Genomic DNA, 230,686 nt, shown 5'->3' with positions numbered 1-230,686 from the left:
TAGAAGTGGCTGCCACGGTTGTCGATACCGCCGACCTTGCGTGCTGGCGACTTGTCGGTGTCGAGGAACTGGCCGGTGGCCTGATCCAGGGTCTTGCTCAGTACCAGTGCCTTCGGATTGTCGTAGGTGTTGCCCAGGTGCTCCAGGGAAGCGGCCAGAGCCAGGAACTCACCCAGCGAATCCCAGCGCAGGAAGTTTTCCTCGACCAGTTGCTGGACGTGCTTCGGCGCAGAACCGCCAGCGCCGGTTTCGAACAGGCCGCCGCCATTCATCAGCGGCACGATCGAGAGCATCTTGGCGCTGGTGCCCAGCTCCATGATCGGGAACAGGTCGGTCAGGTAGTCGCGCAGTACGTTACCGGTCACCGAGATGGTGTCCTTGCCTTCGCGAATGCGTGCCAGGGAGAACTTGATGGCTTCGACCGGGGCGAGGATGCGGATGTCCAGGCCGCTGGTGTCATGATCCTTCAGGTACTGCTCGACCTTCTTGATCATTTCGGCGTCATGCGCGCGCGCCGGGTCAAGCCAGAACACCGCAGGAGTGTCGCTCAGGCGTGCACGGTTGACGGCCAGCTTGACCCAATCCTGGATCGGCTCGTCCTTGGTCTGGCACATGCGGAAGATGTCGCCTTCCTCGACCTTTTGCTCCATCAGCACCTTGCCATTGGCATCGCTGACGCGAACCACGCCGTTGGCCTGGATCTGGAAAGTCTTGTCGTGGGAGCCGTACTCTTCGGCTTTCTGAGCCATCAGGCCAACGTTCGGTACGCTGCCCATGGTCGTCGGGTTGAAGGCGCCATTGGCCTTGCAGTCCTCGATGACCACTTGGTAGATGCCGGCGTAGCAACGATCCGGGATCACCGCTTTGGCGTCTTGCAGCTCGCCTGCGGTGTTCCACATGCGGCCCGAGTCACGAATCATGGCTGGCATCGAGGCGTCGACGATCACGTCGCTCGGTACGTGCAGATTGGTGATGCCCTTGTCGGAGTTGACCATCGCCAGCGCCGGACGATCGGCATAAACGGCGGCGATGTCGGCTTCGATCTCGGCCTGCTTGTCAGCGGGCAGCTTCTTGATGCTGGAGTACAGGTCGCCGATACCGTTGTTCAGGTTGAAGCCGGCTTCCTGCAGGGCCGCAGCGTGCTTCTCGAGGGCAGCCTTGTAGAACTCGGCAACGATCTGGCCGAAGATGATCGGGTCGGAGACCTTCATCATGGTGGCCTTCAGGTGGACCGAGAACAGCACGCCCTGTTTCTTGGCGTCTTCGATCTCTGCGGCGACGAAGCTGCGCAGTGCCTTCTTGCTCAGTACCGAGCAATCCAGGACTTCGTTGGCCAGGACCGAGGTTTTCTCTTTCAGCACGGTGGCGGTGCCATCGGTGCCGATCAGTTCGATCTTCACGCTGCCTTTGGCGTCGATCAGAGCGGCCTTTTCGCTGCCGTAGAAATCGCCGCTTTCCATGTGCGCCACGTGGGACTTGGAGTCAGCGCTCCAGGCGCCCATTTTGTGGGGGTGCTTGCGGGCGTAGTTCTTGACCGACAGCGGCGCGCGACGGTCGGAGTTGCCTTCGCGCAGTACCGGGTTCACGGCGCTGCCCTTGACCTTGTCGTAACGGCTGCGAATGTCGCGTGCTTCGTCGCTGTCGCCGGTGTCCGGGTAGTCAGGCAGGGCGTAACCCTGGCTCTGCAACTCCTTGATCGCGGCCTTCAGTTGCGGAACCGAGGCGCTGATGTTCGGCAGCTTGATGATGTTGGCTTCTGGCGTAGTAGCCAGTGCACCCAGCTCGGCCAGGTGATCACCCTGTTTCTGAGCATCGGTCAGAAACTCGGGGAAGAGGGCCAGAATACGGCCGGCCAACGAGATATCGCGGGTTTCGACGGCGATATCCGAAGAGGCGGTGAAGGCTTTGACGACAGGGAGCAGGGAGTAGGTCGCAAGCGCAGGGGCTTCGTCGGTGAGGGTGTAGATAATCTTAGAGCGTGTGGTCATATTTGATTTAACTCTCTTTTTGCTGAACTTGCACAAAGCACTGATCCGGGTGAGGTGGCTTCTGACCACGGCTCGGCATCAATGATGTGAATTCGAAGTTCCATCCCGATGATGTTGGGTGTCGCAATCGACCGACGGCGGTAGCGGATCGCCTCTGAAGGTCGGCGCGACGAGTGCTGGAAGCCGTACTCCAGGCAAATGCGCCTTTATGACTACTCAGTCAGCGCCCGAGTATATCAAACCAGAGGGCGATGGCAGTGACCAAGTTGCTGGCAGCGCGGATCGGATGGGCGTTTCGGGCTGCTGAAGTCGCCAGGAAGGGGCCTCGTCGAGGTTCTCGACGAGCAAGCGCAGGCCATGGCGTTACTGTCTGGGCTCAGGCGTTTCGCGGTATCCCGCGGTCAATTGGACCAAGGTCGTAGCAGGCCGACGGACGAAGATCCGATGAGGAGTGACCGATTTCATCGCTGAAACGCAAAAGCCGGTCCTGAGACCGGCTTTTGCGTGCAGCCAAGCAGCTTAGGAAATCAAACCTCGACGGTCTCCCCGCGCACTCTGCTGGTGGCGGTGGTAGCAACTTCAGAAGCTGCCTGAGCAGCGCTGATATTCACGGCGTGGAGGCCCTTGGGGCCTTGAATAATATCGAAGCTCACGGCTTGTCCGGCTTTCAGGGTTTTGTACCCGTCCATCTGGATGGCCGAATAATGGGCGAACAGGTCCTCATCTCGGCCTTCGGCCAGGATGAACCCATAGCCCTTGGCGTTGTTGAACCACTTGACCTTACCACTTAGCATGCTGATATCCCTCTGCAAGGAACTCCATTGCTGGAGTATCATCCACATTAGATCCCGCGTCCGTAAGATAGCTCGTACGTGCGCAAGCCCTTTCACCCCGTAGGGGTATCCTTTGGTTGTAACACCCTTTTGCCGATAGTCAAGGCAACGCACGAAGCAACGATAAACGGGTCTTAGTTTTTGCTGCCCATCTCCATTCACCCACGAACCTTTTATCCAGCATGCATGCAAGTAGCCAGATTCGACTAACATTCAATCAGGATCGACCCGCACCGCATGAGGACGACTCTTCAGGCCTGGCCGTCGAGGAATCCAAGCCGGCATTGCAGGCGCCTCCGCTTTACAAGGTGATCTTGTTCAATGATGACTACACCCCCATGGATTTCGTGGTCGAGATACTCGAGACCTTCTTCAACCTCAATCGGGAGGTGGCGACCAGAATCATGTTGACCGTGCACACCGAAGGTCGCGCCGTTTGCGGTCTCTACACCCGCGATATCGCTGAGACCAAGGCCACCCAGGTCAATCAATACGCGCGGGAAAGCCAGCATCCATTACTCTGTGAAATCGAGAAGGACGGTTAACGCCGGCCGCTTGGGCATGAGGTGAAGCTATGTTAAATCGAGAGCTCGAAGTCACCCTCAACCTTGCCTTCAAGGAGGCACGTGCCAAGCGTCATGAATTCATGACGGTGGAGCACCTCCTGCTGGCTCTTCTGGACAACGAAGCCGCAGCCAGCGTGCTGCGCGCCTGTGGCGCCAGCCTGGACAAGCTGCGCAACGATCTGCAGGAATTCATCGACTCGACCACGCCGCTGATTCCACAGCATGACGAAGAGCGTGAAACCCAGCCAACACTGGGCTTCCAGCGCGTTCTGCAGCGTGCGGTGTTCCACGTGCAAAGCTCCGGCAAGCGTGAAGTGACCGGCGCCAACGTACTGGTCGCGATCTTCAGCGAGCAGGAAAGTCAGGCCGTGTTCCTGCTCAAGCAGCAGAGCGTGGCGCGTATCGACGTGGTCAATTTCATTGCCCACGGCATTTCCAAGGTGCCAGGTCAGGGAACATCCCCGGACGCCGAGCAGGAAATGCAGGACGAAGAGGGCGGTGAGTCCTCGTCTTCCAGCAACCCGCTGGATGCCTACGCCAGCAACCTGAACGAATTGGCGCGTCAGGGCCGTATCGATCCGCTGGTCGGCCGTGAGAACGAAGTCGAGCGTGTGGCGCAGATTCTCGCCCGCCGCCGCAAGAACAACCCACTGCTGGTTGGCGAGGCGGGCGTCGGCAAGACGGCCATCGCCGAAGGGCTGGCCAAGCGCATCGTCGACAATCAGGTGCCTGATCTGCTCGCCGACGCAGTGGTCTACTCCCTCGATCTGGGTGCACTGCTGGCGGGCACCAAGTACCGCGGCGATTTCGAGAAGCGCCTCAAGGCACTGCTCACCGAGCTGCGCAAACGCCCCCACGCGATCCTGTTCATCGACGAGATTCATACCATCATCGGCGCCGGTGCTGCGTCGGGTGGCGTCATGGACGCTTCCAACCTGCTCAAGCCGGCGCTGTCGTCGGGTGAGATCCGTTGCATCGGCTCCACGACCTTTCAGGAGTTCCGCGGCATCTTCGAGAAGGATCGTGCCCTGGCACGGCGCTTCCAGAAGGTCGACGTGGTCGAGCCTTCGGTGGAAGACACCATCGGCATCCTCAGGGGCCTCAAGGGGCGCTTCGAGCAGCACCATGACATCGAGTACAGCGATGAGGCGTTGCGTGCAGCTGCCGAGCTGGCTTCGCGCTACATCAACGATCGGCACATGCCCGACAAGGCGATCGACGTGATCGACGAGGCGGGCGCCTATCAGCGTCTGCAGCCGCAGGACAAGCGCCTCAAGCGCATCGACGTCCCGCAGGTCGAAGACATCGTCGCCAAGATCGCGCGGATTCCGCCAAAGCACGTCAGCAGCTCCGACAAGGAATTGCTGCGTAACCTGGAGCGCGACCTGAAACTGACCGTATTCGGTCAGGACGCTGCCATCGATTCGCTCGCCACTGCCATCAAGCTGTCGCGCGCAGGCCTCAAGGCGCCGGACAAGCCGGTCGGCTCGTTCCTGTTCGCTGGTCCGACCGGCGTCGGCAAGACCGAGGCGGCTCGTCAGCTGTCCAAGGCCCTGGGTGTCGAGCTGGTGCGTTTCGACATGTCCGAGTACATGGAGCGACACACCGTGTCTCGTCTGATCGGCGCCCCTCCTGGCTATGTCGGTTTCGACCAGGGAGGCCTGCTGACCGAGGCCATCACCAAGCAGCCGCATTGCGTGCTGCTGCTCGATGAAATCGAGAAGGCGCACCCGGAAGTCTTCAACCTGCTGCTGCAGGTGATGGACCACGGCACCCTGACCGACAACAACGGGCGCAAGGCGGATTTCCGCAACGTCATCCTGATCATGACCACCAACGCCGGTGCCGAAACGGCCTCGCGGGCGTCGATTGGTTTCACCTATCAGGATCACTCGTCCGATGCCATGGAAGTCATCAAGAAGAGCTTCACGCCGGAGTTCCGCAACCGCCTGGACACCATCATCCAGTTCGGCCGCCTCAGTCACGAAACGATCAAGAGCATCGTCGACAAGTTTCTCATCGAGCTGCAGGCGCAGCTCGAAGACAAGCGCGTCATGCTCGAGGTCAGCAACGCTGCGCGTGACTGGCTGGCGGAGCAGGGTTACGACGTGCAGATGGGCGCGCGGCCAATGGCTCGTCTCATCCAGGATCGGATCAAGCGTCCGCTGGCGGAGGAGATCCTCTTCGGCGAGCTGTCCGAGCATGGCGGTACCGTCCATGTGAATCTCGAGAACGGCGAACTGACGTTCGATTTCGAGACCACGGCGGAAATGGCCTGAGGCATGACTGGCGGGCTCGTCGAGCCCGCCAAATCAGGCGGATTACGCTGCAAGAGCAACGAAAACGCCCGGCATATGCCGGGCGTTTTCATTACCGCACGAAGCAGGTGGGAGCGTGGCTCCTACCTGTTAGCGGGCGCGGTAGGTGATGCGACCCTTGCTCAGGTCGTAAGGGGTCAGCTCTACGCGGACCTTGTCACCAGTCAGAATGCGGATGTAATTCTTGCGCATCTTTCCGGAGATGTGCGCGGTAACGACGTGCCCATTTTCCAACTCCACACGAAACATGGTGTTGGGCAGGGTGTCGACGACAGTGCCTTCCATTTCGAAGCTGTCTTCTTTCGACATGCAGTAAAGCCCTCGGTATCCAATGAATGGCCCGGCGCAACTGGCCCCAGGCAAAAGCGGCGTGCATTGTGCCCGAAAAACGGGGTTGACGCCAAGGGTCTGTTCCTGTTTCGGCGACGCAGTCGTGCCGAGGTGCGCAAAGCCGTCAGGTAAGGGCTACCCAATGCTGATTGACGAACAGCTCGATGGGTCGATATTGCGTCTTGTAGTTCATCTTTCGGCAGTTCTTGATCCAGTAGCCCAGATAGACCGCCTGGAGCCCCATTCGCAGCGCCTCACCGATCTGCCAGAGGATCGCGAAGCGCCCCAGGCTGCGGCGCTCCTCGTCGGGGTCGTAGAAGGTGTAGACCGCCGACAATCCATTAGGCAACACGTCGGTGACGGCGATGGCCAGCAGGCGGCCATCTTCGCGAAACTCGTAGAAGCACGAGAACGGCAGGTCGCGGACCAGGAAGGTGGAGAACTGCTCGCGACTCGGTGGGTACATGTCGCCGTCGGCATGGCGCTGCTCGATGTAGCGAACGTACAGCGCGTAGTACTCCTCGCTGAATACCGGGCGCACCGCACGTACCTGAATCGACTCGTTGCGCTTGAGGATCTTGCGCTGCTGTCGATTGGGCACGAAGCGGGCAGCCGGAATCCGCGCGGGCACGCACGCCGTGCAGCGCTGACAGTGCGGGCGGTAGAGATGATCGCCGCTACGCCGAAAGCCGAGCTCGGAAAGCTCGGCATACATATGCGCATCCATGGGCTGACTGGGATCTAGGAACAGGGTGGTGGCCTGTTCCTCGGCCAGGTAGCTGCAAGGGTGCGGCTGGGTGGCGTAGAACTTCAGGCGAGCCAGCTCAGTCATGATCGACTCCCTAGGTTAGCCTGGAATGAGTGTATGCCAGGTCGCCGGCCTCCACCAGAACAGGCCTGTCACCCGTCGGTTGGTTGTAGCGGCGCCAGCCAGTGGGCGGTGCTGGGCTGCTCGAGATAGCGCTGCAGATAGTCAGCGAATTGCGCGCGGCTTATCGCCCGGGCACCCAGGCTGTGCAGGTGCTGGGTCGGCATCTGGCAGTCGATCAGTTCAAAACCCCAGCGCCTGAGGTGCTCGACCAGGGTCACGAAACCGACCTTGGAGGCATTGTCGGCGCGGCTGAACATCGACTCGCCGAAGAACAGCTTGCCCATGGCCAGGCCGTAGAGCCCGCCGACCAGTCGCTCGTCTTGCCAGACCTCCACGCTGTGAGCCACGCCACGCCCGTGCAGCTCGATGTAGGCCTGTTGCATGGGCGTGGTGATCCAGGTGCCGTCCGCATAGTCGCGTGGCGCGGCACAGGCCTGGATGACATCCGGGAAGGCCTTGTCGAAGCTGACCCGGTAATGCCCCTGGCGAATGACCTTGCGCAGGCTGCGCGATACATGCACTTCGTTGGGAAACAGCACCGTGCGAGGGTCTGGCGACCACCACAGCAGCGGCTGCCCGTCCTGGTACCAGGGGAAGCAGCCGTGTCGATAGGCGGCGATTAGCCGGTCAGCGCGCAGGTCGCCGCCAGCGGCCAACAGGCCGTTGGGCTCGCGCAGGGCCTTGTCGAGGGGCGGAAAGGTCAGAGAGTCGCGTTGCAACCAGGTGAGCATTGGCGAAACCGCGGCAGGGGAGGGCGGGTTTTACACCGCCCAGGTTGATCAGTTGTCGTCGAGGAATTTTTCGACGTCGAGGGCAGCCATGCAGCCAGCGCCGGCCGAGGTGATGGCCTGGCGATACACGTGGTCGGCCACGTCACCGGCAGCGAAAACACCCTCGATGCTGGTGGCGGTGGCGTTGCCTTCGTTGCCGCCCTTGATCAGCAGGTAGCCATCGCGCATCTCCAGCTGGCCCTGGAACAGGTCGGTGTTCGGTTTGTGACCAATGGCGATGAATACACCGGCCAGCGGCAGATCGCTGGTGCTGCCGTCCAGGGTGTTGCGCAGGCGGGCGCCGGTTACGCCAGTGGCGTCGCCGAGGACTTCTTCCAGGGTGTGGTTCCAGTGCAGGCGCATGTTGCCGTTGGCCACTTTGTCGAACAGCTTGTCCTGGAGGATCTTCTCCGAACGCAGCTTGTCGCGGCGGTGCACCAGGTGCACTTCCTTGGCGATGTTGGAGAGGTAGAGCGCCTCTTCGACAGCCGTGTTGCCACCACCGATCACCGCGACCACCTGATTGCGATAGAAGAAGCCATCACAGGTCGCGCAGGCGGAAACGCCCTTGCCGGCGAATGCCTCCTCGGACGGCAGGCCCAGGTATTGAGCCGATGCGCCGGTGGCGATGATCAGCGCGTCGCAGGTGTAGGTGCCACTGTCGCCCTTGAGGGTGAACGGACGGCTCTGCAACTCGGCGGTGTGGATGTGGTCGTAGATGATCTCGGTTTCGAAGCGCTCGGCGTGTTTCTGCATACGTTCCATCAAGCCCGGGCCTGTTAGGCCTTCGACGTCACCCGGCCAGTTGTCCACTTCGGTCGTGGTGGTGAGCTGGCCGCCAGGTTGAATGCCGGTGATCACGACAGGCTTCAGATTGGCACGAGCAGCGTACACGGCAGCACTGTAGCCGGCGGGTCCGGAGCCCAGGATAATCAGGCGGGAATGCTTGACTTCGCTCATAAAAACACCTCATAAGCCTTTGTCACAAAAGAGAATGCGTGCTCAAATTGAGCCGCACGGACGAATAGTGGCCGCTATGCTACACCGAAGCACGAAGCTAGCGGGAGCGGGGTGGGGCGATCAGCCCCCATCAGCGGTGCGGCATGCCGTACAATGGCGACGTTTCGTCCTCTACCGATCATGCGGCGCGCTACTGGCGCAGGAACAAATGCGTTTTGAAGAATTCTAGCTCTACAGCACCGGCGCCGGCCTGGCGTCAGCAACTGCCGTACCGCCTCAAGGAGGGTGCGCTGATCGCCCTTGGGGCCTTGTGCCTCTATGTGTGGATGGCGCTGCTCACCTACGATCCGGCCGACCCGGGCTGGACCCATACCAGCAACGTCGAGCAGGTGCACAACGCCGCTGGTCGTGCCGGCGCCTGGTTCGCCGATGTGCTGTTCATGGCCCTCGGTTATTTCGCCTATCTCTTCCCGTTATTGCTCGGCATAAAGGCGCTGCAGGTCTTCCGTGCCCGTCACGAACCCTGGCACTGGAGCGGCTGGCTGTTCTCCTGGCGCCTGATCGGCCTGGTGTTCCTGGTGTTGTCGGGCGCAGCACTGGCCTATATCCACTTCCAGAGCAGCGCAGGCATGCCGGCATCGGCAGGCGGTGCGCTGGGTGAAAGCCTCGGCCAACTGACCGTCGCGGCCTTGAACGTGCAGGGCAGTACGCTGCTGTTCATCGCTCTGTTCCTGTTCGGCCTGACCGTGTTCACCGACCTTTCCTGGTTCAAGGTCATGGACCTTACCGGCAAGATCACCCTGGATCTGCTGGAGCTGGTGCAGAGCGTGGTCAACCGCTGGTGGAGCTCGCGCCAAGACCGCAAGCAACTGGTTGCGCAACTGCGTGAAGTGGACGAGCGCGTTCACGACGTGGCGGCCCCGGTGGTGCGTGATCGTCGCGAGCAGGCCAAGGTCAAGGAACGCCTGATCGAGCGTGAAGAGTCGCTCAACAAGCACATGAGCGAACGGGAAAGCCGTCCCGCTCCGGTGATTACCGCTCCGGCCGCGCCCAAGGCGCCCGAGCCGAGCAAACGGGTGCAGAAGGAGAAACAGGCGCCGCTGTTCGTCGACAGCGCCGTGGAAGGCACGCTGCCGCCAATCTCGCTGCTCGACCCCGCAGAAGCCAAGAAGATCGAGTACTCGCCAGAGTCCCTGGCGGGTGTCGGGCACCTGCTGGAGATCAAGCTCAAGGAATTCGGTGTCGAGGTGTCGGTCGATTCGATCCATCCCGGCCCGGTGATCACCCGCTACGAGATTCAACCCGCCGCTGGCGTCAAGGTCAGCCGAATCGCCAACCTGGCCAAGGACCTGGCGCGCTCGCTGGCGGTGACCAGCGTGCGTGTGGTCGAAGTGATTCCCGGCAAGACCACCGTGGGTATCGAAATCCCCAACGAGAACCGGCAGATCGTGCGTTTCTCCGAGGTGCTGTCGACCCCCGAATACGACGACGCCAAATCGCCGGTCACCCTGGCCCTGGGTCACGATATCGGCGGCAAGCCGGTGATCACCGACCTGGCGAAAATGCCCCACCTGCTGGTCGCCGGTACCACCGGTTCCGGTAAGTCGGTGGGCGTCAACGCGATGATTCTGTCGATCCTGTTCAAATCGGGGCCGGAAGACGCCAAGATGATCATGATCGACCCGAAAATGCTCGAGTTGTCGATCTACGAAGGCATTCCCCATCTGCTCTGCCCGGTCGTCACCGACATGAAGGAGGCGGCCAACGCGCTGCGCTGGAGCGTTGCCGAGATGGAGCGCCGCTACAAGCTGATGTCGAAGATGGGCGTGCGTAACCTGGCAGGCTTCAACCGCAAGGTGAAGGATGCCATCGAGGCGGGTGAGCCGCTGTCCGATCCCCTGTATCGCCGCGAAAGCATGGAAGACGAAGCGCCGCTGCTGAAAACGCTGCCGACCATCGTCGTCGTCGTGGACGAATTCGCCGACATGATGATGATCGTCGGCAAGAAGGTCGAAGAGCTGATCGCACGTATCGCCCAGAAGGCACGGGCGGCGGGCATCCACCTGATTCTCGCTACCCAGCGGCCGTCGGTGGACGTGATCACCGGTCTGATCAAGGCCAACATTCCCACCCGTATGGCCTTCCAGGTATCGAGCAAGATCGACTCGCGCACCATCATCGACCAGGGCGGTGCCGAACAGCTGCTCGGCCACGGTGACATGCTCTACATGCCGCCAGGCACCAGCCTGCCGATTCGCGTGCACGGCGCCTTCGTCTCCGACGACGAGGTGCACCGTGTGGTCGAAGCCTGGAAGCTGCGTGGCGCACCGGACTACAACGAAGACATCCTGGCCGGCTCCGAAGAGGGCGGTGGTGGCTTCGACGGTGGTGGCGGTGGCTCCGACGGTGGCGACGACAGCGAGTCGGATCCACTGTACGACGAAGCGGTCAATTTCGTGCTGGAAAGCCGCCGCGCGTCCATCTCCTCGGTGCAGCGCAAGCTGAAAATCGGCTACAACCGCGCCGCCCGCATGATCGAAGCCATGGAAATGGCCGGCGTGGTAACGCCGATGAATACCAACGGTTCGCGCGAGGTCATCGCACCCGGGCAGAACCGCGACTAACACCCTGACAGAGGATTCACATGCGCCTGATTCGCCTGATGTTGCTCGCCGTGCTGAGTACCGCGAGCCTGTTCGCCCATGCTGACGATGAAGCCGCTGTACAGCGCCTGACCCAGTTGCTCAACCAGGCGCAGACCATTACCGCGCGCTTCTCCCAGCTGTCCCTCGACGGCAGCGGCACCCAGCTGCAGGAAACTTCCGGCGAGCTGGCCCTCAAGCGACCGGGGCTGTTCCGCTGGCACACCGACGAGCCGATGGAGCAATTGCTGGTTTCCGACGGCAAGCAGGTGTGGCTGTACGACCCGGATCTCGAGCAGGTGACCATCCAGTCCCTCGACCAGCGCCTGACCCACACACCGGCGCTGTTGCTCTCCGGTGATGTGTCGCAGATCCGCGAGAACTTCGAGATCACCTTCAAGGAAGGCGGCAGCGTGGTGGACTTCATCCTCAAGCCGAAGTCCAAGGACACCTTGTTCGACAGCCTGCGCCTGTCGTTCCGCAACGGTGTGCTGAACGACATGCAATTGATCGACAGCATTGGCCAGCGCACCAACATTCTGTTCATGAGCGTGAAGATGAACGAGCCTCTGGATGACAAGCAGTTCAGCTTCGAAATCCCCGAGGGCGCGGACGTCATTCAAGAGTAGGTAGTCGTGGATCTGTTTCGCAGTGCGCCCGTCGCCCAGCCACTGGCCGCCCGTCTGAGGGCGACCACGCTGGACGAATACGTTGGTCAGGAGCATCTGCTGGCCCGCGGCAAGCCGCTGCGCGAAGCGCTGGAGCAGGGCGCCTTGCACTCGATGATCTTCTGGGGCCCACCCGGCGTCGGCAAGACTACCCTGGCACGCTTGCTGGCACAGGTCACCGATGCGCATTTCGAGACCATTTCCGCGGTGCTGTCCGGGGTCAAGGAGATTCGTCAGGCCGTCGAGGTCGCCCAGCAGCACGCCGCCCAGTATGGCCGCCGCACCATTCTGTTCGTCGACGAAGTGCATCGTTTCAACAAGTCGCAGCAGGATGCCTTCCTGCCTTACGTGGAAGACGGCACGCTGATCTTCATCGGCGCGACCACGGAAAACCCTTCGTTCGAACTCAACAACGCCTTGCTGTCCCGCGCGCGCGTCTACGTTCTCAAGAGTCTGGATGACGCGGCGCTGCGCAAGCTGGTCGACCGCGCGCTGAGCGAGGCCAAAGGGCTGGGCGAGCGACAACTGAAGCTGCCGGACGACAGCTTCGACATTCTCAAGAGCGCGGCGGACGGTGACGGCCGACGCTTCCTCAACTTTCTCGAGAACGCTGCCGACCTGGCCGATGACGGCGGTGAGATCAGCACCGAATTGCTGCTCGACCTGCTTGGCGATACCCGGCGGCGGTTCGACAAGGGCGGCGAAGCCTTTTACGACCAGATTTCCGCGCTGCACAAGTCGGTGCGCGGCTCCAGCCCGGACGGGGCCCTGTACTGGTTCGCACGCATGCTCGATGGCGGTTGTGATCCGCTGTACATCGCCCGGCGCGTGGTGCGCATGGCCAGCGAGGACATCGGCAATGCCGACCCCCGCGCACTGACCCTGTGCCTGAATGCCTGGGACGTCCAGGAACGCCTCGGCAGCCCCGAAGGCGAGCTGGCCGTGGCCCAGGCCATCGTCTACCTGGCCTGCGCGCCGAAGAGCAATGCCGTGTACAGCGCCTTCAAGGCCGCCATGCGCGATGTCGCCGAAAACGGCTCGCGTGAAGTGCCGCTGCACTTGCGCAATGCGCCGACCAAACTGATGAAGCAGCTCGGCTATGGCGACGAATACCGCTACGCCCATGACGAGCCCGAAGCCTACGCGGCTGGCGAAGACTACTTTCCCGAAGACATCGAACCGCGCCGCTATTATCAGCCGGTGCCACGTGGCCTGGAGCTGAAGATTCGCGACAAGCTCGCCCATCTGGCCGATCAGGACGCCAACAGCCCGCGGCAGCGCAGAAAGCCATGATGGTGACCATTTTCGCCGTCGCCGTTGGCGGCGCCCTCGGCACCCTGGCGCGTTTTGCCGCGGGTAACTGGGTCAATGCCCACTGGCCGCAGCATTTCTATGCGGCAACCTTGCTGGTGAACCTCGTCGGCTGCCTGCTGATCGGGGTACTCTACGGTCTGTTCATGCTACGCCCCGAGGTGCCACTGCCGATCCGCGCAGGGTTGATCGTCGGCGTGCTGGGCGGCTTCACGACATTTTCTTCATTTTCCCTGGACACCCTGCGCCTGCTGGAAAGCAGCCAGGCGCCATTGGCCCTTGGCTATGTGGCGGTAAGTGTACTGGGCGGCCTGCTCGCTACCTGGGCAGGCCTTTCGCTAACCAAAATCTGATCGACGAGAACCTGAAATGCTCGATTCCAAACTGGTGCGCAGCCAACTGCACGAAATTGCCCAGCGCCTGGCCACCCGTGGCTATGAACTGGACGTGACCCGCGTTGAAGCCCTCGAGGCTCAGCGCAAGTCCGTTCAGACCCGTACCGAGCAATTGCAGGCAGAGCGCAACAGTCGATCCAAGTCCATCGGCCAGGCCAAGCAACGCGGTGAAGACATCGCGCCGTTGCTGGCCGAGGTCGACCGCATGGGCAGCGATCTGGAAGAGGGCAAGCGCGAGCTGGACGCCATCCAGGTCGAGCTGGACAACCTGCTGCTGAGCATTCCCAACCTGCCGGACGATTCGGTGCCGGTCGGTGCCGACGAAGACGACAACGTCGAAGTACGCCGCTGGGGCACGCCGAAGGCCTTCGACTTCACCGTGCAGGATCACGTCAGCCTTGGCGAGCAGCACGGCTGGCTGGATTTCGAAACCGCCGCCAAGCTGTCCGGTGCGCGCTTTGCCTTGCTGCGTGGCCCGATCGCCCGCCTGCACCGCGCTCTGGCGCAGTTCATGATCAACCTGCACACCGCCGAGCACGGTTACGAAGAAGCCTATACGCCTTATCTGGTGCAGGCCCCGGCACTGCAGGGCACGGGTCAGCTGCCGAAGTTCGAGGAAGACCTGTTCAAGATCAGCCGCGAAGGCGAGGCCGACTTCTATCTGATTCCGACCGCCGAAGTGTCGCTGACCAATATCGTGGCCGGCGAGATCGTCGATGCCAAGCAACTGCCGCTGAAGTTCGTCGCGCACACGCCGTGCTTCCGCAGCGAGGCCGGTGCATCGGGCCGTGATACCCGCGGCATGATCCGCCAGCACCAGTTCGACAAGGTCGAAATGGTCCACGTGGTCGAGCCGGGCAAGTCCTTCGAGGCGCTCGAGGAACTGACCGGCCATGCCGAAAAGGTTCTGCAGCTGCTCGAACTGCCGTACCGCGTCCTTGCCCTGTGCACCGGCGACATGGGTTTCAGTGCAACCAAGACCTACGACCTGGAGGTCTGGGTGCCGAGCCAGGACAAGTACCGCGAGATTTCGTCCTGCTCCAACTGTGGCGACTTCCAGGCCCGCCGCATGCAGGCGCGCTATCGCAACCCGGAAACCGGCAAGCCGGAACTGCTGCACACCCTCAACGGCTCCGGCCTGGCGGTGGGCCGTACCCTGGTGGCGGTACTGGAGAACTACCAGCAGGCCGACGGCAGCATTCGTGTTCCCGAGGTGCTCAAGCCCTACATGGGTGGTATCGAAGTGATCGGCTGATCCATGCGCAACGGCGGCACCTCAAGGTGCCGCTTGGCATAGTATTTCAGGCCCCGAGCTGAGTCTCGGGGTCGCCATTTTCAACACGTCGCTTGCGAGCGACCGCAATGGGCATCGTCATGGACTTTCTTCCCCTGTTCCACAAACTGCAGGATCGCCGCGTGCTGGTGATCGGCGGCGGCGAGATCGCCCTGCGCAAGGCGCGCCTGCTGGCCGATGCCGGGGCCTGTCTGCGCGTAGTCTCGCCCGAGGTGGGCAGTGAGCTGCGCGAACTGGTGGAGCAGGGCACGGGCGAGTTGCGCCTGCGCAACTACCAGCCCGACGATCTGAGCGGCGTATCGCTGGTGATTGCCGCGACCGATGACGAAGCCCTGAATGCCCAGGTATCCCAACAGGCTCAGGCCATCGGCCTGCCGGTCAACGTGGTGGATGCACCTGCGCAGTGCAGCGTGATCTTTCCTGCCATCGTCGACCGCTCGCCATTGATCGTTGCGGTCAGCAGCGGCGGTGATGCGCCAGTGCTGGCCCGGCTGATTCGCGCCAAGATCGAAACCTGGATTCCGGCTACCTACGGTCAGCTGGCCGGTCTGGCTAAAGTCTTCCGGGCACAGGTCAAGAGCCTGTTTCCCGACGTGCAGCAGCGCCGGGTGTTCTGGGAAGACGTATTTCAGGGGTCGATCGCGGAAAGCGTGTTCGCCGGCAAACTAGGCGAAGCCCGCCGCCTGCTGGAGGACAAGGTCAGTGGTGCCGCGCCTCGGGCGCTGGGTGAGGTGTATCTGGTCGGTGCAGGCCCGGGCGATCCCGATCTGCTGACCTTCCGCGCCCTGCGCCTGATGCAGCAAGCCGATGTGGTGCTCTACGATCGCCTGGTCGCTCCTGCGATCATCGAACTGTGCCGCCGCGATGCCGAACGCATCTACGTTGGCAAGCGTCGCGCCGATCACGCCGTTCCTCAGGAACAGATCAACCAGCGCCTGATCGACCTGGCCAAGGCCGGCAAGCGCGTGCTGCGCCTCAAGGGCGGAGATCCGTTCATCTTCGGCCGGGGTGGCGAAGAGATCGAGCAACTGGCCGCCCATGGCATTCCCTTCCAGGTGGTACCGGGGATCACCGCGGCCAGCGGCTGCTCCGCGTATGCGGGCATTCCGCTGACCCATCGCGATCACGCGCAATCGGTGCGATTCGTCACCGGCCACCTCAAGGACGGCAGCGCCGACCTGCCCTGGTCGGAGCTGATCGCGCCCAGTCAGACCCTGGTGTTCTACATGGGCCTGGTCGGCCTGCCGACCATCTGCCAGCAACTGGTCGCCCACGGCCGTGCCGCGAGCACACCGGCAGCACTGGTGCAGCAGGGCACCACGGAAAATCAGCGGGTATTTACCGGCACCCTGGCCAATCTGCCCGACCTGGTCGCACGCCACGAGGTGCACGCGCCCACGCTGGTGATCGTCGGCGAAGTGGTGCAGTTGCGGGAAAAACTGGCCTGGTTCGAGGGCGCCCAGGACACGGCTCGATAGCGTCGTGTGCCGCTTACCGGTAGCCTGTGGTCGAGCGTGGCTGTACTCCGGTCGACCCTTCCCGGGTAACGCCACGCTCAACGCCGGGCGACGAGAGCGAGCCACCCTGGAGTGATGGTTTCCGGGGTTCGCTGCGCCCCATGCACGCCACAGGCAAAGGGATCAATGCTTGCGGTTGACCAACTGCGCCGCCTTGATCACGTCGCTGCCGATCTCGCCTTCGAACTGCTGCCATACCGGGCGCATGGCTTCGCGCCAGGCTTCACGCTGTTCCGGCGTGAGGGTGATGATCTGGCTCTTGCCGGAGGCCTCGATGCGACGGCGATCGGCCAGGTTGGCTTCTTCTGCCTGGCGATTCACCGCGTAGGTAACCTCGTCGATGATGGCTTCGAGCTCGGTGCGAATCTGGTGGGGAATGCCGTACCAGAAGCGCGCATTGCTGATCAGCATGTAGTCGAGCACACCGTGATTGGTCTCGGTGATGAACGGCTGAACTTCGTGCAGGCGCTGGCTGTAGAGGTTCGACCAGGGGTTCTCGGCACCCTGTACCTGACCGCTCTGCAGCGCCTTGTAGACCTCGGCGAACGGCAGCTTCGCCGATTTGGCGCCCAGCTGGGCGAACTGCGCGTCGAGTACATTGGAGTTCTGGATCCGGAAGGTCAGGCCCGAGGCATCGGTCGGCAGGCGCAGGGCCTTGGTTGCCGACATCTGCTTCATGCCGTTGTGCCAATAGGCCAGACCCACGATGTTCTGATCTTCCATCGAGCGCAGTAGCTGGCGGCCCTTGGCGCGCTTCTGAAAGCGGTTGACCGCTTCCAGGTCGTCGAACATGAACGGCAGGTCGAACACCTGAAGCTGCTTGGTGTACTTGTCGAACTTGGCCAGCGACGGGGCCAGCATCTGCACGTCGTTGTTGCGCAGCGCTTCCAGCTCGTTGGCGTCGCCATACAGGGACGAGTTGGGGTAGACCTCGACCTTGACCTTGCCTTCCAGGCGCTGGTCGACCAGGCGCTGAAACATCAACGCTCCCTGGCCTTTTGGCGTGTCGTCAGCCACCACATGGGAGAGCTTGATCACCAATGTGGCTTCTTGGGCATGGGCAGTGTAGGAGGTGAGCGTCAGGGCGCAGGCGGCCGCAACGGCGATCTTTTTGAACATGCGGGTGACCTTATTCTTATCGACTATTTTCAGGTCGGACGCCGGTTGGCGTGAGCGTCCGTGCTAGAACCGGGAACGGTTGTTCGCGGAGTCTACTGCAAACGCAGCGTCCTATTTGTGACATCCGTCCGAGGAGCGGAAGGAAGACGGGCAGATTGCCGTCAAACGTCTGCTTTTACCGGTATAGCCGCATTCTTGGCTGCGATCCACTGGGACATGTACTGGGTGCTCTTGTGCTGATGGTGACGCAGCATGGCCCCCACGAAATTGCTCTGACGATGTTGCTCTCGGGTCGCGAACAGCCGATTCAGGCGGGTCACCAGCGCTTCGCCGAGCAGAGGGCGATCGAAGCGCGCGTCGAGCAGGGCATATCCCTGCCGCTGCGCGTCGAGCCAGCGCGTTTCGTCCGCGTACAGCTGCACCGCCGCATCGGCGAATGAGTTGGCGTCGGTCGCGATGCTACCGGGCCACGACAGCTCGCCATGCATGCCTTCGCTACCGATTGGCGTGGTCACGCTGGGCGTGCCGCAGGCCATGGCATCGGCCAGTTTGCCCTTGATCCCGGCGCCGAAGCGCAGGGGGGCCAGACAGATCCTCGCCTGAGCCATCACCTGGTGAGCATCGTCGACCCAGCCGAGTACATGAAAACCCTGTTTGGGGTTGTGCAGTGCCGTGGCCTTCGGCGGCGGGTAGGCGCCGTACACGTGCAGCTGCGCCTGGGGCAGGCGCGCGCGGATCGATGGCCACAGACCATGCTTGAGCCACAGCACGGCATCCCAGTTTGGCGCGTGGCGGAAGTTGCCGATGCTCAGAAAGTGCTGCCGCTCGGCAAATGGCAGCTTCTCGAGCGCAGGCGGAATCAGCATCAACGCACAATCGTGCAGCAGGGCTGCCGGCACCTTGAACTGTTCCTGCAACAGGCTCATCTCGAATTCGGAAATCATCAGCGTCAGGTCGCAACGGTAGATCGACGCGATTTCCCGCTGCGCCATGTCGCCGTCCGCCATGGCCGCGTACAACTGCCGTGCAGTGGCGTGCACCGGGCCGACCTGCTGCCGCTCGGCTTCGTTCGAACAGGCCAGCTGGCTGGCCTTGAGCAAGCCGTGACGGGCATCGCGCAGGCAGTGCAGGTCGCTGGTGTCGAGGACCCGCAGGGCCTGCGGCCAGGCGCGCTCGACACGCCAGGCGAATTGCTCTTCGGTGAAGAAACGGTCGAACAGCACCAGATCCGGCTGCAGTTTGGCGACGAGGTTATCGAAGCTGTCGCAGTTCAGGGCAACGGCCACTTCGGCGATCTGCAACTCGCTCAGGTCTGCGCGGTGCGAAGACAGCGCCGCAGCACTGGCGAAGGTGACCTGCCAGCCCTGGCCGCGAAACACGCCGAGCAGTTCGAGCATGCGGCTGCCCGCTGCGGACGAACGGGGTTCCGGCCAGACGTAGCCAATGACCAATACCTTGCGCATACCGGGCTCAGCGTTTGCCGCGGATGCTGCGCCACAGGGTGAACAGCACCAGCGCGAACAGCGCGGCGATGCTTGCCAGGGTCCAGACGGTGAAGGGCAGGCCGAGAATCTTGTAATCGTTCTGCCCGCAGATGCCACCGCTCATGAACACGCCCGGCCAGTACTCGTGCAGAGGCAGGGTCTGGTAGTAGAAGGGGAAGGGCGAGCAGCTGAAGCTCTCCATGACGCCCAGCTCGATGAGCGTGACGTGGGCGTTGTCGATCAGCGCCATGCCGCTGGCGGCGAGCAGCAGCGGCCACAGCAGCACCGCCAGCCAGGTCTGCCGGGCCGCTGCGGCGGCGCTGAGCAGCAGGGCGATGACGGTGGTCAGGGCCAGCCACAGACGGATCTGCACGCACAGCGTGCAAGGCTCCCAGCCAAAGACGTGTTGCGCGATCAGCGCGCCGGCGAGCATGGCGGCGCTGGCCAGAGCGATCACGAGCAGTAGCGGGGCGGGCGTGGTAGAGCGGGACATGAACTTCTCCAACGAGACGGGACGGCCGGGCCACGGCGACAAGCTGCCGTTTGTACCGGAAGGTGGCGTGCGCGGCAATCGAGGATTCCGATGAAAACCATCATTTTTTGCGGGCATGGATGGGGGGCAGCTTAAGGCCATGCCTGACCACTATTTGTGGGAGCGCGCGGGGACGCCTAGTCCATGCGCGCGAAATCACGGGCATGGCCCGTTCCCACAACAACAGTGCACGCGCTTTCAAGCATCCAAAAAAATCCCCACGCAGAGGGGCATCTGCGTGGGGCTGCAAGGGCCGACGACGCGGCCGGGAGGGAAATGAGTCTTCAGGACGCCGGCTGCCAACCTCCACCCAGCGCCTTGTAGATGGCGACGATGCCCTGGTACAGCTCGACCTCGGCCTGAGCCTGGCTGTCTTCGGCAGCCAGCCGCTCGCGTTCGGCGTCGAGCAGCACCAGGAAGTCAGCCGTACCTTCGCGGTACTGCAAACCGGCCTGGGCTGCCGCGGCACGGCTGGCCTCCGACTGACGCACCAATGCGAGCAGGCGTTCCTGGCGTTTGCCGTAATCGCTGAAGGCGTTCTCGGACTCTTCCAAGGCCAGCAACACCTGCTGCTCGTAACCGGCCAGTGCCCCATCGGCATCGGCTTCGGCACCGCGCAAACGAGCGCGAACGCTGCCCAGATCGAAGGCGGCCCAGCTGATCGTCGGGGCCACGCTCCAGGCGCGCGCCGCCGATGAGCCCAACTGCGAGCCACGGCCTGCGGTGAAACCGAGGAAGCCGGACAGGCTGACCCGTGGGAACAGATCGGCCGTGGCCACGCCAACCTGGGCGGTCGCGGCGGCCAGCTCGCGCTCGGCAGCACGAATGTCCGGGCGGCGACGCAGCAACTCGCCAGGGTCGCCAATCGGCAGCGCCTTGGATATGGCGGGTAGAGGCCGCGGCGCCAGGTCGACGCTGAGCTGATCAGGCCGCTGGCCGAGCAGGGTGGCGATGCGGTTGCGAGCCCGCACCTGCTCGGCCTGCAGGCGCGGTACCGTGGCCTCGGTGGCAGCCAGGCGGGCGTCGGAACGCAGCACGTCCAGTTCGCTGCCCATACCCACTTCGCGACGTCGCTCGATGATGTCCCGCGACGAGCGCTGGTTGTCCAGGTCGTCACGGGCGATACGTTCACGCAGTTGCGCGCCACGCAGCGTGCCGTAGGCATCCACCAGCTCGGCGATCAGGCTGACCTGCAGTTGCTGATAGTCGGCCTGGGCGACATCGATCTGCGCCTCGCTGGCTTCCAGCTGTCGCTGAATTCGGCCGAACAGATCGAGTTCCCAGGCCATGTCCAGGCCCAGGTCATAGCGCTCGGCATTGACGCGTTCCTCGGTCACCCCAGGTTGCTGGGCCTTGCCGATTTCGCTGCTGGCTCGGCTGGTCACGGTAGGCAGCCGGTCATTGGCGACATCGTCACGGATGGACCGGGCGGCGCGCAGTCGGGCATAAGCCACGCGCAGTTCGCGGTTGTCCTGCTGCGACTGCTGCACCAGTTGGCTCAGGGTCGGATCTTCGAACTGCTGCCACCATTGGGTTTCGAAACGGCTGGTGTCATAGCCGCCACCGGCGCTCTGCGCCGAGGTCACGGCGGCGCTGTCCGGTGCCCGATAATCCGGGCCGACCGCACAGGCACTCAGGGCAAGCGTCAGGGCGCTGAGCAGCAGGCTGCGCGGCACCTTATCGATCAGCGATTTCATGCCTGCACCTCCTGCAGACGGGCTGCCTTGCGGGCTTCGCGCTTTTCCACGAACGCCCGAATCAGCACGTAGAACACCGGCGTCAGCAGCAGGCCGAAGAAGGTCACCCCGAGCATGCCGCTGAACACCGCAACACCCATGGCATGACGCATTTCCGCACCCGCGCCGCTCGACAGTACCAGCGGCACCACGCCCATGATGAAGGCGAAGCTAGTCATCAGGATTGGCCGCAAGCGCAGGCGGCAGGCTTCCAGCACCGCGGCGACGCGATCGAGGCCATGCTCTTGTTGCTCCTTGGCGAATTCGACGATGAGGATGGCGTTCTTGCACGCCAATCCCACCAGTACGATCAATCCGATCTGGGTGAAGATGTTGTTGTCACCGCCTGCCAGAATCACCCCGGTGATCGCCGACAGCAGCGTCATCGGTACGATCAGGATCACCGCCAGCGGCAGGCTCCAGCTTTCGTACTGAGCGGCCAGCACCAGGAAGGCCAGCAAGACGCAGAGCGGGAACACGAACAGCGCGGTGTTGCCGGCGAGGATCTGCTGATAGGTCAGCTCGGTCCACTCGAAGCTCATGCCGTTGGGCAGCTCTTCCTTCAACAGCTTGGCCATCGCCGCTTCGGCCTGGCCGGAACTGTAGCCGGGCGCTGCCGCACCGTTGATTTCCGCGGTGATGAAGCCGTTGTAGTGCATGACCCGATCAGGGCCGGCACTGTCGCTGACCTTCACGAAGGTCGACAGCGGGATCATCTCGCCACGGTTGTTGCGCACCTTCAACTGACCGATCTGATCGGCCTCAAGACGGAACTGCTGGTCTGCCTGGACGTTGACCTGATAGGTACGCCCGAAACGGTTGAAGTCGTTGGCGTACAGCGAGCCCAGGTAGACCTGCATGGTGTCGAAGATCTGATCGATGTCCACGCCGTGGGTCTTGGCCTTCTCACGGTCGATGCTGGCTTCCACCTGCGGCACGTTGACCTGATAGCTGGTGAACAACCCGGCCAGTTCCGGCACCTGCTGGCTCTTGGCGATGATGTTCTGGGTCTGTTTGTACAGCTCGTCGTAGCCCAGGTTGGCGCGGTCCTGAACCTGTACGCGGAAGCCGCCAATGGTGCCAAGGCCCATCACCGGTGGTGGCGGGAAGATGGCGATGTAGGCTTCCTGAATATCGGCGAACTTGCCGTTGAGTTCGGCGGCGATGGCATTGGCGCTCAGCGACGGGTCCTTGCGCTCGTCGAAGCCCTTGAGGGTGACGAAAACGATGCCGCTGTTGGGGCTGTTGGTGAAGCCGTTGATCGACAGGCCCGGGAACGCCACGGTGTTGGCCACGCCGGGGTGCTTGGAGGCGATGTCGGACATGCGCTTGATCACCGCTTCGCTGCGATCCAGGCTGGCCGCGTCCGGCAACTGGGCGAAGGCGACCAGGTACTGTTTGTCCTGCGGCGGCACGAAGCCAGTCGGTGTGCTGGCGAAGCCCAGGTAGGTCAGGCCCATCAAGCCGGCGTACACCACCAGCGCGATGCCGCTGCCACGCAGTACCCGGCGTACGGTGCTGACATAGCCATTGCTGGCTCGGTCGAATACCCGGTTGAAGGGGTTGAACAACCAGCGACCGAACAGGCGGTCGAGACCGCGGGAGAAGCGATCCTTCGGCTGGTCATGGCCTTTGAGCAGTACGGCAGCCAGGGCCGGCGACAGGGTCAGGGAGTTGAAGGCCGAGATCACCGTGGAGATGGCAATGGTCAGCGCGAACTGCTGATAGAACTGTCCGGTAAGCCCGGAAATGAACGCGGTAGGGATGAACACCGCACACAGCACCAGCGCCGTGGCGACGATGGGGCCGGTGACTTCCTTCATCGCCTGCTTGGTGGCTTCGACCGGCGTCTTGCCGAGGCCGATGTTGCGCTCGACGTTCTCCACCACCACGATGGCGTCGTCCACCACGATACCGATGGCCAGCACCAGGCCGAACAGCGACAGGGCGTTGAGCGAGAAGCCGAACATGTGCATCACCGCGAAGGTGCCGATCAGCGACACCGGCACGGCGGCCAGGGGAATGATCGAGGCGCGCCAGGTCTGCAGGAACAGGATCACCACCAGGACCACCAGCACGATGGCCTCGAGCAGGGTGTGCACCACCGCCTCGATGGAGCCGCGTACGAAGATGGTCGGGTCGTAGACGATTTCGTAGTCCACGCCCTGGGGGAAACTCTCCTTCAGTTCGGCCATGCGCTGACGCACCGCATCGGAAATGGCGATGGCGTTGGAGCCCGGACGCTGGAAGACCGGCATGGCGACCGCCGGCTGATTGTTGAGCAGCGAGCGCAGTGCGTACTGCTCGGAGCCCAGTTCGATCCGCGCGATGTCCTTGAGGCGAGTGATCTCGCCATTCTCACCGGCACGGATGACGATGTTCTCGAACTCTTCCTCGGTAACCAGGCGGCCCTGGGCGTTGATCGACAGCTGGAAGCTGTTGTCACCCGCGGCGGGCGGTGCGCCCAGGGAACCGGCGGCAACCTGACGGTTCTGCTCACGGATGGCGTTGACCACGTCGGTGGCAGTCAGCCCGCGGGAAGCGACCTTGTCCGGGTCGAGCCAGACGCGCATCGAGTAGTCACCCAGCCCGAACAGCCGTACATCACCGACACCGTCCAGGCGCGACAGCTCGTCCTTGATGTTCAGCGCGGCGTAGTTGGACAGGTAGAGCATGTCGTAGGTGTTATCCGGCGACGTCAGGTGGACCACCATGGTCATGTCCGGCGAAGCCTTGTCGACCGTCACACCGAGGCGCTGCACCTCGGTGGGCAGGGTCGGCATGGTGCGCGTCACGCGGTTCTGCACCTGCACCTGGGCGGTATCCAGATTGGTACCCAGGGCAAAGGTGATGGTCAGCGTCATGCGCCCGTCATTGTTGGCCTGGGAGGACATGTACAGCATGCCCTCGACACCGACGATGGCTTGCTCCAGCGGCGAGGCCACGGTTTCGCCGATGACCTTGGGGTTGGCACCCGGGAAGTTGGCGGTGACCACCACCGTGGGCGGCACCACTTCCGGGTATTCGCTGATCGGCAGCTGGAACAGCGAGATGGCGCCGCCGATCAGAATGATCAGCGACAGCACGGCGGCGAAGATCGGCCGCTGGATGAAGAACTGGGAAAAGTTCATCTGAGTGTCCTTGGAATGACGGGCACAGCCCAGCCTGCCCACGCCATCAGCGGCGCGAGCAGGATTTCAGGTAAGAGAGAAGCGGGTGAAGTCGGTTGTTACTTGAGGCTGACCTTCAGCGGCTCGTCACTGCGCTCGGCGCGGGCCGAAGCCACCGCTCGACGCTGACGTTCCAGAGCCGCAAGGGTTTTCTCGTCGGCCATCGGCACGGCCTGCGGATCCACGGTACTGCCCGGGATCGCCCGCTGCAGACCGTTGACCACCACACGTTCGCCCTTGGCCAGGCCGTCACGGACGATGCGCAGACCTTCGAGCTTCGGCCCCAACTGCACGGAGCGGTAGACGACCTTGTTGTCGGCGCCGAGCACCAGCACGAATTTCTTGCCGAGATCGGTACCGACGGCGACATCCTGAATCAGGGTGGCGTCGTAGGTATCGCTACCGACCAGTTTCAAACGCGCATACAGGCCCGGGGTGAAGCGACCGTCTGCGTTATCGAACACCGCGCGGCCACGGATGGTGCCGGTACGCGGGTTGACCTGGTTGTCGAGGAAGTCCAGCTGGCCCAGATGGGGGTTGCCGTCTTCGTTCGACAGCCCCAGATACACAGGGCTCTTGCCACGGCTGTCGTGGCCGGACTGGCGGGCCAACTCGGTGTACTTGAGAAAGGCACGCTCGTCGGCGTCGAAGTAGGCATACACCTTGTCGGTGGACACCAGCGAAGTCAGCAGCGACTCACTGGCGGTGACCAGGTTGCCGGCAGTGACTTCGGCGCGACTGACGCGACCGTCGATAGGCGCGGTCACGCGGGTGAAACTGAGGTTCAGGCGGGCGTTGTCGAGCTCGGCCTGAATCCCGGCCACGGCGGCCTGGGCCTCCTGGGCTGCGGTCTTGCGCGCATCGGCCAGCTCGGTGGAGATCGCATTGCCTTCACGCAGGCGTTCGCCACGGCGTGATTCACTGACCGTACGAGCCTGATTGGCACGGGCTTGCTGCAGTTGCGCTTCGAGGCGTTTGACTTCGGCCTGGAAGGGGCGCGGATCGATCTGGAACAGCAGATCGCCTTTCTTCACCAGGGCGCCTTCATTGAAGCTCACCTTGTCGACGAAGCCCGACACACGGGGGCGGACTTGCACGGATTCAGGGGCCTCGAGGCGACCGGTGAACTCATCCCACTCGTTGAGTGGCTGTTCGATGACTTCGGCCACGCTGACTTTCGCCGCGGGCATCTGCTGTTGCGCCACATCCTCGCTCTTGCCGCAAGCGGCGAGCACCAGCGTCGCGGCGAGAGCAAGAGGGAAGGGCCAGAGCCGGGTAGTGGGCTGTTCCATGATTACGATCCGCCAAGGTGTTGGTAGTGATGGAGGCGGAGTCTGGTCTCAGCAACATCCAGGAACGAATCGAACGCTCCGAAGATAGATATCACTGTGAATGATGATATTACGATTTGGAATATTAATAGCAAGCTACCTATCTATACTGCATAGATCGCTAAATACAGATAAAGCCGCTATTCGAGGCTGTCCGGATCACCGAAAAACATCTGGATTCGCGAGCGCAGCCAGCGTTCGGCTGGGTCGTTGTCCTGGGCGCCGCGCCAAGCCATGGACATCTCGAAGCTGTCGCTTTCGAACGGTGGGTCTTCGGCGCGCAGGCCACCAGCGGCAGTCAGAGTGGCGGCGGTGTAGTCGGGCACCACGGCGATCAGGTCGGTGCCCGCCAGCAGGGTGCCCAGGCCATTGAACTGCGGCACGGCGAGCACCACCTTGCGGCTGCGGTTCAAGCGCGCCAGTTGTTCATCGACGAAACCATTGAGGTCGCCCGCGAAAGACACCATGGCATGTGGGCGAGCGCAGTAGTCGTCCAGGGTCAGCGGCCCGGGCACGACATCGGCACGCAGCAGCTTCGGCTTGCTGCGGCGCAGGGTCTTGCGCTTGGCGTTGGCCGGTAGTTCCTCGGTGTAGCTCACCCCTACCGAAATCTCCCCGGAGGCCAGCAGGTTGGGCATCAGCAGGTAGTTGGCACGGCGCACCACCAGCACCACATTGGGCGCTTCAGAGCGCAAACGGCGGAGCAGGGCAGGAAGCAGGGCGAATTCGACGTCGTCGGACAGGCCGACACGAAATACCGCCGTGCTGGTGGCTGGGTCGAATTCCGAAGCACGGCTGACTGCCGTCGAAATCGAATCCAGCGCAGGCGAGAGCAGGCCGAAGATCTCCTGGGCGCGTGCCGTGGGCTCCATGCTACGCCCGGTGCGCACGAACAAGGGGTCATCGAACAGCGTGCGCAACCGCGACAATGCGGCGCTGATCGCCGGCTGGCCGAGAAACAGTTTCTCGGCCGCGCGAGTCACGCTGCGTTCGTGCATGAGCGTTTCGAAGACGATCAGCAGGTTGAGATCGAGACGGCGCAGGTCGTTGCGGTTCATCCAAGTACCAATGTGCGGGCTTGCCAGAGCGGGACGCTAGTGAGAGCCTTGTCCGCCAATAGTACGAGCACTTGAGCGAATTGGGAAAGACACCGGTATCATCGATATATCCACACGTTCTAGTGGCCTATATCACTGCCAGGCATGACGACTATCAATCGGGCCGGGTGGTGCACGTGAAGGTCAGCAGATAAAGTCGACTCCAGTGAATAACCAATCCGCGATCAGTTGAGGTTGACGATGTCCCGCATGATCCGTTTCCACAAGTTCGGCGACGCCAGCGTATTGCAGTGCGAAGAAATGCCGACACCTACCCCCGCAGCGGGGGAGGTACTGGTACGCGTCCAGGCCCTCGGGGTTAGCTGGGGCGACGTACTGTGGCGCCAGAACCTGGCGTCGGAAGAAGCCAAATTACCTTCAGGTGTCGGCTCGGAGCTGGCCGGTATCGTAGAAGCCGTGGGCGAGGGCGTTGATGACCTCGAGGTCGGCGCACAGGTTGCTGCATTCCCGGCCAGCACCCCGAATCGCTATCCGACCTGGGGCGACCGTGTGGTCGTGCCGCGCTTCGCACTGACCCGTTTCCCGGATGTGCTCAGCCCGCAGGAAGCCAGCGTGCACTACACCGGCCTGCTGTTCGCCTACTTCGCGATGGTCGACCTGGCCAAGCTCAAGGCCGGTCAGCACGTCCTGATCACCGAGGCTTGCCATTGCCTGGCTCCGCAGTCGGTACAGCTTGCCAAGGCGCTGGGCGCCAATGTCATCGTATCGACCAGCGTGCCGGACAGCCGTGAGTTCCTGCGCGAACTGGGCGCCGACAAGATCATCTTCACCGAAGAGCAGGATCTGGTCCTCGAGGTCGAGCGCTACACAGAGGGCAAGGGTGCCGAAGTGATCCTCGACCACTGCGCCGGCCAGCAGCTCAAGCTGCTCGGTGACGTTGCGGCCACCCGCGGCAAGCTGATTCTGTATGGCCTCAACGGTGGCAACGACACCGCGTTCCCGGCCTGCGCCGCGTTCAAGAAGCACCTGCAGTTCTTCCGTCACTGCGTACTGGACTTCACCGGGCACTCGGAACTGGGGATCGAACAGGATTGCGCGGCGGTACAGCGGGCGCTCGATCACATCAACAAACTGACCGCGGAAGGCGTGCTCAAGCCGCGCATCGACAAGACCTTCCCGTTCGAAGAGTTCGTCGAGGCGCACCGTTACATGGAAGCCTGCCCGGATCGGGGTCGAGTCGCGCTGACACTGGAGTGATCCAACCCTGAACGAAAGAAGCCCGGCATCCGACCGGGCTTTTTTCTGGGGCGACACGTCCCTGTGTCAGGCTAGAAGCATGTCGAAAATCGATTGCGGTTTGATGACCGGAAGCGACGCTTTCATCGACTAGCTGCTTTCACGCACCCGCAGCTCGAAGCCGAGATCGACGCTTGACGCAGCAGGGCGGCCATCGAGCATTTTCAGCAATAGGTTGGCGGCTTCACGGCCGACCTCGGTGCGCGGCGTGTGGATCGACGACAGCCTTGGCACGGTATGCGCGGAAGCCGGCAGGTCGTTGAAACCCACCAATGCCACACGCCCTGGAACCGCGATACCACGGCGCTGCGCCTCGAACAGTGCGCCCTGAGCAAGGTCGTCATTGCAGAAGAAGATGCCATCGATATCCGGGTGGCGCTGCATCAGCTCATTGAACAGCTGGCCACCCAAACCGATGGATGAGGGCAGGGGGTGCAGCAGTTCCAGCGCCGGGTCATACACGCCGGCCGCCTGCAGGGTGCGCCGAAACCCCTCACCACGTTGCATCACCCGCGGGTCCAGCTGGGCGGCGATGTAGGCGAGACGCTTGCGCCCCTGCTGCAGCAGGTGTTGCGCCACGGCTTCACCAGCTGCCTGCTGAGAGAACCCGACGCTGGCGATACCGGGCGCGCTGCTCAATTCCATCATGTGCACGCAGGGAATACGGCTGGCGCTGAGCAGATGCCGCGTGCCTTCGGTACGGTCGAAGCCGGTCAGCAGCATGCCCATCGGCCGATACGGCAGGTAGTTGCGAACCAGCCGTTCTTCCTCATCGCGAGAATAGTGGTAATCGCCAATCAGCACCTCGATACCGCGCGGACGCATCACCTCGTGAATCGCATCCAGAGGTTCGATGAACAACTGGTTGGACAGGGAAGGGATGAGCACCACCACGGATGTACTGCGCGCCGATGCCAGGGTGCGTGCAGCAGGATTCGCCACGTAGCCCAACTCGTCGGCCGCCTTGCGCACGCGCTCAGCCAGATCAGCACCTACCGTGGCCACGCCGCGCAATGCACGGGACGCAGTGATGGTGGAAACGCCTGCACGCTCGGCGACCTCTGCAAGCGTGGGCATGCCCAGGGTACGGGAACTGCTGTGCGTCGGAGATTTCATTGCAAAGGCTTGTCATCGGCAGTAATTGATGTTTAAGGTAGCGCTGTCTCGAAGGCTTGGCAATGTCGTGCATTGCGTAACTGGCCCCGAGCAGCAGTACCTGGCGAACAACACTTACAACATTCGAAGCCGCCGTCTTGCAGATGTTCACGATCTTCAAAGATAGCGCTGTCTTCCGCTGGAGTTGCACGATGAATAACCCAATAACCGCCCTGGTCGTCATGGGCGTATCCGGTTGCGGCAAGAGCTGCGTCGGAGAATCGATCGCCGAAAAGATCGGCGGTTACCTGATCGAAGGTGACCAGTTTCACCCTGCCGCCAACATCGAGAAGATGAGCGCCGGCATTCCTCTTACCGATGAGGACCGTGCCGACTGGCTGACCCGTCTGGGTGAGGAGCTGGCCAGCGCCCTCGAAACCCATGATCGGCCGCTACTGGCCTGTTCCTCCCTCAAGCGCAAGTACCGTGACCGGTTGCGCGAAGCCGTGCCTGGTCTGGGCTTCGTGTTTCTCGAACTGACCCGCGAAGAAGCCGCCAGGCGTGTGGGTGATCGCCCGGGTCACTTCATGCCAGCAAGCCTCATCGACAGCCAGTTCGCGACCCTAGAACCGCCACACGGCGAGCACGCGACACTGACCCTCGATGCGACGCAATCCATCGATACGCTCGGCCAGCAGGCCGCTGACTGGTGGCGCGCGTTCGGTCGATAACACCCGCAGATAACGCGACACAACCACGCTTCTCCCATAACAAAGACAAGTGGAGACGATATGAAAACCATCCATCAAGCTCACCGTTACCTGTCCCTGAAAGATGATCGTGCTCGGTCTTGCCGAGTAGCTGCAGTTGCAGAGGAGGGCGCTCATCATGAATGAGGTGACCACGACTCTCGGCGCAGGGGCGCTTCTCTCCATCGCGGCAGGCGCAGTGCTTCTACTGCTGCTGATGATCATCCGCTTCCGTCTGCATGCCTTTCTGGCACTCGTGGTGGTGAGCATTTTCACCGCACTGGCCACGCAGATTCCCTTCGACAAGATCGTCCCGACACTACTGGGCGGCTTCGGTACAACACTGGCGGCCGTGGCCTTGCTGGTCGGCCTTGGTGCCATGATCGGCCGACTGCTGGAGATAACCGGCGGCGCTCAAGTGCTGGCAGATACCCTGATCAACAAGTTCGGTGAGCACCGGGCACCGTTCGCTCTGGGTGTGGCGTCGCTGCTGTTCGGCTTCCCGATCTTCTTCGACGCCGGCCTGATCGTCATGCTGCCGATCATCTTCAGCGTCGCCAAGCGCTTCGGCGGTTCGACGCTGACGTACGCCTTGCCGGCCGCAGGTGCCTTCGCAGCCATGCATGCTCTGGTGCCGCCGCACCCGGGCCCGGTCGCGGCAGCTGAACTGCTGGGCGCGAACATCGGTTTGCTGGTCATCATCGGCACCCTGATCGCCTTGCCGACCTGGTACTTCGGTGGCTATCTGTTCGGTCTCTGGGCAGGCAAACGCTTCAATCTCAAGCTGCCAGCGAGCTTCCTTACCGATGTCGAGCGTGACAACAGCGTAGCGCCGCCGCGCTTCGGGCTGGTGCTGACCATCCTGCTGATGCCGCTGGTGCTGATCTTCCTGGACACCGGTCTCAACACCCTCAGCGTAATGGGAACGGTCGACGGCAACAGCACCTGGGTGCAGTTCCTGCGCATGATCGGCAAAACGCCGGTGGCGTTGCTGATCACCGTACTTTTCGCGCTGATCGCCTTCAGTGGCCGACACACCAGCAAGCACCTGGAAAAAGTCTGTGAGGGTGCGCTAGGGCCGATCTGCTCGATCATCCTGGTGACAGGGGCAGGGGGCATGTTCGGTGGCGTGCTGCGTACCAGCGGTATCGGCGATGCCCTGGCCGATACGCTGTCGGATACCGGCATGCCGGTGATCCTTGCAGCCTTCGTGATCTCCGCAGCACTGCGTGTGGCTCAAGGTTCGGCTACCGTCGCGCTGACCACCACAGCGGCGTTGGTAGCGCCCATGGTCGCGGCTACACCGGGGCTCAGCGAGTTCGACCTGTGCTTCATCGTGGTGGCGATTGCCGGCGGTGCCACGGTGCTCTCACACGTCAACGACTCGGGGTTCTGGCTGGTCAGCCGTTTTCTGGAAATGGACGAGAAAACCACCCTCAAGACCTGGACAGTGATGGAAACCCTGCTGGGCAGCATCGCATTCCTGCTGGCCGTGATCGGTAGCCTGATCCTGTAGCGCTTGGCGCCACCGAAGCTTCGCCGACGACCGCAATGGTTGCCGGCGCAGCTTCGGTGGGTTTGCGGACAGACTGCCTAGACGTATTCGCGCAATAACCTACAGTGAGGAGCAAGAGGCCAAGAAGCGGCCAGCAACCCTGCGACAGGAAGCCGCCAGGCGTCATTATCTACGGAGCGTTCTTCATGCCTACAGTCACCAGCAAAGCCCCGGAATTCACCCACACCAGCAAGAGCGGCACACACAACGTGCAGCTCGAATTCATCTGGGCAAACGAATCGGGCGGCGTCGCACAAGCGGTCATCGCCACATTTCACGACGACGCAGGCAAGCCGGTCAAACGACTCAGCGTGCCAGGTCCATTCAGCGAACCCGGCAGCGCACGCAAAGCAGTGATCGCCAAGGCGAATGCCTGGTTCGATCATGGACGTGAGTGAACGAACTGACGTAGCGGCTCATCATCAGCAAGGTCCCAGTCAACGATCAGCAGTCGTTGTCGTCACTGACGCTGGACTGAGGAAAGGCCAAATCTGGTGATGAGAGCCTCTGATGTGCGAAACCTTAGGTTCGCATAATGTATATTATGTTAAACGACAGGCCATACCATAAATTTTCATGAGCTATCTTAGGCCTTGATTCAACGAATTCGTTTTCGGCGTCGACATCACACGGCTCACACCACGCGCCTTGTTGCAGGAAAGCAATGCACTCACAGTTGATGAAACAGATGGACTCCGCTATCTAGACTAGGCTTTCACCGATCTGCTCGAGAGACTCGATATTTCCCAGGACGTCTTTCCAGTGCTCTCGACTCACCGAGAGTCATTTTTCAGCAGCACTGCCAACAGCTCAGTCCGAAAAAGACTTAATATCGTGTCCCGTATCAGTTGACCACTACACTGCGCCAATGAGCGTGCAGTCGAATAAGGCGCTTCACCTGCGCCAATACCATGCTTCATGGTTCGCAAAGACTGCCCGTCGAATATAGCCACCATCCAATTTCAGTGGTTATAGTCTCAGCCACACTAGGATGGGCAATGAATACATGACCTACGCACTGATAGACAACGCCACCCTCACTGCCGTCCAGCGCGCCACCGGCGCGGTGGCGGTCAAGACCAGCGATACGATCAATGGAGACCTGTGCGCGTTAGAGAATTTCCTGCAAGGCAACCTCTTTTACGACGACCTCCTCTGCATAGACAACTACAAAGCAGATCACAGAGAAAGCCGCAAGCAACAATTCCCCTATCTCAGGTTCTTGTCGCCTACCGAGTTCGGGCTGGACGGGGTTGATACGATCGCTCAAAAAGAAGCATCGCTGATTCGCCCTGAAATTCGCGGCGGCGAGTTCGTGGATGAGGACTTTAGTGCCCTTTTGGAGCAACTGAAAATGAACATGGTCTGCACCTGGGATCAAGCCTCCAGTGTGTATTACCTAACCATGAGGATGCTGGGCTACCGTGCGTCCGACGACTATGGCAAATACAGTGCCCTAAGCGCAGCAATCTTCGCAGAGTTAAGCGATGCAAGTGAAACGCGCGGACGTTGGTCGAAAGATGTCAAGCTAGTGGGTTCGGATGGCCACGAATTCAGCAAGTCAGAGTTCACTGGAGAGTATCCTGGCGCCTACGGAGGTCCCACCAAGCAACTGGAGATGTTCGTCGCCTCGCTGAACTGGCTCGCGTACAAATCAATTTATTACACGACTGCAGCCAAACACCTGAAAGCAGACTCATTCATTCATCCCATCAGGCATGCCTATCAAGTGCACTGGATGAAGAAAGCCGGCGCCTTCGGCCATGACTTCACCGCCCGCCTCTTGGCAAACCTCTCGGACAAAACCAGTACGAGCATTTCGGAAATCCAGTCGCACGGAGCAACTCAGACCGTCGCTTTGGACCTGCCCTTGTTCTCGGCATGGCTGACTCAATCCGCCGGAAGCGTTTCCGGTGCGATCGAGGCAGCTCGACAGATCCGCAGCGAAGACCATTTCGTAACGATGCGTGAAACCCTAAAGGCCATTCGAGTTGCCTTCGACGAGCAAGGGCTCGCGAGTGGAAACAAGCGCATCAACAAGCTCATGGATGATGTCGACAAGATTTGCGGCGACCTTAAACGCAGCTACGGTCTCAGGTCTGCCCAAGGTATCCAGGGCAGCTTTCTAATCAAGGCGGCAAGCTCTGTTACTAGTCTATTTGGGGTGTCGTTACCCGACCGGGATTTCGCTCTCTCCACTCCCGAGTTCATGAAGTCAGAGTCGACTAAGGCGTTTACAACGGTTGTCAAGGACATCACCAAGGAACTCACTGCCATGGAACGCTTGGGGGGGGTGCGGGATCTGATGGCCAGGTGCTTCAAGATTGAAGGTGAAGACTTCGGCGGGCCGAAGGTTCAAGAACCAAAGTTCCGATGGGTGAAGTCTGGGTGGCAGATACCTATGTGAAGTAGAGTTGCCTGCGTATTTTAGGGGCTAACTAAGCCCATCGTTCATATCACAGTATATAGTAACCATCCCATTAGTATTAAGGACTTTACAAAATCCCAAGAAAGCCAATCGGCGCCCTTCGAAAATTGAAATCCTGTAGGGTTCCCAGCCATCTACGGAGAGGAATTTTGTGATGGCAAGCCCGCAATCCGACTCCCTGAATGATGAACAAGTGCGTTCACTTTTAGCTTATTAAGCCAAATGCAGCGGGCTTATGAGCTGCTTACGAACATCTGACATCGCCCACTTGTTCAATTGGATATCATGCTATCTGAGACCATGCATCAGATGCTGGGCCCGAGCATCGTCTTGGGCAGCAGCCTGATAATCCTCAACCCCAAGACGAATGGACGCTACAGCATTCTCAAGCATCGACAGGACGTATCTCCCCAGCGAATATGGGCATAGGTAGTTGGTACTTCTAGTCCTCAGGCAGCTCTTGCAGCGCCCAAGTCAGAATTGGTGGTGGTGGACTTGCAACGACCGGAGCTGCGCCTACTTCGCCAACGGAACCAGATACGACAACAACTCCCAGAGGCGGCCCCAATGTGGCATTTCCATCCTCTTGATCCGCAGGCGGCTCTTCGGGATCCAGGTCGACAAAGTGATCCCCCATCATCATTCGATAATGATCCATGTGGCCCATCTCCCTAAACACCTTGTAGAAGATCCTCATGTAGCTGGACGCCATGGTGTCCCCAATCGCCACATAGAGCTCATCAGGTGAATAATGAGATCCATCGTTGACCCAACTAATCAGAGACTGGCATTGCGTTTTTTCATGCCCCTGGAATTTCTCAATCAACTTCTGAGTGTTGATTCCGCCCAGAATTTTAAAATAATTCTCCAGAATTCTGCGCATTGTATTCTGAATGGTCAGCGCAGAAACGGGTGCTTTAGTTAACTCAGTCCATAGCAGCTGGTAAGATGTCCTTATCGGGTTTATGACATGAGACTCTACGAGGGAGTAATCAGCAGGCTTGCGAATGATCCAGAACGTCTCCTCAGGTCGGGCCTTGTCCGCTTTACGCTCTGGATGAAAGGTTATTTCCTTGTGAAAGTGGACGTTATGCGTCAGCACAAAAATCTGTTTCAGATTGCTGCCTTTCTCACGCACCTCATGGAACAGTTGCTTAATCAGACTGCTGACGATAAAAAGCACATCGCTATCTAAACTCGACACCGGGTCATCAATGACCACTATACGATCACTGCTTATTCCAGAAGTGGTTATGCTGCCCTTGAGCAGGTGATAGAAATAGAGAAATGTAACAAACGTCTTTTCGCCTTCGCTAAGCGTGGCCTTAGCATCACTTCCATTACCTCTAATAAGTCGATACGCATTATTTTCGCAAGCAGGATCAAGGGAGAAGCCCCTAAACCCGAAGTCCCTGAGGATTTTATTAATTGCGTTGACGGTAGGTTTTACACTCGTAAGGGACTTTTCAATCTCAGAAATTTCAACCTCTGCAGCTGTAATGTCCAAATTTGCTTTCCCTAGGCTCGTATTAATTCCCGCTATGGCTTTATCGAGACCATTGGCCTCCTTTTCATAGTCGGCGAGTGTGTCTTTTAGCTCCACCTCGACAAGATATTTCCAAACCTCAGCTGCCAATTTTTTCTGCTCGACCGTCAACCCTGCCACTAACTTATTATGTTCAGCCACCTTGGCATTTGCTGCCTCAATCAAGCCAGTAATGCCTGCCTGAATACTTGAAACCGTTTCAAGCTCTATAGCTGAGCTAGGGCGAGCGAGCTTGTTCTCCAAGCGTTGCCTATTAACTTGAATTATTGAATTTAAAGTCTGAAACTCAAGATCGAGTTTTTCTTTATCAAGATGAGCGCATGCAGCAGCTATAATACTATTGGCCTGACTTAAGATTGAATCTGCAGCCGCATTATAGTTTTCGCAATATTGCGACAGCGCTTTTGTATCTAACTCAAAGGTTGCATCAAAATAATCTTCGAGATTCTTCTCGAAGTCATGAGGCAACTTTTGTTGGCAAAAAGGACAATCATCATCGGTGTGCTCAAGGAATTTCATGCCTTGGCGAACCCAATCACTACTGCCCAAAGATTGGATCATCGCTGATATATTTACATCCTCCTTACCCACTATCTTCTTGGTTAAAGAAGGATCTTGCTCATAGGCTATTAAGCGGGACAGATCAAGACTAGCAACCCCACTCATTGGTGAGGGAGCCTCCCCATAAACAACCTTCGCTTTTTTCTTTAGACTCTCCAGGTCAACCAGAGTAGAGGTGTTGTTTTTCTTTTCAAGCAGGACTCGGTTTTTGAAGCTTTCCCTGTTGTTCCTTACGCCAACGAAAGCATCCTGAAAGTCTGCATCGTGCTTTACTTTTTGCTCCCAGCACTTTGCGACCAGTTTCGCTTCCAGAGTATTTTTCTCAGCATTCTTACCACCATTGCCATCTACACCGCCGAGCGCCTCTAGCGACTTGTTTCTGAATTGATCATGACGAACCCTTTCTTTCTGAAGTTCATCTAGGCGATCAAGCTGCGCCTGCTGAGCCTGGCCTAGGGTAAACACCCCTTTAAATTGCTTGGAATCAGTGAAGTTAGTGGTAATGAAATCGTTGTTATACACATGCGCTGGTATTGGATTGTTCTTCGACCAAATCACTTGGGAGGTAGAAGAAATTTGCGGGTTTAATATCAAACGACTGACGGTTGTCTTCCCCGCGCCGTTGGCCCCGTAGAAATAATTAATTGCCTTTAAGTTCGAGAGAGTTTCGGGCTTTGTGGGGCCGTAAGTTGCAATATCGCGCAAGGAAATCGACTCAATCATGTCTCGCTTCCGTGTTGAGACAGTGGCCATTTCAAGCCACAGCTGGTTCAAAATTCGGTGAGCAAGGCACTGGGAACGACAGCCTTGCTATGGTCAGTCGCATGATGGCGAATGGCCTTCCTTAGCATAGGCTTCCTTCGGCTTTTGACAAGTAATCTAGAATGGTGCGTCGGTCGTCTTCGCCACACGCCCACGCGACTGCTTCCGCCCTCCTACCTCGATCTAAGCCGGCACATGGTGGCTCGGATGCTCCTTTCATTCATTAGCCCTGAGCCGGTACACCTATCAGGGCCTGAACGCGCTCCCACCGCTGGATGAACGGACGCGGGATCTAAATGCGCGCTTGGAAACAAATGCGAACACGAGATTTACGACGCCGAGAGCTGAAGCACATGCGGCACAGTTTGTGACGTCTTCCAAAAAGGGAATCTTCTCCACCTCAGTCCGAGCGGCTGAATTTTCCAGTCAAAAACTTTCGAGACTGAGTCTGATATCCGCTTCTTTGGCTAACTCCACAATCTGTTGGACGCGCTGGGCTTCGACGACAAAGCCTGCGTATTCGTCCCCACCCGTATTCATGTACAGGTACCGCATTCCATGTTTTTGAAGCCAAATATCAAACTCGGCCAGCACGTCAGACATCGGCTGACTACCGTCGTGCGTATAGGCAAAGGGAGCCGAAATACCACTAGCCTGAGCGAGAATGGGGGCCAAATACTCAAAGCTATCGAAACCCCGAAAATCACATACCATTAATGTGAGCTGCTTTAATTTCTGGCCACGCTTATCATCGGTCAATCCTCCGTAAAGAGCCGCTTCGGGGCAGTCACCCTCTTTTAGCTTTCTTAAGATGCGCCGCTCCAGCCTTCCACGCTCTTCTCCTGGCATGCGGATAAGCAGCAGCTCCAGCAGAGACTTTAATGCACGACGCTGCTCGGGCTGCTCGGGCAGCTCAGGTCTCAGTGCCTTAAAGCATTCCCTGTCACTAAGCTCAGTTGTTTCGGGCGGTGGCATAGTAAAGCGTCCACCGAATAGCCGATCCCATATTCCCATATTCCCATATTCCCATATTCCCATATTCCCATATTCCCATATTCCCATATTCCCATATTCCCATATTCCCATACGCTACAGCCAAATCTGCGTTTTTTCATCCCACGCCTTTTCGACGAACAACCTACCCTTGGTAGGTTTTGTGCCATTTCCTGTGCTAGCTTGAACGCCAACGTTGGTTTTCCACCTGCAACAGGAGGCAGAACAATGCCATTAGATCCGATACTGCTGATGGGCGGCTCCGGCGCGATCGGTCGCCAGACGGCTCAATCATTACGTGCTGCATACCCCGACCTTCCCCTGCTGATCGGCGGCCGTGACCTGGCCAAGGCGCAAAGCACCGCAGCGGAAATTGGCGGCGCCGAGGGCGTGGTGATCGATCCAACGCGGGGCGATCTTGGCCTGAGCGAGCGCCAGGTCAGTGCCGTGGCCGTGTTCTATATGGATCATTCGATCGCCGGGCTGCGTTTCGCACAGGCGCGCGGCGTTCCTCACCTGAGCATCTCCTCAGGCGTTTTCGAGATAGCGCCGGAAATCGCGGCCTTCATGCACACGCCCAACGCTGCGGCGGTCGTGCTCGGTTATGAATGGCTGGTGGGCGCCACCACGGTGCCGGCGCTCGAACTGGCCAAGGCATTCAGCCGGGTACACGAGATTCGCATCGGCGCGCTCGTCGATGAAGAGGACGCTGGCGGTCCTGCGGTCGCCGCTGACTTCGAGCACTTGAACAAGATGTTGCCGGCCGCCCTCACCCGCAAGGATGGGGTCTATGTGTGGCGCGCAGGCGATGATGCCAAGGCTGTATTCCGCGCCATCGACGGTACCGAAATCCAGGCAACGGGCTTTTCATCGATAGACGTGGTGGGCTTGGCCACGGCCACCGGTGCACGCAGTGTCGAATTCAACCTGGGCAGCGGCGTGAGTTCGAGCCGGCGTGCGGGGCACGGGTTGTCGACTGAAATCATCATCGAGCTCAACGGAGAGGACCATTCAGGCCAGCAGTTGAGCACGCGGCACGCCGTTTTCCACCCCGAAGGGGCGGCGCCACTCACCGCAATCGGTGTCTCCCTGATCCTCGATCGACTTGTCGGGCTCGATGGCAAGCCGCCCACCGCGCCTGGCCTGTACTTCCCCTATCAGGTTCACGACGCTGCCGCCTATCTGGCACGGCTCGAGCGTGAAGGCGGTCGGATAATGGAGCTGCAGGTTCCGTGACGGCTTTTGTCTCCACGTCTTCCCCGAATATCGCTGCGCTCGGTACAGGCCATGGCCAGAGGCACGGCGGCACTCGGGATGTGCCCGAATACCTAACGAAGGTTGCGGGCGAACAAGGCCAGCATGTCGCGCCACCCCTCCTCCGCTGCGCGTTCATCGTAGACGGGGAAGTCCGTCATCATCCAGCCATGGGCGGCGGGATAGGTTCGGGTGGTGAAGCGAACCTGGGCGTCCGCGAGCGCCTTTTCGAGCCGCTCGGCCATGGCCGCCGGGTAACTGGAGTCGTTCTCGGCGGCACCGATATAAAGCTCGGCTTCAAGGGCCGCCACGTAGGTATGGGGACTATCGGGTGCATCGCTGGCCAGATTGCCGCCATGGAAGCTGGCAACCGCTGCGAATCGATCCGGCCAGGTGCCGCCGGCTGCGATCGCCATGCCGCCGCCCATGCAGAGTCCGACCGCGCCGATCTTCTGCGTCAGAACACCTTCATGTGCATCGAGGTAAGCGAGAAACGCATGGGTATCCTCGACCGACTTGGCATTGCCGGTAGTCGCCATCAGCGGCCCGAGGATGGCACGCACGTCGCCCTTGAATACTTCCTTGGGGTCGAGTGGGCCATAAGGGCCGTAGCGGTAGAAGATATCGGGCAGCAGAACGGCGTAGCCGGCCTCCGACAGCCGCTCGGCCATCGCCAGTGCAGCGGGCCGAATGCCGCCCGCGTCCGGGTAAAAGATGATCGCCGGGCTTGGTCGTTCGGAAACCGGGGTAAACAGATGCACCACGCAGTTGCCATCACGCGTGGAGAGGCTGGCCTGTTCGTAAGGCATGTAGATGCTCCTTTGATCGAGTGCAGGGAAAGGCCGTGGGGCTCGCTGTGCTCAACCGCAGGCTACATGGTCACGACCATGTAGCCCGGCGTTGCGCGAAGCGATGCCCGGAACAGCTCTTTCGAACGCATCGAACCCAGGCAGTTCGCGCAACCCGTTCTGCCGTTCGTCACGGCACCCCGGCAGGCGCTAGGTAGCGATGCGAATTCCCGCAGCCTTGTATTGCGTGCGGATGGCCTCATCGATGGCATCCACGAAACGGTTGGCCGATATGGTGAGTGGCTGCCCTGCGATCCGATGCACCGCTTCCACGACCCTGGCGCGTAAGTCCCTGTTGGCGAACAGCTGAACCTGGATGATCAGGTTGCCCAGTGCGCAGAACTCGGCGATCAGCTTGCGCTGCAGTTCGAGCTCCCTGGCCATCAGATCAAGCGCCGAAATACTGCTCAGCACGGCCTCGGCCGACGCCAGTTCAGCATTGCTCAACGCGACCTTCAGCGGAATGCTCTTGAATTGGCGTAGGAACTCGTACAGCTGCTGGAGATGCGTTGTTTCATCGAACTGCAGCCAGGCGCCCAGGCCCCTGAGGGTTCCGCATTCATGGGGGTACCAGGCCTTCTCGGTGATGGCGCGCCCGCGCTCGTCCCTGCCGTGCTTTATGGTCATGTATTCCCACATCACCTTCAGCGCATTGCGTTTCCAGCGATCGACCAGCACCGGCAGCAGTTCAGCGGGGAGCATCTCCAGAACGCTGCTGGCCTCGGCCTGCAGGTGCTTGAACGCCTTGAGCAGGTCTTTCGCACACAGGGTGAGTTCCTCTCTTCGCTCCAGCAACGCCTGCACGCGCTGGCGGCGCAGTGCATCCTTCTCCGCAGCGGTGAGTCGCTTGAAATCGTTCTGGACCTGCTCATCGTCCAGCCCCAAGTGCTTGAGCGCGCAGCAGTGGCCAATCAGCACCAGTTTGTTTTCCGTGGTTTCCACCACGTAACCGCGCTGGTGAGCCGTATCGCAGCACCTGCTGTGCTTGAGGAACTGACAGCGGGCATCGGAATTGATGAGGTTGTAGGAGCGCAGCGGGCGGTGGTAGGTGTCCTTGATGAAAACGTGGCCGTACTCGATATCGAAGAGCCTGTTGAGCGCTTCCAGGGTATCGATCTCACTGATGGTCGAGGCCGTGAACACAGGGTTCTCCAGGTTGATGCTCATATACGTGGACGCGTATCGGGGCTGCAGCGGTCGTGGCTGGCGCCACTGCTGCCCCTCATATCCCCACCCTTCCCATTTGCATCTCTGCCCGCTGCAACCGTAGCCGCTGCAAGCGTTCTACCAATGAGCGATAGCGGGCCGTTTCGCTGAAGGCTTCTGCTGCCTGCTGTGAGCCGTAGATGCTCAGGTGGCCGGATTCATCGAGGCCAAACGGGACGTTGTCGCGGGTCACGTCGGAGGGCGCGCCGCCGATATGGAACAGGTCGTCACGGGCCAGGAACATGATGTTGGCCACGTCGCTGACCTGTGCCTGCAGCTCGGCGTTGGCCAGGCGTGCGGACACATCTCGCTGCTTGCCGTACTTGCCGATATCGAAGGGAATGTCGAAGAGCAGCGTGCGGGCATAGCGGTCCGCAACGTTGACGTCGAAGTTGGTCGGTGTCGGCATCACGACCAGCAAGGGCGCCCTCCCCGACGTCAGCTGTATCGCATGATAGACGCCATCCATTTTCTGCTGGTTGCGGATCACGCCCCAGGAGCCGGCAAAAATGATCAGGTCGTATCGCTCGATGCCAGCCTTCAGATAGGCGCGATTCAGCTGGCACTGCTCATAGGCGCGACTGCTGGTCGGCCCGGTGAAGGCCAGGCCCTCGGAAGGAAAACACCAGTCGCTGGCCACCGATTGCACGTCGATGGACAGGGTATTGCCGATGGCATCCCAGAACGGCGCGTAGTGCCCCGCGAAGGAGTCGCCGATCAGCAGCGCCTTGAGCTCGCCGTCCCGTGCACCGAGGCGGCAGAGTTGGCCGCGATTGCCCACCGGCAGCGTGGTGATGGTCTCCACGCTGTAGAAGCACCAGCCATTGGTGATGATCGGCATCGACAATTGCGCCGAGGCCTGGCGAAAGTTGGCTGAGAGACGAACTGGAACGCCGCTGGCCACCACCGTCAGCATAGCCGCGAGCACTACGCCGAAGAGCATGCCCAGCTTGGCCGCAGGCTGGGTACGTCGTAGCAAGCCTGCGCTGCGGGTGGCGCCAAGTTCGACGAACATGTAGGAAAGATGCCCTGCCGCCAGCGACGCCAGCATGCCGATTGCCAGCCACGCTGGCTGGCTCTCCAGGCTGAAGTAATCCAGCCACACCACGATGGGCCAGTGCCACAGATATACCGAGTACGAGGTGCGCCCCAGATACTGGGCAATGCGATTATCGGTCAGCGCACATCGTTCGTGCGCGGCGGCGATGAACAACGCGCTACCCGCCACGGGGACCAACGCCAGATAACCCGGCCACAGATCCTGTTCATTGACCAGCAACGCCGCCGCCAGAACCAGCGCCAGGCCCACCCAGGCCAGCGCACGACGCTGAGTCACTGCCAGCGTCAGCGGGAACAGATACACCAGCGCGCCGGCTAGCATCTCCCAGACTCTCGCTGGCAGCAGGTAAAAGGCTCCGGATGCCGAGTGCAGCGAACCCAGTACGGCGATGACCAGTGACAGCGCAGCAGCAGCAAGAATCACCCAGCGCCAGGCCGCGAGGCTGGCGAAGCGTGCCAATACGGCCAGCAAGATCGGATAAAGCAGATAGAACTGCCACTCGGTCGACAGCGACCAGGTGTGCAACAGCCACAGGTCATGAGCGCTTTCGTGAAAGTAGCCGGCCTCTTTCCAAAACAGCACATTGGAAACGAATGTCAGCGCGGCGATCACCTGTTTGCCCAGGCTGACATACTCCCCCGGCATCAGCAGGAACCACCCCACCGCAAGCATCGCCACACAGAGCACCGCCAGCGCCGGCACGATGCGTCTGCAGCGCTCCAGATAGAAGGTGGCGAAGCTGAATCGACCCGCCAGGCTGCGTGAGACGATGATCCCCGTCATGAGATAGCCCGAGATCACGAAGAACACATCCACGCCGATGAAGCCGCCCGAAACCGGCGCAACACCGAAATGAAACAGCACGACCAGCAAAACGGCTACGGCACGCAGGCCGTTGATATCCGATCTGAATTGCATACCACGACCTCCTGTCGAGCATGCGTACCTGGTGAGGGCACCACTACGTGGGTTGTGTGGAAAGTACTACCGTGGGTATCGCGGTTTACGAATTGGCCCAAGCAGCGCTGTGCGCAGGTCTGGTAGAGAGGGCATTTAACGAAAGGAAATCGGGCTTCTTGGCCCGTGATGCGCGACTACGGTTCCGTGGAGTGCGCACTGCAGAGGAACATTCCTGCTCCCTCGGAGCAAGCGAATCCGCCAGCGCAGCGCCTCTGTGCGACGGGCTGTGTGGTCTGGCGCTCATTGAGCGGGATGGGGTAACCGCGAGCGGTCAGTGGGTAACTGGCGGGATTTGCCCAGGGCGCTGCCAAGGCAGGCCCTGGGAAATCGCAACACGCTGGACGGCTCGAGTCGAGCACCCAACGCAAACGTGGATTACGGCGAGGTGGCGGTGATCTTGACCATTTCGTTGGTCACGTCCGGTAAGCCGCCCTGGGCAGGAACGAAGGTTTTCAGGAGTCGGCCACCATAAGGCCCCTCGGATGCGAACCAGCTCTCGATGACGGCCAGATTCCGTCCATCCTTGCCGGACGTGGGCCCCGAGGAAATCTCGTTGGTGAACTTGCAGGTATCGAAGGTGCCCAGCGGGGTCGTGATCTTCTCTCGACCGATGTAGGTGTGCTTCTCCGTGATCTCGGACTCTACGCCCGGGCCGGCCGTGACGGTTTTACTGAGGTAGCTGACCGTAACGCTTTGCCCAGGTTGAAGATCGATCGGAACGGCCGGTGGCGGGATGTTGTAGGTAGTGACCAGTGAAGCACCGCTGCCGTGTTGGCTGCCATAGCGGATGATCTTGCCATCCACGAGGTCAACGAAGACGTAACCCGTGAAGGCGGGGGCGTTATTGATCAGCGTCGTTTGTGCCTGAACCAGCGGATTGGCATCTGCGAATGACTGACGGCCCCGGGTTTCGGTTTTGTTGTGCCCCAACACGTCGGGCGCGTTACTGATCCGCGCCTGCGTTTCGACCACACTGCCCTGACGGAAGTCTGCCTCGGCAATGCAGGCACCCGATGACGCGTCACTTGCCGCCGATGAACCCGCGAATGCCCCGCTCCACGCCACGACCATCACAGCCGCGACGCGCGTCGTTCGCATGGGGGAACGACGTTGCCAACTGATTTCACCCATGAAGCGCCTCTTGTCTGGTAGCAATGAACGCCCTTTTGCCTGGCACTCGCTGCGCGAATCGCTCGGCTGCGTCAGGGTAAAGACAAACCATGAAAACTATCAGCAGCTCCAACAGGGCTCAATAGCACAGATGTGCTGCACCACTGCCCTCTCCGCCCACCACGCCGGATAGCCTGATCGATGAGCCGGAGAGGACTTTCAGCAGTCACAGCACGCTGGCAAGAAACTCGCGCAGGCGCGGGTGTTGAGGATTGTCGAGCAGCGTACGGGCGTCACCGCCCTCCACCACCTTGCCGTTGTCCATGAACACGATATTGTCCGCCACCTCCCGGGCAAAACCGATTTCATGGGTCACTACCACCATGGTGATGCCCGAGTGCGCCAGTTGCTTCATCGCCTGCAGCACTTCACCGACCAGTTCGGGGTCGAGGGCGGATGTCGGTTCGTCGAACAGCATCACGTCGGGCTGCATGGCCAGTGCCCGGGCGATGGCCACACGCTGCTGCTGGCCGCCGGACAGCTCGCGCGGCCAGGCGTGCGCGCGGTGCGCCAGGCCCACCTGCTCGAGCAGTTGCATGGCACGCGCTTCCACCTCGGCACGCTTCTGACGAAGGATGCGCATCGGGGCGTCGACGATGTTCTGCAACACGGTGCGATGCGGGAACAGGTTGAACTGCTGGAACACCATGCCGATACGCTGGCGCTGCTGGGCCACGTCCTTTTCCGGCAGCTCGTACAGCGCCTGGCCCTTGCGCTGGTAGCCGATCAGGGTGTCGCCGACATGGATGGTGCCGCCGTCGAGCTTTTCCAGGTGGTTGATGCAGCGCAGCAGGGTCGACTTGCCGGAGCCGGACGGCCCGAGAATCACCGTCACCGAGCCGGCGGCGATGTCCAGGTCGATGCCGTGCAGCACCGTGTTGCCGGAGAACTGCTTGTGCACGCCCCGCAGGCGGATGGACTCACTCATGCTTCGGACTCCTGCGTGCCCTTGTTGCGGCGCAACCAGTTGCTGCGTGCCGGGCCATTGCCGCGGCTGAACCACACTTCCACGTAATGCTGCAGCACCGACAGCACCGAGGTCATCACCAGGTACCAGGCGGTGGCCACCAGCAGCAGCGGAATCACTTCATAGGTGCGCTGATAGATGATCTGCGCCGAGTAGAGCACGTCCTGCAGTGCGATCACCGACACCACCGCGGTGGTTTTAAGCTGGCCGATCACCTCGTTGCCTGCCGGCGGCAGAATGGTGCGCATGGCCTGGGGCAGCACCGTCTGGCGGAAGATCTGCCCAGGGCGATAGCCAAGCGCCTTGGCGGCTTCCAGCTGGCCCTGGCCGACACTCTGGATGCCGGCCCGGATGATCTCCGCCGCATAGGCGGACTGGTGAATGACCAGCGCCAGAACCGCCGCACTGAACGGGCTGATGATCTCGTTGGTGGCAGCGCTCCACACCTCGCCAACGAACGGCAGGCTCAGCGACAACTGCGGATAGAGCGCGGCGATGTTGTACCAGAGGAACAGCTGCACCAGCATCGGCACGGCCCGGAAGAACCAGGTGTAACCCCAGCTGACACTGACCAGCACCGGATTGGAAGACAGGCGCATCAACGCCAGCAGCGTACCGCCGGCGAAGCCGAAGACCACCGAGATGACCGTCAGCTCGATGGTCATCAGCACGCCCTTGAGGATCGACTCCTCCGTCAGGTTCTGCGCCACCACGTCCCATTCGAAACGCGGGTTGTTGACCATCGACGTGGCCACCAGCGACAGCAGCAGCAAGACGATCAGGGCGCTGAACCAGCGCCCCCAGTGACGGTGTTTGACGATGCGCAGCCCGGCGATGTCGTCGTCAGGCCGTGGGCTCATTTGATGTTTTCTTCGTTGAGACCGGCGGACTCGACCGCACCGAAGCCGATTTCCCACTTGTCGAGAATCTGCTGGTAGGTGCCGTCCTTGATCAGCGAATTGACCGCTGCCTGGATCGGTTTACCCAGCGCAGAGTCCTTGGCCAGGGCGATGGAAACGATGGTGTCCTCGATGGTGATCTCACCCGCCAGTTTCAGCGCCTTCACCTGGCTGGCCTGGTAGCGCAGGCCTTCGTACGGGCCGAAGAACATCGGCACACGGCCACTGATCACCGCCTGCACGCCAGCCGGACGATCCGGGAAGATCGGCACGTTGATGGCCGGCTTGCCATCGGCCACGCAGGCTTCGCTGGCTTGCTGCAGACGGGTCACCTGAGAGGTGCCGGCACCGGCACCGACGGTCTGCCCACACAGTTCCGGGAAGGTATTGAACGGCCCCAGGTTGGCATCGCTACGGCCGATCAGCGCCAGTTTGGAGGCATTGTAGTAACCGATGAAATCCACCTGTTCGAGACGCTTGGCATTGGCGTCGATATTGGAGATCGCGGCATCGTAACGCCCGGACTTCAGGCCCGGAATGATGTTGTCGAAACCGCCGGTATCGCGCAGCTCCAGCTTCACGCCAAGGCGATCGGCAACGGCGCTGATGATGTCGATTTCACGCCCGGCCAGGGTCTTGTTGTCGGCCTGGTAGAAGGTGGTCGGCGGTGTGTTCGGGTTGGTGCCGGCGATGATGCTGCCACGCTTCTTGATCGCTTCCGGCAGGCTGTCGTGCAGCGCGGCATCGGCCTCCGGCTTGGCGGTAGCGTTGAAGGGCACACCCTTGTCGGCGGCAAAGGCGCCGGACAGTGGCAGCAGTGCGAATGCAGCAGCGGTCAGTGCAGAACGTTTCATGGCTTATTCCTTCTCGGTTGCCAGCGGGGCAACGGCGGCAAAGTTTTCTTCAACGGGGGGCAGGCCGAGGTTTTCCCGCAGCGTGCTGTATTGGTATTCGCTGCGGAACAGGCCGCGGCGTTGCAACTCGGGAATCACCAGCTCGACGAACAGTTCCAGCTGGTCAGGCAGCACGGCGGGCATGATGTTGAAACCATCGGCACCGCCCTGCTCCAGCCACAGCTGGAAGTCATCGGCGATATCTTCCGCGGTCCCGACCACCACACGGTGGCCGCGCGAGCCAGCAGCCACCGCAGCCAGTTGGCGCAGGGTCAGGTTTTCCCGGGCGGCCAGCTCGGTGAGCAGCTTGACGCGGCTCTGGCTGCCTTCGGTCGCGGGGATTTCCGGCACCGGGCCATCGAGCGGATAGGCGGTCATGTCCACCCCGAAGCGGGCAGACAGCTGCTCGATACCGTTGTCGATATCCACCAGTTCATTGAGCTGGTTCCAGACTTCCTGCGCCTGCTCGCGGGTGCGCCCGACAATCGGCATCACCCCCGGCAGAATCAGCAGGTGGTCGGCGTGGCGACCGGCGTCACGCACGAACTGCTTCTGGCTCTTGTAAAACGCCTGGCCTTCTTCCAGCGAAGACGCCGCGGTGAACACCACCTCGGCGGTTTGCGCCGCCAGTTGCTGGCCGGCAGGCGAAGAACCCGCCTCGATGATCACCGGGCGGCCCTGGGGAGAACGCGCGATGTTCAGTGGGCCCTGCACCTGGAAGTGCTTGCCCTTGTGGTTGGCCGCGTGAATCTTGCTGTCGTCGGAGTAACGGCCAGTGTCCTTCTCACGGACGATGGCGCCCTCCTCCCAGCCGTCCCACAGCTTGAAGGCCACATCGAGGAACTCGCGAGCCATTTCATAGCGGTCGGCGTGGGACGGCAGGTCTTCGCGGCTGAAATTGCGGGCCGCGTCGAGGGAAAACGACGTGACCACGTTCCAGGCGCCACGCCCGTGGCTGATGTGGTCCACCGAGCAGAGCGCGCGGGCCAGGTGGAACGGTTCATCAAAGGTCGTGGAGGCCGTGGCGGCCAGGCCGATGTGCTTGGTTTGCACGGCCAGCGCAGACAGCAGGGTCAGCGGCTCGAGGCGTGACATGGTGGACGGCAGACGATGCACGCTGGTAGCCAAGGCGTCGCCGACGAAGAACATGTCGAACTTGCCCGCTTCCGCGGTCTTGGCGATCCAGGTGAACCACTCGACATCGGTGGGCGAACCTTTCGCGCCCTCGGCACGCCAGCCACCCACGTGGTGCCCCAGCGCCTGCACGAACAGGCCAAGGCGTAACTGACGGGGCGACGTTTGTTGCACGGACATAACCAATCCTTATTGAAAGCCAACGAGTGAGATCAGGCGATGCAGCGCGGCATCGTCTGCAAGGCGTAGATCCTGACTGATCGCGAATACTCGCTCATCAGGCAGCGATCGAAGATTCTTGTGCAGCTTGGCCTGCACGTCGGTGGGCAGTGCGGCGGTCTGCTTGCGGGTCACGCAATGGCTGTGGGAAGACCCATCGGCCATGAACAGGGTGACCCGGTGAAAGCGCAGGTCCGGGTCGAGCTCGTCCGCCGGCGCATTCAGGTCCGGCACGCGGCGCACCCGCGCAGCCAGTGCGGCAATGGTCGGCTCGACCGCTGCCTCGCCGTAGCGTTCGAGGGACACCGCACCGTTGATCAGCGCATCGGCGATCACGTACTCCAGGCTGAAGCGCGCCTCCACGCCATTGACCGGCGCGATGATGTTCGGCGCGGTATCGGCACCCGGCGGGAAGCTCACTTCGATGCGCTGCACGGCGTCCAGTTCAGTGTCGATCCGCTCGCGCAACACGAACGCCGCCTCGGCAGCGCTGTGGGTGCCGCCGCAGGTGGGGTAACGCTTGAACTCCAGCCCCGGCGCGATGATCCGCCATGGCTCGCCCCAGCCCGCCAGCAGGTCAGCCGGCTGGGCCACGCCGAACCCGAGCGTGGCGAGAAACGCCTCCAGCACCCCTTGGCGCTGCGCCGCGAACCTGCTACGGGCCAGCTCGACGCTGTTGACCGCACTGCGCGCCGCATAGCCGGCATGCAGCGCCTTGGCAGCAGAGCCGAACTGGGCGCGCAGCCCCGAAGCCTGAGTAGCGGCAAGGCCGATGGCGACCTCGGTCTGCTCCAGGGGCAGGCGCAGCAGGCGGCAGGCAGCACCGGCGGCGGCAATCCCCCCCAGGGTCGCGGTACTGTGCAAGCCAGCCGCGTAATGACGGGTGCCAATGGCCTTGCCCAAGCGGCCGGCCAGTTCCACGCCGACCACATAGGCATCGAGAAAATCGTCAGACGCCTGGCCCGGATAGCGTCCGCTCAACGCCAGCAGTGTGGAGAGCACCACCGTGGAGGGGTGCCCGCGAAACGTCGCGTGATAGTCGTCGAAGTCCAGCGCATGGCTCATGTAACCCAGCTGCAGCGCCTGGTTCTCCGTACTGCCCGCTGCGGGGAACACGTCGCGAACAGGCACCAGCCCGGAATCGGCAAGCACGCCGAGCTGCACAGGCAACAGGCAGGCAAAGTAATCCATCACCCCTTCACGGGCATGCTGACGTTCACGTTCACCTGGATGGATGTCGAAAAGCGCCTTGGCCAACCGGCCGCTAAGGGAAGTGTTCAAAAGGCACCTTTAAAAGTAAGGCTTTGACCTACATCAAGATTTTTTAACCACCGGGCATTTTCCTTGCCTGTGAAAAGCGCCGCAAATATCCAAAAGCTATTTGCTTAGCGCCAAAAGACATAACCAATGAAGCGCAGCCACAACCTCGGCAGGGCGTCGGACTAACCGGCACGGCATGCCGAGCGCCTTCGATCCCATCGCCATTTCATGTCAGGATCGCCCCTGGGTCTCGCTGCGCTCGACCACATCCTGCAGGGCCGTGCCAGTCGCATTTGCTGTGCTTAGGGACTACCCTAGCGCTATATGGCCGAACGGAGCCAACATGGCGGACACACCACAAGCCACTGGTTTACGGCTACCAGCGGATGCCCCTCTCGTAAGAAAACTCGGTCACGAGCTCATCGAATTCCTGCCGGTGGGCGTTTACCTGTGTAACGCCGCTGGCAATCTGGTCACCTACAACCCTAAAGCGGCAGAGATCTGGGGCGAATCGCCAGACCTGAGCAAAGGGCCCGTCATGTACTCGGGCGCATACCGTCTGCGCAACGAAGATGGGGTTCACATCCCCCACGACCAGTCCCCCCTGGCTGCGGTCCTGCGCACCCAGAAGGCGGTTACCAACCTGCGGCTGGTGGTCGAACGGCGTGACGGCAGCCAGATTCCAATCCTCGCCAATATCGTGCCGCTGTTTGGCAACGATGGCGCCATGCTTGGCTTCATGAACAGCGTTCAGGATCTGCGTCAGCACGCTGCACAGGCGCAAGCGCAAGACAACCTGCAAAGCGCGCTGTTCCAGGCGCAGAAGATGGAGCTGGCCGGCAAGGTCGACAGCAGCGTCGGCAAGGACTTCACCAATCAACTGACCAGCCTGTCGATGAGCCTGTCATTGATGGAGAAGGAAATACTCAGCGGCGGGTCCGAGCAACTGCGCGCCTACTACACGCTGTGCAAGGAAGCCACGGATCGCATCACGGTGATGGCCGAGGAGCTGCTGCTGGTCGCACGCACACGCCGCAGAAAGCTCCAGCGAGTCGATCCCAACCAGATTCTGCTCGGCATGAGCGCGTTGATCGGCAATGAGGTTGGCGAGCAGATCGCCGTCGATCTCAAGCTGGCGTCGGACACCTCCTTTCTCAAGGCCAACAGGCAGCACCTCGAAAGTGCCATTCTCAACCTGGTGGTGAATGCGCGAGAGGCGATGCCTCAGGGCGGCGTGTTGACCCTGAGCACCGCCAATGCACACCTCGACCGCAGCAATTTCCCCCACCACAACGCCAATTTCAGACCGGGTCGCTATGTGGTGATCGATATTGCCGACAACGGCACCGGCATCGCGCCCCACGTGCTGGAACACATCTTCACCCCCTTCTACACGACCAAGGCGGCTGACAAGAGCCCAGGCCTGGGGCTGACGATGGTGAAGGGCCTGGTCACCGACATGAATGGCCAGATGGTCGTGGAGAGTCGGCTGAACGAGGGCACCAGCGTCAAGCTGTACTTCCCCTGCTATGGCACCGAGCACTCCCTGGCGGTCAAGGGAAGCGAAGAAGGCTGAGCCCGTGAGCGGATGGCTAGCGGCGCCTCCGCTTGCGGCTGCCGATCTCGATCCAGGTCGGCGCGTGATCGCTCGGGTGCTCCTCACCGCGAACCCAGGTATCCACCCCGGCAGATTCGAGATAGGGAGCCAGAGCGGGGTTGAGCAGCAGATGATCGATGCGCAACCCCGAATTGGTCTGCCAGTGGCGCCTGAAGTAATCCCAGAAAGTGAAGATCTGCTCGCGGGGATGAAGATGGCGAACCGCATCCACCCAGCCCTGATCCAGCAGCCGCTGGTAGCACTCACGGCTTTCCGGCCGCAGCAAGGCATCCTTCAACCATGAGCGGGTGTTGTAGATGTCGACGTCGGTCGGCACCACATTGAAGTCGCCGGCGAGCACCACCGGGTGTTCGAGGGCCTGAAGGGTCTGGGCATGCTCGATCAGGTGCTCGAACCAGGCGAGCTTGTAGTCGAACTTCGGACCTGGGCGTGGATTGCCGTTCGGCAGGTACAGGCAGGCCACCACCACACCATGCGCCGCTGCCTCGATGTAGCGAGCCTGCTTGTCCCATTCCGCGCCCGGCAAGCCTCTGCGAATCTCCAGTGGCTGCGCATCGCGCGCCAGGATCGCCACGCCATTCCAGGCAGTTTGCCCCTGATACACCACGCCATACCCCGCCGCCTCGATGTCCTTGGCCGGAAACGATTTGTCAGGCGTCTTCAGCTCCTGCAGGCAGACGACATCCGGCGCCTCGCGCGCCAGCCAGGCCAGCAGGTTCGAAAGCCGCGCGTTGATGCCATTGATATTGAAGGTGGCGATCCGCAGGCGCTTCATCGTGTCGTCCTGATCATTCGTCGTAGACGTATGACCCGTTGCGGCAGGGTTCAGTCAGGAAGAATGATCCGGGTGTCAGCGGGCGTTTTCGGCGAGGTCCGAATCAACCGGAGGTGGCGGCTCGATGACGGCCTGATTGGTAATACCGAAGGGCACATGCACCGAGGGAGCGACCGCACTCGCTGACTTGAGATGCCCTGGCTGATCGTCGAAGAATATGTGCGGTTTCAACACCGCGAGCACTCGTCCCTTCTCGATTCCGCCGAGGAAGAATGCGTCGTTCGCCATCACGCCCCAGCTTTTCAGGGTGGTCATCGCACGCTCGTGGGAGGGTGCATTCCGGGCAGTGACGATCGAGACGCGAATCCGGTTCTCATAGCCAGGATTGAGCTTCTTGTGTTGCTCTTCTACTGACTGGATCTTCGAGATCCTGACCATGAACTCTTTCAATGGCCCTGGGTGATGGGGCTGCATCACGTTCTTGACTTCGTGAGCGTGAAACTCGGTCAAACCCGCTGACTGCATGACCGCCTCGGCTTCATCACCAGCCAGCACGCCATCGAAGTCGAACGCAATACGCAGGCTTTGGTCGGTCTCGTCATCGTCGAACCTGGACTCGAGCATCTGCCCCGCTGGGTAACCGGCCTTGATTGCCGACTCGACATCGGTTTTGTCACCCGACAGAAACAGCGCGATGTTCAGAGCAGGAATGTATTCATAGGGTGACTTGCCCTGCATGAAAATGGCTCGGGTCATCGGCAACCCGTAGTGCTCGATGGTCTTCATCACGCGTAACCCGGTGTCCGGGTCGTTCTTCGAGAGCAACACCACCTCTACCAGGGGGTCGGCCGGATCGGCGCTGAGGTCATTGAGCGATAACAACCGCTTGATGAAGGGGTAGGCAATGCCTTTGGGCAACGGGTTATCCAGATTCAGCTCCTGGAATTTCCGGTAATTCTCTTCACCCTGGCTCTGGAATACCGAGTCCGACTCCTGCAGGTCGAAGACAGCACTGGAAGCGACGCCGATTACCAGGCGGCCATCTAATTCATAAGGCACGTTGCACTCCTGAAGCACAAATGAATCCGGGAGCAATAGCGATGAGCCGCCAAGAACCCATGAGGAAACGCCCTGCAGAGCGCTTTCCTAGCGCCCAACCCTCTGCGCCAGTGCCGCCAGCATCGTGGTGGTGTAGCCCTGCTCGCCTTCCGGCAGTTTGCGGAAGTGTTCGAGCAAGTCCTGCTCGGCGCCGCTGATGCTGTTCGCGGCCGCGGGCCGGCGCTCGCCGGTCACCACGTACAACACATCCACGCCCAGGCGCTCCACGGCGGCCAGGTAGAAGGCGTCCGGGGCGCCGGCGCCTTTTTCGTAGTTGATCTGGGTGGTTTTGCCCACGCCGCCGACAGCCCCCATATCGGTCTGGTTGAGACCCAGGCGCGAGCGTTCTTCCTTGAGACGAATTCCAATTGTCAAATCAAAGCACCAATTGTCAACTTATTGAACCCGTAAATTTGACTGGTCCATTTTAATGGACCATGCTTACCGCTCATCACCACATGCAATGGCACGAATCCACACCACTATGCCGACGCCTGCCTTACCGGGCAAGGGTTCGAGGCCACAATTGGCCGTTTCGGAAAGGGGGGCTGAAAACCAGGCAACCAGGCATGTAAACCAATGGCGCTCAAGCGTTGAGCGCAGCCGGCAGGATCCGTCATCACCGCAATGACGGCGTTTCGAGATGTTCGAGGAGCATAAGGAAATGCACTATTCAGCGTGTACAACAGGGCACCCCTTTGCCCGCGAAAACGGCCTTACCACCTCCGCACAGGAGGTGCGCCATGACTGAGCCACGCAGCCGCATTGTTCGATTCCCCCGGCGGCACAGCCCTATCCCCAAGAACTACGTCCCACCTCGCGATGCCCAGGGCGATGCCGAGCTGCGTGCAGGCATGCTGACCGATCTGTTCGACGAACTGATCAGCAAGAAAGGCGAGTATCCGGAAGGGCTGCAGGTGCTCGCGGCATCGTTGTTCGGCAAGGACCTGCTCGATGAGATGGTGGTGCTCTACCGCCAGGCGCTGAGTGAAGCACGGGGAGATGACGACCCCGAGTGAACCGCCCTGCTCTACCAGAGGCCTGCGAGCTGGCACCTGAGCCCGGGTTACGCACGGAAATCCAGCAGGCACTTCACCGGCTCGCGGGCGTCAGAACCGGAACGGCTCACGTTCAGAAAGGCAACCCTATGTCCGCAATACTCAAACAGCTACAGGGTGACGATATCCCGGCTGAATACCGCCACCCCGATCGAGACACCCTGTTCCAGGTCGTTGCCGATAATGGCGAGGCGTTCATGTTCACCAGTGAGCTGGATGCGGCTGCCAAGGTGGTCGAGCTTACCGAGCGCGAGGCAAAGCCCTAGGCCGCTGGCCTGAAGCTTCTACGCGCGCTAGTTACTCAGGCCCGCTGGTGTCGTAGCGACCCGCCATCTCGGCCAGTGCATGGACCATGGTGCTGGTGTGCTTGCGCTGATCATTTTCCAGCCGCCTGAAATCCTCTAGAAGCCTGGCCTCAAGAGGCGAGATGCTGTCGGCACGCTCCAGTTTGTGCTCACCGGTGATGACATAGAGAACGTCTACACCTGCATCTACAACAGCAGCAAGGTAAGCGGCATCAGGAAAGCGCGTACCGTTTTCGTACTTGCCTTGTGCATTGGCTTTGACGCCACCCAGCTCACCAAAAACAACCTGCGACATTCCCAGTCGCTCACGTTCTTCGCGCAGGCGAACTCCAATACCAGTCATTTGAATAGAATTCCTTATTGACACCACTCTATTGAATGGTAATCTCCTAGTTACTGGATGCTTTTGAATGGACTCGAATGATGCATGCCACCCGTACCTCAGCACAAGCAAGGGCGTGGATCGACGTTACTTCGGCAAAAGGCTTTGCCGAGGTGACCATCCTCGATCTGCACGCCGATCATCTCGCCCAACCTCTTTTGTTCGACGAAGAATCGATCACTTGGGAGGGATGTCATGACTGATTCGCGCCCTCCCATCCCCCCCTTCCCCGGCCGAAAACGCCCCACTCCCAGGCCCGGCAGCCAATCACTCGATGCCCAGAGCGAAGCCGAGCAACGCGCGGACCTGCTGCTCTGTCTGTTCAACGAGCTGCTCGGCAAGAAGAACGAACGCACCGACAGCCTGGAGATACGCGTGGCTTATCTGTTCGCCAAGGACCTGGTCGAGGAACTGGTCGCCCTCTATCGCCAGGCGCTGCGTGAAGCGCGAGAGGGCCACGACGGTGCCTGAATGGCCCAATGGGCGTCGCTGGCAGGGGTATCGGCACGCGGTCCCCCAGGCCCGCGAGAACGGTACAGGAGTCTGATCGGAGCACCTTACATACCGAGCGATAATGCAATAACATAACATTTCAAGTTACGTTAGCTCGGAAGCGAATGATCATGCATAGACGTCAACTACTGCACTTCGCCCTGGCCGGTATCACCCTCCCCTGGGCCTTGGCCGCATCCGCCTCGCAGAAAATCCTCCACGCTCGCGCATGGGACGATGGAGAGAAACTGAGGCTGGTATTCGAATTGAGCGGCCCGGCCAAATACCAGATTTTCTCCCTGAAGGCCCCGGAGCGACTGGTCGTGGATCTCACCGATACCGGCATTCTCACCAGCCTCGACGGGCTGTCCGTCGGCAGCCGGGTGGTCAGCGCCATTCGCAGCGGCGCTCAGTCGGCTGGCACGCGCATCGTGCTCGATCTGAAGCAGCCTGCCCGGGTGGAAAGCTTCCTCCTGGGCCCAGCCGGCAGTGAGGGCCACCGGCTGGTCGTGGACCTGCACGGCAACGCCCCCGTCATGCCGAGAGTCGCCGAGCAGCAGCCCGCCGACAATCGCTCGCTGCGGGACGTGGTCGTGGTGATCGACGCCGGGCACGGTGGCAAGGACCCTGGCGCCCTGGGCAGCCAGGGCGAACAGGAAAAAGTCGTGGCCCTTGCCATCGCCAGGCTGCTTGCGCAGAAGCTCAACCGCCAGCGTGGCTTCAAGGCGCAACTCGTGCGCAACCAAGATGTATTCGTTCCGTTGCGAAAACGGGTAGAAGTCGCGCGCCGCCACAACGCCGACATCTTCATTTCCGTGCATGCCGACGCCGCACCCCGCAAGAGCGCATCGGGAGCCTCGGTATTCGCCCTGTCGGAAAATGGCGCCACCTCGACCACCGCACGCTGGATGGCCGAGCGTGAAAACAGCGCGGACCTGCTCGGCGCCAGGGATCTGCTTTCGCTCAAGAACAAGGACCCGGTGCTGGCCGGGGTACTGCTGGACATGTCACTGACGTCCACCATCACCACCAGCCTGGATCTGGGCAAGACCATTCTCGATGATGTAGGCAAGGTTGCCGGCGTCCATCAGAAACGCGTCGAACAGGCAGGTTTTGCCGTTCTGAAGTCGCCGGACATTCCCTCGATCCTGGTGGAAACCGGCTTCATCTCGAACCCCGCCGATTGCCGCAAGCTCTGCGACCCTCTTCACCAGAAGCGCGTCGCCGAAGCCATTTGCAACGGCGTGCAGAAACACTTCGCAGCTCGCCCTCCGGTGGGCACCTTCCTCGCCAGCCAGAAAGAAAGGTCCGTCATCTGAGCGCTGTCAGCTAGGCATCAGTCCCCCAAGGCAAGTGGCCAGCCGCGTGCATCCCGAACATGGGAGGCATTCGGCTGGTATCGATAAATAGCCATGCGCCACTATACTGAGGAATCCAACGCACGATCGAATCACGCGCATTGAATGGGAAGTGACCTATGCCGGCAGGCGGACCGCTGCACGTCGCCACACGCCTGGACAAGTGGATCAATACTACGCTGGTGGTCGTCAGCCTGGGCATTGTGCTGAGTTTTACGCTGATCGTTACCGACTTCTATCGCACCTACCGGGCACAGGCAAAAACCCTTACGCAACTGAGCGTATTCGAAGAAGCATTGCGCACCATGGAATCCATATCCGCCGAGCGAGGGCCTACCAACGGCATGCTCGGCGGCCTCGATGGAGATCCGCAGCGACTGCAGCGTGCCCGAACGCTGAGCGACGAGCGGCTCGGCTCTCTCGAGGTGGCGATTTCCGGCTGCCTGCCCTGCGAAGCATTGCCCTACCCCGTAGCGGAAATAAGCCAAGCCCTGGAGCGCGCGCGCGGACGGGTCGACAGTCTGCTGTCGCAGCCGGTCGGGCAGCGCGACCCGGCGAGCCTCGCGGAGGCCGTCTCGGCCATGATCGCGGCAACGGAGCGGATGTTCCCACTCGTCGATTGGTTTGCCCGCGACATGGTTCGCCGCACCCCGCAGATCGGTGCCACGCTGTACAACACCTATTGGGCTGCACGGCTGAGAGAGGTTGCTGGCCGCTGGGGCTCACAGCTGACCCCGGCGCTGGCCGAGCAGCGCCCTCTGCACGCTGCGGAAATTCGCCAGTTGCAGCTCACGGAGGGCCGCCTCGAACAATTGCAGGTGCAGCTCGGCCTCGGCATGAACAATCTGCCGAACCACTTCAGTGGCGCGGCCACACGCGAGTTGAAGACTGCCTATGCAAGCATGCAACAGGCGTATAGCCGTGAAGGAATGGAGTTGCACCGTAACGTGATGGATGCCCTGGCCCGGCACACGGCACCAACCCCGGCCGCGTTCGCGGAGCGCTATGTGCCGCACATGGCCAGCATCATCGCCTTGCGCGACACCACCTTGCGCCTGACCAAGACCGACCTGCAGCGCACGACTCGAACATCGATGACCCACCTGCTGCTGGTTGCCGGCTCGGGATTCGCGCTCCTGTTGCTACTGGCTGCCGGCTATCTGTGGCTCAGGCGGCGGGTAATCAAACCGCTGCTGCTGGGCACGCACAGGATCATGACGCTCATCGATTCGCACAGCACGGCGCTCCCGGTCTCGGCGGACGATGGCTACAGCGTGTTCGAGACCCTGCAGGAGCTCGAGCGTCAGCTGCGACAGGCCCACGTGGTGCGTCGTGAACGTGATGAGCTGATCGCCGAACTGAAGGCCAACGCGGAAACCGATCACCTTACCGGGCTACCGAATCGCCGCGCCTTCGACCGCTTGTTCCAGGCGCCCGCACAGGACGACAGCCGCCAACGCGCGATCATCCTGTTCGATATCGACCACTTCAAGCGCGTCAACGACACCTATGGGCACCCGGCTGGAGACAGGCTCCTGCAGCTCATCGCCGCGCGCTGCCAGGCGCAGATCCGTGGAGAGGAGCGCATCGCCAGAATTGGTGGTGAAGAGTTCGCCATCCAGTTGTGGCTATCGAGCGCCGAGGCTGCCCTGCACTTCGCCGAGCGCATACGCGGTGCCATCAGCGAAGCGCCGTTCGATCTCGGCCTGGATCACCCCATCGCCGTGACGGCGAGTTTCGGTGTCGCGCTGGCGAGCCAGGCTGAGGACGATGATGTCGAGACGCTGCGCGCCCTGGCCGACGAGGCGCTCTACAAAGCCAAACGCAATGGCCGCAACCGCAGCGAGCTGGCCATCTAGGTTGATCGCCATGGCCCTTGCGCTTCGGCCGTGCAGGTAAGCCGGCGTCAGGCGAACGGCAGCACCACTCGCACTTCCAGGCCGCCCTGCTTGCGGTTGCGCAGCGTCAGGCTGCCGCCGTGCTCGAGTACCGTGGCACGGGCGGCCGACAGGCCCAGACCAACGCCGCCGGTGTGCTTGTTGCGCGAGCCTTCGATGCGGAAGAAGGGTTTGAAGACCTCCTCCTGATGCTCTTCGGCGATGCCCGGCCCGCGGTCCAGCAAGCGGATCTCCACCGCATGCGCGCCCTCTCCCAGCTCGATGAGCGGTTCATGGCCGTACTTGATGGCATTGTCCAGCAGGTTGGTGAGCATGCGTTTGATGCCAATCGGGCGACCCACGTACACCACCCGGCTCGGGCCGCGCAGTTGCACCTCCAGGCCTGCATCCTTGTAGTCGTCGACCACGGTGTGCAGCAGTTCGGCGAGGTCGAAGGCGGTCGCCGGTTCAAGGCGGGCGTCGTCGCGGAAGAACTCCAGGGCGCTGTTGACCATGGCCTGCATCTCGTCCACATCGCGGAACAGCTTGGCCTGCTGGTCGGGGTCTTCGACGAACTCGCCGCGCAGGCGCATGCGCGTCAGCGGCGCACGCAGGTCGTGGGAGATGGCGGCGAGCATCTGCGTGCGATCGTTGATGAAGTGCTGCAGCTGGGCCTGCATGGCGTTGAAGGCGACGATGACCTGGCGAATTTCCTGTGGCCCTTCGACGGCAATCGGCGGCGCGCGAAAGTCGCTGCCGAAGCGCCGCGCGCCACGGGCGAAGCGCTCCAGGGGTGCGGCCAGATGGCGGGTGGCGACCAGTGCGACGACGATGGTCGAAAGCAGGACCAACGCAATGATGACAAGGCTGCGCGGCAGCTCGTCGAGGCCCCAGTTGCGGGTGAAAGCCGAGAACTTCACCCAGGAACCATCACGCAACTCGACCAGCAAGGCGTATCCCGCGCGCGGGTCATCGGCCGGCCAGTCGGCTGGCTCGTAACCGACGATCCTGGCGCTGGGGTTGCGCAACTGGTGGCGCAGAAAGTCCTCGCCGGAGCGAAAGTCCGCGTCGTCGTCCGGCGCGGGCACCCCGGCATCGTCGAAACGGCTTAGCCAGGTGGTGGTGTAGACCTCGTCACTGGCGGACCTGGCAATCGACGGCCGTTGCTCGGGTGGCGCTGCGTCGATGATGCGGCTGATGCTGGCCAGGCTTTCCAGCAGGCCGGTTTGCAGCAGGGGTGGCCGTGCCCAGACTCCCGCCAGTTGGCTGAGCAGCCAGGTCAACAACAATGCGGTGAGCATCGCCGCCGTGGTGGTCAGGGCGATCCAGCGGGCCACGGTGTCGCTGGGGCGATTGAGCCTTTCCAGCAGTTTCATCGTTTCACCAGCACGCTGGGCGTGAACAGGTAGCCGCTGTTGCGCACGGTACGAATCATCGGTGAAGCGCTGACATCGCCCTCCAGCTTGCGGCGCAGGCGGCTGACCTGCACGTCGATGCTGCGGTCGAAGGCCTCGAAGGCTTCGCCACGGGTCATGTCGAGCAGTTGCTGGCGGCTCAGCACCCGGCGCGGATGTTCGGCGAACACCAGAAGCAGTTCGAATTCGCCGCCGGAGAGCGGAATCATCACCTTGTCCGGCGAGCGCAGCTCACGGCGGGTGACGTCCAGCTGCCAGCCGGCGAACTCCAGGGTTGGTCGCGGCTTGTCGTTCAGCACGCTCTTGACCTCCCCCGTGCGGCGCAGCACCGCCCTTACCCGGGCGAGCAGCTCGCGGGCGTCGAAGGGCTTGGTCAGGTAGTCGTCGGCGCCGAGCTCCAGGCCCACCACGCGGTCGCTGAGTTCGCCCATGGCGGTGAGCATGATCACCGCCACCGCGTGCTGGCTGCGCAGGCGCTGGCAGAGCACCAGGCCGCTCTCGCCGGGCAGCATGACGTCGAGGATGACCAGATCCGGCAACTGCCGCTCCATCGCCTGCCACAGGCTGTCGCCGTCGGTTGCCACATCGACGCAATAGCCGTGTTGCTCGAGGAACTTCTTCAGCAGGGCGAGGACTTCGAGGTCATCGTCGACAAGCAGTAAATGGATCACGCAACGCTCTCTGCCGGCAGGTTCTGGAGCGGCTATCTAAAACCATTGGCGCGGGCGCGTCATATATTTCAATCCGGCAATAAAGCTGCGCTGTCGCAACAGTTGAGACATTCCCGAGCAAAACCTCGGAGGCAGCATGGGTGCAGTCCCCATCGAGGTTTCAGCATGCCGACCATCACTGTCGTTACCCCCCTCGTCCGCACCCTTTCGCTCGCCGCTGCCGTAGCGCTTTCAGGTGGCTGCGCGAGCTCGCCACCCGCCAGCAGCGGTGCCGCCTGCCAGGCGGCCACCTACGAACCTCGCGACCCTGCCGAGCCGGTCAACCGCGGCATCTTCGCCTTCAACAGGACGGTGGACGACTACGTGCTGTCACCGGTCGCCCGGGGCTATCGGCACCTGCCCGGTTTCGTGCAGAGCGGCGTGCACAACTTCGTGGCCAACTTCGGCGAGCCCAAGGTGTTCATCAACGACCTCCTGCAGGGCAACGGTCGGCGCTCGGTGACCACGGTGGGCCGTTTCGCGCTCAACACCACGGTGGGCATCGTTGGTCTGGTGGATGTGTCCGGGCGGCTGGGCATGGAGCGCCACGACGCCGACTTCGGCCAGACCTTCGGTGTATGGAATATCGCCAACGGCCCCATCGTCGAACTGCCACTGCTGGGCACCGGCAACCTGCGCGACGCCACGGGCAAGGTGCTGAGCTTCGCGGTGTCGCCGTTCGGCAGCAACAGCGATACGGTGCAAACCCTCAGCACGGTGGATACCGTCGGCGGCATCGTCGATGGCCGCGCGGAGGCCCTGCCGCTGACCGACGAGCTGAGAAAGGAGCCCGACTATTACGTGGCGCTGCGTAACGCCGTGGCCGAGCGCCGGGCGCACTTCGTGAGCGAAGGGAAACTCGGTGCCGAGCTGGACCTGGCTCATGGCTGCGACAATGGGGTGCACTGATGAACAACGACGACGTGCTGCTTCTGCATCGACGAATAAGAACGCCGGACCAGGCGTCGCTGCACTGCCGCGAACTCGAGCTGCGCCTCGACGCCGATGGCCGCCACCTGGTGCTCAGCCGCTATACCGAGCTGTATTGCGAGGACCAGTCCATCTGGGGTGCCACACGCGACCACAAGGTGCCGCTGGTCAGCCTGCTGCGCTGGATGATCAGCCAGGGGCACGGGCCCGAGACCGCCGTGGTGGACAAAAAGAGCGTTGTCCGGCCGTCGTCCTGCCAGCTTGTCGCGGGCGCGGTGGGCTGAAGCCCACCCTACCTGTGCCCCTCTCCCGCCGTAGGGCGGATCGGGGCGCGTAGCTGACGCGATCCCCATTCGGGACGCGTGTAGGGTGGGCTTCAGCCCACCACCTGGTCTAGCCGCGCCTGCAACTCGGCGCGCCGTGCGGCATCGGCGGCTTCCTTGTTCTGCAGGCGTTCCAGCAAGTCAGCGGCCTGTTCGGCCGCGAGCACGTAGATGCCATCGTCGTCGGCCACCAGCAAATTGCCGGGGTGCACATCGACGCCGCGGATGGTCACCGGCACGTTCACCGCGCCGTGCTCACCGAGGGAGCGCGTGGTGTAGGCACTGACGCCGCTGCAGAAGATCGGCAGGCCAAGCGCTCGCAGGGCGCGCACGTCGGTCACCGGGCCGTCGATCACCACGGCGGCCAGGCCCTTGATGCGTGCGGCGATGGTACGCAGTTCCCCCCAGCAGGCGCAGCCCCGCTCGCCCTGGTTGGCGACCACCAGCACATCACCGGGCTGGCTGGCGATCAGGGCGTCGCGCAGCACGCTGCCATCTGGCGCGTGGATCTGCACGGTGGTGACACGGCCAACGACGTGCACGTCGCCCACCAGCGGTGGCAGGCCGTGAATGTGGCCCTCACGCAGAAAGTGGCCGATGGTCGACGCGGCAATGCCTCGGTAGGCATCGAGCAGTGCGGCGGGAATGCTGTTGGCTGATGCTGCGAACGTCATCTGGCGGCCCTCGGGCGGATCAATGGGCAGGTCGAGCAATACTCCACCGGATCGCTGGCCTGGTAGTAGAAACAGCAGGTCCTGCGAAAGCGCACGGCGCGCGCGCCGTCGTCGACCAGCGTCAGCGGCCGGTTGAAGTGTTTGAGCGGGTTGTAGTCGAGGCCGAACACGCTGCCCGGCGCCTGCTCCGTCAGCCAGTGAAAGTCCTCGACACAGCGCCGGCCGGTTTCGGCGCAGTCGAGCTTGGCCAGGCGCCGCTCGTACAGTGAGTACACCCGCACCGCGGTGTTTTCCCAGAGGATGCGCCGCGATACGCCCGTGACGCCGTAGAAGGTATCCCATAGGGGCTGCAGCAGCCCGGCGAACAGCTGCGTGGTCACGGCCTCGCGCCAGTCATCACGAGCGCCCGGCTCGGGCCGGCTGACCGCCAGGCTGTGCAGCGGCAGCGACGACGTCCACACACCGTCGTCGTGGCCATACTCGATGAAGGTGTTGGCCAGCGACAGTTGCAGGCCCTTGTCGTAAGCCGACATGGCGTACAGACAGGCGCCGGTGAGCAGGAACGACAGGCGCTTGCCCAGCAGGGAGGCGGTGATGCGCCGCGACGGCGAAAGGATCACCGGCCCGAGCTGATCCAGCAGCGCGATACAGGTGGTTTCGTCCAGCAACTCGGCAGCCGGCAGGCTGCGTCCACGGTCGCGTTCCTCCTCGCGGCGCAGTCGCAGCGCGACTGACAGGCTGGCCCATTCGGCGTCGCTGAAGCTCATCGCGGAATGTCCCGGCCAAAGGGGATGCACAGCGGCGTATGGAAGAACGGGTCGGGAATGATCCGGCAATCCAGATCGAACACCGTCTTGACCAGCGCCTCGGTGAGAATGTCCGCCGGGCGGCCCTGAGCATAGGCGGTGCGCTGATGCACGGCGACCATGTGATCGGCGTAACGGCAGGCCAGGTTGAGGTCGTGGAGCACCATGACGATGGTCTTGCCCTCCTGACGGTTGAGCTCGCGCAGCAGATCGAGCACTTCGATCTGATGGGCCAGGTCGAGAAAGGTGGTCGGCTCGTCGAGCAGCACCAGCTCGGTTTCCTGGGCCAGGGTCATGGCGATCCAGGCGCGTTGCCGCTGGCCGCCGGACAAGGCGTCCACCGGACGTTCGGCCAGCTCATCCAGGCCGGTGCGGTTCAGGGCACGGGCCACCACGGCCTCGTCTTCGGCGGACCATTGCTGCATCCAGCTCTGGTACGGATAACGCCCCAGCGCGACCAACTGGCGCACGCTGATGCCCTCGGGCGGCACCGGCATCTGCGGCAGGATCGCCAGCTCCCGGGCCACGGCGGCGGTCGGCTTGCGCTGGATGTCGGCGCCATTGAGGATCACCGTCCCCGACTGGGGCTTGAGCAACCGCGCGAAGGACTTGAGCAGGGTGCTCTTGCCACAGCCGTTGCTGCCGATCAGCACCGAGACCTGCCCGCGTGGCAATTCCAGGTCCAGGCAATCGATGATGGTCTGGCGTTGATACGCCAGGGTCAGGTTGCGGCTCGCGATCGCGGTCATGTCGATGATTCCTCACTGCCGCTGTTTGATCAGCAGGTACAGAAAATAGGGGGTGCCGAACACGGCGACGAAGATGCCGGCAGGCAGGTCCAGCGGCAGAAACAGGGTGCGCCCCGCCAGGTCGGCGAGCATCACCAGGTTGGCGCCGACCAGCGCCGCCATGCAGGCCTGGGCGGCGAAGCCGATGGGGATCAGCTGCCGGGCGATGTGCGGAGCGATCAGCCCCACGAAGGCCATGGCCCCGCCCCAGGCGATAGCCGAGCCCGCCAGCGCCACGCTGACGGCGAGCAACGCGGCGCGCAGCCACTGCACGCGTACGCCGATGCCGCGAGCCAGCCCTTCGTCCAGTTGCTGAACCACCACATGGCGCGACAGCAGCATCAGGATCGGTAGCAGGCAGGCCAGCCAGGTCGCCAGCGCACGCACTTCGGGCCAGCCGGCGCCGTACACGCTGCCGGTCAGCCAGACATAGGCCGACAAGGTGGTGCTTAGCGGGCTGAACACCAGCATGAAGGTGGTGGCCGCAGCCAGCATCGCCGAGATGCCGACCCCGATCAGTACCAGCCGCAGCGGTGACGTGCCCTGCTTCCAGGCCAGGGCATAGACCGCCAGCGCGGCGGCCCCGGCGCCGAGCATCGCCGCCAGCGGCAAGCCGCCCATGCCCCACACCGCTGCGAAGCTGGACAGGTACAGCACCGCCGCTGCACTGGCGCCACTGGACAGCCCGAGCAGATCCGGCGACGCCAGTGGGTTGCGCACGATGGCCTGAAGGATCAGCCCGGAAATCGCCAGGGCGCCGCCGATCAACGCACCGAGCAGCAGGCGCGGCAGGCGCAATTGCTCGACGATGAACGACAAGGCCGCACTGCCCTCGCCCGCCAGCGCCTGCAAAACGCTCTGCGGCGACAGCGCGACCTTGCCCAGACACAGGCTCAGCAGCATCACCGCCACGCTGAACAGCACGGCCAGCAGCAGACGCAACGAGCCCTTGCGCTCGATGCGACGCGAGAACCCTCGCCAGCGTAAAGTCATCACGTCAAGCATTGCGGCCTCCACGCCTGGCCAGGGCAATGAAGAACGGCGCACCGAACAGCGCCGTCATCACCCCGACCGGCACTTCCTGCGGGAGAATCACCACCCGGGCCAGGATGTCGGCTACCAGCAGCAGCGTGGCCCCGAGCAGCGCGCAGCCGGGCAGCATCACCCGGTGGTCGATGCCGATCAGACGACGGACCACGTGCGGCACGATCAGGCCGATGAAACCGATGCTACCGGCCAGCGCCACCGCGCTACCGGCCAGCATCACCACCAGCACGCCCAGTTGCAGGCGAATCAGCCCGGTACGCTGGCCCAGGCCGATGGCGATCTGTACACCGGCGTTGAGCACGTTGACCTGGGCACCGAGCAGGCAGGCGACCAGCAAGGCCAGCAGCGCGCAGATCAGCAACGGCTGAGCGGTTTCCAGGCTGCGCTCGCTGAGCGAACCGGCCAGCCAGAACAGCACCGTGTCCAGGCCCTGTTGATCGATCACCAGCAGTGCCTGGCTGAAGGCGGTGAACAACGCGGTGATCGCCGCACCGGCGAGCACCATGCGCAACGGATTGAGCGCACCCTGCCCGCTATTGCCCACCAGCCACACCAACGCCCCGGCCACCGCCGCACCGACGAAGGCGCTCCACAGCCATTGCTCGGGAGAACTGATGGAAAACAGCGACAGGCAGAGAATCAGCGAAAAAGTGGCCCCGGCATTGATGCCGAACAGCCCCGGCGACGCCAGCGGGTTGCGGGTCATGGCCTGCATCAGTGCGCCGGCCACCGCCAGGCTGGCCCCGACCACCACCGCCATCAGCGTGCGCGACAACCGTGTGGTGCTGACCAGCAGTTGCTCGATGTTCAGCGGGTCGGCATGCAGCAGCGCGGCGAACACCGTGCGTGGCGCGATCCAGCTGGCGCCGATGGACAGGCTCAGCGCACAGCAGGCCAGCAGCATCAGCAGCGCGATGCCGAGTTTGACGGCGCCGCTCATGACTGGCCGCCCTGCAGAATCGTGCGTTCGATATCGTCGAGCATGCGATTGGCGCCGAGAATGCCGCCGGAGAAGATCCACGCCACCCCATCCACCCACCAGACCCGCCCTGCCTGGGGCGCCGCCATGCGCTGCCACAGCGGATGCGCGGTCAGGCTCTGGTAGTGACGCTGTACGCCCGGGCTGTCGGCACGCCCGAAGACGAAGAACACGTCGGCATCCACCACCGGCAGGCTTTCCCGACTGCTGAGCTTGATGGACACGCCCTGTGCATTGCGGCCCTGCTCGTTCCACACGAAACCGAGCTGGCCGAGCACGCTGCCGGCGAAGCTGTCGGGCAGGTAGCTGCGCAAGTGATCCTCGCGAACATCCAGTACCGACACGCTGAGCGGCCAGCGCTCGCCGAAATACGCCTGCAGACGAGCCCCGAGCGCAGCGATGCGTGCGTCCCAGCTCGCCTGCAGGGCATCCGCCTCGACCCTGCGCGCGGTGGCGGCACCCATCACGCGCAGGGTCTTCTGAAATTCGAAAACCTCGTCCAGCATCACCACTGGGCACAGCTGTTCGAGCAACCCCTGGATCCGCTCGTGGCGAAACCGCGAGGCGACGATCAGATCCGGCGCGAGCAAGGCGATGTCCTCCAGACTCGGCTGGGTTTCCAGGCCGACATGGGGCACGCCTGCCAGGGCTGGACGCAGGTAGCGATACATGGGCTTCTCGCTCCACGAATCGACTACGCCAGCCGGCCGAATGCCGAGCGCCACCGCGGTATCGGTGGCGCCCTGAAACAAGCTGATGACGCGCTGCGGTGCAGGCCCGGCCTTGGCCAGAGGGATTGCACCTGCAGCGAGAGCTCCCAGGGACAGGCGCATCAACGTGCGCCTGGACAACGATCCCTTATTACCTTCCAAGCTCGATCCTATTCAATGGATTGACGACTAGCCCCTTGCCGAACGGCATGCTGCCCGGCCCACCGGCTCGTTCGATCATCGGGCGCAGCAGGAGTTTCTGCGGCCAGGTGGCGGACTCGAACAACTGGCCACGCAACACGGCACGGGCCTGGTCGTCGAACGGCACGGCGGCGATTCGTCCGTTCAGCGCGTCACGCAGCACACGCCAGGCCTGTACGGCCGGCACGTCGTAGACTCGCTCCAGGGTGTCGATGATACCGCGCAGGTTGACCTGGATGCCCAGCGTCTGCAGCCAGAACAGCAGATCCTCGGGGCGCTCGTGGTAGAGCGTCTGGGCGTGGCCCTTCTTGATCCGGTACTGCGGGTCGAGCATGCCATTGCGCTCCAGCCAGGGCACGTACAGGCGCAGCGAGTCATGGTCACGCAGCAGCAGGCCGCTGACCGTGCCCGCGTCATACACCAGCACCGCGTTCTGGCCGTGTACCTCGCCCAGCATGCCGAGGCGGAACATGCGCAGGTTGACGTCGAAGAACAGCTCGCACAACTCGCCGAACAACTGCAGCACCGAGGACGGGCCCGCAGGCAGACCGCGCTGGCGGATGCAGTCGTCGAAGAAATGCCGGTCGCTGTCCTGCAACGGTGTGCCCAGCGCGGCCATGGGCAGCAGGCGCTTGGCGGGGTCCGCGAGCAGTTTCGGCGGATAGCCACGGACCATGGCCGAGAGGTGCCGCGGCGCCTCGTCGAACAATGTGCCGCCGTCAGGCATGTACCCCCACCATTTGCTTTCGTCGCAGATGTGCAGGGTTTCTCGCAGCACCTCGTCACGCTCCCGGCCCTGGCGCAGCAACGCTTCGCTCAGCCCGCCGTTGATCATCTTCACGGCGGGCAGATAACGGGAGGCGCCCAGCGAATACACGGCCATCGGCAGCTTGATGTGATCGGCCGGCGCCGCCGCGCAAGCCAGTGAACGCAGGGAGGACGTGGGGTTGAAGCTGCCCTTCTGGAAGTTCAGACGGTGACAATCACCCCGCTCGAATGCGCCGCCGAGTTGCGCAGGCAGCACCCGCTCCAGTTGCCAGGGGTGCACAGGCAGGGCGACATGGCTGTCAGCGAGGCCGAGGGCGCGCAATTCGGCATCCAGGTCTGCGCGCTGCTCGGTATCGAGGATGTAGTGGGCTGGCTGGCAGCTGTCCAGGCCGTCGACGCCATCGCCAAAGGTCAGACCGCCCTTGGCCACGGCCACCCAGTTGAGCGCCAGTGGCTGGTCGAACTCCGCCTGATACTGCCGGTACTGGGCATCGTCCAGGCCCTGCTTGGCCTTGGCCAGGGGATGGAACGGGCGGTCGCGCAGCGAGCCCCACTGTTCCATGGCCAGGAAGAATGCGGCACCGTCCTTCTCCAGCAGGCCGCCCGTAGGCACCTGATGGTCGAGTGACAGCGCGGTCTGCCGGACGCTGGTACGCAGCACGTCCATGAACAGCTCGATGCCCTTGTCGTTGTCGACCGCATCGACTTTCACACCCTTGAGGGCCAGAGCCATGAACGCATCGGGGCTCAGCAGCCGGGTGCTGCCGCCCTGCACGTCGAGCACCGGGGTTCCCGGCACCTTCTCCCAGGCCTGGGTGATGCCGGCCCGCAGGGCGACCGCCAGGCCGCGCTGCTCGGCCGCGTCGTAGTGCCAGTGCCAGATCTTGTGCGGCGCCTCCACGCTGGCGAGCGGCGAGTCGGGCTGAGCGGCACGCCAGGCGGCAGGCTCGGTCAGGTTGGCGTCGAGGGTGCCGAAGAAGTCTTCGGCGAGCAGGCAGTCGATCAGGTCCTGCATCACCAGATCGTTGGCGATGGCTTGCTTGGTGATGGTCATGAGATCAGTTTCCTCTCGTCGAGGTGGCGGCCAGTCTGGCCTGGAGGGCGCGGAACGCGATGCCGCGTTCGTCGCCCAGCACGAAGGTATTGACGCCGCGTTCGAGCCACCGCAGGTGGTCATCGGGCTGGCGTGGTATGGCGCAGTACGGGATGCCGGCAGCCTGGGCAGCGCGCCAGGTATCGATCAGCGCTTCCTGCACGGCGGGCTGGTCGATACGCCAGGGCGTGCCGAACGACTGGGAAAGATCGGCAGCGCCTTCGAGGATCATGTCCAGCCCCGGCACTGCGGCCAGCTCGGCGGCACGCCGCACGCCCTCGACGCTCTCGATCATGGCCACGACCATGATCTGGCCGTTGGCCTGGGTGACGTACTCGGCCAGGCTGGCCTTGCCGAAGGCACCGGGACGACCGGCATTCAGGCTGCGCTCGCCCAGCGGGTGGTACTTGCAGGCGCGGATCGCCGCGCTCAGGTCTTCCGGCCGTTCCACCTGGGGCAGAACGATGCCCTGGGCGCCGCCGTCGAGCAGCCGCAGCATGCGTTTGCGGTCGAAGTCCGGCACCCGCACCAGGGGCGTGAGCCCATAGCTCTCGGCGGTGCGGATCATGTGCTCGACGGTTTCCGGGTTGATCAGCACATGCTCCAGATCGATGATCACGAAGTCGTAGCCGGCTTCGGCGATCAGCTCGATGGATGCCGGCGAGGGAATCGACGCGATCAGGCCACGGGTCCCCTCGCCCGCGGCCAGTTGCGCCTTGAGTCGATTGGTTCTCAGCATGTGCGTGGCCCATGGATGTGCAGTGGATTGGGCACCCGCTTGAAGCGTCGCTCACCGTCACCGAGCAGCCGGCGCTTGGTCAGTTCCTCCACTTCGTACTCGGCGGCGAACACGTCGAACACCGCGAAACGCGCTGCGTGTTGCGGGTGCTCGCGCTGGTAGTCGAGCACCACGACGGCGGTCATGCGCCAGAACTCGCCCTCTTCCAGCCCATAGTGCTGACGCAGGAAGATCGCCAGCTCGGCCAGGCAGATGAAGAAGAACGCATCGCAGGAAAAATCCCGCACCGCATCGACATCCTCGGTGAGGATGAACGAGTTGCGGTTCAGCCGCGCGTGACTCTCGGGCAGCGGCACCAGGTGCGGCGCCAGGTGCGGGCGGGCCAGGTGCGCAGGCGAGTAGCGCACGCCGTCATGGAAGTCCTTGAGGGCGATACGCTCTGGCCAGCCGTCACGGTGGATCAACACGATGTTCTGGCCGTGGGACTCCATGCCGATGCCTTCGGCATAGAGCATGTGCACGATGGGCGCCACGCTGACCCGCAGCAGTTGCTGCACCCAGGCGTGCAGGCCATGGCGGGCGATCCAGGCATCGATGAAGGGCTGCTGGTCACCTTCGTCGTAGCGGTTCTCGACATGGCTGAGGCCATTGAAAGGCACTCCCTGCTCGCCCGGTTTCAGGTACGTATTGAGGTTCTCCCGCCAGATCGCACCGAGGGTCCCGTAGGCCTGGCTTTGCCGGATGGTCGGCAGTTGGGCGTAGTCGAAACTCACCCCGGCGACCTCGCCAAGCACCACGAAACCCAGTTCCCGGGCCGTGGCGTCGGTGGCGATCAGCTGTTGCAGCCAGTCGTTGATGATCGGCCCGTTCATCACCGTGTGCCGCGCCAGAATGCGCGTGCTGGAGGTATTGGTCATGCTCAGCGCGAGCTTCACGTAGGGCTTGGTGGGCTCCTCGACGTTGGCCAGCGTGCGGATCGACTGCTGAGCCCGGTAATCGGCCGCCGAGGTGCCGAGGTAAAGCAGCTCGCCACTCGCCAGCTCGGCCTGGAAGGTCGGCACGATGACCTGCTCCCACTGCCAGGGGTGCACGGGGATCGGCCAGTAATCGTCCAGAGAGCGGCCCTGCTCGGCCAATGCGCGGTCGATCTCGGCCCAGCGCTGCTGACCGAATGCATCCGTCAGGAACGCCTGCAGATCCACACCCCGCGAGCCATTGGCGGAACCCAGCTGCCGGGCGATACCCAGCCAGACCACGGCCAGCGGCTGGCCGAACTCGGGGCCGTAACGACGGTTGTCGTCCAGGGAAAAGCCGATGCGCGACTTGTAGCAAGGGTGGTAGCTGTGGGCATCCATGAAATGCCGCTCCAGGGTATCGGCATCCAGGGTGTGCGGCGCTGCGGCGGGCCGGTAGCTCTGGGTGCGCGACTGCAGATCCTTGAGCAGCGTCTGCTCCAGTTCCTGAATGAAGCGTGGCATGTGCGGGCCGTCGGCCAGGGCGCCAAGCAGTTCCGCCAGCGCCTGGTGCAGATCCGGCTGGCTGGTCTGGCCCTGGGCATCGACACGCTGCAGGGTGGCCGGATCCAGGCGGATGATGGCGAAACTGTCGCTGAGCAGCCCCAGGCAGCGGTACTCGACCACGGCCTGCGCCTGCTCATCGCGCCCTTCGACGATGAAGCGCTGGCGGCCGTCTGCGAGTGGCTCGCAGCGATAGCTCAGGACATCTTCGAAGAGCAGGGTTTGCAGCAGTTGCCCGATCACCCGTTGCGACACCTGGCGGTAGCGCTGAGGGTCCGCTGGAGTCAGCCAGCCGTGGGCATGGGCGATGAGTTCGGGCAAACGAAGTGGAGAAAAGGAAGACATGGATAGACACCTCATGAACGGTGTTCGGACAGGGCCGAGCCTTGCTCGACCGGGTCGTTGGAAGGGGAATGCGGAAAGCGCCAGGCGAACGGCAGCGCAAGCAGGATCAAAACCGCGGTGGCGATGAACACTTCGCCGATGGCGCTGGCCGTACCGGCCTGGGCTGCCCCGGTATGCACCGCGCCCCACTCATCGCCGAGGCGAATCTGCAGCCACAACGAGGCCAGTACGATGGCCAGTGACGACAGCAGACGGCGCGAGATGTTGTTCATCGCCGCGCCCTGTGTGATCAGCGCCTCGGGCAGCACGTCCAGCCCGGCGGTGGTCACCGGCATGTAGGACAGCCCCAGGCCGGCACCGCGTACCACCATCAGCATGCAGATGGCCAACATCCCGACATCGTGGTCGACGGTGCCCAGGGCGAAGGTCGCCAGGCCGGTCAGCAACAAGCCGAGCGAAACGATGCCCCGCGGCCCATGGCGATCGAGCAGCCTGCCGCCGTAGTGACCGAACAAGCTCGCCGACAAGGCGGTGCAGAGCAGCGCGATACCGGTCCAGATGGCACTGTGGCCCATCACCATCTGCACCAGCAGCGGCACCAGCACCAGACACTCGAACATGCCGATGGATTGCACCACGGCGATGATCACACTCGACCGGTAGCCTTTCAGGGCGAAGATACGCAGCTCCAGCAGGGGCGCCGTGTGGCGCAACTGATGCCTGACGAACCCCAGCAGGCAAGCCGCCGCCAGCAGCAGACCGAGCAGGTTGAGCGGATCCTGCAGGGCCTGCATGTGGCGAAGTTGCCCCACGGTGAGCATGAGCACGCCGATACCGACCGCGACCAGCAGGTAGCCGGTCAGATCGAACGGCTTGCCCGCCCCCGCCTCGTTCCTCGGTAGCACGTTGACGCCCAGGCCGAAGGCCAGCAGACCGATGGGGACGTTGACCAGGAACAGCGCACGCCAGTCGTAACCCTGCAGCACCAGGCTGCCGCACAGTGGCCCGACCGCAGGCGCGAGCATCACCGCAGCGCCCCAGAGGCCGGTGACCGCACCCCGCTCGCCTTTCGGATAGACCGAAAAGATGATCGCCAGCGACAGCGGAATCATCAGCCCGCTGGCGATGCCCTGCACCACCCGCGCGGTGATCACCCAGGCGATGGAGTCGGCCATGGCGCCCAGCAGCGAGCCCGCCACGAACAGCGCCAGGCCGGCCAGGTACATGAGCTTGCGGCCCACGCGCTGCGCCAGGTAGCCGGTCAGCGGCATGGTCATGCCCATGCTCACCATGAAGGCGGCGACTATCCAGGTGGCCATCACCGGGCCCAGCTCGAACGCCTCGATGAAGGCCGGCAATGCCGGATTCAGCGAAGTGTTGTTGAGGCTCACGGTGGTGGTACCGAGGATCACGGCGACCACTACCAGCCGGCGCGACGCCACGACGGGAGCCCGTGCCGGCGCCATCATCCAGCACCTCCGCGGCGGCCCTCGGCCCTGATGAACAGCTGTTCAGGCCGCGGATGACAGAGGAAATCGGCATGCGAGATGTTGTAGCCGTAGGCACCGGCCAGCGGCAGCACCAGCAGATCGCCCACGGCGGCATCGACCAGTTGGCGACCACGGCTGAGCACGTCCTTGGGTGTACACAGCTGGCCGACGATGGTCCATGGCCGAGGCGCACCGCTCGGTGCACGGCCTGTCGCTGGCAGATGGATCACCGGGTGGTCATGGCCCTGGGCGACCGGCAGGCGGAACTGGTGGGTGCCGCCGCGGCAGACCAGAAAATGCTGGCCGTGGCTGGATTTGGCGTCCAGCACCTCGATGGCGTAGTAGCCGCAGAACGCACTGATGAAGCGCCCCGGCTCGAAGCGTACCAGCGGCGCGTCGCGCAATTCGCCAAGGCGTTGCTCGAGGTGGCGGCACAGCCGCGCCCAGTCGAACCGCTCGCGGCTCAGGTAGTCCACCCCGATGCCACCGCCGACGTTCAGGTGAGTGATCGTCCCAGGCCGCGTGGCCAGGGCCTTCCATTGCGTCCAGCGCTGCAGATACAGATCGAGCAACTGCTCGTGGCGCTCCACCTGCTGCTGATGGGACATCGCATGCACATGGAAGCCCTCCAGCCGCAGATGGCTGCAGGCTTCCACCCGTCTGATCGCTTCAGGCACGTCGGCCTCGTCCAACCCGAAAGGCGTCGCGGTGCCGGCCATGGCCAGGCGGCTGGAAAGCGTGGCCGGCAGTTCCGGATTGATGCGGATGAACACCGCCTGCACACGGCCGAGCTCTGCGCCGATGCGTTGCAGGCGGTCGATCTCGCCGAGACTCTCGACGTGGATCGCTGCCACGCCATGGTTCAGCGCCGCACGCAGGTCGGAGTCCAGCTTGCCGGGGCCGGAAAACACGAAGGGTTTGTCGCTGGCGGCCGCTTGCAGTCGCTCGATCTCGCCACCGGAGGAGATCTCGAAGCCGTCGACCAGAGGCAACAGCGTCTGCAGAATCGGCGCCTCGCTGTTGGCCTTGATCGCGTAATACAGCTCCACGCCCGCTGGCAGCTCGGCCATCACCTCGCGAACATGCCGCGCCAGTGCATCGAGGTCGTAGACGAACACCGCCAGGGGATCCGCCGCGCGGCTGCGGGCCTGCTCGATGGCGTCGAGCACTGTCGTGGGCAGCTTATCCATGGGCTGCCCCCTCGCCCCACGGGCACACCATCTGTACGTAACCGGCATGCCGGTCGGCCTGGGCCGAGAGACGCACCTTGAGGTTGGTCTTGCAGGCTATCGGTTCCCCGGCAAGCAGCGCGTCCAGCTCCGGTGCTGGCCGTGCCAGTTCACCACGCAGCGCGAACAACTGGCGCTCGACCCGTTGCCACATGCTGGCCGCCAGGTGCGGGCGGTCCCAGCTCAGTGCCAGGATCGCTTCGGACAGGTTGTTGACGAACAGGCAGTAGCTGATGCGCTTCCAGCCCTGCTGCCGCGAGTAAGTCAGCGACTGGCGAACGCGCTCTTGCACGCCCTCTTCGATGTAGCTCACCCCCAGATCGTCGGTAAGCTTCACGCCTTCGAAGTCGCGCAGCAGCAATTGCGCTGGCCAGCCGTTGTCGTGGACCAGTACCGCGTTCTGCAGGTGCGGCTCGAGCACCACGCCGTGATTGAAGAACAGCGACAGCACCGGCCGCAGCAACAGCGCCTGGTAGGCCTCGAACCAGCCCAGCAGATGGTCGTCGCTGGGCTTTTTCGATCCCTGCTGCAGGAAACCATGGATCAGCGGCCGCAGTTGCAGGTCCCTGGCGAACAGCGTACCCGCCATCAGGCAGGATTCAGGCGGTGCGTAGCGGCAGAAGTTCTCGCGCAGGATGGCGCCGGTCTGCTCGCGGAACCAGTGGCTGTCATCGGCGCTGCTCTGCGCCGGGGCCCAGCTCAGCGAACCCGGCTCGCTGACCAGGGTAGCGCCGCCGATGCTGGCCTTGTGCTCGCGCTGCAGGCGCGTGAACAGACGGTCGATGAGCATGGCGCTGTCCAGTTCGTACCAGGCGTTCTTGCGCACGCAGTTGGTGATGCGCACGTTGAGCGAGCCCTTGAGGAAATAACCGCGGCCTTCGCCGTACCAGGTACGCATCGAGGCGGTGGGGCTGGCCAACGGGCCCTTCTGGCCGAGATCGACGATCTCGCCACGGGCGATCAGCGCCTTGACCCGCGGGTCGGCGAGAAACAGCTGCGCCTGCACCGGGTGCAGACAGATAGCCGCACGCCCGCTGCGTGCCAGGCCCTGGCTGGCGAAACCTTCGAGTACCTGCTCATCGCTCAGGCCGTTGCCGCGCACCTGCAGGCCATCACGGGGGACTTCGAGAACATGCAGCGCGACCCGGGCGCGAAACTCCGGAGCATAGGTCTTCTGCCCCAGATGGTCGGGCCACAGCCGGGCCTTGGGTGCCGGGTGGTTGGGGTGGCCGAACCAGAGTCCCTGCTCGCTGGCCAGGTAGTCGCGCAGCGGGTGCTGGTCCTGCGCCTGCAGCGCGCTGTCGACGATGGCCGCGGTAACGCCCTGGCTCTGCATGACCTGTTCGAGCAATTCGTCGTTGCGCGAGCCGGTCAGTTGCTGGCAGGCCTCCAGCAGTTGCGCGGCGAATTCGGCGAACGGCGGGCAACGCCAGTCGGCATCGCCCTGGCGCGTGTACACGTCGCTCAGGTAACGCTGGCTGCCGAGCGGATCGCGGCGATCCACCAGCACCAGAAACTGCCGCCTTTGCGGCAGATCGATCACCAGTGGCATGCCCTTGCCCTGAATGGCGCGCAGGTAGCTGGCGGGTGCGATACCTCTTACATGGGAAGGCCAGGCATAACGTGCGCAGTTCTCCGGCAGCGCGAACTCCTTGATCAGGCAGTTGAGCAGCGCGTGGGAGGCAGCCATTTCACTGACCACCCGTGCCAGGCTGGCACGCACGGAGTCGATGCGAGTGACGTCGCTCGGCTGGGCATCGAGGTCTGGGTAGGCACGCACGGCGCGTGCAGACAGATCAGCCACGGGCACCTCCCAGCGCGGCGTCCAGCGCGCGCTCGAAACGGACGATCACTTCACTGCACTGCGCCTCGTCGATGATCAATGGCGGCAACAGGCGGATGACGCTGCCATTGCGCCCGCCTCGTTCGAGCAGCAGCCCCTGCCTGAAGCAGTGGCTCTGAATGGCAGCCGACAGCGCAGCATCCATGGGGTGGGCGCCCAGCGCGTCGGCAGGCTGACGCTCGTCGACGATTTCCAGGCCGAGCATCAGCCCGCGACCACGCACCTGACCAATCACCGGGTAGCGCTCACGCAGGGCATCGAAGCGCTCTTTCAGCCAGTCACCGCGCACCCGGGCCTGCTCGGCCAGGGCATCGTTCTGAATGATCTGCAGGGTGGTCATGCCGCTGGCCATGGCCATCTGGTTGCCGCGGAAAGTGCCGGTATGGGCGCCCGGTTGCCAGGCATCGAACTCGCGCTTGATGGCCAGTACCGCCAGTGGCAGGCCGCCGCCGACCGCCTTGGACATGACGATGATGTCGGGCTCGATATCGGCATGCTCGAAGGCGAACATCCGCCCGGTGCGACCAAAGCCGGCCTGCACCTCGTCGAGGATCAGCAGGATGCCGTGGCGCCGGGTGACCTCGCGCAGGGTTCGCAGCCATTGATTGGGGGCCGGGTTGGCCCCGCCCTCGCCTTGCACCGCCTCGACGATCACCGCAGCCGGCAGACAAACGCCGCTCTCGACATCCTCGATGAACTGGGTGAAGTAGTAGGACAGCGCACGGGCACCCGCCTCGCCGCCGATGCCCAGCGGGCAACGGTATTCGTGGGGGAACGGCATGAACTGCACACCGGGCATCAGCGAGGCCACGGCATCTTTCGGGCCGGTATTGCCGGTCACTGCCAGGGCACCATGGGTCATGCCGTGGTAACCGCCGGAAAAGGCGATCACGTTGCTGCGCCGGGTAACGGTCTTGGCCAGTTTGAGCGCGGCCTCCACGGCATCGGCACCCGAGGGGCCGCAGAACTGCAGGCAATAGCCCTGGCTCGGCAGCACACCGAGCAGGGTCTCGCTGAAGGCATCCTTCAGCGGCGTGGTGAGGTCCAGGGTGTGCATGGGCACCCCGGAAGCCAGAAAGCTCGACAGGCTGTCGACGATGGCTGGGTGGTTGTGGCCCAGCGCCAGGGTTCCTGCGCCGGCCAGGCAGTCGAGGTACCGACGCCCCTCGACATCGGTCACCCACACGCCCTGCGCCTTGGCAATGGCCAGGGGCAGCTTGCGCGGGTAACTGCGCACATTGGATTCGAATCGTTCCTGGCGTTCCAGGTAATCCGCGTTGTTGCTGTGGGCCGAATCGCGCTGGAATCGGTCCAGTGGTATCGCTCGTTCACTCAACATGGTGCTCGCCTCTATCTGTTCGAGGCTCCGGTTGGAGCCGTTGAAAGTCGTCAGCACTGCACTCATCAGTCAATGGCAGGTCACGCAAAGCACGGGGCAGCCTTCTGCGAGGCTTCCCGCTTCATCCCTGAATGGTTGGTTTTATTGTGTGCGGCGAGCGCCCGGTACACGGGCGTTCACCGCAGAGGTGCTACGAACTGTCAGAACCCGAGGGTCGCCGACAGAATGAAGGTGCGCGGGGTGGAGATGGTCAGGCCAGCTTCGCTGTCATCCGAAGCTCCGGCGGAAATCCAGTCGCGCTTGTTCAACACGTTCTCGACGGTGCCGCGCAAGGTGACATCGGTCTCGTCGACCTTGAAGGCATAGCGAGCGCCTACGTCGTAGCGCTCCCAGGAGTCGATCTCCTTGGAGTTGGCCTGATCCAGATACTGGGAGCTGCTGTACATGCCACGGGCGGTCAGAGTCAGGCCCTGGAGGGTCGGCACGTCCCACTCTGCACCCAGGTTGGCGTTGTACTTGGGCGTCGCCGGGGCACGATTGCCATCGTTGACGCCACCGTTGTTGGTGTCCTTCAGTTCGCTGTCGATGTACATCACACCGCCGAGAAGACGGAAGCCTTCGATGGGCTCACCGAACACGTTCAGCTCGATGCCGTCGTTGATGCGCTTGCCATTGGGGCCGAAGGTGCCCAGCGTTTGGCCTGCCTGCGGCGCGGCAGTCTCGTAGGCCGGCTGCTTGATGCGGAATACCGCAGCGGTAATGGCGAATTTGCCCATGTCGTACTTGGCACCGGCCTCGAGCTGACGGCTGATGAAGGGCGCGAATATCTCGTCTTCGTTGTTGGAGGTCGACGGAGCGATCTTGCCCTGGCTCAGGCCTTCCATGTAGTTGGCGTAGAGCGACAGTTGGTCGGTGGCCTTGAACAGCACGCCGACCGACGGCGACAGTTTCTCTTCGTCGTAGCCGGTCTCGCCCTTGATGCCGTTTTCCCAATCGTCGACCTTGACCCGCTGCCAGCGGGCGCCAAGGGTCAGCAATACACGATCGTCCAGAAAACCCATGGTGTCGGAGAGCGCGACACCGCTGAAACGGTTCTCGGTGTAGACCTTGGCGTCATCACGAGTCCGTACGGTTGGCTCAGGTGTCGCGACCGGGTTGTAGAGATTGCCCGCACGGTTGGCGTAACGCCCGCCGCCGTTCTCGAAATCCATGGAGAAGTAATCGGCAGCCAGGTTGATCTCATGGCTGACCGGGCCGGTCTGGAACCATTTACGCACGCCCGCGTTCACCGTACGCACGTCTTCGTCCCGGGTGAAATCACGGGGCTGGATGGTGAAGTCACCGGCGGCGTTGGTGATCGACACGTTGTGGCGGAGGAAGTCATGGTTACTCTTGCGCGCGCCCACGGCACCGTAAACCATCAGCGAATCGTCGATATCGTACTCGCCACGCAGGGCACCGAAGGTATCGCTGGTTTCGGCCTTGCTCCAGGCCTGGGCATAGTTGTGGCGAACATCGTTTGCCCTGGGAACCGGCGCGTTGGCGCCGACAAGTACACGCTCCTGCGGCGCGTCGGTGTCGCGTTCGGTATGGCCGATATCCATCGACAGGCGCAGGCGCTCATCGCGGAAGTCCAGACCGACCACGGCCATTTCGCGATTGACCTTCTGGTGATCCCACTCGGTATCGCCGGACTGTTTCACCCCGTTGAAACGGATACCGAAGCGGTTGTCCTCGCCGAAACGACGGCCGACATCGACGGCGCCGCCAACCTGGCTGTCCGACGCATAGCTGCCGGTGAATTCGGTGATCGGTTTGTCGGTGGCGCGCTTGGGCACCACGTTGATGCCGCCGCCAACGCTGCCCCGCGGCGAGATGCCGTTGACCAGTTGGGTGGGGCCTCTGAGGATGTCGACACGATCGGCCATTTCCATGTCGATGGAGTACGTCGGCATGATGCCGTACAGCCCGCCGTAGGACACGTCGCTGTTGAACAGGCTGAAACCACGGATGGTGAACTGCTCGAAACGGCCGCCCGCCGGGTTGGTCGAGCGTACTGCCGGGTCGCTGGCGGTCAGGTCTGCCAGGGTACGCGACTGATTGTTCTTCACCGCCTCGCTGGTGTAGGTGGTCATGCTCAGTGGCGATTCCATGAAGTCCCGCGAGCCCAGCAGCCCCTGGGAACTGCGGCGCGCCACCTGGCCACCGGCGTAGCGCTCGCCTTGCAGGCTCTCGGCTGGATCGGTCACGCCGCTGATCGCCGTCGGGGCAATTTCCATGGCAGAGGCGCCTTCGCTGGCTGGCACCAGGGTATAGGCTTCTGCACCAACCGGCTGCAGGCGCAACCCGCTGCCCTGCAGCAGCCGCGCGAAGCCTTCGTCGACGCTGTAGGTGCCGGAAAGCCCCTGAGTGCTGTGGCCGCTGACCAGCGCCGGATCGACGGAAAGGCTCACCCCAGCCTGACTGGCGAAACGGCTCAACGCGGCACCCAGGTCGCTGCCCGGCACGTTGTAGCTGCGCTCCTGGCTCTGGGCATGAGCGGCGAACGGTGCGACCGCCCCGAAACCGAGCAGCAGGCTCAGGCATACCGTCGAGTAGGAAATGGATGACACCAGACGAGGCCGATGACGTGTCATGGATGGCATTGGCAAGACTCTCTTTTTAATTCACTTACTACCCATGACAGGCCAGTGAAAAAAAAGGGACAGCGCGCGGGAAGAAATTTCACACCCCATGCGCAGGAACCGCTCTCGGGCGATTTTCGCTGGGTGACCGTTGCCATGGCCGCAAGCGCATCGCCCGCAAGCGGGCTCCTACAGGTCGCGATCTCCACCCGCTGCAGGAACAGCGGGCCTAGTGCATTGGCGCCGTACATTCACCTCACAACCGCCGCAGTACCGTAGGAGCCCGCTTGCGGGCGATCCGTTGTTCGGTGCCGATCTACCTGAATGGCCAGCATCACTTCGCCCGCAAGCGGGCTCCAACAGGTCGAGATCTCCACCCGCTGCAGGAACTGCGCGCCTAGCGCATTGGCGCCGTACATTCACCTCGTGGCCGCCCCAATACCGTAGGAGCCCGCTTGCGGGCGATCCGTTGTTCGGTGCCGATCTACCAAGATGGCCAGCATCGCTTCGCCCGCAAGCGGGCTCCTACAGGTCGAGATCTCCACCCGTTGCTGAGGCCGCGGGCATAGTGCATTGGCGCCATACGTTCACCTCGTGGCCGCCCCAATACCGTAGGAGCCCGCTTGCGGGCGATCCGTTGTTCGGTGCCGATCTACCAGGATGGCCAGCATCGCTTCGCCCGCAAGCGGGCTCCTACAGGTTTCGATCTCCACCCGCTGCAGGAACCGCGCGCCTAGCGCATTGGCGCCGTACATTCACCTCGTGGCCGGCCCAATACCGTAGGAGCCCGCTTGCGGGCGATCCGTTGTTCGATGCCGATTTACCTGAATGGCCAGCATTGCTCGCCCGCAAGCGGGCTCCTACAGGTCGAGATCTCCACCCATTGCTGGGGCCGCGGGCCTAGCGCATTGGCGCCGTACATTCAGCTCGCAGCCACCCCAATACCGTAGGAGCCCGCTTGCGGGCGATCCGTTGTTCGGTGCCGATCTACCAGGATGGCCAGCATCGCTTCGCCCGCAAGCGGGCTCCTACAGGTCGAGATCTCCACCCGCCGCAGGAACCGCGGGCCTAGTGCATTGGCGCCTACAGTCACCTCGGAACCGCCCCAATACCGTAGGAGCCAGCTTGCGGGCGATCCGTTGTCAGGTCTCGATCTTCAGACGCCTGGGTCAGGCCGCTCGTTCGCGGGGTACCAGGGTGACCCAGTAGCGGGTGCGAGCGCGGACTTCCAGGGGCAGGCTGGCGGCGAGCAGGTCGAGGATCTGGTCGGTATCGGCGAGACGGAAGCTGCCGGTGACGCGCAGTGATTCGAGGGCTGGCGACCAACGCAGGATGCCTGGCCGATAGCGGTCCAGCTCCCGCAGGAAATCACCCAGGGGCTGATCGTTGGCCATCAGCACCCCGTCACGCCAGCCCGGTGCCCCGGTGTCGAAGGCCTGGGTGGACTCGATGCGCCCGCCGCGCAGTCGCACCCGCTGGCCAGGCTGCAGGGCTAGCGTGTCGTACCCGGTTGGCCGCAGCTGTGCGGCACCGTGGAACACCGAGAACTCGCAGGCCTGTTCCTGCTGACGCACGCAGATTTCCCCTGCGCCGACCGTTGCCCTGCCCTGGTCGGTGTCGATGATGAAGGGGGATGCGCCAGCCACCCGCAAGGCGATTTCGCCGCGTACCAGAGTCAGTTGACGCTTGCCGGCATCGAGATTCACCGCGGACGCGGTATTCAGCTCCAGCACGCTGCCATCGGCCAGGGTCAGGCTGCGGCGCTCGCCGGTGCCGGTGGATAGATCGGCCCGCCAGGCATCGATTGGCAGTTCGCGGCTGACCAGCCACGCCGCCGGTGCCACGGCGGCAAGGCCGAGCATGCCCTTGAGCATGCGCCGACGCCCCTGGTCGGGGCGGTTGAGGCTGGCCATGGCCAGTTCGGGTGGCAACCCGTCGAAGCGCGAGCGCAGTGCCTGAATTCGTTGCCAGGCATGCTCGTGGGTCGCGCTGTGATCACGCCAGCGCTGTAGCGCGGCATGGTCCTGCTCACCGGCTTCGCCGGATTCGATCAGCGCCAGCCAGCGTGCAGCGGAGCGAGCGACACGCCGGGTGTCGTCACTGATCTCGCGGTTCAGCACAGCTCGACCAGCAGACAGTGTTCATACGCTTGCACCATGTAGCGCTTGACGCTGCGTTCGGAGACGTCGAGCCGCTCGGCGATGTCGCGGTAGCCCAGCCCTTCGAGCTGGCTGAGCAGAAACGCGCGCCGTACCACCCGTGGCAGCCCGTCGAGCAATTCGTCGAGGGCCTGCAGGGTTTCGAGCACCAGCCAGCGTTGCTCCGGGGACGGTGCGCTGGCCTCGGGCAATTGCATCAGCGCATCGAGATACGCCTGCTCCAGGCTGCGGCGCTTGTGCAGGTTGATCAGCAGACGCTTGCCGATGGTTTTCAGGTAGGCACGCGGTTCCTGCAGGTCGGCGATCGCCTGCGAGCCTGCCAGTACGCGCATGAAGGCATCCTGGCTGAGATCAGCTGCGTCCCAGCCGTTGCCCATGCGCCTGCTCAGCCACTGCTCCAACCAGCTGCGGTGATCACGGTAGAGATCGTGAAAAGCCCGCTCACTTGATACAGCCGAACCGACCATGCCAAACACCCGTTACGAGGACCAATAACGAGATCGATTCTAATTAACAACTGCCGCGAGCGGTAGCCTTGCTTGCCGATTTAACGCCCTCGTGTCGCCTTTTACGGTCCTCGAACGTCTCACCCACCGCACGGCGGAGCAGTTGGCAGCTGGATTGCGCTGCAGGCACCGCAAAACATTTGGCAATGACCGCCCCTGCACTCTATTGTGCTGCGAATTTTTCGACAAAGCGGCCTGCCATGAAGTCTCTCTCCATTCTGTTGTTCAGCGTCATCTGTTCGTCCGCCTGGGCTGCCGACGAAGCCGCGACCGCGCCGGCTCCCTCGACGCCCTGGACACTGCTGGATCAGTTCGAGAAGGCTTATACCCTCAATGACAGCGCCCGCGTGGTGCTGGTGGCACGCAGCATGTCGACCGCGCGCCTGGTCAATGGCGCACTGGAGGAGAAGCCGGAAGGTTTTCTGGAGGCGCGCCACGTGGTCTACGTCGCGGATATCGAGAAGATGCCATCGCTGGCGAAGATGGTGGCGGTACCGGCCATGCGCTCGGCCAAGTACCGCATCATGCTCGATCAGACCGGCAGGGTCGCAGGCCGCTATGAAGGCGACCGGGAAACCGTGCAATGGCTGGAACTCGAAGGCGGCAGCGTGATTCGCGAACAGCGCTTCAGCGATGCGGCCGAACTGCAGAGTGCGCTCGAGGCGCTCCCTCGGTAATCCCGGTTCTCAGGCGAAGAGCATGCCGAGGAAGCGACCTATGTACACGTCCCCCCGATAGGCTTCGTCCAGACAGATCTGGGCGCGTGCCAGGTGCCCATCGAGGCGCTCACGCACTCGCTCCTCCCCATACAGTGCCAGCAGGGTCGATTTGCCGTCGTCCTTGCCCTGATCCTTGGCATTGTTGGGGTTGGCGTCCTGCAGGTCATCGTAGAGCTGCACCGCATGGCCGAGTTCGACGGCAAAACGCTGCAGCACGCCGCGCACCGGTTTGGGGGCGTCGCTGATCAAGTAGGCCATGTCCATGATCGCGCTGAACAACACCCCGGTCTTGAGGTTGTTGGTCTCGGCGATCTCTTCTTCGGAGCGGGCATTCTTGCCATCGCGCAGGTCCTGCAACTGGCCCTGTACCAGCCCCTGTGAGCCGACCGTGTTGGCGACGATTTCCACCAGCTGGGTACGCACCAAAGGCCTCAGCCCCTCGATACCCGCCACCACGCCAAAGGCGCGCGCCAGCAAGGCAACGGCGGCGAGGATGGCGATGTCTTCGCCGAACGCCAGGTGCACGGTGGGCCGGCCGCGGCGAATCTGGGCGTCATCCATGCACGGCATGTCATCGAGAATCAGCGAAGCGGCGTGAACCATCTCGATGGCGCAGGCCAGATCCAGCGCCTGGCGCTGATTGGCGCCCAGGCCATTGGCGGCGAGCAGCAGCAACAGTGGCCGCATGCGCTTGCCAGGGGCCAGCGCACCATCACGGACGGCAGCGGCTACCAGGTCCCGTTCATTGCTGACGGCGGGCAGCAGCTCATCGAGCCGGCCCTCGATGGCACCGCGCAGTTGCAGCAGGTGCTCGGTGAATCCGCTGTCGATCGTTGCAGTCGCATAGGCTGTCATCGTTCCCTCTCTTCTTCTGTATTCCCGCAACACTTGGACACGCTTTCAAGTACTGTCAGGGCACGGCAACGCAGGATCCTGACACCGAAATGATCACAACAGAAGCCGGTTTGTAATGTTGGAACGTCTAATACGTGCAGTTGCCTGATAATGTGGCCAATTTAAGCCTAGCGGATGTCGATATTCTATTCGATCATTCCGTTCTGGACAGACCGCGTGCCCCCCGAAATGATTCCTGCGCAATGGAGCCTGCATGAATAATAACGACCTGAGCCGGCGTAAGGATGACCATCTGGATATCGTCCTGGATCGACACAAGGCGACTACCCGTGTCAGCGCCGGCTGGGCGAGCGTGCAGTTCGAACATTGTGCCTTACCGGAGCTCGACCATGGGCAGATCGACCTGCGCAGCTCGCTGCTCGGTATCGCCCTGCAGGCGCCCCTGCTGATCAGCTCCATGACCGGCGGTGCCAACCGCTCCGAAGCCATCAACCGCCACCTCGCCGAAGCGGCCCAGGAGTTGGGCATCGCCATGGGCGTCGGCTCCCAGCGCGTCAGCCTGCAAACCGGCAACGATCAGGGCCTGACCCGCGAGCTGCGCCGCTACGCGCCAGGCATTGCGCTGCTGTCCAATATCGGTGCGGCGCAACTGCTGGAACCGCAGGGCCTCGATCTGGCGCGCCGTGCGGTCGACGCCCTGGAAGCCAACGGCCTGATCATTCACCTCAACCCGCTGCAGGAAGCCGTGCAGCCCGAAGGCGACCGCAACTGGCGTGGCGTGCTGACGCAAATCGCCCGCGTGGCGGCTTCTCTGCCCGTGCCGGTGATCGTCAAGGAAGTCGGCGCCGGGTTGTCGGTCTCGGTAGCCCGCTCTCTGGTCGAGGCTGGCGTACAGGTCATCGACGTGGCGGGCGCCGGGGGCACCAGCTGGGCGGCCGTGGAAGGCGAACGCGCGGCGAACCCGGCGGATCGCGCCGTAGCCATGGCCTTCGCCGGCTGGGGGATTCCCACGGCGACAGCCGTGCAGTCGATACGCGATGCGCTGCCGCAGGTAACACTGATCGCCTCCGGCGGTGTGCAGGATGGCGTGGATGCGGCCAAGGCCATTCGTCTCGGCGCCGATATCGTCGGCCAGGCGGCAGGCGCGCTGGCAGGTGCCACGCTGTCGACCGAGGCGGTGATCGAACACTTCCAGATCGTCATCCGGCAACTGCGCACGGCGTGCTTCTGCACCGGTTCCGCCAACCTGGCGGCGCTGCGCAATGCCCGACTGCTCCCGACCGGCTCACTACGAACGACACAAGCATGACCCACTTCGCCGTCATCGCGCCGCCCTACTACAGCCATTTCCAAGCCCTGCAGGCGCTTTGCGTCGAGCTGATCGAGCGCGGCCACCGGGTGACCTTCTTCCATCAGTCGGACGCCGCCCACTGGCTCAGCGACCCGCGCATCGGCTTCCGTTCGGTGGGTGCCGGCAGTCATCCACCGGGCAGCCTCGAACAGACCCTGCGCCAGGCAGCGCGCCCGGACACGCCCTGGGGCCTGCGGCGAATCATCAAGCAGATGGCGGGCACCACGGCCATGCTCTGCAACGAGCTGCCGGGAGCATTCGCCGACAACGGCATCGAGGCCGTGCTCTGCGACCAGATGGAACCGGCTGGCGGGCTGGTCGGCGAAAGCCTGGGCCTGCCGTTCATTTCCGTTGCCTGTGCGCTGCCGGTCAATCGCGAACCAGGGCTGCCACTGCCGGTGATGCCGTTCGCCTATGCCAGCGATGAGCGCAGCCAGCACATGTACCGTGGCAGCAGCCAGGTTTACGACTGGCTGATGAAGCCGCTGGGCAAGGTGATCGCTGAGGCCGCTCTGCGCCTGGGCATAGCGCCGCGCACTGCGCTGCACGAGTGCCTGTCGCCCCTGGCGCAGATCAGCCAGACCCTGGCCGGCTTCGATTTCCCGCGCAGCCAGCTGCCGGCCAACTTCCATGCGGTCGGCCCGCTGCGCAGTCCGACGAGCGCGCAGCAGGGCGAATGGCCCATCGACCGGCAGAAACCCTTCTTCTTCGCCAGTCTCGGCACCCTGCAGGGCGACCGCATTGGCCTGTTCGAACGGATCGCCAGTGCCTGCCGCCGTTTGGACGGGCAATTGCTGATCGCCCACTGCGGCAAGCTCGACGCCGCTCAGGAGCGTCGGCTGATCGAGCGCGGCGCCACCTGGGTCACCGATTTCGCGCCACAGCAATGGGCGCTGGAGCAGGCTGACGCGGTGATCACCCACGGTGGCCTGAATACCGTGATGGATGCGATCGCCGCGCGCACGCCGATGCTGGTGATGCCGATCGCCTTCGATCAGCCGGGCGTAGCCGCGCGCGTGGCCTATCGCGGCGTGGGCAGCCAGTTGAGCCGCCGCGCCAGCGTCTCGCGCATCGAAGCTGCATTGCGCTCCTTGCTCGCGCAGCCCTTGCCGGGTTTCGCCCCCTTGATCGCCGAACTGCAGCAGGCCGGCGGCGTTCCCAGGGCGGCCGATATCGTCGAGGCGGCGCTGCTGCAATCGGCCTCCGTACGGGCTGCCGACCTATGAACCACGACCTGATCCTGGCTGGCGGCGGCCTCGCCAATGGTTTGATCGCCTGGCGCCTTCGCCAGCAGCGACCGGACCTCAAGGTACTGTGCATCGAAGAACAGCCGTGCCTGGGCGGCAACCACACCTGGTCGTTCCACGATGGCGACCTGAGCGAGACTCAGCACCGCTGGCTGGAGCCTCTGGTGGTGAAACGCTGGCCGAGCTATCAGGTGCACTTCCCCTATCTGTCACGGGCGATGAACAGCGGTTATGCGAGCATCACCGGCGAGCGTTTCGCCGAGGTCATCACCCCTGCGCTGGGTTCGTCCCTGCGCCTGGGTAGCACCATCGCCGAGATCAGCCCTACCCAGGTGACGCTGGAAAACGGCGAGCGGCTCGTCGCCCGGGCGGTGATCGATGGCCGTGGTGCCCGACCGAGCGGCAATCTGGTACTCGGTCAGCAGGCCTTCGTCGGGCAGTTGCTGCGCCTGGAGCAGCCCCATGGGCTGACAGCACCGATCATCATGGATGCGCGGGTTCCCCAGGGCGATGGCTATCGTTTCGTCTACGTACTGCCGTTCTCGGCGGACACGCTGCTGATCGAAGACACCCATTACGTCGACAATCACCGTGCCTCCACCGAGCAATTGCGCGAACACATCGCGGCCTACGCCCGCCAGCATGGCTGGCAGATCGCCGAGTGCCTGCGCGAGGAACAGGGCATCCTGCCGATCACCCTGGCCGGCGACTTCGACGCTTTCTGGAACGAGGCGGCAGGCCAGCCGCTGTCCGGGCTGCGCGCCGGGCTGTTCCATTGCACCACCGGCTATTCCCTGCCCCACGCCGTCCGCCTGGCCGAGTGGCTGAGCAACTATCAGTTGCGTGACGCCGCCACCCTGGCCCACGACCTGCGCGCCCATGCGCGAGGCGAATGGCGCAATCAGGGTTTCTACCGCCTGCTCAACCGCATGCTGTTCCTGGCCGGGCGCCCCCAGGATCGCTGGCAGGTGATGCAGCGCTTCTACGGACTGCCGGCAGGGCTGATCGAGCGTTTCTACGCTGGCAGCAACCCCTGGTACGACCGTGCACGAATTCTTGTCGGCAAGCCGCCGGTGCCCGTTGATCAAGCCATGCGGGCGGCCGTGCGCCATTCCCCGCGGCATTTCGAGACTCGTTCATGACCCAAGCGAAAACAGCCATCGTCATCGGCGCCGGTTTTGGCGGGCTGGCCCTGGCCATTCGCCTGCAGAGCGCAGGCATCCACACCACACTGTTGGAAAAACGCGACCAGCCGGGCGGCCGCGCCTACGTCTATCGCGACCAGGGCTTCACCTTCGACGCCGGCCCAACGGTGATCACCGACCCGAGCGCCATCGAGGAGCTGTTCGCGCTCAGTGGCAGAAACATTGCCGACTACGTCGAGTTGCTCCCGGTCAAACCCTTCTACCGCCTGTGCTGGGAGGACGGCACGCAGTTCGACTACGCCAATGACCAGGCCGAGCTGGATCGTCAGATCCAGGCCCTCAACCCTGCCGACGTGGAGGGTTACCAGCGTTTCCTGGCCTACTCCCGTGCGGTGTTCAAGGAGGGTTACCTGAAGCTCGGCGCGGTGCCCTTCCTGTCGTTTCGCGACATGCTGCAAGTCGGCCCGCAACTGGCGCGGCTGCAGGCCTGGCGCAGCGTCTACTCGATGGTCTCGAAATTCGTCGAACACGACAAACTGCGTCAGGCCTTCTCGTTCCATTCCCTGCTGGTGGGCGGCAACCCCTTCGCCACCTCGTCGATCTATACCCTGATCCACGCCCTGGAGCGTGAATGGGGCGTATGGTTTCCCAAGGGCGGCACCGGCGCGCTGGTGCAGGGCATGGTCAGGCTGTTCGAAGACCTTGGCGGCACTCTGGAGCTGAATGCCGACGTGGCCGCCATCGACACCGCTGGCAACCGTGCCACTGCGGTGCGCCTGCAGGATGGCCGCCAGTTCGCCGCCGACAGCGTGGCCTCCAACGCCGACGTGGTACACACCTACGCCAAGCTGCTCGCCAGCCATCCACGTGGCCGCCAGGAAGGCCGTCGCCTGAAAGGCAAACGTTTCAGCAATTCGCTGTTCGTGATCCACTTTGGCCTCAAGCGCCCACAGCCGCAGTTGCAGCACCATACGGTGTGCTTCGGGCCGCGCTACCGCGAGCTGATCGAGGAAATCTTCACCGGCCAGACCCTGGCCGAGGATTTCTCCCTGTACCTGCACGCCCCCTGCGTGACCGACCCCAGCCTGGCGCCAGAGGGTTGCTCCAGTCATTACGTGCTGTCGCCGGTACCGCACCTGGGCAATGCGCCGATCGACTGGGACGTCGAGGGCCCCCGCTACCGTGATCGCATCCTCGCCTACCTGGAGGAACACTACATCCCGGGGCTGCGCGAGGACCTGGTGACCTGCCGGATCTTCACGCCCAATGATTTCCGCGATGAACTCTATGCCTATCAGGGTTCGGCGTTTTCCCTGGAGCCGGTGCTGCAGCAGAGCGCCTGGTTCCGCCCGCACAACCGCGACGCGCAGTTGGAAAACGTCTATCTGGTCGGTGCGGGAACCCACCCGGGCGCCGGTGTTCCCGGCGTGATCGGCTCGGCCAAGGCCACTGCCGGCCTGATGATCGAGGACCTGCAGCCATGAACGCCGCGGCCCCGGACGATCAGGCGCTGATCGAGCACGCCAACCAGAGTATCGCCGTGGGTTCGAAGAGCTTCGCGGCAGCCTCGAAGCTGTTCGACGAACCGACCCGACGCAGCGCGGTGATGCTCTACGCCTGGTGCCGCCACTGCGACGACGTGATCGACGGTCAGGAAGCCGGCCACGACGCGGTGCCCATCAGCCGCCAGGAAGCCGAGCAGCGCCTCGCGCATCTCAAGGCCCAGACCCGCGCGGTGTATGCCGGTACGCAACTGGACGACCCCGCCTTCGCCGCCTTTCGCCAGGTGGTGCGCGCTCACGACATTCCCGAGCAGCATGCCCAGGAGCACCTGGCAGGTTTCGAAATGGATGTGCTGGAGCGCCGCTACCGGAGCATCGACGACACGTTGCAATACTGCTACCACGTAGCCGGGGTGGTGGGGCTGATGATGGCGCGGGTCATGGGCACCCGAGATGAACCGACCCTGGATCGCGCCTGCGACCTCGGCCTGGCATTTCAGCTGACCAATATCGCTCGGGATATCGTCGATGACGCTGCCGTGGGTCGCTGCTACCTGCCTGAAGAGTGGCTGGAGGAGCTGGGCGTGCCGCGTGATCAGGTCGCCGACATTCATCACCGCCCCGCCGTCGCCGTGCTCGGCCAACGCCTGGTGGAGCTGGCCGAGCCCTATTACGCCAGCGCCCAGGCCGGCCTCAGCGCCCTACCCTGGCGCTCGGCCTGGGCGGTGGCAACGGCGGCGGCGGTCTATCGGCAGATCGGCATGAAGGTGCTGGACGCTGGCGATCACGCCTGGGACGCGCGCATCTCCACCTCCAAGGCGGAGAAGATCGGCGCCGTGCTGAGCGGATTGTGGCGGGCGCTTACGAGTCGCTTCGCGCGCTGGCCGGCTCGCCCCGGGAACCTGTGGCAACGTCCGCATCCGTCTTGCGCAGCGGCCCGTCATGCATCGCCCGCAACTGAGCCTTCAGACGCGCCGTAGAAGGCGCGTAGAGAAAGCCGAAGGACACGCAGCGCTCCTTGCCATCCACCGCATGGTGCATCAGGTGTGCCTGGTACAGGCGCTTGAGGTAGCCGCTACGCGGCACGAAGCGAAAGGGCCAGCGGTGATGCACCAGACCGTCATGGACAACGAAATACAGCAGGCCGTAGGCGGTCATGCCCGCGCCGATCCACTCCAGCGGGTGCATGCCTTGGGTACCGAGGGCGATCAGCACGATGGCCAGCCCGGCGAATACCGCCGCGTACAGATCGTTCTTCTCGAACCAGCCTTCGCGCGGCTCGTGATGCGAACGATGCCAGCCCCACCCCCAGCCGTGCATCACGTACTTGTGGGCGTAATAGGCCACACCTTCCATGGCGGTCAGCGTGACGAAAAAAACCAGGGCGTTGATGATCATCGTGGGGCGGACCCTTGCGAACGGCTGGAGCCCATCTGAAGGCGGTTGAGGCTGGCTGGCGACACGCGGTAATCCTTCAGGCGGTGGTAATTGATCGGACGATGCACGGCGTCTCTGCTATCGACACTCGACAGCGCCCGGCGATCCATCGGCGTGCGGAGCACGCGCTCCGTATCGGCAACTGGCGCCCATCCTACCGTGGTTGAGCGCATTGGCACAGAAAGCCAAAGGGTAAAATTCTCCAGTGGCTCAGGCAGGCGCTCAAGGTTGCTCGGCAACGACCGTGAAATCGCGCACGAAGCCGGGCTCCAGGCGCCGAGCACCGGAACCTAGCTGGCCAGTTCCGTCACTGGCATCTTGGCTGCGCTCGCCCGATAGCCCTGGGGATTACTCTTCTGCCAGCGCCATGAGTCAGCGAGCATGGCATGCAGGCCCCGCGCGGCGCTCCATTGCAGCTCGCTCCTGGCCTTGCTGGGGTCGGCCCAGCACTGGGCGATATCACCAGGGCGGCGGGCGACGATGCGAAAGGGCAACGCACGGCCGATGATCGCTTCGAAGGCGCGGACCATTTGCAACACCGAGTAGCCTTGCCCCGTACCCAGGTTCCAGACCGTGGCGCCACGGCTGTGCGCGAGCCGCTGGAGGGCCAGCAGGTGGCCCTCGACCAGGTCCATCACGTGAATGTAGTCGCGCACCCCGGTGCCGTCACTGGTGGGGTAATCATCACCGTAAATGCTCAGCTGCGGCTGTCTCCTGACCGCCACCTGCAGCATGTAGGGCAGCAGGTTGTTGGGGATGCCGTTGGGATCCTCGCCGATCAGCCCGGACTCATGGGCGCCGATGGGATTGAAGTAACGCAACAGTGCAATCGACCAGCGCGGATCGGAATGGGCGAGCGCCTTGAGGACGTTTTCCGCCATCAGCTTCGACTGCCCATAGGGGTTGGTCGGAATGCCGGTGGGGCAGTCCTCCTGTATCGGCATGCTGACCGACTCGCCATACACGGTGGCCGAGGAGCTGAACACCAGACGGAAGATGCCCGCGTCGGCCATCGACTGACACAGGGTGATGCTGCCTGCCACGTTGGTTTCGTAGTAGCGCAGCGGATCGCGAACGCTTTCGCCAACGGCCTTCAGGCCGGCGAAATGCATGACCGCGGTGATCGGCCAGCGTCGGAACAGATCGTCGAGCAGGCCACGATTGCGGATGTCACCCTTGATGAAATGCGGCTTGCGCCCGGCGATGAGCGCCACGCGCTCCAGCGACGTTCGCGAGCTGTTGCACAGATTATCCAGTACCACGACCTCATGCCCGGCCTGCAGCAGCGTCAGCACTGCATGGGAGCCTATGTAACCGGCACCTCCTGTGACCAATATCATGGTTGTCTCCTATGGGATCAGGTCGCTCGGTTGAAACCGCCCATGGATGTGCACTACGACACGGGTCGCCTGCATGGCAGGAAGAAGATCGACTACACAGGGTCCGACGAGGGCCGCTTCGTACTAGTTCAGGTCAAGGGATGAACGCGTGATTCGCTGACCTTTCAGCCGATCTGTTGAACTGCCCGGAGCCACCCACCGTCCACCCCTCGCACTCGTCCGGTTAAGCGAAACGGCCGTGCCAGAGCCCCGGCGCTTCGCTTGTGGGGCTACTCGAGGAGGCACGAACATGAGCTGGGCAGGATCCTTTCAAGGGCAGATCGGCACGTCGCAAAGGCCGTCGAACGAGGCCGAAGCCGCTGTCATCTTCGACCCCGCCATCCCCACGTTGCTGTGTCTTTCGCACCTGCGTTGGAGCTTCGTCTATCAGCGCCCGCAACACCTGATGTCGCGCTTCGTGCGTGACTACAACGTACTGTTCTTCGAGGAGCCGATCGGCAGCGACGAAGCCCTGCCCTGGCTGGAAGTGCGCGCCGATGAACGAGGCGTCCAGGTGCTGGTACCGCGCCTGCCACATGGCCTGGATACCCAGGCGAGCAATACCGCCATCCGTGCTCTGCTGGACATCTACCTGGCCAGGCTGGAGGTCGATGACCTGCTGCTCTGGTACTACACGCCCATGAGCCTGGCGTTCTCGGCCCATCTGCAACCGAGGGTGACCATCTATGACTGCATGGACGAGCTCTCGGCCTTCCAGGGCGCCCCGCCGGAACTGGTCGAGCGCGAGCGCGATCTGCTGGCCCGTGCCGATCTGGTGTTCACCGGCGGCCATAGCATCTGGGAGGCCAAGCGCACGCTGCACGCCAACGCACACGCCTTTGCCAGCAGCGTGGATATCGCCCATTTCGCGGCTGCACGCCAGGCCCAGAGCGATCCGCCGGATCAGGCCGAAATCGACCGCCCGCGCCTGGGTTTCTATGGCGTGATCGACGAGCGTTTCGATATCGAGCTGCTACGCACCGTGGCGACGATGCGCCCCGACTGGCAACTGGTGATGATCGGCCCCGTGGTCAAGATCGACCCGGCCAGCCTGCCCGAGCAGGCGAACATTCATTACCTCGGCAGCAAGACCTACGATGAGCTGCCCCGCTACCTGGCAGGCTGGGATGTGGCGCTGATGCCCTTTGCCATGAACCCGTCGACACGCTTCATCAGCCCCACCAAAACCCCGGAATACCTGGCCGCAGGCCGCCCGGTGGTGTCCACGCCGATCAACGATGTGGTGCGCAGCTACGGCGATTGCGGCCTGGTGCTGATCGCCGGTACCGCCGAGGAATTCGTCGCTGCCTGTGAACAGGCACTCGCCCTTGCCGCCGACCACGATGCCATGTTCAGCGCCGCTGACCGCGTGCTCGCAGGTATGTCCTGGGATCGTACCCAGGCCGACATGAAGGAGATGATCGAATGCATCCGCTGAATCCCGGAAACGCCGCATCGCGCAACGACCAGCTACATGATGAAGACAGCCCGCGGGCGTTCGATTACCTGATCGTCGGCGCCGGTTTCGCCGGCAGCGTGCTCGCCGAGCGTCTGGCGGCCGGCCTGGGCAAGCGCGTACTGGTGGTCGACCGGCGCTCGCACATCGCTGGCAACGCCTATGACCATTACGACGAAGCCGGCGTGCTGGTGCATCGCTACGGCCCGCACATCTTCCATACCAATGCCCAGCGCATCGTCGACTACCTGTCGCGCTTCACCGAATGGCGCCCCTACGAGCACCGCGTGCTGGCGGTGGTCGATGGCCAGCAGGTGCCGGTGCCGATCAACCGCACCACGCTCAATGCCCTGTATGGACTGAACCTGCAAAGCGACGAAGACGCCGCCGCTTACCTGGCCAGTCGTGCCGAGCCGGTAGCCGCCATCCACACCAGCGAAGACGTGGTGGTCAACCAGATCGGCCGCGAGCTGTACGAGAAATTCTTCCGCGGCTACACCCGCAAGCAGTGGGGCCTGGACCCATCGCAGTTGGACAAGATGGTCACCGCACGGGTGCCGACGCGAACCAATACCGATGACCGCTACTTCACCGACACTTTCCAGCAGATGCCGCTGCACGGGTACACGCGCATGTTCGAGCGCATCCTCGATCACCCGAACATCAGCGTCAGGCTGAACACCGACTACCGGCAGATTCGGGACGAGGTCGAGCACGGGCACCTGATCTACTGCGGCCCCGTCGACGAATACTTCGACCACTGCTTTGGCAAGCTGCCCTATCGCTCGCTGAAGTTCGAGCACCACACCCTCGACCAGCAACGCTTCCAGTCGGTGGCGACGGTCAACTACCCGGACGAGGCGGTGCCGCACACACGCATCAGCGAATACAAGCACCTCACCGGCCAGCAGCACGCCGCAACCAGCATCACCTACGAATACCCGTCGGCCGAAGGCGACCCCTACTACCCGATCCCGCGCCCGGAAAACGCCGAACTGTACAAGCGCTACGAGCAACTGGCGGGGGAAACGCCTGGGGTCACCTTCCTCGGCAGGCTCGGCACCTACAAGTACTACAACATGGACCAGGTCGTCGGTCAGGCGCTGGCGCTCTACAAGCGTATCGAGCAAGCCGGTGGCGAGGTTGCAGAGCATGAAAGCGCCGAGCACGGCGAAAGCCTTGCCACATAGGACCCGCGATGCACCTCCCTTCCCTGTTCGACAGTTTCTTTCTCGGCGGCTACGAGTGCTCGACCCATCGCCGTGACGATGGCAGACGGCTCGATCTGATCGACGGCACGCGACACGCGCACTGGGCGGCGAACGACTATGCCGCATTGCGGCGGCACGGCATCCGCTCGGCTCGTGACGGCTTGCGCTGGCACCTGATCGAGCCCACGCCACGGCATTACGACTGGTCGAGCTTCGTGCCGCAGCTGAGGGCAGCCGAGCAGGCTGGCGTGCAGGTGATCTGGGACCTGTGCCACTACGGCTGGCCAGACCATATCGATATCTGGCGGCCGGAATTCGTCGAACGCTTCGCACGTTTCGCCGAAGCCACCGCCCGCCTGGTTCGTGAAGAAAGCGATCGGGTGCCCTTCTACTCGCCGATCAACGAGATGTCCTTCCTGGCCTGGGCCGGTGGCGATGTCGCTTACCTGGCGCCACTGGGCAGAGGCCGTGGCGACGAACTCAAGCATCAACTGGTGCGGGCCAGTATCGCCGCCATCGAGGCGATACGCGGGGTCGACCGTCGCGCGCGTTTCGTTCAGGTGGACCCGGTGATCCACGTGGTGCCACGGGGCAATCGCGCGGATGCCCAGGCCGAGGCCGAGCGCTACCGACTTGCCCAGTTCCAGGCCTGGGACATGCTCGCCGGGCTGCAATGGCCGGGGCTTGGTGGCCGCCCGGAGTATCTGGACATCGTCGGCGTCAACTACTACCCGAACAACCAGTGGTTCTCCGGTGGCGGCACGCTGTGGCGCGGTGAGCCAGGTTACCGGCCGTTCAGCGGCATCCTCGCCGAGGTCTACCAGCGTTATCGACGGCCCGTGCTGGTGGCGGAAACCGGCGCCGAGGGTGACCTGCGCGGCGAGTGGCTGCGCTATATCGGCGAACAGGTGCGCCTGGCCCTGCAGCGCGGACTGCCCCTGGAAGGCATCTGCCTGTACCCGGTGCTCGACTACCCCGGCTGGACGGATGACAGGCATTGCCCGGCAGGCCTGTTCGGCTACCCCGACGAACACGGCGCGCGGCCGGTGTGCGAGGCGCTGGCCGAAGAGCTGCGGCGTCAGCAGTTCCATGTCGACACCCTCGCCGCCCAACGGGTGGCGCGCACTTGAGCCGCTCGGCAGCGCGAGAACTGCCCGGCCGACCGGTGGCCTTCCTTGCCCATTACGTGCGCCGTCGCCCCTGGCATTTCGGTGGCATGTTCCTGCTGATTCTCGGCGCCAGCGCCTGTGCAGTGGCCGTGCAGTACGGCATGAAGCTACTGGTCGATGCCATGGCCACCGACGACCGGCAGCACGCCGAGGTGTGGTTTCCGCTGGGATTGTTCATCGGCCTGATCGTGGTCGAGAACGTCTTCTGGCGGCTCGGTGGCTGGCTGGGTTGCCACACGGTGGTGGCCAGTTGCGTGGACTTGCGTGTCGACCTGTTCCGCCACCTCACCGGTCACCCCATGGGCTACTTCGCCCGGCACTTCGCCGGCGCCCTCGGCAACCGCATTTCCGCTACCGGTCAGGCGGCAGGCTCGATCTATGGTGGCCTGGCCTGGAAGATCATGCCGCCGTGCGTGGATTTCGTCGGTGCCGTGCTGGTGCTGTTCACCGTGCACACGCGCATGGCTCTGGCGCTGATCGTGTTCGTGATGATCGTGGCCGCGCTGATTACCGCCTTCGGCATCCGCGGGCGCAGCAAGCACCAGCGCTTCGCGGCACAGGCGGCGCGGGTCGGCGGCGAGCTGGTGGATGTGGTGTCCAATGTCTGGACCATCAAGGCGTTTTCCGCGCGCGACCGCGAGAGCCGCCGCCTGGCCGAGGAGATCGGTCTGGAAGCCCACGCGCAGCGGCGCAGCTGGATGTACCTGGAAAAGGCACGGGTGATCCACGACATCTGCCTGTCGTTGATGGCGGGCGGCATGCTGGTCTGGGCCATCCAGCTATGGATAGCCGGTACCGTGACCGCTGGCGACGTGGTGATGGTCAGCGCCCTGACCTTCCGCATCCTGCACGGCTCCCGCGACCTGGCCCTGGCGCTGGTCGACACCACCCAGCAACTCGGCGCCATCGAAGACACCCTGCGGATCATCGTGCAGCCCCATGAGCTGGACGATCCGGAAACCCAGCTGGCGCTGTCGCGCGGCGATATCGAGTTTCGCCATGTGGCGTTCGCCTACCCGGATGGCCGGCGCGTGTTCGAGGATTTTCAGTTGCATATCCCGGTCGGCCAGAAGGTCGGTATCGTCGGGCCTTCCGGCGCAGGAAAATCCACCCTGCTCAGCCTGATTCAGCGCCTCGACGACGTGCAGGCCGGCAGCGTGATGATCGACGGCCAGGACATCAGCGAGGTCAGCCAGGACAGCCTGCGCGCTCGCATGGCCGTGGTGCCTCAGGAGACCGCGCTGTTCAACCGCAGCATTCGCGAGAACATCCGTTATGGCCGGCCGGACGCCAGTGACGACGAGGTCACGGCAGCCGCTCATCATGCGTTCTGCGACACCTTCATCCGCGAGCTGCCGCAAGGCTACGACACCCAGGTGGGCGAGCGTGGGGTAATGCTTTCCGGTGGTCAGCGGCAACGTCTCGGCATCGCCCGGGCATTTCTCAAGGACGCGCCGATTCTGATCCTCGATGAAGCCACCTCGGCTCTGGACACGCACTCCGAAGCGGAAATCCAGGCAGCTCTGGCCAACCTGATGCAGGGCCGCACGGTGCTGGCTGTGGCGCACCGGCTGTCGACGCTGGCCAGTTTCGACCGCGTGGTGGTGCTCGAAAAGGGTCGCATCGTCGAAGACGGACCGCCTGAGCAGTTGCGCCAACAGGGCGGCAGCTTCGAACGCTTATGGCGTCTTCAGGCAGCCGGGTTCGACGCGACCTGACAGTCGCCTGCGCAACGTGCCCCTTGTCGGAGCAAGTGCGTTACCCGCCACCCCCGCAGGAGCGCCGACCCCGGTGCGAAGCGATAGTGACTACACCGGGATGTCAGCATTGCCTCGCGATTCGCCCGCAAGCGGGCTCCTACAGGTGATTGCAGGCGCTTGGTTAAATGCGTCACCGCCACGCCCGTAGGAGCGTCGACCTCGGCGCGAAGCGATAGTGGCTGCACCGGGATGTCGGCATTGCCTCGCGATTCGCCCGCAAGCGGGCTCCTACAGGTGATTGCAGGTGCCTGAGTGCATTACCCGCCACCACCGTAGGAGCGCCGACCTCGGCGCGAAACGATAGTGGCTGCACCGGAATGTCGGCATTGCCTCGCGATTCGCCCGCAAGCGGGCTCCTACAGGTGATTGCACACGCCTGGGTAAGTGCATTACCCGCCACCACCGTAGGAGCGTCGCCCCCGGCGCGAAACGATGGTGGCCGCACCGGGATGTCGGCATTGCATCGCGATTCGCCCGCAAGCTGAACTGGTCAAGTAATTCTGGACACCGTTTATGGTTTAGGCCGCCAGCTTCTCTGCAGCCACGGGTGATCGGTAGCCGTTATAACTGTGAGGCCTGATGGTGTTGTAGCGCGTGATGTAAATCTGCACATCCACCCGGGCCTCATGCTCTGTTTCATAACCTCCATCGGGCACCCATTCCGACTTCAGGCTGCCAAAGAAACGTTCCATTGGAGCATTGTCCCAACACTCGCCTTTGCGACTCATGCTCTGCTGAAGACCATGCCGGCTCAGCTCATCCCTGAATCGATGGCTGGTGTACTGGCAGCCTTGATCGGAGTGGAACAGCACATTTGTCGGGTGCCCCCGCAGTTCAATGGCCATTCGCAACGCCTCGCAGGCTAACGCCGCATCCGAAATCAACGAGAACGACCAGCCCACGACACGCCGGGCAAACAGGTCTAGAACCACCGCCATGTAAAGCCACCGTTTCCCAATCTTGATGTAGGTGACATCCCCACACCACACCGTGTCAGGAGTCTTTACATCGAACCGGCGCTTGAGGACATGCGGTGCCGTTAACGCCTCTACTCCTGAGGACTTGTACTTGTGCCGGCGACGTTGCCGACTGGCGATACCGGCTTCAAGCATCAGTCCACTCGCCTTGAAACGGCCCACCCGGTGGCCGTCGGCCTGCAGCAACTTGGCCAACGTGCGAGCACCAGCCGATCCTCTCGTGGCTCGGTGATGCCTGACCAGCTTGGCCTTGAGCTGCTCGCGCTCAGGGCAAGGTCGGCCTTTGCGTTGACGCCAGTTGTAAAAGCCGCTGCGACTGACGGCCAGTACACGGCAACATTCATTGATGTCGTACTGCTCGCCCAGCTTTTCGATTAACGCGAAGGTTCCTTGGCGTCCGCAAGCAGGAGAGCACTGGCCTTTTTTAGGATTTCGATGTCCCGGTCTTTTTGCTTGAGCAAGGCATGTAACCGCTGAATTTCTCGCTGATCAGAGGTTATCGCCTTGGCTCCAACCGGCGTGATGCCTTCACGCTCCTGGCGCAACTGACTGACCCAGCGGCGAAGTGCGGTGGGCCCGATATCCAGATTGGCGCAGACCTGGGGCACTGATTGCCCTTCGTCCAGCACCATGCTGGCCGCCTTGATCTTGAAATCGTTCGAGTAGGAGTTACGCATAACAAAACACCCCCTGTTGTGGACGCCATCATAGCGCCCGATTGAGGTGTCCAGATTTATTAAGCCAGTTCAAGCGGGCTCCTACAGGTGAATGCAGGCGCCTGGGTAAATGTGTCACCGCCACGCCCGTAGGAGCGCCGACCTCGGCGCGAAGCGATAGTGGCTGCACCGGGATGTCGGCATTGCCTCGCGATTCGCCCGCAAGCGGGCTCCTACAGGTGATTGCAGGCGCCTGAGTACATTACCCGCAGCAACTGTAGGAGCGTCGACCTCGGCGCGAAGCGATAGTGGCTGCACGGCGATGTTGATGCTGCTTCGTCACTCGCCCGCAAGCTCAGCCAGGCATAAAAAAACCGGACTCGAGGCCCGGTTTTTCGTACGGCTCGGCGTATCAGCCGCGGCCTTCGCGGTAGAGGTTCTCGAAGCAGAAGTTGGTCGCTTCGATGTAACCCTCTGCACCACCGCAGTCGAAACGGCGGCCCTTGAATTTGTAGGCCAGTACGCAGCCTTCCTGAGCCTGTTTCATCAGCGCGTCGGTGATCTGGATCTCACCGCCCTTGCCTGGCTGGGTGTCATTGATCAGGTCGAAGATGTCCGGAGTGAGGATGTAGCGACCGATGATCGCCAGATTCGACGGCGCGTCTTCGGCCTTGGGCTTTTCGACCATGTGGCTGACACGGAAGATGTCGTCACGGATCATCTCGCCGGCGATCACGCCGTACTTGTGGATTTCTTCCATCGGTACTTCCTGTACCGCGACGATCGAGCAGCGGAACTGGTTGTACAGCTTGACCATCTGGGTCAGTACGCCATCGCCTTCGATGTTCAGGCACAGGTCGTCGGCCAGTACCACGGCGAACGGTTCGTCACCGATCAACGGACGGCCACTGAGAATGGCGTGGCCCAGGCCCTTCATTTCCACCTGACGGGTGTAGGAGAAGGTGCAGTTGTCGATCAGGCGACGGATACCGACCAGGTATTTTTCCTTTTCGGTGTCGCGGATCTGATGCTCGAGCTCATAGCTGATGTCGAAATGGTCTTCCAGGGAGCGCTTGCCACGACCGGTCACCATGGCGATCTCGGTCAGGCCGGCGTTGAGGGCTTCCTCCACGCCGTACTGGATCAGCGGGGTGTTGACCACGGGCAGCATTTCCTTGGGCATGGCCTTGGTCGCCGGGAGAAAGCGGGTGCCATAACCGGCGGCTGGGAACAGGCATTTCTTGATCATGTGTTTTCCTTGAGTGGTCAATGTTGCACAAGTCGCTGAACCGCTGGCATCAGGAGGTCTGGCGCAGCCGTTCGTAGTAATAGGGCAGTCGCAGCAAAGCGTGGCGCGCTGCGGCGGCGCGCCGTTCATTATTGTCTCCGGGGAAGGTGACGGTCTCGCTGGTCACCCCTTCATGCTCGGCGAGACGCGTGGCGCAGGCGAAGCACATGGCGCCGTCGATCACTTCCTGGCCGCTCTTGTCGTCGGCGGTCGGTGCGCCGGTAATGGCCAGGATGATGTCGGCACTGCTGACCTTCAGCACGCCGATAGCCATCTCACGGGCGACTTCCTCGCTGTTCATGCCGAAGGTCTCGATGGTCTCCAGCTTGACGCCGAGGCTGGCTTGCATCGCGCGCTTGGAATAGGCGACGAAACCGCTTTCTAGCACGCCGTCACAGCCCGGTACCGCCGCGACGGTAGCGGCCAGCAAGCCGGCCGTGGCCGACTCGGCAGTGCTCAGCACCAGGTTGTACTTTTCCAGGAAATGGACCGCCTGCTCGATGTTTTGCATGCTGGCGAAATTCTCCGACCCAATCGTTACTGTGTGTCTATGGCAGTGCATGGGGCACACAAGTTCCGGACAATTAGCAGAGACCATTTATCGAGCAGCCTGAACTCTTTGCACCGCCTGTTTTTCCCACGCTAGACAGCAGGCCGAACCCAAGGGGCAATGAAGTGAATACTCTGCGCAAGCTGCAAGACACCCATGAACTGCATGACGTGAGCGATAGCTCGATCCGCACTGCATTCATCCAGGCATTGAGCGAGAAAGCGCGCCCTCTGTTCGAAGAAGCAGCCAGTTATGCCCGCAATCACGATCTCGACGTGGTGGTCGATCTGGTGCTGGAAAACGACAAGCCGCGCCTGATCCTGGCGGTCAGTCGCCCCGATGAAGGTCTGGTGAGCAGCTACAGCCTGGTCGCCAACCTTGCCGCGCAGCGCATGCTGCACGAGGAGTACTACGCCGACAGCGGCGATATCCATCGCCAGGAATCGCTGCTGGCGTCGGTCAACGAAAAGGTCATCGATACCCGTCTGGCCAACTTCTTCCGCAAGGGCTTCGCCCTGCCACTCGATTACATCAACGAGCGTCATCCCATCGGCTTCTGGTGATCGCAGCGTTTGCCTGATCCTGGGCAATGTTCCCCTGCATTCGCTGACCTACAGTAGATGTCTGTCAGCAATGCGGGAATCGCCATGCAAGTGGATGTCGTCATCGTCGGAGCCGGGCCGGCTGGTCTGTGCCTGGCCCGTTCCCTGTCCGGCCACGGACTTTCCATTCGGCTGATCGAACGCCAGCCCCTCGATGCCGTGGCGAATCCGCCGCCGGATGGCCGTGAAATCGCCCTCACCCGTGCCTCGCGACAGACGCTGGAGTCACTGAGCATGTGGCGGCATCTGCAGGCCGACGAGATATCTCCACTGCGTGACGCCCAGGTGTTCAATGGCTCCTCGCCTTACGCACTGCGCATCCTCGCGGCCTCGGCTGGCGCAGAGCGTCTGGGCTGCCTGGTACCCAATCAGGCGATCCGCCGCTCGGCGTTCGCGGCGCTGAGCGACTGCTCAGACGTCGAATTGCTGAGCGGCTGCACGATCACGGAGCTGCAGTGCTCCAGGCACGCCGTGGCGCTGCGCCTGAGCGATGGCCAGCACTTCAATACACGTCTGCTGGTGGCAGCCGACAGTCGTTTTTCGGAGACCCGGCGACGCCTGGGAATCGGCGCGCGCATGGAGGACTTCGGCAAGAGCATGCTGGTCTGCCGCATGGCCCACGAGCGCAGCCACCAACAGGTGGCCTGGGAGTGGTTCGGTTACGGGCAGACGCTCGCCCTGCTCCCGCTTAACGGCAACTGTGCCTCAGCGGTGCTGACCCTGCCGGCGCAGGAAATGAACGAGATGCTGACGCTTGCGCCGGACGCTTTCGCCCGAACTATGGAGCGCCGTTTCGAGCGACGCCTCGGGCGCATGGCGCTGATTGGCGAACGCCATGTCTATCCCTTGGTGGGCGTCTATGCGCAGCGCTTCGCGGGGCTGCGCTGTGCATTGATCGGTGACGCCGCGGTGGGCATGCACCCGGTGACGGCCCATGGCTTCAACTTGGGTGTGCAGAGCCAGCAGCGGCTGGCGGGGGTGTTGCTCGATGCAACGCGCGCGGGTCGCGACATCGGCGACCCCGCCGTTCTGCAGCGATACGCCGGAGCCCAGCAGCGCGCCAGCTGGCCGCTGTATCAGGCCACCAGCCTGCTGGTGCGGCTGTACACCGACGATCGAATGCCCACACGCCTGCTGCGCAATGCCGGGCTACGCCTGGCGCAGAACCTGCCGCCGTTCAAGGCGGCACTGGCCCGGCACCTGACGCAGGTCACGGGCTGATTCAGCTGTCGGCAGCGCGCTGCATGTTGACCCGCTGACGCCACTCCATGTAGGTCTTGAGGAACAGCGTGAACAGCGCCATGCAGGCCAGCAGGGCCGCAGCGGTGAAGGCTGCCACCGGCTTGTAGTCGTTGTTCAGCTGATCCACCAGCAGCGGCAAGGTCAGGGTCTGGTTGAGGATGGTGCCGGACACCACCGAGACCGCACCGAACTCGCCCACTGCCCGCGCATTGGTGACCACCACGCCGTAGAGCAGCGCCCATTTTATGTTGGGCAGCGTGATATGGCGGAAGATCTGCCAGCCATTGGCACCCAGACACAGCGCCGAGGTTTCCTCGTCGTTGCCCTGGGACTGCATGACCGGAATCAGGATGCGCGCCACGTAAGGCGCGGTGACGAACACCGTGACCATGACGATACCGGGCCAGGCGAACATCAACTGCATGTCGTTATCGTAGAACCATTGGCCCAGGGCGGTTTCCAGCCCGTAGACCACCAGGTAGCAAAGACCGGCGACCACCGGCGACACGGCATAGGGAATGTCCACCAGGGTGGTCAGCAGCTTGCGGCCACGGAAATCGTAATGGGTCACGCACCAGGCCAGCAGGATGCCGAAGCACAGGTTCAGCGGCACGGTGAGCGCGGCAACCAGCAGGGTCAGGCCGATGGCGTGCTGCATGTAGTCCTGGGAGAGGTTGTCGACCAGCACGCTCCAGCCGCCACTGAGCGCCCTGGTGAAAATCAGCGCCAGGGGAACCAGCAGCATCAGCGCGACTGCGCCGAGGCCGAGCATGATGAGTAACCATTGATGCCAATGCTGAGGCTTTTTCATCGGCTCTGCCTCTGCCATTTGAACAAGCGCCCCTGCACCACCTGCAAGGCGAAGAGCAGGAACAGCGAAGCCAGGAGGATTACCGACGCGATCGCCGCCGCTGCTGGGTAATTGAATTCCTGCAGGCGCACGAAGATCATCAGTGACGAGACTTCGGTCTTGAACGGGATGTTGCCGGCGATCATGATCACCGCGCCGAACTCGCCCAGGCTGCGCACGAACGCCTGGGATGCACCGGTGATCAACGCCGGCGTCAGGCTCGGCAGCACCACGTAAGCGAAGCTCTGCCACTTGTTGGCACCCAGGGTGCTGGCCGCCTCCTCGTACTCGGTGCCCAGGCTCTGCAGCACCGGTTGCACGGTACGCACCACGAACGGCAGGCTGGTGAACACCATGGCGATCAGCAGGCCGGGATAGGCATAGGCGATCTTGATACCGGCGGCGTCGAAATACTGGCCAAGCCAGCCACCGGGCACCAGCAGGGTCGCCAGGGTCAGGCCGGCTACCGAGGTCGGCAGCGCGAACGGCAAGTCCACCAGCGCATCGACCAGGCGACGGCCAGGAAACTCGTAACGGGTGATGATCCAGGCGATCAGCAGGCCGATCAGTAGCACGATCACCGTCGAGTAGAAGGCGCCGCTGATGGTCACCTTGTAGCTCTGAACCACGCGCGGATCGCTGATCGCCTGCCAGTATTGCGCCCAGCTCATGTCGCTGACGTACAGCAACAGTGCGGACAGCGGAAACAGGATGACCAGCGACAGGTAGAAGACGCTGAAACCGAAGCTCAGGCCGAAGCCCGGCAGCAACGGATTCTGCAGGAAGAAAACGGGGGTCTTGCTCACTCGAAAGTCCTTCAATGCACAAACCGCCGGAAGGTGGCGGTTTGTGAAATACAGCTGATGCAGCTCAGCCTTCAGCGATCATCACGATCTCGAAAGCCGCAGGGCCGACGCGCAGCAGATCGTTGCGACAGCCAAATTACCGGCCTTGGGCCAGAAGCTGGTCAAGAATAGCATTGCCGTCGAAGTGCTTGGCCGTGATCTCGTCCCAGGTGCCGAGGACTTCGGTCGGGTTGATCAGGCGCAGATCCTGGAACTGACCAGCCGTCGCAGCGGCCACTTCCTTGTCCTGTACGCGGTAGTGGTAGGTGGTCAGCAGCTTCTGGATGTCCTTGCTGTACTGGAAGTCCAGATAGGCCTTGGCGACATCACGGGTGCCCTTCTCGTCGACCACCTTGTCCACCACGGCGACCGGGAATTCGGCCAGCACGCTGACCGGCGGCACGATCACCTCGAATTCACCGGATTTGAACTCTTCGCCCTTGGCGATATTGACCACTTCAGATTCGAAGCTCAGCAGCACGTCACCCTGCCCGTTCTGAGCGAAGGCCACGGTGGCACCCCGACCGCCGGTGGGGAAGTTCTCGACGTTGTGGAGGATCTTGCCGACGAATTCCTTGATCTTGGCTTCGTCCCCCTTGAACGCTTCGTTGGCGTACAGCCAGGCGCCCAGGTAGCTGTAGCGAGCGTTGCCGGAGGTTTTCGGGTTGGGGAATACCAGTTTCACGTCCGAACGGGCCAGATCGTCCCAGTTCTTGATGTTTTTCGGGTTGCCCTTGCGCACCAGAAAAGCAGTGGTGCTGTAGTACGGCGAGCTATGGTTGGGGAACTGCTCGGCCCAATCCTTACGCACCAGGCCACGTTTGGCCAGAATGTCCACATCGGTGACCTGGTTGAAGGTCACGGTGTCGACCTTCTTGCCCTGAATGATGTCCTGAGCCTGGCGCGAAGTCCCGGCGAACGACTGGTCGATTTTCAGATCCTTGCCGGTCTCGGCCTTCCAGTGGGCCTGGAACTTGGGATTGATCTCGGCGAACAGCTCACGGGCGACGTCATAGGAGGCATTGAGAATGGGTTTGTCCGCAGCCAGCGCAGCGGCGCTACCGAGCAGCGAGGTGGTGACGGCAGTCGCCAGCAGGAGTTTCTTGAGCATGATCCAGGGTTTCCTTACGAGATGGATACGGATGACGGCGTCAGTCTGCTTGACGGCCTTATGCCGTAAAAGAATCTATTTATCATAAACATATTCCACTACGCACTAGAAAGGCCACTTCCCTCCTCCATTCCTGTAACCAGCTTTTAGCAAGACAGCTAAATTCCCAAAAAGAATTACCACATGAAAATTGATTATTTATGGATCTAAAAAAGTCTGGGTAGAGTCGGCACATACGCCACAGCGCAAGAGAACCACCATGACCCATACCGCCACAGTGATCGATTTCACCAGCTACCGTAAACGCCGCCAGGCGCGGCTCATGGCTGAAGCGATGTGGGCCATGTACGCGAGTCGTTTCAGCTTTCCGGCCGCTCAGCTACAAATGGCGCACGTGGATCAAGCCTGCCGGAGCTGAGGGCCATGACCACGATCAGCCCCTTTCCCGCCAAACCTGAAGTCGTCGGCGCGCCCGACGACAATGAACCTGACGACCAGACCAGCCAGTTGGTCGCCCACAACCTTCAGCGCCTGCGCTGCAAACGCAACCTCTCCCTGGATGCCCTCGCCCGCCAGTGCGGCGTGAGCCGTGCCATGCTGGCGCAGATCGAATCAGGTCGCAGCACGCCGTCGATCAAGGTGCTGTGCAAGATCGCCAAGGGCCTCAAGGTGTCGGTGGCCGCCTTTCTCGAAAGCCGTGCATTCGAAGGCGTCGCGCTGTTGCCGGCGCGCACCAGCAGGCGTCTGGTGAGTGCCAGCGGCGCATTCGTCAGCAGGGCGTTGTTCCCGTTCGATATCGCTCGACAGTCGGAATTCTACGAGCTGCGCCTCGCTCCCCTGGCCGAGGAGCAAGCCGATGGGCATGCTCCCGGAACCCAGGAAAACCTGGTAGTGGCCCAAGGCGTGCTGGAAGTCTGCGTCAACGAGGAGCGCTACCTGTTGTCGACTGGCGACGCGATTCTCTTCTACGCCGACCAGCCACACCGCTACCGCAACCCGGCAGACAGCGAAGCGCTGTGCTATCTGGTGGTCAAGTATCCGGAACGGCTGGACTGAAAACGCAGAAGCCCGGCGCAAGGCCGGGCTTCTTTTGGTGGCCTGCCATCCCTGGCGGTCGCCCTACAGGCGGTCGCAAGCGACGTCAAAAATCGCTCCTGGCGATTTTTTGCCACTGTCTACTGCTGTCGAATCAGCAGGTGCAGCACATCATCGGCATGCCATTGCAGCTCATCATCATCGGCATACCGGAATCCATCATCTTCATCATCAGTTCGCAGCAGCGCTTGAACATCATCATGTCCATACCGGGCATCGGCATCATCTTGCACATCATCATGCCGTCGGCGCTCATGCTGCATTCCATGGCGCACTGCATGGACGGCATCGGCATGCCCATACCCATGGCAGGCATCATCATCATGTTCATCGGCATCTTGGCCATGGCGTCCTGCGACATGCACATCATCGACATGTTGCCGCAGTGCATCATCATCGGCATGGCGCAATCCATCATCATGGACATCATTTCGGCGCTGTTCTTGAACATCGCCTTGTCCATGCCAGCAGCCGGCATCATGGTGCAGTTCATGCAGTCGGCCTGCATGTCGCAGCTCATGGTCGCCATCATCATGGGCATGCCCATCATCATCGGCATGTTGGCATTCATCGGCATTTGCATTGCGTTCATCATGGTGAACTCCTTGATTGGCTGGAAGGGTCTTGAAGCTGTTTCGTTGGAGGCGATTCTAGGCCGCTCAGCACACCAGACAAGCTGTCAGCAGCGCAGCCAAAACGGGCGTGTTGACGGGGAAAATCGAGCGATTTGCGTCACCGTAACGTGCCCCAGCGTCGGAAACGACGCTTCAGCGATCATCGTAGATGCCATGAAGTGGATATGGACGTTATGGATATATCTTTCAGCGCTTAGCAAATAACCGAAGTGAATAATCGTTCTAACCTGAGCGCAAAAAATCGTCCTGAAGGCGACACCCTTGCCTATTGCCTGTCTCAGACCACCGTCTGACAACTTCACGAGCCCTGAATGCAGCAAGGCCCGCCTGGTTTCCCGGGCGGGCCTTGCTGACTTGCAGCTGCCGTCAGGAGCGAATCACTCCTTCCACTTGCCGCCTTCGACGATGATCGCCTGCGGGTCGGTACCTTCCGCCAGCTCCGGGCGCACGTACTGGTCATACAGAGCGAGCAGGAACTTCTCTTCTCCCAGCTTGGCCAGCTCGTCGTTCACCCAGTCGCGCAGTTCGATATTGCCCTTCTTCACTGCAGGTGCGATCGGAGCTTCATCACCCAGGGTTTCGGGCAGAACGCGATAGCCCGGATTCTGCTTGGCCCAGCTGAACAGCACCAGGTTGTCCTGGGCGTAGGCATCGCCGCGGCCGTTGGCCAGCGCCTGCAGCGACTCGGAGTTCTTCTCGAACTTGAGCAGCTTCCACTCAGGATGGTTCTTGGTCAGCCAGATATCGGCCGTGGTGCCGGTGGTCACGATGGTGGTCTTGTCGGCCAGATCATCGAGTTTCTGCACCTCACTGCCGTCGGCCACCAGAGCCTGAACGGCGACACGCAGGTTGGGATTGGTGAAGTCCACCGCTTGCGCACGCTCGGGAGTGACGGTCATGTTGGCGAGGATCAGATCGACCTTGTCGCTCTGCAGGAACGGGATGCGGCTGGCCGGCTCGACCACCACGAACTCGACTTTCTTCTCGTCACCGAGCAAGTCCTTGGCGAAGCGTTTGGCGATATCGGTATCGAAGCCGACGTGCTCGCCCTGCTCGTTGACGAAACCGAACGGCGGTTTGTCGCTGAAGACGCCGACGATCAGCTTGTCGCGGGCCTTGATCTTCTCCAGGTAGCTGTCGCTCGGTGCCGCTTCGGCAGCGGGTGGCGTCGGGGCGGCAGGCTCGGCAGCGGCCTGCTTGGGTTCATCGGACGGGCCGCAGCCAATCAGCAGGCTGGCGGCGAGTAACGGGAATGCTAGGGCAGATTTGAAGGTCATTGCGCTTTCCTTTTGGGCATGTTTTCCACGTAGGAGAACTTCTCCAGAAACTGCTGCGCGCGTGCGGTTTGCGGGTTGCTGAAAAAAGTTTCAGGGTCGTTCTGTTCGGCGATCACGCCGCCGTCCATGAACAGGATTCGGTCGGCCACCGCCCGGGCGAAGGCCATTTCATGGGTGACGATGAGCATGGTCATGCCGCCTTCGGCGAGGCCCAGGATGACTTCCAGCACTTCCTTGACCATCTCCGGGTCGAGGGCTGCGGTCACCTCGTCGAACAGCATCACCTGCGGGTTCATGCACAGCGCACGGACGATGGCGATACGCTGCTGCTGCCCACCCGACAGCTCGCGGGGATAGGCATTGCGCTTGTCCAGCAGGCCGACCCGCTCGAGCAGACGCTCGGCCTGCGCGAGGGCTTCGGCGAAGGGACGCTTCTGCACCTTGAGCGGGCCGAGCAGGATGTTCTCCAGCACCGTCTTGTTCGGGAACAGGTGGTAGCTCTGGAATACCATGCCGATTTCCTGGCGCACGGCACGCCAGTCGGTCTTGCCATTCAGCTCGTGGCCGGCGAAACGCAGGCTGCCGCCCTGCCCTTGCTCGAGGCCATTGAGGCAGCGCAGCAAGGTACTTTTGCCGCAGCCGCTGGGGCCGAGAATCACCACCACCTCGCCGCGTTCGACGCGCAGGTCGACGGCACGCAGCACCGGTGTGGCGCCGAAGCTTTTACTGAATGAAGAGAGTTCGATCAACGCGGTCATGCATGACTCCAGCGCCGTTCAAGCACACGCGAAGCGGCCGACAGCGGATAACAGAGCACAAAGAAGAACAGGAACAGAAAGCCGTAGATCAACACCGACTCGTAGGTGCGTTCGATGATCTGCTGGCCTACCTTGATCACATCCACCACACCGATCAGCACCGCCAGCGAGCTTGTCTTGATCAGCCGCGTATAAACGTTGATGGTCGGCGGCGTGATGCGTTTCAGGGCCTGGGGCAGCAGCACCTCGCCGTACAGCTGCCAGGTATTCAGACCGATTGCCAGGCCCGCCTCGCGCTGACCAGGTGGCAGAGATTGCAAGCCGCCGCGCACCACCTCGCCCACCTCGCTGGCGCCCCACAGCGACAGCACCAGCACCGCGCACCAGAAGCTCGGCACGCTGATACCGGCGAAGATCGGCAGGCCGAAGAAGAACAGGTACAGCCAGACCAGCACCGGGATCGCCCGGAACATTTCCAGATAGACCCGCAGCACACCGTCGACCCAGCCCGAACCCAGGCTGCGCAGCACGCCGTAAAGCACCCCGCCAGCGGTACTGAAGGCAATGGCCGACGCCGAAATACTCAGGGTTTCCCAGGCGCCGCGGGCCAGTTGTGGCGCCGACACCCAGAGCAGCTCAAGACCCGAACTGGCCATGTTGCAGCCTCCTTTCCAGTACACCCAGCAACAGCGACAGCGGCAGGAACAGCAGCACGCACAGGGCGGTCATCACCGCGAGCATCTCGTAGGTCTTGTAGTACAGAGCGATGTAGCTCTTGGTGGTGTAGAGAATCTCCGGCACTGCCACCGCCGATACCACGGTGGTTTCCTTGAGCAGGAAGATGAAATTGGCGAACAGCGCTGGCAGGCTCAGCAGACCGGCCTGGGGCAGGATCACGTGGCGCAACAGTTGCCAGCGCGACAGGCCGATGGACAGCCCCGATTCGATCTGCGCCTTGGGCACCGCTTCCACCCCGGCGCGCAGCACCTCGGTCAGGTAGGCACCGCCGAGAAAGGTCATGGCGATGATCGCCGCCGCGAAACCGGACAGCCGAATGCCGATCACCGGCAAGGCGAAATAGATGAAGAACAGCTGGATCAGCAACGGCGTGTTGCGCGCCACCTCGACGTACAAGCCGACCAGGCGGCGCAGCAAAGGCACCCGCCAGACCAGGATCGCCGAGTTGAGCAGCGCTACCAGCAAGGAACAGGCGATGGCAATGGCACCGACCTGCAGGGTAACGCCAACGGCTTTCAAAAAGGCCGGCAGCGTCGATAAAACGAATGGCCAGTCGAAGCTCATGGCTGCGCACCGCCGTCATACAAGGGGGCCTGCACCTGCAGGCCGGTTACCACGAACGAACGCATCATCAATACCAGCAGTCGACTGCCGCGTTGTGCGCAGCAGTGCAGGGCTAATTGCGCGCGGGGATCACCCGCGCTAGCAGGCTTTGAAAAACTATCTGCGTTGCCATCGCTGACGTTTTTCAACGGCCCGCTAGTTTCTGGTCACCGCTATCAGCTACCCGGATTGGCGTAGGCTTCTTCGAAGAAGTAATCCTTCCAGGAAGCCGCCTTGTTCTTCAGCACGCCCAGTTCATGCAGCTTCTCGGCGTAGATGAAGGTGCGTTGCGGCGAGACGGTGAAGTCGTTCTCCGGGTCTTCGATGATCTTCTTGACGAACGCCAGCGGCAGCTTGGAGTTCTCGACCTTGATGTAGGTCTCTGCCGCCGCGGCCTTGTCGGCCTTGATGATTTGCGATGCCTCGACCAGTGCGTCGTAGAAGGCCTTGTAGGTCTTCGGGTTCTCGTCGTGGAATTTCTCGGTGGCGTACAGCACGTTGAAGGTGGCTTGGCCGCCAAGGATGTCGTAGGAGCTGATCAGCTTGTGCACGTCCGGGTTCTCCAGCGCCTGGTACTGGAATGGCGGGCTGGAGAAATGCGCGGTGATTTCCGAGCCACCCTTGGTCAGCGCCACGGTGGCGTCTGGATGCGGCAGGCTCACGGAAATCTTGTCGAAACGCTGGAAGTCGGCATTGCCGTACAGCTTGGCGGTTTCGATCTGCAGGGTGCGCGACTGGAAGCCGACACCAGCGGCGGGCACGGCGATGCGGTCCTTGTCGCTGAGATCCTGCAGGGTCTTGACCTCGGCGCGGTTGCTCAGCAAGTAGTTGGGCAGCGAACCCAGCGAGGCGACGGCCTTGACGTTCTGCTTGCCGTGGGTGCGATCCCAGACGGTGAGCATCGGCGGCACGCCTGCCGATACCACGTCGATGGCACCGGCCAGCAGCGCCTCGTTCATTGCCGTGGCACCGGAAATGGTCCGCCATTCGACCTCGATCTCTTCCAGGCCCTGGGCCTTGGCGTGCTTCTCGATCAGTTGCTGGTCCTTGACCACGTGCAGCACCAGGTAGCCGATGCCGAATTGCTGGGCGATGCTGATCTTGCCTTCCGCGTGAGCGGCCAGCGGGGTTGCCAGGGCGCCGAGCAGCCCCAGAGCGGTGGCTAGGCGGCCGAGTTTGAAGGTGTTGGTCATCGTGTAGTTCTCGTTATGTGATTCAGTGAAATTACTTGTGCATCCTGATCGTTCCGAATGCCCTGCAGTGGGCCGATCAGCGATCCGGTTCCGCATGTAGGGTGGGCTAAAGCCCACCAACGGTGCTTCCAACTGGTGGGCTAAAGCCCACCCTACGACTCGTGCTGCACAGGTAGATAGGTGAAGTGCCCCTTGTAGGGTGGGCTTCAGCCCACCAACGGTGCTTCCAACTGGTGGGCTGAAGCCCACCCTACGACCCGTGCTGCACAGATAGGTCGGTGACGTGCCCCTGCGTATCAGCATGTAGGGTGGGCTTCAGCTCACCGACAGTGCTTCCAGCTGGTGCGCTGAAGCCCACCCTACGACTCGTGCTGCACAGGTAGGTCGGTGACGTGCCCCCTGCGTATCAGCATGTAGGGTGGGCTTCAGCCCACCGACAGTGCTTCCAACTGGTGCGCTGAAGCCCGCCCTACGACTCGTGCTGCACAGGTAGGTCGGTGACGTGCCCCCTGCGTATCAGCGCTGCATCCCCCAGCGCTTGACGGTGACGCGTTCCAGGGTGGCGAACACCAGGTTCTCCACCAGCAGCCCGATCAGGATCACCGCGGCCAGACCTGCGAACACCTTGTCGGTGTACAGCTCGTTACGGTTCTGGAAGATGTACCAGCCCAGGCCGCCCTTGCCGCTGGACGCACCGAACACCAGCTCGGCGGCGATCAGCGTGCGCCAGGCGAAGGCCCAGCCGATCTTCAGGCCGGCAAGGATCGACGGCAGCGCAGCGGGCACCAGAATGAACAGCACGAAGCGCAGGCCCTTGAGGCCATAGTTGCGCCCGGCCATGCGCTGGGTTTCCGAAACGCCGAGAAAACCCGCGTAGGTATTGAGCGCCAGCGCCCACAGCACCGAGTGCACCAGCACGAAGATCAGGCTGTTCTCGCCCAGGCCGAACCACAGCAGCGACAGCGGCAGCAGCGCGATGGCAGGCAGCGGGTTGAACATCGAGGTCAGGGTGGAAAGCAGATCACGGCCCAACTGTGTCGACACCGCCAGGGTGGTGAGCAGGAAGGCCATGCCGATGCCGATCAGGTAACCCTTGACCAGCACCGACAGGGAAATGGCGGTCTTCTCCACCAGCTCGCCAGTGCCCACGCCTTCGATGAAGGCGCGTGCGGTCTGCAGGAAGCTGGGCAGCAGCAGGTCATTGCCCTGGTAACGGGCCGCGAGCTCCCAGATCAGCGCCAGGCCAAGCAGGATCACCGACTTGCGCAGCCAGCCCTGTTGCCAGAGGCGCTGCCCCAGAGACAGCTCGCGCTCGACCTTGAGGCCAGGCAACGGTTGCAGGGGGATTTCGTATTCCTCACGCCGTGCGGGGGAAAGACTCATGGTTTCAATCTCCTCAGTAGGCGATGCGGATATCGTGGAAGCCCAGCTCGGCGCCTTGGCCGCTGTCGACCTCCTCGTCGAACAGCAGGCGATGGATGCGTTGCGCGGTCTGTTGGAAGCCCACACCACCGAGGCTGTGCAGGTCGAACTGATGGCTGTTGATCTCCGCCCTCACCCGCCCCGGATGGGGTGACAGCAGCAGAATGCGGTTACCGACGATCAGCGCCTCTTCGATGGAGTGGGTGACGAACAGCAAGGTGAAGCGCACCTCCTCCCACAGCTCCAGCAACTCCTCCTGCATCTTGCGCCGCGTCAGGGCATCGAGGGCGGCGAAGGGCTCGTCCATCAGCAGGATCTTCGGCTGCATGGCCAGTGCCCGGGCGATGGCCACACGGGCTTTCATGCCGCCGGACAGGGTGTGCGGATAGGCATCGGCGAAGGCGGCCAGGCCGACCTTCTCCAGATAATGCAGGGCGCGCTCCTCGGCGTCCTTGCGACCCAGGGTGCGCGAGGCCAGCAGCGGGAACATCACGTTCTGCTTTACCGTCTTCCAGGGCGGCAGTTGATCGAACTCCTGGAACACCACGATGCGATCCGGGCCCGGTTCGCGTACCTGGGCGCCGTCGAGACGGATGCTGCCGCCCACTGGTTCGATGAACCCGGCGACCGCCTTGAGCAACGTGGATTTACCGCAGCCGGATGGGCCTAGCAGCACGAAACGATCGGCACGATCCACCTCGAAGCTGACTTCGTGGGTGGCGCGTACGACGCGCTGCGGGGTGCGGTACTCGAGGCTGACCTTCTCCACCTGCAGAACGGTGTCGAAGGCGCCTGGATTCAGCGTGCTGGCCGTGTGGCCTTGCAGAGGGGCATTCATGGTTTTCAGCTTCCCTGACCGATGGCGGCGTCTTCGAAGAAGTAGTCCTGCCAGGTGGCCGGTTTGTTTTTGATGGCGCCGACACGGTGCAGGAAGTCGGCCAGCGGATAGGTATTGGTGGGGGTGACGGTGAACTGGAACTGATCGTTGTCGATGATCTTCAGCAGATCCTCACGGCTGATCTTGGCGCCGGTAACGCGGATGTAGGTGTCCGCGGCCGCGCCCTTGTCCTTCTGGGCGAAATCGGCTGCTTCGGCCAATGCACCGACGAAGGCCTTGTAGGTCTTGGGGTTGTCGTTGCGGAATTTCTCGGTGGAATACAGCACCGTCGGCGAGTTCGGGCCGAGCAGTTCGTAGGTATCGAGCACCACGTGCACGTCCGGATTTTCCAGCGCCTGATTCTGGAACGGCGGATTGGAGAAATGCCCGGTCAGTTCGGTGCCCCCCGCCTTCAGGGACGCCGTGGCGTCCGGGTGCGGCAGCGCCACGGTATATTTGTCCAGGCGGTTGAATTCCTGGTCGCCCCACTGCTTGGCGGCGGCGTACTGCAGGAAGCGCGATTGCACCGACACGCCCACCGCCGGAACGGCGATGCGATCCTTCTCGGTGAAATCGGCGATGGTCTTGACCTTGGGGTTGTTGCTCAGCAGGTAGTACGGGAAGTTGCCGAGCGAAGCCACGCCCTTGACGTTCTGGCGACCGTGGGTGCGATCCCACACGGTCAGCAGCGGGCCAATACCGGCACCAGCGATATCGATGGCACCGGACAGCAGCGCATCGTTGACCGCCGAACCGCCAGAGAGCTGCTGCCAGTCGACCTTGATGTCCAGGCCTTCGGCCTTGCCATGCTTCTCGATCAGTTGCTGATCACGCACCACGTTGAGCAGCAGGTAAACGATGCCGAACTGCTCTGCGATGCGGATCTGCCCCTCGGCGTGAGCGACTTGCGGCGCCGCCAGGCTGCCTGCCAGCAAGCTCAGACTCAGGGCGATGCCACCGGCGAGGCGGCCAAAACGGGGAACAGAGGGAAAGCGCTTACCTGCCGACATGTCGAGGCTCCAGTCAAAGGTGCAGAAATAGGGTTACAACGGGGTGAGGCGTCTAAAAAGGAACATCACCCTGGATCGTGGTGCGGTGCATGCGCCGACGCAGATGGCTCGGGCAGCCGGTCGCCAGATGGATCAGCGCGCGGTTGTCCCAGAACACCATGTCGTTCGGCTGCCACTGGTGGCGGTAGATGAATTCGGGCTTCGCGCTGTGGGCGTAGAGCTCGGTGAGGATCTGCCGGCTCTCGTCCTCGGGGACGTCGAGAATGTGGGTGGTGAAGTTCTCGTTGACGAACAGGCCCTTGCGCCCGGTTTCCGGGTGGGTACGCACCACCGGATGGATCACGGCCTTGACCTCGGCCAACTGCGCCTCGGTGAGTGTCGGGCGGCGGATGCCCTTGAACACTTCATCGGCATAGCGGGCGGTGTAGGAATGCGCCGCACGCTTGCCATCGATGGCCTGGCGCAGCTCGGATGGCAGTGTCTCGTAGGCCAGTTGCTGGCTGGCGAACAGCGTGTCGCCACCCTCTTCCGGCAGCTCCTGGGCGAGCAGCATGGAACCCAGGCTGGGGAATTCCTTGTAGGACAGATCCGAGTGCCAGAACTTGCCGGCATCGCCCAGACCGATCGGCTGACCGTTCTCGACGATGTTGGAAATGATGAAGACTTCCGGGTGGTTGGCCAGCAGGAACTGCTTGAGCACGTGGATCTGCAACACGCCGAAACGACGGCTGAAATCGATCTGCTGCTGAGGGGTAATGCGCTGGTCGCGGAACACCACGACGTTGTGGTCGAGGTGAGCCCGGTGAACGCGGGCGAAATCAGCGTCGTTCAACGGGCGGCTGAGGTCGAGACCGACGATCTCGGCACCGACTGCAGCGGAAAAGGGGCGTACTTCAAAATTCTGCGTTGGCTGGTGATTGGCAGAACTCAAGGACACGGCAGACATTCGCGCAACTCCACACGTAGGGCGCCAGCAAGGCGCATCTCAGAAGCAGGTGTTCGGCACCTGTATTCAGTCGTGCGGCGCGCCGGTTAGCCAGCGGGTACGCATGGGTGAACTATATAGATATAAGAATCTCCTTTTAAATATCGTTTTGGAATTAACTTATGGCTGGATCGTCGGTACGCCAGCATGGCGCTAGACGTGACTCCAGCGCCCATGCAGCCACCTCGCAGCGGCATCGAGCAGAAAGCCCAGCACGCCGATCAACAGCACCATCGCCATCAGCTCCGAGTAGGCCAGGCGGTCGCGTGTGTCGAGGATGTAGTAACCCAGCCCGGCACTGACGCCGAGCATCTCGCAGGGCACCAGCACGATCCAGAGGATACCGATGGCCAGGCGCACGCCGGTCAGCACGTGGCCGACGATACCCGGCAGGATCACCCGCAGCAGGGTTTCCCGGCGCGTCGCGCTGAGGCTGCGGGCCAGCTGCAGCCAGCGGCTGTCGAGCTGCTTCACGCCAGCGGCGGTATTGAGCAGGATCGGCCAGACGGCGGCGAACGCCAGCAGGAAATAAATCGGCTGATCACCGACGCCCATCAGCATGACGGCGATGGGCATCCACGACAGCGGCGAGATCATGCGCAGGAACTGGAATGCCGGCGTGGTCGCCCATTCCAGATGACGCAGACTGCCCACCAGCAAGCCCAGTGGCACACCGATGAGCAATGCCAGGCCCAAACCGATGAAAATACGCCGGAGGCTCACCAGGACGTGCTCGGCAAGCTCCGGACGCTGCAGCAGTTCGATCAGGCTGACCAGGGTGGCCTGCGGCGTGAACAGTGCTGCCAGGCCCTCGCCACTGCTGAACAACGCCAGCGCCAGCCACCACAGACCGAACAGGCTCAGCAATCCAAGCACGCCAAGCCCCCAGGGCCCGGCGTGTGTACGTAGCAGGTTGATCAAACGGTAATCTCCTCGACCCGCTCGAAGCTGTCCGGTGCGCCGAATGCCTTGAGGCCGCCAACCGCTTCGATGGCCGTGCGTACGAAACGATCATCGACCAGATCCCGGGCGGTGGCCGCCGGGTCGAGGTTGGCGAGAAAGCCATTATTGCCCTCGATCAGGGTGCCCTTCAGGCGACGAACCAGTTCCTCGGTGTAGCTGGGGAACGGATAGGGCTGGAAGTCGATGCGCTTGTCAGCCCAGTCACCGTGCTGGATCGCGCCGCTGGCCAGGTAGGCTTCACGCTCGCTGGCCGCGGGGGCAAGGACCTGCTTGAGCACTTGCGGAGTGTGTGGCGTGTAGCGATTGCTACCGTCCTTGGACAGCAACTGCGCGGCCTCCTCGCGGTGGTCTCGGGTCCACAACTGCGCCTTGACGATGGCGTTGACGACCTTCTGCGACCACTCCGGTCGGTTGTTCAGGTCGTGTTCGTGCATGAACACCACGCAGCAGGCGTGGTTGCGCCATACGTCACCCGTGAAGCGCTGGATACGGCCAACCTTGAGGTTTTCCGCCAGGGCGTTGAACGGCTCGGCGACGATATAGCCGGCGATGCGTTTGCTGGCCAGGGCCGGCGGCATGTCCGAAGGCGCCAGCACGATCAGGTTGACCTCGTTGGCGGCGAGACTGGCGGTGGTCGCCTTGCTCACCGCCGTCAGGCCGGCATCTCGCAGCAGCTGTTGCACCACCACGTTATGGATCGAATACCAGAACGGGATGGCCACGGTCTTTCCGCCCAGTTGCTTCACATCGGTGATGTCCGGCGCCACGGTCAGGCCCGAGCCGCCGACATGGTTCCAGGCCACCACCTTGGCCGGCACCTTGCTGCCGTATCGCGCCCAGACGGTCATCGGCGACAACAGGTGAATGACATTCACCTGGCCGGAGATGAACGCCTCGATCACCTGGGCCCAACTACGCAACAGGACCGGGCGCTCGGATTTGATGCCTTCGGCCTCGAACAGACCGTTGTTGTGCGCCACCAGCAGCGGCGTGGCGTCGGTGATCGGCAGGTAGCCGATACGCACCGGCGCGTCGGGCTCGCTGGCCGCCCGCGCCTGCAGGCTGTTGAGCAAAGGCAAGGCACCGGCTGCGGTCAGCAGTGTGGCGAGTTTGAGAATGTCACGTCGGGAATGGGTCGGATCGTCCAGGCACATGCTGTGGCTCCTGCAGGGGTGAGGGTGCGTGATCGCGGCTCGCCCGCCGTAGGGTTTTGAGGATGTCGACGCGTAGCGCGCCAAGCTCGTCGACCAGATCCGCACGGGGGTGCGGCAGGTCGATGTGCCACTCGCCCAACGTGCGCGCCGGGGTGTCGCCCAGTAGCAGAATACGTTCGGAGAGCAGCAGCGCTTCATCGATGTCATGGGTGATAAGCACGGCTGCGGTGCGCTGTTCACGGATGATCTGCAGCAACAACTGCTGCATCTGTGCCCGGGTCACTTCGTCCAGGGCACCAAAGGGTTCGTCGAGCAGCAGCACGTGCGGCTCGCGCGCCAGGCAGCGAGCCAGCGCGGTGCGCTGTGCCATACCACCGGACAGCTGCGCCGGATAGCGGCCGCGGGCCTCGCTCAGGCCCACCGCAGCGATGGCGCGCTCGATCAACGCCTCGCGCTGGGCTGGCTCACGACGCGGCTGCCGAGCGAAATCCAGGCCGAAGGCGACGTTCCTTTCCAGCGTCAGCCAAGGCAGCAGCGACGGATCCTGAAAGGCCACCGCCACCCGCGGATGCGGGCCTCGCAGGGTTTCGCCGAACAGTTCCACCCTGCCCTGGCTCGGCTGTTGCAGACCGGCCAGCACCCGCAGCAGGCTGGATTTACCTACGCCGCTGGGGCCGAGGATGCTCACCACCTCGCCAGCCTGCAGATCGAGCTGAAAACCTTCGAGCACTTGCTGCCAGCCCTTGCCCTGCGGGTAAGCGAGGCCGATGTCCCGGGCCTGCAGTACCGTGCTCACGCCGACACCTGGGCGGCTTTCTTCTGCAGCTCGGCACGCAGTTGCACCAGGCTGGGGGTGACCACCGGCACGAAGGCCGACTCCCGCCAGCGCCTGGCGAAACCATCGCCATGGGGCTGCAGATAGGCGCGCCCGCCACTGGCCTGCAGTTCCAGTTGCAGAGCGTCAGCGACGCGCTCGGCCAGGCCGATGCGCAGGGCGAACAGCGCCGATGGTTGCGCGAGGAAGGTGCCGTCATGCAAGCCCTGCTCCAGGCGCAAGCGCTCGAGACTCAGGGTGCTCGCCAGTCGTTCGTAATCGCCATGCAGGATCGAGCGCTGCGCCAGCGCCCCACGTACCTCAGCCAGTGCGCGCTCTGCCAGCCCTATCGACAGCCCGCACTGCAGGCCCAGGAAGGCCGGGCGGACCTGCGGCAGAAAGCGCCTGGCGTCGGCAGCGATCAGCCATTCGCGCTGCAGTTGCGCCTGGTGCAACTGCAGCGCCGCGGTGTTGCTGGATTGCAGGCCGAGCAGTTGCAGGTCCTCGCTGCGCCCGACACCATCCAGATCTCCCGAAAATGCCGCCACGAACGGCTGGGCATCAGGCAGATCGATCGCTGCCGCCACCACGAAGCCGCTCTTGCGCAGATTGGTGACCCAGGGCAGCCGTCCATTCAGGATCCAGCCGTCGTCGATAGGCGTGGCACTGACGCCCAGTTCCTCAATCCCTGATAGGTACTTCATGGCGTTCGACAGCCCGGTGGCGCCTGCCTGTTCGCCAGCGAGCAGCGCAGGCAGCAGGCGCTCGCGCAACGCCGGGTTGTCGCCCTGCAGCAGATATTCGATGAACGCCCGCTGCCCCCAGAACACGAAGGCGGCCGTCAACGAATGGCTGGCCACATCGGCTATCGCGCGCAAGGCGTCGACCACGTGGCCACCCTCGCCGCCCAGCGCTTTCGGCACGCCGAGGCGCAGCACACCGGCAGCCGCCAGTTGCGGCAGCACGGCCTCGGCATCGCACTGGCCGCCGTCCAGTGCCCCGGCCTGTTCGTCGAGCCAGCGGCTCAGGTTGGCATCCAGCATGGCGAAATCTCCTCTGCGGCTCACGCGCCGGCCTGGTCCCAGCGATAACGCTCCAGCTCCGGGTTGAGCGGGGTGTGGGCGAAGCTGTTGGCGAAGTTGCACAAGGTGGCCAGACTCACCCCGAGAATCACCTCCAGGGCCTGGCCCTCGGTGAAGCCTGCCTGGAGAAATGCCTGGTACGCCGCGTCGCTGACATTGCCGCGGGTGGCGATGACCTCGCGAGTGAACTGCGCCAGGGTTTCGTAACGGGCGTCCGGCAGCTCGCCGCGGGCACGCAAGGCCTCGACGACCTCGGCAGGCAATTTGGCCTTGTTGCTGGCGACCGCCGTGTGGCCGGCAACGCAGAAGGCGCAGCCGTGGGTGGTGGCGGCGATCAGCTGGATCACTTCGCGTTCCGCCAGGCCGAGGCTGGCCTTGCCGTTCAGGCCGGAGACGGTGACGTAGGTTTCCAGCGCGGCCGGCGCATTGGCGAGCACCGCCAGCAGGTTGGGAACGAACCCGGAAGCGGCCTGGGCGTTGCGCAGAAAAGGCTGGGCCTCTACGGGAGCGGTTTCCACGGTATGCAAGGTCACGCGAGACATGGGATAACTCCTGGGTTGAGCGAATTACGATCCATTTTCTTGGTTATAAGAAAGCCCAACAATATGAGAAAGTCGCTATTACTTGCTCTTGAGTCTTTTCATTAGATGAATTCGTCCCTGCCCCCTTTTGAATGGTTATTAGAGAGCCTGGAACTGGACGCCAGCCTGTTCCATGTCGGTCGTTATTGCGGCAACTGGCAGGCCAGTACCCATGGCCTGGCCAGGGCCAGCTTTCATGTGCTGTTGCACGGTGACTGCTGGTTGCACCTGGACGATGGCGGCGAGCCCGTGGCGCTGCATGCAGGCGATGCGGTGTTTCTGCTCCATGACATTCGCTATCGCCTGTCCAATGCGGCGGCTGCCGACGCAGCACGCTGCAGCCCCAAGGTGGCGATGCAACCGCTGCAGCAACAGCCCCGTGAGGGCGTCGGCCTGGTCTGCGGATTCTTCCATTTCCGCCCGGGCCTGAGCAGCCTGATCCTGCAGGCGTTGCCGGCCTTTCTGGTGCTGCGTGCCGGTGATCCGTCGCTGAGTGCGGCGCGCCGGCTGTTCGAGCTGATTCTCGACGAGTGCGCGCGCGGCGATGGCCCTTCCGATGCCTTCCTCGAACGGCTCAGCCATCTGCTGTTTCTCTACGTCCTGCGCGAACAGGGTCAGGCCGAACAACTCGGCGGCCTGCTCGGCCTGGCCCGTCAGCCCCAATTCAGCGCGCTGATCGAACAGCTCATCGCGCGCCCCGAACACAGCTGGCCCATGGAGGAAATGGCCAGCTACACCGGGCTGTCGCGCTCGGCGTTCTGCAAGCGCTTTCAGGAACTCTCGGGCACCTCGCCAGGGCAGATGCTGATCAGCCTGCGGGTTCGCCAGGCCACCCGGCTGCTCAAGCAAGGAGTCGCCGTGGCAGACGTCGCCGAGGCCGTGGGCTATCAGTCGGTAGCGGCCTTCACTCGAGCGTTCGCCAAGGTAACCGGCATATTGCCTGGGGCATTTCGCAAACAGTTCAACGGCGCTACGACACCCTGAAAATAAAAACGCCGACAGAAGCGAAGGCTCTGTCGGCGTTTGTGTCAGCGAGGGTGAGCTCGCCGCGTTTTAGAAAGCAGGGACTACAGCACCGGAGTACTTCTTCTCGATGAAGGCTTTCACGTCCGGGCTGGTCAGGGCGTCAGCCAGTTTCTTGATGGCTTCGCTGTTCTGGTTGTCCGGGCGTGCTACCAGGTAGTTCACGTACGGCGAATCCTTGTTTTCCAGCACCAGGGCATCCTTGTTCGGATTGAGCTTGGCCTCCAGCGCGTAGTTGGTGTTGATCAGCGCCAGGTCGACCTGATCCAGCACGCGCGGCAGCATGGCCGCTTCGAGCTGCTTGAACTTGAAGTTGTGCGGGTTGGTGGCCAGGTCCTTCGGCGTTGCCTGGATGTTGGCCGGGTCTTTCAGGGTCAGCAGACCCGCGTGCTGCAGCAGTTGCAGCGCACGGCCACTGTTGCTGGCCTCGTTGGGGATGGCGATGGTGGCGCCTTCCGGCAGTTCCTTCAGGCTCTTGTACTTGCGCGAATAGCCGCCGAAAGGCTCGACGTGTACGCCCTTGACGATCACCAGGTGGGTACCGCGGCTTTCGTTGAAGCTGTCCAGATACGGTTTGGTCTGGAAGTAGTTGGCATCGAGTTGCTTCTGCTCGACCTGCAGGTTGGGCTGCACGTAGTCGGTGAAAACCTTGATCTGCAGATCAATGCCTTCCGCGGCCAGCTTCGGCTTGATCAGCTCGAGAATCTCGGCATGGGGAACCGGCGTTGCCGCTACGGTGAGTTTTTCAGCGGCGAATGCCTGGGTAGCCAGGACGGAGGCCAATGCAGCCAACAGAAGCGTTTTTTTCATGATTGTTCTCGGTAGTTGCCGGTGGATCGACATCGGCATGGTGGTGGTCGGCCGCACAGGGTAGGACGGCGCGCTGAAGATACGGCGCGCAGATATACGATGAAAATACTTTTAATTCATTCCTATATTTCTTTTGAGAATAAGTAGAAGCTTACGCACTTGTTGTGTTTCGGGCTGTCACTTCTAAAGTGATATTCATCCTCCTTTTCGGCAGTGAATCCCCCCATGATCAGTGAAGCTCTGAGCCGATTCGAGCGCCTCGAACTGGTACCCCATGCCACTCCGCTGCAACACCTGGTGCGCCTCTCACACCACGTTGGCCGGGACATCTACGTCAAACGCGATGACCTGACCCTGTTTGCCCTCGGCGGCAACAAGGCGCGCAAGCTGGAGTACCTCGGGGCCGATGCACTGGCGCAGCAAGCCGATACGCTGATCACCGCCGGTGCGATCCAGTCCAATCACGTGCGGCAGACTGCGGCACTGGCTGCCAAGCTGGGCCTGGCCTGCGTCGCCTTGCTGGAAAACCCCATCGATACCCAGGAGCAGAACTACCTGCATAACGGCAACCGCCTGCTGCTGGATCTGTTCGGCACGCGAGTGGAGATCGTCGACAACCTGAACGAGCCGGACGTGATGCTGGTGGCCAAGGCCGAGCGCCTGCGTGCAACCGGCAAGCACCCTTACGTGATCCCGATTGGCGGATCCAATGCGCTGGGCACATTGGGTTACGTCAAGGCTGGGCTGGAGTTCGCAGAGCAAGTCAATGCGCTGGGGCTCGATAGCGGCACGGTGGTAGTGGCTTCCGGAAGCGGAGCGACTCATGCGGGCATGGCGCTGGCGTTGGCCCACTTGCTACCCGACTGGCGTGTGCTCGGCATCACCGTCTCACGGCCTGCAGACCTGCAGCGCCCGAAGGTACTGGGACTGGTGCAACGAACCGCCGAACTGCTGGGCATCAGCGTGCCGGACAATTTGGCCATCGAGCTGTGGGATGAGTATTACGGCCCCCGCTACGGCGAACCGAATACCGGTACACTCGATGCGATTCGTCTACTCGCCAGCAGCCAGGGATTGCTGCTCGACCCGGTTTACACGGGCAAGGCATTTGCGGGGCTGCTGGATGGCGTCCAGAAAGGGGAATTCGCAGAAGGCAAGCCGATCGTGTTCCTGCATACCGGCGGTGCACCGGCATTGTTCGCGTATCAATCCCTGACGCCATAAAAATGGCATATGCAAATAATTTTTTATTATTTTATAGAATATATCTAGAACCATTAGAGTTGCCGCACTTCCACACACAACAAGACCCGAGGTTCAGCTATGACTTTCGCAACACTGCGTCGCCAGTTCCTTATCGGCAGTTTCGGCCTGGCCCTCTGCGCCGGCCTCGGTAGCCAGGCATACGCTGCCGACGATCTGCAGAAGATCAAGGACAGCGGCAGCATCAAAGTGGGCCTCGAAGGCACCTACCCGCCGTTCAACTTTCAGGACGAAAGCGGCAAGCTCGCCGGGTTCGAGGTGGACCTTTCCGAAGCGCTGGCCAAGGAACTGGGCGTGAAAGTCAGTTTTCAGCCGACCAAGTGGGACGGCATTCTGGCGTCTCTGGAGTCGGGTCGCATCGACATAGTGGTCAATCAGGTCACCATCTCCGACGAGCGCAAGAAAAAGTACGATTTCTCGACCCCTTACACCGTCTCGGGTATCCAGGCTCTTACCCGCAAGAGCGATGCCGCCAGCGTCAAGACTGCAGCGGACCTGGCTGGTAAAAAGGTCGGTGTAGGCCTTGGTACCAACTACGAGCAGTGGCTGAAAGAGAACGTTCCGCAGGCCGACATCCGTACTTACGATGATGATCCGACCAAGTTCCAGGACCTCAATGTCGGGCGCATCGATGTGGTTCTCGTCGACCGCCTGGCCGCATTCGAAATGGTCGCCAAGACGGGTGAGCGCATGGCCGTTGCCGGTGACGCTTTCTCCCGTCAGGAATCGGGGATCGCACTGCGCAAAGGCAATCCTGAGCTGCTGGCGGCCATCAACAAGGCCATCGAGAAGCTGCGCGGCGACGGCACCTTGAAACAACTTTCTGAAAAATGGTTCAAGGCTGACGTCACGCAATGATGCAAGACAGCCTCCAGTTGGTTCTGGATTCCTTACCTTTCCTGCTCAAGGGAGCCGTGTGGACAATCGTACTGAGCCTCGGCGGCATGTTTTTCGGCATGCTGCTGGGGTTCGGACTTGCCCTGGTCAGGCTCTATGCCATTGCGCCACTGGGTTGGTTGGCCAGGGTGTACATCTCGTTCTTCCGGGGTACGCCGCTGCTGGTGCAGTTGTTCATCATCTACTTCGGCCTGCCTGAACTGGGTGTGCAACTGGAACCGTTGACCGCCGCCCTGATCGGTTTTTCTCTGAACATGGCAGCCTACGTTGCAGAGATCATGCGTGCAGCCATCGCCTCGATCGATCGCGGCCAGTGGGAAGCGGCAGCCAGCATTGGTATGAGCAGGACCCAGACGATGATGCGTGCCATTCTGCCGCAGGCGATGCGCACCGCCCTGCCGCCGCTGGGCAATAGCTTCATCTCGCTGGTCAAGGACACCGCCTTGGCGGCGACCATCCAGGTGCCGGAGCTGTTCCGCCAGGCCCAGTTGATCACTGCCCGCACCTATGAGGTCTTCACCATGTACCTCGCGGCCACCTTGATCTACTGGATACTCTCCAGCGTACTGGCGCATCTGCAGAACCGCCTGGAAGCGCGGGTCAACCGCCACGAGGCGGAAAACTGATGGCTCTACCGGACACGAGCAGAAGCATGATCACCGTTCGCAACCTGACCAAGGCCTTCAAAGGCCAGACCGTGCTCGATGGCATCGACCTGAATATCGCGCCTGGCGAAGTGGTCGCCATCATCGGCCCCAGCGGCTCGGGCAAGACCACCCTGCTGCGCTGCCTGAACCTGCTGGAAACACCGGATGGCGGCAGCATTCGCGTCGGTGACGTCGAGATCGACGCCAGCAAGCCGATGGGCCAGCAACAGGGGCTGATCCGCAAGCTGCGTCAGCACGTGGGTTTCGTCTTCCAGAACTTCAATCTGTTCCCGCACCGCACCGCGCTGGAAAACGTCATCGAAGGCCCGGTGGTGGTCAAGAAACAACCGCGCAACGTGGCCCTGGAACGAGGCCGGCAGTTGCTGGCCAAGGTCGGCCTGGCAGGCAAGGAAGACGCCTTTCCGAAGCGCCTTTCAGGCGGCCAGCAGCAGCGCGTGGCGATTGCCCGTGCGCTGGCCATGGAACCGGACGTGATCCTGTTCGACGAACCCACCTCGGCGCTGGACCCGGAACTGGTCGGTGAAGTACTGGCGACCATCCGCGCCCTGGCCGAGGAGAATCGCACACTGGTCATCGTCACCCACGAGATGAGCTTCGCCCGGGACGTGGCCAACCGCGCCATCTTCATCGACAAGGGCGTGATAGTCGAACAGGGTGATGCCCGCGAGCTGTTCAGCGCGCCCAAGCAGGCGCGCACCCAGCAGTTTCTCAGCAAGTTTCTCGGCGATGCCGTGAAGTGATCTGGCGGCTTCGCTCTGGATAATTACCGAGGGTAATAGGCGTCCCACAGACGGTTACGAAACCTGTAGGTGGGATCCAGCTGGCGTTTGAGTTCGAAGTACTCCGGCGCCCGCGGATAAGCCTGGAGAAACTGCTCGCGGCTGGCATGAATCTGATAAGGCAGGTAATGCCGCCCGCCACAGCGCAGGGCTGCGGCTATCAGGTCCTGGGTCCAGGCTGCGGCTTTCTGCCGCTCGCCGTCCGAGCTGCCCTGCCGGTAGTAGAGCACCAGAGCGAAAACCTCCTCGGGCGCCCAGCTCAGCAAGGTATCCGGGTCAGCCTTGGCATGGCGAATGGAGACGTTGATCAGCGTGGCCCGGTGCTGATGGGTCAGGCGCGCCAGCTCACCGATGAAGCGCTCAAGCTGCGGCGGCGGTACGAAATACTCTTGCAGCACATAGCTGAAGCCCGGGCCGGATATCGGCTCCAGCTCGCTGACATCGAGGCTGGCCTCATGGTTGCGCCACTGCACCTTGGGGCTGCGGAACAGCAGCGGATCGAGCGCCGCTTCACGCAGCTTGATGCCCGAGGAGGAACCGCTGAGACGGATCCCCGCGCGCTGCATAGAGCTCCCCTGCTGCCTGGGGCTCAGCCGCTGCGCTTCGGTCAAGGCAGCCTCGGTGCGCCGGTAGGATACGGCCCGCACCGTGGAGAAGTCACTGGGATAGAGAATGCCATTGTGCATCACCAGATCCGCCTGGGAGGCGACCTCGCGATAGAACCAAGGGCGATAGTCCTGCAAGGGCATGACCTGGCTTTCTCTGGCGATGCGCGTGTTCTCTACCAGGCCCAGCGTGGCCTCGACTATCACCCCGAGGCCACCGTAGCCGCCAATCGCAGCATGGAACAGCGCGGCGTTCTGACTCGGGCTGGCGTCCACCACCTGACCATCGGCGAGCACCACGCGAATGGCACGAACCGAACCGGCGATAGGCCCCTCGCCCACGTAACGACCATGCACGTTGACCGACAGCGAGCCACCCACCGTGAAGTTGGCGTAGGACTGCATGATCTGCGGCGAGAGGTCGTGAGGATCGACGTATTCGAGTATGGCGCGCCAGGTGATACCGCTTTGCACGCGAATTTCCCGGCGCTCGGCGGAGAACTCGAGTACCTGATCGAGCCCGCGCATGTCCAGGTGCAGCGCACCGTCCGAGGCCGTCTGCCCACCCATGCTGTAACGCCCCCCGCCGATACTGATCGGCCCGGCATGGCGACGCAGCGCCTCGACGACATCCTGCTCGCTGCGCGGCACGACGACCCGCTCGACGACGACCGGGTTGAGGCCGGTGACGTCATTGACCACCTCCTCAGCGCAGACGCCCAGGCTCAGCACGCACAGACACAAGAGCAAACGACTCATCGACCTTCCTTGGTGAATACAGATGGGTAACAGCGTTATCGAGCAGCTCGCCGCCTCTTGAATCAGTCGCGGTCGAGCAGGTGGAATCGGGGTAGCGAGAAGTGCCAGCGGATCGCTGCCAGGCGGATCGCCAGAACCACCAGCATGGCAATACCGGTATCCAGCCAATGCGGCGTTTCCAGCATGCGCAGCAGCACGAAGGTCACCGCGCCGGCCAGGCAGGCGGTGGCGTAGATCTCCTTTTTGAAGATCAGCGGGATCTCGTTGCAGATCACGTCACGCATCACCCCGCCAGCGACACCGGTCATGACCCCCATGATCACCGCCGTACTGGACGGCATCGCGTACTGCAGGGCGACTTCGGTACCGATCACGGTAAACACCGCCAGGCCGAAGGCATCGGCGATCAGCAGGCCCTTTTCGTGGATCGGCCGGGTCAGGCGTACCCAGATCACCGTGCCCACGGCAGCCAGCGAAGCGACCAGAATGTAGGTGTCGTTGCGAATCCAGCTGACCGGATGATTGTCGAGGATCACATCGCGCAGCGTACCGCCGCCGAGTGCGGTGATGATGGCGATTACCAGCACACCGAACAGATCCATGGACTTGCGCCCCGCCATCAGCGCGCCGGTGATGGCGAATACCGCCACCCCGAACAGATCCGCAAGGTAGAACAGCTGGCTCATCGACAAGTCAGTTCACCGGGGTACGCAGGGTGACGAATTCCTCGGCAGCGCTCGGGTGAACGCCGATGGTTTCGTCGAACACCTGCTTGGTCGCCCCTGCCTTGAGAGCGACCGCCAGGCCCTGAACGATCTCGCCGGCATCGGGGCCGACCATGTGGCAGCCCAGCACGCGATCGGTGTCGGCATCGACCACCAGCTTCATCAGCGTGCGCTCGTCGCTTTCGGTCAGGGTCAGTTTCATCGGCCGGAAGCGGCTTTCGAAGATCTTCACCTGGTGGCCGGCCTCCCGCGCCTGCTCCTCCGTCAGTCCGACCGTGCCGATGTTCGGCAGGCTGAACACCGCAGTCGGGATGTTCTGATAATCGACCTTGCGGTACTCCTCCGGCTTGAACAGACGACGCGCCACGGCCATGCCTTCGGCCAGGGCCACGGGCGTCAACTGCACGCGACCGATCACGTCACCGATGGCGAGGATCGATGGCGCCGTGGTCTGGTACTCGTCGTCGACCTTGATATAGCCCTTGTCATCCAGGCTGACGGTGGTGTTTTCCAGCCCCAGGTTCTCGAGCATCGGCCGGCGCCCGGTGGCGTAGAAGATGCAATCGGCCTGCAGGGTGCGGCCATCCTTCAGGGTGGCCTGCAGGCTGCCGTCGGCCTGCTTGTCGATCCGCGCGATATCGGTGTTGAACTGCACATCCAGGCCGCGCTTGGCGAGTTCTTCATGCAGGTGGGTGCGCAGGGAATTGTCGAAACCACGCAGGAACAGCTCACCGCGATACAACAGCGACGTCTGCGCGCCGAGGCCATTGAAGATCGAAGCGAATTCCACGGCGATATAGCCACCGCCGACCACCACTACGCGCTTGGGCAGCTCTTCCAGGAAGAACGCCTGGTTGGAGTTGATCGCATGCTCATGCCCAGGAATATCGGGGACATGCGGCCAGCCACCGGTGGCGATGAGGATGCGCTCGGCACTGTAGGTCTTGCCGTCGACTTCGACGCTGTGTTCGTCGAGCAGCCGCGCATGACCCTCGAGCAGGGTCACGCCGCTGCCGACCAACAGCTTGCGGTAGATGCCATTGAGGCGCTCGATTTCGCGGTTCTTGTTGGCGATCAGCGTCGGCCAGCTGAACCGGGCCTCACCGGGCGTCCAGCCAAAGCCCTGAGCCTGCTCGAAGTCATCGGCGAACTGTGCGCCGTACACCAGCAGTTTTTTCGGCACGCAACCCACGTTGACGCAGGTGCCGCCCAGATAACGGCTTTCAGCCACCGCCACACGTGCGCCGTAGCCCGCGGAGAAGCGCGCCGCGCGTACACCGCCGGAACCGGCACCGATTACAAACAGATCGAAATCGTAGGTCATCACAGCCTCCTGAACAGATGCAGAGCATACCGTAAACGAAGCGCCCTGCCCGCCTGGCACATGGTGCAAACTTATCCTCGATGCGGCCGGTCTAGTCTCGATAGAACAAGGAGCTGCGTATGCGCCCGATCCTCACACACCTGGCTCTGCACGTCCCCGATTTGCAGGCCTGTATCGATTTCTACGAAGGCTTCTGCGGCATGCACGTCATCCACCGCAGGCCCGGCAAGGGTTCGCAGATCGTGTGGATGGCCGAGCCAGGTCGCGAGAGCGAATTCATCTTCGTGATCATGCCCGGTGGCGAGCCGCGGCGCCTGGCGGCCAATGACTACAGCCACTTCGGCTTCGCCCTGCAAAGCCGCGAGGCAGTCGACGCCATCGCTGCCAAGGCCCAGGCGGCCGGCTGCCTGGTCTGGGCGCAGCGCGACGAGCCCTATCCGGTTGGCTACTACTGCGGTGTGCGGGATCCGGCAGGTCATTACATCGAGTTCAGCTACGGCCAGCCGCTGGGACCAGGGGCCAAACCGATCAGCGAAAGCTGAGCATGAAAAAACCGCCCGAGGGCGGTTTTTCTGTCAGCCAGTGCTGCCAGCGAGCGATCAGCCCCTGCCTGTCTTGTAGAGGTGCTCGTAGCAGAAGTTGGTGGCTTCGATATAGCCTTCTGCGCCACCGCAGTCGAAACGCTGGCCCTTGAATTTGTAGGCCAGCACGCAACCGTCCTGGGCCTGCTTCATCAGCGCGTCGGTGATCTGGATTTCACCACCCTTGCCCGGTTCGGTCTTCTCGATCAGTTCGAAGATGTCCGGCGTCAGGATGTAACGGCCGATGATCGCCAGGTTCGACGGCGCGTCTTCCGGCTTCGGCTTCTCGACCATGCTGTTAACACGGAAGATATCGTCGCGAATCGTCTCGCCGGCGATCACGCCGTACTTGTGGATCTCTTCCATCGGCACTTCCTGAACCGCCACGATCGAGCAGCGGAACTGGTTGTACAGCTTGACCATCTGGGTCAGCACGCTGTCGCCTTCGAGGTTCAGGCACAGGTCATCGGCCAGTACCACGGCGAACGGCTCGTCACCGATCAGCGGACGGCCGCTGAGGATGGCATGGCCCAGGCCCTTCATTTCCACCTGGCGGGTGTAGGAGAAGGTGCAGTTGTCGATCAGACGACGAATACCGACCAGGTACTTTTCCTTGTCGGTGTTGCGGATCTGCTCTTCCAGCTCGTAGCTGATATCGAAGTGGTCTTCCAGGGCGCGCTTGCCGCGGCCCGTCACCATGGCGATCTCGTTGAGGCCAGCCGACAGCGCTTCCTCCACACCGTACTGAATCAACGGCTTGTTCACGATCGGCAGCATTTCCTTGGGCATGGCCTTGGTTGCCGGGAGAAAACGAGTGCCGTAGCCAGCGGCGGGAAACAAGCATTTCTTGATCATGGAAGTCCCTGAATGAGAGAGGGTTATCGACGCCGAAGCAGTTTATCAGGACGCCCGCGGCTTACAACGGCAGGACGGTAATCACCTAAAACGTTTGCTCAGCCAGGCAGTCACAAACAGTGAAACCCACCGCAACGCGAGGTTCGCATGTCCATTGACAATGATTTGAAGAAAGAGGTTCTCACCCGCCTGCTGCACGCTCACCCTGCCGGCCTTGGCAAGGAGGTGCTGGATAATTTCCGCGGCGAACACGCGGTCGCCGATACGCTCAAGCACTTGCAGGACAGTGGGCTGATTCACGATGGTGCCGTCTCGGGCACTGCAGGTGAACTGTCCCTCAACTACCCCATCAAGCTCAGCTCATCAGGTGTCGAGACGGCCAAACAGCTCGACGCGTGATCCGTCGCTGGCCGATCACCACGTTCGATTGAGCTTTGCCAACAACGCCGTTTTCTCGTCCTGAGGAAACGGCGTTCTCGTCTCTGCCGCCATCCTCACCTCGACACGATCCACCCTCGCAAATGCTGTACACTCCCGCGCCGCGCTGAGCCGGGACAGGCATTGCAGAGCCCTCGCCTGCATCTGCAGCCCGCCAAGTACCGCTCTTGCCACCGCTCGCCGAAACCGGCGGGCCGATCACTCAACATTTTCCGGAACACGCCCGATGAAACACACCGCGACTTCCCTGCTGCTGGCGGGCAGCCTGCTGACTCCTGTGCAGACCATGGCAGACCTGCTGCTTTGGCAGGACAACAGCCTGACTTATCTCAACGGCACCGACTTCAAGATCGACCCGCCTCGCCAGCAGACGCTGACGTTCGAGCACGCCAGCGGCTGGAGCTTCGGTGACCTGTTCCTGTTCGTCGACGGCATCAAGTACAACACCGAGGCCACCAATGGCGCGGGCGACGGGCATACCTTCTACGGCGAGATCAGCCCGCGCCTGTCGTTCGGCAAGATCAGCGGCAGCGACCTGTCGTTCGGCCCGGTGAAGGATGTACTGCTGTCCGCCACCTACGAGTTCGGTGAAGACGACGTCGACGCCTACCTGCTGGGCCCGGCCATCGACCTGGCGATTCCCGGTTTCGACTACGTCCAACTCAACACCTACCTGCGCCGCCCCGATGGCAAGCGCGACGGCCGTAACGTCTGGCAGATAACCCCTGTATGGAGTTACACCGTGCCGGTCGGCAATTCCGACCTGGTGATCGACGGCTTCATCGACTGGGTGGTCGACAACGACGACAGCTACCACGCCAACCTGCACATCAACCCGCAGATCAAATACGACCTGGCCAAGGCCATGGGCTGGGGCAAGAAATTCTACGTGGGCGTCGAATACGACTACTGGAAGCACAAGTACGGCATCGACAACGACAGCCCGCTGGGCGACGAAGTGCTGGGCGGCACCAACCAGAGCGCCATCAGCCTACTGGTCAAGGCTCACTTCTAAGGGGGTTGCCGGTCTTGCCGTCGGTAAAATGGCGGCCAGGCTACGCACGCCCCATGGACGAGCCCGTGGCGTGAATGATCTGGAAGATAGGGAGGATCGCACGGAGGGATCGCAGCCTAGAGCTGCAGATGGTGCCCCGAGCCGGAATCGAACCGGCAAGACCTTGCGGTCGGCAGATTTTAAGTCTGCTGTGTTTACCAATTTCACCATCGGGGCGGCGAAATATGCGAGGGCTGGACTATATACACCCCCAGGCGGCGCTGCAAGGTTAAACGGCGCAATAAAAAGCCCCGTAAATCAGTGATCTACGAGGCTATTCAGTCGACCGCAGGCTGACCATGCAGTTGCGCTCGAATCGATACTGGCGTGCCGCAACCCGAAGCTGCGACCCGCTGGCGGCGATTTACTTGCTGCTACGACCGACCAGCAGGCCGATCAGCAGACCGAAGCCCGAGGCCACGGCGACGGACGTCCATGGATTGCTTTCGATGCGATCCTGAGCGTTACCGATGGTTTCACGACCCAGCTCGACGGCCTCGCGGCCCTTGTCGGTGATCGAACCCTTGGCTTCATTGAGCAGCGCGATCACTTTCTCACGAGCTTCGTGTGCCTTGTCACCAGAAAAGGACTCGGCATCGCCCAGCGCTTTGCTGGCCTGGTCGAGAAGTTTCTTCAATTCCTTGGCGCTTTCCTGTTGAAACTGATCCAGGCCGCTTTCCAGCGAAGTTTTACGAGCCATTAGCGAATACTCCATAAAGTGATTGACGCTATTTTGGAGGCACCGCCGGTCGCCAGAGTTCAGGTTTTTTGCCGATCGCCGCCATTGCGCACTCAGGAGTCCAGTTCGATGAGCCCGGTATGGGCGACATGGTCGCCGGCCATGCCGCGCACGCGAGCACGCAGATCGAAGGGCATGTCGTGCTTGAAAGTGACGGCATGGCCGATCAACTGGCCGTCCTCGTCGACCCGCTCACGCTCCTCCACCATCCAGGTTTCCAGCTCACCCTCGGTCAGCCCCAGCTCTTGCGCCAACAGCGAATGGAAGCGCTCGAGGTCGAGGCCATCGAATTTTCCACCGTCCATATCTTCATCCTCTTCACCAGTCAGTATTGCTAACTGAGGCTGCGGGATAGGGAGGCAGTTCACTCTGTCTGACCGCGAGCGCGGATGACGGCCTCAGGCCTCCTTGCGATCACTCCCTGAATTCAGCGTGCGCAGATCCTGACGCAGCTGCGCCACCAACTGGGATATCTGCCGCGAGGTAGAGAGTTCGGAACGGGATATGCCGGTGACATTCAGATAAACCTGCGATGTGACCGGATCCCGGATCTGGATGGTTACCGATTCACTACCATCGATGGAGCAGTTGCAGGCCAGCGGTAGAAACGCACATTCGACAATGTGGCGCTGCTCGAGAACGGACATCATCTTGGAAACTCCTTCCTCACGTTGATGACCCCTCAAGTCTAGTTCGCGCAAATAAACTGGCATGAGGCATTTCGTCCCGCCTGTCGGCTGGCCAGCATCGCCTATCGAAATCCGTCGTTGCCACCTGATTCAACCGTTGGTAAGCGACCCTGAACCTTGCCTCTGCGACACCCCTCACTATTGCGTTACCTCCATGCGGAGGTACATCCAGATGAGGTGTCACATGCACGCGTACAACAATGTTGAAGGTACCGAACGCCTGCTCTCACTAGCCGTAGGCGTGGTGGGTGCAGTCAGTGGTATCAGGCAGGGTGGAGTCGTCGGGCTGATCAAGATCGCGGCGTCGGCGCTGATCGCCCAGCGTGGCATCACCGGGCATTGCCAGCTCAAGGACTTTCTGAGCGCCGCTGAAACGGAAGGAGCGCCCTACGAGCGACACGCCCCCGCCGCTGACCGCGATGACGTGACTATCAGCCGCCAGGCGCAAGACAGGGAGGCGCAGATGGATAACGCGCTCGAGGAAACCTTCCCGGCCAGTGACCCTATCTCGCCGTAGGGCTACCGCCTACCGGTCATGTGGCCAGTACGATGAGCATGTTGGTAGGCGTCATTCTTGGCACCAGTTGCCGAACATCAGCTGGGGTTTCGACCTTGAAGAACACCTTGTAGCCACTGCCGTCCGGATAGGGCCGGGAGTGCGTGACCCAGGTGGAGACCACACTTTCGGCCAGGCCGGTATCGGTAGCGATTTTCGGAAAGGGAATACTTCGTGCATTCATGTCGAGCTCCTTCTCGTTGATTCGGATAGCGCTGCGCTACCTTGCCGGTTTTCCTTACCGGATGCCCAACCAGGTTGGCATGCAATATCACTATGCCATAATTCGAAGCGTTCGATCACCTAGCACCGGAGCGAAATAGTTGTCGCAGAACAAGAGCGCGAATGCACCCTGCTCAATCTCCCCCGCCGCCGCCGTCGCCACCACCGCCAGCATCCGCCGAAACATCGTTGTCGGTAATCATGGTGCCGCCCGAGCCGCCACTGGAGCTACTGGAATCGCGTTCGGCCTTGCGCTTCTTCGCGGCAGGCCTGAAGTAGGCATAGAGCACGCTGATGGCGAGCACGGCCAGCACCACAAGATAAATCCAGTCAATTGCGCTGAGCATCCTCACCTCCATCCATTGATGACTGACCTGATGTTACGCCATTCGCTTTTCCGGCGTGACACGGCCCACAGCAACATGAATAAACAGCCGATCGTCCAGGGATATGAACTATTGTGCTGCATGGCATCAAATAGCTATTACCACCCAACATGGAGCAGCCTACCGTGACCAAACCAGTATTCAACGCTCGCACCGCTGACAAGTTCGTGGTTCGTTTGCCGGACGGAATGCGCAAGCGCATCGAAGACCTGGCCAATGAGAATTACACCAGCATGAACACCGAGATCATCCGGGCTATCGAGGCACACCTCGAAGGCCAGGCACGCCAGTCCCTGCTGATCGACGCCCTGGAAGCGAAGCTCAAGAGCGAACTGCAAACTGCAGCCAAGCCCGGCAAGAAGGTTCAGGAGCCCAATATCGATTACCTCGACGGCCTCAAGACGGGTACTCGCTGATCCAGTCAGCCTGGCTTCCCGTCGTATAGAGACCCGGCCCCGCCCACGCGGGGCTTGAGCCGGGGCAGCGCCCGCCTCGCCTGAGCGTCAAAACCATTTCAGATATTGGCTGTGGCGAACTGCAGCCACACCGAGAACGCGCCCAGAATCCCCCAGAAGCCGCTGAACAGCCAGGGCGAGCGCAGCGAGAACAATAGCGACTTGCGATAGCGCTCTTCACACGCCTCGGTTTCGCAAAACAACGGTGAGTCGTCATAGGCGTGCCCGAACCGCGGTTCGCTGCGCAACAGCGTGTCCTGCTTGAACTGCCAGTGCCCGATGATAGCCGCCGAGGCCCTGATGCCAGGCCATGCGCTCAGCGAACTGACGATGCCCAGCAAGGCCAGCAGAGCCGGAATGATCAGGGTGAACAGATCGCCCCAGGTCTCATTGGTATTGGCCATCGATGACGCGTAGGCAATCACCAGAAACGACTGCGCACCCAGGTAGGCGTTGGTGCGGCTCGATAGCTGGCCAGTTTCGTAATGAATTTCCCGGCGGTAGAAGTCCAGACGCTCTTTCGGCGTGCCGAACATCATGGAGTCGCTGGCGGACGTTTCCGCTTCGGGTGCATCGGGTATGGCGATCAGGGAGGACACAAGGGTTACCGCGGCAATGAATACACTCCTTGGAAAGCCGCAGTGGGTAGCCGTTCACATTGATCGTCCCAGGCAGATGCGCTCGAAGCGCCGGAGCGCCCCGAGTCGCATTGCGGCCGGGGCGCAGCGCTTACCACTGCCCCGATAACAGGCAGGTCAGCGCCTGGATACCGCTGAATTGGTACCACGGATCCGGGTCACTGCAACCATTCTGCAACAGCGCCACCTCCATATGCTTGGCGTCTTCAGGACGACTCGCACTGGCGAACGGAGTCTGCACCGCAGGCTTGGCCGGCACACTTTCCAGCGCAACCTTGGCGGGCATGACGATCGGTGCCGCGCTCGCACTGGCCTGTGCGGTAACGGCAGTCATGGCGGTCAGAGTGACAATGGCGCTGAAGCCCAGCGCTCGGTAAAGGCTTTTCATGATGGAGTCCTTTGCGTCCGAGGGATATGCCGCACGCACCACGGCGGCAGATCCATACTGGCGGCAGGCACACATCGCAGCCATAACGCAGGTGTTCTAATAGCGCATTGCCGCGCCGATCCCAAAACAGCGCTTCAGCGCCAAGGCAGTAATCGGCGATCATTGACGGCTCATGGCCGCTCGATGACGAGCAGCATTGGAATCGGCCTCCCACCAGCGCCGACAGCGATGGCGGTTCTTCATGGGGCGATAGCGGGTAAACGGACGGGAAAAAGGCACTATGGGACAGCGTCAAACGCAGATATTGAAACAAGACCTCAAGGCAGTGGCAGAAGACCTGAAATGGGCATCTGTCGACCTGGTCAAAATTGCCGAACGCCTCAGAGGCACCGAGAACGAAGCGGACGCCTGGGCCATTCTTCGCATGGTCGGCGTACTGATCAATGGCGAGGATCGGCTCAACAAATATGCAGGCGAGGTGAAGTCCGGGCGGATCGTCAGAACCAAGGGATGATGAATCGCACCGAAGCCGCGATTGGGACGGCGTGCTGATTTACAGCACCCCGCCCACAGAAGCGTGAAAGCGCCCCTATAAGGGAAGCCGGCACGGCGCGAAGAGACGGCTGCATCGGTCGCCCATGCCGTGGCGTCACCTCGCCAGCGTGGCTTCATGTCCCGGGTTTTCAGATCGATCTCGAAGAACTTCCATTTCCGCCCAAAAGCTTCGGAAATCGCCATCAAATCGCAGGCAAAGAAAAAGCCCCGTAGTCAGTGACTACGGGGCTTTCCGTTTGGAGGCTGAGGTCGGAATCGAACCGGCGTTCACGGATTTGCAATCCGGTGCATAACCACTCTGCTACTCAGCCTTTAAACCGAACGGGCCGTACTTGACGGCCCGTTTAAATTGGAGCGGGAAACGAGACTCGAACTCGCGACCCCGACCTTGGCAAGGTCGTGCTCTACCAACTGAGCTATTCCCGCTTGTCTTGTCGACGGGCGCCATTCTATAGCTTCGTAACGCCCAGTCAAGCCTTTGATTCAAAAAAGTTATTTCTTTTCAGCGGTCACGCTGAGGTGCGGCCAGGCGGCCAGCAGGTATTGCACCATCGACCACAGGGTCAGCACGGCAGCGACGATCAGCAATACGTAACCGATCAGCACCCAGAAGCCGAACAGCGGCGGATTGCCGAGCAGGATCACCAGCGCCACCATCTGCGCAGCGGTCTTCCACTTACCCAGGTTGGAGACGGCGACATGCGCCCTCGCCCCCAGCTCGGCCATCCACTCGCGCAACGCGGACACGACGATCTCGCGGCCAATGATGATGGTCGCCGGGACGGTCAGCCACAGGTTGGCATGTTCGGCGACCAGCAACACCAGGGCGGTGGCGACCATCAGCTTGTCGGCAACAGGGTCGAGGAAGGCGCCGAACGGCGTGCTCTGCTCCCAGCGACGTGCCAGGTAGCCATCGAGCCAGTCGGTGACGGCGGCAAAGGCGAAAACCGCGCTGGCAGCCCAGTAGCTCCACGAAAATGGCATGTAGAACAACAGGATGAAGATCGGGATCAGCAGAACGCGGAGCACCGTTAGGAGGTTGGGGATATTCATCGGCTCGACTGGGCGGTTAAGTGAGGCGGCATTCTACTCGCTGTGCAGGGCTGCATAAATCAACCCAGCGAGCTTTTTACTGATACCGGGCGCTTTGGCGATTTCTTCCGCACTGGCACGGGACAATTCTTGCAGACCACCAAAGTGGTTGAGCAGTTCACGGCGGCGCTTTGGCCCGACGCCTGCCACCTCTTCCAGGCTCGACGTGCGGCGTGTCTTGCCGCGCCGGGCACGGTGCCCGGTGATGGCGAAACGGTGCGATTCATCGCGGATCTGCTGGATCAGGTGCAGGGCCGGCGAATTGCCCGGCAACGTGAACTCGTGGGCGGCGTCGTTCAGGTACAGGGTTTCCAGGCCTGGCTTACGCGTCGTGCCCTTGGCCACACCGAGCAGAATGAGCTCCGGAACTTCGAGGGTGGTCAGCACTTCGCGGGCCATGGCCAGCTGGCCCTTGCCGCCGTCGACCAGCAGAATGTCCGGCAGCTTGCCTTCGTTCTGCTTGATCTTGCTGAAGCGGCGGGTCAGCGCCTGGTGCATGGCAGCGTAATCGTCACCACCGGTCACGCCTTCGATGTTGTAGCGCCGGTAGTCCGACTTGATCGGGCCTTCGGGGCCGAAGACCACGCAGGAGGCCACGGTCGCCTCGCCGCTGGAATGGCTGATATCGAAGCACTCCAGGCGCTGCGGTACTTCGTCCATGTCCAGGGCTTCGGCCAGGGCATCGAAGCGCCCTGCCATATGGGCACGGTTGGCCAATCTGGCTCCCAGCGCCTGCTCGGCGTTGGTCACCGCCAGTGCCTGCCAGCGCGCTCGGGTACCGCGGACGCGGTAGCTGATGCCCAGCTCACGCCCACGCAGCTCCTGAATGGCGGCGATCAGCACGGGATAGTCTTCGTGGGGCGCGTTGACGATCAGCTCGGTGGGCAAATCGCGCTCCTGAGTACCCAGGTAGTACTGACCGAGAAACGCCACGAGCACGTCCTGGGTCTCTTCTTCGATGGCCACCTGGGGGAAGAAATTCTTGCTGCCCAGCACGCGCCCGCCGCGCACGCTGATCAGGTGCACGCAGGCGCCGCCGGGGTTGACCATGGCCGCGATGACATCGACGTCGCCGGTGCCGCCTTCCATGCTCTGCTGGTCCTGCACGCGGCGCAGCAGTGCCATCTGATCACGCAGCTCGGCAGCCTTCTCGAAATCCAGTGTCATCGAAGCCTGCTGCATGTTGGTGGACAGCTCGGCATTCAAGGCGTTGCTGCGCCCCTCCAGGAACATCACCGAGTGCCGTACATCCTCGGCGTACTCGGCCGGCTCGACGAGGCCAACGCAAGGCGCCTTGCAGCGCTTGATCTGATACTGCAGGCACGGCCGGGTGCGGTTCCTGTAGTAGCTGTCTTCGCACTGCCGTACCAGAAAGGCCTTCTGCAGCAGCGCCAGGCTTTCACGGATCGCGCCAGCGCTCGGATACGGCCCGAAATAGCGGCCCTTGCGGTTCTTGGCCCCGCGATGAATGTCCAGACGCGGGTAGTCGCCATCCGACAGGAAAACGTACGGATAGGATTTGTCGTCACGCAGCAGGATGTTGTACGGCGGCCGCCACTCCTTGATCAGCGTCTGCTCGAGCAGCAGCGCCTCGGTCTCGTTGGCGGTGATGGTGGTTTCCACCTGGGCGATCTTGCCGACCAGCGCGGAGGTCTTGGTCGCCAACCCGGTCTTGCGAAAGTAGCTGGCAAGACGCTTCTTCAGGTTCTTGGCTTTACCGACGTAGAGCAGATTCGAGCTCGCGTCGAACATGCGGTACACGCCTGGACGACCGCTGCAGGTGGCGAGAAAGGCACTGGCATCGAACACGGGAGTGGCTTCAGCTGGTGGCATCGACCATGCCGTGACGCACTGCAAGCAACGCCAGCTCCACATCGCTGGTGATCGCCAGCTTCTCGAAAATTCGATAACGGTAGGTGTTCACCGTCTTAGGCGACAGGCAGAGCTTGTCTGAGATGCTCTGCACCTTCTGGCAACCGGCGATCATCAGAGCGATCTGGATCTCGCGTTCGGAGAGCAGATCGAACGGCGAATTGCTGCTCTGCGGCTGGAACGACTTGAGGGCCAGTTGCTGGGCGATCTGCGGGCTGATGAAGCGCTGCCCACTGAACACCATGCGAATGGCCTGCACCATTTCTTCCAGCGCGGCGCCTTTGGTCAGATAACCGGCCGCACCGGCCTGCAGGAGACGGGTCGGGAACGGATCCTCTTCGCACACGGTGACGGCCACGACCTTGAGGTCGGGGTGGCTGCGAATCAGCTTGCGGGTCGCTTCCAGGCCGCCGATGCCTGGCATCTTCACGTCCATCAGAACGACATCGGGCTTCAGTTCACGGACCTTCTTCAGCGATTCTTCGCCGGAGCTGGCCTGGCCAATGACCTGCAGGCCTTCTATATCGGCCAGCATGCGTGAAATGCCCGTGCGAACGAGGTCATGATCATCGACAACCAATACCTTAATCAAACGAACACCTCGTACCTGCGCGAGCGCCGCACAGCGACTACCTGAGAGAAATGCACCATAACAAAAAACCTGACGCCTGAGTTAGCTCTGCACGTCAATTCACCAGCGCCAATTATAAGTTGATGGCGCAGCAGCCTCATCTGCCGGCTAGCGTGACCGGGGAATGACAGCAATGCCCGCGAATAGCGCTCGCCCAAATAAGCAGCAAACGCCCCGCTGAACGCCCTGCGCCTAGGCATCATCATCCACCTGCCGGCAGCCGGAATAAATACGCACGGATGTCACAGCCCTGGTGGCGGCAGGCTTCGCCTCACGCACCGCAGCGCCAGGCATCAGCGTCATCGACCTGTAATCGCCAGGGCGGACACTCACGCAGTGCCAGAGCGAATAATTTAAGCGGAACGCCAACCACGCGGCACCGCTCTCAAATTACAGACCGTGAAACATACCGAGGGGAAATCGCATGGACATGCTCATCAAGCAACTCAAGACCGTAACCGCTGGCCGTTACCACATCATCACGGAAACCTCCTCGGAGGGTCTGCAGGTCGACTGCCTCGATCTGCAATGCAACCTCGTGGCCACGCGCCGGCTGTCTGCCGCGCAGATGCAGAACAAGATCCTGATGACCGCCGTCTACGCGGACCTGAAAGGCTCTCTGGGCTACTGACAGCTGATTGGCAACGGTTCTGCCGAGTGGAAAAACCAATTGCCATGCGCTGCCCCTGTGATGCGGCCTCACGCAAGTGACTGGCCGCACCTGCATAGATGAGCGGCTCAAGCCATTGCACGGATGGCGGCGCGTCCTTCTCATCCCTCTCAATCAACACCCCTCGCAAAACGACAAGGCAGAGTGACATTTGTCGATCTCGCCATTACTGTATGCACATACAGCAATAAAGGCGAGTACTCATGGCAAAAGGCACCTCATCAGCTGCAGCGACACCCTCCTCCTACGAATTGCTTGGCGCCCGGGTTTCGCGGGCCATCAATTCACCGGCCGCGCAAAAATCCCGGACAGCCGTACTGCTCCATGCAGAGGGTGACAGCCCCGATGACTGGGCGCGCATCCTGGAAGAAATCGGCGAGAACGATAACGTCACGATCGCCCACCGGGACGACGGTTACCAGCTGTTCTGGACGGTCCCAAAAGATGACTGACCGGTCGCAAAAATAGCCTGAACAAAGGCGACAAGACTCATTCTATTTTGATCATGCCCTGATAGCACGATGCCTCGACAGGTCGCGCATCAGGCATGCATCCCCATTCGCTAGATGAGCCTCGCCATGATCTGGATCGCAATCGCCATAACCGTATCGCTGGTATCTCTGCTCGGTGCAGGTGCCTACACCCTGCTGCAGATTCTTGGCGAGTTCAGCCAGAACTGACTCCAGGCACCGCGATACCACCTCGCGACTGCATCGACATCGAGACGACCGGACAGCCGGCATACACCCGCCAGCCGATGCGCCGGTGCCCTCGCCCGCGACATATTCGAGCTCGCAGGCGTCACTCCGATGAATACCTGATACCCCCCCTCGCACTGTGGGGGGAATGGCACTAACCTAGCCGGCGATATCCCCCTTCCCGCATCAGTAGAAGCTCATGTCAGAAAACTCGCTCAGCATAAGCCTGCTGCTGCCCGCCGGTACTTCTCTGGCAAGCAAGCTCAGCCACGAACTCATTGAGCATCTACCGGTAGGCGTTTATCTCTGCAATTCAGCGGGCGTGGTGGTGGCATACAACCACAAGGCCGCGGAAATCTGGGGCGAGGCTCCCAAGCTGGGCGATAGCCAGATCAAATTCTGCGGGGCACACAAGCTGCTCACCCCCGAAGGCGTGCACATCCCCCATGAACTCACGCCGCTGGCGGATATTCTCGTCACCCAGAAAGCCGTGACCAACTTCCGCACCATCGTCGAACGCCGCGATGGCACCCGTGTGCCGGTGCTGGCCAATATCGTCCCGTTGTTCGATGAGAACGGCACCATGCTGGGCTTCATGAACAGCGTGCAGGACCTTCGCCAGCAGGTCGCCCAGGAGCTCAACCAGCAGCATCTGGAGAGCGCCCTGTTCCAGTCGCAGAAAATGGAAGTGGTCGGCCAGATCACCAGCGGCCTCGCCCACGACTTCAACAACCAGCTGGCCAGCATGTCCATGGCCCTATCACTGATGGAGAAAGATGTAGAGACCGCTGGCTCCAGTCGCCTGAGCAAGTATTACGATCTCTGCAAGGAGGCGGTGGATCGAGCCACCTCGCTGGCCGACAACCTGCTGCGCTTCTCTCGCAAGCGCGCCAAGAAACTGGAGCGCATCGACCCCAACCAGGTACTGCTGGGCATGGCTTCGCTGATCCGCACCGCGGTCGGCAGCAAGGTCGTGATCAACCTCAGCCTGGCGCCAGACGCACGCTTTCTGAAGGCCAACAAACAGCAATTGGAAAGCGCCATCCTCAACCTGGCCATCAACGCCCGGGATGCCATGCCAGACGGCGGCACCCTGACCCTAAGCACCCACGATGCCAACCTCGACCGCACCAACTTCACCCATCACAACTCCAACTTCCAACCGGGAAGCTACGTGGTGATCAGCGTAGTCGACGAAGGCTGCGGCATGGCGCCCGAGGTGCTGGACAAAGTCTTCGCGCCCTTCTTCACCACCAAGGCAGACGGCAAGGGCACCGGCCTGGGACTCTCCATGGTGCGCGGCTTCGTCAATGAAATGAACGGCCAGCTCACTGTAGAAAGCGAACCAGGCCGCGGCAGCTGCTTCCGCCTGCACTTCCCCAGCTATGGAACCGAGCACTCCATGGCCATCGATGGGGCTGAGGAGTAAGCGGACAGGAGAGATACGGTTCGCCTATGCCCTAGCGACCGCTTGATCCATATGAGTGACTGGCTCCACTCGGTCGCAGACAAGAACGGGCAACAGACTCGAGCGGTTCAACCCATCAGGTTCGGCGCTGGAAACTATGCGGTTAAAAAGCAGAGTGGGTGGCTTTGGGTCTTGAGGCGAGGCTGGCTAGTGGGTGTCCCCTTTTCCCCTATTTAGCCATCCAGCAATGTTTTGTGAGGATTCTGAATAAACTGATACGCTTTAGATTTCAAAAACTCCTCATACAAAGATAAATTTGAGGGAGCAATTACTCGACCACCTTCCTTTAATATGACGACGCACTTACATTCTTCTGCTAGTGATGAAAAAAAGTAAATACTTTTACTTACATCGGCACGCGCATCAACCATACAAATTACTTCATCCTTCCAAAACTCTACCCTTACCTGCCCATCAATACCAAAGAATTCGGCATCTACACTCCAAGAAGGTAAAGAGGGAAAATATTAGAAACATTTTCCCTTAACTTAAGCCACCCTCCACCCCAATAATCAATGAACTCCTCAGAAATCTCTTCCTCAAAAAGAGTATCAACATCACGTGATTTAAATTGCTCCAAATATAGAGGAGAAGAGCCATCCTCTCTCAAAATCTTGTCCTGCGGAACGAGAAAGAAAACGAATTGCCAAATTGCCACATCAACTACCCCTACATCTAGGCTGTCTAACCGAGCCAATTGTATCTAAAACATATTTTTTCTGTATGAAAATTGGTTCTAGGAATTGGGAAGCTGACCTTCTTGCATATAAACTCAGACGTCTCTCCTAGAAACCTTGCCGCAGTCAGTCGATTATTACCTACTACGACATGAGGCACACTATTGATCTCCACATACTGAATAGCTGGATCCTTGAGCCCATCCTGCCGCATACTTTTAACTAGCTTTCTAAAATTATTATCTGTCATTGCATCAGTGACGTTTGAAGTAACCTACCTGAAAAGGCGTATCTTCGATTTTCTTCGCCGCTTTCTTGCCCTCGCTACCGAGCGAAGCCATGATAACCACAGCAGCTAGCGCGTACACATCTCTTTTAGTTTGTGAAACAGAAGAATCGGGTTCAGACCACTTAAATACAAAATACATCACGACCGGTAACAGGGCGCCATTTGGACCAGGCGGTCGTTGGTATAGGGGCGTATTCAAAGCCAGCGATAACTATTTAAAAGAGCTAAAGCCACCTGCTTAGTATCCACACCTGTTCGGACATGGTGTTCGACGCTGCGGGACAACATCGGATAATCGCAGATGTAAATTCCAAATTATCAAAGAGCTTGTTATCTAACCGTAATCTGATCCCGGCGCAATGCGACTTCAATTATTTCTATCGTGTTCTGACCCCGATTTACAACCCCTCAATTCTGGCAAAGACAGCACTTCATCGTACTGTGGCCAATCTTCCCTTGCGCGCTTGAGCACACCTTGCATCAACTCGTCCAACTCAGGTACTGGTTGCTCGGGCGGCAATTGGTCAAAGGGCGCGGCCAGTAGCGGATGATCGATCTTCTGCGGATTGGCTAAACCTTCCCACTGGCGCAGGCGCAGGATATAGAGAATTTCCACCGGCACGCGCTCCAAGTGCCAGTCCTGATTGAAGTCGTAGGAATTCTTCTGGCTCTCTTTGCCGGTTTGCCAAGTGTGGCGGTCACACGCGGCCAACAGACAGGGCATCAGGTCGTCGGGTCTGGGAGTGCGCCACTCGGCCAACAAGGCTTCGTAGATGGGTTCGTCGTAAGCATAAGCAGGCCATTGATGCGAGACATCGCCCACCCAATCGGCAAACACACGCAGCATAAAGGCTTGGGCGCGGCGGTGTTGCTCTTCGTACTCAATCACTAATTGATGCCCACGGTTGAGAGCCGCATGGGTGAGATAGCCCTGATGGATGACAGCATTCTTCCAGCCTAGGATCGCCATGGAGGCCATCATATTGGTGGTGGTCTGGATGCTATAGTTTTGGCGGCGTCGATCATTGCCTGCCGCTTTGGCAATAATGTCGAACTGGCCCGCCCAGAAGAACAACTGCCAAATTCCTACTTGGTAATAGCGCAACCAATGGGCCAACTCTAGAAGCCATTGCGGATTATCTGGTGCGGTTGCCAATACCCTGTGGGCTCGTGTGACGGCCATCCATTCGGAGCTACTACGCGTAACGTTGTCACTATTTGGTACAGGCATTGATGGCTTCGCAAATGCATCGCCGCGCTCAACATATTCACGGATGCCATTCAACTCGTATTCATCTGAGACGTGTGGCCCCTTGGCTATGCGCCCCAGCACACTTTTGTAGGGGGGCCATTTAGGGTTTACGCCCGAGCGCTTGCACTGAATTACTTCTTGGTCCATGGTTCCACCTTAAATTCTGCTACACCTGTTTTACTGGGGGCGGGAACACCGACTTTGACTGTTACACCTTGAACCTTGGCTTTTCCTGAATCCAACGCCGCTTGCAAAGCGTCTCTCAGTGCTGGGTCTGAATTTGATTTCGATGCATTATTCAACCCATTCTCTCAACCTCGCCTCGGGATCTCTCAGGGGACTCTTTGCGCCATCCAGCCTGCCCCTATCGATTGCTTTGGCTGCATCGGTCGTTGGAGAAGGCGTAGGCACTTGATATATGTCGCCGGGCACATTGCCGTTGATGAATGACAGCTTGATGCCTAGAATTCATATCGGCTGCTTTTTGGGCTCGGTGTATGTTCGCAACTATCACCGCAGACCAAGATCGGCCTCTCTTCTTAGAATCAATCAGTTAAGGGCTAAATAAGTGCCATTCAAATCTTTCCATTTTTACCTTTCCTCCCCTATTCTGTAACCCAAACGTATCATCTCAGTTGGGAATAAAGGCTGCATAATCACCCTATCGTTAAAAATCAACAGCTTTGGAGACAACGCTGTAACAGCGTAGATATTCTCCGCAATCAGCTTCAAATTTGTGCAAAATAAAGGAATCTCAGCATCATCCGCCAGAACGTACACACCATCTATTTTATTAGCAACTCCACTCAGCAACTCTTCAATACCATCGTAATCTTTAAAGCTCAACTCCTCCCATACAACCCCATTCTTTGAGACTGGATATTTTTTTAACACATTCATCGCCGCAACAAAACCATCTCCATCAATCACTCTAAAATCGGCACCAAGTGCTTCTTTACATTCTTCGAATAGAGTCATCTGATTACCTATTTAGCATTTCCAATATTGCCTCAAAGGCCTTCTCATTACCATCAAAAGGTATAACCAGCTTTACTGCTTTGCCAGGGCTTTCACCTCGAGTATAGCCCCATACATTTATGTGAGTACCTTTTGAATGCAAAAATGCAAAAGGGGACAGATTTATTTTTCTGACACTTTCCTAGGCCTCCCCTGACCCCGTAGCTCTATCCGTTGCCCCTGAACTCTCTCTATTTCATCCACAAAACGAGCACTACCGGTTAACTGCCCTCTCTGAAGTGCAGTCCGGATCAGTTCAATTTCACTTGACGTTACAGCTTGGCGCATGAACTTCATATAACGGATACGACGCCTTTCAGGCGTATCGCCAAGTGCGATGAAGCAAGGGTCAATATCCAACCAATCACTGTCCGCTTGATCAGTGGCGCGCATCTGGTAACTCGACCAGGGGTAGTCACCTGCCTCGGCAACCATACGGGCCCGAACCGGGTTTAACTCGATATAGCGGCAGCAGGCAAGTAAGTAGGCGTCTGACTCGACCACACTGGACTTGTAACGGCTCTCCCAGAGAGTGCCGGTGCGCCCTTCCAGACGATTTCTATACCGCGTGGCACGCGCTGCCAACGCCTTCATCAACAGTCCCAACCCAGCGATGGCCTCACCGGGCGCCAGCAGTAGATGGACATGATTTGTCATCAGGCAGTAGGCGTAGACCTTGATCCCGAAGACGTCTTTCAACTCGCGCAGATCAGCAATGTAACTTTGATAATCCTGATCGCCGACAAAGACCACCTGCCGATTATGGCCTCACTGCACTACGTGATGCGGGTAGTTAGGCACCACAATGCGTCCCATCCTTGGCATAACAACCTCCTTCCATTGAGGCTTTCAGCTTAGTCCATCAGCAATAAAATAAATCTGCCCCTTTTCCTTAAGGCAGCGGTACACCTGGGAACACTTTATTCCACAATATTCCCATCAAGTAGCTTTTAGCATCACTTTTATCATCTGCTGGATAGACAACATAACTGTCATTATCAAGCAACTCAACCCAAAGAGCAGATTGATCATTAAAAAGCACAAGCAATTCATGCTCTATCTTTTTTCTCTGACGCTTATCATTTAGCACACGCCCCAAAGCAGCGAACGCCTCACTTTCATCCAAACCAACATCCACCGAAAATATAGAGCAGAGTAGGTTTTTTATAACGGGATAATCCTGCATTACATCACCTAGATGGGAATATAGGAAGAAAAGGGGACAGATTTATTTAATCTTGGGCCATCCCAACCACTCGAAAATAAATCTGTCCCCCTTTCCGCTTATATTCGCGTGTGCCTTACTTCAGGGCAATTTCTAAGGCGCGGTCAATCATAGCCTTGTCGATCATAGGTACAAAGTTCAAGCGATTACCTGCAATGAACATTCGTTGATAGTCTTCGAGTGTGTCGCTGTCTTTCGACCACGCTAGAGCTGCTAAGTGGCATACCTGCGACATGCTAGGGCTATTAGGCCTATTATGCCTAAACTCTTCGATAGCCTGTCCGATCTCTTCAGCATCTATCTCAGCTAGCACCTCCTCTATTAACCTAGTGAAAGCGACTGGTGCTTGCTCTATCGAATCCACTTCTTCATTTTTCTGAAACCAGCGCAGCGAAACAAAGCTCTTGGGTCGCTCCTTCATAATGAAGTTAGCTACCTTAGCAAAATCTTTATGACTGACAGAGCAATCCATGCCCAACCAAATGCGGCCAGACGGACGATTTCTTATAAATGGCTCAGCTTGGATAACGAAGCCATTTCTCTCCGCCTCCCAAAATGCCCCATCTCGATCCGCCTTCCACTTTCCACCATTTTTTTCAATAGCTTTACCAATTAGGATATCAACTTTCATAACCCAGGCGCCGTCACTTGATAAATAGGAATTCCATTAGGGTAGCCCTGTTGCCTTAACGGCACGTTCGGCTTAATACCGAGCATGCGTGCTATAGGACGCGACGGCAATGCGTCGCCAGCCAATATCTGAGGATATATCTCATTTTGTCGTGTTGTATTCACTGCGCCACCGGTCTTCATCTCGATAATGATCGGATCGCCATCAGGTCGCAGAGCGACAAGATCCGTGTGAGTATAAGTCTTTCCTCCGCTATCATAGAAACGAGCACCATTTCCTTTGACTGTATATCCCTGTTCACGCAGCTGACCAGCAATATCATCAAGGTGTGCATTGTGATTTGCGGTTCGCTGTTGCAGCGTAATACGCGGAGCAGACGCATTGTTTGTGTATTAGGGTGTATTAGGGGACAGACCCTGAGGAATCCCCACAAATCTACTCCAGCACCTGAGCTTGCCGGTGAACCTCGTCACACAGCAATAGCTCCATCCTGGTGAGTACCGAGCAGGATAAATCGTTGGCCGAGCGCCTGAGGTATTCAAGGCCGACACGCCAGAGCGACAGCACGGTTTTATGCCTGACGCTGTTGCTCTGAAAGCGGATTGCCCTGCCTGTCATCCGAGCTTGAAGGCCGGCAAGGTAAAGCGCATAACAAGCCAGTGCTGCGATCAGCAGCAGGATCTCGATACGCCGTGGGCAGCGCGTTCGATGCAGGTCGAAGGCAAAGCCGAAACGTAGGCTTTTCACATCCCTAAACCCTTCCTCGATCTGCATCCGCTTGCGGTAGATGCCCACGATCCGACGTGCCGTCCAGTTAGCTTGTGGCAGGTTGCTGGCGAGCAGCCAGGGCTCTTGTTCACGGCGAGCGTTCTGTCGGCTGAGCTTGCTACGGGCGATGCTGCCCGTCACGCGTCGGTGTTTTCTACCCCTGGGCCGCTGGTGAATGCCGTACAAAGCAACGCTGTGCGGCGCACTGCGCGTCATCTCGATTTGTCCAAGCGAGCGCGCTGTCGAAGTTATCTGCTGGTAGAGCTGCTTGATCGGTTGCCAGCGGCCTTGTTCATCACGATAGAGGTCACGATTGCGCACACGCCCCACGTAATGCCACCCCTTGGCTTCAACAGCCTGGAACCAGGGGCGACGAAACCCAGCATCGGTCACCAGGATCGGCACGCACTGCTCGGGCAGCATGACTTCAAGTGCATTGAGCAGTTGCTTCTGGCGCTGGGGGCAACCCTCACGATCATGCACGCTTTCGTAAACAGGGAACGCTCGACCGGCCAATGGGATGGAAGCCCACAGCACGTAAAGATCAGACGCGGCATTGATTGGCGACCAATCCACCAGGATCAAGGGATGATGCAGGGAGCCAAACAGTGCCGTAAGCATTTTCCACTAAAACAGCAGGCGTTCGTTTTGCAGATGTGCGTTGCCGAGCAGGCGATCCACACGCTTGATCGAGTGCCTGGCGTAAGCCGCGCTCGGCATGGCCCTGCCCAGATCGGTCAGGGTCAGGCGGTGCCCTTGCAGCAAGGCACTGACGCTGCTCATCAAGGCATTCAGTCGCTTGCTGTGGATCGTGGGGAGTGCTTGGGAAAATGCCCTGTGTAAGAATCGTACTGCCTGCATGAGTCTCGGGGGTTGGTTGGTTTGGCGACTACCAAACTGCCCGACTCGTGCAGGCATCTTCAAGCTATCCGACTGATCTGCATGGATATTTTGTGGGGATTCCTCAGAATCTGTCCCCTTTTCTTACAATCTCCTTCCATTGAGATCTTCAGCTTAGCCAATCAGGAGAAAAATAAATCTGTCCCCTTTTCCCTTCTCTTACTTATGGCCACTTTTTAGTGCCGACAAAGACAGCACTTCGTCGTACTGCGGCCAATCCTCACGTGCGCGTTTAAGCACGCCTTGCATAAGTTCGTCTAATTCTGGCACAGATTGTTCTGGAGGCAGTTGATCATAGGGTGTAGCCATCAACGGATGATCGATCTTCTGCGGATTTGCCAAACCTTCCCACTGCCGCAGGCGCAGGATGTAGAGGATTTCCACTGGTACACGCTCAAGATGCCAGTCTTGATTGAAGTCGTAGAAGTTCTTAAGGCTGTCTTTGCCGCTTTGCCAAGTATGCCGGTCGCAGGCAGCCAAGAGGCAAGGCAGTAGGTCCTCAGGGTTGGGAGTACGCCAATGCAGCAACAACGCTTCGTAAATGGGTTCGTCATAAGCATAGGCAGGCCACTGGTGCGAGACATCGCCCACCCAATCGGCAAACAACCGCAGCATGAAGGCTTGGGCGCGGCGTTGCTCCTCTTCGTACTGAAGCACCAGTTGATGCCTGCGATTGAGCGCTGCGTGGCTGAGGTAGCCCATGTAAATCAGAGCATCTTTCCAACCCAGTATCGCCATGGCCGCCATCATGTTGCTGGCAGTTTGGATATTATAGTTTTGTTGACGTCGGGCATTTCCTGCTGCTTTAGCCAGGATGTCGAACTGGCACGCCCAGAAAAACACTTGTTTGATACCAACCTGGTAATAGCGAACCCAATGCGCCAAGTCCTGAAGCCATTGCGGATTATTTGCAGCGGTTGCCAATACCTCGTGGGCGCGTGTGACCGCCATCCACTCGGCACTGCTACGAGTAGCATTGTTTCTATTTGGAACAGGCATAGAGGGCTTAGCAAATGCATCACCGCGTGTCACATACTCACGAATGCCATTCAACTCGTACTCATCTGATACGTGTGGCCCCTTGGCGATACGGTCTAAGACACTTTTGTAAGAGGGCCATTTCGGGTTCACACCCGCGCGCTCGTATTGAATTATCTTTTGGGCCATGCTTCCACCTTAAATTCTGCAACACCTGTTTTACCAGGGGCCGGCAGACCGACTTTGACGGTCACGCCTTGAACGTTAGCTTTCTCGGAAGTCAACGCAGCTTGCAAAGCGTCTCTCAATGCTGGATCTGAGTTTGCAATCGATGCATCATTCAACCATCCTCTCAACCTCGCCTCGGGATCTCCCAAGGGACTCTTCGCGCCACCCGGGAATCAATGGGGTCAGAGTCATTGATTTAGCTGCTGGTTTCTTGATACTCCGCAGATTTCCTATCACCGCCTCGCCCAAGAGGAGCGGCTCGCCTACCTGTCTTGACCTCAATTTGAGCCTTGAACCGATCATCACCAAGCACCCAACCCTTGTTCGTGGCCTCACGTATCTCCGACAACTGTCGTTCAGGCAATCGCCCCCGGAACAATGAACGGTAGGCGCTCTGGCGTTCCTCCTCTGTATTACCGAGCCGAAGATATAGTGCGTGCGGCGTGAGCAATTGGATAGGCTTGCCCAAGGCATTGGCTTGATAACTTGACCAAGGATATTCCGATGCATGAGTAACCATGCCTGCTCGTACCGGATTCAGCTCTAGATAGCGGTAAACCGTTAGCAGGTAGCTGTCAGTATCAACAAGTGTTGATTTATACCGCCCCTCCCACAAGGTGCCAGTACGGCCGTAAGTAAAATTAAAGTATTGAACGTACCGACGCCCCAGTGCTTGCATCAGCCGGCTAATGCCCTGCTCATCGCTGGGTGTGGCGAGCAGGTGCACATGATTCGTCATCAGCACAAAAGCATGAATGGCGACTTGGTAATTTTTGGCCGCGTCGTTCAGAAAATACAGGTAGACCTTGTAGTCCGCTTCATCGTAAAAGCAGGCCTCACGATTGTTGCCTCGTTGAATCACATGCTGGACGCATCCCGGAAAATAAAGACGGGGTAAACGGGCCATGGCGTGCTCTCCTCAGGATCGGGAAACCATAACTATCATGAGACGCCAAAATCAATGACTCTGACCCCATCGATTGCGGCGCCAGGGACAAAAAAGGGGACGCCCATGATCACTTAGACCTGGCAATTAAAATGGGAAAGGGGACAAATTTGCCCCCTACTTTCCTCTTATTCCTATTCGTACATTGCAGTAAAACACTCATTAATTAGGCTACTTTTCAGAAGACGGTCTAAAGAAAAATCCACGGTCTTCGACACAACAACTCCTTTACGCAAAAAGTCTGGAAACTCTTTAATATCAGAAAATTCCGTAGGGACTAGGAACCTAAAATAATCCCCCATCTCCGACTCACCAGAGTATCCAACCGGATAATCTACGCCTGGATTATCCCCCTCAACGCCGTGATATACATAAAGTCCTTTATTGACAGGAAGATTAAACTCAGAAAAGACGCCACGCTCAACTAGGTCTTCTTGCAAGTCAGTTAAGACCTCCTCAACTCCGTACCCTCGATAACTCCATGCAGAAAACAGATCAACCTTAGCTCCTCCAAGTTTTTTCTCTGGATACACACAGACCTTCGAAGACTCTTCCCATATGAATTCGCAAACATCATCTAAAAGGGAGCCAACATCATCAACCTCCAGTAGAACCCTCGGCAAATCACCAAAACAATTATTCACCATCACAGCCAGACGACCGCATTTATCCATTGCCACCCACGTATATATAGTACCAAAGCCAGGCTGCCACTCTTTACTTAAATAACTCATAATATAACCTCACGGCCAGGTAACGCTACAATTGTCACAGGGTTTGAGAATGTATTAGGGGACAGACCCCGATTTCACTCAAAGATCGGACGCACGCTTGGGACGCCCCGCCTTACCTCTTGTGACTCTTCGCCCCAAGGCTGCCTCCACTTCGGCAGAAAACTTCGGACTACCCAGCGCATAGTTTCCATTTGTCGCGGCTCGAATTTGATCAACTAGCCCCGGATCTAGCTGATAGCGGAACAACTCCCTATAGAACTCAACCCTGAGCCGCTCGTCTTGACTCAATGCATGGTACATAGGATGGGGGCAGCGCAGAACTGACGCCTCGCCTTGCGCGTTGGCCCGGTAGCTCGACCAGCGATATTCAGCTGGGTGCTCAACCATGCCGGCGCGCACAGGATTCATTTCAATATATCGATAGCAACCGAGCACGTAAGCTTCCTCCTGCACCAGGCAGGAGCGAAAGCGACCTTCCCAAAGCGTACCGCTACGGCGGTATGTCCGATTGACGTACTGCACATAGCGTTGCACTAGCCCCTTCATTATCAGCCCCGTACTCTCGGGGCTTTCGGGTGTGACCAGCAAATGAACATGATTGGTCATCAGGCACCAAGCATGGACAGCGCACCCATGCTTCTTTGCTTGCTCCGCCAATACATCCAGATAGAAAAGATAATCCTCAGCTGCGTAGAAACAGGCCGAGCGATTATTTCCTCTCTGAATTAAATGGAGTGACATTCCTGGCAACAAAATACGCGCTCGACGTGGCATGAAAACCTCCTTCCATAGAGACTTACAAGCCTAGACCACTATCGAAATGGAAGGAATAATCGTGGTCTGTCCCTGAGGAATCCCTATCGTTCCTATCGTGGTCTGTCCCCTATTGTTCTGTACGGAAAGCTATTGTTAATACCTTTAAAAAAGTAAATGGTGTTTTCGTTGGCCCGCAAGCGTATGAGAAATTCAAAGAAGGATATCGGTTGAACTCTAGTGTGACGGCCCCTCTGTTTACTGATTTAATCGAAGCGCCTATTTAGGTGCCGGTTATGGGGTCGGCATATCTACCTTTTAAAGAACGATTGACCCTCGGCACACACTGATCAAGTCGCCGTAAACGGCGGATTACGCTTCGCTGATCAACCCTAAGAGTGCTCCGGTTACCCTTCTGTCTTGTCGGAATCAATGACTCTAACCCCATTGATTTGGTGCAATCGGTCTGCCTTTTCCCTGAGAGCTGGAGGAGAGTAAATATTTCGTCGTAACTAACAAACACAGGACTCAGTAGTCTTGGGTTCCTTTTATGAGAGCGGTTCAGCCAAATCCGTGAACACTGGTGCCTTTATACTAGAATTTAACCGCCAGCCCTCTTTGAGTTTTTGGTAAGCCTGTTTCCCTACATACACACCATTGACCCTCTTGAAATGCATTGTGAAAAATTTCCGGAGAACTTTGTGCAAATTTTGGGTCCATTGATCCGCTGTCATTGTATTAATATCGCCTGCAATAATAATCCCCCCAGATGAATATAGTCCTCCTGGAATCAAGCTCACACTGCTCGGCTGCCCCCCTTCATTCAAGAAGTTTCTTACTCTGCCGTCATTCATCACCACTGTTCGGGGCACAGGCAAGGCATCCTCAGGTATAAGAAGATACCTTGGGCAATGATTCTGATCTCCAGACGTAGCTACCGAAAATCCCGGCACATCTAATACTGATTGATAAACAATCGGTAATCTCTCATCGTCTGTTCCCTGGGCAAATTTGAAGCTCATGATTTGCTTGGCCGCATCCAAAACCTCAACCAAGTCATCTCGCATTGCAAAGAAATGAATGTTTTTTTTACTCATAATTATTTAGGCTTAGGAATTAAAATAAGGATATCGTCTGGTTTCAAAGCTTTTATGCGCTCTGCGTTTCTAGCTTCCCGTTTTGTAGGTGTAAACCCATCCTTTAAAGTATCAATTGTATTCACGCGAACGGTAATCTCCTTCCCGTTCAAATCTATTTTTACAGCTGTAATATCCGGATATGCAGAACCTTTTCTGCTACCGCCAGCACCGGGGATGTACTCCTCTTTAGAGCGATCCACACCGCCACCACCAGTAACTTTATAACCCATTTTTTCCAACTGTGCAGCTACTTGTTCAACATGCTCCCGGGTACTCGCTTTCCCTAGACGTCCGTCAGGGTTGGGTATTTTTTTGTCACCACCGCTAGGTGATTTATCCCCCCCCTCCCCATCATTACCATTTGGCTTTTGAGCTTTCCCTCCCGTAGGAGAAAGAGCTGCCATAAAGAGGCTTGCGAGAAGGCCGTATGCCTCACCTTTATTTTGTGAATTATATTCCGAGACTACCGTATCGATAACAGCTTGGTTTGAATTTTCCTGAATCCACTTAACAATACCAGCTTCTTCTATACCAAGTGAACGAGCCAGCTCGTTGTTAGCATCCGCTTGACCCAACAGGGAATCTTTCAAGCCAATACATACAGCAATATTTAGTTTGCAAATCGCACTGAGAGACTCATCTCGTTCAGAGCTCATCTCTGCATATTTCTTATTTACATCTTTTTTGCAGCTCTCATTCGAACACTTGGCTCTTTCTTCGTGCCAAGAAGTAATTTCTTCGGTATACAGCCAGTTGTGAGCAGTCTCAATCTGCGCCGCATTCGCCGCAACCGCAGCCTCGCCCCCCGCGGCAGCCGTAATACCCGCGACCAGGCTGCCAATCAAATTCAGGCGATTCTGCTTCTGTGCATCCGTCATGCCCTCAGCAGTTTGATCGCTCAACTGATCAATCAAATTGTTCAGCACCACGCTCGCGCTGCCGCCCAAGGCACCTGCACCACAACTCTGGCTTTGTGCAGCTGCACCCGCACACCCGACGATTGCATGCAAGGCCGCGCGTGCTGTTTCGGACTTCAACTCATCAGCAATCCCCTTGACCTTTTCAGCTGCTAAACCTTGGAGATAACTGACCGCTGCGCCCTGGAGAAGCTGTGATCCACCACCAGTGACATTGCCCCCGGCCGCACCGCTGATAGCGGAAACCAGAGTCCGCCCTAGCCCACCAATCTCCCAGGTGGCATTACTGTCAATGATGTCCTTGAGCTGATCGATTTTTACTTTGTCACGCTGCTCAACAGGCTTAGCGTTCTCCTCAGCCAGTTTCTTCTTGGCATCCGTAGAGGCGAGCGAGCGCTGCTCCAGAAAAGTGCCCACATTACGTACGAACTGCTCAGTGATCTCGAAGCCAGCTTCGACTTCCTTGCGATCAAAGATCGGTTTGAGAGTGTTGCTACCGTCTCTGTCACTGGAGACATCACGATTGACATCGGCAACTGCTTGCTCAGCAGTCTGGCCTGTCAGTTCCTGCTGCTTCGCCTCGTCGGTGATGGTGATGGCCCCACCACTGATACCGCTATGTGTTGTGCTCTTTTCCTTGCCGCTGGCACTTAGCGCGATTGGTGTACCTGCACTCCCAACCGCCTCTTGCTTGATGTTGTTATCCTTGTCACGTTCTATCTCACCAGTCTTCTTGTCACGACCCGCTGTGCTGTAGCTACCGCTCAGGCTGATACTGGTGGCCTTGTATTCGGCTTTGTTCTCGATATCGGAATGCGTCAGCGTGCCGGTCGTCAGGCTGTTCTTGCCGTCCGCTACGGCTTTGTCATTGCTGGCAATAATGGCGCCCTGCAGGTCCGTATTGCCGCCAACGTTGACCTGGAAGCCGTTGTCGCCCGCCTTGATCCCCGTCTGTTGACCGACGCTCGCGTATTCACTGTTGATTTTCTGTTGGCTAACGCTGCCAGAGACCGTGGACACCCCACCGCAGATCGGCGGGATGCACAGGCTCAGCCCAACGCCCGCGTTTTGCTGTTTGGATTTGTAGTTGTCGATGTCTTGTTGGCTGGCAAGATTCAAGTCGCCACCCACTTCGGCGGTAACTTGCTTGGCGGTGACTACAGCGCCTTTCAGATTGGTGTCACCACCACTGTTCAGGGCGACTTTCTCGCCAGCGTTTACTAGGGTATTGGCATGGGTGATCGCCTCACCTTCAGACGAGCCTCTGCCTTTGTTCGCCGCCAGCTCGATGGTGAAGCCGTTCTGCTGCCCCACGCCGAAACCAACGCCTGCACTCCAACCGCTGTTGCTGTTCTTGCCCTCCTGATTGGCAGTGTTTTGCGCTGAGATGAGGTTGATGCTGCCATCCGCATCGAGCGATACGTTACGCCCCGCATCGATGGTGCTACCCACAATGTTCAGGTTGCTGGCGTCACCATCACCGGTTGCCTTGATAGCGATGTCGCGGCCTGCCGCGACGCTGCTGGCGACCACATTCTGACCGGACTGAGTTCCGCCACTCTGGCTTTGGCTATTGCTCAGGTTGACACTGATTTTGACACCCGTGAAATTCCCAGTCGCCAAGGTCTGGGCACTTTGATAAGCCTCGTAACCACTCATCGCCGTGTTGGCGGCAGCCAACGCAGTCAAGCGCCCATCCTTGGTGTCACCCGCAGCATTGATCATGCGTTGCGCGCCCTGCACAGCGTCGATCAACGGCACGCTTACGGTGCCGCCAAGAGCGGTACGGTTGGAGCTTTGCTTCTGGCTGGAACTGAGCAGGTCATACCCTGCTTCGATGTCGACACGCTTGGCCGTGATCGAAACATCACCCTGCGGCGCGATAACCTGGCTGGCCTGCTGGCGATAGGCTTCACCCGCTTTCAGATCGACATCCCCACCCAGCGAGGCAATCTGGCTACCCAGTTGCTGAGTGGTGCTGTTCTGGCTGCTTTGCTTGACGCCGACCACACCGGTCGCCCCCTGCCACCAACTACCGATCTCGCCGGACTTCTTGGAGTTGGAACGCGCGCTGGAATCATCCTTGGCCTCACCACTGGTGATCAGCAGATTGCGCCCAGCCGCTACGTTGATATCGCTATCAGCGACCAGGGTGCTGCCCCGAACCGCAGTATCGCGGCCGCTGGTCACGTCAATGGTGGCGCCGCTGAGCGTGCTGCCAACCTCCTGGGAGGATGACGACTGAGCGCCCTTGGATTTCTGCTCGAGCGTCAAAGAGCCATTGGTGGCGAGCGAGTCGAAGATGTGCCACTTCAATGAGCTGGACTTGCTCGACTGGCTCGACTGCTGCGAGGCCACTGCAGTACCTACCGATACATCGCGCCCAGCATCCAGGATGATGGCGTCGTCAGCACGCAGGCCTGCGGCGCGCAGTGCAATATCGTCATTGGCTTCGATGACGATGTTCTGGCCGTCGAGTCGAGTGCCGGTAAGCGTCGTTGACTCAGAACTGCTGGTTTTCGCCTTGCTGGAGAACAGACCGCTTTTAGCCTTGGCGTTGGCCTGGCTGCTGGAGTTCTGGGCCGCATCGAGCACGACATCGCCACCGGCGCGCAGATAGATGTCCGAATCGCTGATCAGCTGGGCACCGCGTGCGGCGATGTCCTTATCGGCACGCAGCGTCAGATCGCTCCCCGAGGTAATGTAGGAGGATACCGCTTCGCTGTTGGAGGACTCGGACATCTGCAGCTTACTGCTGCTGAACATGCCGCCTTTTTTCTTCTTGTAGAAGTAGCTGTAATCGAAGTTCTGGGCAGCATCGAGATCGATGTCACCACCGGCGTAAAGGTAAGCCTCTTCGCTAGCGTGGATCTGGCTGCCAATCAGCGTGGTGTCGTTGCCGGACACGCTGGTGAAGTTGCCGCCCGCTTCAATCACCGATGCTTGCTGACTGACGCTGGTCTCGGCGCGCTCGACCTTCTTGCCAGCGTGCTTGTAGAAGGACTCTTTATGGCTTTCGTTCGCGGCCGCGGCGATCACCATGTTTTCCGCGGCCTTCAGGTCGATATCCCCGGCCGCTTCGACGCGGCTGGCAATCACGCCGAGGTCGCGGCCGGCGCTGATGGCTAGATCGCCGCCCACCTGCACGTCGCTTCCATGCTGCGTGACCTGGTACTGACTACCCCGCTCACGGCGCCCTTGGTAACTGTAGGAGTCCTGTTCACGCTGGCTGGCGATCAGGGCATCGCGCCCGGCTTCGATGCGGGCATCGCCGCCGGCCTTGATGACGCTGCCCAAACTCTGCACATCGCGGCCCGCGATTGCGCTCAGGTCATTGGCCGCTTCGATACGCGAGGCGGCGGTCGCTACGTCGGCGCGGTACTGATTGTCCCGGTTACTGCCCGTAATCGTGGTGATGGTGCGCTCGTTGATGATGTCGCCATCACGCGCGACCAGGCTCACGTCACGCCCGGAGATGATGCCGCCAGCGGCATTGCGAATGCTGTCGGTCGCCATCAGCTCGAGGCGCTTGCCGGCCTCGATCAGGCCGCGGTTTTCGATATTCGCGGCGGTGGCCGAGAGGTTGTTGCTGGCACGCAGGGTGCCGCTGTTGTTCAGCGAGCCGCCACTGATCAGCGTCACGTCGCGGCCCTGGATCAGCGCACCATTAGCCATCAGGCGGTTTGCTGGCTGTGCCATGTAGAGCACGGGGGCCAGTACCTTCTCCCCGGCGACCTCGACCTCTTCCATCCACACGATGTCGTGGGTCAGCGCCGCCACCTGAGCGGCGCTCAAACTCACGCCCACGGTGAGCTGCAGCGACTCTTTGCTGGCGATGGCATTGTTCATCAGGTAGCGGAACATGGCTTCGTCGCTGTCCAGCCCGGCGATAAAGCGCTGGCCAGTGCGGGCCGTGATTGCATCGCGGATCAGGCGCTGCTCGTAGAGGCCATCACCCAGGCGCTTTTGCGCCAGATCCGGATCGAAACCCAACCTGCTCAGCATGTAGTCGGAGTTGAGGAAGTTACCCAGGTTGGCGAATGCTGGGTTGGTCTCGACCAAGTACTTGTGGCTGCTACCAGGTACGACCGGCTGGCCCAGCGTGGCTACACCGTCTACGGCCAACGGTGCCGTTACGCCTGCAACGACTGGCACCTGACCAGCACTGGTGCCACCTGGCACGGCAATCTGCTGCCCACTCAGGGCCGAGGCTGCGGCATGTTGCTCCTGGCTGCCGACGACAATGCCCTGACCGACGACGGCTGCAGGGCCGGCAATGCCAGTTACGGACGTCGCTCCGGTTTGCTGCCCGCCCTGCTGATTGAGGCGGAACAGGCCATTCTGGCCAGTGGGCAGGCTGAAGCCGGGCAGAGTCAGGGGATTGATCTGCTTTTGCGCGAGGTCTGGTGGCAGTTGCGTGGTAATGGCGACAAGTGGCGTGGTGCTGGCAGCAACCGTGGTATCCACGCCCTTCGAAGTATCGCCAACGTAGGCGGTCTGCGAACGCAGCACGCTGTTATTGATTTCCTGGCTGGCGGTGACCTTGACTGCACCACCAGCCTGCACGATGGCGGAAGCTACGGCACTTCCACTTACCTGCACCGTGTAGGACGAGGTTTCGTAACGACCGGCCTGAGCCGCAGAGGCGGCGAGTATCTCGTCGCGGGACAGTGCACTCGGCGCATAGTTAGGCGAGTTTGGGTCGTTGTACTGGTTATACAAATTCTTCTGGTTGATAAACCTGTAATAGGTAGGCCGATCGCGCGTATATAAACCAGAGTTAAAATAACGCTCCTCACCACCACCGGCACCGATGTTATTGAACACATCGGTGCCAATGGTGATATCACCACCTGCAGATACCGTGCTGTGACGGTTATCCAACAGGCTACCGCTGAATTGGAAGTTGCCACCCGAGCCAATGAAGCCTGCAGCTGAGGCACTCCCCGAAACGATTACATCTTCGTAACGTTCAACTGAAGTGAACTTCCACGCACAACCGTTACCCCTGCAGGTATCGTCTTCGAATACATGTATGTTACCCGACACACGCTGTTGCTCAGTGGCGAAGCGATCCCGCTGGTTGCGCAAGGTATTGGCGTAGAGGCGCATATCACCGGCGCTTTCAACGGTCCCGGAGTTGTTGTCGATCAGGTTGCTTTCGCTGCCGTCGACACGCCCGCTGATATCCAGGCCGCCCAGGCTGTAGATATCCGCCTGGTAGTTGACGAGTTCGTCTGCGCGCAGCGCCATATCTGCGCCGCTGAAGATCAAGCCGCTTTCGTTACGGAGCGTCGATGCGATGACTGAAAGATCGGCGCTGCTACCCAGTGTGCCGAAGTTTTCAAGCTGGGCTGCGCTGATGGCGAGACCGTCAACAGCGGTGATGACACCTCGGTTGTTCGATTGACCGACGATGTCGATTTCAGCCTTCGCACCACTGCTGACACGGGCGCTTTCCGATAGATTCAGGTTCGCGGCATCGAGCGTCAGGTTGCCGATGCTGCTCAGACGACCACCACCGCTGTAACCACCGGTGAGCGCAACGCTCATGCTGCCGTCACTGGCCAACACACCCTGGTTGATCCAGGTATCGCCGGTGCCGGTGAAAGACGTGGCTGCGAGCAGGCGGCCGGTCGCCGTCTGCGTGAAATGACCAACGTTCAGAACGAGGCTGGCTGCTTGCAGAAGGCTGTCATTGACCCAACTGCTGGCGTCGATGGTGAGTGCGCTGCCGGTGACGAAGCTGCCGCCCGCGGCCATCACCTGCGCAGTTGCCAGGCCGAAGGACCCGCTGCCCATGTGCCGGATCTGCCCAGCCTGGTTGACCAGGCTGTCTACCTGCACCGAGAGGTCTTGGTTGGCGGTCTCGATCAGGCCGCTGCGGTTGTCCAGGCTCGTGGCGTTAATGCGGGTGAAGCCAGTGCTGCCCAGCGAACGCAAGCGGCCCTGTCGGTTATCGACGCTGCCAGCCTGCAGCAGGAGCGAGCGTTCGCTTTCGATCAGGCCGCTCTGGTTATCGAGCGCGCCGGCAAGGCTAAAATCGATTGCTCGCGCCGCTACCTGGCCACCGCCGTTATTGACATGCGCTGCATGCACGGTGAGATCACCCCGTGCATAGAGCCCGCCGTCACGGTTGTTGAGCGACCCGGTGTCGATTTCGGCGTTGCCGTTCAGGCCGGACAGGTGCCCCGCTTCGTTGTCGATGTCTGCAGCGGTTACGTCCAGCGTTTGGCCCTGGGCAGTACCACTGCGGTTGTCGAACTCGCCGGTAACTGCCAACTGCAGCCGGCCGGCCGCGCTATCCAGCACGCCACGCTGATTGTCGAGACTCGCAGCCGTCACGTTGAGGTTGCCACCGCTACTGATCAGTCGCCCATCGCGGTTGCTGAACGCCTCGGTGGCGGTAACCTGCAGGTTACTGGCACTTTGCAAATTGCCCTGGTCGTTGAGGATGCGCTGTGCCTCGACCAGCAGCTCACCGGCCTGGCTGTAAATCAAGCCATCGCGACTGTTGTCCAGAGCGCCGGTCAGGCGCAACGCCAATTGCTGACGGGCCAGCAGCGTGCCGCCGTCGGCGTTGTTCAAGCTGGCAGCAAGCAGCTGCAGCACGTTCTGGCTGGCCAGGGTTGCGCCCCTGTTATCGACGGATGCCGCTTCGATTCGCAGCGGCCCCGCACTGGCGAGCTGCGCGTTGTCGCGATTGACCAGTGCACCTGCCAATTGCAGATGAATACCTGCGTTGCTGGTGATCACACCTGCCGTGTTATCCAGGCTCTCACCACGAATGGCGAGCGCCTCGCCGGCGACGATCTGTCCTGCCTGGTTGGCGGTGTTGAGCGCCTCGATCTGCATGGTGCTTTGCGAGCTGATCAAGCCCTTGGCGCGGTTGTCGAGCTCATTCGAGACACTCAGTTCGAGCGCTCCCTGAGTCGAGATGATGCCTGCACTGTTGATCAGGTCTTTGCTCGAGACGCGTTGATTGCCCTGGCTGACCAGAGCGCCCTCGTCGCGATTGTCCAGCTGGTCGCTGAGCTCGATACTCAGCTCACCATTCTTGCTCGACACTGTGCCCTTGGCACTGTTGTCCAGCGCGCCCCCCTTGATGGCCAGGCCTTGCCAGCCGGAGATCAAGCCCGCCTGATCGTTGCGAATGGTCTGTGCGTTCAGGCTCAGGGTACCGCTGCTGATCAGCCGGCCACCGTTGCTGTTGTTCACGCTCTCAGCGGCCAGCAGGTAGGACTGCGTCGAAAAGAGCTCTCCACCCTGGCTGTTATTCAACGCCTTCAGGTTATCGATACGCAGAGGACCAGCGGCGGAAACGAGGCCAGCACGGTTGTCCAGCGATCCACCCTGCAGATCCACGGTGACGCCCGCTTCGCCAATCAGTGACCCTTGGCGCTGAATGAGTTCGGCGACCCGCAGGTACAGATTGCCCTTGGCGGATACTTCACCTCGCTCACTGGAGTCCAGGCTGGTGGCAGACAGGTCGAGCGTGCTCATGCTGGAAATCAACCCGCCCTGGTTGGCAACGGAGCCAGCATCAAGCTGCAGGTGCTGCTTGGCGCTCAACACGCCACTGCGATTGAGCAGTTGGTCGACGCCGACCACCAGTTCACCCTGACTGATGATCTGCCCGCTCTGGTTGTTCAGCTCACCACTCACCACGCTCAGTGCTTTGCCGCTGGCCAGCAGGCCATCGGCGGAGTTGTTCACCTGTTCGCTGCGCACCTGCAACGCTGCAGCGGCCGACAGGGTTCCACCCTCGTGGTTATCCAGTTCGCGGGAGGCAACTTCCAGATCGGCGCCGCTGGTAACCAGGCCTGCGGCACTGTTATCCAGTCGATTCGCCGCCAGTTGCACACCCGACATCCCGGAAAGCAGGCCTTTGAGGCTGTTCTTCAACAACCCGTCGATGCGCACCTGCAACTGTTGCGCGGAGATGACGCGACCGCCACTGTTGTCCAGCGACTTGGCCGCCAGGACGAAGCTGAGATCACTGGATATCTCGCCACTCTGACTGTTGTTCAGAGCACCAACGTTGTTCAGAGCCAGTACACCCTTACTGGCAATCAAGCCGCCCTGACTGTTATCGAGTGCGCCCTGACCCAGATCCACCGACAGAGTGGATTCGCTGACCAACTGCCCTGCACGCTGATCCAATGTGCCAGTGGTAACGGATACAGGCCCGGTGGCAGCAATACGACCGCCGTTGCTACTCACCGTATCGGCAATCAGGTTCAGACCTGCACCGCTGGTGATGCGGCCTGCATCGTCGTTGGTCAGGCTATCGGTGTCGATGCCTACTCCGGTCTTGCCGCTGATGGTGCCTGCCTGACGATTGTCCAGCGACACGCTCGCGATATCGACCTGGCTGTCGGTCAGCAGGCGCCCAGCGCGGTTGTCCACCTGAGCGACCTCGATGACCAGGTCACCCGCACTGGACAGTGCGCCACTGCGGTTATCCAGCTCATTGGCGGTCAGCTTCACCTGCCCTTCGCCGGTTACCAGGCCTTCCCGGTTGTCGAGTTTGCCGCGCAGATTCAGTTGCAATGCGGCAAGGCTGCTCAGCGTTCCGCCGGCACTGTTATCCAGGCTCTCGCCATCGAGCAGCAACCCATCTCGCCCGCCAAGAACGCCTTTGGTGTGGTTGAGCACCCGCTGAACGGCCAGTTGCAGGCCACTATCGCCAAGCAGCAAACCCGATGCGCTGTTATCGAAGGTTTGGCCAGTGACCTTCACTCGCCCGGCGCTGGAGATTTCGCCACCCCGGTTGTCGACAGACGCGACTCGCAAATCGATGCCGTTGCCTGCCGCCAACAGACCACCGCCACCGTTATCGAGGCGCTGCCCCTGCAGACTGAGACGGCCCTGACTCAGCAACTGGCCGCCTTGCTGATTGAACTCGGTGACCTGAGCGGTCAAGTCACCCTGGCTGGCGATCTTGCCCTGGGCAGCGTTTTCGATGAGTTCGGCACGCAGGTTCAGGTCACCATCGGCGATTACACGCCCGCCATTTTGGTTGCTCAGCAAGGTGGTCGTTGCATGCAGGCTGCCGCGGCTATCGATGACTCCGCCCGCGCTGTTATCTGCCCTCGACAGGCTGAGACCGAGTTGCTCGTCGGCGAGAATTCGACCGCCGCGATTGTCCAGCGCGTCGCCGCTCAGGTTAAGCACGTTGCCCGAGAGCAAGCCCGCCTTGCTGTTGTTGGTGACACCTGCCGATACGTCCAGCTGGGTCTTCGCAATCAGGGCCCCATCGGCACTGTTGTCCAGAACGCCATCGACCCGTGCACTCAACGTGCCCTGGCTGACGAGCGTGCCCGAACCGCTGTTATTCAGTTCCGCAGCTTTTACGGCCAACTGCACATTGGAAGACACGACGCCCTGTGCATTGAGCATCCTGCCTGCGACATCGAGGTCTACGCCTTGCTCGCCAATGACCCGCCCGGAGCGGTTATCCAATTCAGTGCTGGAAATGGCTACGCTCTTCTGGCTGGAGATTTCTCCACCACGGTTGGCAAGCTCACCGACTTGCAGGCTAACGCTCTTGCCACCGGATACGAGCCCGGTATTGCCGTTGTCGAGAGAGCTGGCACTGACCTGAACGTCACCTTGCGACAGCAGACGACCTTGCTGGTTGTTCATGCTGCCGGCCTTGACCGACGCCAGTGCCTGGCCGCTCAGCACGCCGCCCTGGTTGTCCAGGGCCTTGGTATCGACCTTCAGCTCGCGGCTGGCAAGCGCTCGGCCGGCATTGCGGACCTCGGTCGCGTCGATGCGCACATCGCCGGATGCATTGCGGCTGTTATCGTTGTTGACGCCGGCTTCGATAATGCCCGCGTTGTCGAGGCGGCCGGCTTGTATATCGATGCTATTGGCGGCGGCGAGACTCTGCTTGTTGCTCAGCTCAGCAGTCGCGCGAATGGCGACGTTGCTGCCTGCATAAGCGGGCCCTGTCAGCTCGGCACTGCCGGCGACGATGTGCAGATTGTCCCGGGCGGCGATGCGTGACAGGGTCAGTTGCCCATTGGCATCGATCTGAATATCCCCGGCACTGGCCGCCATGTCGCCGGCCAGCTTCACGCCCACGCCCGCCTCGGTGCCCACCAGACGAATCGCCCCGGCGTACATGCCGCCCAGGGCCGAGCTGTCGATGGCCAGTTGCGGTTTTTCACTGCCGTCATCGGCCTTGGCGATGGCCTGCAGGGTGGCGGCATCCACGTCGTTGCGGCCGGTGATGACGTTCAGGCGCTTGGCATGAAGCTCGGCGTTGAGCTTGGCGCTGCGGGTGATCAGGTCGAACTGGTCGACGTTGCTGGCGTTGAGGCCTGCACCTTCGATGGCGATGTCGCCGCCATTGACGTCGAAGCTGCGCAGTTGGCCGTTTTCGATCACCGGCGCACCCGTGCTCAGGGTCGCCCGCGGGGTGTTGATGAAGCCGCAGCCGTCGCAGGTGATGCCATGGGGGTTGGCGACGATGACGTTCGCCGCCTGCCCGGCCACTTCCGTGTAGCCCTTGAGCTGGCTGCGGTTGCTGCCGGTCACTTCGTTGAGGATGACCCCTGCTGCACGCCCCTGCAGATTGGAACCGCCCAGGTTCGGGTTGCCAATGATGATGCCGCCTTGCTGGGTGCTCTGCAGCCGCTCGGTGGCGTTGTTGAGGATCAGCCCCTGCTGGCCGACGTTGTAGTCGGTGAATTTGTTGTGCGACAGCCCGCTGCCGTTGGGCGTGGCGATGTTGACGATCGGCACGCCATTGGCGGCCTGCCCCAGGCTGGTGTTGCCGCCCGCCTGCGCATCCACCGTCAGTTGCGCGGCAGTGGCGGCGATGGGGTTGAGGAACATCACACCCGCCAGAATCAGGGCGATGTTTTGAAACAATGGGCTGCGAACGTCCATGTCAGGGTGCTCCGAGGCGTAAGCGAATCAGAAAAATCAGAAGAACAGGTCGACGCGGAAATGCACCGGGCGCTCGCGCTCGGCGATCACATCGGGGCGTTCCAGGGAATGGGCGAAGGTCACGGCGGCGGCCAGGTGCTCGCCACGGGCGCTGAACTCCACGGCGTTGCCGCTCATGCGGCCGCTGGCGAAGGCGTTGTGTTCGCCGCGCTGGATCACGCCGACGTCGTAGGCCAGCGCCATGCCGTACTGCTGCACGAAGGGTTGCAGCGGCGCCCAGGTGACCGGGCGGGTCCAGCGCAACTGGTTGCGCCAGTAACCGCCGCTGTCGCCGGACAGGGTCTGGTCCTTGAAACCACGTACCGAGTTGAGCCCGCCGATGCTGATGCGCTGCGAGCTGAACAGCACGTCTTCGCTCTTCTGGCCGGTGGCCAGGCTGTCGAAACTGAAGCGCTCGCCCCACAGGCTGAAGGGCTGCAGGTAGCTGAGGGTCAGGCTGTATTTGTTGTAGCGCGCCACTGGGTCGGAGCCACGGGGGCTGCCGTTGTTCTGGGCATCCAGGGCGCCGATGCCCCGCTGCCAACCCGCGTCCAGGTTGACGAACGCCGTGCCGACGCGGCGGCCATGGTTGAAGCCCAGTTGCCACTCGGTCAGCCGGTTACTCGATTGTTCGATGCGGTTGCCGAGGATGAAGTTGTTGGTGCGCACATGGCTGAGGCCGGTGCTCACGGCGGTCTTGCTGACGCTGTCGCGGTGCAGCACGCGCTCGGCACGCAACGCATGTTGCTTGCTGTCGCCATCGGTTTCGAACGGGAAGCCGTCCCCTTGCGCCAGGGTGCGGTAGTAGCTCTGGCTGTAGCTGTAGTCGAAGCGCCACCAGCCATAGGGGATGGTGTAGGACAGGCTCTGGGCGTGGGAATGACGGTAGCTGTCGCTGACCGCATCGCGGCTGGCGCGCAGGCTCAACTGGTCGGCCAGGCCCAATGGGCTGTCCCATACCAGGCCCAGGCCCCACTGCTGCTCACCGGTGCTCAACTGCCCCTCGTTATGGCGGTTGATGTTGGCGTGCCAGGGCTTGCTGCGCTCGCCTTTGAGCCCCACCCGGCTGCCACCCACCTGCTCGCCTGGCACCAGCTCCAGCTGGGCCGGGCGCGACGGCAGGCGGTTGAGGTTTTCCACCAGCTGTTCGAGTTCGCGCAGGTTGAGGATCTCGCCCGTCTCGCCGGGAAAGCTCATGGCAAGTTCGCGGTCGCTGGCCAGCGCGGAGCTGTCCAGGCCTTCGAGACGGCCTTCGACCACCACCACGTTGAGGGTCCGAGCCGACAGATCCTGCTGCGGCAGGTAAGCCCGGGTGGTCACGTAGCCACGGTCGATGTAGTGGTCGGTGATCGCCTTGAGCAGGCCGTTGAGCTGGCTGACGCCCAGGCAATCGTCGGCGAACGGCGCCAGGATTTCGGTCTTGTCGGCAGCGGACAGCGAGGTGGCACCACTGATCTCGATCTGCTCGATGGCGAAGCAGCGTTCATCGCTGGGCGGCGCCTCGGCAGGCGCTTCCACCGTGCGCCCGGGCAACTGCTGCAACTCCTGCAAGCGCTGTTGCTGCTCCTGCAGCAGGCGCTCCTGGCGGTCGCGAATCAGGTCCTGAGTCAGGGGCGAAGGCAGGTTCGCAGGCGGCGTCTGGGCGAGCGCCATGAACGGCACGGCGGCGAAAAACAACGGGAAATACGAGCGCATGACATCCATACCTGGAAAATAAGTTCATCCCTGGGGCGAGGCGGCATTCTGCCATCACCCAGCAAAACGACCTGAGACGCACTGCTCATCTTCAAATCATGGCGTATGCCGCTGCGAACAAACTCGCGCCGCAATGCCAGGATTCAGAGACCGCCCATGCTCCGATAGGCGAGGTTCGGTAATGCTAGCAAGGATGGATAATTCCCTGCCAGCCGCGGCCAGTGGCTATCAGGTGTCCGGTCATGGACCACCGCACCGCGCGGGGAAGCTGCCAGCATGCATCGTTCAAAGAGCGGCAGGCACATCTGCCGCCCTCCCTCGGCGCGGTCTTGCGGGCGCCAGTTACAGCCAGCGAATGACTGGGGCGTTACTGATATGGGGTGTCGCCATGAACCGGCGCCGACTACCAGCAGCGATGCTGCCGGTACTCACTCGCGGTGCTTCTCGAAGCGAATGTCGCCCGCTGGCAAGCGCTCCGTCGGCAACCAGCCGAGATTTCGATAGAAGCCGGCAGCGCGGCTCGCTTCTGCGGTTTCCAGCCAGATCGTCTGGTGCTGCTTGAACAGCAAGGCTTCGGCTTTCGCCATCAGGCTGCGCCCCAAGCCCAGGCCTTCGAACTCAGGGCGCACGAACGCTGCGAACACGCAGGCGTCCTCGACATCCACCATGGAAAAACCGGCGGCAATACCATCGACCTCGGCGATCCAGAGACACGGGGTTGCGGCCATTGCCTGCCGTATGGCGCCCGGGGTGATGCCCATTTCCATCAGTTGGTCACGGGACAGGTGGTTTTCCTTAACACTGGTGCGTATATCGAATATCGCACCGATATCGGATCCGTTGCCGATTCGTACCCGAATCTCCATGACATGATTCCTTCATTCCGTTGGGTGGTGCACGCGCAGTTCCAAAGGAACGGCAGTTTTATCCAGGCAGGTACTTTGGTTGGCGTCAGCGGCGGCAGTGGTGAGACTTATTGATCGAGAACAGAAGCGAGTAAACAAGCGCCTCGTCAGACTCATGTAGACCGCTCTACCTTCTCGGCCAATGCGCTGACGATAAGGTAGGTGTGCGAGCGCTGATCACCAGGCAATTGCCTGTAGCGAAGCAGAAGATCGGCTTCGTCCTTGCTGATGCTTTGAGCACTGGTTGGCCGACGCTCACCTGTAACGACATAAAGGATGTCTACACCCCTTTCTGCGACTGCGAACAAATACTCGGCGTCTGGACTGCGCTCGCCTTTCTCGTAATTGAATTGGGATGTCTTCGCCACACCGGCAAGAGCAGCGAATTTCGCTTGGTTGTACCCCAAACGCATACGCTCTTCTTTGAGCCGACCGCCAACATTCAACAATGAGACCCCTTAAGGCATTGACCATTCAACATTCGTTGAATAATCTAATCCTGCTTTTGCTCGAGTTACACGAAATTGAACTATGCCCAACGCCTGCCTCACAGAGCAAGCGTGCATGGCTACGCTCGTGCAAGGTACGAAGCCCCTCTGCTGAACAAGGACGACAGCATGAATACTCAGCTCATATCTTGGTTTCACTCACGACTACTGGCGGATGTAACGCCAGCTCCAGCCTGCCCTCCCCGCCACAGTCATCGCCGACAGCGATCTTCCTTTTAAACGTCGCTGATATCGCCGTATCGGCTGATATCCGTGCGCTCGCCATACTGGCGATCACGAAAAATCCCCACTCTCTCGAACTCCCCGTGATGCCTGCATAGGCAGGATCAGGCAGTTCGCGCTGCAACGGTGGCTTTTATGCGCAATATCACGATCCAGTTGCACCTTTCGGAAGAACAGGCAGAAACCTTCATGCACTGGCTCGGCGCGCGTTACGACGCGATCATCGATGAGATCTGCCGTGACCCGCGCTACCACGACGAGCGCAACGGCCCACACAGCCCTAGCGTACAGACAGAGCATCCGTATCTCGTTGGCCTCAACAGCACCATTCAGGCGTTGCGCAGCGGATTGAAAGCCTCTGGGCAGGCTCTATGAGCTGAAGACTTGCCAGCACCGCACAGCGCGCGGCGAACGCCAAGAGGTCGGCGATTCCGTCGAGGGCCTTGCCGGTGGCTTCCGCTACGCCGTATCCGGCTCGCGTGTTGGCGCGGAGAATTCGCGGTTTCTCGCCGAGGTTGGCGTCTGACGCAAGCACTGGAAGTATGGGAGCAGACAACGGCACGTCTCGTCCTGTGCCTGAAAGGCGCGAAGAACGATTCACATCGAGGCGCGATCGAGATCGGGTGGCTCCGCACGCTTTATGCCGCTCCCAGCGGGATCGGGGCACACAGCGCGGGGCTGAAAATGGTGGAGGGCCAGGGATTCGAACCCTGGGAACGCTACTAACGTTCGCCGGTTTTCAAGACCGGTGCATTCAACCGCTCTGCCAACCCTCCAGGTCGACGTGGGTGCTTCATCTTGCCGAAACATCCCTTTGCAACCTTGTTGGTTGCGGGCGGCATCTTACCGGAACGTAACACACTGTCAAACACTCTGATTTGGCAGTACCCAAGGCTCTGCTATGATGCCTTCCGACCTTGGTCACGGAACCATTAGCCTTTACAGGAGTGTCGCCATGCGCGAACAAGATTACGCACACAACCCCACACGGGTTGAACAAACCGCAGTCAGCAGCGTTCTGCGCAATACCTACGGTTTGCTGGCTCTCACCTTGGCATTCAGTGGCATCGTGGCGTTCATGGCTCAACGCGCCAACGTGCCGTACCCGAACATCTTCGTCGTGCTGATCGGCTTCTACGGCCTGTTCTTCCTGACGGCCAAACTGCGTGACTCCGGCTGGGGTCTGCTGTCCGCCTTCGCGTTGACCGGTTTCATGGGTTACACCCTGGGCCCGATCCTCAACCGCTACATGGGCATGGCCAACGGCGCTGAAGTCGTCAGCTCGGCGTTCATGATGACGGCACTGGTGTTCTGTGGTCTGTCTGCCTACGTGCTGACCACTCGCAAGGACATGAGCTTCCTGAGCGGCTTCATCACCGCCGGTTTCTTCGTCCTGCTGGGTGCCGTGCTGGCCAGCTTCTTCTTCCAGATCAGCGGCCTGCAACTGGCGATCAGCGCTGGCTTCGTGCTGTTCTCGTCGGCCTGTATCCTGTATCAGACCAGCGCGATCATCCACGGTGGCGAGCGTAACTACATCATGGCGACCATCAGCCTGTATGTATCGATCTACAACCTGTTCGTCAGCCTGCTGCAGATCTTCGGCATCATGGGCGGCGACGACTGATCGACCACACCCGTACGAAAAAGACCCGCCAATTGGCGGGTCTTTTCATTTGTGGCGCATTTGCCGGTCACGGCTGCCCACACCTGCTTCTGCAGCCCCCAGGCTACTGCTTGGCCTTTTCGCGCATGCCCTTGAGGGTGTTGAAAGGCGCTTCCACGACGAACTTGTTGGAAAGCCACGAAGGTACGCTGCCGCCCGGATCGGAATGCGCCTGGTAAACGACCTCGACCATGCCGTCTGGCTTGGGTGTCATCGTCCAGTAGCCTTCCACCTCGGCCACGCGCACATAACCTTTCTCTTCGGGCTTGTAATCGGGCACGCCATGCAGCTTGCGGGTCACGCTGCCATCGGCGCCCTGCTCGGTCGTCACCTCGATGATCGAATCACGCGGTGTGACGGGCCACGGGGTATTGAAGCGCGTGTAGGTCCAGCTCTTGTCGCCTTCATGCTTGAGCAGTCGTTGCTCCCGGCACTCGTGGATCCACGCGCATGATGCCTTGACGTCTTCCTGCAGGCCTTTGAGCTTGCTTATATCCGCCTTGATCAGCGTCACGCCGCGGTAAGCCTTGTAAGGTGAGCCGGCCACTTCGCTGAGGTACACCTTGATGCCCTCTTCGTCCTTGGCCAGGGTCCACTCTTCGGCGTGAGCGGCAGACGCGATGCACAGGGCAGTGCTTGCTACCAACAATCGGGTCAACGACATTTCATTCTCCGGGGCTGACTTCTTTTCTTGTAGTGCCTCAAACAGCTGCTGTCGTAGCACCTTCCAGCCAGGCGAGCAGGCGGATGGCTTCTTCGCTGCTATTACCGCAGACATCGAAATCCGCGGAAAATGCGGAGCAAACCTCGGGGCGATCCGGATGGCCGAAGATCGTGCAGCGGTTGCTCTGGTCGAGGTTCACGCAGCGCTGCCCCGCCGGCTTGCCGTTGGGCATGCCAGGAATGAAGGAGGTGATGGATGGCGATATGCAGCAGGCGCCACAACCGGGACGGCATTGCATGGAAAAGGAACCTCGAACGAACGACACAGTGCGCCAAGCGGCGGCAATTCTAGCGCGCCTGAGGGCAGGCCGGCAGCCCCTGCCGTCAGCCCAGATCGAGACGGATGCTGAAGCGTGAGCCCTGGCCAGGGGCACTGTCGACATCCAGCTGAGCGCCGAGGATGTCCACCGCCAGCTGGTGGGTGATATGCAGGCCGAGGCCCGTACCGCCCTGGCCACGGCGGGTGGTGAAGAACGGGTCGAAGATCTTGCCCAGCAGGTCATCGTCCATGCCACGGCCGTCATCGCTGACGTCGATCACGCATTGTCCCTGGGCCTCATCGACTTCGCCACGCACCGTCACCACGCCTTTGACGCCCGGATCGAAGGCGTGAATCAGGGCGTTGTCGATGAGGTTCTGCAGAATCTGCCCGAGCGGGCCCGGATAGCTGTCGAGCATGAGGTTTTGCGGTACATCGACCTCGATTCTGTGGGGGCTCTGCCGCAGCTTGGGCTGCAGCAGCAGAACGACCTCGTCGACCAGCTCGCGCAGGTCGAAGCGCCGGCGCTCGGTGCTGGCACGATCGGTGGCCAGTTGCTTGAATGCCCGAGTCAGCTGCGACATGCGCTCCAGGCTGGTGAGGATGATGCCCAGGCCGTCATCGGTGCGTTGCACGAAACGATCCAGCGTGGTGCGCTTGAGCCCCTCACGCATACCAGCCTGAAATTCCTGACTGGCTTTTTCCAGCGTCGAAGCCGCCACGCTGGCGGCGCCGATGGGGGTGTTGAGCTCGTGGGCGACGCCAGCGACCATGGTGCCCAGGGACGACAGTTTTTCCGCCTGCAACAGGGCACGACGGGTTCGCTGCAACTGATCGACGGTACGTTGCAGTTGCTCGTTGCTGAAGGCCAGGGCTCGACTGCTGACATGCAACCCGTGTTCGGCTCGCAGCCGCTCCGCTTCATCGATGGCGCGTCGCACGCTGATCAGCACGCCCAGCCCTTGCAGCACGCCGAAGAACAGCATCACTCGCCAGAGCACTTCCCAGCGCAGCGCATCGAGGTTCCTGGCGGGCAGATGTGACAGCAGCAACCAGTGATCGGCCACGTTGGCGGTCGCCGCGTTGCCGTCTCCAGGGCGGAAATGGCTGTACGTCCAGAAGCCGGCGGGGTCGATGAACGAGCCGCGCGGTTCTTCCTGCAACCGTCGCCAACTGCCTGGCTGGCGACTGGCGAGCGTCAGTTCGGGTTTGCCGAGCATGAAGCCCCAGGCGTGCTCGGGGCGCTCTCCGAGCATCCAGTAGCCTTCATGGTCGAGCAACTGCAGCGAGCCACCGTAAGCCACCGAGGTTTCCTGCAGGCGGCCGAGCAGGCGCTCGGCCCGATAGTCGAGAACGAGGATGCCCCGCCGCTCGCCACGCTCGCTAAAAACCGGCACCGCGGCGCGCAGAATAGGTACCAGTGCGCGGATGGAACCGTCAGGCCGATATTGCCGATCCAGGTCGAAGCGCGACAGGTATGACTCGCCGCGGAACAGGTGCATGGTTTCCACGAAATAGTAGGCTGCGGAGTCGTTCTGCAGGTCTGCGGCGTCGACGGCCAGCGCCGCACCGGACACGGCATCGACACGAACACGCTCCATACCGGTTTCATCCAGCCAGCGGATGCGCTGATAAACCCCGCGGCTGTTGGAGAACTCGACGAACAGCTCGCTCAGCGCGGCATAGCTGTCACCGGAGGCATACTTGATGGAGCGCGTCAGCAAGGGCTGCTGGCTGAGGAACTGCAGGTCACCGCGCAAGCTGGACAGGTGGCGCTCCAGCACCGCGACGCCCTCCCCCAGGCTGTCGTTCTGGGCGTCCAGCAGCGGCTCGATGCGATCATTGAGCATGCGGTCATAGAGCAGCACGCTGAGCACGATGATCAGCAGCGACCAGGGCAGAAACAGCACCAGCAGGTTGCGCGGCAGCGGCTTGGAAAGCGCCTTGCGCCACCGTGCCACCCGGCTGGCCGTCACCGGTATGCGCGCTCACCCAGCCAGCTCAGCAAACGCTCCAGCGGCATGGGTTTGGCGAACAGATAGCCTTGCGCTTCCACGCAATCATGCTGGGTGAGCCATTCGACCTGTTCTTGATTCTCCACGCCCTCGGCGATCACCGACATGCCCACACGCCGGGCAATCTGGATGATGGCCTCGGCGATCGACTGGCCATCGTCTTCGGCACGCAGCTCCTCCACGAAGCTGCGGTCGATTTTCAGGCGATCGGCCGGCAGCTTGCGCAGATAGCTGAGCGACGAGAAACCGGTACCGAAATCGTCGATAGCGACCTTCACGCCCATCTCGCGCAGGGCCAGCAACTGCTCGCAAACCTGCTCGAACGAGCGCATGGCCACCGATTCGGTGATTTCCAGTTCGACCTGGCTGGCCCGTACGCCTGCGGACTCCAGATGCAGGGTGAAACGCTCGATGAAATCGCGCTGCAGCAATTGCGTTGCCGAGACGTTGATGGCGACGCGGATCTCGCCATGGCCGGCCTCGTCCAGGCGCCTGGCCGCCTGCAGCGACAGACGCATGAGCAGATCGCCCAGTGGCAGGATGTAGCCGGTCGCTTCGGCCAGCGGAATGAATTGCAGCGGCGGTATCGCCTTGCCGTCAGGCTGATACCAGCGGGCCAGGGCTTCGACGCCGGTGACCACGCCGGTGCGCATGTCCAGTTGGGGTTGCAGCTCGATACTGATCAGGTCACTGGCCACCGCGTCACGCAATGCCAGCAGCAGGCGGAAGGATTCGGCGTGAGCGCTCTGCAGCTGGCGGTCATGCACCACATGCTGGTCATGCCCCAGTTGCTTGGCCTGCTTGAGCGTCAGGCGTGCGTCCTGCAGGGCGACGCTGGCGGTGTCGTCGAAATCGCGCAGGTACAGGGTCACGCTGCTCAGGCTGTGCACCTGGCCCAGCTCGTAAGGCCGATTGGGGCGGCGGAACAGCGCCACGATGTCTTCGGCCCGGACCTGATCTTCCGGGCCGAGGATGGCGAACAGGTCATCACGCACCCGGGCGATCAGCACGTTGCCGTCGAAGGTCTCGCGCAATCGGTTGGCCACCAGGCCCAGGATGAAATCGCCGTAGCCGGTACCAAAAGCGGTGTTGGCCCCGGAGAAGTTGTCGATATCGATCAGTACCAGGACGCGCTCGTTCTTGTTGGCGCTGTTCAGCGTCATGTCGAGCATGCGGATCAGTGCGTTGCGATTGGGGATTTTCAGCAGGTCGTCCTGATAGGCCATTTCCTCCAGGCGACTGAACAGTGCGACGTTGTACAGGCCACGGCTGATACTGGCGCTGAATACCTCGAGCAGTTCCAGCTCGGTGTCGTCCAGGGTGCGCTCGGTCGCCACGTAGCAGGCGTAATCGGCCCCGGCCTGAAAGCGCGGGAAGAACAGCACGGTGCAGTCGTCGAAGCGCAACGTGCTCTGCTTTTGCAGGCTACAACGCAAGGCGCTGGCCACGGCATCGTCGCGCAGGCCGTCCAGATCGCCATCGATGGAACCGTAAAAGCGCCCGCTGGCGCTGATCACATGGGCGTTTGGCAGGCTGCCGGGGCTGGGCTCCTGGGCCTTGACGCAGACGATGCCTTCGGCCTGCAGGTCCAGCAACGAGGCGATTTCGGAGAGGATCTTGGCTGACAGCTCGCGGGTATTTTTCGAGCAGAACAGCGCGTTGCTGGACTCGACGATCATCTGCAGGCCGCGGCGGGCACGGGCGGTGGCCTTGAGCTGCGAGTAACTGCGCAGCCCGGCGGTAAGCACCGTGCGCAGGCGCTCGGAACTCAGCTCGCTCTTGGACCAGTAATCGTTGATGTCGTAATCACGCATGACCTCCTGCACCGGCGCCATGCCAGGCTCGCCAGTGAGCAGCACGACGCGGATCTCGGCATTGCCGATCACCTCGCGCAGGGTCTTGACCAGACGCAGGCCGGCGTCCTCGGTTTCCATCACCACGTCGAGCAGAATCAAAGCGATATCGCGCTGCTCGGCAAGAATCATCGCCGCTTCGCGATTGCTGAAGGCCTGCTGTATCTCGATGCGCCGGCCAAGAATTTCCATCTCGCCCATGGCGAAAGCCGTGGCGCGCTGAAAGCCTGGATCATCGTCTACGGTGAGAACGTGCCACACCGGCTGCTGTGCACCGCCAACGGGCTCGTCATCGAAGAACACTACGGAGTCATCCATGAAGCACGCTCACCTATCACCCGAGGAAGACGAACAATACCTTCCGTGCCGCAAAGTATAGCCAGCCTTTGAAAGAGACAAGATGCATGATGGCATTTCGCAAATGGCACGAATGCGGCCATTCGTCGGTCTGACTCTGCAGCGCTCGTGACAGCGATGAATACACCGGGTTTTGCGGACAAGGAGAAGCTATGGGGTACTGGCTGGTCATCGACCTGGAAGCCACCACCGAAGAGGGTGGCTGGCCCATCGAGCATATGGAGATCATCGAGATTGGCGCCTGCCTGGTGAATGCCAGTGGTCATGAGATCGATCACTTTCAGCGCTTCGTCCGGCCTCTGCGCCGCCCCAACCTGACCCGCTTCTGCCGCGAGCTGACGCATATCGCCCAGGCGGATGTCGACTCGGCATCGACCCTGCCCATCCTCTGGCCGCAATTCGAACGCTGGCTGGAGCCGCACAGGCCACGCCTGCAAGGCTGGTGCAGCTGGGGCGACTACGACCACAAGCAACTGCAGCAGGACTGGCAGAGCAACGGGCTGGTCAGCCACTTGCAGGCACTGCCCCACGTCAACCTCAAGCGGCGCTTCGCCGAAGAGCGTCACCTGGCTCGCCCTGTCGGGCTCAATGCGGCCTTGCAGCTTGCCGGTATCGGCTTTACCGGCCAGCAGCACCGCGCCCTGACCGATGCTCGCAATACCGCTCGCCTGCTCCCTCTGGTAATGGCTGGCTGAAGGCATGCGCTATAGAGGTGACGGCGGGTAACGCCTTGGGCATACTTGCTGGCCATTTCTTTCTGCGCCTAACGAGGATGCACATGTTCAAGGTCAACGAGTATTTCGACGGCACCGTCAAATCCATCGCGTTCGGCATGGCAGAAGGCCCGGCCACCATCGGTGTGATGGCGGCAGGCGATTACGAATTCGGCACCAGCCAACTGGAAGTCATGCATGTGATCGCCGGCGCGCTGACCGTGAAACTGCCTGGCAGCGACAATTGGGAAACCTTCACCGCTGGCAGCCGCTTCACCGTGCCAGCTAACAGCAAGTTTCAGTTGAAGGTCGAGCAGGACACCGCCTACCTGTGCGAATACCGCTGACAGATCGCCCCGCGGTAATCGAAAGCCCGGCCAAGTGCCGGGCTTTCGCGTTCAGGGCAGCCGATTTGCGGGTATCGCTGCGCTCAACGCCAGGTGACGGGATTTGGTAGTGGTAGTCGGTGAGACACCGTGGTGGCGCCTGGCGCCGACCGTTGCCCAGGGTCGAGCACGCCGGGCAGTGGCCTCGAAGCCTAGACCCGCAGCTCCATGCCTTCCTTGAGGAAGCGCGGCGCGATGTAGCGCTCGAAGTGCGCCTCGGAAAGCAGGAAGAATTCGCGGTCGATGGCATCCCGCAGATCAGGCAGCTCCCAGCCGCGGAACTCCGGCAGCAGGGAAATACCGTAGGCATCCAGCTGGGTGATCACCCGTGCACCACGGGCCAGCAGCTGGTAGGCCCAGCAATAGGCGGACTGGTGGGGAACGAAGCGAATCTTTCGCTGCTCCAGCTGCTTGAGCAGCAGCGTCTCGTCGAAAACTTCCAGTTTGGCGGCCATTACCTGCACCAGGAGCATCTCCAGGCGCAGCCACACCGCCTGTTTTTCCTCGTCGCTGTAGCCGTTCCAGTTGATCACCTCGTGGTGGAAGCGCTTGCAGCCACGGCACACGGAATCCCCGAATACCGTGGAGCAAAGGCCTACGCAAGGCGTCTTGATACGTTGATTGGACATGCGTTACATCGATACACAGGACTATAGAGGGTGCATCTTAGCCCTTTGTCTAATACGGATCACCCCAGAGGGTGATGGGTCTTTCGCTTAACTTTGTTCCAGTTTTCAGCTAGAATCAGCGCGCCTTGCGAAAGGCGCCAATGTCCGTTGGAAGCTGTTTTCAAAGCGTCACGAGCACAGTCGATCCTGCAGGTCGATGTTGGCATGGTCATCCCCCGGCCATGCCAACCCCTCATCAGACCCGTCCTGCCGGCGTAAAACTTTGAAAGCAGCTTCCGGATGGAAGCATTGAAACCATCGCGCACAGCCCATGAGGCTGAGCTGCTGATGTGTTTAATGCGTTCCTGCATGCGTCCCGGACACCCTATTTGGGACCACTGATGAGGGTAATAACTGTGCTTGAAGCCTACCGCAAACACGTAGCAGAGCGTGCCGCCCAGGGTATCGTGCCCCAGCCGCTAAACGCCGAACAAACCGCTGGTCTCGTTGACCTGCTGAAGAACCCGCCGGCCGGCGAAGAAGAATTCCTCCTCGACCTGATCACCAATCGCGTACCGCCAGGCGTCGACGAAGCGGCCTATGTAAAAGCCGGTTTCCTCTCCGCTATCGCCAAAGGCGAAGCCACCTCCCCCCTGCTCGACAAGAAGCGCGCCACCGAACTGCTCGGCACCATGCAGGGCGGCTACAACATCGCGACCCTGGTCGAGCTGCTCGATGACGCCGATCTGGGCGCCATCGCTGCCGAACAACTCAAGCACACCCTGCTGATGTTCGACGCCTTCCACGACGTTGCCGAAAAAGCCAAAGCGGGCAATGCCCACGCTCAAGGCGTGCTGCAATCCTGGGCCGATGGCGAGTGGTTCAAGAAGCGTCCGACCCTGGCCGACAAGATCAGCCTGCGGGTTTTCAAGGTAACCGGCGAAACCAACACCGACGACCTGTCGCCCGCTCCGGATGCCTGGTCGCGCCCGGACATCCCGCTGCACGCTCTGGCCATGCTGAAAATGGCCCGTGAAGGCATCGTGCCTGACGTACAAGGCTCCATCGGCCCGATGAAGCAGATCGCCCAGATGTACGGCGACGGCTTCCCGGTTGCCTACGTCGGTGACGTGGTCGGTACCGGTTCCTCGCGTAAATCCGCCACCAACTCGGTGCTGTGGTTCTTCGGCGACGACATCCCGTACGTGCCGAACAAGCGCGCTGGCGGCTTCTGCTTCGGCACCAAGATCGCCCCGATCTTCTACAACACCATGGAAGATGCTGGCGCCCTGCCGATCGAGTTCGACGTGTCGAACATCAACATGGGCGACGTGATCGACCTGTACCCGCACCAGGGCAAGGTCTGCAAGCACGACAGCGACGAAGTGATCACCACGTTCGAGCTGAAGACTCCGGTTCTGCTGGACGAAGTTCGCGCTGGCGGCCGTATCCCGCTGATCGTGGGTCGTGGCTTGACCGACAAGGCTCGCGCCGAACTGGGCCTGGGCCCAACCGACCTGTTCAAACTGCCGGAAGCACCGGTCGACACGGGCAAGGGCTACACCCTGGCACAGAAGATGGTCGGCAAGGCCTGCGGCCTGCCGGAAGGCAAAGGCGTACGCCCTGGCACCTACTGCGAACCGAAGATGACCACCGTCGGTTCCCAGGACACCACGGGCCCGATGACCCGCGACGAGCTGAAAGACCTGGCGTGCCTGGGCTTCTCCGCTGACCTGGTAATGCAGTCCTTCTGCCACACCGCGGCCTACCCGAAGCCCATCGACGTCACCACCCACCACACCCTGCCGGATTTCATCCGCACCCGTGGCGGCGTGTCGCTGCGTCCTGGCGACGGCATCATCCACAGCTGGCTGAACCGCATGCTGCTGCCGGATACCGTCGGTACCGGTGGTGACTCGCACACCCGTTTCCCGATCGGCATCTCCTTCCCGGCCGGTTCCGGCCTGGTCGCCTTCGCCGCTGCTACCGGCGTGATGCCGCTGGACATGCCGGAGTCGGTTCTGGTGCGCTTCAAGGGCAAGCTGCAACCGGGCATCACCCTGCGTGACCTGGTGCATGCCATCCCTTACTACGGCATTCAGAAAGGCCTGCTGACCGTCGAGAAGAAAGGCAAGATCAACGCCTTCTCCGGTCGCATCCTGGAAATCGAAGGCCTGGACGACCTGACCGTCGAGCAAGCATTCGAACTGTCCGACGCCTCCGCCGAGCGTTCCGCAGCCGGTTGCACCATCAAGCTGCCGGAAAAAGCCATTGCCGAGTACCTGAAGTCGAACATCACCCTGCTGCGCTGGATGATCAGCGAAGGCTACGGCGATGCACGCACCATGGAACGTCGCGCTCAAGCGATGGAAGCCTGGCTGGCCAAGCCGGACCTGCTGTCTGCCGACAGCGATGCCGAATACGCCGAAATCATCGAAATCGACCTGGCCGACATCAAGGAGCCGGTTCTCTGCGCGCCTAACGACCCGGACGACGCGCGCCTGCTGTCGACCGTTCAGGGCGAGAAGATCGATGAAGTGTTCATCGGTTCGTGCATGACCAACATCGGTCACTTCCGCGCTGCCGGTAAGCTGCTGGATCAGGTCAAGGGTCAGCTGCCTACCCGTCTGTGGCTGTCGCCGCCGACCAAGATGGACGCTCACCAACTGACCGAAGAAGGCTACTACGGCATCTACGGCAAGGCCGGCGCGCGCATGGAAATGCCGGGCTGCTCGCTGTGCATGGGTAACCAGGCGCGTGTCGAGCCGAATTCGACCGTGGTGTCGACGTCGACCCGTAACTTCCCGAACCGCCTGGGTGATGGTGCCAACGTGTACCTGGCTTCTGCCGAGCTGGCCGCTGTCGCGTCCATTCTGGGCAAACTGCCGACCGTCGAGGAGTACATGGAGTACGCGAAGAACATCGACAGCATGGCTGCCGACGTTTACCGCTACCTGAGCTTCGACCAGATCGCCGAGTTCCGCGAGGCTGCGGCCAACGCGAACATCCCGGTCGTTCAGGCTTAAGGCTTCACCTGCGTCAGAGAGCCCCGCCTGGTGCGGGGCTTTTTTATGCGCGCAGGAAAACGCGGTACTACCGCAGAAACGTCGAACACTCGGCGGCATCTGTACCGGATACAGCTGTACTGGCCGGCCGACTGTAGGGGAAAAGCGCCGAAAGTCTGTATCTGCCGGCGCAACGACACTCTCGGTTAGGGTTAGCCATCGAACTTTCCTGCCGAGAAGCCCCCATGCACACCGATGAACGCGCATTACTGGCCGACGCCGATCGTCGCGCCCTCGCCTATCACGACAGCATCGAGCAACGCCGCGTCTATCCCCTGCAAAGCACCATCGCGGCGCTGGCCGGCTTCGACCAGCCCCTGCCAAAGGCTGGAAGTCACGCCGAGCAGGTACTGCAGCAGCTCGACGAACTGGGCACGCCTGCCACCGTCACCAGCAACGGCCCGCGTTACTTCGGCTTCGTGATCGGCGCTACCCTGCCTGCCGCGGCAGCCGCCGAGCGCATGGTGCTGGCGTGGGACCAGTGCGCGTCATCGTTCGACGGCTCGCCGGTTGCCGACAAACTGGAGAAGGTCGCTGCACACTGGGTCTGCGAGGCGCTCGGCCTGCCGACCGACAGCGCAGTCGGCTTCGGTACCAGCGCCACGGCCTGCACCCTCGCCTGCCTGTCTGCAGCGCGCCGCCAGTTGCTGGCGAAGCTAGGTTGGGATTTCGATCAGGATGGCCTTGTCGGCGCGCCGGAGATTCGCGTGGTGATTTCCGAAACGGCCCACATCACGGTGAAAAAGGCCTTGCGCGTGCTCGGCTTCGGTATGGCGCGCCTGCACCTTGCGCCAGTTGACGAACATGGCCGCATCGACCCGGCCAGGCTCCCGGAACTGGACGAGCGCACCCTGCTGATTCTTCAGGCTGGCGAAGTCAATACCGGCGAGTTCGACCGCTTCGCCGAGCTGATTCCCCGCGCCAAAGCTGCCGGTACCTGGGTGCATGTCGACGGTGCATTCGGCCTGTGGGCGCGAGCTTCTTCGTCAGCCGGGCTGGCCGATGGCATCGAACAGGCGGACAGCTGGACCACCGACGGCCACAAATGGCTGAACACCCCGTACGACAGCGCCATGGCCATCTGCCGTGACGGCGACGCTCTGGCTGCAGCGATGAACAGCGATGCGGCCTACGCGATGGCCTCGAAAGACTCGCAAAAGAACCTGACTCTGGAGTTTTCCAGGCGCGCGCGCGGCGTGGCGATCTGGGCGGCGCTGGCCAGTCTCGGTCGCGATGGCCTGCGCGAGCTGATCGACCGGCATATCCGTCAGGCCGGATACCTGGCCGAGGCGCTACGCCAGGGCGGCTATCAGGTACTCAACCGGGTGCGACTCAATCAGGTGCTGGTACGCGCCGACTCGGACGAGCGGACCGCTGCGATCCTCAAGGCCGCACAGGATTCAGGCGAAGTCTGGTTCGGCGCCACCGTCTGGCAGGGCCGGCCGGCCTTCCGCCTGAGCGTGAGTTCGTGGCGCACCACGGATGCCGATATCGAAACCCTCATCCGCCTGCTGCTTCGCCTGAAAAATGCCTGAGCCAGCCCCCTGCCAGCCCAGGCACGGACTTAGCGCTCGTCTTTCAGCACCTGCTGAAGCAGCGTGAAGGACGCATCCACACGGGCCTCGAGGGGCACGTTGCGGTTGGCCAGCAGGACCAGACCGATCTCTTCATCGGGGATGAAGGCGATATAGCCGCCAAAACCATTGGTCGAGCCGGTCTTGCTGAACAGCACGCCCTGCTCGGAGGTGTCCCGGCTGCTCAGGCGACTGGCCGGGCGACGCTCCAGGGCCATGGCCGGTGCGTTGCCGGCCAGCAGCGCCTCGCGGGAAACCGGCCAGGGGTAGCGCTCCCAGATCATCGCCTGGGTGAACTCGGCCGTTCGGGTGACGCCCTGGTGCGTCGTCTGTATGGCGGCGGAAAGCTGTTCGGGTACCGACACCGCGCCCAGGTTGATATCGACGAAGCGCAGCATGTCGTCGATATCCGACTTCAAGCCATAGGCTTCGGCATCGAGCATGCCCGGGGTGACCCGGATCGCCGCGTTGCTCTCACGGGCGTACCCATAAGCGTAGCGGCTCATCTGCGCGGCAGGCACGTTGACGTAGGTATCTTCGAGCGCCAAGGGCTGCAGCACCTGGTCATGAAGGGCCTGGGCATAGGACTGCCCGAATGCCTTGGCCGAAATCCGCCCCAGCATGCCGATACCGACATTGGAATACGAGCGCTCGTGACCGCTACCGGCCTCAGGCTGCCACTGTTTCAGCCAGGCCAGCAGACTGGCGTCGTCTTTGGCCTCGTCCGGCGGCTGCAATGGCAGGCCACTGCTCTGGTGGGTGGCCAGGTCCATGAGGCTCAGAGCGCCGAAGGGGCGCTTGTCCAGCTCGGGGATATGCTTGGCCACCCGGTCATCGAGGGACAACAGCGAACGTTGCTGCGCCAGTGCCGCCAGGGTGACGTTCAGGGTCTTGCTCAGCGAGCCCAGCTCGAACAGCGTGTCGGGCGTGACCGCAATGGCCGCAGCCCGGTCCGCCATGCCCTGGGTGTAAACGTAGCGCTTGCCCTTCCAGGTCACGCCAACGGCCAGGCCAGGAACGTCGTACGTTGCCATCAGCGGCTTGAACACTTCAGCGGCGCGGGCCTGAAACGCCTGCTCGGACATGGCGGCAGCCGAAAGCGACGTACCGAGGCTGACGGTGAACAGACCTATGGCGATATATCCATGCTTCATTTTTGCAACTGCTCTCCATTTTTTCCTGGATGTAACACCGGTCACCCGAGTCGCAGGGGTCACCGGTATTCGAATCGACGCCAAGGATAACGCTTCATGCAGGGCCATGGGCCAGTGTCGACAACCTCGCGAGCGTTTCTGCAGAGCCTCTCGACAAAGCCTGCGACTGAGATTATTGTCCGCCCAGGCCACCGCAGTGGTCTACGTCGCTCGGACGGTTCCGGGCGCTTACGTTCTTCGAGGAAAGCATGGCTGACCAAGCTCCGCGCCGCTTTGCGCGCATCGATCGTCTCCCCCCTTACGTATTCAACATCACCGCTGAACTGAAGATGGCCGCTCGCCGCCGTGGCGAGGACATCATCGACCTGAGCATGGGCAACCCCGATGGCGCGACACCGCCGCATATCGTGGAAAAGCTGGTGCAGGTCGCTCAGCGTGAAGACACCCATGGTTACTCCACCTCCCGTGGCATTCCGCGCCTGCGCCGGGCGATCTCGCGCTGGTATCAGGACCGCTATCAGGTCGACATCGATCCGGAAAGCGAAGCCATCGTCACCATCGGTTCCAAGGAAGGCCTGGCGCATCTGATGCTGGCCACCCTGGATCATGGCGATACCGTGCTGGTGCCCAACCCCAGCTACCCGATTCATATCTACGGTGCAGTGATCGCCGGGGCCCAGGTGCGCTCGGTGCCGCTGGTGCCAGGGGTGGACTTCTTCATCGAGCTGGAGCGGGCGATCCGCGAGAGCATCCCCAAGCCGAAGATGATGATTCTGGGCTTCCCCTCCAACCCCACCGCGCAATGCGTGGAGCTGGACTTCTTCGAGCGTGTGGTGGCCCTGGCCAAGCAGTACAACGTACTGGTGATCCACGACCTGGCGTATGCCGACATCGTCTATGACGGCTGGAAAGCCCCATCGATCATGCAGGTACCAGGCGCCAAGGACATCGCCGTGGAGTTCTTCACGCTCTCCAAGAGCTACAACATGGCTGGCTGGCGAATCGGCTTCATGGTCGGCAACCCCGAGCTGGTCAACGCCCTGGGGCGGATCAAGAGCTACCACGACTACGGCACCTTCACACCGCTGCAGGTGGCGGCCATCGCCGCGCTCGAAGGGGACCAGCAGTGCGTGCGTGATATCGCCGAGCAGTATCGCCAGCGCCGCAACGTGCTGGTCAAGGGCCTGCACGAGCTGGGCTGGATGGTCGAGAACCCCAAGGCCTCGATGTACGTGTGGGCGAAGATCCCCGAGGCCTACGCCCAGCTTGGCTCTCTGGAGTTCGCCAAGAAGCTGCTGGCCGAAGCCAAGGTCTGCGTGTCACCGGGCATCGGTTTCGGTGATTACGGCGACGACCACGTGCGCTTCGCACTGATCGAGAATCAGGATCGTATCCGTCAGGCCGTACGTGGCATCAAGTCGATGTTCCGGGCCGATGGGCTGATCGAGGCGCCTGCCGCGAAAACGCCGCGCAAGGCCAGCGAAGCCAGCTGACAGCCATGGCGCGGCACCGCAAGGGTGCCGCGCCGCGTTATGATCGGCGCTCACCCCGCAGACGAGCGCGCCATGCAGGACCTCGGCAACTACCCCCACATTCGCCAGTCGGCCATCCGTTCGCTGTTCGAGATCTTCGAGCAATCCAGCGAAGGCACCATCATCGTCGACCGCGACGCCCGTATCGTCTGGATGAACGAGCGCTACGCACAGCGCTTCGGCCTGCATGGTGCCAGCGAAGCGATCGGCCGGCCCTGCGAAAGCGTGATTCCCGGCAGCCTGCTGCGCGATGTGGTGAAGAGCGGCCGGCCGATCCTGCTGGACATGATGGACACGCCACGGGAACCTCTGGTGGTGATGCGCCTGCCCATCCGTGACGATGCCGGCGAGGTGATCGGCGCCATCGGCTTCGCGCTGTTCGACGAGCTGCAATCGCTGTCACCGTTGCTGGCCCGCTACCAGGCGATGCAGCAGGAACTGGCCTCCACCCGCTCGCAACTCAAGTCCCGCCAGGCCAAGTACAGCTTCGCCCATTTCATCGGTACCAGCGCCCGCAGCCTGGAAGTCAAACGCCTGGCCAGGCGCAGCGCGACCAGCGATTCCGCGGTGTTGCTGCTGGGCGAGACCGGTACCGGCAAGGAACTGCTGGCTCACGCGATTCACAATGCTTCGCCGCGGGCCAGCAAACCCTTCGTCAGCCTGAATACGGCGGCGATTCCGGAAACCCTGCTCGAAGCGGAATTCTTCGGCACGGCACCCGGCGCCTTCACCGGGGCCGACCGCAAGGGCCGGGCTGGCAAGCTGCAGATCGCCCACGGGGGCACGCTGTTTCTCGACGAAATCGGCGACATGCCGCTGCCGCTGCAGAGCAAGCTGCTGCGGGTGTTGCAGGAGAAGGAGTTCGAGCCTGTGGGTTCCAACGAGGTGCTGCGCAGCGATGTAAGGCTGATCGCCGCCACCTCCATCGACCTGGAGGCGGCGGTGCGCAAAGGCACCTTCCGCGCCGACCTGTACTACCGACTCAACGTGCTGACCATCGCCGTGCCGCCACTGCGCCAACGCCTGGAAGACCTGCCGGCGCTCTGCGAGGCGATCTTCGATGCGCTGCAGGGACGCCACGAGCTGCACCCCGAGGCCATGGCCCTGCTCGCTCGTCATGCGTGGCCCGGCAACGTCCGGGAACTGCACAACGTGCTGGAACGCGCCTGCCTGCTCAGCGATGAGACGCTGCTCGATCGTGCTGCGGTGGCAACGGCGATCGGAACGCTGCAGGCGTTGCCCGAAACGGCCGATGCGCCTGCGGATAACGGTCAGATCGAAGACTTCCATCAGGCCCGGGCGAACTTCGAGCGCGAGCTGATTCGCAAGGCGCTGGTCGCTACCGCGGGTGATGTACCGCAGGCTGCGCAGCGCCTGGGCCTGGGCCGCTCCACCCTGTACCGGAAAATGCTCGAACTGGGCCTTTCGTCCTGATTTCGGGACCAATCCCGATTTTGGGACAGTCGCGTGAAGCAGGCCAGGAAGGCGCAACGTCCGATTTTCATCCCGAAAATGGGACTGACAGCAGGCAACGCACCTTAGCAAAAAATAAAGTATTTTAAATTCAACAACTTATAAACCTGGCATAGAACTCGCTATGAGTCAGCCGCGGGCCCACCCGCCGCCGACAACAAAAACAAAAGCGCCCACAGCGCCTGTGCGAGTTACTCGAAGGCTACGGCAGCCTCTCGATTCGCCGTGCTGCAGGGTCAGGAGATAGACGATGAGTGTCATCATCGCCCTCGCTGCACTGGCTCTACTGATGCTGGCTGCCTACCGTGGCTACAGCGTCATCCTCTTCGCTCCCATCGCCGCGCTCGGTGCCGTGCTGCTCACCGATCCCAGCGCCGTGGCGCCCGCCTTCACCGGGGTGTTCATGGAGAAGATGGTTGGCTTCATCAAACTCTATTTTCCGGTATTCCTGCTCGGCGCCGTATTCGGCAAGCTGATCGAGCTGTCCGGGTTCTCGCGTTCCATCGTGGCGGCCGCCATCCGCCTGTTCGGCACCGGCCAGGCGATGCTGGTGATCGTACTGGTCTGTGCCCTGCTGACCTACGGTGGCGTGTCGTTGTTCGTGGTGGTGTTCGCGGTTTACCCCTTCGCGGCGGAGATGTTCCGCCAGAGCAACATTCCCAAGCGGCTGATTCCCGCCACCATCGCCCTAGGCGCATTCAGCTTCACCATGGACGCCCTGCCCGGCACCCCGCAGATCCAGAACATCATTCCCACCACCTTCTTCAATACCACCGCCTGGGCCGCACCCTGGCTGGGGCTGATCGGCAGCCTGTTCGTACTCGGTGTCGGCATGCTCTATCTGCGCCGCCAGCTGGGCAAGGCCTTGCGGGCTGGCGAGGGCTACGGCACCGAGCTGCGCAACGAGCCGGAAACCCCGGACGACATCAAGCTGCCCAGCCCATGGTTGGCCATCGCGCCGCTGATTCTGGTGGGCGTGGCCAACCTGCTGTTCACCCACTGGATTCCGGAGTTCTATGGCAAGACCCACAGCCTGCAACTGGCCGGCATGGCGGCTCCGCTGCAGACCGATGTCAGCAAGCTGACCGCCATCTGGGCGGTGCAGGCGGCGCTGCTACTGGGCATCGTGCTGGTGCTGGTCAGCGCCTTCGGGGTGATTCGCGAGAAGCTCGCCGAAGGCACCAAGAGCGCGGTGGGTGGCTCGCTGCTGGCGGCGATGAACACTGCCTCGGAGTATGGCTTCGGCGCGGTGATCGCATCGCTGCCGGGTTTCCTGATCCTCGCCGACGCGCTCAAGGGCATCCCTGATCCACTGGTCAATGAAGCGGTCACGGTGACCCTGCTGGCGGGCATCACCGGCTCGGCGTCAGGGGGCATGAGTATCGCCCTGGCGGCCATGTCCGACAGCTTCATCGCCGCCGCCAACGCCGCCAACATCCCGCTGGAAGTCATGCACCGCGTCGCCTCCATGGCCAGCGGCGGCATGGATACGCTGCCCCACAACGGCGCGGTGATCACCCTGCTGGCGGTCACCGGGCTGACCCACCGCGAAGCTTACAAGGACATTTTCGGCATAACGATCATCAAGACCCTGGCAGTGTTTTTCGTCATTGGCGTCTTCTACAGCACCGGCATCGTCTAATTTTCATGAGGCGCGCGGTGCTGACAAGGAACCGCGCGCATGAGGAGTTCGTATGAATCTGCAAGGCAAGACCGCACTGGTCACCGGCTCCACCAGCGGCATCGGTCTGGGCATCGCGCTGGTGCTGGCCGAAGCCGGTGCCGATCTGGTACTCAACGGTTTCGGCGACGCCCAGGCGGCCATCGATGCCGTGGCGGCGTTCGGCGGCAAGGTCGGCCACCACCCGGCGGATGTCTCGGATCCACAGCAGATCGAGGCGCTGATCGCCTACACCGAGCAGGAGTTCGGCGCCGTCGACATCCTGGTCAACAACGCTGGCATCCAGCACGTCTCGCCCGTGGAGACCTTCGCCCCGGAACGCTGGGACGCGATCATCGCGATCAATCTCTCCTCGGCCTTCCACACCACCCGCTTGACCCTGCCCGGTATGCGCAAACGCAACTGGGGTCGCATCATCAATATCGCGTCGGCCCACGGCCTGGCGGCCTCGCCCGGCAAGAGCGCTTACGTCGCGGCCAAGCACGGGCTGATCGGCCTGAGCAAATCCGTGGCCCTGGAAACCGCCACCACCGGCATCACCTGCAACGCCATCTGCCCTGGCTGGGTACTGACGCCCCTGGTGCAAGCACAGATCGATGCGCGCGCGGCAGAGAGCGGCGACATCGAAGGCGAGCGGCGCAATCTGCTGGCCGAAAAGCAGCCGTCACTGGAGTTCGTGACGCCCAAGCAGCTCGGCGAGCTGGCACTGTTTCTATGCAGCGATGCAGCCGCCCAGGTGCGCGGTGCGGCCTGGAACATGGATGGCGGCTGGCTGGCACAATAGATGGAAACCGGCAGGGCCGAACGCCCCTGCCCACGAATAAAAAAGTAGTGAGGTAACCCAATGCAGCAACCGCTCTGGACGCCCACGGCCGAACGCATCAGCGCCACACGCATGGACGCCTTCCGCCGCTTCGTCAACAGCCGCCACGGCCTCGCCCTGGCCGACTACACGGCGCTGCACGCCTGGAGCGTGAGCGAGCGCGAAGCGTTCTGGCAGGCCATCGTCGATGTCTTCGACATTCGCTTCAGCCAGCAACCGCAGGCAGTAGTCGAAGAAGGTCCGGCCATGCCCAGCGCTCACTGGTTCCCGGGCGCCACGCTGAACTTCGCCGAGCATCTGCTGCGCCGCCGCGACGAGCACCCGGCCATCGTCGCCATCGGCGAAGACGGCAGCCGAGAGCAACTCACCTACGCGCAACTCGCCGCCCATGTCGCTGGCTTGCAGCGCAGCTTGCAAGAAGCCGGCGTGGGCATTGGTGATCGGGTCGCGGCCTTTATGCCCAACACCTGGCAAACCCTGGTCGGCATGCTCGCCACCGCCAGCCTGGGCGCCACCTGGTCGAGCTGCTCGCCGGACTTCGGTACCCAGGGGGTGATCGATCGCTTCGGCCAGATCGAGCCCAAGGTACTGATCGCCTGCGCGGGTTATCGCTACGCCGGCAAGAACCTCGACCTGACCGACAAGCTCAACGAAATCCTTTCGCAGCTCCCCAGCCTGCAGCAGTTGGTGATAGTGCCCTACGCCAACCCGGACACCCAGCCGGGCGACTTCCAGACCCAGGCCAATGTCGAGCGCTGGGAGGACTTCTATCGCGCCGAGGGCGAACCGCAGTTCACCCCCGTGCCCTTCGAGCACCCGCTGTACATCCTCTACTCCAGCGGCACCACCGGGGTACCCAAGTGCATCGTCCATGGTGCCGGGGGCACCCTGCTGCAGCACGTCAAGGAGCTGGGTCTGCACAGCGACCTGACGGCGGACGACACGCTGTTCTACTACACCACCTGCGGCTGGATGATGTGGAACTGGCTGGTCTCCGGGCTGGCGCTGGGCGCCACGCTGGTGCTGTATGACGGCTCGCCGTTTCACCCGGATGCCAACCGCCTGATCGACCTGATCGATGCCGAGGACATCAGTATTTTCGGTACCAGCGCCAAGTTCATCGCGGCGCTGGAAAAAGCCGGCGCCAAACCGCGCGGAAGCCACCGCCTGCAGCGCCTGAAGGCAATACTCTCCACAGGCTCACCGCTGGCCCACGAGAGCTTCGATTACGTGTATCGCGACATCAAGGCCGATGTCTGCCTGTCATCCATCTCCGGCGGCACGGATATCGTCTCCTGCTTCGCCTTGGGCAATCCGGTTTCGCCTGTGTACCGCGGCGAGATCCAGTGCAAGGGGCTGGGCATGGACGTGCAGGTGTGGGATGACGCCGGCAAGCCGGTGATCGGCGAGAAAGGCGAGCTGGTCTGCGCCAAGCACTTCACCTCCATGCCGGTGGGCTTCTGGAACGACGCCGACGGCGAGAAGTTTCGCAGCGCCTATTTCGAGACCTTCCCGGGCGTTTGGGCCCATGGCGATTACGCAGAGGAAACGCCCCATGGCGGGCTGATCATTCATGGTCGCTCGGATGCCGTGCTGAATCCCGGGGGCGTACGCATCGGTACCGCCGAGATCTATCGCCAGGTGGAGAAGATCGAGCAGGTACTGGAGTCCATCGCCATCGGCCAGCAATGGGACGGCGACGTGCGCGTGGTGCTGTTCGTGCGCCTGCGCGACGGCGTGACGCTCGACGATGCGCTGCAGAAACGGATCTGCCAGGTGATCCGCGCCAACACCACGCCGCGCCATGTACCCGCACGCATCGTCGCGGTGGCGGACATTCCGCGCACCATCAGCGGCAAGATCGTCGAACTGGCGGTACGCAACGTGGTGCACGGCCAGCCCGTGAAGAATACCGACGCCCTGGCCAACCCGCAGGCGCTGGAGCTCTACCGCAACCTGCCGCAACTGCAAGGCTGAATGAGCCCGACTCCCGACCCTGAGGGTCGGGAGACTTCCCGACGACCGTTGTGGGCGCGCAGCGACCGAGTCGACCCGTGCAGTGCCGAACAATGGGTCGAACGCCGCGTGAGCACCTGAAATGTTTCACGGATATCCACTCGAACAGCTTCTATACTCGCGACATACCGCCCAGGAATGTCCGTGTTGCGCCTGATCGCCTGCCTGCTGTCCTTGCTGCTGCCTTGCTCGCTAGCTGCCGAGCTGCGCGATATCCAGCTCTACATGCCGGACGCGCCACCATTGGCCCTGCAGGGCGACAACGGTAATGGCATCACCGGTGACATCGCCATCATGGCGCTGCAGCGCGCTGGCTATAACCCGCTGGTCGAGAATGCCCCATGGCTGCGCGCACAAAAGCGCACGCAGGAATCGCGCGACGTGATGATCGTCCCCCTTTCGCGCACTCCCGAGCGGGAAGAACACTTCACCTGGGTGGCCAATATCCAGCCCCTGTATCGCGCCTTCTTCACCCTCGACAACCCGGTCGCCAGCCTGGAGGAAGCCCGCCAGCGTTACCGAATGATTGCCGTCGGCCTCGGCTCCGCGCAAGAGGAACTGCTCAGAAGCAACGGCTTCACCGACGACCAGCTCTATGTCCTCAAGCTCGGTGACAGGCCGATCCAGCTGGTCAGACGAGGACGGGTCGACGCCTGGTTCACCACCGTACTGGAAGGCCGCCACCAGTGGGACAGCGGCCCCGAGCTGGCGATGAGCGCGCCGCTGGCACCGCTGGACATGTACATCGCCTGCTCGCTGCAATGCGACCCGCAACTGGTCAGATCCGTGCATGATGCCTTGGAGAGCATGCGCAGCGACGGCATCCTGCAGCGCATCACCGAGCGCTACGTGCCGAAGCGCTAGGGTGATCATCGATTGCCGCCTGGCGAATTTTCTGCTGGACTGCCCTGCCACCCTGCACGAGAACTCAGCATGACTTCCTACCAGGCGCTGTTCGCCATCGGCGAACGTTTCGATGCCTTCGTCAGCCGCGGATTGCCCGCCGAGATCGCTGCCGTGCAACGCGCACAAGGGCAGCTCAATGGCGAAGGTGCCCTGAGCGCTGACACCCGCCAGCGGCTGGAGGCCGTGGTAGGTCGCTATCACTTGCTGGCCGCTGGCGAGATGTGGTGCCCGGACTGCCAGCTCAACCTCACGGCCATGGACCACCTGCAGCGTTTGCAGCCCCGCGTGGCACTGGCGATCGTCTCCAAGGGCCGTGCCGAGCACGCGTTGAAGGAGCGCCTGAATCTGGAGCGCATGCAGATTCCGCTGGTGGTGATCCTGGACGAAGGCTTCGAGCCCATCGGCCGCTTCGTCGAACAGCCGCAGGCGGTCATATCCGGCGGGGAAGCGAGCACCCCTGACTACCGTGCCGGGCGGTACCTGGAAAGCACGCTGGATGACCTGCTGACGATCATCGAAAGCCACGAGAAGCGCAGCCGCCGCTGAGCGGTCGGCAGGCGACTCATTCAGCACCGGCCAACGCAAGCACCAGGCTCAGATGCCGTGGCGGCCGGGATCCTCGGGCGGCGTATCCACCTCGATGTCTTCCAGCTTCAGTTCCAGCCCCCAGTCGGCAGGTTCGGCAGTTTTCGGCGGGCTTGCCTCAGCCGGTGGCGCGGCCTGCGCCACCGGCACTGGAGCGGCCGGGGTCTCACGATAGAGCTTGAGCTTGAGGCGAACGTTGTTCGCCGAGTCGGCGTTCTTGACCGCCTCTTCTTCGTCGATGGCCCCTTCGTTCACCAGTTCGATCAACGCCTGATCGAAGGTCTGCATGCCGAGATTCCTGGATTTCTCCATGATTTCCTTGATCTCGGCAAACTCGTTGCGCTTGATCAGATCGCGAATGGTCGGCGTGCCGAGCAGCACTTCGACGGCCGCCCGGCGCTTGCCGTCGGTGGTCTTGACCAGACGCTGGGAGACGAAGGCCTTGAGGTTGTTGCCCAGATCGTTGAGCAACTGCGGCCGACGATCCTCGGGGAAGAAATTGATGATCCGGTCCAGCGCCTGATTGGCGTTGTTGGCATGCAGGGTGGAGATCGCCAGGTGCCCGGTGTCGGCGAATGCGAGCGCGTGCTCCATGGTTTCGCGGTCACGGATTTCGCCGATCAGAATCACGTCCGGCGCCTGGCGCAGGGTGTTCTTCAGCGCCGCATGGAAGCTGCGGGTATCCACACCGACCTCGCGCTGGTTGATGATCGACTTCTTGTGCCGGTGCACGTATTCCACCGGATCCTCGATGGTGATGATATGCCCGCCGCTGTTGCGATTGCGGTAATCGATCAGGGCCGCCAGCGAAGTCGACTTGCCCGAGCCGGTGCCACCGACGAACAGCACCAGGCCGCGCTTTTCCATCACGGTCTTGAGCAGCACCTCGGGCAGTTTCAGGTCCTCGAAGCGAGGGATGTCGAGCTTGATGTTGCGGGCGACGATGGACACTTCATTGCGCTGTTTGAAGATGTTGATGCGGAAGCGCCCGACGCCGTTGAGGGAGATCGCCAGGTTCATTTCCAGCTCGCGCTCGAACTCTTCCTTCTGCGCACCATCCATGATGGCATCGGCGATGTCGGCCACTGCCCCGGCCTTCAGCGGCTCGCTGCTCAATGCCTTGAGCACGCCATTGAACTTGGCGCAGGGCGGCGCCCCGGTCGACAGATACAGATCGGACCCGTCCTGGCTGGAGAGGATTTTCAGCATTGCTTGGAGGTCCATGGGGCAGTATTCCTGTCGGCTAACTGGAGTCTTTTGACCTTAGGCCAAGATGGGTCGATGTACCGCTCAGGAGAAGCCGGAAAATCGACGTCACGCTGATGACGCGGCAAATACTGGCACAATACGCGCCCGGTAAAATGAGGAACCTGTCATGGCAAAGGCAATGGCCCGCCACATTCTGGTCAAGACCGAAGCGGAAGCTGCCGGCCTGAAAAAACGCATCGCAGCAGGCGAGGCATTCGATGTGCTGGCGCGCAAGCATTCCACCTGCCCATCGGGAAAAAAAGGCGGCGATCTGGGCGAAGTACGACCCGGTCAGATGGTGCGAGCCATCGATCAGGTGATCTTCAAGAAACCGCTGCGCGAAGTTCACGGCCCGATCAAGAGCCAGTTCGGCTATCACCTGGTACAGGTGTTCTACCGCGACTGACGTGCCTATCTATGTATAGGTGAAAACGGTCTAGAGGAAATCCATCGCGACTGGGTGCCACCTGCCGGCCAAGCTGGCAGGATGCAGGGCAACCACCCAAGAAAAGGAGATGGAAGGATGAGTTTTGGTCCCCTGGTCAGCAGCGAATGGCTCGCCCGCGAGGGCGATGCTGAAGACGTGGTGCTCTTCGATGCCAGCACCTACCTGCCCAATGAACCGAAGAACGGCCACGAGGAGTACCTCAAGGCGCATATACCCGGCGCGCGCTTCTTCGATATCGACGCCTTTTCCGACCCCGACACACCACTGCCCCATACCGTGCCATCCCAGGGCCGCTTCGCCCGCCTGATCGGCGCGCAGGGCGTAGACAACAGCAGTCGCGTGGTGGTTTACGATCAGAAAGGGCTGTTCTCCGCCGCCCGTGCCTGGTGGCTGTTTCGCTACTTCGGTCACGAGCGGGTCGCCGTGCTCGATGGCGGGCTGCCCAAATGGCTGGCCGAAGGCCGCCCCAGCGAAACAGGCGAACCGGCCAACGCCACTCAGCGAGTCTTCGAGACCAACGTGCATACTCGCAGGCTAAAGGGCCTGGGCGACGTACTCGAAGCCATCGATCATCAGGACACCCTGATTCTCGACGCTCGCGCTGCCAACCGTTTCGATGGCAGTACCGCAGAAGCCCGCCCGGGGGTTGCCTCTGGCCATATCCCGGGCAGCCACAACCTGCCCTACAGCCGGCTGTTGCGCAGTGACCACACCCTGCTGCCAGCCGACGCGCTGCGTGCACTGTTCGCCGAGGCCGGCGTCGATGGCAAAAAACCGGTGATCACCAGTTGCGGTAGCGGCGTAACGGCCGCGGTATTGCTGCTAGGTCTGGAAATTGCCGGCCTGCCGGAAGCCGCACTGTATGACGGCTCCTGGACAGAATGGGGCAGCCGCCAGGACACGCCCAAAGCGACTGGCGTGGTCTGAAGAAGCCTGGCGCGCGTGTATCCCCGAGGAAGATGCGCGCCAGCGCTGACCTGAACCCGTGCCGATCTGATCGTCTCCCATTCCCGTTTGAATGTGCTTGGCCAATGGAAGACATCGGCCATCACGCGCCGATTGATCGGCACGGCAGGGTTGAGGAACGTCACGCCCAAGAACATCAGGGCAGTACGTTGAAAAGGGTGGACTGCGCACATCCATGTGCAGATAACCCCCATCGAACATTCCCTCGAACAGTCCAGGCACTGACACGCCGGTGACTCAGTCCCGGCTAAACCACCAGACGCATCGCATTGCGTGCCTGGGGAAATCTTCTCCAAGGGACGAGCCCGACGCAAATGAACTAGTGTCAAATCGCGTGATAATTAATTTAAAAAAACCTCTTATGTAATTGATAAAAATGGATTTATCTACGATTTTTCGGTGATTCGAGAGCCTGTAAATCACCTGAGAACTGAAGAACATCCCCTTCGTTGCGATGCATTGGGCGGGCGACACTGTTGCAGGACAGACACTGCCGGCACGAAAAGCATCTAAAAGATGCGATATGTTGGAAAAATCGATTGAAAACCATTCTTTAGACACTGATCACGAGCCGCTTTCCCAACAGGACGTTCGGCCGCTCAGTCACCCGAAAAGAAGCATGATAAAACTAGAAAATACTTCATATAAAACACTCAAATATATGATTTATATAGATTTAAAATCGCAAACAAAAAAGCAAGATCAGCGGAAATAAATCAAAACAGCTATAACGATATCCATTCAAATTCTTTTGAAGAATAAGCCTTTGCTCGTATAACCCTGGTGAACAGGACGCGAAACGAGCACGCCATGCCCTGCACCATCCGATCTCTTCCTGCATCTTCGCTGTACGCCCAACAACTGTTGGCTCAGCAACAGTTGCACAACACTAGGTTGTGCAGAGAAACACCTGCCACTCTCACCAGCTGCCTCAAGGCTCCGCAATCCGTGGTCAATGCTGCTGGTACAGCTCTTGCTGTCTGCATGTGCCGCCCTCTTCACGGGGCCCTGTCACAGGACGCGTACATGATTGCTCGCCGCACCACCCCCAGGACCCAACGCAGGCCGTCAGCGGTCTCGCCCCATGCCTCCCGGCACCAGCACCGATGCCCGCCCCGCCATGAGCAGGAGGCTGCCCGATGAATGTCTTCTGGTTTCTGCCGACCCATGGCGATGGTCACTTTCTCGGTACCAGTCAGGGCGCACGCCCGGTAAGCCTCAACTACCTCAAGCAGATCGCCCAGGCAGCCGACGGCCTGGGCTATTACGGCGTGCTGATTCCAACCGGTCGCTCCTGCGAAGACTCATGGGTGGTCGCCTCGGCCCTGGCACCCATGACGGAGCGCCTGCGCTATCTGGTCGCGATCCGCCCCGGGATCATTTCGCCCACTGTCTCGGCGCGCATGACCGCGACCCTCGATCGTCTATCGGGCGGGCGCCTGCTGATCAACGTCGTCACTGGCGGAGACCCGGATGAGAATCGCGGCGACGGCATTCACCTGAGCCATGCCGAGCGCTACGAAGTCACCGACGAATTCCTGCGTATCTGGCGTCGCGTGCTGCAAGGGGAAGCCGTGGATTTCGACGGCAAGCACCTCAAGGTCGATAACGCCAAAGCCCTCTATCCACCGCTGCAACGCCCTTACCCACCGCTGTACTTCGGCGGCTCGTCGGAGGCCGCCCACGAACTGGCCGCCGAGCAGCTCGACGTCTACCTGACATGGGGCGAACCACCGGCCGCGGTGGCCGAGAAAATCGCCGACGTGCGGGCCCGCGCCGCCAAGCATGGCCGCACCCTGAAATTCGGTATTCGCCTGCACGTGATCGTGCGGGAAACGGCGGAAGAAGCCTGGGCGGCTGCAGATCGCCTGATCGAACACATCTCGGACGAAACCATCGAGGCCGCGCAGAAGTCTTTCGCGCGTTTCGATTCCGAAGGCCAGCGGCGCATGGCCGCCTTGCATGGCGGGCGCCGCGACAGCCTGGAGATCGCCCCCAATCTCTGGGCGGGCGTCGGCCTGGTGCGTGGCGGCGCCGGCACTGCGCTGGTCGGTGATCCGCAGCAGGTGGCGGCTCGCATCAAGGAGTACGCCGATCTCGGCATCGACAGCTTCATTTTCTCGGGCTACCCCCACCTCGAGGAAGCCTACCGCTTCGCCGAGCTGGTCTTTCCCCTTCTACCAGAGCCCTATGCCAGCCTCGCCGGCCGTGGCATCACCAATCTCACTGGCCCATTCGGCGAAATGATCGCCAACGACGTGCTGCCCAGTACCCAGACCGCGAGGACCAACGCGTGAGCGCCCATCATAAAACTGCAGTTATCAGCCCACTGCAAACCGCGCGAAAGCTGGCGGCCGACTTTGCCGAAACCGCTGTCGAGCGCGACGAAGCCGGTGGTACGCCAAAAGCCGAACGCGACGCCATCCGCCAGAGCGGCCTGCTCGCGCTCAGCATCCCCACTCAGTTCGGCGGCCTGGGTGCCAGCTGGACCGAGACCCTGGGGGTGGTGCGTGAATTCGCCAAGGTCGACAGCTCCATCGCCCATGTCTTCGGCTTCCAGCACCTGATGCTGGCGACCGTGCGCCTGTTCTCCCGCCCGGAACAATGGCAACCCTGGTACGAGCAGACCGCGCGCAAGAACTGGTTCTGGGGCAACGCCCTGAACCCGCTGGACACCCGAACCATCGTCAAGAAGTTCGACGGCTGGCGCGAGTTCTCCGGCAAGAAGAGCTTCTGCTCGGGAGCCACCGACTCGGAAATGCTGATCGCTTCGGCCGTCGACGAGAGTGCCGGGGGCAAACTGCTGATCGCAGCTATCCCCAGTGGCCGTACCGGCATCACCCTGCATGACGACTGGAACAACATGGGCCAGCGGCAGACCGACAGCGGCAGCGCGACCTTCGAGCGGGTGCGCGTCGAAGAAGAGGAGCTGCTGCTCGATCCGGGCCCGCTGAGTACACCGTTCGCCTGTCTCCGGCCACTGATCGCGCAATTGCACTTCTCGCACATCTTTCTCGGCATCGCCGAAGGTGCTCTGGAGGACGCACGCCATTACACCCTCAAGGAGGGTCGCCCGTGGTTCAGATCCAAGGCTCAGCACACCAGCGAGGACCCGTACATCCTGCGCCACTACGGTGAATTCTGGGTTGGCCTGGAAGGCGTACGCCTGCTGGTCGAACGGGCCGCCGCGCAGCTCGACGAGGCCTGGAGCAAGGAGCATGCGCTGAGCGCCGAAGAACGCGCCCGACTGGCCATTTCCATATCCACTGCCAAGGTGGCGGCCAGCCGTACCGGCCTGGATATCTGCAACCGCCTGTTCGAAGTCACCGGCGCTCGCGCCACCCATGCCTCGCTGCGCCTCGATAGACACTGGCGCAACCTGCGCACGCAAACCCTGCACGACCCCGTGGACTACAAGATCCAGGAACTGGGCGACTGGGCTCTCAACCAGACACGCCCCACGCCAACCTTCTACTCATAGGGATAACCATGCAGCTGCTGACGCTTCCTCCCTCCCCCGCACTGGCTACCTCGATTCGGGCAACCGCTCAGGTTTTCGAAGACCCAAAATCGCAGGCGCTGCTCGCCCACTTGCAACAGGTCGCACCCAGCGAGGCAAGCGTCCTGATAATCGGCGAAACCGGTACCGGGAAGGAACTGGTCGCGCGGCACATCCACAACCTCAGCGGCCGGCGCAACGGGCCGTTCATGGCGGTCAACTGCGGCGCCTTCTCCGAGTCGCTGGTCGAGGCCGAATTGTTCGGCCACGAAAAGGGGGCCTTCACCGGCGCCCTGGCCGCCAAGGCCGGCTGGTTCGAGGAGGCCAACGGCGGCACCCTGTTCCTCGACGAGATCGGTGACTTGCCGATGCCCATCCAGGTGAAGCTGCTGCGCGTTCTGCAGGAGCGCGAGGTGGTACGCCTGGGCTCACGCAAAAGCATTCCAATCAACGTCAGGGTGCTGGCGGCCACCAACGTGCAGTTGGAAAAGGCCATCAACGCCGGGCATTTCCGCGAGGATCTGTACTACCGCCTGAATGTCGTCAGCCTGCAACTGCACCCGCTGCGCGAGCGCCCTGGTGACATCCTGCCGCTGACCCGGCACTTCATCACGGCCTACAGCAATCGCCTCGGCTATGGCGAGGTGCGTCTGACCCACGAGGCTCAAACCAAGCTGGTCAATTACAGCTGGCCCGGCAACATCCGTGAGCTGGAGAACGTCATCCACCATACGCTGCTGATCTGCCGCGCCGGGGTGATCGAGCACGACGACCTGCGCCTGTCGAACATGCGTATCGAGCGCCAGGACGGCGCACCACCGGTCGACGAGTCCGCCGATGCCCTGCTGCAGCGCGCGTTCCAGCGGCTGTTCGAGGAGCAGAGCGGCGCCCTGCACGAGAAGGTCGAAGACAGCCTGCTAAGGGCCGCCTACCGTTTCAGCCATTACAACCAGGTACACACCGCCAGCCTGCTTGGGCTGACGCGCAACGTCACCCGGGCCAGGCTGATCGCGATTGGCGAGCTGGTGGTCAACAAACGAAAACCTGCGCAAAGTTCGCAGGGCAACCGGGTCATCAACCTGTCGATCTGACGAACGATGACCATGCCGAGCATGCGATAGAAGAAGGCTGAATCGCCTTCCCCCACGATCGCGTAAAGGATGCATTTCATGAGCCTGGACATATTCTGGTTTCTTCCCACCTCCGGTGACACCCGCTATCTGGGCCACTCCGGGAGCGGCCGCCCCGCCACCAACGCCTACATGAGGCAGATCGCCGTGGCCGCCGATCAGCTTGGCTACGATGGCCTGCTGATCCCAACCGGCGCCAGCTGTCTCGATCCCTGGGTCACGGCGGCAAGTCTGGTGCCGGTGACCCAGCGCATCAAACTGCTGGTGGCGCTGCGTACCTCCTTGGGCAACCCCACCGCCTCGGCCCGCCAGGCGGCCAGCCTCGATCAGGCCAGCGGCGGTCGGCTGCTGCTCAACGTGGTGCCAGGCGGCGACGCCACCGAGCTGGAAGCGGACGGTGTGTTTCTCGATCATGACCAGCGCTACGAGGCTTCAGACGAGTTTCTCGGCATCTGGCGCCAACTGCTGCAAGGCGAGACCGTCGACTTCGATGGCAAGCATCTCAAGGTACGCGGTGCGCAGAACTTCTTCGCGCCGGTACAGACGCCCTACCCGCCCCTGTACTTCGGCGGCTCGTCACCGGCAGCCCACGACCTGGCAGCCAAGCATGTCGACGCCTACCTGACCTGGGGCGAGCCGCCAGCGGCAGTGGCCGAGAAGATTGCCGACGTGCGTGCCCGTGCAGCGGCCTACGGCCGCACCGTGCGCGTCGGCGTACGCCTGCACGTGATCGTGCGCGAGACCGACGCCGCTGCCTGGGCGGCCGCCGACGAGCTGATCAGCCATCTGGACGATGAAACCATCGCCGCCGCGCAGACCAACTACGCCAAGATGGATTCCGAAGGTCAGCGGCGCATGGCGGCCCTGCACGGCGGCCAGCGCGACAAGCTGGAGGTGGCGCCCAACCTGTGGGCTGGCGTTGGACTGGTACGCGGCGGTGCCGGCACTGCGCTGGTCGGCGACCCGCAAACGGTAGCGGCGCGTCTTCAGGAATATGCCGACCTCGGCGTCGACAGCTTCGTGCTCTCCGGCTACCCGCATCTGGAAGAGGCCTACCGCTTCGCCGAACTGGTGTTCCCACTGCTGCCAGGCAAGGGCAAGGTCACCGTCGAGGGTGCTTTCACCGGCGGCGCCTTCGACATTCGTGCTGGCCAAAAGAACGACAACGCAGCCTGATCCGCCCCACGTTCGAATAGCCGTGGGCAGCAGCAGTGAGCCGCGGCCGTCGCGCCCACACGGCCCAAACCCGCACTCCGCTTGCCGGGGCGAGCATCAGGCCGCCCCACTGCTCACAGTTGAGGCGAACATCGCTGTCGCGTGGTCTGCCACCATTCAGATCGCATGAGCCAGGTGCAGCTCGGTCAGCGCCTCGGCTTTCAGCCGCGACAGCTCTCCATCACGGCGGTCACGAGGACGTGGCAGGTTGACGATCAGTTCTTGCCGAATACCGCTGGGGCGATTGCCCATCACCAGTACCCGGTCACTGAGATACAGCGCCTCATCCACGTCGTGGGTCACCACCAGGAGGGCGATGGCATGGTGTTCGGCAAGCTCGAGCAGCAGATCCTGCAGTTTCATTCGGGTGAAGGCATCCACTGCACTGAAGGGTTCGTCGAGCAGCAATACCCGTGGCCGCGAATAGAGCCCGCGAGCCAGGGCGACGCGCTGCGCCATGCCGCCGGAGAGCGCTTTGGGCAGCGCGCTGGCGAAACCCTCCAGGCCCACTTCGGCGATCAGTTGTGCCACTCGCCCACGGTCGTAGTCGCGGTCGTCGGCAAAGCCGATGTTCTGCTCCACCGTGAGCCAGGGCATCAACCGCGGCTCCTGAAACACGAAAGAGACGGCGCCACCCTGCTCGCCGAGCAGCACGCGGCCGGTGTACTCACGCTCCAGGCCTGCGACGATGCGCAGCAAGGTGCTCTTGCCGCAGCCACTGGGGCCCAGCAGGCTGACGATCTCCCGCTCGCGCAGGGATAAAGCGACGTTCTGCAGCACGGTCACGCCAGCGAAGCTCTTGCGCTCCACACGGATATCCAGCAATGACGCAGCCATCTCAAACCTCCTTGCCCGTGAATGCGTCACGCCAACCCAGCAAACGCTGCTCCAGCTTGGCCAGCAGGCCGTCGCTGAGCTTGCCGAGCAAGGCCAGGACGATGATCGAGGCCAGGACGATGTCCGGCCGCGAGGTTTCCCGGCCATCGGTGAGCAGGTAACCGAGCCCCTTGGTGGCGGCGATCAGTTCGGCGGCGACCAGAAACATCCAGGCCAGGCTGAGCCCGCTGCGCAAGCCGGTCATCAGCCCGGGCAACGCAGCCGGCAGAAGAATGCGCGAGACCAGGCGACGCGAGCTGAAGCCATACATCTGGCCCACCTCGACCAGCTTGCGATCGATGTTGCGGATGGCCGCGACGCCGTTGACGTAAACCGGAAAGAACGCGCCGATGGCGATCAGAACGACCTTGGAGGTCTCGTCGATGCCCAGCCAGAGCAACAGCAGCGGTACCCAGGCCAGGCTGGGAATCGCCCGCAGCCCCGCGAAGGTGGGCTCCAGATAGGCTTCCGCCTCACGGCTCAGGCCCACCCAGGCGGCCACCAGCAGGGCCAGCCCGGCGCCGATGGCGAAACCGGCGAATACCCGCGCCAGGCTGGCGCCGATATGCCCCCACAGCGGCCCTTCGGCCAGCTCGTGCAGGGTCAGCACGATCTCGCTGGGGGCCGGCATCTGATAGGACGGAATCCAGCCGATGCGCACCACGATTTCCAGAAACACGATCAGCAGCAGCGGGATGACCAATCCCTTGGCGCGCCGACGCCAGGCACTGGCATCGAACCCCGGTTTCCATGGGGAACTGCGCAAAGCCGGCAGCGACTTGCTCTTGATTGTCATGAAAGACTCCGGTGTCGAAGCGAGATGAACGCAGCGCGGGCCACAGCTAACAGAGGCCCGCGCTGCAACCACGCCTATTTGGCGGCGATGGCCTGCTTGCCGAACGATGGCTCGATGAGTGCGTCCACCACGGCGTTCACGTCGGTACCACGGCGTACCAGTTGCTCTTCGAGCAGGATGGGTGCGGCAGCCTTGAGCGCTGCGATATGCTCAGGGCCGGGCTGGGCGTTGCTGAAGTCGGTGCGCTGCAGTTGCAGCTTGGCCACTTCCAGCGGCAGCTTGGCTTCTTCGGAGAGAATCTTGGCGAGTTCCTCGGGGTTGGCGCGGGCCCATTCACGGGCCTTTTCATAGGCGGCCAGCACTTTGTCGATGGCCTGCGGATGCTCCTTGGCGAAGGTCTCGGTGACGCTCACCACGCCGTAGCTGTTGAAGTCGAGGTTGCGATAGAGAATGCGCGAGCCAGCCTGCAGCTGGCTGGCAGCGATCAGCGGGTCGAGACCGGCCCAGGCATCGACGTCACCCTTTTCCAGGGCAGTGCGGCCGTCCGGGTGCTGCAGATGCACCAGCTCCACGTCGTTCTTGTCGAGGCCGACGGTGGCTAGGCTGCGCAAGGTGAACAGGAACGGATCGGTGCCTTTGGTGGCCGCGATCTTCTTGCCTTTCAAATCCTCCAGGGTCTTGATCGGCGAGTCCTTGCCGACCACCAGTGCGGTCCACTCCGGGCGGCTGGCGACGTAAACGGTCTTGATCGGGCTGCCATTGGCACGGCTCAGCACTGCGGCCAATCCTGCGGTGGAGCCGAAATCCACACCGCCGCTGTTCAGGTACTCGAGAGAGCGGTTGCTGCCCTGGCTGAACACCCAACTCACCTTGGTATCGGGGCCTACGCTCTCCTCCAGCCAGCCAAAGCGCTTGAGCACCAGGCTGGTCGGTGAGTAGTAGGCGTAGTCGAGCTTCAGTTCCTTGGGCAGCTCTGCCGCCTGCAACGGCGCAGACAGCGTGAAAGCGGTAGCGGCTAAGGCCAGCAGCCGTACGAACGAATTGGCGACACGGGATTGGCGCATGGAATGCTCCTGACAGGGACAGAAGCGGAACGACAGCCGACGCCGCCGAGAAAGCGCCGCTCGGATCCTTTCCGCGATTGAGCAGGACATTGCAGCACTCGTGCCAGCGCCCAGGGCCCGGTTTCCGGGGCTTTCAGCGCGCCCTTCTGCCACGCCACGGGCAATGTGTTAATTCGCTGTTGCTCAGCGAACAGTTGCGGCCGGAAACGACCCCGCCACTCAGGGCCGACCGCTTCAGGCGAAGCGGCGGCGGCACCCGGCAACAGTCGAAATGCTGGACTAGAGTCAGGAGACGTCACGGAGGAAGTAACGCAATGGCCAACAAGAACGACCTGATAAGAGCGCTGAAGATCTACCGAGAAAGAACCGATGACGCCATCGCCGAGCGATACAGGCAGATCAGCCTGGTCAAGGAGCAGTTGAGCGAGCTGATCAGGATGATCAATGTCGATATTTCGGGAGTTGGCGGCCTCGATCTGATCCGCAGCGAAGAACCGCACGCCTTCGATGGCGCGATCGTCGAGCTCGAGTCGCTGAAGATCGTCCTGGCCGGCAACACCGTTGATATCAAACCCGCCATCGTCGACTCGTCCCTGCAGGTGACCGTCAGCAACCTGTCTCCCGAGCATCCCTCGCTGATCCTTCGCAAGGAACATGGGCAATGGATCGTCTTTTCGTCGGCCGAGACCTTTCTGTCACAGTTCAGCAATGACTTTCTGCTGAACCATCTCGTTGACCTCGTGAATCGCTCCTAGGGCCGCCAGCACGGGCATCGATGTCTCGGCATGCCCTCGCACACGCTGCCCGAACTGGTGATAGCGCCTGATCATGAACGGCTGGATAGCCACGCTGAGCGCCAGTCATCGTCCTGCGACAACCCACAGAGTGCCCGGGCAGCACCCCGTACGGTCCGTCAGAACCCCACCGCCTGGCCATCCCGGCGACCGTCGCTGGCAGCCACGTAGCCGTGGTTCGGGTCATCCGAAAGCCGCCAGATGAACTGCCCGGAACCGAAGTCCATATAAGGATCCTCCACGGACTTCAGCGTGTTGCCAAGGGTGTGTAGACCGCGCACGGCGTCGGCGTTCATGCTCGCTTCCAGGTCCACCGAGAAGTCCCGGTTGACCTTCCAGCGCGGCGCATCGCAGGCAGCCTGGGGTTGCTGGCCATAGTCGAGCATGCGCACCAGGGTCTGTACGTGGCCCTGGGGCTGCATGTCGCCGCCCATCACCCCGAAGCTCATCTGCGCCACGCCGTCGCGGGTCAGGAACGCCGGAATGATGGTGTGGAACGGTCGTTTGCCAGGTGCCACCACGTTGGCCGAGGCCGGGTCGCTGGAGAAACCGGCACCGCGGTTCTGCAGGCTGACGCCATAGCCCGGCACCACCACGCCCGAGCCGAAGCCCATGTAGTTGGACTGGATGAAGGACACCATCATGCCGTTCTCGTCGGCGACGCTGAGGTAGACGGTACCGCCCGACCTGGGCAGACCGAAACCGGGATTGCTCGCCTTGCCCGGATCGATGGCCTTGGCGCGTTGCGCGAGGTACGCGGGATCGAGCATCTGCTCGGGCGTGACCTCCATGCTGCGCGGGTCGGCCACGTAGCGATAGACGTCGGCGAAGGCCAGCTTCATGGCTTCGATCTGCAGGTGCTGCGAAGCAGCCGAGTCGACCGCCAGGGACGCCAGGTCGAAGTGCTCGAGAATGCCCAGGGCGATGAGGGCCGCGATGCCCTGCCCGTTGGGCGGTATCTCGTGCACGTCGTAACCGCGATAACGCTGGGAAATGGGCGTTACCCATTCCGGTCGATAGTCACGCAGGTCCGCTGCGCTCAGGTTGCCACCGGTGGCGCGTGCATGGGCGATGATGGCCTCGCCAATCTCACCCTCGTAGAACGCCCGTGCGCCCTGCTCGCCCAGTAGCCGCAAGGTGCGCGCAGCGTCGGCGAAGACGAATTTCTCGCCGGTTCGCGGTGCCCGGCCGCCAGGCATGAAGGCCTCGGCGAAGCCGGGCTGATCACGCAGATCGGGCACCGCGGCCGCCCATTTGTGGGCAACGATCGGGGCGATGGTAATGCCCCGCTCGGCCACCTCGGCAGCCGGCGCCAGCACGTCGGCGAACGGCCGCTTGCCGAAGCGCTCGTGCAGCGCGGCCCAACCGGCCACCGCGCCAGGTACCGTTATCGAATCCCAGCCGCGTACCGGGCGCTTCGCGTGGCCCTTGCCATCCTCACCGTGGCGCTGGCGAAAATACTCCGGTGTCCAGGCGGCAGGTGCCGTGCCCGAGGCGTTCAGACCCTGCAGCGACTGGCCGTCCCAGACCAGGGCGAAGGCGTCGCTACCCAGGCCACAGGACACCGGCTCGACCACGGTGAGCATCGCCGCCGCGGCGATTGCCGCGTCCACCGCGTTGCCACCGGCGAGCAGCAGGCGCAGACCTGCCTGAGCCGCGAGGGGGTGCGAAGTCGACACCACGTTGCGGGCGAACAACGGAATGCGGATCGACGGATAAGGGTTGTGCCAGTCAAAGGACATCGGGTTCTCCATCAGTGTTTACGGGATCGGACAGCGCCCGGCTCCCAGAAGATCACACGGCGTTGCAGCCAGCGCACGGTCTGCGCACCGCACAGACCGATCAGCGCCAGCAGGATCACACCGGCGAACATGGTCGACAGGCTCATGCTCACCGAGCTGGACGCGATCAGATAACCCAGGCCACGCTGGGCGGAAAGGAACTCGCCGACCACCGCACCGATCAGCGCCAGCGACACGCCGATCTGCAAACCGGCGAACACCTCGCCCGCCGCCGCAGGAAACTTCACGTGGATCAGCAGGTAGAGCCGCGACGCGGAAAACGAACGGCAGGCGTCGAGCAATTCGGGGTCGGTTCGCCGAATGCCGTTCACCGTATTGACGAACAGCGGGAAGAAGCAGACCAGCGCCACCAGCACGATCTTCGAGGCCATGCCGAAGCCGAACCAGACCAGAATGATCGGCCCCAGTGCGACCTTGGGTGTCGCCTGCAGGCCGATCAGCAAGGGATACACGAAGCGCTCGAAGGTTTCCGACTCGGCCAGCAAGGCGCCCAGGACGATCGCCAGCAGGCAGCCGATCACGTAACCGCTGAGGGTTTCACCCAGGGTGACGCCGATGTGCGGCCACAGGCTGCCATCGGCAAAACCGCCCGCCAGCGCCTGATAGACCGTCAGCGGCGCAGGCAGCAGATAGTCGGGAATTTCGAGCAGGCGCACGGACAGATCCCAGATCAGGATCAGCACCGCCAGGCTGGTCAGTGGATAGAGCACGGGAAGCAATCTACGCATGGGTGAAGTGCCTTCGCAGTTGTTGGCAGAGCGCGATGAACGCCGGGTCGGCCAGGGTTTCCAGGGTGCGCGGGCGCGGTAGCGTGATCGCCACCTCGTCGATGATGCGCCCGGGGCGCGGCGACATGACCAGCACCCGGTCCGCGAGAAACACCGCCTCCTGAATGCTGTGGGTGATGAACAGCACCGATTTGCGCTGCTGGCTCCAGATGTGTTGCAGCTCTAGGGTCAGTGCCTCCCGTGACAAGGCATCGAGGGCGGCGAACGGCTCGTCCATCAGCAGCAGTTGCGGATCGTGCAACAGCATGCGGGCGATGCCGACACGCTGCTGCATGCCCCCGGAGAGTTCGAACGGGTAGTCGTTGGCGAACGGGCCGAGGCCGACCAGCTCGAGCAGCGCCGTCGCCCGCTGGCGAGCCTCGTCGATGGGCAGGCCAAGCGTGCGTGCCGGTAGCAGCACGTTGTTCAGCACGGTTTTCCAGGGCAGCAGATTGGGTTTCTGGAACACCACGCCGGTATGCCGGCCAGGGCCTTCTATCGCCTGCCCGGCGACCACCACTCGCCCTTGGCTGGCGTCGAGCAAGCCTGCCGCCAGTTTGAGGACGGTGGACTTGCCACAGCCGGAGGGCCCGAGCACCGCGACGAACTCCCCGTCGGCGATGCTCATGCTCACGTCGGCCAGGGCCTGAATCTCTCCGCGACGGGTCTGGTAGGTCAGCCCCACCTCCTGCAGGGTCAAGGCCGCGCTCATGGCTGCGTCTCCCGTGCACGCAGCGCATCGGCCAGGAACTTCAGCACGGCCTGCCAGCTCTCGCGGTTGGCACGGGCATTGGCTGCCGGGGTGCCGCCACCACTGATCAGCACACCGGCGACCGGATGAACCTTGGCGATCTGCGTGGTGGGCACGCAGGGAAAGCCGATGGCGTGACCTGCCCCTTCATTGCGCGCATGGCTGACCGGCCAGGCATGCCCTGCCGCCTGCAGTTCGGCCTGAATACGCTCGCTGTAAGCGCTGGACGGCCAGAAACCATCGTCGGTCCCCGAGATGAGCAGGATCGGCCCATCGATGCGCTCAACGGCAATGCGTGCCGCCGCGACGCTGGCTGCATGGGCTTCCACTGCCACGAAGGCCGGTGCCTGGCGAATCGCCGCCCCGGGTTCGGGGGGCTGGTCGAAGGCCCGCCAGTCCGCCGCGGGGTTGTCCCTCCAGACATTGCGCAGCGGCTGGCCACGCCATGTCCATGCGTCGGCGTCACGTGGCTGCTCCGGACGCCCTGCCCGCAAGGTGCCGTGGATCACCGCGCTCGGCACGTAGCCGATCACCGCGGATACCAACTCGGGAAAGGTCGCCCCCAGCAGCAATGCCAGCTCACCGCCGCGAGACAAGCCGGCGACGGCGATGAAGCCATGCCGCGGCTGCAGCTCGCGCCGCGCCCAGAGCAGTGCCTGCTCGAAGTACTCCAGCGGCGTGTCGGAAATATGCTCGGGCCGCCCCGGCGCCTTGAAAAAGGCCAAAGCCAGTGCCGCATAGCCATGGGCGGCATACAGCGCCGCACGTTGCTCCGGCGTACCGCCCCCCGAACCATTGAGCACGATCACCAGCGGGTGTGGGCCATCGCCGGCGGGGCTGAACACGGTTGCGGAAAGCCCCTCATCGCGGATTTCACGGCGGCTCACCCCGGGGGCGAGAAAGCGCTGGGTGAGCGTGGCCGAGGCGCTACCGCCAGCGGCATCGCCTATCTGCAAGCGAATCGACAGGGGGTCCAGCCCCTCGCTGGCTTGCGGCCTGCGGGGCGGGCTCAACTGGCGCAACGCCCACACCGGCGCCAGCGCCTCCAGCTCGCTCCAGTCGCCAGCAAGGGGCACTTGTGCATCGATATCCAGCACGCCGTCGGCAGCGACTTCGAAGCTGGCCTCGCTCTGCCACAGGCTGCCATCGGGATGTTCCAGGGTCGCCGTCAGATGCGCCACACCCGGGCTCAATCCCAGCACCCGAACGCGCCGGGGCTGGTCGATCAGCCCATCGGCAATGTCGATCTCGAACGCCGGGGTCATTTCGCCGCCTCCGCACGCTTGCGCAGCGCGTCACGGTCGAAATCGTTGAAGGCGGGTACGAACTCGTTGGAGAACACCTGCTCCACCGGCACCTCGGCACTGGGGAACTCGCCCGCCTCGGCCATGGCCTGTACCGCAGCGCGAATCGCCTGCAGGTCATATTGCCCCGGTACGCGCGGGCTGCCATCCGGGGAATACAAGGTGCGCTGCAAACGGCGAGCGAGCAGCGTCTTGGCGTCTTCGAGGCCCTTGCCCTGGGCATCGGCAGGCTTGCTTTCAGGGTGCTGACGCCAGAATGCCTGGACGCAGAACGCCGGGTTCACCTCGCACACGAACTGTGCCTCGGTATAGGCGCGGCCGAAACGGCGGATCAGATCGGGGTTGTCCTTGAAGGTGTCCTGGTGAGCGATGAAGCCGTTGCCGGGGTTGTTCTGAAACACCTCGGGATACTGGATGCGCCGGGTTTGCGTGCCGGACAGTTCCAGCATGTCACCCCAACTGTTGTTGAAGTTGAGCGCATCCACCTGACCGCTGCGCAGCGCCTGAAAACCCGCGCCGAGTGCGCCGACGGCGACGAATTCGACGTTTTTGCCAGGCTCCAGGCCGGCGACGCGCAGGGCTGCACGGCTGTTCGGCAAGGTGCCCCAGGTCAAGGCACCGACCCCGATCTTCTTGCCCTCGAGATCGGCCAGGGTCTTGATCGACGAATCGGCGAGTACCTGGTATTCCAGAGTCTGGCTGGGAACGCCGTTGTAGAAATAACGCAGCGGCAACGGGTTCTTGTTGAAGTGGCTGGAAAGCACCGGTTCAGCGACCGGGAAGCCGAATGTCACCCGTTTGCTGGCAACCTGTGGCAACAAGGCGCCAGCCCCCTGGAAGACCACGGTCTCGACGCTCAGCCCCTGTTCCTTGAACAGCCCCAGTTCCTGGGCTGCGGCGTAAGGCGCGCCGTCGTGAACGGCGGCGGGAATGGCAAGGGCGACGGTGACCTGGTCGAGGGCATGGGCGTGGCTGGCAACTGCCAGCGTGAGGGGCAGCAATGAGCGAATGGCGAAGCGCATGGAGGCAGATCCTGGGTTGTGTTGAAAGTCAGATGGGTTGGCGCTCCAACGCTCCGGTGGTCCGGCCACTGTTCTGGAGGTTTTGCCGAGCCTTGTCGAGCAAGGCCTTGCGGTCGATCTTGTGGGTGGAAGCAAGCGGCAAGGTGTCGACGAACCATACCCGGCGCGGGTGCTGATAGGCCGGCGCATGCTCCAGGGTGAAGCCCTTGATCTCGGCCTCGCTGACCTGGCTGCCTTGGCGCCGCACGACGAAAGCCATGGGTTTGAACCCTTTGATCTCGTCCTCGACTGGCACCACGCAGGCCTGCTGCACCGCGGGGTGACGTTCGAGCAGCTTTTCCACCTCGCCGGGATAGATGTTCTCGCCACCGCTGACGAACATGTCGTCACGACGGCCCACGAAGGTATGGAAACCATCGGCATCGCGGCGGAACACGTCGCCCGTCACGTAGAAGCCATCGGCCGTGAACGGCGCGGCCAGGTCAGGCCGGTTGTGGTAGCCGGACATCAGCCCGGGGCTCTTCAACTCGAGCACGCCCTCATCCGCCAGCAGCCCTGCCTCATCGCGCAGGCGCAGTTGCACGTCCGGGTGGGCGTGCCCCACCGATAGCGCCGGGCTGGCCAGCCCCTGTGGGTGGGCGCCGAAGACCACCGGACCACCTTCGGTGGTGCCATAGGCATTGATGATCCGTGCATTCGGCAGCAGGCGGTGGATCTGCTCGAGCAGGCTCGCACTCACCGGCGCCGAGCCCATGCGCACCACCCGCACGGATGACAGGTCGGCGCGCTCCAGCAGCGCCTGCTCGCGCAGCATCATGGCGATCATCGGCGGCACGGCGGTCAGCCAGGTACAGCGGTAACGCTGGATCGCCTCGATATAGGTGACGGCACTGAACTGCGGCAGCAGTATCGCGGTGGCACCGCTGGCCAGGACGAGAAGCGCCAGCGCCAGCGCATTCATGTGGTACAGCGGCGCCGCGATCAACGCACGCTCGTCGGCCAGCGGGGTGGCCTGCAAACGGGTGCGCACGATCCACAGGTGAGCGCGGTGGCTGAGCACCACGCCCTTGGGCTTGCCAGTGGAACCGGAGGTGTAAAGCATCATCGCCGGCTCGTCACCGAGCGGCTGGAAGGCTTGCAGAGGCCCCCGTTGAGCGAAAGCCGCCAGCTCATCCGCCTCCAGCGATACGCGCGGCATGTCGGGGGCTGCATCTCGATGCGGCGCGTCGCAGAACAGCAGGCGCGCGCCACTGTCGGCGATCACATAATCGATCAGCGCCCTGGGGAATCGGTGATTGACCGGCACGGCGACCAGCCCGGCGCGCATGATGCCGAGCACGGCCGCGATGCAAGCCACCGAGTTGAAGGCCAGCAAGGCGATGCGCTGCCCAGGCGCGAAGCCCCGGGCAAGCAGAGCACGAGCAATGCCATTGGCCAGCTCGTCCAGTTCACGGTAGGTGCAGCGCGACTCGTTCAACTGGCTGTCGAGGCCGATGAACGCCAGTCGCTCACCCGGACTGTCGCGGCCGATCACACTGCCCAAATTGGCGATCTGCGCATTCATGCCAGGCACTCCAGCACGGTGGCGAAGCCCGGGATGACGATGGTGACCCGATCGGCCTCCTGCCGATGGGGCAAGCCGAGACTCGTGGCGCGGCGCGCCAGGTCTGCCGGATCGCCACCACGCAGGCCGATGGAAACGAAGCGCTCGGCACGCTCGTGCTCTTGCCCTCCAGCCTGCACATCTCTGGTACGCCACGCCGCCCTATCGATGACCTCGACGCTGAATCGTCCGTCGAAACGCCCCAGGCGCTCGAACGCCTGACGTGTCTGCTCGGGTTGCTCGCTGACTACCGTCAGCCGCTCGATGCGGTGAATGCCATTGGCGTGGCCCAGCCACTCGGGCCGCCAGACCAGTTCCGGTGTTTGGTGATGGCAGAAGTACACCCGGCCAGCGGCGAACTGCCCAGGCACCAGCCGGACGGTACCGAAGCGAGCGTCAAGAGAGGCCCCATCGACCTCCACCGGTCTGGAGAAATGCTGCACCGGCTGGACCAGAAAGCCGGCCTGCACCAGCGCTGCATGGGTGGCACGGGGGTCGTCACTGGCCAGTACCAGGCCGTCGATACCAGGTGGGCTGTCGAGGATTTCCTGGCGCAGACGCTCGCCGCCGGCGGGCAGCCCGATCAGCTCCAGGTAGCCCTCGTCGAACATGATCAGGTTGTTGATCGAGCCGAGTGAGTGATGCCCACGGGGCGTGAGCGTGAAGCCCAGGCCCGCGAAGATGGCTGCAGCCGCATCGAGATCGAAGCGCGCGTTGATGACCAGGTGGTCCAGTGCCGCACTCATGGGATCACACCTTAGGGGCGGGCGTGGAATAGACGCCGCGGCCGCTGGCAACCAGATGGCCTTCGCCATCGAAGACCTGCGCCTCGGCCACCGAGAACTGCTTGCCGAACTTGATCACCGTGCCCGTGGCGCGCAGATCGCCCTTGGCTGGCCGGTGGTAGTCGACACGCAGGTCGATGGTCGGCACGCCTTTGCCGGTTCTGGACACCAGCGCCCAGTCCGCGGTCAGATCGACCAGCGCCGCGAGTATGCCGCCGTGGGTGTAGCCACCCTCGACATTCACCACCCATTCTTCGCGCCATTTCGCGCTGAGCTCGATGCTGCCCTCGCCCACGGCCAGAACCTGCAGGCCCAGCCATTGGTGATAAGGGCCCTTGAGCAGTTTGGCCTGGATATCGGCAGCGCTCGGAAGTGTCGTTTCGGTCATGGGATCAATCCTGTTGAGTTGTTTCGAAGGTGCTGCAATCGCCCGCAAACGGACGATTGCACGGTGCTGATCGATGCAAGCCGGTCAGGGCGTGACGACCACCTTGCCCAGCACTTCGCGATCACGGATCAGCGCCAGGCCTTCGGCGGCCTGTTCGAGGGGCAGTACGCGGTCGATGATCGGGTCGATCCGACCTTCGGCGATCAGGTCGAGGAGCCCGACCAGGTTGTCTTCGTAGAAGCTGTTCGAGCCTTTGATGTTGAGTTCGAAGCTCCAGACGTAGCGCAGGTCTTCCTTGGGGTCGTGGCCAGCGGTAGCACCGCACACCAGCAGCGTGCCGCCGCGCTTGATGCACTTGAGCGATGGCAGCCAGGTGTCGCCACCGGTGAAGTTGATCACCACGTCCACGCCGCCTTCGTAGTTGCGGCGCTGCGGCTTGCCGTACTGGCCGATGGCCCACTTGGAGAAGTCGGTATCGCGGTAGTTGATGACGTGGTCGGCACCCAGGGCCTTGAGGCGCTCGCCCTTCTCGTCGCTGCCCGCACAGGCGATCACCTCGGCGCCCAGCAGTTTGGCGAGAATCACGCAGGCGGTGCCCACGCCACCGCTGGCACCGAGGATCAGCACGCGGTCCCCTGCCTTCACGGTGTTGTGGGTGATCAGCATGCGGTGGGCGGTGCCATAGGCCACCGGCAAGGCCGCCGCCTGTTCGAAACTCACGGCATAGGGCAGACGGATCAGCTGCCGCGCATCGACCAGGGCGTACTCGGCCATGCCGCCGTCGACCATCTCGCCCATCAGACCGACGTCGGGTTTCAGCGGGTTGATCAGCACGCGGTCACCGACCTTCCAGCCCTCGACACCTTCACCCAGCTCGCTGATGGTGCCGGCCAGATCCAGGCCGATGACTACCGGCAGCGGCACCTTGATGCCGGGCATGCCCTTCACCGTGAATACATCGTGGTAATTGAAGGACGATGCGCCAACGCGAATTACCACGTGTCCGCTGCCCACTGCCGGTATCGGCTTGTCGGTGACGACGCGCAACTGGTCGAGGTCGCCGTGTTCGTCGAGTACCAGGGCTTTCATGGTCTTGCTCACAGTCGTTGTCTCCGTGATTACTTGATGTGTTTGGCTTGGGTGTAGGGTTCGGTGGCGAACAGGTCGTCCTTGAGTTCGCCCTTGATCAGGCCGCCGTCGACGAACACCTGGTGCTGACGACGCAGGGTCTCGATGTCCGCCGGCTCGAAGGCGATGCGGTTCATGGCATCCCACTGGCCGACGTACACGCGGGCATCCTGCTCGGGCAGGTTGGCGCTCTTCTGCAGAATGCGGACGACTTCATCCGGGTGCGCCTTGCCCCAGGCGAGCGTATCGCGCAGGCCGGCGATGACCCGGGCGACGACCTCCGGCTTGTCGTCGACCAGCTTGGCGGCCACCGTGCCGACGCCGATGTACGGCACTGCCTCGGCGTGCGTGAGGGTCTTCCATTCCTCGGCAAAGCTGCCCAGGCGCTTGACCTTCAGCTCGTCTTCGAGCTGGGCGATGGTGACCGAACGCAGGGCCGCGCCATCCACCTGTTTCTGCGCCAGGAACTGCGCCAGACGCGACTCGTTACCGCCGACCAGGGAGAAGTCGTTGGTCTGGATGCCATGGTTGCCGGCCAGCACGGCGCCAGCGATCACCGCCACCGAAGAGCCGGCCGGCGACATGCCGATTTTCTTGCCCTTGAGCTCGGCCAGCGAGGTGATCGGCGAATCGGCCGGCACCACGAACTGCACATCGGCTGGCTGGGTCGCCGCGAAGATCCGGATCGGCACGCCTTCGGCCGCCGTCGAGAACACCCCGGCAAGCGGTGCGCCGAACGCCAGGTCGATGGAGCCGGCGGCCAGTGCGCGGATCGGCGCATTGACGTCGGGGAAGTGCACGAATTCGGCGTCGATGCCGCGTTCGGCGAGGAAATCCTTGGATTCGAGCACCGAGCCGTAGCCCAGGCTCACACCGCTGGTCCAGTAACCGATACGGACCTTGTCCGCCGAATGGGCAGCAAAAGGCAGCACCGCGGTCGCGGCCAGGGCAGCGACGGCAATCAACTTACGCATGGATTGATCCTTGATAGAGGGAGGAGCTAGGGGGTTTTCCAACGAAACAGCCGGCGTTCGAGGGGCTTGAGCACCCCCGCTTCGAGCGCCAACATCAGGGCGACCAGCAGCACGGTCCAGGCGAATACCTGGTCGCTCTGCACCAGGTCCGCGGCCTGGCGCAGGCGATAGCCGATGCCATCGGAAGCGCCGAGCGTCTCGGCCACCAGCGATACCCGCCAGCCGAAGCCGAACGCCAGGCGGGCACCGGAAAAGAAGTACGGCAGGATGCTCGGCAGCGAGATCTTCAGCAGGATCTGCAGCCGCGACAGGCGAAACGAGCGCGCCAGCTCCACGTATTGCCGCTCCACCGTCTTCGCGCCCTGCCAGACGTTGGTGAGGATCAGCGGCATGGCGGTCATGAACACCACGAACACCGTGGTGGCGTCGGAGATGCCGAACCAGATGATGGCGAAGATCGCCCAGATCGCCGACGACACGGTGTTGAACACCGACAGCACCGGCTCGAAGAAGCGCGCCAGTGCGGGGCTGCTGCCGAGCGCCAGGCCCAGCGGCGTGCCGACCAGCGTGGCCAGTGCGAAGCCGCTGAGCACCCGACCGAGGGTGGCGCTCAGGTCATGCAGGAAGGTGTCGCTCTGCAGCAGGTTGCCCAGTGCGGTGAGAACCTTTTCCGGCCCGGGCAGCACGAACGATGGCAGGCGACCTGCGGCGTACCACCAGAGCAGGCCGACCACGGCGATCAGCGCGAAGCGTTGCAGGGCGAGACTGGAAAAGCGCTTGGCGGTATCCATGTCAGACCTCCAGACGCAGGCGACGAACCTGTTCGTTGACGGCAGGCTCGGTGGGCACCCGTGGGCGCGGCAAGGCCATTGGATGGATGGCGCGAATGCGGCCTGGGCGCGGCTCCAGCACTACCACCCGATCAGCGAGCACCACCGCCTCTTCCACGTCATGGGTGACGAACAGCACCGTCATGCCGGTGAGCGCCTGCAGACGCAGCAGCTCGTCGTGCATCTGACTGCGGGTGTGCGGGTCGAGCTTGGAAAACGGCTCGTCCATCAGCAGCACCTGGGGTTTCACCACCAGGCTGCGCGCCAGAGCGACCCGGCTGCGCATGCCGCCGGACAACTGATGCGGCCAGGATTTCGCAAAGGCCTCGAGGCCAACCAGGCGCAGCGCCTCGGCAACCCGCCGGGCACGCTCGGCCTTGCCGACGCCACTGCCCTCCAGCCCGAAGGCGACGTTGGCCTGCACGCTGCGCCAGGGCAGCAGGCGGTCCTCCTGAAACAGGTAGGCGATGCGCCGCCAGTCGCTGAAAGCTGCCGAAGCCTGGCCGAACAAACGCAGTTGGCCCTGATCCTGGGCGAGCAACCCGGAAACGATATTGAGCAAGGTGCTCTTGCCACACCCCGAAGTGCCCAGCAGCGCGACCACTTCGCCCTGCCCCACCTCGAAGGAGATATCGCGCAGCACCTCGAGGGCGTCGAAGCGCTTGCCGATACCCTGCAAAGTGATCGCCGACACCGCGAGATCCTGCTGCAGTGCGGCATTCATCGGGCGAACCTCGCCGCCAGCAGCGGCAGCGATGCGCCGGCTTCGCTGAGGCTGGCATAGACTTTCTCCAAGGTCATGGCCTGGAAAGTTTCGATATGCCGGCGAGCGATCAGCTCGGCGCGCTTGCCGTCGCCTTCCTCGAACGCGGCGATCATGGCGTTGTGGTCGTGCTTGATTTCGGGCTTGGTGCCCTGAACGTTGAACCCCAGCGCCACCAGTCGCGTCATCTCGTCCATCAGGCCGGACAAGGTACGCAACAACCGTTCGTTGCCGGTGGCCCGGGCGATCTCCAGGTGGAACGCCTTGTTGGCGTCCATGAATACATCGATCTGATCAGGCAGAGAGACGGGGTGGCGAACCCGGCAGGCGGCCTCCAGCTCCCGCAGGCGCTCGATGTCGACGCGGCCGACTGCCAGCCGAGCCGCCAACGGCTCGAGCTGCACACGCAGGGTGAAGACCTCCTCGACGTCCTTCACGGTGATCGGCGCGACCTGGTAGCCCTTGCGCGGCAGAGACCTGACGAAGCCCTCGTGGGACAGACGCGTCAGCGCGATCCGGCAGCTGCTCTTGCCAATCTCGTACAGCTCCATCAGCCCAGGCTCGGTAATCAGCGCGCCTGGCGTCAGCCGGCAGGACAGGATGTCGCGGCGGATCCGCCCATAGGCGGCATCGCCCTGGTTGGCGGCATCCAGCATACGATCGGCGGGGGCGATGGAAAGAGACATTCGGCAGCCTTGGCAATAACGGTGAGCAGCTCACAGAGAGGTTCTGCGATGCCTACGAATGGCCGTTAAGCTAGACCAGAACAGGCGAATTTCGAACGAATTAATTCCGATAAACATAGAGGCTGCAGGAATAGACTAAGCAGCTCAAGGAAACTTTAATGCATAAAAACTCAAGCGCCATGCCGCTCATGCCGGGCCTTTCAAGGTTATTCCCCAGGCGCTCTACCAAGCGCTGGCCAACGCCGCTGACACCACGCCCGGCGCGTGGGAATCACCAACCCGAGTGCAATTTCTACCGAGCGAGGGGGCTGCCTTGACGAACGGATGGCTTGTTTTTACCTTGATTGCCTCAGGGTATTTCCTGTGCTGGCCCGGCGCAGATACCCGTACCAAGGAGTGAAGAGCGTGAAACCAATCAGAGAAACCTGCCTGGCAATGGCTTTGATTGCAGTCAGCGCCTGCTCGACGGTAAACACCAAGAAAGGCAACGACGTGGAGGAAGCTGCCAAGCTGCTGATAGGCCAGCCCGCCAGCAACGCCTTTGCGGTCTTCGGCGAGCCCGACCACGGAATGGGACCTTCGCCATACGGATCGGGCGGTTTCTATGCCTGGAATCGCTTGCAAACGCACCTGAGCCCCGAGAAAGAGTTCATCAAAACGGGCGTGGAGTATGTCGGTGAGCAACAAACGTGGGTCACCATTGGTGGCCAAGGTGCAACAGGCATCATGCCGGCTTACAGCCAGCCGGTTTACCGCGATGTGGGCTACTACGACAACGTCACCATCGTCGACTATTTCTGCAATATCACCCTGTTCACGGACAGCAAGGACATCATCAACAATGTCACGGTAATCGACTGCGAGGACAAGAGGTAGCGCTGGCGCCGCCCGGCCTATAGCTCCCGCTGCGCAACGCGCAGCACTTCCCGTGTCGGCGGTGCTGGCCGACCGCCCAGTCGAGGCGCTGGAGAAGCCAGGGCATACGCTGAGCGCCCCATCGTCGACATCGGCACACAGCGAACGCCCTGCCGCTGCCCTCGCAAGCAGAACGCCTGGACGATCAACAGACGAGTGACCTGCATCATCAGCGGCCCCGCCCCTGAAAGCGCTGGGTATTCGCTACCGTCCTCCGTACAATGCGCCCCTCACTTACGCAACTATGTGTCTGATGGCAGGCATGGCCCCGGCTTTCATCGCCAAGCAATTGGGCCATTCGATACAGATTCTGCTGACCCGCTATGCCCGATGGATCGATGGCGAGGGCGACTGGGCAGCGGTGAACACGCTACGAATTGCCCCAAAACTGCCCCAAGACTGAATCCACACCTCTGAAACATGCGAGTTAGAGCACTTTGATTTCCACAGCTAATATCACGATGCAGTTCGGTGCCAAGCCGCTGTTCGAGAACGTGTCCGTTAAGTTCAACAACGGCAACCGCTACGGCCTGATCGGCGCCAATGGCTGCGGCAAGTCGACGTTCATGAAAATCCTCGGTGGCGACCTCGACCCTTCCGGCGGCCAGGTCATGCTCGAGCCGAACGTGCGTCTCGGCAAGCTGCGCCAGGACCAGTTCGCCTACGAGCAATTCAACGTGATCGACACCGTGATCATGGGCCACGAGGAGCTGTGGAAGGTCAAGGCCGAGCGCGACCGCATCTACTCGCTGCCGGAAATGAGCGAAGAAGACGGCATGAAGGTCGGTGAACTCGAAGGCGAGTTCGCTGAAATGGACGGTTATACCGCCGAATCCCGTGCCGGCGAGCTGCTGCTCGGCCTGGGCATTCCGTTGGAACAGCATTTCGGCCCGATGAGTGAAGTCGCTCCTGGCTGGAAACTGCGCGTGCTGTTGGCTCAGGCACTGTTCTCCGATCCGGACGTGCTGCTGCTCGACGAACCGACCAACCACCTGGACATCAACACCATCCGCTGGCTGGAAACGATTCTGACGGCGCGTAACAGCACCATGATCATCATTTCCCACGACCGTCACTTCCTGAACTCGGTCTGCACCCACATGGCGGATCTGGATTACGGCGAGCTGCGCCTGTTCCCGGGCAACTACGACGAGTACATGACCGCTGCGACCCAGTCGCGCGAGCAGTTGCTGTCGGACAACGCCAAGAAGAAAGCGCAGATCTCCGAGCTGCAGAACTTCGTCAGCCGCTTCTCCGCCAACGCCTCGAAAGCCAAGCAGGCCACCAGCCGTGCCAAGCAGATCGACAAGATCCAGCTGGCCGAGGTCAAGCCGTCGAGCCGGGTCAGCCCGTTCATCCGCTTCGAGCAGACCAAGAAGCTGCATCGCCAGGCCGTGACCATCGAACAGATGTCCAAGGGCTTCGACGGCAAGCCGCTGTTCAAGAACTTCAGCTTCACCGTCGAAGCCGGCGAGCGCGTCGCGATCATCGGCCCCAACGGTATCGGCAAAACCACCCTGCTGCGCACCCTGGTCGGTGAGCTGAGCCCGGACGCCGGTGCCGTGAAGTGGACGGAAAGCGCCGAGGTGGGTTACTACGCCCAGGATCACGCCCACGACTTCGAGGACGACGTGACCCTGTTCGACTGGATGGGCCAGTGGACCCAGGGCGAACAGGTCATCCGCGGCACACTGGGCCGCATGCTGTTCTCCAACGACGAGATCCTCAAATCGGTCAAGGTGATCTCCGGTGGTGAGCAAGGCCGCATGCTGTTCGGCAAGCTGATCCTGCAGAAGCCCAACGTGCTGGTGATGGACGAACCGACCAACCACCTGGACATGGAATCCATCGAAGCGCTCAACCTGGCGCTGGAGAACTACCCGGGCACGCTGATCTTCGTCAGCCATGACCGCGAGTTCGTCGGCTCCCTGGCCACGCGCATCATCGAGCTGTCGGACAACGGCGTCACCGACTTCAGCGGCACCTACGACGACTACCTGCGCAGCCAGGGCATCATCGTCTGATCGTCTGAACCGGCACGACCAGAAGCCCCGTCATCCGCTGGATGATGGGGCTTTTTTGTATGGGCTGATTATTAGCTTCGCAGGCCAGGCCATATCGGTTGCAGGCTGCGGCTCCACTGAGGGTAGCCGATATCAGGTTTCCCCCTGTGGGAGCGGGCCGTGCCCGCGTTTTTTTCGCGCGCATGGCGCGCTCCCACATCCGTAATCTTTCATCAGGATCGCCGCGCGGTCTCATTGATGGATTCGTAGGGTGGATCGGGGCGCGTCGCTGACGCTTTTCATCCACCATTCAGGCAACGAGCGGTGGACGGATAAAGCGACGTCCATCCTGTGGGTCGAGCGTGTCGAGAGCGGATATCGGCTTCCCCATTTGCGCTCGCCGCAAGGACGTAGCCTGGCTTGAGCATAGCGATACCCAGGGATTTTCCCGAGTGTCGCTGCGCTCGACCCTGGCTACCAAATCGAAAAAACCAGATTGCAGATACAAAAACGCCGCTCGATCGAGCGGCGTTTTGCATAGCGGCTAGCGGGTCAGGCAGAGAGCTCGACCAGCAGCTTGTTCAGGCGCTGCACATAGGCGGCTGGGTCTTTCAGGCTGTCGCCTGCAGCCAGAGCGGCCTGATCGAAGAGGATGTGCGACAGATCGCCGAAACGGTCTTCGTCCGGCTCGGCATCCAGCTTCTCGATCAGCGGGTGGTTCGGGTTGAATTCGAAGATCGGCTTGGAATCCGGCACCTTCTGGCCGCTGGCCTCAAGAATCTGGCGCATCTGCAAGCCCAGGTCCTGTTCGCCGATGGCCAGGATGGCTGGCGAATCGGTCAGGCGATGGGAGACGCGAACCTCCGCGACCTGCTCGCCCAGCGCGCCCTTCAGACGCTCGACCAGACCTTCCTTGCTCTTGGCGACTTCTTCCTGAGCCTTCTTGTCCTCTTCCGAGTCCAGCGAGCCCAGGTCCAGGTCACCGCGGGCAACGTCGATGAACGACTTGCCATCGAACTCGGTGAGGTAGCTCATCAGCCACTCGTCGATACGGTCGGTGAGCAGCAGCACTTCGATGCCTTTCTTGCGGAAGACTTCCAGGTGCGGGCTGTTCTTGACCTGCGCGTAGGACTCGCCGGTAAGGAAGTAGACCTTGTCCTGGCCTTCCTTCAGGCGGCCGATGTAGTCGCCCAGGGAAACCACCTGCTCGCCCTCGCCTTCGGCAGTCGACGCGAAGCGCAGCAGGCCGGCGATCTTCTCCTTGTTGGCGAAGTCTTCCGCGGGACCTTCCTTGAGGACCTGGCCGAAGTTCTTCCAGAACGCCTTGTACTGCTCGGGTTCGTTCTTGGCCAGCTTCTCCAGCATGTCCAGCACACGCTTGGTCAGTGCCGACTTCATGGAGTCGATCACCGGGTCCTTCTGGAGAATTTCACGGGAGACGTTCAGCGACAGGTCGTTGGAGTCGACCACACCCTTGATGAAGCGCAGGTACAGGGGCAGGAACTCGTCCGCCTGGTCCATGATGAACACACGCTGTACATAGAGTTTCAAACCACGCGGTGCTTCACGCTGGTACAGGTCGAACGGCGCACGACCGGGCACGTACAGCAGCGACGTGTATTCCAGCTTGCCTTCGACCTTGTTGTGGCTCCAGCTCAGCGGGTTGTCGTAGTCGTGGGAAACGTGTTTGTAGAATTCCTGGTACTGCTCGTCGGTAACCTCGGTACGCGGACGCGTCCACAACGCGCTGGCGCGGTTGACCACTTCCCACTCCTCGGCCGGCTTGTCCTGCTCTTCGCCATGGCTTTCTTTCGGCAGCTCGATCGGCAGGCCGATATGGTCGGAGTACTTCTTGATGACGTTGCGCAGGCGCCAACCATCAGCGAACTCTTCTTCGCCGCTCTTGAGGTGCAGGACGATGCGGGTACCGCGTTCGGCCTTCTCGACGTTGGCGACCTCGAAGTCACCCTCGCCCTTGGAGGCCCAGTGCACGCCTTCGCCAGCCGACAGACCGGCACGGCGGGTGAATACTTCGACCTTGTCGGCAACGATGAACGCCGAGTAGAAGCCGACGCCGAACTGACCGATCAGGCTCGAGTCCTTCTTCTGGTCGCCGGAGAGGTTCTTCAGGAAATCGGCGGTGCCGGATTTGGCGATGGTGCCGAGGTGCGCGATGGCCTCTTCACGGCTCATGCCAATGCCGTTGTCTTCGAGGGTGACGGTCTTAGCGTCCTTGTCGAAGGTCACGCGGATCTTCAGCTCGGCACCGCCCTCGAGCAGCTCGGGCTTGGCCAGCGCCTCGAAACGCAGCTTGTCGACGGCGTCGGAGGCGTTGGAGATCAACTCGCGCAGGAAGATTTCCTTGTTGGAATACAGCGAGTGGATCATGAGGTGCAGCAGTTGCTTCACCTCTGTCTGGAAGCCCAGGGTTTCTTTTTGAGTTTCCACACTCATGGTCATCTAACTCCACATTGATGGCTAAGCCGCGGTACGGCGGATGACCATCAAGTGGGGGCGGCTCGGGAAAACTTCAAGTCACCCTGGACTCACTCGTCGAGCAGTTCGACATGAACGATGTCGGCTTCGGGCATGGCAAAGCGTGCTTCGCCCGAGCCGTTGAGGCGCTGCCTGAGAATGACCTGCCCCTGCTCGAGCCCGGCGAACTGCCCCTGAATCGAGCTGCCCTTTTCGCTGAACACCCGCAACGGCTGGTTGACGTAGCGTTGCGGTTCGCTGAGCAGGCGCACCAGGGAAAAGTCCCTGCGGGGGTCCTGCACAGGTTGTGGCTGCTGCGGCGCAGCGGGCTGAGCCGGAACGGCAGCCGGCGCTGGCGGGGCCGCGGCCGGCAATTCGGCGAAGCGGTCATCGTCGACACGCCAGCCCCGCTCGGCGTGCTTGCTCAGGCTGACCGGCAAACGCTGTTCGCGGCCATCGATACGAGCGCTCACGTCGAGCATCAGGTTGCTGCCGGTCACGCCGGTAGCCGGTAGTGGCGAAAGCTGAACGTCGCGGGTGGAAAAGCGCCGCTGCAGGTGGTCGGTGAGGACGTAGGCCAGGGTGTCGCGAGAGTCGACGGTGCGATCCACCCTGCCCTCGTGATAACGCAGGCCGTTGCGAAACACCTCGACCTTGCCGCTCAGGGTGGTCTCGAACTGCGGTGGCAGAACCAGATGGAATTCACCCACCAGGCGGTTGGGTGCCTCGGGTTGCAGATCCAGGTGCAGGGTATAGCCTCCCTTGAGCTGACGTGCCTCGGGCAGATCCTGATCCGGCAGCAGCCAGTTGAACTCGATTTCCGGCAACTGTCCCTGGTCCTCCGGCAACACATCGAGGCGCAGGCCATCGGCAGACAGCGGCAGGCCACGAATGATCAGCTCGCGACGGGCGAAGAAGTCCTGGCCTTCACGCAGGCTGAGCACGCCGTCGATCAGTTCTCCCTCCTGAGGCACGAACGGCTCACCGTTGAGCTGGCCGTGCAGCTGGATGTGCAATTCGCCTGGCGCTGGCTTCTCGGGCTTTAGCCACTCGAGCCCGATGATGGCCTCCAGGCGTTGCGGATCCTGACCTGCCATCACCGCCAGACCGACCACCAGCGGGATCATGCCCAGCGCGCAGCAGGCCAGCGCATGCCTGGCACGACGCCAGTGGCGCACGATGAACAGCAGCGTCAGCGGGGGCAACAAGCATGCCCACCCCCATAGCAGGCTGGTGGCGAAACCACGCATTACCAGCAACACCAGGCCGACGAGTATCAGCAGCAGGCCGCCCAGGATCAACAACGCGTCCATTCAGTTTCCTTAGATCAGTTGCCAGGATCGGCATGGGATGCGATCACTTTCCAGCGCGCACCGCAGGAGTGAGCGTCACGATAATCATCGAAGCGTGCTCATTCCATCGAGAAGTCGAGAATTTTCCGATTTTGTGACAGGCCCTGAATTGGTGCTTTCAAGGGTGCACACCGTGCGTTATCGGGCATCGAGTAGAAAGGGAATGAACTTATATCCACTTTGACGCCTCGAAAAACCGTAATGGTATTTACCCATAAGGAGAAACACCCCCATGCAAAAGTCAGTCGCTTACGCCTTCATGCTCGCTGCCACGCTGGGCCTTGCGGCCTGTGACAAGCCGTCCGAAAACAAAGCGGAAGACGCTCAAGAAGCGCGTACCGAAGCTCAGGAGTCGATGAACGACGCCGCTGAGGAGAGCAACGAAGCTGCTCAGAAAGAAACTGAGGCCGCTCAGGAGCGCGCCGAAGAGCAACAGGAAGAGGCTCAGACTCCGCCAGCCACTACCGCACCTGCCGAGCCGGCAGCCCCTGCGGACCCAGCTGCACCGGCTGCGCCGACTCAGAAACAGCAATAAGCGGTCATCTTCACGTTACCCGCAGCCTGCTGCGGGTAACGCGCCCCTCCCCCCGGTTCACCGCAACGCTGGCGTGAGCATCAACAGCAGCGTGCAACCCATCCCGATCGCCCATACAAGACTGCGTTGCCAGTGCAGGTCTGCCCAGTAGAAAAGCAGATAGAGCACCCGCGCGACCACGAAGATCACCGCCAGCCAGTCCACCAGCCAGCCGCTACTCTGGGTGACGTGCGCCATCAAGACCCCGACGGCGAACAACGGAAACGCTTCGAAGCTATTCTGATGAGCGGCTAGTGCACGCGCACCGAATCCGGTAAGACGCGCCTGTTGTGCACGGGGATGATGGTTGTCGTAGCGCCCACCCTCCTCCTTCATCGCCTTGGCCAGCGGCGCCTTCGCCACGAAAATCAGCAGGGCGCTGATGAAAATGCACCAGAACGGAATACTCATTCGGTTTTCTCCTTGGCCGGCTCGAACGTCGGCGTTTGTGTGTACACCATTACTTCCAGCACATCGGAATGGAATTCGCGTCGGTACAGCACCACCACCACACCGGCGGTGACCATCATGAAGAACCAAGGGTTGATGAACCAGGCCAGCGTCGCCATGCCGAAATAGTAGGCGCGCAGCCCATAGTTGAACTGGTTGGCCGCCATCGAGATGACCCGCGCGGTGCGCTCGCCGAACGCCTTGCGCTCCTGCTCGGTGACGTGCCGCTCACCGATCATCGGCGCCGAACCCACCAGTACCGCGGCGAAGTTGTACTGGCGCATGCACCAACTGAAGGTGAAGAAGGCATAGACGAAGACCACGCCCAGGCACAACAGCTTGGCTTCCGACATGCCACGGCTGGCGACCTGCACGAATGGCAGGTCGGCCAACAGCGATACCGCACGATCCGATGCACCGAGCACGGTGAGGATACCGGCGAGGATGATCAGCGTACTGGAGGCGAAGAACGAAGCATTACGCTCGAGGTTGCCGATCACGTTGGCATCGGCGATGCGGTTGTCGCGCAACAGCATGCGCCGCATCCAGTCCTCGCGATACAGGTGCAGAACGCTGGCCAGACAGGGTGTGGTGCGACCTTTCGCCTGGGCGTAACGGGTGTAGCCGCCCCAACAGATGACGAACCAGAGAACGGCCAGGACGTGCGGCAGATATTCTTCGCTGATGGGCATGCAAGCTCCTTGTAAGGCTGGAGCGATTATAGCCAGGCGAGATAAGAAAAAGCCGCTCATTGCAGGCTGTGTGAAAACGTAGCGAGCGAAGGTCAGGCAAGGCAAAAACCGGCGAAAAAGCGCAGTTTACGAGTTGTAAATGAGCATTTTTAGCCGGTTTTTAACGCCGCATGAGCGAGCGCAGTAGTTTTCACACAGTTTGATACGAGCGGCTTTCGATCAACCGGATATGCTCAGGCCAGCACTTCCTGCGGCTTGCCACGCAACCAGTCGTAACCACTGGCGATGGCCAGCATGATGGCCGCCGGCAACAGCCAGGCAAGGCCCTGCTCGGCCAGTGGCAGGCTGACCAGCCATTGCGGCAAACCGCCATCCAGGCCAGCGGTCTTCAGGCCATCGACGATGCCGAACAGCGTTGCCACCAGCATCACCGGTCCGACCACGCGACCAGCCGAATTCCATAGCCCCCAGCAGAAGCTCAGAGCGATCAGGACGATGCATGGCGGGTAGATGGCGGTGAGGACCGGCACGGATATCTGGATCAGTTTGGTCAGACCCAGGTTGGATACCAGCAGCGAGAACGCGGCGAGGATCACCACCAGACTGCGATAGGACAGCGGTACCAGACGGCTGAAGTACTCTGCACAGGCGCAGGTCAGGCCAACCGCCGTGACCAGGCAGGCCAGCGAGATCAGCACGGCCAGGAAGCCGCTGCCCAGTGCCCCGAAAGTGTGCTGAACGTAGGCATGCAACACCGCAGCGCCATTGGTGGCGCCGGCCGCGATGGAATGGCTGCCCGCACCGAGGCGGAACAGGCTGATGTAAACCACGGCCAGGCCGACCCCGGCGATCAGCCCGGCGATGATGGCGTAACGGGTGATCAATTGTGGCGACTCGACCCCACGGGAGCGGATGGCATTGACGATGACGATGCCGAAGACCAGCGCCCCCAGGGTATCCATGGTCAGGTAACCATTGATGAAGCCCTGGGAGAATGGCGCCGCCTCATAGACGGCGGTTGCCGGCCCCACTTCACCGGGTGTCAGTACGAAGGCCGTACCGCCAAGGATCAGCAGCGCGAGGATCTTCATCGGGCCGAGCACGCGCCCGACGGTGTCCAGCAGTCGCCCCGGATACAGGGAGACGCCCAGTACGATCACGAAATACACCAGGCTGTAGATGAACAGCGCCAGCGGGCTATCGCCGGTCAACGGCGCCAGGCCCACTTCGAAGGACACCGTGGCGGTACGCGGGGTGGCGAACAGGGGGCCGACCGCCAGGTAGCAGACCGTACCCAGCAGCACACCGGCGGCTTTGCCGATCGGGCTGCTCAGCGCGTCCATGGCGCCACCGACCTTGGCCAGAGCGACCAGGGTGATCACCGGCAGACCGACCGCTGTGATCAGAAAGCCCAGCGCGGCCAGCCATACATGGGGGCCTGCCTGCATGCCGACGATGGGTGGAAAAATGATGTTGCCGGCCCCGACGAACAGGGCAAAAGTCATGAATCCCAGGGCGAGAACGTCCTGGCTTTTCAGGGAAGTCATTTGAAGAAATACCACATCGCTAAATCGGAGTTGAGAGAGGGAATCCCGATGGATAGTGGGAAACGTAGTTCGCTCTCGTGGCGCGAACCTTGGTTGCAGGCTCGCCTCGGGTAGAGACCAAACCTATTAGTTGCAAGGCTAACGATTTTGCCGCAACCGCCCTACCCGTGCCACCCCACCTGACCATTGGCTGTAAGCGGCTGTCGCCTGAACAACTTTTTCGGGACAAAAAAGAAGGCCACCCGAGGGTGGCCTTCTTTCGATCAGATCAGATGGCTTACGCCTTCTTCACTTCCCAACCGGTCAGCTCGGCCAGGGCCTTGCCGATGTCAGCCAGGGAACGCACGGTTTTCACGCCAGCGTCCTGCAGTGCAGCGAACTTCTCGTCTGCAGTGCCTTTGCCGCCGGAAATGATGGCGCCAGCATGGCCCATACGCTTGCCGGGAGGAGCGGTCACACCAGCGATGTAGGAAACTACAGGCTTGGTGACGTTGGCCTTGATGTAGGCAGCCGCTTCTTCTTCAGCCGAACCGCCGATCTCGCCGATCATGACGATCGCTTCGGTCTTCGGGTCTTCCTGGAACAGCTTCAGGATGTCGATGAAGTTGGAGCCCGGGATCGGGTCACCACCGATGCCCACGCAAGTGGACTGGCCGAAGCCGGCGTCGGTGGTCTGCTTGACGGCTTCATAGGTCAGGGTGCCGGAACGCGACACGATGCCTACTTTGCCTGGCAGGTGGATGTGACCCGGCATGATGCCGATCTTGCACTCGCCCGGAGTGATCACGCCTGGGCAGTTAGGACCGATCAGGGTAACGCCCAGCTCGTCGCAGGTGACCTTGGCATCCAGCATGTCCAGGGTAGGAATGCCTTCGGTGATGCAGACGATCAGCTTGATGCCGCCGAAAGCAGCTTCCAGGATCGAGTCCTTGCAGAAAGGAGCTGGAACGTAGATGACCGAAGCGTCAGCGCCGGTAGCTTCTACAGCTTCTTTCACAGTGTTGAACACTGGCAGGTTCAGGTGGGTAGTACCGCCTTTGCCTGGGGTCACGCCGCCAACCATCTTGGTGCCGTAGGCGATGGCTTGTTCGGAGTGGAAGGTACCTTGCGAACCAGTGAAACCCTGGCAGATAACCTTGGTGTCTTTATTGATCAGGACGCTCATTACTTGCCCTCCGCAGCTTTGACGACTTGCTGAGCAGCGTCGGTCAGGCTGGTTGCCGCGATGATGTTCAGGCCGCTTTCGGCCAGGACTTTGGCACCCAGTTCAGCGTTGTTGCCTTCCAGACGGACGACAACCGGAACCTTGACGCCGACTTCCTTCACTGCACCGATGATGCCTTCGGCAATCATGTCGCAACGAACGATACCGCCGAAGATGTTCACCAGAACGGCAGCTACG

At 61.7% G+C, this 230,686-nt stretch carries 205 protein-coding genes, 4 tRNA genes and 2 pseudogenes (2 of these 211 only partly in view); 74 read left to right on the top strand and 137 right to left on the bottom strand.

The window, feature by feature from the left end; genetic code table 11:
• Positions 1–1,988, bottom strand: the 5' portion of a protein-coding gene (locus FHR27_RS07085) for an NADP-dependent isocitrate dehydrogenase (protein WP_179538169.1). Its footprint begins 241 nt before the window's first position; the window shows 1,988 of its 2,229 coding nt (coding positions 1–1,988); the start codon lies at positions 1,986–1,988; its stop codon lies beyond the left edge, outside the window.
• Positions 1,989–2,515: 527 nt separating this feature from the next.
• Positions 2,516–2,782 carry a cold shock domain-containing protein CspD gene (gene cspD / locus FHR27_RS07080; protein ID WP_179538168.1) on the bottom strand — a complete coding sequence of 89 codons (267 nt, stop codon included), beginning with the start codon at positions 2,780–2,782 and terminating at the stop codon, positions 2,516–2,518.
• 221 nt (positions 2,783–3,003) lie between these two features.
• Between cspD and clpS the strand changes: the two genes are divergently transcribed.
• Both clpS and clpA read left to right on the top strand, forming a co-directional pair.
• Positions 3,004–3,366, top strand: a complete 363-nt coding sequence (gene clpS, locus FHR27_RS07075) for an ATP-dependent Clp protease adapter ClpS (RefSeq protein ID WP_042552649.1) — start codon at positions 3,004–3,006, stop codon at positions 3,364–3,366.
• A gap of 29 nt (positions 3,367–3,395) precedes the next feature.
• A complete protein-coding gene (gene clpA / locus FHR27_RS07070) occupies positions 3,396–5,666 on the top strand; it encodes an ATP-dependent Clp protease ATP-binding subunit ClpA (RefSeq protein ID WP_042552650.1) in 2,271 nt (756 codons plus the stop codon).
• Positions 5,667–5,795: 129 nt separating this feature from the next.
• On the opposite strand, the gene infA is transcribed toward clpA, so the two are convergent.
• From infA to trxB, 4 genes are all read right to left on the bottom strand, one after another.
• Positions 5,796–6,014: a translation initiation factor IF-1 gene (infA, locus tag FHR27_RS07065; RefSeq protein ID WP_002553999.1), complete on the bottom strand. Its 219-nt coding sequence runs from the start codon at positions 6,012–6,014 to the stop codon at positions 5,796–5,798.
• Positions 6,015–6,159: 145 nt separating this feature from the next.
• On the bottom strand, positions 6,160–6,867 hold the full coding sequence (locus FHR27_RS07060) for an arginyltransferase (protein ID WP_042552651.1): 708 nt from the start codon (positions 6,865–6,867) through the stop codon (positions 6,160–6,162).
• Between the two features lie 68 nt (positions 6,868–6,935).
• Positions 6,936–7,637 (bottom strand): leucyl/phenylalanyl-tRNA--protein transferase, encoded by a 702-nt coding sequence (aat, locus tag FHR27_RS07055; RefSeq protein WP_179538167.1) that lies wholly within the window; start codon positions 7,635–7,637, stop codon positions 6,936–6,938.
• A gap of 48 nt (positions 7,638–7,685) precedes the next feature.
• Positions 7,686–8,636 carry a thioredoxin-disulfide reductase gene (trxB, locus tag FHR27_RS07050; protein WP_179538166.1) on the bottom strand — a complete coding sequence of 317 codons (951 nt, stop codon included), beginning with the start codon at positions 8,634–8,636 and terminating at the stop codon, positions 7,686–7,688.
• Positions 8,637–8,851: 215 nt separating this feature from the next.
• Between trxB and ftsK the strand changes: the two genes are divergently transcribed.
• The 6 genes from ftsK to cysG all read left to right on the top strand — a co-directional run bounded on the left by ftsK (position 8,852) and on the right by cysG (position 16,424).
• Complete coding sequence (gene ftsK, locus FHR27_RS07045; RefSeq protein ID WP_042552654.1) at positions 8,852–11,260, top strand: DNA translocase FtsK; 2,409 nt, start codon at positions 8,852–8,854, stop codon at positions 11,258–11,260.
• A gap of 20 nt (positions 11,261–11,280) precedes the next feature.
• Positions 11,281–11,907 carry an outer membrane lipoprotein chaperone LolA gene (lolA, locus tag FHR27_RS07040; protein WP_042552655.1) on the top strand — a complete coding sequence of 209 codons (627 nt, stop codon included), beginning with the start codon at positions 11,281–11,283 and terminating at the stop codon, positions 11,905–11,907.
• A 6-nt stretch (positions 11,908–11,913) separates the two neighbouring features.
• On the top strand, positions 11,914–13,239 hold the full coding sequence (locus FHR27_RS07035; protein ID WP_042552656.1) for a replication-associated recombination protein A: 1,326 nt from the start codon (positions 11,914–11,916) through the stop codon (positions 13,237–13,239).
• Positions 13,236–13,610 (top strand): fluoride efflux transporter CrcB, encoded by a 375-nt coding sequence (gene crcB / locus FHR27_RS07030; protein ID WP_042552657.1) that lies wholly within the window; start codon positions 13,236–13,238, stop codon positions 13,608–13,610. The genes FHR27_RS07035 and crcB overlap by 4 nt, the downstream gene beginning before the upstream one ends.
• A 16-nt stretch (positions 13,611–13,626) precedes the next feature.
• Positions 13,627–14,907 (top strand): serine--tRNA ligase, encoded by a 1,281-nt coding sequence (gene serS / locus FHR27_RS07025; RefSeq protein WP_042552658.1) that lies wholly within the window; start codon positions 13,627–13,629, stop codon positions 14,905–14,907.
• A gap of 119 nt (positions 14,908–15,026) precedes the next feature.
• Positions 15,027–16,424, top strand: a complete 1,398-nt coding sequence (gene cysG, locus FHR27_RS07020; RefSeq protein WP_179538165.1) for a siroheme synthase CysG — start codon at positions 15,027–15,029, stop codon at positions 16,422–16,424.
• A gap of 162 nt (positions 16,425–16,586) precedes the next feature.
• Here the strand turns inward: cysG and FHR27_RS07015 are convergent, their stop codons facing one another.
• From FHR27_RS07015 to FHR27_RS06985, 7 genes are all read right to left on the bottom strand, one after another.
• Positions 16,587–17,582: a TRAP transporter substrate-binding protein gene (locus FHR27_RS07015; RefSeq protein WP_179538164.1), complete on the bottom strand. Its 996-nt coding sequence runs from the start codon at positions 17,580–17,582 to the stop codon at positions 16,587–16,589.
• A 161-nt stretch (positions 17,583–17,743) separates the two neighbouring features.
• Positions 17,744–19,045: a glycosyltransferase gene (locus FHR27_RS07010; protein WP_179538163.1), complete on the bottom strand. Its 1,302-nt coding sequence runs from the start codon at positions 19,043–19,045 to the stop codon at positions 17,744–17,746.
• 7 nt (positions 19,046–19,052) lie between these two features.
• Entirely contained in the window at positions 19,053–19,559 is a 507-nt protein-coding gene (locus FHR27_RS07005) for a disulfide bond formation protein B (RefSeq protein ID WP_052493753.1), read from the bottom strand.
• Between the two features lie 323 nt (positions 19,560–19,882).
• Positions 19,883–21,295: an efflux transporter outer membrane subunit gene (locus tag FHR27_RS07000; protein ID WP_179538162.1), complete on the bottom strand. Its 1,413-nt coding sequence runs from the start codon at positions 21,293–21,295 to the stop codon at positions 19,883–19,885.
• Positions 21,292–24,465, bottom strand: coding sequence for an efflux RND transporter permease subunit (locus FHR27_RS06995; protein WP_179538161.1), 3,174 nt, complete (start codon positions 24,463–24,465; stop codon positions 21,292–21,294). Before FHR27_RS06995 ends, FHR27_RS07000 begins: the two co-directional genes overlap by 4 nt.
• A gap of 98 nt (positions 24,466–24,563) precedes the next feature.
• Entirely contained in the window at positions 24,564–25,796 is a 1,233-nt protein-coding gene (mexE, locus tag FHR27_RS06990) for a multidrug efflux RND transporter periplasmic adaptor subunit MexE (RefSeq protein ID WP_179538160.1), read from the bottom strand.
• Between the two features lie 179 nt (positions 25,797–25,975).
• On the bottom strand, positions 25,976–26,893 hold the full coding sequence (locus FHR27_RS06985) for a LysR family transcriptional regulator (protein WP_257026846.1): 918 nt from the start codon (positions 26,891–26,893) through the stop codon (positions 25,976–25,978).
• Between the two features lie 240 nt (positions 26,894–27,133).
• Between FHR27_RS06985 and FHR27_RS06980 the strand changes: the two genes are divergently transcribed.
• Positions 27,134–28,150 carry a zinc-dependent alcohol dehydrogenase family protein gene (locus FHR27_RS06980; RefSeq protein WP_042552665.1) on the top strand — a complete coding sequence of 339 codons (1,017 nt, stop codon included), beginning with the start codon at positions 27,134–27,136 and terminating at the stop codon, positions 28,148–28,150.
• Between the two features lie 129 nt (positions 28,151–28,279).
• On the opposite strand, the gene FHR27_RS06975 is transcribed toward FHR27_RS06980, so the two are convergent.
• The gene (locus FHR27_RS06975) at positions 28,280–29,305 is read right to left on the bottom strand and encodes a LacI family DNA-binding transcriptional regulator (RefSeq protein ID WP_042552666.1); all 1,026 of its coding nucleotides are present in this window, start codon (positions 29,303–29,305) and stop codon (positions 28,280–28,282) included.
• 191 nt (positions 29,306–29,496) lie between these two features.
• On the opposite strand from FHR27_RS06975, the gene FHR27_RS06970 reads away from it, so the two are divergent.
• The 4 genes from FHR27_RS06970 (at position 29,497) to FHR27_RS06955 (ending at position 33,995) form a co-directional block, all read left to right on the top strand.
• Complete coding sequence (locus FHR27_RS06970; RefSeq protein WP_042552667.1) at positions 29,497–30,015, top strand: gluconokinase; 519 nt, start codon at positions 29,497–29,499, stop codon at positions 30,013–30,015.
• A 157-nt stretch (positions 30,016–30,172) separates the two neighbouring features.
• The gene (locus FHR27_RS06965) at positions 30,173–31,549 is read left to right on the top strand and encodes a GntP family permease (protein WP_042552668.1); all 1,377 of its coding nucleotides are present in this window, start codon (positions 30,173–30,175) and stop codon (positions 31,547–31,549) included.
• Between the two features lie 185 nt (positions 31,550–31,734).
• Complete coding sequence (locus tag FHR27_RS06960) at positions 31,735–31,986, top strand: hypothetical protein (RefSeq protein WP_042552669.1); 252 nt, start codon at positions 31,735–31,737, stop codon at positions 31,984–31,986.
• Positions 31,987–32,594: 608 nt separating this feature from the next.
• Positions 32,595–33,995, top strand: coding sequence for a hypothetical protein (locus FHR27_RS06955; RefSeq protein ID WP_179538159.1), 1,401 nt, complete (start codon positions 32,595–32,597; stop codon positions 33,993–33,995).
• Between the two features lie 463 nt (positions 33,996–34,458).
• On the opposite strand, the gene FHR27_RS06950 is transcribed toward FHR27_RS06955, so the two are convergent.
• Both FHR27_RS06950 and FHR27_RS06945 read right to left on the bottom strand, forming a co-directional pair.
• Entirely contained in the window at positions 34,459–36,846 is a 2,388-nt protein-coding gene (locus FHR27_RS06950; RefSeq protein WP_179538158.1) for an AAA family ATPase, read from the bottom strand.
• Between the two features lie 465 nt (positions 36,847–37,311).
• The gene (locus tag FHR27_RS06945; protein WP_257026845.1) at positions 37,312–37,971 is read right to left on the bottom strand and encodes a DUF6630 family protein; all 660 of its coding nucleotides are present in this window, start codon (positions 37,969–37,971) and stop codon (positions 37,312–37,314) included.
• Positions 37,972–38,061: 90 nt separating this feature from the next.
• Between FHR27_RS06945 and FHR27_RS06940 the strand changes: the two genes are divergently transcribed.
• Positions 38,062–39,114, top strand: coding sequence for an NAD(P)-dependent oxidoreductase (locus tag FHR27_RS06940; protein WP_257026844.1), 1,053 nt, complete (start codon positions 38,062–38,064; stop codon positions 39,112–39,114).
• 92 nt (positions 39,115–39,206) lie between these two features.
• Here FHR27_RS06940 and FHR27_RS06935 read toward each other — a convergent pair whose 3' ends face one another.
• From FHR27_RS06935 to FHR27_RS06895, 9 genes are all read right to left on the bottom strand, one after another.
• Positions 39,207–39,941 (bottom strand): dienelactone hydrolase family protein, encoded by a 735-nt coding sequence (locus FHR27_RS06935; protein ID WP_179538157.1) that lies wholly within the window; start codon positions 39,939–39,941, stop codon positions 39,207–39,209.
• 189 nt (positions 39,942–40,130) lie between these two features.
• Positions 40,131–41,147: a hypothetical protein gene (locus FHR27_RS06930; protein WP_179538156.1), complete on the bottom strand. Its 1,017-nt coding sequence runs from the start codon at positions 41,145–41,147 to the stop codon at positions 40,131–40,133.
• Between the two features lie 55 nt (positions 41,148–41,202).
• Complete coding sequence (locus FHR27_RS06925) at positions 41,203–43,164, bottom strand: acyltransferase family protein (protein WP_179538155.1); 1,962 nt, start codon at positions 43,162–43,164, stop codon at positions 41,203–41,205.
• A gap of 417 nt (positions 43,165–43,581) precedes the next feature.
• Entirely contained in the window at positions 43,582–44,337 is a 756-nt protein-coding gene (locus tag FHR27_RS06920; protein ID WP_179538154.1) for a hypothetical protein, read from the bottom strand.
• A 205-nt stretch (positions 44,338–44,542) separates the two neighbouring features.
• Positions 44,543–45,304 (bottom strand): amino acid ABC transporter ATP-binding protein, encoded by a 762-nt coding sequence (locus tag FHR27_RS06915; protein ID WP_179538153.1) that lies wholly within the window; start codon positions 45,302–45,304, stop codon positions 44,543–44,545.
• Positions 45,301–46,203, bottom strand: coding sequence for an amino acid ABC transporter permease (locus FHR27_RS06910; RefSeq protein WP_179538152.1), 903 nt, complete (start codon positions 46,201–46,203; stop codon positions 45,301–45,303). Before FHR27_RS06910 ends, FHR27_RS06915 begins: the two co-directional genes overlap by 4 nt.
• Positions 46,200–47,096 carry an ABC transporter substrate-binding protein gene (locus FHR27_RS06905; protein ID WP_179538151.1) on the bottom strand — a complete coding sequence of 299 codons (897 nt, stop codon included), beginning with the start codon at positions 47,094–47,096 and terminating at the stop codon, positions 46,200–46,202. Before FHR27_RS06905 ends, FHR27_RS06910 begins: the two co-directional genes overlap by 4 nt.
• A 3-nt stretch (positions 47,097–47,099) precedes the next feature.
• On the bottom strand, positions 47,100–48,449 hold the full coding sequence (locus FHR27_RS06900) for an LLM class flavin-dependent oxidoreductase (protein ID WP_179538150.1): 1,350 nt from the start codon (positions 48,447–48,449) through the stop codon (positions 47,100–47,102).
• 9 nt (positions 48,450–48,458) lie between these two features.
• A complete protein-coding gene (locus tag FHR27_RS06895) occupies positions 48,459–49,769 on the bottom strand; it encodes an MmgE/PrpD family protein (protein WP_218878459.1) in 1,311 nt (436 codons plus the stop codon).
• Between the two features lie 322 nt (positions 49,770–50,091).
• On the opposite strand from FHR27_RS06895, the gene FHR27_RS06890 reads away from it, so the two are divergent.
• Positions 50,092–51,324 (top strand): two-component system sensor histidine kinase NtrB, encoded by a 1,233-nt coding sequence (locus FHR27_RS06890; RefSeq protein WP_179538149.1) that lies wholly within the window; start codon positions 50,092–50,094, stop codon positions 51,322–51,324.
• Positions 51,325–51,340: 16 nt separating this feature from the next.
• Here the strand turns inward: FHR27_RS06890 and xth are convergent, their stop codons facing one another.
• From xth to FHR27_RS06875, 3 genes are all read right to left on the bottom strand, one after another.
• Positions 51,341–52,141 carry an exodeoxyribonuclease III gene (gene xth / locus FHR27_RS06885; RefSeq protein ID WP_179538148.1) on the bottom strand — a complete coding sequence of 267 codons (801 nt, stop codon included), beginning with the start codon at positions 52,139–52,141 and terminating at the stop codon, positions 51,341–51,343.
• A gap of 75 nt (positions 52,142–52,216) precedes the next feature.
• Positions 52,217–53,200 (bottom strand): 5'-nucleotidase, encoded by a 984-nt coding sequence (locus FHR27_RS06880; RefSeq protein ID WP_042556510.1) that lies wholly within the window; start codon positions 53,198–53,200, stop codon positions 52,217–52,219.
• 87 nt (positions 53,201–53,287) lie between these two features.
• The gene (locus FHR27_RS06875; RefSeq protein WP_042556509.1) at positions 53,288–53,614 is read right to left on the bottom strand and encodes a helix-turn-helix domain-containing protein; all 327 of its coding nucleotides are present in this window, start codon (positions 53,612–53,614) and stop codon (positions 53,288–53,290) included.
• A gap of 368 nt (positions 53,615–53,982) precedes the next feature.
• On the opposite strand from FHR27_RS06875, the gene FHR27_RS06870 reads away from it, so the two are divergent.
• The gene (locus FHR27_RS06870) at positions 53,983–54,258 is read left to right on the top strand and encodes a hypothetical protein (protein WP_042556508.1); all 276 of its coding nucleotides are present in this window, start codon (positions 53,983–53,985) and stop codon (positions 54,256–54,258) included.
• Between the two features lie 128 nt (positions 54,259–54,386).
• On the top strand, positions 54,387–54,563 hold the full coding sequence (locus FHR27_RS06865) for a hypothetical protein (RefSeq protein WP_156152808.1): 177 nt from the start codon (positions 54,387–54,389) through the stop codon (positions 54,561–54,563).
• 31 nt (positions 54,564–54,594) lie between these two features.
• Here FHR27_RS06865 and FHR27_RS06860 read toward each other — a convergent pair whose 3' ends face one another.
• The gene (locus FHR27_RS06860; protein WP_042556507.1) at positions 54,595–54,945 is read right to left on the bottom strand and encodes a helix-turn-helix domain-containing protein; all 351 of its coding nucleotides are present in this window, start codon (positions 54,943–54,945) and stop codon (positions 54,595–54,597) included.
• Between the two features lie 80 nt (positions 54,946–55,025).
• On the opposite strand from FHR27_RS06860, the gene FHR27_RS06855 reads away from it, so the two are divergent.
• The 4 genes from FHR27_RS06855 to FHR27_RS06840 all read left to right on the top strand — a co-directional run bounded on the left by FHR27_RS06855 (position 55,026) and on the right by FHR27_RS06840 (position 58,693).
• Positions 55,026–55,187: a hypothetical protein gene (locus tag FHR27_RS06855; RefSeq protein ID WP_156152807.1), complete on the top strand. Its 162-nt coding sequence runs from the start codon at positions 55,026–55,028 to the stop codon at positions 55,185–55,187.
• Complete coding sequence (locus tag FHR27_RS06850) at positions 55,180–55,455, top strand: hypothetical protein (protein WP_179538147.1); 276 nt, start codon at positions 55,180–55,182, stop codon at positions 55,453–55,455. The genes FHR27_RS06855 and FHR27_RS06850 overlap by 8 nt, the downstream gene beginning before the upstream one ends.
• A gap of 152 nt (positions 55,456–55,607) precedes the next feature.
• Positions 55,608–56,795 carry an N-acetylmuramoyl-L-alanine amidase gene (locus FHR27_RS06845; protein WP_179538146.1) on the top strand — a complete coding sequence of 396 codons (1,188 nt, stop codon included), beginning with the start codon at positions 55,608–55,610 and terminating at the stop codon, positions 56,793–56,795.
• Between the two features lie 158 nt (positions 56,796–56,953).
• Positions 56,954–58,693, top strand: coding sequence for a GGDEF domain-containing protein (locus tag FHR27_RS06840; RefSeq protein WP_179538145.1), 1,740 nt, complete (start codon positions 56,954–56,956; stop codon positions 58,691–58,693).
• Positions 58,694–58,740: 47 nt separating this feature from the next.
• On the opposite strand, the gene FHR27_RS06835 is transcribed toward FHR27_RS06840, so the two are convergent.
• Together FHR27_RS06835 and FHR27_RS06830 are read right to left on the bottom strand one after the other, a co-directional pair.
• Positions 58,741–60,087: an ATP-binding protein gene (locus FHR27_RS06835; protein ID WP_179538144.1), complete on the bottom strand. Its 1,347-nt coding sequence runs from the start codon at positions 60,085–60,087 to the stop codon at positions 58,741–58,743.
• A complete protein-coding gene (locus FHR27_RS06830) occupies positions 60,084–60,797 on the bottom strand; it encodes a response regulator (RefSeq protein ID WP_042556503.1) in 714 nt (237 codons plus the stop codon). The genes FHR27_RS06835 and FHR27_RS06830 overlap by 4 nt, the downstream gene beginning before the upstream one ends.
• A gap of 165 nt (positions 60,798–60,962) precedes the next feature.
• Between FHR27_RS06830 and FHR27_RS06825 the strand changes: the two genes are divergently transcribed.
• Both FHR27_RS06825 and FHR27_RS06820 read left to right on the top strand, forming a co-directional pair.
• Positions 60,963–61,745, top strand: coding sequence for an MlaA family lipoprotein (locus tag FHR27_RS06825; RefSeq protein WP_179538143.1), 783 nt, complete (start codon positions 60,963–60,965; stop codon positions 61,743–61,745).
• Entirely contained in the window at positions 61,745–62,050 is a 306-nt protein-coding gene (locus FHR27_RS06820; protein ID WP_257026842.1) for a hypothetical protein, read from the top strand. The genes FHR27_RS06825 and FHR27_RS06820 overlap by 1 nt, the downstream gene beginning before the upstream one ends.
• A 92-nt stretch (positions 62,051–62,142) precedes the next feature.
• On the opposite strand, the gene FHR27_RS06815 is transcribed toward FHR27_RS06820, so the two are convergent.
• The 16 genes from FHR27_RS06815 to FHR27_RS06740 all read right to left on the bottom strand — a co-directional run bounded on the left by FHR27_RS06815 (position 62,143) and on the right by FHR27_RS06740 (position 82,907).
• Positions 62,143–62,763 carry an RraA family protein gene (locus tag FHR27_RS06815; RefSeq protein WP_179538142.1) on the bottom strand — a complete coding sequence of 207 codons (621 nt, stop codon included), beginning with the start codon at positions 62,761–62,763 and terminating at the stop codon, positions 62,143–62,145.
• Positions 62,760–63,530 carry an IucA/IucC family C-terminal-domain containing protein gene (locus FHR27_RS06810; protein WP_042556499.1) on the bottom strand — a complete coding sequence of 257 codons (771 nt, stop codon included), beginning with the start codon at positions 63,528–63,530 and terminating at the stop codon, positions 62,760–62,762. The genes FHR27_RS06815 and FHR27_RS06810 overlap by 4 nt, the downstream gene beginning before the upstream one ends.
• The gene (locus tag FHR27_RS06805) at positions 63,527–64,318 is read right to left on the bottom strand and encodes an ABC transporter ATP-binding protein (RefSeq protein ID WP_179538141.1); all 792 of its coding nucleotides are present in this window, start codon (positions 64,316–64,318) and stop codon (positions 63,527–63,529) included. The genes FHR27_RS06810 and FHR27_RS06805 overlap by 4 nt, the downstream gene beginning before the upstream one ends.
• A 12-nt stretch (positions 64,319–64,330) precedes the next feature.
• A complete protein-coding gene (locus FHR27_RS06800) occupies positions 64,331–65,362 on the bottom strand; it encodes a FecCD family ABC transporter permease (protein WP_042556497.1) in 1,032 nt (343 codons plus the stop codon).
• The gene (locus FHR27_RS06795; protein ID WP_042556496.1) at positions 65,355–66,344 is read right to left on the bottom strand and encodes a FecCD family ABC transporter permease; all 990 of its coding nucleotides are present in this window, start codon (positions 66,342–66,344) and stop codon (positions 65,355–65,357) included. Before FHR27_RS06795 ends, FHR27_RS06800 begins: the two co-directional genes overlap by 8 nt.
• Positions 66,341–67,216 carry an ABC transporter substrate-binding protein gene (locus FHR27_RS06790; RefSeq protein WP_042556495.1) on the bottom strand — a complete coding sequence of 292 codons (876 nt, stop codon included), beginning with the start codon at positions 67,214–67,216 and terminating at the stop codon, positions 66,341–66,343. Before FHR27_RS06790 ends, FHR27_RS06795 begins: the two co-directional genes overlap by 4 nt.
• A 28-nt stretch (positions 67,217–67,244) precedes the next feature.
• Positions 67,245–69,116, bottom strand: a complete 1,872-nt coding sequence (locus FHR27_RS06785; RefSeq protein ID WP_179538140.1) for an IucA/IucC family protein — start codon at positions 69,114–69,116, stop codon at positions 67,245–67,247.
• 4 nt (positions 69,117–69,120) lie between these two features.
• Positions 69,121–69,894 carry an HpcH/HpaI aldolase family protein gene (locus FHR27_RS06780; protein WP_179538139.1) on the bottom strand — a complete coding sequence of 258 codons (774 nt, stop codon included), beginning with the start codon at positions 69,892–69,894 and terminating at the stop codon, positions 69,121–69,123.
• Positions 69,888–71,756 (bottom strand): IucA/IucC family protein, encoded by a 1,869-nt coding sequence (locus FHR27_RS06775; RefSeq protein WP_179538138.1) that lies wholly within the window; start codon positions 71,754–71,756, stop codon positions 69,888–69,890. Before FHR27_RS06775 ends, FHR27_RS06780 begins: the two co-directional genes overlap by 7 nt.
• Positions 71,757–71,767: 11 nt before the next feature.
• Positions 71,768–73,222, bottom strand: a complete 1,455-nt coding sequence (locus FHR27_RS06770) for a DHA2 family efflux MFS transporter permease subunit (RefSeq protein WP_179538137.1) — start codon at positions 73,220–73,222, stop codon at positions 71,768–71,770.
• Positions 73,222–74,436: a type III PLP-dependent enzyme gene (locus tag FHR27_RS06765; protein WP_179538136.1), complete on the bottom strand. Its 1,215-nt coding sequence runs from the start codon at positions 74,434–74,436 to the stop codon at positions 73,222–73,224. The genes FHR27_RS06770 and FHR27_RS06765 overlap by 1 nt, the downstream gene beginning before the upstream one ends.
• On the bottom strand, positions 74,429–76,165 hold the full coding sequence (locus FHR27_RS06760) for an IucA/IucC family protein (RefSeq protein WP_179540050.1): 1,737 nt from the start codon (positions 76,163–76,165) through the stop codon (positions 74,429–74,431). Before FHR27_RS06760 ends, FHR27_RS06765 begins: the two co-directional genes overlap by 8 nt.
• A gap of 106 nt (positions 76,166–76,271) precedes the next feature.
• Positions 76,272–77,657 carry a diaminobutyrate--2-oxoglutarate transaminase gene (locus tag FHR27_RS06755; protein WP_042556529.1) on the bottom strand — a complete coding sequence of 462 codons (1,386 nt, stop codon included), beginning with the start codon at positions 77,655–77,657 and terminating at the stop codon, positions 76,272–76,274.
• 200 nt (positions 77,658–77,857) lie between these two features.
• A complete protein-coding gene (locus tag FHR27_RS06750) occupies positions 77,858–80,302 on the bottom strand; it encodes a TonB-dependent siderophore receptor (protein WP_179538135.1) in 2,445 nt (814 codons plus the stop codon).
• Between the two features lie 1,148 nt (positions 80,303–81,450).
• Positions 81,451–82,401: a FecR domain-containing protein gene (locus FHR27_RS06745; RefSeq protein ID WP_179538134.1), complete on the bottom strand. Its 951-nt coding sequence runs from the start codon at positions 82,399–82,401 to the stop codon at positions 81,451–81,453.
• Positions 82,395–82,907 carry a sigma-70 family RNA polymerase sigma factor gene (locus FHR27_RS06740; RefSeq protein WP_042556735.1) on the bottom strand — a complete coding sequence of 171 codons (513 nt, stop codon included), beginning with the start codon at positions 82,905–82,907 and terminating at the stop codon, positions 82,395–82,397. Before FHR27_RS06740 ends, FHR27_RS06745 begins: the two co-directional genes overlap by 7 nt.
• Before the next feature lie 239 nt (positions 82,908–83,146).
• Between FHR27_RS06740 and FHR27_RS06735 the strand changes: the two genes are divergently transcribed.
• Positions 83,147–83,623, top strand: a complete 477-nt coding sequence (locus tag FHR27_RS06735; RefSeq protein ID WP_052493877.1) for a hypothetical protein — start codon at positions 83,147–83,149, stop codon at positions 83,621–83,623.
• A gap of 9 nt (positions 83,624–83,632) precedes the next feature.
• On the opposite strand, the gene FHR27_RS06730 is transcribed toward FHR27_RS06735, so the two are convergent.
• Positions 83,633–84,520: a polyprenyl synthetase family protein gene (locus FHR27_RS06730; RefSeq protein WP_042556734.1), complete on the bottom strand. Its 888-nt coding sequence runs from the start codon at positions 84,518–84,520 to the stop codon at positions 83,633–83,635.
• Positions 84,521–84,773: 253 nt separating this feature from the next.
• Between FHR27_RS06730 and fni the strand changes: the two genes are divergently transcribed.
• Genes fni through crtB form a run of 5 tightly spaced genes read left to right on the top strand, consistent with a single transcriptional unit; the run spans position 84,774 to position 90,745 of the window.
• A complete protein-coding gene (fni, locus tag FHR27_RS06725; protein ID WP_042556733.1) occupies positions 84,774–85,829 on the top strand; it encodes a type 2 isopentenyl-diphosphate Delta-isomerase in 1,056 nt (351 codons plus the stop codon).
• The gene (locus FHR27_RS06720) at positions 85,826–87,097 is read left to right on the top strand and encodes a glycosyltransferase (RefSeq protein WP_179538133.1); all 1,272 of its coding nucleotides are present in this window, start codon (positions 85,826–85,828) and stop codon (positions 87,095–87,097) included. Before fni ends, FHR27_RS06720 begins: the two co-directional genes overlap by 4 nt.
• Positions 87,094–88,260 (top strand): lycopene beta-cyclase CrtY, encoded by a 1,167-nt coding sequence (gene crtY / locus FHR27_RS06715; RefSeq protein WP_179538132.1) that lies wholly within the window; start codon positions 87,094–87,096, stop codon positions 88,258–88,260. The genes FHR27_RS06720 and crtY overlap by 4 nt, the downstream gene beginning before the upstream one ends.
• The gene (locus FHR27_RS06710) at positions 88,257–89,747 is read left to right on the top strand and encodes a phytoene desaturase (RefSeq protein WP_179538131.1); all 1,491 of its coding nucleotides are present in this window, start codon (positions 88,257–88,259) and stop codon (positions 89,745–89,747) included. Before crtY ends, FHR27_RS06710 begins: the two co-directional genes overlap by 4 nt.
• Complete coding sequence (gene crtB / locus FHR27_RS06705; protein WP_179538130.1) at positions 89,744–90,745, top strand: 15-cis-phytoene synthase CrtB; 1,002 nt, start codon at positions 89,744–89,746, stop codon at positions 90,743–90,745. Before FHR27_RS06710 ends, crtB begins: the two co-directional genes overlap by 4 nt.
• Here crtB and FHR27_RS06700 read toward each other — a convergent pair.
• Both FHR27_RS06700 and galE read right to left on the bottom strand, forming a co-directional pair.
• Entirely contained in the window at positions 90,627–91,163 is a 537-nt protein-coding gene (locus FHR27_RS06700; protein WP_082045930.1) for a sterol desaturase family protein, read from the bottom strand. The genes crtB and FHR27_RS06700 overlap by 119 nt on opposite strands.
• Positions 91,164–91,492: 329 nt before the next feature.
• Complete coding sequence (gene galE / locus FHR27_RS06695) at positions 91,493–92,542, bottom strand: UDP-glucose 4-epimerase GalE (RefSeq protein ID WP_179538129.1); 1,050 nt, start codon at positions 92,540–92,542, stop codon at positions 91,493–91,495.
• A 289-nt stretch (positions 92,543–92,831) separates the two neighbouring features.
• Here galE and FHR27_RS06690 point away from each other — a divergent pair, with 289 nt between their 5' ends.
• The 4 genes from FHR27_RS06690 to FHR27_RS06675 are packed head-to-tail and all read left to right on the top strand — an operon-like array spanning position 92,832 to position 98,135.
• Entirely contained in the window at positions 92,832–94,019 is a 1,188-nt protein-coding gene (locus FHR27_RS06690; protein ID WP_179538128.1) for a glycosyltransferase family 1 protein, read from the top strand.
• Positions 94,007–95,227 carry a UDP-galactopyranose mutase gene (gene glf / locus FHR27_RS06685; protein ID WP_179538127.1) on the top strand — a complete coding sequence of 407 codons (1,221 nt, stop codon included), beginning with the start codon at positions 94,007–94,009 and terminating at the stop codon, positions 95,225–95,227. The genes FHR27_RS06690 and glf overlap by 13 nt, the downstream gene beginning before the upstream one ends.
• 8 nt (positions 95,228–95,235) lie before the next feature.
• A complete protein-coding gene (locus tag FHR27_RS06680; protein WP_179538126.1) occupies positions 95,236–96,378 on the top strand; it encodes a beta-glucosidase in 1,143 nt (380 codons plus the stop codon).
• Positions 96,375–98,135, top strand: coding sequence for an ABC transporter ATP-binding protein (locus tag FHR27_RS06675; protein WP_042556724.1), 1,761 nt, complete (start codon positions 96,375–96,377; stop codon positions 98,133–98,135). The genes FHR27_RS06680 and FHR27_RS06675 overlap by 4 nt, the downstream gene beginning before the upstream one ends.
• Before the next feature lie 560 nt (positions 98,136–98,695).
• Here the strand turns inward: FHR27_RS06675 and FHR27_RS06670 are convergent.
• From FHR27_RS06670 to FHR27_RS06660, 4 genes are all read right to left on the bottom strand, one after another.
• Positions 98,696–99,502: an IS3 family transposase gene (locus FHR27_RS06670; protein WP_264650106.1), complete on the bottom strand. Its 807-nt coding sequence runs from the start codon at positions 99,500–99,502 to the stop codon at positions 98,696–98,698.
• A gap of 26 nt (positions 99,503–99,528) precedes the next feature.
• Positions 99,529–99,831, bottom strand: a complete 303-nt coding sequence (locus FHR27_RS26855) for a transposase (RefSeq protein WP_257026799.1) — start codon at positions 99,829–99,831, stop codon at positions 99,529–99,531.
• A gap of 391 nt (positions 99,832–100,222) precedes the next feature.
• On the bottom strand, positions 100,223–101,059 hold the full coding sequence (galU, locus tag FHR27_RS06665) for a UTP--glucose-1-phosphate uridylyltransferase GalU (RefSeq protein ID WP_179538125.1): 837 nt from the start codon (positions 101,057–101,059) through the stop codon (positions 100,223–100,225).
• A gap of 49 nt (positions 101,060–101,108) precedes the next feature.
• Entirely contained in the window at positions 101,109–101,609 is a 501-nt protein-coding gene (locus FHR27_RS06660; protein WP_042554635.1) for a CinA family protein, read from the bottom strand.
• A 164-nt stretch (positions 101,610–101,773) separates the two neighbouring features.
• Between FHR27_RS06660 and FHR27_RS06655 the strand changes: the two genes are divergently transcribed.
• Together FHR27_RS06655 and ubiM are read left to right on the top strand one after the other, a co-directional pair.
• Complete coding sequence (locus FHR27_RS06655) at positions 101,774–102,211, top strand: hypothetical protein (RefSeq protein WP_052493816.1); 438 nt, start codon at positions 101,774–101,776, stop codon at positions 102,209–102,211.
• Between the two features lie 84 nt (positions 102,212–102,295).
• Positions 102,296–103,471, top strand: coding sequence for a 5-demethoxyubiquinol-8 5-hydroxylase UbiM (ubiM, locus tag FHR27_RS06650; protein WP_179538124.1), 1,176 nt, complete (start codon positions 102,296–102,298; stop codon positions 103,469–103,471).
• Between the two features lies 1 nt (position 103,472).
• Here ubiM and cysW read toward each other — a convergent pair whose 3' ends face one another.
• From cysW to cysP, 3 genes are all read right to left on the bottom strand, one after another.
• Positions 103,473–104,303 (bottom strand): sulfate ABC transporter permease subunit CysW, encoded by an 831-nt coding sequence (cysW, locus tag FHR27_RS06645; protein ID WP_042554633.1) that lies wholly within the window; start codon positions 104,301–104,303, stop codon positions 103,473–103,475.
• On the bottom strand, positions 104,300–105,148 hold the full coding sequence (gene cysT, locus FHR27_RS06640) for a sulfate ABC transporter permease subunit CysT (RefSeq protein ID WP_042554632.1): 849 nt from the start codon (positions 105,146–105,148) through the stop codon (positions 104,300–104,302). Before cysT ends, cysW begins: the two co-directional genes overlap by 4 nt.
• 136 nt (positions 105,149–105,284) lie before the next feature.
• A complete protein-coding gene (gene cysP, locus FHR27_RS06635) occupies positions 105,285–106,298 on the bottom strand; it encodes a thiosulfate ABC transporter substrate-binding protein CysP (protein ID WP_042554631.1) in 1,014 nt (337 codons plus the stop codon).
• A gap of 259 nt (positions 106,299–106,557) precedes the next feature.
• Between cysP and FHR27_RS06630 the strand changes: the two genes are divergently transcribed.
• Together FHR27_RS06630 and FHR27_RS06625 are read left to right on the top strand one after the other, a co-directional pair.
• Positions 106,558–106,716, top strand: a complete 159-nt coding sequence (locus FHR27_RS06630; protein WP_179538123.1) for a hypothetical protein — start codon at positions 106,558–106,560, stop codon at positions 106,714–106,716.
• A 5-nt stretch (positions 106,717–106,721) separates the two neighbouring features.
• Positions 106,722–107,354, top strand: a complete 633-nt coding sequence (locus FHR27_RS06625) for a helix-turn-helix domain-containing protein (protein WP_042554630.1) — start codon at positions 106,722–106,724, stop codon at positions 107,352–107,354.
• Positions 107,355–107,487: 133 nt separating this feature from the next.
• Here FHR27_RS06625 and FHR27_RS26850 read toward each other — a convergent pair whose 3' ends face one another.
• The 15 genes from FHR27_RS26850 to FHR27_RS06550 form a co-directional block, all read right to left on the bottom strand.
• Positions 107,488–107,988, bottom strand: a complete 501-nt coding sequence (locus FHR27_RS26850; RefSeq protein ID WP_042554629.1) for a hypothetical protein — start codon at positions 107,986–107,988, stop codon at positions 107,488–107,490.
• Between the two features lie 417 nt (positions 107,989–108,405).
• The gene (locus FHR27_RS06615; protein ID WP_042554628.1) at positions 108,406–109,305 is read right to left on the bottom strand and encodes a transporter substrate-binding domain-containing protein; all 900 of its coding nucleotides are present in this window, start codon (positions 109,303–109,305) and stop codon (positions 108,406–108,408) included.
• The gene (locus tag FHR27_RS06610) at positions 109,302–110,063 is read right to left on the bottom strand and encodes an amino acid ABC transporter ATP-binding protein (protein WP_179538121.1); all 762 of its coding nucleotides are present in this window, start codon (positions 110,061–110,063) and stop codon (positions 109,302–109,304) included. The genes FHR27_RS06615 and FHR27_RS06610 overlap by 4 nt, the downstream gene beginning before the upstream one ends.
• Complete coding sequence (locus FHR27_RS06605; RefSeq protein ID WP_179538120.1) at positions 110,060–110,719, bottom strand: amino acid ABC transporter permease; 660 nt, start codon at positions 110,717–110,719, stop codon at positions 110,060–110,062. The genes FHR27_RS06610 and FHR27_RS06605 overlap by 4 nt, the downstream gene beginning before the upstream one ends.
• Positions 110,700–111,365, bottom strand: a complete 666-nt coding sequence (locus tag FHR27_RS06600; protein WP_042554625.1) for an amino acid ABC transporter permease — start codon at positions 111,363–111,365, stop codon at positions 110,700–110,702. Before FHR27_RS06600 ends, FHR27_RS06605 begins: the two co-directional genes overlap by 20 nt.
• A gap of 215 nt (positions 111,366–111,580) precedes the next feature.
• Positions 111,581–112,597 carry an ABC transporter substrate-binding protein gene (locus FHR27_RS06595; protein ID WP_179538119.1) on the bottom strand — a complete coding sequence of 339 codons (1,017 nt, stop codon included), beginning with the start codon at positions 112,595–112,597 and terminating at the stop codon, positions 111,581–111,583.
• Positions 112,598–113,113: 516 nt separating this feature from the next.
• Positions 113,114–113,980, bottom strand: coding sequence for an ABC transporter permease (locus FHR27_RS06590; RefSeq protein WP_042554623.1), 867 nt, complete (start codon positions 113,978–113,980; stop codon positions 113,114–113,116).
• Positions 113,981–113,993: 13 nt separating this feature from the next.
• Positions 113,994–114,857 (bottom strand): ABC transporter ATP-binding protein, encoded by an 864-nt coding sequence (locus FHR27_RS06585; protein ID WP_042554622.1) that lies wholly within the window; start codon positions 114,855–114,857, stop codon positions 113,994–113,996.
• A 5-nt stretch (positions 114,858–114,862) separates the two neighbouring features.
• A complete protein-coding gene (locus tag FHR27_RS06580; RefSeq protein WP_179538118.1) occupies positions 114,863–115,906 on the bottom strand; it encodes an ABC transporter substrate-binding protein in 1,044 nt (347 codons plus the stop codon).
• A 52-nt stretch (positions 115,907–115,958) separates the two neighbouring features.
• Positions 115,959–116,852, bottom strand: coding sequence for a TauD/TfdA dioxygenase family protein (locus tag FHR27_RS06575; RefSeq protein ID WP_042554620.1), 894 nt, complete (start codon positions 116,850–116,852; stop codon positions 115,959–115,961).
• A 192-nt stretch (positions 116,853–117,044) separates the two neighbouring features.
• Positions 117,045–117,803 carry an ABC transporter permease gene (locus tag FHR27_RS06570; protein WP_042554642.1) on the bottom strand — a complete coding sequence of 253 codons (759 nt, stop codon included), beginning with the start codon at positions 117,801–117,803 and terminating at the stop codon, positions 117,045–117,047.
• Positions 117,804–117,808: 5 nt separating this feature from the next.
• Entirely contained in the window at positions 117,809–119,008 is a 1,200-nt protein-coding gene (locus FHR27_RS06565; RefSeq protein ID WP_179538117.1) for an ABC transporter substrate-binding protein, read from the bottom strand.
• A complete protein-coding gene (locus FHR27_RS06560) occupies positions 118,974–119,804 on the bottom strand; it encodes an ABC transporter ATP-binding protein (protein ID WP_179538116.1) in 831 nt (276 codons plus the stop codon). The genes FHR27_RS06565 and FHR27_RS06560 overlap by 35 nt, the downstream gene beginning before the upstream one ends.
• On the bottom strand, positions 119,801–120,865 hold the full coding sequence (locus FHR27_RS06555; protein ID WP_179538115.1) for an acyl-CoA dehydrogenase family protein: 1,065 nt from the start codon (positions 120,863–120,865) through the stop codon (positions 119,801–119,803). Before FHR27_RS06555 ends, FHR27_RS06560 begins: the two co-directional genes overlap by 4 nt.
• Before the next feature lie 20 nt (positions 120,866–120,885).
• Complete coding sequence (locus tag FHR27_RS06550; RefSeq protein ID WP_042554616.1) at positions 120,886–121,446, bottom strand: carboxymuconolactone decarboxylase family protein; 561 nt, start codon at positions 121,444–121,446, stop codon at positions 120,886–120,888.
• 105 nt (positions 121,447–121,551) lie between these two features.
• Between FHR27_RS06550 and FHR27_RS06545 the strand changes: the two genes are divergently transcribed.
• On the top strand, positions 121,552–122,469 hold the full coding sequence (locus FHR27_RS06545) for an AraC family transcriptional regulator (protein ID WP_042554615.1): 918 nt from the start codon (positions 121,552–121,554) through the stop codon (positions 122,467–122,469).
• Between the two features lie 69 nt (positions 122,470–122,538).
• Here the strand turns inward: FHR27_RS06545 and FHR27_RS06540 are convergent, their stop codons facing one another.
• On the bottom strand, positions 122,539–123,318 hold the full coding sequence (locus FHR27_RS06540) for a MetQ/NlpA family ABC transporter substrate-binding protein (protein ID WP_179538114.1): 780 nt from the start codon (positions 123,316–123,318) through the stop codon (positions 122,539–122,541).
• Positions 123,319–123,543: 225 nt separating this feature from the next.
• On the opposite strand from FHR27_RS06540, the gene FHR27_RS06535 reads away from it, so the two are divergent.
• The 4 genes from FHR27_RS06535 (at position 123,544) to tcyN (ending at position 126,886) form a co-directional block, all read left to right on the top strand.
• Positions 123,544–124,542: a D-cysteine desulfhydrase gene (locus FHR27_RS06535; RefSeq protein WP_179538113.1), complete on the top strand. Its 999-nt coding sequence runs from the start codon at positions 123,544–123,546 to the stop codon at positions 124,540–124,542.
• Positions 124,543–124,641: 99 nt separating this feature from the next.
• A complete protein-coding gene (tcyJ, locus tag FHR27_RS06530) occupies positions 124,642–125,439 on the top strand; it encodes a cystine ABC transporter substrate-binding protein (protein ID WP_042554612.1) in 798 nt (265 codons plus the stop codon).
• Positions 125,436–126,104 carry a cystine ABC transporter permease gene (tcyL, locus tag FHR27_RS06525; RefSeq protein WP_042554611.1) on the top strand — a complete coding sequence of 223 codons (669 nt, stop codon included), beginning with the start codon at positions 125,436–125,438 and terminating at the stop codon, positions 126,102–126,104. The genes tcyJ and tcyL overlap by 4 nt, the downstream gene beginning before the upstream one ends.
• A 26-nt stretch (positions 126,105–126,130) precedes the next feature.
• The gene (gene tcyN / locus FHR27_RS06520; protein WP_179538112.1) at positions 126,131–126,886 is read left to right on the top strand and encodes an L-cystine ABC transporter ATP-binding protein TcyN; all 756 of its coding nucleotides are present in this window, start codon (positions 126,131–126,133) and stop codon (positions 126,884–126,886) included.
• A 23-nt stretch (positions 126,887–126,909) separates the two neighbouring features.
• Here the strand turns inward: tcyN and FHR27_RS06515 are convergent, their stop codons facing one another.
• The 3 genes from FHR27_RS06515 to gorA all read right to left on the bottom strand — a co-directional run bounded on the left by FHR27_RS06515 (position 126,910) and on the right by gorA (position 130,338).
• Positions 126,910–128,289 (bottom strand): FAD-binding oxidoreductase, encoded by a 1,380-nt coding sequence (locus FHR27_RS06515; RefSeq protein WP_179538111.1) that lies wholly within the window; start codon positions 128,287–128,289, stop codon positions 126,910–126,912.
• Positions 128,290–128,351: 62 nt separating this feature from the next.
• Entirely contained in the window at positions 128,352–128,975 is a 624-nt protein-coding gene (locus tag FHR27_RS06510; protein ID WP_179538110.1) for a trimeric intracellular cation channel family protein, read from the bottom strand.
• A 7-nt stretch (positions 128,976–128,982) separates the two neighbouring features.
• A complete protein-coding gene (gorA, locus tag FHR27_RS06505) occupies positions 128,983–130,338 on the bottom strand; it encodes a glutathione-disulfide reductase (protein ID WP_179538109.1) in 1,356 nt (451 codons plus the stop codon).
• Between the two features lie 119 nt (positions 130,339–130,457).
• Between gorA and FHR27_RS06500 the strand changes: the two genes are divergently transcribed.
• Entirely contained in the window at positions 130,458–130,880 is a 423-nt protein-coding gene (locus FHR27_RS06500; RefSeq protein ID WP_179538108.1) for a VOC family protein, read from the top strand.
• Between the two features lie 57 nt (positions 130,881–130,937).
• On the opposite strand, the gene galU (FHR27_RS06495) is transcribed toward FHR27_RS06500, so the two are convergent.
• Complete coding sequence (gene galU / locus FHR27_RS06495; RefSeq protein ID WP_042554595.1) at positions 130,938–131,774, bottom strand: UTP--glucose-1-phosphate uridylyltransferase GalU; 837 nt, start codon at positions 131,772–131,774, stop codon at positions 130,938–130,940.
• Positions 131,775–131,921: 147 nt separating this feature from the next.
• On the opposite strand from galU (FHR27_RS06495), the gene FHR27_RS06490 reads away from it, so the two are divergent.
• Entirely contained in the window at positions 131,922–132,173 is a 252-nt protein-coding gene (locus tag FHR27_RS06490) for a hypothetical protein (protein ID WP_042554594.1), read from the top strand.
• A gap of 265 nt (positions 132,174–132,438) precedes the next feature.
• The gene (locus FHR27_RS06485) at positions 132,439–133,227 is read left to right on the top strand and encodes an outer membrane protein OmpK (protein WP_179538107.1); all 789 of its coding nucleotides are present in this window, start codon (positions 132,439–132,441) and stop codon (positions 133,225–133,227) included.
• 129 nt (positions 133,228–133,356) lie between these two features.
• Here FHR27_RS06485 and FHR27_RS06480 read toward each other — a convergent pair.
• The 4 genes from FHR27_RS06480 to FHR27_RS06465 form a co-directional block, all read right to left on the bottom strand.
• Positions 133,357–133,443: transfer RNA gene (locus FHR27_RS06480), tRNA-Leu, on the bottom strand.
• A 187-nt stretch (positions 133,444–133,630) separates the two neighbouring features.
• Entirely contained in the window at positions 133,631–133,966 is a 336-nt protein-coding gene (locus FHR27_RS06475; protein ID WP_042554592.1) for a DUF883 family protein, read from the bottom strand.
• A gap of 92 nt (positions 133,967–134,058) precedes the next feature.
• A complete protein-coding gene (locus FHR27_RS06470) occupies positions 134,059–134,310 on the bottom strand; it encodes a hypothetical protein (protein WP_179538106.1) in 252 nt (83 codons plus the stop codon).
• 93 nt (positions 134,311–134,403) lie between these two features.
• Entirely contained in the window at positions 134,404–134,655 is a 252-nt protein-coding gene (locus tag FHR27_RS06465; protein ID WP_042554590.1) for a DUF1652 domain-containing protein, read from the bottom strand.
• A gap of 223 nt (positions 134,656–134,878) precedes the next feature.
• On the opposite strand from FHR27_RS06465, the gene FHR27_RS06460 reads away from it, so the two are divergent.
• Complete coding sequence (locus FHR27_RS06460; RefSeq protein WP_179538105.1) at positions 134,879–135,211, top strand: YgaP family membrane protein; 333 nt, start codon at positions 134,879–134,881, stop codon at positions 135,209–135,211.
• Positions 135,212–135,227: 16 nt separating this feature from the next.
• On the opposite strand, the gene FHR27_RS06455 is transcribed toward FHR27_RS06460, so the two are convergent.
• A complete protein-coding gene (locus FHR27_RS06455) occupies positions 135,228–135,434 on the bottom strand; it encodes a hypothetical protein (RefSeq protein ID WP_042554589.1) in 207 nt (68 codons plus the stop codon).
• Between the two features lie 172 nt (positions 135,435–135,606).
• Positions 135,607–135,819 carry a hypothetical protein gene (locus tag FHR27_RS06450; RefSeq protein WP_042554588.1) on the bottom strand — a complete coding sequence of 71 codons (213 nt, stop codon included), beginning with the start codon at positions 135,817–135,819 and terminating at the stop codon, positions 135,607–135,609.
• Between the two features lie 164 nt (positions 135,820–135,983).
• Between FHR27_RS06450 and FHR27_RS06445 the strand changes: the two genes are divergently transcribed.
• The gene (locus tag FHR27_RS06445; RefSeq protein WP_264650082.1) at positions 135,984–136,274 is read left to right on the top strand and encodes an Arc family DNA-binding protein; all 291 of its coding nucleotides are present in this window, start codon (positions 135,984–135,986) and stop codon (positions 136,272–136,274) included.
• A gap of 98 nt (positions 136,275–136,372) precedes the next feature.
• Here FHR27_RS06445 and FHR27_RS06440 read toward each other — a convergent pair whose 3' ends face one another.
• Positions 136,373–136,852: a hypothetical protein gene (locus FHR27_RS06440; RefSeq protein ID WP_042554637.1), complete on the bottom strand. Its 480-nt coding sequence runs from the start codon at positions 136,850–136,852 to the stop codon at positions 136,373–136,375.
• A 190-nt stretch (positions 136,853–137,042) separates the two neighbouring features.
• A complete protein-coding gene (locus FHR27_RS06435) occupies positions 137,043–137,339 on the bottom strand; it encodes a hypothetical protein (RefSeq protein WP_179538103.1) in 297 nt (98 codons plus the stop codon).
• Between the two features lie 280 nt (positions 137,340–137,619).
• Between FHR27_RS06435 and FHR27_RS06430 the strand changes: the two genes are divergently transcribed.
• A complete protein-coding gene (locus tag FHR27_RS06430) occupies positions 137,620–137,853 on the top strand; it encodes a hypothetical protein (protein ID WP_179538102.1) in 234 nt (77 codons plus the stop codon).
• Between the two features lie 278 nt (positions 137,854–138,131).
• Here the strand turns inward: FHR27_RS06430 and FHR27_RS06425 are convergent.
• The 5 genes from FHR27_RS06425 to gacA form a co-directional block, all read right to left on the bottom strand.
• Positions 138,132–138,205, bottom strand: a tRNA-Cys gene (locus tag FHR27_RS06425).
• A 39-nt stretch (positions 138,206–138,244) separates the two neighbouring features.
• Positions 138,245–138,320: transfer RNA gene (locus FHR27_RS06420), tRNA-Gly, on the bottom strand.
• Between the two features lie 66 nt (positions 138,321–138,386).
• Complete coding sequence (gene pgsA, locus FHR27_RS06415) at positions 138,387–138,947, bottom strand: CDP-diacylglycerol--glycerol-3-phosphate 3-phosphatidyltransferase (protein ID WP_042554585.1); 561 nt, start codon at positions 138,945–138,947, stop codon at positions 138,387–138,389.
• A gap of 33 nt (positions 138,948–138,980) precedes the next feature.
• Positions 138,981–140,819, bottom strand: a complete 1,839-nt coding sequence (gene uvrC / locus FHR27_RS06410) for an excinuclease ABC subunit UvrC (protein WP_042554584.1) — start codon at positions 140,817–140,819, stop codon at positions 138,981–138,983.
• Positions 140,806–141,450: a response regulator transcription factor GacA gene (gacA, locus tag FHR27_RS06405; RefSeq protein WP_042554583.1), complete on the bottom strand. Its 645-nt coding sequence runs from the start codon at positions 141,448–141,450 to the stop codon at positions 140,806–140,808. Before gacA ends, uvrC begins: the two co-directional genes overlap by 14 nt.
• Before the next feature lie 463 nt (positions 141,451–141,913).
• On the opposite strand from gacA, the gene FHR27_RS06400 reads away from it, so the two are divergent.
• From FHR27_RS06400 to FHR27_RS06390, 3 genes are all read left to right on the top strand, one after another.
• A complete protein-coding gene (locus FHR27_RS06400; RefSeq protein WP_042554582.1) occupies positions 141,914–142,120 on the top strand; it encodes a hypothetical protein in 207 nt (68 codons plus the stop codon).
• A gap of 242 nt (positions 142,121–142,362) precedes the next feature.
• Positions 142,363–142,611 carry a DUF1654 domain-containing protein gene (locus tag FHR27_RS06395; RefSeq protein ID WP_179538101.1) on the top strand — a complete coding sequence of 83 codons (249 nt, stop codon included), beginning with the start codon at positions 142,363–142,365 and terminating at the stop codon, positions 142,609–142,611.
• A 445-nt stretch (positions 142,612–143,056) separates the two neighbouring features.
• On the top strand, positions 143,057–144,286 hold the full coding sequence (locus FHR27_RS06390) for a two-component system sensor histidine kinase NtrB (protein WP_179538100.1): 1,230 nt from the start codon (positions 143,057–143,059) through the stop codon (positions 144,284–144,286).
• A 475-nt stretch (positions 144,287–144,761) separates the two neighbouring features.
• Here the strand turns inward: FHR27_RS06390 and FHR27_RS06385 are convergent, their stop codons facing one another.
• The 16 genes and pseudogenes from FHR27_RS06385 to FHR27_RS06305 form a co-directional block, all read right to left on the bottom strand.
• A complete protein-coding gene (locus FHR27_RS06385; RefSeq protein WP_179538099.1) occupies positions 144,762–144,983 on the bottom strand; it encodes a hypothetical protein in 222 nt (73 codons plus the stop codon).
• 675 nt (positions 144,984–145,658) lie between these two features.
• Complete coding sequence (locus FHR27_RS06375; protein WP_179540049.1) at positions 145,659–146,366, bottom strand: hypothetical protein; 708 nt, start codon at positions 146,364–146,366, stop codon at positions 145,659–145,661.
• Positions 146,367–147,134: 768 nt separating this feature from the next.
• Positions 147,135–147,521 carry a CDI toxin immunity protein gene (locus FHR27_RS06370; protein WP_042554578.1) on the bottom strand — a complete coding sequence of 129 codons (387 nt, stop codon included), beginning with the start codon at positions 147,519–147,521 and terminating at the stop codon, positions 147,135–147,137.
• Between the two features lie 162 nt (positions 147,522–147,683).
• Positions 147,684–148,385, bottom strand: a pseudogene (locus FHR27_RS06365) (transposase).
• Between the two features lie 67 nt (positions 148,386–148,452).
• Positions 148,453–148,746 carry a hypothetical protein gene (locus tag FHR27_RS06360; protein ID WP_179538097.1) on the bottom strand — a complete coding sequence of 98 codons (294 nt, stop codon included), beginning with the start codon at positions 148,744–148,746 and terminating at the stop codon, positions 148,453–148,455.
• Positions 148,747–148,861: 115 nt separating this feature from the next.
• Entirely contained in the window at positions 148,862–149,416 is a 555-nt protein-coding gene (locus tag FHR27_RS06355; RefSeq protein ID WP_179538096.1) for a DUF6990 domain-containing protein, read from the bottom strand.
• A 435-nt stretch (positions 149,417–149,851) separates the two neighbouring features.
• A pseudogene (locus tag FHR27_RS06350) lies at positions 149,852–151,045 on the bottom strand (IS4 family transposase).
• Positions 151,046–151,243: 198 nt separating this feature from the next.
• Positions 151,244–151,927, bottom strand: coding sequence for a hypothetical protein (locus FHR27_RS06345; protein ID WP_179540048.1), 684 nt, complete (start codon positions 151,925–151,927; stop codon positions 151,244–151,246).
• A 559-nt stretch (positions 151,928–152,486) separates the two neighbouring features.
• The gene (locus tag FHR27_RS06340; RefSeq protein ID WP_179538095.1) at positions 152,487–153,197 is read right to left on the bottom strand and encodes a transposase; all 711 of its coding nucleotides are present in this window, start codon (positions 153,195–153,197) and stop codon (positions 152,487–152,489) included.
• 173 nt (positions 153,198–153,370) lie between these two features.
• Positions 153,371–153,970 (bottom strand): hypothetical protein, encoded by a 600-nt coding sequence (locus FHR27_RS06335; RefSeq protein WP_082045888.1) that lies wholly within the window; start codon positions 153,968–153,970, stop codon positions 153,371–153,373.
• A 78-nt stretch (positions 153,971–154,048) separates the two neighbouring features.
• The gene (locus FHR27_RS06330) at positions 154,049–154,744 is read right to left on the bottom strand and encodes a transposase (protein ID WP_179538094.1); all 696 of its coding nucleotides are present in this window, start codon (positions 154,742–154,744) and stop codon (positions 154,049–154,051) included.
• Positions 154,745–155,271: 527 nt separating this feature from the next.
• Positions 155,272–155,820: a hypothetical protein gene (locus FHR27_RS06325; RefSeq protein ID WP_179538093.1), complete on the bottom strand. Its 549-nt coding sequence runs from the start codon at positions 155,818–155,820 to the stop codon at positions 155,272–155,274.
• A gap of 2 nt (positions 155,821–155,822) precedes the next feature.
• Positions 155,823–167,681 (bottom strand): hemagglutinin repeat-containing protein, encoded by an 11,859-nt coding sequence (locus FHR27_RS06320; protein ID WP_179538092.1) that lies wholly within the window; start codon positions 167,679–167,681, stop codon positions 155,823–155,825.
• 36 nt (positions 167,682–167,717) lie between these two features.
• Complete coding sequence (locus tag FHR27_RS06315; protein WP_373565115.1) at positions 167,718–169,415, bottom strand: ShlB/FhaC/HecB family hemolysin secretion/activation protein; 1,698 nt, start codon at positions 169,413–169,415, stop codon at positions 167,718–167,720.
• A gap of 428 nt (positions 169,416–169,843) precedes the next feature.
• A complete protein-coding gene (locus FHR27_RS06310) occupies positions 169,844–170,281 on the bottom strand; it encodes a GNAT family N-acetyltransferase (RefSeq protein ID WP_179538091.1) in 438 nt (145 codons plus the stop codon).
• A 152-nt stretch (positions 170,282–170,433) separates the two neighbouring features.
• On the bottom strand, positions 170,434–170,766 hold the full coding sequence (locus FHR27_RS06305; RefSeq protein ID WP_179540046.1) for a helix-turn-helix domain-containing protein: 333 nt from the start codon (positions 170,764–170,766) through the stop codon (positions 170,434–170,436).
• A 420-nt stretch (positions 170,767–171,186) separates the two neighbouring features.
• On the opposite strand from FHR27_RS06305, the gene FHR27_RS06300 reads away from it, so the two are divergent.
• On the top strand, positions 171,187–171,426 hold the full coding sequence (locus FHR27_RS06300) for a hypothetical protein (RefSeq protein WP_179538090.1): 240 nt from the start codon (positions 171,187–171,189) through the stop codon (positions 171,424–171,426).
• A 310-nt stretch (positions 171,427–171,736) separates the two neighbouring features.
• On the opposite strand, the gene FHR27_RS06295 is transcribed toward FHR27_RS06300, so the two are convergent.
• A tRNA-Ser gene (locus FHR27_RS06295) sits at positions 171,737–171,827 on the bottom strand.
• A 179-nt stretch (positions 171,828–172,006) separates the two neighbouring features.
• On the opposite strand from FHR27_RS06295, the gene FHR27_RS06290 reads away from it, so the two are divergent.
• On the top strand, positions 172,007–172,675 hold the full coding sequence (locus tag FHR27_RS06290) for a Bax inhibitor-1/YccA family protein (RefSeq protein ID WP_042553664.1): 669 nt from the start codon (positions 172,007–172,009) through the stop codon (positions 172,673–172,675).
• 103 nt (positions 172,676–172,778) lie between these two features.
• On the opposite strand, the gene FHR27_RS06285 is transcribed toward FHR27_RS06290, so the two are convergent.
• The 4 genes from FHR27_RS06285 to FHR27_RS06270 form a co-directional block, all read right to left on the bottom strand.
• Positions 172,779–173,378: an START domain-containing protein gene (locus tag FHR27_RS06285; RefSeq protein WP_179538089.1), complete on the bottom strand. Its 600-nt coding sequence runs from the start codon at positions 173,376–173,378 to the stop codon at positions 172,779–172,781.
• Positions 173,379–173,415: 37 nt separating this feature from the next.
• Positions 173,416–173,676 (bottom strand): YkgJ family cysteine cluster protein, encoded by a 261-nt coding sequence (locus tag FHR27_RS06280; protein ID WP_042553666.1) that lies wholly within the window; start codon positions 173,674–173,676, stop codon positions 173,416–173,418.
• Between the two features lie 85 nt (positions 173,677–173,761).
• Positions 173,762–175,672, bottom strand: coding sequence for a sensor histidine kinase (locus FHR27_RS27225; protein WP_218878456.1), 1,911 nt, complete (start codon positions 175,670–175,672; stop codon positions 173,762–173,764).
• Positions 175,669–177,882 carry a putative bifunctional diguanylate cyclase/phosphodiesterase gene (locus FHR27_RS06270; protein ID WP_179538087.1) on the bottom strand — a complete coding sequence of 738 codons (2,214 nt, stop codon included), beginning with the start codon at positions 177,880–177,882 and terminating at the stop codon, positions 175,669–175,671. The genes FHR27_RS27225 and FHR27_RS06270 overlap by 4 nt, the downstream gene beginning before the upstream one ends.
• Positions 177,883–178,073: 191 nt before the next feature.
• Between FHR27_RS06270 and FHR27_RS06265 the strand changes: the two genes are divergently transcribed.
• Positions 178,074–178,616, top strand: a complete 543-nt coding sequence (locus FHR27_RS06265; RefSeq protein WP_042553668.1) for an exonuclease domain-containing protein — start codon at positions 178,074–178,076, stop codon at positions 178,614–178,616.
• Positions 178,617–178,699: 83 nt separating this feature from the next.
• Positions 178,700–178,981: a pyrimidine/purine nucleoside phosphorylase gene (gene ppnP, locus FHR27_RS06260; RefSeq protein ID WP_042553669.1), complete on the top strand. Its 282-nt coding sequence runs from the start codon at positions 178,700–178,702 to the stop codon at positions 178,979–178,981.
• A 191-nt stretch (positions 178,982–179,172) separates the two neighbouring features.
• Here ppnP and FHR27_RS06255 read toward each other — a convergent pair whose 3' ends face one another.
• On the bottom strand, positions 179,173–179,649 hold the full coding sequence (locus FHR27_RS06255) for a DUF1289 domain-containing protein (RefSeq protein WP_042553670.1): 477 nt from the start codon (positions 179,647–179,649) through the stop codon (positions 179,173–179,175).
• A gap of 395 nt (positions 179,650–180,044) precedes the next feature.
• Here FHR27_RS06255 and acnB point away from each other — a divergent pair, with 395 nt between their 5' ends.
• Both acnB and FHR27_RS06245 read left to right on the top strand, forming a co-directional pair.
• Complete coding sequence (acnB, locus tag FHR27_RS06250) at positions 180,045–182,654, top strand: bifunctional aconitate hydratase 2/2-methylisocitrate dehydratase (RefSeq protein WP_042553671.1); 2,610 nt, start codon at positions 180,045–180,047, stop codon at positions 182,652–182,654.
• Between the two features lie 224 nt (positions 182,655–182,878).
• Complete coding sequence (locus tag FHR27_RS06245; protein ID WP_179538086.1) at positions 182,879–184,228, top strand: pyridoxal phosphate-dependent decarboxylase family protein; 1,350 nt, start codon at positions 182,879–182,881, stop codon at positions 184,226–184,228.
• Positions 184,229–184,257: 29 nt separating this feature from the next.
• Here FHR27_RS06245 and ampC read toward each other — a convergent pair whose 3' ends face one another.
• Positions 184,258–185,421, bottom strand: a complete 1,164-nt coding sequence (gene ampC / locus FHR27_RS06240) for a class C beta-lactamase (protein ID WP_179538085.1) — start codon at positions 185,419–185,421, stop codon at positions 184,258–184,260.
• Positions 185,422–185,669: 248 nt separating this feature from the next.
• Between ampC and alaC the strand changes: the two genes are divergently transcribed.
• From alaC to FHR27_RS06205, 7 genes are all read left to right on the top strand, one after another.
• Complete coding sequence (alaC, locus tag FHR27_RS06235; protein WP_042553674.1) at positions 185,670–186,914, top strand: alanine transaminase; 1,245 nt, start codon at positions 185,670–185,672, stop codon at positions 186,912–186,914.
• 72 nt (positions 186,915–186,986) lie between these two features.
• Complete coding sequence (locus tag FHR27_RS06230) at positions 186,987–188,387, top strand: sigma-54 interaction domain-containing protein (RefSeq protein WP_042553826.1); 1,401 nt, start codon at positions 186,987–186,989, stop codon at positions 188,385–188,387.
• A 289-nt stretch (positions 188,388–188,676) separates the two neighbouring features.
• Entirely contained in the window at positions 188,677–190,068 is a 1,392-nt protein-coding gene (locus tag FHR27_RS06225; RefSeq protein WP_042553675.1) for a GntP family permease, read from the top strand.
• Between the two features lie 52 nt (positions 190,069–190,120).
• Positions 190,121–190,891, top strand: a complete 771-nt coding sequence (locus FHR27_RS06220; protein WP_179538084.1) for a 3-hydroxybutyrate dehydrogenase — start codon at positions 190,121–190,123, stop codon at positions 190,889–190,891.
• Between the two features lie 60 nt (positions 190,892–190,951).
• Entirely contained in the window at positions 190,952–192,907 is a 1,956-nt protein-coding gene (locus FHR27_RS06215; RefSeq protein ID WP_179538083.1) for an acetoacetate--CoA ligase, read from the top strand.
• 183 nt (positions 192,908–193,090) lie between these two features.
• Entirely contained in the window at positions 193,091–193,810 is a 720-nt protein-coding gene (locus tag FHR27_RS06210) for a substrate-binding periplasmic protein (RefSeq protein WP_231570151.1), read from the top strand.
• A gap of 69 nt (positions 193,811–193,879) precedes the next feature.
• Complete coding sequence (locus FHR27_RS06205; protein ID WP_179538082.1) at positions 193,880–194,398, top strand: thioredoxin family protein; 519 nt, start codon at positions 193,880–193,882, stop codon at positions 194,396–194,398.
• A gap of 48 nt (positions 194,399–194,446) precedes the next feature.
• Here the strand turns inward: FHR27_RS06205 and FHR27_RS06200 are convergent, their stop codons facing one another.
• Positions 194,447–195,661, bottom strand: coding sequence for a PilT/PilU family type 4a pilus ATPase (locus tag FHR27_RS06200; RefSeq protein ID WP_179538081.1), 1,215 nt, complete (start codon positions 195,659–195,661; stop codon positions 194,447–194,449).
• A gap of 151 nt (positions 195,662–195,812) precedes the next feature.
• Here FHR27_RS06200 and FHR27_RS06195 point away from each other — a divergent pair, with 151 nt between their 5' ends.
• From FHR27_RS06195 to ssuD (FHR27_RS06170), 6 genes are all read left to right on the top strand, one after another.
• Positions 195,813–196,091: a peptidylprolyl isomerase gene (locus FHR27_RS06195; RefSeq protein WP_042553680.1), complete on the top strand. Its 279-nt coding sequence runs from the start codon at positions 195,813–195,815 to the stop codon at positions 196,089–196,091.
• A 117-nt stretch (positions 196,092–196,208) separates the two neighbouring features.
• Positions 196,209–197,060, top strand: a complete 852-nt coding sequence (gene sseA / locus FHR27_RS06190; RefSeq protein ID WP_179538080.1) for a 3-mercaptopyruvate sulfurtransferase — start codon at positions 196,209–196,211, stop codon at positions 197,058–197,060.
• Between the two features lie 1,178 nt (positions 197,061–198,238).
• Positions 198,239–199,396: an FMNH2-dependent alkanesulfonate monooxygenase gene (gene ssuD, locus FHR27_RS06185; protein WP_179538079.1), complete on the top strand. Its 1,158-nt coding sequence runs from the start codon at positions 198,239–198,241 to the stop codon at positions 199,394–199,396.
• Entirely contained in the window at positions 199,393–200,580 is a 1,188-nt protein-coding gene (locus FHR27_RS06180; RefSeq protein WP_042553683.1) for an acyl-CoA dehydrogenase family protein, read from the top strand. The genes ssuD (FHR27_RS06185) and FHR27_RS06180 overlap by 4 nt, the downstream gene beginning before the upstream one ends.
• Positions 200,581–200,588: 8 nt before the next feature.
• The gene (locus tag FHR27_RS06175) at positions 200,589–201,689 is read left to right on the top strand and encodes a sigma-54 interaction domain-containing protein (protein ID WP_042553684.1); all 1,101 of its coding nucleotides are present in this window, start codon (positions 200,589–200,591) and stop codon (positions 201,687–201,689) included.
• A gap of 78 nt (positions 201,690–201,767) precedes the next feature.
• Positions 201,768–202,904, top strand: a complete 1,137-nt coding sequence (ssuD, locus tag FHR27_RS06170) for an FMNH2-dependent alkanesulfonate monooxygenase (protein ID WP_179538078.1) — start codon at positions 201,768–201,770, stop codon at positions 202,902–202,904.
• A gap of 156 nt (positions 202,905–203,060) precedes the next feature.
• Here ssuD (FHR27_RS06170) and FHR27_RS06165 read toward each other — a convergent pair whose 3' ends face one another.
• From FHR27_RS06165 to FHR27_RS06155, 3 genes are all read right to left on the bottom strand, one after another.
• Positions 203,061–203,780 carry an ABC transporter ATP-binding protein gene (locus tag FHR27_RS06165; RefSeq protein ID WP_179538077.1) on the bottom strand — a complete coding sequence of 240 codons (720 nt, stop codon included), beginning with the start codon at positions 203,778–203,780 and terminating at the stop codon, positions 203,061–203,063.
• 1 nt (position 203,781) lies between these two features.
• The gene (locus FHR27_RS06160) at positions 203,782–204,615 is read right to left on the bottom strand and encodes an ABC transporter permease (protein WP_042553688.1); all 834 of its coding nucleotides are present in this window, start codon (positions 204,613–204,615) and stop codon (positions 203,782–203,784) included.
• Positions 204,616–204,689: 74 nt separating this feature from the next.
• On the bottom strand, positions 204,690–205,679 hold the full coding sequence (locus FHR27_RS06155) for an aliphatic sulfonate ABC transporter substrate-binding protein (RefSeq protein WP_179538076.1): 990 nt from the start codon (positions 205,677–205,679) through the stop codon (positions 204,690–204,692).
• A 314-nt stretch (positions 205,680–205,993) separates the two neighbouring features.
• On the opposite strand from FHR27_RS06155, the gene FHR27_RS06150 reads away from it, so the two are divergent.
• Entirely contained in the window at positions 205,994–206,434 is a 441-nt protein-coding gene (locus FHR27_RS06150; protein ID WP_179538075.1) for a hypothetical protein, read from the top strand.
• Positions 206,435–206,592: 158 nt separating this feature from the next.
• Here the strand turns inward: FHR27_RS06150 and FHR27_RS06145 are convergent, their stop codons facing one another.
• The 13 genes from FHR27_RS06145 to FHR27_RS06085 all read right to left on the bottom strand — a co-directional run bounded on the left by FHR27_RS06145 (position 206,593) and on the right by FHR27_RS06085 (position 219,276).
• Positions 206,593–208,215, bottom strand: coding sequence for a gamma-glutamyltransferase family protein (locus FHR27_RS06145; RefSeq protein WP_218878455.1), 1,623 nt, complete (start codon positions 208,213–208,215; stop codon positions 206,593–206,595).
• Between the two features lie 11 nt (positions 208,216–208,226).
• Positions 208,227–209,003 carry an ABC transporter permease gene (locus FHR27_RS06140; protein WP_042553692.1) on the bottom strand — a complete coding sequence of 259 codons (777 nt, stop codon included), beginning with the start codon at positions 209,001–209,003 and terminating at the stop codon, positions 208,227–208,229.
• Positions 208,996–209,754, bottom strand: coding sequence for an ABC transporter ATP-binding protein (locus tag FHR27_RS06135; RefSeq protein WP_179538073.1), 759 nt, complete (start codon positions 209,752–209,754; stop codon positions 208,996–208,998). Before FHR27_RS06135 ends, FHR27_RS06140 begins: the two co-directional genes overlap by 8 nt.
• Positions 209,751–211,058, bottom strand: coding sequence for an acyl-CoA thioesterase/bile acid-CoA:amino acid N-acyltransferase family protein (locus FHR27_RS06130; RefSeq protein WP_179538072.1), 1,308 nt, complete (start codon positions 211,056–211,058; stop codon positions 209,751–209,753). Before FHR27_RS06130 ends, FHR27_RS06135 begins: the two co-directional genes overlap by 4 nt.
• On the bottom strand, positions 211,055–212,119 hold the full coding sequence (locus FHR27_RS06125; protein ID WP_179538071.1) for an ABC transporter substrate-binding protein: 1,065 nt from the start codon (positions 212,117–212,119) through the stop codon (positions 211,055–211,057). Before FHR27_RS06125 ends, FHR27_RS06130 begins: the two co-directional genes overlap by 4 nt.
• A 28-nt stretch (positions 212,120–212,147) precedes the next feature.
• Positions 212,148–213,683, bottom strand: a complete 1,536-nt coding sequence (locus tag FHR27_RS06120; RefSeq protein ID WP_179538070.1) for a class I adenylate-forming enzyme family protein — start codon at positions 213,681–213,683, stop codon at positions 212,148–212,150.
• On the bottom strand, positions 213,680–214,468 hold the full coding sequence (locus FHR27_RS06115; protein WP_179538069.1) for a VOC family protein: 789 nt from the start codon (positions 214,466–214,468) through the stop codon (positions 213,680–213,682). Before FHR27_RS06115 ends, FHR27_RS06120 begins: the two co-directional genes overlap by 4 nt.
• Positions 214,469–214,472: 4 nt before the next feature.
• Positions 214,473–214,895: a PaaI family thioesterase gene (locus FHR27_RS06110; protein ID WP_042553698.1), complete on the bottom strand. Its 423-nt coding sequence runs from the start codon at positions 214,893–214,895 to the stop codon at positions 214,473–214,475.
• An 84-nt stretch (positions 214,896–214,979) separates the two neighbouring features.
• Complete coding sequence (locus FHR27_RS06105; protein ID WP_218878454.1) at positions 214,980–215,996, bottom strand: zinc-binding dehydrogenase; 1,017 nt, start codon at positions 215,994–215,996, stop codon at positions 214,980–214,982.
• A 17-nt stretch (positions 215,997–216,013) separates the two neighbouring features.
• The gene (locus FHR27_RS06100) at positions 216,014–216,997 is read right to left on the bottom strand and encodes an ABC transporter substrate-binding protein (RefSeq protein WP_179538068.1); all 984 of its coding nucleotides are present in this window, start codon (positions 216,995–216,997) and stop codon (positions 216,014–216,016) included.
• A gap of 26 nt (positions 216,998–217,023) precedes the next feature.
• Positions 217,024–217,788, bottom strand: coding sequence for an ABC transporter permease (locus tag FHR27_RS06095; RefSeq protein ID WP_042553701.1), 765 nt, complete (start codon positions 217,786–217,788; stop codon positions 217,024–217,026).
• Between the two features lies 1 nt (position 217,789).
• Positions 217,790–218,551 (bottom strand): ABC transporter ATP-binding protein, encoded by a 762-nt coding sequence (locus FHR27_RS06090; RefSeq protein WP_042553702.1) that lies wholly within the window; start codon positions 218,549–218,551, stop codon positions 217,790–217,792.
• On the bottom strand, positions 218,548–219,276 hold the full coding sequence (locus FHR27_RS06085; protein WP_042553703.1) for a GntR family transcriptional regulator: 729 nt from the start codon (positions 219,274–219,276) through the stop codon (positions 218,548–218,550). Before FHR27_RS06085 ends, FHR27_RS06090 begins: the two co-directional genes overlap by 4 nt.
• A 396-nt stretch (positions 219,277–219,672) precedes the next feature.
• Here FHR27_RS06085 and FHR27_RS06080 point away from each other — a divergent pair, with 396 nt between their 5' ends.
• Both FHR27_RS06080 and FHR27_RS06075 read left to right on the top strand, forming a co-directional pair.
• Positions 219,673–220,152 carry a hypothetical protein gene (locus FHR27_RS06080; protein ID WP_373565144.1) on the top strand — a complete coding sequence of 160 codons (480 nt, stop codon included), beginning with the start codon at positions 219,673–219,675 and terminating at the stop codon, positions 220,150–220,152.
• A gap of 476 nt (positions 220,153–220,628) precedes the next feature.
• Positions 220,629–222,215 carry an ABC-F family ATPase gene (locus FHR27_RS06075; RefSeq protein WP_042553706.1) on the top strand — a complete coding sequence of 529 codons (1,587 nt, stop codon included), beginning with the start codon at positions 220,629–220,631 and terminating at the stop codon, positions 222,213–222,215.
• A gap of 531 nt (positions 222,216–222,746) precedes the next feature.
• Here FHR27_RS06075 and htpG read toward each other — a convergent pair.
• On the bottom strand, positions 222,747–224,648 hold the full coding sequence (gene htpG / locus FHR27_RS06070; RefSeq protein WP_042553828.1) for a molecular chaperone HtpG: 1,902 nt from the start codon (positions 224,646–224,648) through the stop codon (positions 222,747–222,749).
• Positions 224,649–224,740: 92 nt separating this feature from the next.
• Positions 224,741–225,982, bottom strand: coding sequence for an MFS transporter (locus FHR27_RS06065; protein ID WP_179538067.1), 1,242 nt, complete (start codon positions 225,980–225,982; stop codon positions 224,741–224,743).
• Between the two features lie 271 nt (positions 225,983–226,253).
• Here FHR27_RS06065 and FHR27_RS06060 point away from each other — a divergent pair, with 271 nt between their 5' ends.
• Positions 226,254–226,556 (top strand): hypothetical protein, encoded by a 303-nt coding sequence (locus FHR27_RS06060; protein WP_042553708.1) that lies wholly within the window; start codon positions 226,254–226,256, stop codon positions 226,554–226,556.
• A gap of 57 nt (positions 226,557–226,613) precedes the next feature.
• Here the strand turns inward: FHR27_RS06060 and FHR27_RS06055 are convergent, their stop codons facing one another.
• From FHR27_RS06055 to sucC, 5 genes are all read right to left on the bottom strand, one after another.
• On the bottom strand, positions 226,614–227,006 hold the full coding sequence (locus tag FHR27_RS06055) for an MAPEG family protein (RefSeq protein WP_179538066.1): 393 nt from the start codon (positions 227,004–227,006) through the stop codon (positions 226,614–226,616).
• Positions 227,003–227,737 (bottom strand): DUF599 domain-containing protein, encoded by a 735-nt coding sequence (locus FHR27_RS06050; RefSeq protein ID WP_042553710.1) that lies wholly within the window; start codon positions 227,735–227,737, stop codon positions 227,003–227,005. Before FHR27_RS06050 ends, FHR27_RS06055 begins: the two co-directional genes overlap by 4 nt.
• Before the next feature lie 233 nt (positions 227,738–227,970).
• Entirely contained in the window at positions 227,971–229,284 is a 1,314-nt protein-coding gene (gene brnQ, locus FHR27_RS06045) for a branched-chain amino acid transport system II carrier protein (RefSeq protein ID WP_042553711.1), read from the bottom strand.
• A gap of 277 nt (positions 229,285–229,561) precedes the next feature.
• Positions 229,562–230,449 (bottom strand): succinate--CoA ligase subunit alpha, encoded by an 888-nt coding sequence (gene sucD, locus FHR27_RS06040; RefSeq protein WP_042553712.1) that lies wholly within the window; start codon positions 230,447–230,449, stop codon positions 229,562–229,564.
• Positions 230,449–230,686: the 3' end of an ADP-forming succinate--CoA ligase subunit beta gene (gene sucC / locus FHR27_RS06035; RefSeq protein WP_042553713.1), read on the bottom strand. Its footprint extends 929 nt past the window's final position; 238 of the gene's 1,167 nt are visible here — the last part of the coding sequence; its start codon lies beyond the right edge, outside the window; its stop codon occupies positions 230,449–230,451. The genes sucD and sucC overlap by 1 nt, the downstream gene beginning before the upstream one ends.

Origin of the sequence: Pseudomonas flavescens (genome assembly GCF_013408425.1) — a bacterium.
GTDB classification, from domain to species: Bacteria; Pseudomonadota; Gammaproteobacteria; order Pseudomonadales; family Pseudomonadaceae; genus Aquipseudomonas; species Aquipseudomonas fulva_A.
This window is presented reverse-complemented; position numbering and strand designations above follow the sequence as displayed.

Coding starts and splice junctions, on each gene's coding strand:
- cspD (WP_179538168.1), bottom strand. CDS start 2,782: ATGCTAAGTGGTAAGGTCAAGTGGTTCAACAACGCCAAGGGCTATGGG.
- clpS (WP_042552649.1), top strand. CDS start 3,004: ATGCATGCAAGTAGCCAGATTCGACTAACATTCAATCAGGATCGACCC.
- clpA (WP_042552650.1), top strand. CDS start 3,396: ATGTTAAATCGAGAGCTCGAAGTCACCCTCAACCTTGCCTTCAAGGAG.
- infA (WP_002553999.1), bottom strand. CDS start 6,014: ATGTCGAAAGAAGACAGCTTCGAAATGGAAGGCACTGTCGTCGACACC.
- FHR27_RS07060 (WP_042552651.1), bottom strand. CDS start 6,867: ATGACTGAGCTGGCTCGCCTGAAGTTCTACGCCACCCAGCCGCACCCT.
- aat (WP_179538167.1), bottom strand. CDS start 7,637: ATGCTCACCTGGTTGCAACGCGACTCTCTGACCTTTCCGCCCCTCGAC.
- trxB (WP_179538166.1), bottom strand. CDS start 8,636: ATGAGCGAAGTCAAGCATTCCCGCCTGATTATCCTGGGCTCCGGACCC.
- lolA (WP_042552655.1), top strand. CDS start 11,281: ATGCGCCTGATTCGCCTGATGTTGCTCGCCGTGCTGAGTACCGCGAGC.
- crcB (WP_042552657.1), top strand. CDS start 13,236: ATGATGGTGACCATTTTCGCCGTCGCCGTTGGCGGCGCCCTCGGCACC.
- serS (WP_042552658.1), top strand. CDS start 13,627: ATGCTCGATTCCAAACTGGTGCGCAGCCAACTGCACGAAATTGCCCAG.
- cysG (WP_179538165.1), top strand. CDS start 15,027: ATGGACTTTCTTCCCCTGTTCCACAAACTGCAGGATCGCCGCGTGCTG.
- FHR27_RS07015 (WP_179538164.1), bottom strand. CDS start 17,582: ATGTTCAAAAAGATCGCCGTTGCGGCCGCCTGCGCCCTGACGCTCACC.
- FHR27_RS07010 (WP_179538163.1), bottom strand. CDS start 19,045: ATGCGCAAGGTATTGGTCATTGGCTACGTCTGGCCGGAACCCCGTTCG.
- FHR27_RS07005 (WP_052493753.1), bottom strand. CDS start 19,559: ATGTCCCGCTCTACCACGCCCGCCCCGCTACTGCTCGTGATCGCTCTG.
- FHR27_RS07000 (WP_179538162.1), bottom strand. CDS start 21,295: ATGAAATCGCTGATCGATAAGGTGCCGCGCAGCCTGCTGCTCAGCGCC.
- FHR27_RS06995 (WP_179538161.1), bottom strand. CDS start 24,465: ATGAACTTTTCCCAGTTCTTCATCCAGCGGCCGATCTTCGCCGCCGTG.
- mexE (WP_179538160.1), bottom strand. CDS start 25,796: ATGGAACAGCCCACTACCCGGCTCTGGCCCTTCCCTCTTGCTCTCGCC.
- FHR27_RS06985 (WP_257026846.1), bottom strand. CDS start 26,893: ATGAACCGCAACGACCTGCGCCGTCTCGATCTCAACCTGCTGATCGTC.
- FHR27_RS06980 (WP_042552665.1), top strand. CDS start 27,134: ATGTCCCGCATGATCCGTTTCCACAAGTTCGGCGACGCCAGCGTATTG.
- FHR27_RS06975 (WP_042552666.1), bottom strand. CDS start 29,305: ATGAAATCTCCGACGCACAGCAGTTCCCGTACCCTGGGCATGCCCACG.
- FHR27_RS06970 (WP_042552667.1), top strand. CDS start 29,497: ATGAATAACCCAATAACCGCCCTGGTCGTCATGGGCGTATCCGGTTGC.
- FHR27_RS06965 (WP_042552668.1), top strand. CDS start 30,173: ATGAATGAGGTGACCACGACTCTCGGCGCAGGGGCGCTTCTCTCCATC.
- FHR27_RS06960 (WP_042552669.1), top strand. CDS start 31,735: ATGCCTACAGTCACCAGCAAAGCCCCGGAATTCACCCACACCAGCAAG.
- FHR27_RS06955 (WP_179538159.1), top strand. CDS start 32,595: ATGACCTACGCACTGATAGACAACGCCACCCTCACTGCCGTCCAGCGC.
- FHR27_RS06950 (WP_179538158.1), bottom strand. CDS start 36,846: ATGATTGAGTCGATTTCCTTGCGCGATATTGCAACTTACGGCCCCACA.
- FHR27_RS06945 (WP_257026845.1), bottom strand. CDS start 37,971: ATGGGAATATGGGAATATGGGAATATGGGAATATGGGAATATGGGAAT.
- FHR27_RS06935 (WP_179538157.1), bottom strand. CDS start 39,941: ATGCCTTACGAACAGGCCAGCCTCTCCACGCGTGATGGCAACTGCGTG.
- FHR27_RS06930 (WP_179538156.1), bottom strand. CDS start 41,147: ATGAGCATCAACCTGGAGAACCCTGTGTTCACGGCCTCGACCATCAGT.
- FHR27_RS06925 (WP_179538155.1), bottom strand. CDS start 43,164: ATGCAATTCAGATCGGATATCAACGGCCTGCGTGCCGTAGCCGTTTTG.
- FHR27_RS06920 (WP_179538154.1), bottom strand. CDS start 44,337: ATGGGTGAAATCAGTTGGCAACGTCGTTCCCCCATGCGAACGACGCGC.
- FHR27_RS06915 (WP_179538153.1), bottom strand. CDS start 45,304: ATGAGTGAGTCCATCCGCCTGCGGGGCGTGCACAAGCAGTTCTCCGGC.
- FHR27_RS06910 (WP_179538152.1), bottom strand. CDS start 46,203: ATGAGCCCACGGCCTGACGACGACATCGCCGGGCTGCGCATCGTCAAA.
- FHR27_RS06905 (WP_179538151.1), bottom strand. CDS start 47,096: ATGAAACGTTCTGCACTGACCGCTGCTGCATTCGCACTGCTGCCACTG.
- FHR27_RS06900 (WP_179538150.1), bottom strand. CDS start 48,449: ATGTCCGTGCAACAAACGTCGCCCCGTCAGTTACGCCTTGGCCTGTTC.
- FHR27_RS06890 (WP_179538149.1), top strand. CDS start 50,092: ATGGCGGACACACCACAAGCCACTGGTTTACGGCTACCAGCGGATGCC.
- xth (WP_179538148.1), bottom strand. CDS start 52,141: ATGAAGCGCCTGCGGATCGCCACCTTCAATATCAATGGCATCAACGCG.
- FHR27_RS06870 (WP_042556508.1), top strand. CDS start 53,983: ATGACTGAGCCACGCAGCCGCATTGTTCGATTCCCCCGGCGGCACAGC.
- FHR27_RS06865 (WP_156152808.1), top strand. CDS start 54,387: ATGTCCGCAATACTCAAACAGCTACAGGGTGACGATATCCCGGCTGAA.
- FHR27_RS06860 (WP_042556507.1), bottom strand. CDS start 54,945: ATGACTGGTATTGGAGTTCGCCTGCGCGAAGAACGTGAGCGACTGGGA.
- FHR27_RS06855 (WP_156152807.1), top strand. CDS start 55,026: ATGCATGCCACCCGTACCTCAGCACAAGCAAGGGCGTGGATCGACGTT.
- FHR27_RS06850 (WP_179538147.1), top strand. CDS start 55,180: ATGACTGATTCGCGCCCTCCCATCCCCCCCTTCCCCGGCCGAAAACGC.
- FHR27_RS06845 (WP_179538146.1), top strand. CDS start 55,608: ATGCATAGACGTCAACTACTGCACTTCGCCCTGGCCGGTATCACCCTC.
- FHR27_RS06840 (WP_179538145.1), top strand. CDS start 56,954: ATGCCGGCAGGCGGACCGCTGCACGTCGCCACACGCCTGGACAAGTGG.
- FHR27_RS06835 (WP_179538144.1), bottom strand. CDS start 60,087: ATGAAACTGCTGGAAAGGCTCAATCGCCCCAGCGACACCGTGGCCCGC.
- FHR27_RS06825 (WP_179538143.1), top strand. CDS start 60,963: ATGCCGACCATCACTGTCGTTACCCCCCTCGTCCGCACCCTTTCGCTC.
- FHR27_RS06820 (WP_257026842.1), top strand. CDS start 61,745: ATGAACAACGACGACGTGCTGCTTCTGCATCGACGAATAAGAACGCCG.
- FHR27_RS06815 (WP_179538142.1), bottom strand. CDS start 62,763: ATGACGTTCGCAGCATCAGCCAACAGCATTCCCGCCGCACTGCTCGAT.
- FHR27_RS06810 (WP_042556499.1), bottom strand. CDS start 63,530: ATGAGCTTCAGCGACGCCGAATGGGCCAGCCTGTCAGTCGCGCTGCGA.
- FHR27_RS06805 (WP_179538141.1), bottom strand. CDS start 64,318: ATGACCGCGATCGCGAGCCGCAACCTGACCCTGGCGTATCAACGCCAG.
- FHR27_RS06800 (WP_042556497.1), bottom strand. CDS start 65,362: ATGCTTGACGTGATGACTTTACGCTGGCGAGGGTTCTCGCGTCGCATC.
- FHR27_RS06795 (WP_042556496.1), bottom strand. CDS start 66,344: ATGAGCGGCGCCGTCAAACTCGGCATCGCGCTGCTGATGCTGCTGGCC.
- FHR27_RS06790 (WP_042556495.1), bottom strand. CDS start 67,216: ATGCGCCTGTCCCTGGGAGCTCTCGCTGCAGGTGCAATCCCTCTGGCC.
- FHR27_RS06785 (WP_179538140.1), bottom strand. CDS start 69,116: ATGACCATCACCAAGCAAGCCATCGCCAACGATCTGGTGATGCAGGAC.
- FHR27_RS06780 (WP_179538139.1), bottom strand. CDS start 69,894: ATGCTGAGAACCAATCGACTCAAGGCGCAACTGGCCGCGGGCGAGGGG.
- FHR27_RS06775 (WP_179538138.1), bottom strand. CDS start 71,756: ATGTCTTCCTTTTCTCCACTTCGTTTGCCCGAACTCATCGCCCATGCC.
- FHR27_RS06770 (WP_179538137.1), bottom strand. CDS start 73,222: ATGGCGCCGGCACGGGCTCCCGTCGTGGCGTCGCGCCGGCTGGTAGTG.
- FHR27_RS06765 (WP_179538136.1), bottom strand. CDS start 74,436: ATGGATAAGCTGCCCACGACAGTGCTCGACGCCATCGAGCAGGCCCGC.
- FHR27_RS06760 (WP_179540050.1), bottom strand. CDS start 76,165: ATGGCTGCCTCCCACGCGCTGCTCAACTGCCTGATCAAGGAGTTCGCG.
- FHR27_RS06755 (WP_042556529.1), bottom strand. CDS start 77,657: ATGTTGAGTGAACGAGCGATACCACTGGACCGATTCCAGCGCGATTCG.
- FHR27_RS06750 (WP_179538135.1), bottom strand. CDS start 80,302: ATGCCATCCATGACACGTCATCGGCCTCGTCTGGTGTCATCCATTTCC.
- FHR27_RS06740 (WP_042556735.1), bottom strand. CDS start 82,907: ATGGTCGGTTCGGCTGTATCAAGTGAGCGGGCTTTTCACGATCTCTAC.
- FHR27_RS06735 (WP_052493877.1), top strand. CDS start 83,147: ATGAAGTCTCTCTCCATTCTGTTGTTCAGCGTCATCTGTTCGTCCGCC.
- FHR27_RS06730 (WP_042556734.1), bottom strand. CDS start 84,520: ATGACAGCCTATGCGACTGCAACGATCGACAGCGGATTCACCGAGCAC.
- fni (WP_042556733.1), top strand. CDS start 84,774: ATGAATAATAACGACCTGAGCCGGCGTAAGGATGACCATCTGGATATC.
- FHR27_RS06720 (WP_179538133.1), top strand. CDS start 85,826: ATGACCCACTTCGCCGTCATCGCGCCGCCCTACTACAGCCATTTCCAA.
- crtY (WP_179538132.1), top strand. CDS start 87,094: ATGAACCACGACCTGATCCTGGCTGGCGGCGGCCTCGCCAATGGTTTG.
- FHR27_RS06710 (WP_179538131.1), top strand. CDS start 88,257: ATGACCCAAGCGAAAACAGCCATCGTCATCGGCGCCGGTTTTGGCGGG.
- crtB (WP_179538130.1), top strand. CDS start 89,744: ATGAACGCCGCGGCCCCGGACGATCAGGCGCTGATCGAGCACGCCAAC.
- FHR27_RS06700 (WP_082045930.1), bottom strand. CDS start 91,163: ATGATCATCAACGCCCTGGTTTTTTTCGTCACGCTGACCGCCATGGAA.
- galE (WP_179538129.1), bottom strand. CDS start 92,542: ATGATATTGGTCACAGGAGGTGCCGGTTACATAGGCTCCCATGCAGTG.
- FHR27_RS06690 (WP_179538128.1), top strand. CDS start 92,832: ATGAGCTGGGCAGGATCCTTTCAAGGGCAGATCGGCACGTCGCAAAGG.
- glf (WP_179538127.1), top strand. CDS start 94,007: ATGCATCCGCTGAATCCCGGAAACGCCGCATCGCGCAACGACCAGCTA.
- FHR27_RS06680 (WP_179538126.1), top strand. CDS start 95,236: ATGCACCTCCCTTCCCTGTTCGACAGTTTCTTTCTCGGCGGCTACGAG.
- FHR27_RS26855 (WP_257026799.1), bottom strand. CDS start 99,831: ATGCGTAACTCCTACTCGAACGATTTCAAGATCAAGGCGGCCAGCATG.
- galU (WP_179538125.1), bottom strand. CDS start 101,059: ATGATCAAGAAATGCCTGTTCCCAGCCGCCGGTTATGGCACCCGCTTT.
- FHR27_RS06660 (WP_042554635.1), bottom strand. CDS start 101,609: ATGCAAAACATCGAGCAGGCGGTCCATTTCCTGGAAAAGTACAACCTG.
- ubiM (WP_179538124.1), top strand. CDS start 102,296: ATGCAAGTGGATGTCGTCATCGTCGGAGCCGGGCCGGCTGGTCTGTGC.
- cysW (WP_042554633.1), bottom strand. CDS start 104,303: ATGAAAAAGCCTCAGCATTGGCATCAATGGTTACTCATCATGCTCGGC.
- cysP (WP_042554631.1), bottom strand. CDS start 106,298: ATGCTCAAGAAACTCCTGCTGGCGACTGCCGTCACCACCTCGCTGCTC.
- FHR27_RS06630 (WP_179538123.1), top strand. CDS start 106,558: ATGACCCATACCGCCACAGTGATCGATTTCACCAGCTACCGTAAACGC.
- FHR27_RS06625 (WP_042554630.1), top strand. CDS start 106,722: ATGACCACGATCAGCCCCTTTCCCGCCAAACCTGAAGTCGTCGGCGCG.
- FHR27_RS26850 (WP_042554629.1), bottom strand. CDS start 107,988: ATGATGAACGCAATGCAAATGCCGATGAATGCCAACATGCCGATGATG.
- FHR27_RS06615 (WP_042554628.1), bottom strand. CDS start 109,305: ATGACCTTCAAATCTGCCCTAGCATTCCCGTTACTCGCCGCCAGCCTG.
- FHR27_RS06610 (WP_179538121.1), bottom strand. CDS start 110,063: ATGACCGCGTTGATCGAACTCTCTTCATTCAGTAAAAGCTTCGGCGCC.
- FHR27_RS06605 (WP_179538120.1), bottom strand. CDS start 110,719: ATGGCCAGTTCGGGTCTTGAGCTGCTCTGGGTGTCGGCGCCACAACTG.
- FHR27_RS06600 (WP_042554625.1), bottom strand. CDS start 111,365: ATGAGCTTCGACTGGCCATTCGTTTTATCGACGCTGCCGGCCTTTTTG.
- FHR27_RS06595 (WP_179538119.1), bottom strand. CDS start 112,597: ATGACCAACACCTTCAAACTCGGCCGCCTAGCCACCGCTCTGGGGCTG.
- FHR27_RS06590 (WP_042554623.1), bottom strand. CDS start 113,980: ATGAGTCTTTCCCCCGCACGGCGTGAGGAATACGAAATCCCCCTGCAA.
- FHR27_RS06585 (WP_042554622.1), bottom strand. CDS start 114,857: ATGAATGCCCCTCTGCAAGGCCACACGGCCAGCACGCTGAATCCAGGC.
- FHR27_RS06580 (WP_179538118.1), bottom strand. CDS start 115,906: ATGTCGGCAGGTAAGCGCTTTCCCTCTGTTCCCCGTTTTGGCCGCCTC.
- FHR27_RS06575 (WP_042554620.1), bottom strand. CDS start 116,852: ATGTCTGCCGTGTCCTTGAGTTCTGCCAATCACCAGCCAACGCAGAAT.
- FHR27_RS06565 (WP_179538117.1), bottom strand. CDS start 119,008: ATGTGCCTGGACGATCCGACCCATTCCCGACGTGACATTCTCAAACTC.
- FHR27_RS06555 (WP_179538115.1), bottom strand. CDS start 120,865: ATGCTGGATGCCAACCTGAGCCGCTGGCTCGACGAACAGGCCGGGGCA.
- FHR27_RS06550 (WP_042554616.1), bottom strand. CDS start 121,446: ATGTCTCGCGTGACCTTGCATACCGTGGAAACCGCTCCCGTAGAGGCC.
- FHR27_RS06545 (WP_042554615.1), top strand. CDS start 121,552: ATGAATTCGTCCCTGCCCCCTTTTGAATGGTTATTAGAGAGCCTGGAA.
- FHR27_RS06540 (WP_179538114.1), bottom strand. CDS start 123,318: ATGAAAAAAACGCTTCTGTTGGCTGCATTGGCCTCCGTCCTGGCTACC.
- FHR27_RS06535 (WP_179538113.1), top strand. CDS start 123,544: ATGATCAGTGAAGCTCTGAGCCGATTCGAGCGCCTCGAACTGGTACCC.
- tcyJ (WP_042554612.1), top strand. CDS start 124,642: ATGACTTTCGCAACACTGCGTCGCCAGTTCCTTATCGGCAGTTTCGGC.
- tcyL (WP_042554611.1), top strand. CDS start 125,436: ATGATGCAAGACAGCCTCCAGTTGGTTCTGGATTCCTTACCTTTCCTG.
- tcyN (WP_179538112.1), top strand. CDS start 126,131: ATGATCACCGTTCGCAACCTGACCAAGGCCTTCAAAGGCCAGACCGTG.
- FHR27_RS06515 (WP_179538111.1), bottom strand. CDS start 128,289: ATGAGTCGTTTGCTCTTGTGTCTGTGCGTGCTGAGCCTGGGCGTCTGC.
- FHR27_RS06510 (WP_179538110.1), bottom strand. CDS start 128,975: ATGAGCCAGCTGTTCTACCTTGCGGATCTGTTCGGGGTGGCGGTATTC.
- gorA (WP_179538109.1), bottom strand. CDS start 130,338: ATGACCTACGATTTCGATCTGTTTGTAATCGGTGCCGGTTCCGGCGGT.
- FHR27_RS06500 (WP_179538108.1), top strand. CDS start 130,458: ATGCGCCCGATCCTCACACACCTGGCTCTGCACGTCCCCGATTTGCAG.
- galU (WP_042554595.1), bottom strand. CDS start 131,774: ATGATCAAGAAATGCTTGTTTCCCGCCGCTGGCTACGGCACTCGTTTT.
- FHR27_RS06490 (WP_042554594.1), top strand. CDS start 131,922: ATGTCCATTGACAATGATTTGAAGAAAGAGGTTCTCACCCGCCTGCTG.
- FHR27_RS06485 (WP_179538107.1), top strand. CDS start 132,439: ATGAAACACACCGCGACTTCCCTGCTGCTGGCGGGCAGCCTGCTGACT.
- FHR27_RS06475 (WP_042554592.1), bottom strand. CDS start 133,966: ATGGCTCGTAAAACTTCGCTGGAAAGCGGCCTGGATCAGTTTCAACAG.
- FHR27_RS06470 (WP_179538106.1), bottom strand. CDS start 134,310: ATGGACGGTGGAAAATTCGATGGCCTCGACCTCGAGCGCTTCCATTCG.
- FHR27_RS06465 (WP_042554590.1), bottom strand. CDS start 134,655: ATGATGTCCGTTCTCGAGCAGCGCCACATTGTCGAATGTGCGTTTCTA.
- FHR27_RS06460 (WP_179538105.1), top strand. CDS start 134,879: ATGCACGCGTACAACAATGTTGAAGGTACCGAACGCCTGCTCTCACTA.
- FHR27_RS06455 (WP_042554589.1), bottom strand. CDS start 135,434: ATGAATGCACGAAGTATTCCCTTTCCGAAAATCGCTACCGATACCGGC.
- FHR27_RS06450 (WP_042554588.1), bottom strand. CDS start 135,819: ATGCTCAGCGCAATTGACTGGATTTATCTTGTGGTGCTGGCCGTGCTC.
- FHR27_RS06440 (WP_042554637.1), bottom strand. CDS start 136,852: ATGATGTTCGGCACGCCGAAAGAGCGTCTGGACTTCTACCGCCGGGAA.
- FHR27_RS06435 (WP_179538103.1), bottom strand. CDS start 137,339: ATGAAAAGCCTTTACCGAGCGCTGGGCTTCAGCGCCATTGTCACTCTG.
- FHR27_RS06430 (WP_179538102.1), top strand. CDS start 137,620: ATGGGACAGCGTCAAACGCAGATATTGAAACAAGACCTCAAGGCAGTG.
- pgsA (WP_042554585.1), bottom strand. CDS start 138,947: ATGAATATCCCCAACCTCCTAACGGTGCTCCGCGTTCTGCTGATCCCG.
- uvrC (WP_042554584.1), bottom strand. CDS start 140,819: ATGCCACCAGCTGAAGCCACTCCCGTGTTCGATGCCAGTGCCTTTCTC.
- FHR27_RS06400 (WP_042554582.1), top strand. CDS start 141,914: ATGGACATGCTCATCAAGCAACTCAAGACCGTAACCGCTGGCCGTTAC.
- FHR27_RS06395 (WP_179538101.1), top strand. CDS start 142,363: ATGGCAAAAGGCACCTCATCAGCTGCAGCGACACCCTCCTCCTACGAA.
- FHR27_RS06390 (WP_179538100.1), top strand. CDS start 143,057: ATGTCAGAAAACTCGCTCAGCATAAGCCTGCTGCTGCCCGCCGGTACT.
- FHR27_RS06370 (WP_042554578.1), bottom strand. CDS start 147,521: ATGACTCTATTCGAAGAATGTAAAGAAGCACTTGGTGCCGATTTTAGA.
- FHR27_RS06360 (WP_179538097.1), bottom strand. CDS start 148,746: ATGCAGGATTATCCCGTTATAAAAAACCTACTCTGCTCTATATTTTCG.
- FHR27_RS06355 (WP_179538096.1), bottom strand. CDS start 149,416: ATGAAAGTTGATATCCTAATTGGTAAAGCTATTGAAAAAAATGGTGGA.
- FHR27_RS06340 (WP_179538095.1), bottom strand. CDS start 153,197: ATGGCCCGTTTACCCCGTCTTTATTTTCCGGGATGCGTCCAGCATGTG.
- FHR27_RS06335 (WP_082045888.1), bottom strand. CDS start 153,970: ATGAGTTATTTAAGTAAAGAGTGGCAGCCTGGCTTTGGTACTATATAT.
- FHR27_RS06330 (WP_179538094.1), bottom strand. CDS start 154,744: ATGCCACGTCGAGCGCGTATTTTGTTGCCAGGAATGTCACTCCATTTA.
- FHR27_RS06325 (WP_179538093.1), bottom strand. CDS start 155,820: ATGAGTAAAAAAAACATTCATTTCTTTGCAATGCGAGATGACTTGGTT.
- FHR27_RS06320 (WP_179538092.1), bottom strand. CDS start 167,681: ATGGACGTTCGCAGCCCATTGTTTCAAAACATCGCCCTGATTCTGGCG.
- FHR27_RS06315 (WP_373565115.1), bottom strand. CDS start 169,415: ATGCGCTCGTATTTCCCGTTGTTTTTCGCCGCCGTGCCGTTCATGGCG.
- FHR27_RS06310 (WP_179538091.1), bottom strand. CDS start 170,281: ATGGAGATTCGGGTACGAATCGGCAACGGATCCGATATCGGTGCGATA.
- FHR27_RS06300 (WP_179538090.1), top strand. CDS start 171,187: ATGCGCAATATCACGATCCAGTTGCACCTTTCGGAAGAACAGGCAGAA.
- FHR27_RS06290 (WP_042553664.1), top strand. CDS start 172,007: ATGCGCGAACAAGATTACGCACACAACCCCACACGGGTTGAACAAACC.
- FHR27_RS06285 (WP_179538089.1), bottom strand. CDS start 173,378: ATGTCGTTGACCCGATTGTTGGTAGCAAGCACTGCCCTGTGCATCGCG.
- FHR27_RS06280 (WP_042553666.1), bottom strand. CDS start 173,676: ATGCAATGCCGTCCCGGTTGTGGCGCCTGCTGCATATCGCCATCCATC.
- FHR27_RS06270 (WP_179538087.1), bottom strand. CDS start 177,882: ATGGATGACTCCGTAGTGTTCTTCGATGACGAGCCCGTTGGCGGTGCA.
- FHR27_RS06265 (WP_042553668.1), top strand. CDS start 178,074: ATGGGGTACTGGCTGGTCATCGACCTGGAAGCCACCACCGAAGAGGGT.
- ppnP (WP_042553669.1), top strand. CDS start 178,700: ATGTTCAAGGTCAACGAGTATTTCGACGGCACCGTCAAATCCATCGCG.
- FHR27_RS06255 (WP_042553670.1), bottom strand. CDS start 179,649: ATGTCCAATCAACGTATCAAGACGCCTTGCGTAGGCCTTTGCTCCACG.
- FHR27_RS06245 (WP_179538086.1), top strand. CDS start 182,879: ATGCACACCGATGAACGCGCATTACTGGCCGACGCCGATCGTCGCGCC.
- ampC (WP_179538085.1), bottom strand. CDS start 185,421: ATGAAGCATGGATATATCGCCATAGGTCTGTTCACCGTCAGCCTCGGT.
- alaC (WP_042553674.1), top strand. CDS start 185,670: ATGGCTGACCAAGCTCCGCGCCGCTTTGCGCGCATCGATCGTCTCCCC.
- FHR27_RS06230 (WP_042553826.1), top strand. CDS start 186,987: ATGCAGGACCTCGGCAACTACCCCCACATTCGCCAGTCGGCCATCCGT.
- FHR27_RS06225 (WP_042553675.1), top strand. CDS start 188,677: ATGAGTGTCATCATCGCCCTCGCTGCACTGGCTCTACTGATGCTGGCT.
- FHR27_RS06220 (WP_179538084.1), top strand. CDS start 190,121: ATGAATCTGCAAGGCAAGACCGCACTGGTCACCGGCTCCACCAGCGGC.
- FHR27_RS06215 (WP_179538083.1), top strand. CDS start 190,952: ATGCAGCAACCGCTCTGGACGCCCACGGCCGAACGCATCAGCGCCACA.
- FHR27_RS06205 (WP_179538082.1), top strand. CDS start 193,880: ATGACTTCCTACCAGGCGCTGTTCGCCATCGGCGAACGTTTCGATGCC.
- FHR27_RS06200 (WP_179538081.1), bottom strand. CDS start 195,661: ATGGACCTCCAAGCAATGCTGAAAATCCTCTCCAGCCAGGACGGGTCC.
- FHR27_RS06195 (WP_042553680.1), top strand. CDS start 195,813: ATGGCAAAGGCAATGGCCCGCCACATTCTGGTCAAGACCGAAGCGGAA.
- sseA (WP_179538080.1), top strand. CDS start 196,209: ATGAGTTTTGGTCCCCTGGTCAGCAGCGAATGGCTCGCCCGCGAGGGC.
- ssuD (WP_179538079.1), top strand. CDS start 198,239: ATGAATGTCTTCTGGTTTCTGCCGACCCATGGCGATGGTCACTTTCTC.
- FHR27_RS06175 (WP_042553684.1), top strand. CDS start 200,589: ATGCAGCTGCTGACGCTTCCTCCCTCCCCCGCACTGGCTACCTCGATT.
- ssuD (WP_179538078.1), top strand. CDS start 201,768: ATGAGCCTGGACATATTCTGGTTTCTTCCCACCTCCGGTGACACCCGC.
- FHR27_RS06165 (WP_179538077.1), bottom strand. CDS start 203,780: ATGGCTGCGTCATTGCTGGATATCCGTGTGGAGCGCAAGAGCTTCGCT.
- FHR27_RS06160 (WP_042553688.1), bottom strand. CDS start 204,615: ATGACAATCAAGAGCAAGTCGCTGCCGGCTTTGCGCAGTTCCCCATGG.
- FHR27_RS06155 (WP_179538076.1), bottom strand. CDS start 205,679: ATGCGCCAATCCCGTGTCGCCAATTCGTTCGTACGGCTGCTGGCCTTA.
- FHR27_RS06150 (WP_179538075.1), top strand. CDS start 205,994: ATGGCCAACAAGAACGACCTGATAAGAGCGCTGAAGATCTACCGAGAA.
- FHR27_RS06145 (WP_218878455.1), bottom strand. CDS start 208,215: ATGTCCTTTGACTGGCACAACCCTTATCCGTCGATCCGCATTCCGTTG.
- FHR27_RS06140 (WP_042553692.1), bottom strand. CDS start 209,003: ATGCGTAGATTGCTTCCCGTGCTCTATCCACTGACCAGCCTGGCGGTG.
- FHR27_RS06135 (WP_179538073.1), bottom strand. CDS start 209,754: ATGAGCGCGGCCTTGACCCTGCAGGAGGTGGGGCTGACCTACCAGACC.
- FHR27_RS06130 (WP_179538072.1), bottom strand. CDS start 211,058: ATGACCCCGGCGTTCGAGATCGACATTGCCGATGGGCTGATCGACCAG.
- FHR27_RS06125 (WP_179538071.1), bottom strand. CDS start 212,119: ATGCGCTTCGCCATTCGCTCATTGCTGCCCCTCACGCTGGCAGTTGCC.
- FHR27_RS06120 (WP_179538070.1), bottom strand. CDS start 213,683: ATGAATGCGCAGATCGCCAATTTGGGCAGTGTGATCGGCCGCGACAGT.
- FHR27_RS06115 (WP_179538069.1), bottom strand. CDS start 214,468: ATGAGTGCGGCACTGGACCACCTGGTCATCAACGCGCGCTTCGATCTC.
- FHR27_RS06110 (WP_042553698.1), bottom strand. CDS start 214,895: ATGACCGAAACGACACTTCCGAGCGCTGCCGATATCCAGGCCAAACTG.
- FHR27_RS06100 (WP_179538068.1), bottom strand. CDS start 216,997: ATGCGTAAGTTGATTGCCGTCGCTGCCCTGGCCGCGACCGCGGTGCTG.
- FHR27_RS06095 (WP_042553701.1), bottom strand. CDS start 217,788: ATGGATACCGCCAAGCGCTTTTCCAGTCTCGCCCTGCAACGCTTCGCG.
- FHR27_RS06090 (WP_042553702.1), bottom strand. CDS start 218,551: ATGAATGCCGCACTGCAGCAGGATCTCGCGGTGTCGGCGATCACTTTG.
- FHR27_RS06085 (WP_042553703.1), bottom strand. CDS start 219,276: ATGTCTCTTTCCATCGCCCCCGCCGATCGTATGCTGGATGCCGCCAAC.
- htpG (WP_042553828.1), bottom strand. CDS start 224,648: ATGAGTGTGGAAACTCAAAAAGAAACCCTGGGCTTCCAGACAGAGGTG.
- FHR27_RS06065 (WP_179538067.1), bottom strand. CDS start 225,982: ATGGACGCGTTGTTGATCCTGGGCGGCCTGCTGCTGATACTCGTCGGC.
- FHR27_RS06060 (WP_042553708.1), top strand. CDS start 226,254: ATGCAAAAGTCAGTCGCTTACGCCTTCATGCTCGCTGCCACGCTGGGC.
- FHR27_RS06055 (WP_179538066.1), bottom strand. CDS start 227,006: ATGAGTATTCCGTTCTGGTGCATTTTCATCAGCGCCCTGCTGATTTTC.
- FHR27_RS06050 (WP_042553710.1), bottom strand. CDS start 227,737: ATGCCCATCAGCGAAGAATATCTGCCGCACGTCCTGGCCGTTCTCTGG.
- brnQ (WP_042553711.1), bottom strand. CDS start 229,284: ATGACTTCCCTGAAAAGCCAGGACGTTCTCGCCCTGGGATTCATGACT.
- sucD (WP_042553712.1), bottom strand. CDS start 230,449: ATGAGCGTCCTGATCAATAAAGACACCAAGGTTATCTGCCAGGGTTTC.